This window comes from Pantoea sp. X-Soil-MYKO-1289 (assembly GCF_059730625.1).
Genome location: NZ_AP036004.1, coordinates 2,307,757 through 2,533,890 on the forward strand (window position 1 = coordinate 2,307,757; position 226,134 = coordinate 2,533,890).

The following is a 226,134-nucleotide window of genomic DNA, read 5'->3' on the forward strand; positions in this document are numbered from 1 at the left end:
AACTTCGTCGGTCTGGTCGCCGCTTCGCGCCATAAAACGCCGGAGCAAATCGACGCTATCGCGCAGGGGCACGTCTGGACCGGCAGCGACGCCAAAGCCAACGGCCTGGTGGATGCGCTGGGCGACTTTGACGATGCGGTGAAGAAAGCGGGCGAACTGGCGAAGGTCGCGAAGCCGCAGCTCACCTGGTATCAGGATCAGCCAGGCATGTTCGATATGCTGCTTAGCCAGGTTAACGCCTCGGCGCAGGCGGTGCTACCGACCACGCTGAAAGCCTGGCTGCCCGCGCCGATGCTGGACGTGATGAGCGCCATGAAACAGCAGCCCGGCCTGCTGAATAACCTCAACGATCCGCAAAATCGCTATGCGTTCTGTCTGAACTGCGGCGAAGTGCGATGAAGCTCGCAGCCCGGTCCTCGACCGGGCTGCTTTTCCCCCGCTTTCCCCTTATACTGCGCCTTTTACGGTAAGTCTGAGTTTCTGATGCAAAAGAAAAATATCTATGTCGCCTATACCGGCGGCACCATTGGCATGCAGCGTTCCGCGCAGGGCTACATTCCGGTTTCAGGTCACCTGCAGCAACAGCTGGCGAATATGCCGGAGTTCCACCGCCCTGAGATGCCGGATTTCACTATCCATGAATACGATCCGCTGATCGACTCTTCCGATATGACACCCGAAGACTGGCAGTCTATCGCGGAAGATATTCGACAAAATTATGATCGCTACGATGGATTTGTTATCCTGCATGGAACCGATACCATGGCCTTCACCGCTTCAGCGCTCTCGTTTATGCTGGAGAACCTGGCGAAGCCCGTTATCGTGACCGGATCGCAGATCCCGCTGGCGGAGCTGCGCTCCGACGGCCAGCAAAACTTATTGAACGCGCTCTATGTGGCGGCGAACTATCCCGTGAATGAAGTCTCGCTGTTTTTCAACAACCAGCTCTATCGCGGCAACCGCACCACGAAAGCGCATGCGGATGGCTTTAACGCGTTTGCCTCGCCGAACCTTTCTGCTCTGCTGGAGGCCGGCATCCATATTCGTCGGCTGAATACGCCGCCCGCGCCGCAGGGCCAGGGCCCGCTGAAGGTGCATACCATTACGCCGCAGCCTATCGGCGTTGTCACCATCTATCCGGGCATCTCGGCGGATGTGGTGCGCAACTTTTTACGCCAGCCGGTAAAAGCGTTGATCCTGCGCTCCTACGGCGTCGGCAACGCGCCGCAGAACGCCGAGTTTCTCGCCGAGCTGCAGCAGGCCAGCGAGCGCGGCATTGTGGTGGTTAACCTGACCCAGTGTATTTCCGGCAAGGTGAACATGGGCGGCTACGCCACCGGCAACGCCCTTGAGCATGCGGGCGTCATAAGCGGATTTGATTTAACGGTGGAAGCCGCACTGACCAAGCTCCACTTTTTACTGAGTCAGTCGCTCTCCTGCGATGAGATCCGCGCCAGGATGCAGCAAAATTTGCGCGGTGAACTGACCGAAGACTAATTACGGAGCCACCTGTTATGAAGCAGGCCCTCATCATCATAGATATTCAAAACGATTTTTGTCCCGGCGGCCCCATGGCCGTGCATGAAGGCGATATGACCGTGCCGGTCGCCAACCGCTATGCGCGCGAATTCCGCGCGCGCGGCGAGTGCGTGCTGGCGCTGCAGGACTGGCATCCGGCTAACCACGGCAGCTTCGCCTCGGTATCCGGCGAACCGGTCTACACGCTGGGCGAACTCAACGGGCTGGCGCAAATCTGGTGGCCGGATCACGGCATTCAGGGTTCCGTTGGCGCCGAGCTTCATCCCGGCCTCGATCGCAACCTGATCGACGCGGTATTCCATAAGGGACAGGATGTCGATGTCGACAGCTACAGCGCCTTTTTCGACAACGGCCATCGGCGCAAAACCGAGCTGGACAGCTGGCTGCAGGCGCGCGGCATTACCCATCTGATGATGCTGGGAATCGCCACGGACTACTGCGTGAAGTACAGCGTGCTGGATGCGCTGGAGCTGGGTTATCAGGTAACGGTGGTGAAGGAAGGCTGTCGCGGCGTGAATCTCAGCCCGGAAGACAGCGATATCGCGTTCGCCCAGATGAAGGCGCAGGGCGCGGTGCTGATCTAGCGGAAAAGAGTAAGGCCGACGCCATGTCGGCCTTTGCTTCAGTGCAGGTTGATGCGCGTTATTTCCGCATCGATGCCGAACTCTTCTTTCAGCTCTCGCTTCGATTTCGTCACCATTTCGCCGCCCTTACCGATGGTCATATGCTGCGGCGCCTCATTGTGGCGCGCCTGATAGAGCATCACCAGCTGCAGGCAGTTGTCGCGCTGCTCCTGTGACAGCGCCACGCCGTCGGGCCATTTACCGGTTTCCACCGCCGTCGCCAGCCGTTCGTAGACCTCAGGCGTCATGGCGTCGACCATCGCCTCAAGCTGTTGTTTCATTCATCACCCCTGCTGTTCGTCGCCCTGCTCGTCGGTAAAGCTCAGCGACGCCGAGTTAACGCAGTAGCGTTCGCCGGTCGGCTGCGGCCCGTCCGGGAAAACGTGTCCCAGATGCGCGTCGCAGTTATTGCAGCGAATTTCGATCCGATGCATGCCGTGAGAGTCATCCTCCAGATAGCGAATCGCGTCATCGCTGACTGGCTGATAGAAACTCGGCCAGCCGCAGCCGGAGTCATACTTGGTTTCCGAGAGAAACAGCGGCGCGTTGCAGACCAGGCAGTGATAGATGCCTTCCTGTTTATTGTGCAGAAGCGCGCCGCTAAAAGGCGGCTCGGTGCCGCGCTGCTGGGTCACATAGCGCTGCATTTCAGACAATTGCGCAATTTTTGCTTCAGGTGCGGTTTCTTTAGCCATTTGAGTGGTTCCGGAGAGTGTCATTCTGAAAAAATCGTCTACTATTCTAACAAACGAATAACATTACCGGGGCTTTTTTCGTGCTTAGCGGCCATACTTCCCTTTCGCAGCGTAGATTTGTGACCTCGATCACCTTTTGCTAACGCTATCCCTTTATATTCAGCAATCGGGTTTCGGCATCATCTTAACACGCTTGTTGCGCAAGCGGTTGCGCATCAAATTATTCCTGTCGAACGGATTGACCTGTCGCAACTATTGACACGATTCCGCTTGACGCCTGGTAAGGTTTTTGTAATTTTACAGCCAACCTTTTATTCACTAACAAATAGCTGGTGGAATATATGACTATCAAAGTAGGTATCAACGGTTTTGGTCGTATCGGCCGTATCGTTTTCCGTGCTGCTCAGCAGCGTTCTGACATCGAAATCGTTGCGATCAACGACCTGTTAGACGCGGACTACATGGCTTACATGCTGAAGTACGATTCAACGCACGGCCGCTTCGACGGTACCGTTGAAGTTCAGGACGGCGCGCTGATCGTTAACGGCAAAAAAATCCGCGTTACCTCTGAGAGAGACCCGGCTAACCTGAAGTGGGACGAAGCAGGCGTTGACGTTGTTGCTGAAGCGACCGGCATCTTCCTGACTGACGAAACCGCACGTAAACACATCACTGCCGGCGCGAAAAAAGTCGTGCTGACCGGTCCGTCTAAAGACGACACCCCGATGTTCGTTCGCGGCGCTAACTTCGACAAATATGCTGGCCAGGACATCGTTTCTAACGCTTCCTGCACCACCAACTGCCTGGCACCGCTGGCGAAAGTCATCAACGACAAATTCGGCATCGTCGAAGGTCTGATGACCACCGTTCACGCGACTACCGCCACGCAGAAAACCGTTGACGGCCCGTCTCACAAAGACTGGCGCGGCGGCCGCGGCGCATCTCAGAACATCATCCCGTCTTCTACTGGCGCAGCGAAAGCCGTGGGCAAAGTCCTGCCGGAGCTGAACGGTAAACTGACCGGTATGGCGTTCCGCGTACCGACTCCGAACGTTTCTGTTGTTGACCTGACCGTACGTCTGGAAAAAGCGGCTTCTTACAAAGAAATTTGTGCAGCGATCAAAGCCGCTGCAGAAGGCGAAATGAAAGACGTGCTGGGCTATGTTGAAGACGACGTGGTTTCTACCGACTTCAACGGCGAAGTGCTGACTTCTGTGTTCGACGCCAAAGCCGGCATCGCGCTGAACGACAACTTTGTGAAACTGGTTTCCTGGTACGACAACGAAACCGGCTACTCAAACAAAGTTCTCGACCTGATCGCGCTGGTTGCTAAATAAGCAGACCGGTTACGACAGACAACAAGGGCGACTTCGGTCGCCCTTTTTTTTCGTAGCAACAGGAAGGATTCGGTTATGCAAGATAAAATTTTCTCCCTGCCCGTGGTAAAGCAGATCTCCCCTTACCTCTCGCAGCGTCAGCTGGGCGATCTGCCGGTGATTGTGGTGAGCCATCCTCAGGTGCGCGCTGCGATCACGCTTCAGGGCGCGCATCTTATCGCCTGGCAGCCGAGCGGAGAAAAGCCGGTTATCTGGCTGAGCGAAAAGTCGCTTTTTGCTGCCGGCAAAGCCATTCGCGGCGGCGTGCCGATCTGCTGGCCGTGGTTTGGGCCGGAAGGCGAACCGGCGCACGGTTTCGCCCGCAATCAGCCCTGGACGCTGTCGGCGCACGATGAGAACGAAGAGAACGTGATGCTGACCTTCGTGCTGGAGAGTACAGCGCAGACGAAAAAATTATGGCCGCATGACTTTACCCTGTTCGCCCGTTTTCGCCTCGGCAAGCATTGCGAAATCGAGCTGGAAGCGCACGGCGACTTTACCGCGACAGGCGCGCTGCACAGCTATTTCCAGGTGGCCGATATCGCCGGCGTCGAGGTAAGCGGGCTGGGTTCGCACTTTATCGACAAGGTCGACAACAACAGCGAGCAAACCTCCAGCGGCAAACAGAGCTATCCGGGCCGTATTGACCGCGTCTTCACCCTGCCGGAGGATTGCGCGCTGATTCAGGATAAACAGGGGCAGCGCGTGATTGAGGTCTATCACCATCATCACAGCGACGTAGTGACCTGGAACCCAGGCGTCGAGCTGTCATGCAGCATGGCGGATATGGCCAACGACGGCTATAAAACCATGGTGTGCGTGGAGACGGCGCGCATCTCTAAACCAATGCGCAGCGCGGGCGAAAAACCGGCGCGGCTGGCGACTACCTTCCGTCTGCGACAGAAAGGGTAAAAGCGGTCAGGCAACAGTCTGATTTCAGGAGAGGGTGACACGGAACGCAGAGCAAAACGTCCCGCTTCAGAAGGGCGAGCGACAGGCAAACGCTCCGTGTCACTTGCGCCAGCAGAATCCTGGCATGGCTTTACCTTTAGACGACATCCAGCGCCATCTTGTGCTGCGGCGGCGGAAACGCTTTGTTGATGCGCGCCAGCTCATCGTCGCTCAGCCGGATATGCAACGCCGCGGCGTTCTCTTTCACGTGCGCCTGCGAACTCGCCTTCGGGATTGCCATCACGCCCTCTTTGCGGATAACCCATGCCAGCAGCAGCTGCGCGACGCTAATGCCCTTCTGTTGTGCAATCTCCAGCAGCGTCGCGTCGGAAAAGAGCGCCTGTCGCAGCCTGCCGGCCTGCGCCAGCGGACAATAGGCCATGACCGGCATCTGATGCTGCTGGCAGGCGGGCAGCAGATCGAACTCGATGCCGCGCGACGCGAGATGATACAGCACCTGATTGGTGGCGCAGCGTGCGCCGCCGGGCTCTTCCAGCAGCTCCTGCAGATCGTCGACGTCAAAATTAGAGACGCCCCAGCGCAGGATTTTTCCCTGCTGCTGCAGGGTTTCCATTGCGCGAATGGTCTCTTCAAGCGGCACGTTGCCGCGCCAGTGCAGCAGATAAAGATCAAGCCGGTCGGTACCGAGCCGCCGCAGACTGCGCTCGCAGGCGTCGACGATGTCCGCTTCGCCCGCGTTCCAGGGATAGACCTTCGAGACGAGAAACGCCTCGTCGCGTCGTCCGCGCAGCGCTTCGCCGACCACCTCTTCCGCGCCGCCGTCCGCATACATCTCGGCGGTGTCAATCAGCGTCAGGCCCGCATCGAGACCCGCCTGCAGGGCGGCAACCTCTTCACGGCGGCGCGCGGCCTCTTCGCCCATATACCAGGTGCCCTGACCTATCGCGGGTAGTCGCGTGTGGTCATCAAAAGCGATCGCTTTGTCCATCCATTTGCTCCTGCATCAAATCAGGGCACCCTTTTGGTGCCTGGTTAACAATTTGCGCCATGATGGCGCCGATTAGAAGCTGTAGCTGATGCCGGTCCAAAGCGTAGTCTGTCCGCTCTTATCGATCATCGGGCTGTCTTTAATCTCGCTGTCGAAGCGGGTATAGCGTCCGACCAGGCTGGCGTTCCACTGCGGCGTGATCTGATAGCTGGCGCTCAGCTCGACGTAGGGAGACCAGCTGTCGTCAGGCTGATAGCGGTCGATACCGGTACGCGCCGACTCATGGCTGGAGACGCCATAGTAGTAGCGGTTCTGATTGGCGCTGGTCCAGATCGCGCCGACGCCTGGCGTCAGGCTGAAATCGCCGAAGTTGAAGCGGTAGAGGTAGGTCATATCCCAGATGATGCCGTTGCTGTTGTTCAGCACATCGCCCAGCAGCGCGGTGCGCAGGATGCCCCACTCCGCCCTGTGGTTATAGGTGGCGCCGCCCATCAGCGTCATACGGCGCTTATCAAGGCCCTTCATGTCGCCAAGATCGTTGTCGCCCGGATCGTACTGCTGCGGCGAACCGAGCAGCGTCAGAGAGAGCTGATTTTGCGCATCTTTCCACAGGTAATAGCCGCCCTGCAGAGAGCGGAACCAGAAATTATCGCCCTCGTAATTGATGACGGGAACCGGCAAATAGCGATCCTGTCCGCCACGATAGGGTGACTGCGCGTAAATCACTGATGCGCCAAGCGACAGGGATTCAGCAGCAGCGGTATTAGCGAAAAAAAGAGCACAAATAATCGCGCCAGGCGCTTTAAGTTTGAATTGGTTCACAATTTATTTCTTCCATAAATATAAAAATCACTACAAAGTTTAACGATTTTTGCTCGCCGGTTTAACCATTATCTGAGGTGCTCTTTAACAGGGCGGCTGAAAGCGGCACATCTGCCGGATTCTTCTCTCTTTTCCCTTGGGTTCACGCAAAGCTGGCTTTGCAACAATCTGACTTTGTTATTGATATATCGCCAAATAGTAAAATTATGCGGAGGAAATTTCCTAAATGCCTTCTACAGTTAAAAGTAAGCCGTAAGTCTTAGTACGAGCAGAGTGACCATAAGAAGTGTGTACCCCGATAACAATACATCAGGTTGGCATAAGGGTTGCTGTACTCAAATGAGAATATCTTCCGGGAGCTGCATGAGCCTTTAATTACGCTCCTTTACCTGTGCTAAAAACGAAAGGACGGGCATCGCTATGAATATATTCGATCACTATCGTCAGCGTTATGAAGCTGCCAAGGACGAAGAGTTCACACTGCAGGAATTTCTTGCAATCTGTAAGCAGGATCGCAGTGCATACGCCAACGCCGCAGAGCGACTGTTAATGGCTATAGGTGAGCCAGTAATGGTCGATACTGCCCAGGAGCCACGCCTTTCCAGAATATTCTCCAACCGTGTGATTGGCCGCTATCCGGCCTTCGAAGAGTTCTATGGCATGGAAGAAGCCATAGAGCAGATCGTTTCCTATCTGAAACATGCCGCGCAGGGTCTGGAGGAGAGAAAACAGATCCTGTACCTGCTGGGGCCGGTCGGCGGCGGTAAATCCTCGCTGGCTGAGCGTTTGAAAGCGCTAATGCAGCGCGTGCCTGTCTATGTGTTGAGCGCCGACGGCGAACGCAGCCCGGTCAACGATCATCCGCTCTGCCTGTTCAATCCGCAGGAAGACGCCAACATTCTTGAAAAAGAGTACAACGTGCCGCGTCGCTACCTCGGCACCATTATGTCGCCCTGGGCGGCGAAACGCCTGCATGAATTCGGCGGCGATATCACTCGCTTTAAAGTGGTGAAGGTCTGGCCGTCGATTCTCGAGCAGCTGGCGATCGCCAAAACCGAGCCTGGCGACGAGAACAACCAGGATATCTCCGCGCTGGTGGGTAAAGTGGATATCCGCAAGCTGGAGAACCACGCGCAGAACGATCCCGACGCCTACGGTTATTCTGGCGCGCTGTGCCGCGCTAACCAGGGGATTATGGAATTCGTCGAGATGTTTAAAGCGCCGATTAAGGTGCTGCACCCCCTGCTGACCGCGACGCAGGAAGGGAACTACAACGGTACAGAGGGGATCTCCGCGCTGCCGTTTAACGGTATTATCCTGGCGCACTCCAACGAATCGGAATGGGTGACCTTCCGCAACAACAAAAACAACGAGGCGTTTCTTGACCGCGTCTACATCGTCAAGGTGCCTTACTGCCTGCGCGTTTCCGAAGAGATCAAAATCTACGAGAAACTGCTTAACCACAGCGAACTGGCAACCGCGCCCTGCGCGCCCGGCACGCTGGAAACCCTGGCCCGGTTCTCTATCCTGTCGCGTCTGAAAGAGCCGGAAAACTCCAGCATCTATTCAAAAATGCGCGTTTATGACGGTGAAAGCCTGAAGGATACCGATCCAAAAGCGAAATCCTGGCAGGAGTATCACGACTACTCCGGCGTTGACGAGGGCATGAACGGCCTCTCTACCCGCTTCGCGTTTAAGATCCTGTCGCGCGTGTTTAACTTTGACCACAACGAAGTAGCAGCGAACCCGGTGCATCTTTTCTACGTGCTGGAGCAGCAGATAGAGCGCGAGCAGTTCCCGCAGGATCAGGCAGAGAAGTATCTGGAACACCTGAAAGGCTATCTGATCCCCAAATACGCCGAGTTTATCGGCAAGGAGATCCAGACCGCCTATCTGGAGTCCTACTCTGAATATGGCCAAAATATCTTTGACCGCTATGTGACCTACGCCGATTTCTGGATTCAGGATCAGGAGTACCGCGATCCCGATACCGGACAGCTGTTCGACCGCGAGTCGCTGAATGCGGAACTGGAAAAAATTGAGAAACCGGCCGGGATCAGCAACCCGAAAGATTTCCGCAACGAGATTGTGAACTTCGTGTTGCGCGCCCGCGCGCAGAACAACGGCCGCAATCCCAACTGGACCAGTTACGAGAAGCTGCGCACCGTGATCGAGAAAAAAATGTTCTCGAACACCGAGGAGCTGCTGCCGGTTATCTCGTTCAATACCAAAACCTCCACGGATGAACAGAAGAAACATGACGATTTCGTCGAGCGCATGATGGAGAAAGGCTATACCCGCAAGCAGGTGCGTCTGCTGTGCGAATGGTATTTGCGCGTGCGTAAATCGTCCTAATCACAACGCGTAAGCACGTTGATGCGCTGGCATTAATACCCATAAGGTCGGGCCGCTGCCCGACCTGCTTACAACGTTTGGGGGAGTTTTATGGCCTACTTCATCGATCGGCGACTCAACGGCAAGAATAAAAGCGCAGTCAACAGACAGCGCTTTTTGCGCCGTTATAAGTCGCAAATCAAACAGTCTATCTCGGAGGCCATCAATAAGCGTTCGGTAACCGACGTTGAAAGTGGCGAGTCCGTTTCCATTCCAGTCGACGATATTAACGAACCGATTTTCCATCAGGGCCGCGGCGGCAGCCGCCATCGCGTCCATCCCGGCAACGACCACTTCGTGCAGAACGACCGTATCGAGCGGCCTCAGGGCGGCGGCGGCGGCGGAGGCAGCGGTCAGGGCAACGCTAGTCAGGATGGCGAAGGTCAGGATGAGTTCGTTTTCCAGATCTCCAAAGATGAGTATCTCGACCTGCTGTTCGAAGATCTGGCGCTGCCGAATCTGCGTAAAAACCAGCATCGCCAGCTGAATGAATATAAAACCCATCGCGCCGGCTTTACCTCTAACGGCGTGCCCGCCAATATCAGCGTGGTGCGGTCGCTGCAAAATTCGCTGGCGAGACGCACCGCGATGACCGCGGGCAAGCGCCGCATGATGCATGAGCTGGAAGAGGCGCTGACGGCGATTGAGAAAGCGGAGCCGGCGCAGCTGCTGGAAGAGGAGCGCCTGCGCAAAGAGATCGCCGAACTGCGCGCGCGCATCGAGCGCGTGCCCTTTATCGACACTTTTGACCTGCGCTATAAGAACTTCGAAAAACGCCCTGAGCCTTCCAGCCAGGCGGTGATGTTCTGCCTGATGGATGTCTCCGGCTCAATGGACCAGGCGACGAAGGATATGGCGAAGCGTTTCTATATTCTGCTCTATCTGTTCCTGAGCCGAACCTATAAAAACGTCGACGTGGTCTATATCCGCCACCATACGCAGGCGAAAGAGGTCGATGAGCAGGAGTTCTTCTACTCGCAGGAAACCGGCGGCACCATCGTCTCCAGCGCCCTGAAGCTGATGGATGAGGTGGTCAGGGAGCGCTACGATCCGTCGCAGTGGAACATCTATGCGGCCCAGGCGTCGGACGGCGATAACTGGGCGGACGATTCGCCGCTCTGCCACGAGATTCTGGCGAAGAACATTCTGCCGGTGGTGCGCTACTACAGCTATATCGAGATTACCCGACGCGCGCACCAGACGCTGTGGCGCGAATATGAACACCTGCAGGCGATGTTTGATAATTTCGCCATCCAGCATATCCGCGAGCCGGAAGATATCTATCCGGTGTTTCGCGAGCTGTTTCACAAACAGGCAGCGGAAGCCTGATGCTCTGAGCCGGTCGCTGACCGGCTTTTTTATTTAATCCCGCGAATACCTGCTAAAATACCCGCCATTAATCCTCTTGACGAACAAGGCCTTTTTTTTGCACATTAAGCCTGAGCTCAAACCGAAAAATCAATTCGTATAATTAGAGATTACGCGCTGACAACTCACTGATTACGCATCTTCTTTTTCAGATGCACGGCCCTTCCCCGCGCCAGCCTTATTATCATTGTCGTAACCGCAGGAGAGCACATTGAACCACAACATTGTCTACAGCCTTTTTATCATCGGTTCTGTGCTGGTTGCGTCAAGCATCTTACTCAGTTCTTTCTCTTCGCGGCTCGGTATCCCTATCCTGGTGATCTTTCTGGCTTTAGGCATGCTGACCGGCGTCGACGGCATCGGCGGCATCGCCTTTGACAACTACCCCGCCGCCTATCTGATCTCCAACCTGGCGCTGGCGGTGATCCTGCTCGACGGCGGCATGCGCACCAAAGCCAGCTCTTTTAAGGTGGCGCTGGGACCGGCGCTTTCGCTGGCGACGGTCGGGGTGATGATTACCGCCGGGCTGACCGGTCTGGCGGCCGCCTGGCTCTTTCGGCTCGATCTGATGCAGGGCTTTCTTATCGGCGCCATCATCGGCTCCACCGATGCTGCGGCGGTCTTCTCGCTGCTGGGTGACAAAGGCCTGAACGAGCGCGTCAGTTCGACGCTGGAGATTGAGTCGGGCAGCAACGATCCTATGGCGGTGTTTTTAACCATTACCCTGATTGAGATGATCCAGAAAGGCGAAACCGGGCTCGACTGGATGTTCCTGGTGCATCTGGTGCAGCAGTTCGGTCTGGGCATCGTGCTGGGGCTGGGCGGCGGCTGGGCGCTGCAGCAGCTGATCAACCGCATCAGCCTGGCCCCCGGCCTCTACCCGCTGCTGGCGCTGAGCGGCGGCATTCTGGTGTTCGCGCTTACCACCATGCTGGAGGGCAGCGGCATACTCGCGGTCTATCTTTGCGGCTTTCTGCTCGGCAACAGGCCGATCCGCAACCGTCACGGCATTCTGCAGACCTTTGACGGCATGGCCTGGCTCAGCCAGATCGGCATGTTTATCGTGCTTGGCCTGCTGGTGACGCCGTCCGATCTGTGGCATATCGCGGTGCCGGCGATGATCCTGTCGCTGTGGCTGATTCTGGTGGCGCGTCCGCTGTCGATTCTGGTGGGGCTGCTGCCGTTCCGCGGCTTTACCGGCCGCGAGCGCATCTTTATCAGCTGGGTCGGCCTGCGCGGCGCGGTGCCGATTATCCTGGCGGTCTTTCCGATGATGGCGGGACTGGAGAACGCGTCGCTCTACTTTAATATCGCCTTCTTCGTGGTGCTGGTGTCGCTGATGCTGCAGGGCACGTCGCTCGGCTTTGCGGCTAAGAAAGCGCGCGTTGTGGTGCCGCCAACGGCGTCGCCTATCAGCCGCGTCGGGCTGGATATCCATCCGGAAAATCCCTGGGAGCAGTTCGTTTATCAGCTCAGCGCCGATAAATGGTGCGTGGGAGCGGCGCTGCGCGATCTGCAGATGCCGCGCGAAACCCGTATCGCCGCGCTGTTCCGCGATAACGCGCTAATGCATCCCAACGGCAACACCCGCCTGAAAGAGGGCGACGTTATCTGCGTTATCGGTCGCGAGCGCGATCTGCCTGCGCTGGGCAAAATGTTCAGCCAGTCGCCGCCCGTCTCGCTGGATCAGCGCTTCTTCGGTGACTTTATCCTCGACGCCGACGCGCGCCTGCGCGACGTGGCGCAGATTTACGGGCTGGAGCTGGGCGAAGAGATCAACGATCAGCAGTCCCTTGGCCAGCTGGTGATGAGCATGCTTGGCGGTACGCCGGTGGTCGGCGATCACGTTGAGTGGAATCACATAAGCTGGACGGTGGCGGAAAAAGAAGATAACCGCATCGTTAAAATTGGGGTGCGCGTCGCTGAAGAGCGAGAATAATCCGAGGCGTCGCAACTCGATATTCCAGCGAAAACGGCTATGCTCTTTATTTGGTTCAGCAAACGGGAGAGAGTTATGGGACACGTCGTTAAAATTGGTCGTTATGAGATTATTGATGCCGAACTCGACAGCGATAATTTGCAGACCGTCACTATTCCCTGTCAAACCAATCCCGACCTGAGTTATCAACTCGACGGCTGGGATCATGATACCAGCGTGCCGGCCTGGATCGATGGCGAACCGGTAGATTTGCAAATTGGGCATTACGATAAACAGCAAGACCAATGGGTATTAAAAAAACCTGCCTGACCCCGCTTTTCACCGCCAGCGATCGCTCCTGGCGGTAATTCCGAAAAAGTTGTCTGAAAGAGTTGATTATTTCCTGCTCACACGCCTTTTTACCCTCTATTTTCAATGAGTTAATAATAGAAAACTTTAGGCAAAAAAAGCTTTTTAGGATTTGTTCCGTATTAACTCTGTCAAATATCTCCTGCATACTCTTAATCGCTGCTGCAGATTTTCGTGACTAAAATCACGCAATTGTTTTATCTCTTCACTGCAGCCGGTATGGCTCTAACGACTGTAATGAACTGAAAAGCACTGTTCTGGTTTTTCGGTTGTCCACTCCTGAGCGCGTACTTGATTCTGGTCAGGCCATCTTTTACTTAAGAAAAAAGAGAGCAGGTGTTATGGCAAGTACACTGGTAATGAATGATGCGAGCCGCTCATGGAGCGGAACGCGAAAAAATATCATCGCAAAGCTTGCGTTAAGCTTTTCCGATCTGGTTGCCCTTAATCTGGCGCTGTTTTTATCCGCCGCCACTATTCAGGGGATCTGGGGCGACCTGGATGGCTTTATTCCGCCTCATCAAATTGAATACCGTTTTATTGCGCAATTTGCGCTTTCCGTGTTGTGCACCGCTTATTTCTGGATGCGCATGCGTCACTACACCTACCGCAAACCCTTCTGGTTTGAACTTAAAGAAGTTGTAAAAACGCTGTTTGTGTTTTCGCTGCTGGATCTGGCGCTGATCGCCTTTTCCAAGTGGGACTTTTCGCGCATGGTCTGGCTGTTCAGCTGGAGCTACGCGCTGCTGCTGCTGCCGCTGATGCGCGCCGCGGTCAAGCGCGCGATTAACCGCGCCGGGCAGTGGCAAAAAGAGACCATTATTATCGGGTCGGGCAAAAACGCCATGGAAGCCTACGCGGCGCTGCAGAGCGAAGAGATCCTCGGCTATAACGTGCAGGCGTTTATCAGCACCGACGACGAAAATAATCCGCCCTCTGTTAACGGCGTGCCAGTTATTAAACAGCAGGACATTAACTGGCAGACCATTGACCGCGACAATGTGCAGTTTATCGTCGCCACCGAATTTGAACAGCAGGTGGTGCGCGACACCTGGCTGAAATTCCTGTCGAAAATGAACTGCCGCTCGATCTCCGTGATCCCGACGCTGCGCGGCGTGCCGCTCTACGGCACCGATATGTCATTTATCTTCAGCCATGAGGTGATGATCCTGCGCGTCAGCAACAGCCTCGCCAAGCGCTCGTCGCGCTTCCTGAAGCGCTGCTTCGATATCGTGGTCGCCTCGCTGCTGCTGCTGTTCCTCGCGCCGGTTTTCGGTCTGCTCTGCTATATGGTGAAGCGCGACGGCGGCAACGCCATCTACGGCCACGAGCGTATCGGTCAGAACGGCGAGAAGTTTAAATGCCTGAAGTTCCGCTCAATGGTCACCAACTCGAAAGAGGTGCTGGAGCAGCTGCTGGCCACCAGCGCAGAGGCGCGCGCTGAATGGGACAAAGACTTTAAGCTGAAAAAGGATCCGCGCATCACCAGCATTGGCGGCTTCCTGCGCAAAACCAGTCTTGATGAGCTGCCGCAGCTGTGGAACGTTATCCGCGGCGAGATGAGCCTGGTGGGTCCGCGTCCGGTTATCGAAGCGGAGCTGGAGCGCTATGCGGGCGACGTCGACTACTATCTGATGGCGAAACCGGGCATGACCGGCCTGTGGCAGGTCAGCGGCCGCAACGATATCGACTACGATACGCGCGTCTACTTCGACTCCTGGTATGTGAAGAACTGGGCGCTGTGGACCGATATCGCCATTCTGTTTAAAACCGCTGGCGTGGTGCTGCGCCGCGACGGCGCCTACTAGCCTCGTCAGGATGCCCGCTTTATGGCGGGCATCCTATTTTCCGCTTTTCTTTTCGCCCTCAACTCATTACCCTGCCCGCTTGTTTTAACAGGACGTTCACCTTCTGGTTTTTATGCAAAAATTTACCCTGATGCTGTTAAGCCTGGTGCTGCTGGCGCCGCTGGGCATCGATCTCTATCTGCCCACCCTGCCTGACATCGCCGTCGGCCTGAATACGCCGGTCAGCCTGATCCAGACCACCATTCCCGTCTTTTTGCTGGTGATGGGCTTAGGACAGCTGGTGACCGGCCCGCTGGTGGATAACTACGGCCGCAAGCCGATCGCGCTGCTGGGCCTGGCGCTTTACGTGGCGGGCAGCGCGGTGGCGGCGACCGCCACCAGCTGGCCGATGTTTCTGTCGGCGCGCCTGATTCAGGGCTGCGCGGTCTGCTGTAGCGCCGTCGTCGCCTTTAGCGGCGTGCGCGATCGCCTGAGCGGCGACGACGCGGCGCGCGCCTACGGCTTTCTCAACGGCGCGCTGAATATCGTGCCTGCGCTGGCGCCGTTACTGGGCGGCCTGCTCGCCAGCGCCTTCGGCTGGCGCGCGCCCTTCTGGTTCCTGTGCGCCTACGGCCTGTTTATCGCGGTTATTGTCCTCATTGGACTGCCTGAGACGCGCCCCGCCAATACGCTGCGGGTAAAGGGACTGCCGCTGGCGCAGTATGGCGCTATTCTGCGTCAGCCGCGCTTTCTCGCCTTCGCTTTCGCTAACGCGGGCGCGCTCGGCATGGTGCTGACCTATGTTTCGCTGGCGCCGCACGTGCTGATGACGGAAGGTGGCCTGACGCCGCTGCAGTTTTCATTCGCCTTTGGCGCCAACGGCTTCTGGATCATGCTGGTGAGCGCCTTCGTCAATAAAGCGATCCGCAAGGCGGGACGGCCGTTCTGTCTGGCGATGGGCTTCGCGACCATGCTGATGGGCGCGCTGCTGCTGTTCGCCGGCATGCATTTGCTGCCGCTGAGCGCGCAGAGCCACTGGGCGCTCTATATGCTGCCGGTCGCCGTTTCAGTCGCGGGCCTGGCCTTTACCGTCGGCCCCGCCACCAGCTATGCGCTGGAGCCTTATCAGCAGCAGGCTGGCGTAGCGGCCGCGCTGCAGGGATTTATTCAGATGGCGGGCGGCGCGGCGGGCAGCTTGCTGATTGTGATGCTGCCCGTGGCGGAAAAGAGCGCGCTGGCGCTGATGATGCTGGCGGGCGCAGCGCTGGCGCTCATCGCCTGGCGCTGCAGTAAGAAGATGCGCGGCTCGCTGACCGCGCTTAAATAACCTTGACCGGCACGCGCGGCGCCAGCGCGCACATCAGCTCATAGCCGACCGTGCCGGCCGCTTTCGCCACCTGATCGATTTTCACCTGCTCGCCCCACAGCTCGACCGTTGAACCGATGCCCGCCTGCGGACATGGCGTCAGGTCGACGGTGATCATATCCATCGAGACCGCGCCGACCACCTGGGTTATTACGCCGTCAACGCACACCGGCGTGCCGTTGGGCGCGTGGCGCGGATAGCCGTCGGCATAGCCGCAGGCCACCACGCCGATACGCTGCTCCTGCTGCGCATGGTAGCGGTAGCCGTAGCCAACGCCGTCGCCGCGGCTCAGCTGCTGGATGCCGATGATCTCGCTGTTGAGCGTCATCGCCGGCTTCAGGCCGGTGCTGGCGATATCCTGCCAGTCGCCGCTGGGCGATGCGCCATAAAGAATGATGCCGGGGCGCACCCAGTCGTAGTGCGCTTCAGGATGCCAGAGCGTGCAGGCGGAATTGGAGAGCGAACGGGGAATCGCAAGCCCTTCGGCGGCGCGTTCAATGCGCTGCAGCGGCGCGATCAGCCCTTCCGGGTTTTCCGCATCGGCAAAGTGCGCCATCAGCGTAATGTCGCCGACGTTTTCCAGCGCGCGCAGCTTTTGATACGCGCCGTGCGCCTGCTCGGGCCGGAAGCCGAGACGGTTCATGCCGCTGTTGACCTTCAGGTAGATATCCACCGGCGCGGAGAGCCGCGCTTCCGCCAGCGCTTTGATCTGCCAGTTGCTGTGCACGCTGGTGGTTAGCCGATAGCGATCGATCAGCTGCAGATCGTCGGCATGGAAAAAGCCCTCCAGCAGCAGGATCGGTTTACGCCAGCCGCTGTCGCGCAGCAGGATCGCCTCTTCCATATTCAGCAGGGCGAAGCCGTCGGTCTGCGCCAGACTCTCCCAGACGCGGGCCAGGCCGTGGCCGTAAGCATTGGCTTTAACCACCGACCAGACGCGCGCATCAGGCGCCGCCTGGCGCGCTATCGCCAGGTTATGCCGCAGCGCCTGCTGATCGATAGTGGCGAAAACTGGACGTGACATACCTCTCTCCCTGACTGTTAACGCGTGGCGTTCGCGTTGCGTAATGGTGACGATGACGGGGTAAAACCCGGCAAGTAGCGGAACACCGACAGATCGTCGGCGGCGATCGCCGGGGTTTTGCCGCTGATAAGGTCGGCCAGCAGCTGACCGGAGCCGCAGGCCATCGTCCAGCCGAGCGTGCCGTGTCCGGTATTCAGATAGAGATTGCTGAGCGGCGTCGGTCCGACAATCGGCGTTCCGTCTGGCGTCATAGGGCGCAAACCGCTCCAGAAGCTGGCCTGTTCGATATGACCGCCTTCAGGATAAAGATCCCGCACCACCATCTCCAGCGTTTCCCGCCGCGCAGGCAAGAGTTTGTTGTTAAAACCAACGATTTCTGCCATGCCGCCGACGCGGATACGGTTGTCGAAGCGGGTAACCGCCACCTTGTAGGTTTCGTCGAGGATCGTAGAGACCGGCGCGGCCTCTGGATTTTTCACCGGGATGGTCAGAGAGTAGCCTTTTAGCGGATAGACCGGAATATCGAGGATATGCTTCAGCAGCGCGGTTGAGTAGGAGCCGAAAGCCACCACGTAGCTGTCGCCTTTGATCACTTCGTCGCCGCACTTCACGCCGTAAATGCGGTTGCCTTCGCGCAGCAGCTGATCGACCGGCGTATTAAAGCGAAACACCACGCCCGCCTCCTGCGCCATTTTCGCCAGCTTTTGCGTAAAGAGCTGGCAGTCGCCGGTTTCATCGTTGGGCAGGCGCAGTCCGCCGGTGAGCTTGTGCTGCGTGGTCGCCAGCGCCGGCTCGACGCGCGCCAGCTCATGCGCGTGCAGCAGTTCGTAAGGCACGCCCGCCTCGCGCAGCACGTCGATATCCTTACTGGCGCTGTCAAACTGCTGCTGAGTGCGGAACAGCTGCAGCGTGCCGCCCTGCCGACCCTCATAGGCGATGCCGGTCTCTTCGCGCAGCGCCTTCAGGCAGTCGCGGCTGTATTCGGCGATGCGCACCATGCGGCTTTTATTCTGCTGATAGTGCTGCATGTCGCAGTTGCGCAGCATGTTCCACATCCATTCCAGCTGAAAGCTGCTGCCGTCCAGGCGGATAGCCAGCGGCGCATGACGCTGGAACATCCACTTAACCGCCTTGAGCGGCACGCCCGGCGCGGCCCAGGGCGCCGCGTAACCGGGCGAGATCTGCCCCGCGTTGCCTGCGCTGGTCTCCAGCGCAGCATCGGGCTGGCGATCCAGCACCGTCACCTGATGGCCCGCGCGCGCCAGATACCAGGCGCTCGCCACGCCAACCACACCACTACCGAGAATCACTACGTGCATATCGCCCCCACCGGCAAATTCAAAAGCATAATTCACTAGACTACAGGGCAATACCAGCGCATTCACACCTGCCAGCAACAGCCCTTGCCTCATTAACTTATTTCACATGTTTTTCACTTTTTCGAATACTAAAATCGTTGGTCAGAGATAAAATCAGTAACTTATGCGCCTTTTTACCGCTTCTTAGCAGTTAATAATAGCGTATGCGGCAATATCCACTTATTTCAGGAGAATAAGCCAATGCCATACAATCCACTTATAAACAGCATTTTATCCCGACTTTTCGCCATTTAGACCAGCAAGCGTTCATCAAATGCTTTTGCGCTCTTTTTAGGATGATTTTGTGCCGAATAATTCAGTTGAGTTCCGCAATCAGATAGGTGACAGTGGGCTATCATTGAAGTGTTCGCCTGTTTTTGGGGTTCTCTTTCTTAGGGATGAGCCTTGAAATTACCGAAACCGGCTGCTCGCAACGGGCAGGCCTGTTTGCAAAACAGAGGTGCGCTATGACGACAATCTTTGACGATCCGATTAAGGACAGCAAACGACTCAGCGATGGACCGGACTGGACATTTGATTTGCTCGATGTCTACCTTGCGGAAATTGACCGCGTAGCCAAACTCTACCGACTCGACACCTATCCCCATCAGATTGAAGTGATCACCTCCGAGCAGATGATGGACGCCTACTCCAGCGTCGGTATGCCGATCAACTATGCTCACTGGTCGTTCGGCAAAAAGTTTATCGAAACCGAGCAGCGCTATAAGCACGGGCAGCAAGGGCTGGCGTATGAGATCGTGATCAACTCCAATCCCTGTATCGCCTATCTGATGGAGGAGAACACGATGACCATGCAGGCGCTGGTGATGGCGCACGCCTGCTACGGCCATAACTCCTTTTTCAAGAATAACTACCTGTTCCGCAGCTGGACCGACGCCAGCTCAATCGTCGACTATCTGTTGTTTGCGAAGAAATATATCTCCGACTGCGAAGAGCGCTACGGCGTCGAAGAGGTCGAGCGGCTGCTCGACTCCTGCCATGCGCTGATGAACTACGGCGTCGATCGCTATAAGCGTCCGCAGAAGATCTCTTTACAGGAAGAGAAAGCGCGGCAGAAAAGCCGCGAAGAGTATCTGCAAAGCCAGGTGAATACGCTGTGGCGCACCCTGCCGCGCCGCGAGAAAGAGGCGGTGCAGATCGAAGCGGCACGCTACCCCTCTGAGCCGCAGGAGAACCTGCTCTACTTTATGGAGAAGAATGCGCCGCTGCTGGAGCCGTGGCAGCGCGAGATCCTGCGCATCGTGCGCAAGGTGAGCCAGTATTTCTATCCGCAGAAGCAGACGCAGGTGATGAATGAAGGCTGGGCGACCTTCTGGCACTACACCATCCTCAATCATCTCTATGATGAGGGCAAAGTCTCGGAACGCTTTATGATCGAGTTCCTGCACAGCCATACCAACGTGGTGTTTCAGCCGCCCTATAACAGCCCCTGGTATAACGGTATCAACCCGTATGCGCTCGGTTTCGCGATGTTCCAGGATATTAAGCGCATCTGCCAGTCGCCAACGGAAGAAGATCGCTACTGGTTCCCGGATATCGCCGGCTCTGACTGGCTGGAGACTCTGCACTTCGCCATGCGTGAATTTAAGGACGAGAGCTTTATCAGCCAGTTCCTGTCGCCCAAGGTGATGCGTGATTTCCGTCTGTTTACCGTGCTGGACGACGACCGCAACAACTATCTCGAGATCGCCGCCATCCATGATGAAGCGGGCTACCGCGCCATTCGCCAGCAGCTCTCCGCGCAGTACAATCTGAGCAATCTGGAACCGAATATTCAGGTCTATAACGTTGACCTGCGCGGCGACCGTTCGCTGACGCTGCGCTACGTACCGCAAAGCCGCACGCCGCTCGACAAGAGCCGCCGCGAGGTGATGAAGCACGTTCATCGCCTGTGGGGGTTTGATGTGATCCTCGAACAGCAGAATGAAGACGGCAGCGTCGAGCTGCTGGACCGCTGTCCGACGCGCGGCAGCGCGCTCTGAGAGATAAGTGAAAAGAAAAAACCGGACGCTGTCCGGTTTTTTTTCAGGCCGCACTTCTGTTCAGCAAGCGGGTAGCATGAACAGAAGAGCAAAGCGTCCCGCGGCAGGGAAGCCGCGGGCCGAGCGCGCAAGGATGCCTTGAGCGACTTTGCGATCTGTTCATGCTACCCGCGACCGCGCCTGGCTTACAGGCATAAAAAAACCGGACGTCGTCCGGTTTTCCGCTGTTAGCGCTTGCTGCCTAAATCTTCCGGCATGCTTTTCTGCATGCTGTGCCAGATCTCGCCGCTGCGACGGCCATACTCGCGCACCGCATCGACAATCTGATCCTGCGACGGCTCTTTAACGCACAGCGCTTCGAGTCGCGAATAGAAATTGCGCGCCAGCTCGCGTGCCTCTGGATTAGAAAAATAGTAGCGGCCCACGCGGGTATAAAGCCCTTTCAGACCGTTGAGAATCAAACCGTAAATAGGATTGCCGGAAGCGAACGCCAGACCGCGGAACACGCGGTAGTCGAGTTCGGTATAGGCATCAGCCTGATCCTCAATGCCGGCGACGCTCTCCAGCACCGCGCGCGCCTTGTCGGGATGGTGACGCAGCGCGCGGCTGATAAAGATCGAGGCGATATTGGTGCGCACCGACAGCAGATTATCGATCAGCACCGGCACGCTATCGTGATCCAGACGCGCCAGCGTCTCCAGAATATTCAGACCGGAGGTTTCCCAGAAGTCGTTTACGCGTGTCGGTTTGCCGTGCTGAATTGTCAGCCATCCGTCGCGCGCCAGACGCTGCAACACTTCACGCAGCGTGGTGCGGGTTACGCCGATTAGTTCAGAAAGCTCACGTTCAGCGGGAAGGATTGACCCAGGAGGAAAGCGGCTGTTCCAGATGCTTTCAATAATATACTCTTCAGCAAATCCCGCAGGGCTCTGCGCCTTAATGACCATAGCGATATGTTCTCGTTGCTTTCTTTTCGAAATGGCACTCATCATACCAGACGTCCAGGGCCTGTATAGACTGAGCAGGGATTAAAAGCGCGGGCTGGCGCAAAAATCGGCAGCCGCGCGCAATCCGGCAAGGGAAGATTGCGCCTCGCGGTTTCGCTGATTACCCTTTGCCCATCTTCTTTCTTACAGGACTTTACGCCATGGAAATCACCTGGGGCCAGGCGCTGCATCGCAACTTTCTCGGTCAGTCGCCTGACTGGTATAAAAAGCTGCTGCTGGCGTTTCTGGTCGTCAATCCGCTGCTGTTCTTTTTCGTCAGCCCGTTTCTTGCCGGCTGGCTGCTGATTGCCGAATTTATCTTTACGCTCGGCATGGCGTTGAAATGCCACCCGCTGCTGCCCGGCGGCCTGCTGACGCTGGAAGCGATCGCCATCGGCATGGCCAGCGCCGAACAGGTTAAGCAGCAGCTGGCGGATAACCTTGAAGTGCTGCTGCTACTGATCTTTATGGTCGCCGGCATCTTCTTTATGAAACAACTGCTGCTGTTCGTCTTTACGCGGCTGCTGCTGTCGCTGCGGTCGAAGGTGCTGCTTAGCCTCACCTTCTGCCTGGCCGCCGCGTTTCTCTCCGCCTTTCTTGATGCGCTGACCGTGGTCGCCGTCGTCATCAGCGTCGCCGTCGGCTTCTATCAGATCTACCATCGCGTCTCTTCCGACCCCGACTACGCCGCAGCGGATCCCGATCAGCGCGCCACGCTGGAGCAGTTTCGCGCCTTTCTGCGCAGCCTGATGATGCAGGCGGGCGTCGGAACCGCGCTGGGCGGCGTGATGACCATGGTAGGCGAGCCGCAGAACCTGATTATCGCTCATGCGGCCGGCTGGGATTTCGCCAGCTTCTTCCTGCGTATGGCGCCGGTTACGGTGCCAGTGCTGCTGTGCGGCATTGTTACCAGCCTGCTGGTCGAGCGCTTTCGTCTCTTCGGCTACGGCGCCACGCTGCCGGACGCGGTTCGCGTCATTCTGCTGCAGAGCGATCGCGAGGAGAAGGCGCAGCGCACGCGCCAGGATCGGCTGAAATTGTGGATTCAGGCGGCAATTGGCCTTTGGCTTATCGTAGCGCTGGCGCTGCATCTGGCGGAGGTCGGCCTGATTGGCCTGTCGGTGATCGTGCTCGCCACCGCGCTGTGCGGCGTCACGGACGAGCACACCATCGGCCAGGCCTTCACCGAAGCGCTGCCCTTCACCGCGCTGCTGACGGTGTTTTTCGCCGTGGTGGCGGTGATTGTCGAACAGCAGCTGTTCAGCCCGCTGATCGCCTTCGTGCTGCAGGCTGAGCCGCACGCCCAGCTCAGCTGGTATTACATCTTTAACGGCCTGCTCTCATCAATATCTGACAACGTTTTTGTTGGTTCGGTGTTTATCAACGAGGCGAAACAGGCGTTTGCCCACGGCGCGATCGATCTGCGGCAATATGAACTGCTGGCGGTGGCGACCAATACCGGCACCAATCTGCCGTCGGTGGCGACGCCTAATGGCCAGGCGGCGTTTCTGTTCCTGCTAACCTCCGCGCTGGCGCCGCTGATCCGTCTGTCGTATGGACGCATGGTGTGGATGGCGCTGCCCTTCACTATCGTGATGTCGCTGGTCGGCTTTGTCTCTCTTCACTGGCTGCTGGAGCCGATCACGGACCTTTTGCAGCTGTGGGGCTGGATAACGACGCCGTCGATGTAAATGCCTGAACAGGATCAGGTAAAGCCCAAATTAACAAGGATTTTCGCCGGTGCCTGGCTGGCACCGGCACGCTTTTGGTTTACACTGCGTGGCACTACCGTTTACAGGGAAAGCAAGATGTTGCGATATCTGAATCAATGTTCGCGCGGTCGCGCTGCCTGGCTGCTGCTGGCGTTAACGGCGCTGGCGCTGGAGCTGACGGCGCTATGGTTCCAGCATGTGATGGGCCTGAAGCCGTGCGTTATGTGCATTTATGAGCGCTGCGCGCTATTTGGCGTCATGGGCGCAGGCATCGTCGGCGCCGTCGCGCCTAAATCGCCGCTGCGCTGGGCCGGACTGGCTATCTGGCTCTACAGCGCCTGGGAGGGGCTTCGCCTCTCGTATGAACATACGATGATCCAGCTTCATCCCAATCCCTTTACCACCTGCGATTTCGCCGCGCGCTTTCCGAGCTGGCTGCCGCTGGACAAGTGGCTGCCGTCGGTGTTTGTCGCCAGCGGGGACTGCGCCGAGCGCAGCTGGACCTTTCTGACGCTGAGCATGCCGCAGTGGATGATTGTGGTGTTCGCCGCCTACCTGATTGTGGCGATTCTGGTATTAATAGCGCAGCCGTTGAAACCGAAACGCCGCGATATTTTCTCTCGCTAAAAAAAAAGGCTGCCCTGGCAGCCTTTTTTTCGCTTATCCGTTGCGGTCGGGCCGATCGATAATATGGTCTTCCCAGTCGCGCACTTCGCTTTCCCGCACGGCGATATAGCGCACCGAAATACGCTGCGCGTGCATCGCCGACTTTGATCCGCTCACCAGCGGATGCCATGCCGGCAATCCTTTTCCCTCGCCCAACAGGCGATAGGCGCAGGTGCGCGGCAGCCAGTTAAACTGCGTCAGGTTCTCACGCGTCAGCTTGATGCAGTCCTCTTCATATTCGAAGCGGCGCTCATAGTTGCGGCACTGGCAGGTTTTAATATTGAGCTGGTTGCAGGCGACGTTGGTGAAGTAGATCTCATCGGTATCGGCGTCCTGCAGCTTATTCAGGCAGCACTGGCCGCAACCATCGCACAAGGATTCCCACTCGTCGTCGTTCATTTGATCGAGGCGTTTCGTCTGCCAGAAAGGAAGTTCACTCATGATGGCGGCGTCCGGGTTAATCACAAAACCGCACCTTATATCGGGTCAGGCGCGGCGTTGCAAGCTTTACAGCACGCGCGTGCTGATGCCGTGGCCGGCCAGCGACACTTCCAGCGTATCGCCCGAGCGCAGCGGGCCGACCCCTTCCGGCGTGCCGGTGAGCACCACATCGCCCGCGCGCAGAGTGAAATACTGGCTCATATGGGCGATCAGCGGCAGAATTTTATGGATCATATCGGACGTTCTGCCGAGCTGACGCTGCTCGCCGTTCACCACCAGCTTAAGCTCGGTATCCTGCGGATCCCCTGGAAACTCCGCTGAGGGAATAAAGCCGGAGAGCGGACAGGAATTATCGAAACCCTTCGATTTTTCCCACGGCTGGCCCGCCTTTTTGAATCCCGCCTGCAGATCGCGCAGCGTCAAATCCAGCGCCACGCCGTAACCAGCAATCGCTTTCGCCACGTGCTCCTCGCCCGCCTGCTTAAGCGTAGCGCCGATCAACACCGCCAGTTCGACTTCGTGATGCACTTCACCAAAGGCGGAGGGAAGAGAGAGCGGCTGACGCAGATCGCAGATGGCGGTTTCCGGTTTGATAAACACCACCGGCTCAGCTGGCGTGGCGCTGCCCATTTCCTTAATGTGTTTCGCATAGTTGCTGCCGACGCAGACCACTTTGTTAACCGGAAAATCCAACAAGGCGCCCTGCCAGTTACGATGCTGATACATGCTAATCCCCTGCTCTGGTTTATGTGTTGCCAGCGACGCCGGCACGTTGATGTTTGCGGTTCAGCGGATCTTTAGCCCGCCGTGAGGGTCATAATAAGATGCTTTAGCAAAGATTAGTGTGCGTAAATTGTCAAAAAAGCGTGAATATATGCTGCCGGGGCGGTGAATTTATCGCCAGCAGGCGGGCAATAAAGAATAATGGACAGTAAAAGGCGCGGTAATCGCGCCATTATTTTGCTGAAAATCGTTATATATAATTATGCTGAAGAAGCAGGAAGCACTGATTATATTTACAGATGAATCTGAATTAATCTTTTTTTGCCGACTCAAGGTGAACTTTCAGCAAACTTTCAACCGGCGGCGGGATTTGTAAATAATAGCCCTGATCGATAAGCGCCTGTTTAACTTTATTGATGTCGGCGTTGGCCAGACGATCGCGTCCGTCGAGCTTCAGCACCATCGCCAGCTGCGGCTTGCCGAAGCCGCGCAGCAGCTCGTCAGGCACGCGGGAGAAATCGTCCTTTTTTTCAACATAGAGATAAGTCTGGTCACGGGTCGGGCTTCGATAGATCACACAAAACATATTTTTTACTCGAATAAACCTGGATGGTGGCTTGCCTGGAAATAACAGTAACTATAACATGCTTGCAGAACTTCGAATATTCACCGGATGGACTGAAATGATGATTTTATCGACGTTTGTTCGCCGGGTGAGAAAACAGGACTGAGTGGGACAGATGTCACAAACGCCAATCGAATTCAAAGGTAGCAGTTTTACCCTGTCTGTTGTTCATCTGCACCATCCCGAACCTGAAGTGATTCGCAAGGCGCTTCAGGACAAAATCGATCAGGCGCCGGACTTCTTAAAAAACGCGCCTGTGGTACTCAACGTGGCGGCGCTTAACGGCAACGTCAACTGGAAACAGCTGCAGCAGGCGATCGCCGCGACCGGATTACGCATCGTCGGCGTCAGCGGCTGTAAAGACGAGGCGCTGAAACGCATGATCGCCCGCGCCGGCCTGCCGGTTCTGGCGGAAGGCAAAGAGAGCGTGCGGCGCAACGAAACGCCAGCGCCAGCGGCGCAGCCTGCTGCCTCGCCCGCAGAGCCGGCGGCGAGTAAAACGCGCATTATCACCACGCCGGTGCGTTCCGGGCAGCAGATTTACGCACGCAACGCCGATCTGATCGTCACCAACAGCGTGAGCGCCGGCGCCGAACTGGTCGCCGACGGCAACATTCATATTTACGGCATGATGCGGGGACGCGCGCTGGCGGGCGCTGGCGGCGATCGCAACAGCCAGATTTTCTGCACCAACCTGGCAGCAGAGTTGGTCTCCATCGCCGGCGAATACTGGATTATGGATCAAATCCCGGCGGAATTTTTTGGTAAAGCCGCGCGCCTTAGCCTCGAAGAGGGCGCGCTGACTATCCAGACACTTAATTAGGCCCCTTTTCTTCTGTTAAGGAAATCAATATTTATGGCACGCATTATTGTAGTTACATCCGGTAAAGGGGGCGTTGGCAAGACCACGTCAAGCGCGGCCATCGCCACCGGTTTAGCGCAAAAGGGCAAAAAAACGGTCGTCATCGATTTCGATATTGGTCTGCGTAACCTGGACCTGATCATGGGCTGCGAACGCCGCGTGGTTTACGACTTCGTTAACGTTATCCAGGGCGATGCCACGCTGAACCAGGCGCTGATCAAAGACAAGCGCACCGAGATGCTGCATATCCTGCCCGCCTCCCAGACGCGCGATAAAGATGCGCTGACCCGTGAAGGCGTGGAAAAAGTGCTCAACGATCTGGCGGCGATGGATTTCGATTTTATCGTCTGCGACTCCCCGGCAGGCATTGAGACCGGCGCGCTGATGGCGCTCTACTTTGCCGATGAAGCGATTATCACCACCAACCCGGAAGTGTCGTCGGTGCGCGACTCCGACCGCATTCTCGGTATTATCGCCTCAAAATCTCGCCGCGCCGAAAACAGCCAGGAGCCTGTAAAAGAGCACCTGCTGCTGACCCGTTATAACCCTGGCCGCGTTAATCGTGGCGACATGCTGAGCATGGAAGACGTGCTTGAGATCCTGCGCATTCCTCTGGTGGGCGTCATCCCAGAAGACCAGTCGGTGCTGCGCGCCTCTAACCAGGGCGAACCAGTGATCCTCGACACGAATTCCGATGCCGGCAAAGCCTATGCTGATACCGTAGATCGGTTACTCGGCGAAGAACGTCCCTTCCGCTTTATCGAAGAAGAGAAGAAGGGTTTCCTGAAACGCCTGTTCGGGGGATAAACCATGGCATTACTCGATTTCTTTTTATCCCGGAAGAAGAACACTGCCAACATAGCCAAGGAAAGGCTGCAGATTATCGTGGCAGAACGCAGGAGGGGCGACAGTGAGCCCCACTATCTTCCGCAGCTTAAGCGCGACATTCTGGAAGTGATTTGCAAATATGTGAAGATCGATCCAGATATGGTCACCGTTCAGCTTGACCAGAAAGGCGATGATATCTCCATTCTGGAACTGAACGTGACGCTGCCTGAAACGGAAGAAGCGGCCAAATGACAGTGTCGGTTTCCTGATATTCCCCTGCTGCTTAGCAGGGGAATGTTTCCGGTCAGTACTGCGCCAGAATCGCCTCGATGCGGGTTTTAAACAGATCGCCGCGCCAGCCTGCCAGCAGCTCCGGCACGCGCGTTTGCGGCTTGAGTCCCCAATACTGGCTCAATACCTGATTGATCTGACGGCGCGACGCCAGCAGCTCCTGGCTAAAGCCGGTCTCCTCGCTCACTTCCTGCACCAGCGCCTTGATCGCCTTGAATACGTTCTTATAGTGCGGATGATCCACCAGATTGCCCAGCGGCGGCGGCAGCGCCTCTTCCGGCAGCGCCTGCGCGTCGGCCACCAGCGCCACCAGGGTTTTGCCGTGGAAGCGAATTTCATGGCCTGACAGGCCAAGGTGATCCAGCTCACCCATTGAGCCCGGCATAAAGCGCGCCACTTTCCACAGGTTCTCTTCGCGCACCACGAAATTGACCGCCATATCTTTTTCGCGCGCCACGTTCAGACGCCACGCCGCCAGCAGCTGCAGCGCCGCCAGCTGGCGCGGACGCAGCTGCCAGGCGTTGGTGATGTCGCGCCAGGCTTCCTGCGGCTGCAGGACGTCGAGACGTCGCTGGCAGAGCTGGTCGCATTCGCTGAGCGCCGCGGCCATATTGCCCGCCGCCTCGGTCAGGGTCATCAGCTGCTGGGCGATCGGCAGCAGATAGTGCACGTCCGCCGCAGCGTAGTCGCACTGCCGCTGCGTCAGCGGGCGCGCCAGCCAGTCAGTGCGCGATTCGCTCTTATCCAGCGTGACCTGGGTGAAATGCGCCACCATCGCGGCGAAGCCCCATGAGAGCGGCTGGCCGCTGAAGGCCGCCAGAATCTGCGTATCGATCATCGGCTGCGGCAGCACGCCGAATCGGTGCAGGAAGACTTCGAGATCTTCGCCGCCCGCGTGCAGAAACTTTTTCACCTGCGTGTCGCTCAGCAGCGCAATGAACGGCGTCCAGTCGCTGATGGTCAGCGGATCGATCAGCACCAGCTGTTCGCCGTCGAACAGCTGAATCAGTCCCAGCTGCGGATAGTAGGTGCGGGTGCGGACGAATTCGGTGTCGAGCGCGACGGCCGCATGCTGGCGGGCCTTCTGGCAGACAACGGCCAGCTGCTCATTTTGGTCGATCAGGGAATAATTCAAATCTCGTTTTCACCGCGACAGACTGCGCGCGGCGCTCCATCTCATCATCAATAAAAACGCCGGGCTTCGCCGGCGTTCAACCAGAAATCTTGCCTGACGTCAGCTTGCGCTGGGTCGGGCCTCATCACGCAGTTCGCGCCGCAGGATTTTCCCTACGTTGCTTTTCGGCAACTCGTCGCGGAACTCAATAATTTTCGGAACTTTATAGCCCGTCAGCTGACGCCGACAGTGGTCGAGCAGCTCTTCTTTGGTCAGCGACGCCTCTTTCTTCACGATGCAAACCTTAACCGCTTCGCCCGAGAGATCGCTTGGCACGCCGATCGCCGCCGCTTCACGCACTTTGGGGTGCTGCATTAAGACATCTTCAATCTCATTGGGATAGACGTTAAAACCTGAGACGAGGATCATATCTTTTTTGCGGTCCACGATGCGGATAAAGCCTTGCGGGTCAACGGTAACAATATCGCCGCTGAGGAGCCAGCCATTTTTCAGCACCTCTTCGGTGGCGTCTGGCCGCTGCCAGTAGCCCGCCATCACCTGCGGGCCACGGATCCACAGCTCGCCCGGCGCGCCAGGTTCGACATCGTTGCCCTGATCGTCCACCACCCGCACGTCGGTCGAAGGCACCGGCAGGCCGATGCTGCCGGTATGCTCGGTAATATCATAGGGATTAACCGACACCAGCGGCGAACACTCCGTCAGGCCGTACCCTTCCAGCAGATAGTGGCCGGTGAGCTTTTCCCAGCGCTCCGCCACCGCTTTCTGCACCGCCATGCCGCCGCCCGCCGAAAGGCGCAGCGTGGAAAAGTCGAGTTTATTAAACTGCGCGTCGTTCAGCAGCGCGTTAAACAGCGTGTTGACGCCGGTAATCGCCGTAAAAGGAAACTTCGACAGCGATTTTACAAAGCCGGGGATATCGCGCGGATTGGTGATCAGCAGATTCTGACCGCCCAGCTCGAGAAACAGCAGGCAGTTCACCGTCAGCGCGAAAATATGGTAGAGCGGCAGCGCGGTCACCACATTCTCTTTGCCGTCGCGCAGCAGTTTGCCGTAGGTCGCCTTGGTCTGTTCCAGGTTGGCCTGCATGTTGCGGTGGGTCAGCATTGCCCCTTTGGCGATGCCGGTCGTGCCGCCGGTGTACTGTAAAAACGCCAGGTCGTCGTTGGCGACGCTGGGACGCTGATAGTTCAGCGATTCCCCCTGCTGCAGCGCGTGGCGAAAGCTCACCGCGCCGGGCAGATGATACTTCGGCACCATCTTTTTGATGTACTTCACGACGAAGTTCACCAGCGTGGCCTTTACCGGTGTGAGCTGGTCGCCGAGGCGCGTCAGGATAACGTGTTTCACCGCCGTCTCCGCCACCACCTTCTCCAGCGTATGCGCGAAGTTGGAGACGATAAGGATAGCGCTGGCGCCGCTGTCGTTGAGCTGGTGCTTGAGCTCGCGCGGCGTATAGAGTGGATTAACGTTCACCACCACCATGCCGGCGCGCAGCACGCCGAACAGCGCCACCGGATACTGCAGCAGATTCGGCATCATCAGCGCGACGCGATCGCCTTTTTTCAGGCCCAGCCCGGACTGCAGGTAAGCGGCGAACGCGCGGCTCTTCTGTTCCAGCTGCCGATAGCTCAGCGGCTGCCCCATATTGATAAAGGCGGTTTGATCGGCGTAGCGCTGTGTAGCCTGTTCAACTAAATCGACCAAAGAGGTATAACGATCCGCGTTAATTTCGGCGGGCACATCTGCCGGATAGCGTTTCAGCCAGACCTTATTCAAGGGTTCACCTCGATTTATATGTTGTTGTTCCATTGCACCCTCAACACCCAGCCGATTAACAATATTTTAACTCATTGTACCAGTTTGCCGGATTCGGCCTGCTGAGGTTGCGAAGCGCATCACTAATTTTCATCCCGCTTTTCAGCGGCAATAAAAAGCCCGGTCGCGGCAGGCGCGGCCGGGCCTGAAATTTTGCGAAAAACGCTTATTCCGTCAGAATCGTCTCTACCTGCGCGGGCCCGCTGTTCATGCCCCAGTAAGGGTTGGGTCCCCAGTAGCCGGGATGACGACGCGTCGGGCCGTACCAGATCCAGGGATCGATCGGCTGCGGCGGCGTGTTGATCTGCTGCGTCAGATGCCAGCGCTGGTAGCCGCGCACATCGACCACCACGAAGTTGTAGCTGGCCGCGCCGATAGTGCCTTTCTCTGTTCCCTTGATGTTGCCCAGCACGGTTACGTACTGGTTATTCACGTCGGTGGGATCGACAAAGTTATTGATATCGGCGTAAATACGCCCGACGGAAGCGGCGCCTAAACGCGGTCGGGCGCTGTCGTCCAGCGGCTGCGTGGCGATCTCCAGCCGGGTTTTGCCGGTAAGATTGGTGACCTTAACGACTTTGCCGCCGAAGCGGGACTCCTGACCGACATAGAGCGACGGATCGTTCATCACGCGAACTAAATCCTGCTGGGGAAGCTCGGAACTTCCTTTAATCGCATCCGGCACCGTGACGCACCCGCTGAGCAGCAGCGCGCAGGCTAACAAAACACCGGACATTCCTTTATGACATACTGACATAGGCATTCTCCTAAAAGATGTTTGTTAGACTGGCGCTGTCGCAATAAGTTGCGCCGCAGGTTCTCAGCGACCCGGCAATTTTTTCCACGCCACTTCGTTACGCAAATAGGTCGGTTCAGCGTGCTCAGGCTGAACGGTTGCGCCGCGCTGCCACGCCTGCTGCGCCAGCGGTAGCATATCTTCCGCGGCGGGCAGTTCGACGCCGCTCTCTTTGAGGGTTAAGGCGTGGCCCTGCTGCAGCTGCGGCCAGGCCTGCCAGCCGGTGCCGGCGATAAACCACTCGCCTTCCAGCGCCTGCATGCGCGCCAGCGCCGCATCCGGCGACAGCACGCTTTCAGTCGCTTCACCCTGCCAGACGCCCTCTTCGTCGCGCTGATATTCGGCCCAGTAAACCTCGCCCATGCGCGCGTCGATCGCCGCCAGCACGCGCGTCGCGCCCTGCTGGCGATACGCGCCCTGCGCCAGCGTCGCCAGCGTCGAAATGCCGATCATCGGCAGCATGGCGCCGAGCGCGAGGCCCTGCGCAATGCCGATGCCGATACGCACGCCGGTAAAGCTGCCGGGACCGCGGCCGAAAGCCAGCGCGTCGAGCGCCGTCAGCTCCAGCTGCTGCGCCTGCAGCAGCTCTTCGATCAGCGGCAGAATACGCTGCGTATGGTCGCGCGGCGCAATTTCAAAACGGGCATCGATCTGCTGCTGATTAAGCAGCGCGGCTGAACAGGCTTCTGTCGCAGTGTCCAGCGCCAGGATTCGGGAAGACATAACAACCTCGGGTCATCTAAAACGGCGCGCATGTTAGCACAGCCAAAGGAAAATTACTGTTTCGCCTGCTGCGTGAAGGCGATGGCGCGCGCCAGATCGCGCGTGCGCGGCGTGGGCGGCAGGCTGTTGAGAAACAGCGCGCCATAGGGACGCGACACCAGCCGCTGATCGCAAATCACCAGCACGCCGCGATCGTCCGTGTCGCGGATCAGACGTCCTACGCCCTGCTTCAGGGTAATCACCGCGTCCGGCAGCTGCACGTCGCTGAAGGGATCGCCGCCGCGCAGGCGACAATCTTCCATACGCGCCTTCAGCAGCGGATCTTCCGGCGAGGTAAACGGCAGCTTGTCGATAATCACCAGCGACAGCGCGTCGCCGCGCACGTCGACGCCCTCCCAGAAGCTGCTGGTGGCCACCAGCAGCGCGTTGCCCGCCTCGATAAACTGCCGCAGCAGCTGGCCTTTGCTGGTTTCGCCCTGCACCAGCACTGGCAGCGTCATGCTGGCGCGAAACTCCGCCGCCAGTTCGCGCATCATCAGGTGCGAGGTACAGAGAAAGAAGCAGCGCCCTTTATTGGCGTCGATCAGCGGCTTCATCATGCGCGCCAGCTGACGCGCGCCGCCGGGACGGTTCGGCTCCGGCAGATTGCGCGGCACGCAGAGCAGCGCCTGACGGCTGAAGTCGAACGGGCTGTTGAGGATCAGGGTTTTTGCGCTGCTGACGCCCAGACGGTCGGCGAAATGGTGCATCTCTTCATTGACCGCCAGCGTCGCGGAGGTGAATATCCACGCCGCCTTGCGCGCGTCCATCACTTCGCGGAAGCGTTCAGAGACCGAGAGCGGCGTCAGGGCAAGGGTAAAGTGGCGCGAAGTGCACTCGTACCAGTAGCTGTAGCCGGGCTCGTTGATGGCGCGCAGCCGCTTAAGGCGTCCGCGGTAGAGCGCGGCGCGCTCGAAGGCCGCGTCCAGCAGCGCCGAGCGTCCCAGCGACATTTTTATGACGTCGTAGCAAAGCTCGAGGGCGTCGTCGAGCAGCGTAAACATGCGCTGCACGTTGTTGTCGGCGAAGAGTTCGCGCAGGTTGCCGCGGTAGCCTGGATCGCCCAGCGTCAGGCGGAAATCCTGCGCGCACTGCGCGAGGCGATCCGCCGATTTCTGCAGCTGCTGCACGTCGCGCACTTCGGTGCGGTAGGCAATATTAATGTCTTTCGCCAGGTCGAGCAGCTGGCGGCTGGAGAGCTGCTGGCCGAAGTACTGGCTGGCGATATCGGGGATCTGATGCGCCTCATCGAAGATCATCACGTCCGCTTCCGGGATCAGCTCCGCGAAGCCGCTCTCTTTGACCACCAGATCGGCGAGGAACAGATGATGGTTAACCACCACCACGTCGGCATCCATCGCGCGTTTGCGCGCTTTGACTACGAAGCAATCTTTGTAGAGCGGGCAGTCGCTGCCGAGGCAGTTGTCGTTGGTGCTGGTCACCAGCGGCCAGATGGGGCTGTCTTCGGTAACGCCGCCGCAGCTGCTGATATCGCCGTCAACGGTTTGCGACGACCAGCCGCGCAGCGTGACCAGATCGCCCAGCGCCTGGGCGTTAAGATCGCCGCCCGCCATCGACTGCTGTTCCAGCCGCTCCAGACAGAGGTAGTTGGAGCGTCCTTTCAGCAAGGCGGTTTTACCGGTGAAGTTTAACGCCTTCGCGATGGTCGGCAGATCGCGGCCGTAAAGCTGATCCTGCAGCGCCTTCGAGCCGGTTGAAACAATCACTTTTTTTCCGGCGCGCAGCGCAGGCGCCAGATAGGCGTAGGTTTTCCCCGTGCCCGTTCCCGCCTCTACCACCAGTTCGCCGCCGGCCTTCACGGCCTCTTCTACTGCCTGCGCCATCTCACGCTGCGCCTCGCGCGGCTTAAAGCCGGCAATCGCCTGCGCCAGCGCGCCATCTACTGCAAAATCGTCCGCCACACTTCCTCACCCGTTTCGGCAAAAACACTGTAATTATGTCAGTATTCCGCCGGCCGCTCCACAACTGATGACAGCGCCCCCTGGACTATGCCAGGCTATCAACTGGAAAAGTAAGGAGAAACAATGACCATTACCCGTATCGATCCCGAACATCGCATGTCTGAAGCCGTTATCCACGATCAGACGGTTTATTACACCAGCGTGCCGGAAAACCTCGACGCCGACGCCGAGGCGCAGACCGCCAACGCGCTGGCGGTGATTGACGCCCTGCTGACGCGCGTCGGCTCGGACAAGAGCAAGATCCTCGACGCCACGATTTTTCTGGTGGAAAAAAGCGATTTCGCGGCGATGAACCGCGCCTGGGATGCGTGGGTGTCGCCCGGCAACGCGCCGGTGCGCTGCACCGTTCAGGCCGGGCTGATGAATCCGAAGTATAAAGTAGAGATCAAAATCGTCGCGGCGCTATAGGCTGCCGCGTCGGACGCTACTCTTCATCCTCGTCATCTTCGAAGCGCGCCTGGATCCGCTCGCCCGTATGGGTCTGGCGGATCTCCTGCGCGACCTGAGTAATCGCCTCTCCGCTGGACATGCCGCCAGCCATCAGCTCCTGAATACGCTCCACCGCCTGCTGCTGCTGCTCGTGGGAGAGTGCCGGTAAACCCTTAAACATCATTCACTCCTGGTTGCGAGGCGGGCACGGTTCCATGCGGAACAAACAGGTGCCAGCCGGGAAAAAATATGTCAGGCTAACGCCCTCATTGATGTCTGATTTTTGCCGAATAATGGTCTCAACGCTCAGTCTACACTATACGCAGGATGCGCTCAGCGCGCATTTCGCCAGGATTTCTCATCTTCCCTGGGCAATGCTGCTCACCTCTGGTCATGCCGAGCATGCGGATAACCGCTTCGATATGCTGACCGCCGATCCGCGCGCCACGCTGGCGACCCACGACGACCTTACGACAATTAGCGCGAACGGCGCCGTCAGCCAGAGCGCCGAAGATCCGCTGCTGCTGGTGCGGCGGCAGTGCGAAGCGCTGGGCGCGCCTCCCAGCTGTCGCGACGATCTGCCGTTCCAGGGCGGCGCGCTCGGCCTGTTCGGCTACGATCTCGGCCGCCGTTTCGAACGCCTGCCGCAGCAGGCGGCGGACGATCTGACCACGCCCGATATGGCGATCGGCATCTACGACTGGGCGCTGATCGCCGATCACCACCTGCAGCGCCTGACGCTGGTGTCGCTGGGAGACGCGCAGGCGCGGCTGCGCTGGCTGCTACAGTGGCCGCCGCGCGAGGCGACGCCCTTCTCGCTCACCAGCGGCTGGCAATCCAACCTGAGCTACCGCGACTACGCCGAACGTTTTCATGCGGTGCAGGCCTATATCCAGGCGGGCGACTGCTATCAGGTCAATCTGGCGCAGCGCTTTCAGGCGCGCTATCAGGGCGATGAGTGGCAGGCGTTTTGCCGCCTCAACGCCGCTAACCGCGCGCCATTCAGCGCTTTTCTACGCCTGCCCGACAGCGCCATTCTCAGCCTGTCGCCGGAGCGTTTTTTATCGCTGAAGGGCGATGAGATCGAAACCCGGCCGATTAAGGGCACGCGGCCGCGCGCGGCCGATCCTGAACTCGACCGACAGGAAGCGCTGGCGCTGGCGCAGTCGGAAAAGGACCGCGCCGAGAATCTGATGATCGTCGATCTGCTGCGCAACGATATTGGCCGCGTCGCCGCGCCGGGATCCGTCAGCGTGCCGGCGCTGTTCGAGGTCGAGCCGTTTCCGGCGGTGCATCACCTGGTCAGCACCATCCGCGCGCGGCTGCCCGCTTCGCTGCACGCCAGCGATCTGCTGCGCGCCTGTTTTCCCGGCGGCTCGATTACCGGCGCGCCGAAAATTCGCGCCATGGAGATTATCGACGAGCTGGAGCCGCATCGCCGCAACGCGTGGTGCGGCAGCATCGGCTACCTCAGCCTCTGCGGACGCATGGACACCAGCATCGCCATCCGCACGCTGATCGCCGAGCGGCAGCAGCTGTTCTGCGCGGCGGGCGGCGGCCTGGTCGCCGACAGCGAGCTGGATGCCGAATATCAGGAAACGCTACACAAAGTCAGCCGGATTTTGCCTGCGCTGGCCGGAGACGATCAATGAAGCCGCTTACGCTCGACGCCTTTATTACCCGCTTTATGCTTCATCAGCCGGAAAAGCCGCAGCAGCGCCCCGCGGGTCGCCAGGCCGCGGTGCTGGTGCCGATCGTCGCGCGCGACGCGCCGGGGCTGCTGCTGACGCGCCGTTCGCGCGAGCTGCGCAAGCACGCCGGTCAGGTTGCCTTTCCCGGCGGCATGCAGGACGAGGACGACGCCTCGCTGGTGGCGACCGCGCTGCGCGAGGCGCAGGAAGAAGTCGGCATCGATCCAGCCGAAGTGAAGGTTATTGGCCAGCTCGCCCCCGTTACCAGCAGCACCGGCTTTCGCGTAACGCCGGTGGTCGGCATCATCTCGCCGCAGATTGCGCTGCACATTAATCCCGACGAGGTGGAAAGCGCTTTTGAGATGCCGCTGGAAGAGGCGCTGCGGCTCAACCGCTACGCTTCGCTGGAGGTGCAGCATGCCGGTTTGCGTCATCCGGTCTGGCTCTCGGTCTATGAAGAGTATCTGGTGTGGGGCATGACGGCAGGAATAATCCGCTCTCTGAGTCAGCAAATTGCGTTCTGAGCCCCGCTTCGTTCTCTTTTATCCTTTATAAACAATCTGATGCGTCCTGCCACGCAGGATAACTATTTCTCGCCTGAACGATTAGTTTATTTCATGCGAAAAGGCGTTCGTTTACCCGGGTCGACGATTACTATTAGCGCCATAAACTGCCCCGGCAGAGATAAAAATTATTTGTGAGGAGTGTCGCCTGTGATTAGCGTTTTTGACATGTTCAAAGTGGGCATTGGCCCGTCGAGTTCCCATACCGTGGGGCCGATGAAAGCAGGCAAGGAGTTTGTCGACCTGCTGGTTGAACAGGGAAAACTTCAGGAGGTGACGCGCGTCGCCGTAGACGTTTACGGCTCGCTCTCGCTAACCGGCAAGGGCCACCACACCGATATCGCCATTATTATGGGGCTGGCGGGCGCCTCCCCGGCCACGGTGGATATCGACAGCATTCCCGCCTTTATTAAAGAGGTCGAGCAGCGCGAGCGGCTGCTGCTGGCCAACGGCGCGCATGAGGTAGACTTCCCGCGCGAAGGCGGCATGGTGTTCCGCAGCGAGAATCTGTCGCTGCATGAAAACGGCATGCGCCTGCTCGCCTTTGCGGGCGATCTGCTGATCCTGAGCAAAACCTACTATTCGGTCGGCGGCGGCTTTATCGTCGACGAAGAGCATTTCGGCCAGTCGACGCTGGATGAAGTGAGCGTGCCCTGGCCTTTCCACTCGGCGAAAGAGCTGCTGGCGCACTGTCGCGAAACCGGCCTGTCGCTCTCTGGTCTGGTGATGAAGAACGAACTGGCGCTGCACTCGCGCGACGAGATCCGCGACTACTTTACCGACGTCTGGCAGACGATGCAGGCCTGCATCGATCGCGGGCTGAATACCGAAGGCGTGCTGCCGGGTCCGCTGCGCGTGCCGCGCCGCGCCGCCTCGCTGCGCCGCCTGCTGACTTCGTCATCCAAACATTCCAACGATCCGATGAACGTCATCGACTGGATCAATATGTTCGCGCTGGCGGTCAACGAAGAGAACGCCGCCGGCGGCCGCGTCGTTACCGCGCCGACCAACGGCGCCTGCGGCATCGTTCCGGCGGTGCTCGCCTATTACGACCACTTTATCGAAACCGTGACGCCCGATATTTTCACCCGCTATTTCCTCGCGTCGGGCGCCATTGGCATCCTGTATAAAATGAACGCCTCGATTTCCGGCGCGGAAGTGGGCTGTCAGGGCGAAGTGGGCGTGGCCTGTTCTATGGCGGCCGCCGGACTGACCGAACTGCTGGGCGGCAGCCCGGAACAGGTCTGCGTCGCGGCTGAGATCGGCATGGAGCATAACCTTGGCCTGACCTGCGACCCGGTGGCCGGTCAGGTGCAGGTGCCCTGCATCGAGCGCAACGCTATCGCCTCGGTGAAGGCGATCAACGCCGCCCGCATGGCGCTGCGTCGCACCAGCGAGCCGCGCGTCTCGCTCGATAAAGTTATCGAAACCATGTATGAAACTGGCAAAGATATGAACGCCAAATATCGCGAAACCTCGCGCGGCGGGCTGGCGATTAAAGTTCAGTGCGACTAATGTGCCGACGGCGGTTATTTTTTATCCGGTCATCATGAATTGCGCGTCCGGCCCTACCTCATTGCGTTGATTAACGATAGAGTAATGTTTCGCGCGACCTTCTCAGGTCGCGCGGTTATTTCAGTCCCGCTTTTTTCATCCAGCATGGCTAAACATTATTTGCGCCTTGCCGATAATCTCCCCGTTATCCTGCTTTAATTTAGTGTGTGGAAGGTGGTTACTGATGCTTTTGGCCCAGCAATATGTTGGACAGTTTCGCCGTAAGCGACTTTTTATCGCGTTGGTGATCGCCGCTGTGGTTTTAATATTGACGCTGGCTTTCCGCTTCTTCGAAGAGAAATCGCGTATTGAAAAGCAGTCGCTCAATTTCGCTGACAATGCCATTCAGCGCTTTGACCGCATGTTTTCGCCGCTCGACGTTTCAGCGAACAATACGCTGGGGCTGGTCGGCTTGCCCTGTCAGGATGTGCGTTTCCCGCTTATTGAGAAAATTTCCGCGCTGCAAACGGTGCGCGCGGTGCTGCTGGTAGAAAACGACGTCATTTACTGCTCCAGCATTTATGGACCGCGCGCCATTCCTTTTAGCCAGACCTATCCCGAGCTGGCGATAAATAATCAGCGCATGATGCTGACGACCGACAATTACCTGCTGAAGGGGTCACCGATCCTGCTGCTGTGGACGCCTAAGTCACTCGATAACCGCTCCGGCATTTTACAGGTGATCAATATCGAACTGATGAGCACCTATCTGCTGGAGCCGCAGCTTCCCTGGGTAGAGCGTGCGATCTTCAGCGTCGGCGGCGAGAGTCTGGAGTATGGCAATCCGCTGATTGAACCGGCGATGCCGTCAGAGGATGAGGTCAGCTACGATCAGGGTTCGCTGCGCTATCCGTTTTCCATTACGCTCTATGGCCCTTCGCCGGCAAACCTGGCGCTGGCGTCACTGCCGTCGCAGCTGCCGCTGGCGCTGCTGCTGAGCCTGCTGATCGGCTATATCGTCTGGCTGGCGACAGCGAATCGTATGAGCCTGAGCTGGCAGATCAGTTACGGCATTACCGCGAATGAATTTATGGTCTACTGTCAGCCGCTGATTAACGCGCAGAGCGGCGAGTGCGACGGTATCGAGCTGCTGCTGCGCTGGCATAACGCGCGTCAGGGCTGGATTCCGCCGGATGTGTTTATACCGCTGGCCGAGCGGCAAAATCTTATCGCGCCGCTGACGCGCTTCGTGATCGATAAGGCGGTGGCGCAGCTGCCGAATCTGCCGCGCTGTCCGTCGTTTCATATCGCCATTAACGTGGCCGCCAGCCACTTCCGCGATCGCGCCATCGTCGAGGATCTGCAACAGCTGTGGTGGCCGGCGAATCCGCTGCCGAAGCTGGTGGTGGAGCTGACGGAGCGCGACGCCCTGCCGGTGGTGGATCAGAAGGTGATTTCCCAGCTGCACAGCATCGGCGTGCGCCTGGCTATCGATGATTTCGGCACCGGGCACAGCTCGCTCTCCTATCTGAAGGATTTGCAGCCGGACGTGCTGAAGATCGACAAGATTTTCACCGCGGCCATCGGCACCGACGCCATCAATGCGACGGTGACCGATATGGTGATTTCGCTGGCGCAGCGTTTAAATATCAGCCTGGTGGCGGAGGGAGTCGAAACCGCCGAGCAGGCCGCCTATTTGCGCGAGCGCGGCGTGGATCTGCTGCAGGGTTACTTCTACGCGCGGCCGATGCCGATTGAGGATTTTCCCGCCTGGCTGACGCAGCATCAGGCGCAGCTGACCCCGTAAAAAACGGCGCATATGCGCCGTTTAGCTTGCCTGTAAGAGCGGATGCCTGCGTGGATGAGAGGGGCCGATCGCAAAGTCGCTTTACGCATCCTTGCTCGCTCTTCGCCCCCTCTCACCCACGCATTGAACAGCATCATCGTCTGTTCGATAAACCCGCTACAGATTTAGATTGATTACTGCTCCTCTTCCTCATCCTCGTGCGGCTTATCTTTGGTGACGCGCACCAGATCGACGCGATAGTCGGTCGCCTGCAGGATAGTAAAGTGCAGCGGCGGCAAATCGATCACCTCGCCCGGCAGCGGCAGCTGGCCTTTCTGACCAATCAGCAGACCCGCCAGCGAGGCGTGATCCTCATCCGGGTCAACCAGGTCGTTGACGTCGAACAGCTGCTGGAGCGAATGCAGGTCGGTGCCGCCCTTGACGATCCAGCCGTCGCCGTCGGCAATAATATCCGGCGTTTCATCCTCGTCCGGGAACTCGCCGGCGATCGCTTCCAGCACGTCCAGCGGCGTAATCAGCCCCTGCACGACGCCGAACTCGTTGGTAACGATAACGAAACTGCCTTTGGCGCGGCGCAGCACGCCCAGCAGATTAATCGGATCCAGCGTTTCCGGCACCACGATAGCGGGTGACGCGGCGGCAAAGGTCGCCACATCCATTCCGTGTTCGATCGCCACCAGCAGCTCTTTGGCGCGCACCACGCCGATAATCTCATCCAGCTCGCCGCGACACACCGGGAACAAGCTGTGCGGCGTGTCGAGCAGCTGAATACGGATCTCGTCCATGGGACGCTCGGCGTCAACCCAGGAGATTTCGCCGCGCGGCGTCATAATGCTGCGGATAGAGCGCGACGCCAGCGTCAGCACGCCGTTGATCATATAGCGCTCTTCATCCTTAAAAGCTTCCTGCGGCATCGCCTGCGCCAGCGGCGACTCTTCGTTGACCGCCGGCTGGGCCGGACGCTGACGACCGCCCATCAGGCGCAAAATCGCCTCGGCGGTGCGCTCGCGCATTGGGCGATGCGCCTGATGGCGCATAAAGTTGCGGCGCGCAATCTGGTTAAACAGTTCGATCAGAATAGAGAAGCCGATCGCCGCATAGAGATACCCTTTCGGGATATGGAAGCCGAAGCCTTCCGCCACCAGCGACAGGCCGATCATCAGCAGGAAGCTCAGGCAGAGCACCACCACAGTAGGATGCGCGTTGACGAAGTTGGTCAGCGGCTTCGAGGCCAGCAGCATGACGCCCATGGCGATCACCACCGCCGTCATCATAATCGGCAGATGGTTCACCATGCCGACCGCCGTGATCACCGCATCCAGCGAGAAGACCGCGTCCAGCACCACAATCTGCGTTACCACCGCCCAGAAACTGGCGTAGCTGCGGTTTCCCTGATGCTCAAGCTGACGGTTCTCCAGCCGCTCATGCAGCTCCATCGTCGCCTTGAACAAGAGAAACACCCCGCCCACCAGCAGAATCAAATCACGCCCTGCAAAGCTGAACTCGCCTACGCTAAATAACGGGCGCGTCAGCGTCACCATCCAGGAGATGAGCGACAGCAGACCCAGGCGCATCACCAGCGCCAGCGACAGGCCGATCAGACGCGCTTTATCGCGCTGCTTCGGCGGCAGCTTGTCAGCAAGGATGGCGATAAACACCAGGTTATCGATACCAAGCACGATTTCCAGTACGACAAGCGTGAGCAAACCGGCCCAGATTGAGGGGTCGAAGAGAAATTCCATCATTGACTCCTGAACGAGAGACAGACTGAACGATATCGTGCCAGCGTCCTGGCGTGACGTGACAGAAAGATAATCGGGTGAACTGCAGGTACGCCGTCAGGCGTGAAGGAAGGCGCGGATGCGCGCATCAAAGTGGTTAAGCGACGTCGGTGACGATCCATAAAGGTGGGCTGAAACCCGTTACTCCTGAGTAATAAACAGATCGTTAATGTAACAGGCCAGTAATGTACGTCAAAAAATTTTCTTTCATTTACAAATGATTCAGCGCTGATTCGTCAATAAACCCGCTTTAAGACGAGTTCAGCCCTCTGATTACTGACGACCGTCACATAAATTATTTTTTCGCGCACTAAAATAAATCGCGACTCACCGATTCATTTAAGACGCCCGGAGAATGATTCATTAATTCAGATGTTTTGACTACGTTTGTCGCCAGATAACCGTAGCGATAACTCATAACGATTCGTCGACTCCAGACGAATTTCTTTAGCGAACGGAGGTAGCAAGTGACCATTGCGATAGTAATTGGTACACACGGCTGGGCAGCCGAACAACTGCTGAAAACCGCAGAGATGCTGTTGGGCGAGCAGGAGAATGTCGGATGGATCGACTTTGTGCCCGGCGAAAATGCAGAAACGCTTATTGAAAAATATCAGGCGCAGCTGGCAAAGCTGGATACCTCGAAAGGGGCGCTGTTTTTAGTCGATACCTGGGGCGGAAGTCCATTCAACGCCGCCAGCCGCGTGGTGCTGGATAAAGAAAATTACGATGTGATCGCCGGGGTCAATATTCCGATGCTGGTGGAAACGCTAATGGCGCGCGACGACGATCCCAGCTTTACCGAACTGGTTGGCATCGCGGTAGAAACGGGTCGCGAAGGCGTTAAGGCGCAGAAAACCGTGCCTGCCGCGCCGCCTGCCCCAGCCGCCGCCCCTGCGGCCAAAGCGCCGCCTGCCCCAGCGCAGCCGCTGGCGCCGGGCGAACATATGAAAATCGGGCTGGCGCGCATCGACGACCGCCTGATCCACGGCCAGGTGGCGACGCGCTGGACCAAAGAGACCAACGTCTCGCGCATTATCGTGGTCAGCGACGAAGTTGCAAAAGATCACGTCCGCAAAACCTTGCTGACGCAGGTGGCGCCGCCCGGCGTGACCGCGCACGTGGTGGACGTCGACAAAATGGTGCGCGTCTGGAACAACCCGAAATATGGCCGCGATCGCGTGATGCTGCTGTTCACCAATCCCACCGACGTGCTGCGCGTGGTCGAGCAAGGCGTAGAGATCAAGTCGGTCAATATCGGCGGCATGGCGTTTCGCCAGGGTAAAACCCAGGTCAATAACGCCGTCTCGGTCGATGACAAAGATATCGCCGCGTTTCGTAAGCTCAATGAACGCAATATCGAGCTGGAAGTCCGCAAGGTCTCCAGCGATCAAAAACTGAAAATGATGGACCTGATTGCGAAGGTCAATGCGTAAAACGCCGCCAGCTGCGCCTGCGGGCCAGTTAACGCTATCCTGCTGAGGAGAAGGGATATGATGGAAATAACCTCGCTACAAATCATCCTGATATTTATCGTGGCCTGTATTGCGGGTATGGGTTCGATTCTGGATGAGTTTCAGTTTCACCGTCCGCTGGTGGCCTGTACCCTGATTGGGGCGGTGCTCGGCGATATGAAAACCGGCATCATCATCGGCGGCACGCTGGAGATGATCGCGCTGGGCTGGATGAACATCGGCGCCGCCGTGGCGCCCGATGCGGCTCTCGCCTCGATTATCTCCACCATTCTGGTTATCGCCGGCGGTCAGAGCGTCGGCGCGGGCATTGCGCTGGCGATTCCGCTGGCGGCGGCGGGCCAGGTGCTGACGATTATCGTGCGCACCATCACCGTGGCCTTCCAGCACGCGGCCGATAAGGCGGCGGAGAAAGGCAACCTGACGGCGATTTCGTGGATCCACGTCTCGGCGCTGGTGTTGCAGGCGATGCGTATCGCCATTCCGGCGCTGATCGTGGCGATTTCCGTCGGCACCAGCGCGGTTCACTCGCTGCTTAGCTCTATCCCTGAAGTGGTGACCAACGGCCTGAACATCGCCGGCGGCATGATCGTAGTGGTCGGTTACGCGATGGTCATCAATATGATGCGCGCAGGCTATCTGATGCCCTTCTTCTACCTCGGCTTCGTCACCGCGGCCTTCACCAGCTTCAACCTTGTCGCGCTGGGCGTCATCGGCGTGGTCATGGCAGTGCTCTATATCCAGCTGGCGCCAAAATATAACCGCGTGGCGGGCGCGCCTGCGGCGGGTCCGGCAAATAACGATCTCGATAACGAACTTGACTAAGGAACAGGTGACAACATGGTAGATACAACTACAACGCAAAAGAAACTCACCCCAGGCGACATCCGCGGCGTGTTTTTGCGGTCGAACCTGTTCCAGGGGTCATGGAATTTCGAGCGTATGCAGGCGCTGGGCTTCTGTTTCTCGATGGTGCCGGTGATCCGCCGCCTCTATCCGGAAAATAACGAGGCGCGCCGTCAGGCGATTAAGCGCCATCTGGAGTTCTTCAACACCCATCCCTACGTAGCCGCGCCGGTATTAGGCGTGACCATGGCGATGGAAGAGCAGCGCGCCAACGGCGCAGCCATCGACGACGCCGCCATCAACGGCATTAAAGTCGGCCTGATGGGGCCGCTGGCGGGCGTCGGCGACCCGATTTTCTGGGGCACCGTGCGTCCGGTCTTCGCCGCGCTCGGCGCAGGCATCGCCATGAGCGGCAGCCTGCTGGGTCCGCTGCTTTTCTTTGTGCTGTTCAATCTGGCGCGCCTGCTGACCCGCTATTACGGCGTGGCGTACGGCTACCGCAAAGGGATTGATATCGTCAGCGACATGGGCGGCGGTTTTCTGCAGAAGCTGACGGAGGGGGCGTCGATTCTCGGCCTGTTTGTCATGGGCGCGCTGGTGAACAAGTGGACGCACGTTAATATTCCGCTGGTGGTATCGCGCATTACCGACCAGACCGGGAAGACTACGGTCACCACGGTTCAGACCATCCTCGATCAGCTGATGCCGGGCATCGTGCCGCTGCTGCTGACCTTTGCCTGTATGTGGCTGCTGCGCCGCAAGGTCAACGCGCTGTGGATTATCGTCGGCTTCTTCGTTATCGGGATTTTCGGCTACTGGATCGGCCTGCTTGGCCTGTAGTACACTCGCCGGGCGCGCCGCGCCCGGCATTTTCCCCGCTTTTCCGCCGTATCGCCTCAGGAGAATGTGATGACACTAACGGACGGCCTCATCGCGCTCTGCATCGCCGCGCTGCTGCTTTTCTCTCTCTACAACGATTTGATTCTGCCGCGCCGTAAAGGCCCGACGCGCCTGAGCGTGGCGCTGCGGCGCAGGCATAAGATCGACAGCCTGATATTTATCGGGCTGCTGGCGATTTTACTCTGGAATAATGTGACGCATCAGGGACCGCAGCTGACCACCACCCTGCTGATGGTGCTCCTCTTCCTCGCCTTCTGGCTTTTCTGGCTGCGCCGCCCCACTCTGCTGATGAAACGCGACGGGCTGTTTTATGGCGGCGTCTGGATAGCCTATCCACGCATTCAGAACATCAATCTCTCCGAAGACGGCATTCTGGTGATGCAGCTGGAGCAGCGTCGCCTGCTTATCGCCGTGCAGCAGCTCGACGATCTGGAACGCATTTACCATACGCTGGTGGAGGCGCGCTAATCGCGCCGCCATAGCGTCAGACGGAAGTCGGCGTCGCATTCGAAGGTTTTCGACGCCTGCAGTTCACCCCACACCGACGGCTTTGCGCGCCAGGCGAAAGGCGTCATCTGCAGCAGCGTGGCCGCCGCGTCGCCGCTCAGGCGCATCGCGTAGCGCAGCGACTGCTGGCTCTCTTCGCTAAAGCCGCTGTAGCACTTCTCTTCCGGCGCATGGAGCTGCACCTCGCGATAGATCAGCGCCTTGAATTGTTGCAGATGGTGCGCTCCGGGCGTGACGGTCAGCAGCACGCCGCCAGGCCTGATGACGCGCGTCAGCTCTGCCTCGTTGCAGGGCGCGTAGATACGCACCACCCCATCCAGCGACGCGTCGGCAAAAGGCAGACGCTGGCTAGAGGCGACGCAGAACTGCACGTCAGGATAGCGCTTCGCCGCCAGACGAATGGCGTTTTTGGCGATATCCAGCCCGTATACCTCACCGCCCAGCGCGCTGAGCGCCGAAGTGTAATAGCCTTCGCCGCAGCCGATATCAAGCAGCGCGCCCGCGCCCGGCAGCTTTTCGCGCAGCAGCGCCACCACGCCGTCGCGCAGCGGCTGATAGTAGCCCGCCTGTAGAAACTCGCGCCGCGCCTGCATCATCTCCGGGCTGTCGCCAGGCTCGCGCGAGCCTTTATGCTGAACGGGCAGCAAATTGAGGTAGCCCTCTTTCGCCTGATCGAACTGGTGACGGTTTTCACAGCGCCAGCTGCGGTTTTCAGGCTGTAAAGGGAGGTGACAGAGGGGGCAAATCAGCAACATACGAACTCCATTAACAAGAGCGCCGCAGTGTACTCCGTTCGCTGTCGTATCGAAAGCGCAAAGAAAAAGCCCCGGTCAGATGACCAGGGCTTTACAGGATTCGTTTTCAGTGGTGCATGGCACCGAGCTGGCACGAAATCAGATAGCGGTTACGTTGACTGCAGCCGGGCCTTTCTGGCCGTCCTGAATTTCGAACTCAACGCTTTGGCCTTCAGCCAGGGTTTTGAAACCGTTGCCCTGGATAGCGGAGAAGTGTACGAACACATCTTTGCTACCGTCAGCAGGAGTAATAAAACCAAAACCTTTAGACTCGTTGAACCACTTAACCTGACCTTTAATCTTTGCCATTTTGCAAATTCCTTAGAGTGTTTATTTTGCCCGAAGGCAGACCTACAGAGAAACCAGAGACGTTACTGAATGAGGCACTAATAAGGTTCGGCAAGGAAGCGGTATTCAACGTCAACGTTTTTACTCGTAACTTCTTTACTGAAGATGCCATACATAAACAGAACTGTACCTCGTTTGACCCACGAATTGTTATCACATATCCGCAAATTAATGGCAAGGCATTTTTAATCGACCATGGACGCGCCGCACAAAATTTGCAAAGCAGCGCCAGGCTTTGTTCATTTTGGTACATAACTCATCCAGTGGTAGCCGAAAAAACGATATCCATCAACCCGGCGGCGAGGTAAATAACGTTAGCGGATAACCGCGTCTTCGTCCATCCTTGTTCACCGTAACGGATTAATTTACGGAAAGATTATTGCAGTATTATGGCATTCGTTTTTCTTAACCGAAACCGTGAAGCTAAAATGCGCCGCTGTGGTTGACTTTAAGATAGCGGGCTCTCAATTTTTGCTGGCGCAGATATTAAAAGCTTTTGCACCAAAATCATGAAAATAAAAATGCGCGTTGCCCCAATTAAAAGCAGAGCAACACTTATTTCTTATTACCATTTCTTCTTTGATCCTGAATAATTCTTCTCTTAAAACCCAATACCCGTCTGGGGATAAGCGCCGATATTTAGGAATTTTCCTGGTAAACAGGCTCCAGGCTGCGGCTCTCGCCAATTTTCCATGGCGCAAAGCGGCCATTATCTTCGCCGCTGCGGCGAATGGCGCGCAGTAATTCCGCCGGAGGCTCATCCAGCGATTCGTCAGCCAGTTCGAAGACGCCCCAGTGAATTGGCAGGGCGAGCGGCTCACCCGTTAGCCGCCATAATGAAACCGCATGATCGGGATCCATATGGCTGCTCTGCATGAACCATTTCGGTGCATAGGCGCCAACAGGTAACGCCGCCAGATTAAAAGGGCCGAGCCGACGCGGGATCTCCGCCAGATTTTCAGAAAAACCGCTGTCGCCGGAAAACCAGAAATTAAGCCTCTTGCTGCGCACGACCCAGCCGCACCAGAGCGAGCGGTTGCGATCGTAGGGCGTGCGCATGCTCCAGTGACGCGCCGGCACGGCGGTCAGGGCCAGATCCTCTTCCTGCTGGCTCTGCCACCAGTCAAGCTGGCGCATGTGGCGCGCGCCGCGCCGTTTAAACCAGCCTTCCAGCCCCAGCGGCACCAGAAAGGTAACCTCAGGAAAACGGCGGATAATGCGCCTGACGGTGGCGGAGTCGAGATGATCGTAGTGATTATGGGAAATCAGCACATAGTCGAGGCGCGGCAGATCCTGAATGCGCAGCGGCGGCGGGGTTTTGCGTTTCGGTCCGGCAAAGGGCAGCGGCGAGGCGCGCGGCGAGAGCGCCGGATCGATCAGCAGATAGCGCTGATTGAGACGCAGCAGCATCGCCGCATGGCCTAACCACCAGACACGATCGTCTGCGCCAGCGAGATCGGCGGGCTGCCACCAGCGCGCAGTGAACTGGTCATAGCCCGCCTGCGGCGGGAATGGCACTCCTGCCGCCTTGCGCTCTTTGCGCCAGCGGTCGAGATCGCCCGGCTGGCGCAGATCCGGCTCGGGATTGCGGAAGCCTTCGGGAGTATGGTGCGCTTTGCTGGCGTCATACCAGGGATTTTGCCAGGGCATTTCGCCTCCTTGCCGGGCTAAGGAACCTTAGCGTTCCGGGATCATGCGGATAAATTCGCGCGGTTCTTCCGTTTCCGGCTTTTCCTGCTCTCCGCGCTGACTTTCCACCAGGCGACGCAGCAGCGCGTTCTGTTTTTTTTGCTCTTCCAGCAGCTGGCTCAGCAGCTGGATCTGTTCGCTGGCGCGCACGCTGGCCCGGTTCACAAAAAACCAGGCGATAAACGCCACAATGATAGTGACCGCCAGTACGCCATAGCTGAACAGCGGATCGGTGGTTGCGGCTAATTCGTTCATAACTGCCTCAAAAACGGAAAAATATCGATGGCGTCGATTCTACCTGCTGCGCGCGCGGCTGACCAGGCTATGCGCCTGAATGCAGAATTCCCTGACGCCTCGCTTTCAGCAATCTCCGATCGCTTCGGCAGACAAAGCGAGGCAAGCTGTTAATATTACGGGCGGCAGCGCAACGTGGACAGCTGCGTTATGTATCACAAGGAGAAAAAATGAAACTCTTTATTCGGGCGATCGTTCTGCTCGCCGTTATCTGGGTCGCCATGCTGTTTACCGGCTATGGCGTGCTGACCGGCAGCACTAAAAACGCAGCGGGTCTGGGCTTGCAATGCAACTACCTTACTGCGCGCGGTCTGATTACCGCCCAGTATCTGCATACCGACAGCGGCGTTATCGGCGTGAGCGACTGCCCGCTGCTGAAGAAGAGCGGCGAGGTGATCGACAATTAAGCGGCACGCGGCCAACTGAGCCGCACTGACCAGACACAGAAAGGTTAAGCGGGCATCTTGCCCGCTTTTTTATCAGAAATCGTAGTGGTGATAGCCCATCTCGGCGGAGAGCGCGCGCGCCGCGCGATGCAGCATGGCGACATAGTCGCTTTTCGCCTCTTCCGAGAAGCGGATAGTCGGGAAAGAGATGCTCAGACCGGCGATAACCACGCCGAAGCGGTCGAAGACCGGCACGGCGATACAGCGCAGCCCCTCTTCCTGCTCCTCGTTATCTTCGCCGAAGCCCTGCGCCTTAACCTGATCGAGCACCTCGATCAGCGCTTCGCGCGTGACGATGGTGTTGGCGGTGCTGCGCTTGAACTCCACCTCTTTCAAAATCTCATTCACCTCACCGCGGTCGCGCCATGCAAGCAGCACTTTGCCGATCGCCGTGGTGTGCAGCGGATTGCGCCGTCCGATGCGCGAATACATGCGCAGGTTATAGAGCGAGTCGATTTTATGGATGTAGACGATGCTGTCCTCTTCCAGCGCCCCGAGGTGAATCGTCTCTTTGGTTAGCCGTGAAAGCTCGCGCATCTGCACGTCTGCGCTGCGGATCAGATCGACATTCTGCAGCGCCTTCGCGCCCAGCTCGAACAGCTTCAGCGTGAGAGAGTACTTTTCGCTCTCGCCTTCCTGCGTCACATAACCCAGCGTCTTCATGGTCTGCAGGAAGCGGTAAACGGTGCTCTTCGACATCATCACGCGCTGCGCCAGCTCGGTAATGCCGTGATCGCGCTCCTCGCCCAGCGCCTGCAGAATGCCGAACACCTTCATTACGGAGGAAACGGCGTCGGGTTGTTTATCGTTTTCACTGGCGGCCATCGCGCACCCTTTTTTAAAATTGTTTTAATAAAATCGGAACAGATGACCAATATAGCGCGCTAAACCCAGACCTGTCACCGCACGACATATTTAAACCTCGCTTTTTGCGTGAAAGACGGTGCGTTTCAGCAGCAGATTCATTAGCATGGTGATATTCACCCACTTTATTTTTCTCTCTATGTCCCCGACACCTTTTCAGGATGGCCTGCCCGCTCCGCAGCGGTACGGCGCTATTTTTACCATTGCGCTGGGTATTATGATGGCGGTGCTGGATGGCGCTATCGCCAACGTGGCGCTGCCCACCATCGCGCGCGACCTGCACGCCAGCCCGGCGCAGTCGGTCTGGATCGTCAACGCCTATCAAATCGCTATCGTCGCCTCGCTGCTGTCGCTCTCCTTTCTCGGCGATATGCTGGGCTATCGCCGGGTTTATCAGGTCGGACTCGGCCTGTTTATCCTCACCTCAGCCTTCTGCGCCCTCTCCTCATCGCTTTCGATGCTGACGCTGGCGCGCGTGCTGCAGGGGTTTGGCGGCGCGGCGCTGATGAGCGTCAACACCGCGCTGATCCGCATAATCTATCCGCAGCGTCACCTGGGACGCGGTATGGCGATTAACTCGCTGGTGGTGGCGGTCTCCAGCGCCGCCGGCCCGACGGTGGCCGCGGCGATCCTGTCATTCGCCAGCTGGAAATGGCTGTTCCTGATTAACGTGCCGCTCGGCGTAATTGCGCTGTGGCTGGCGCTGCGCTACCTGCCGGAGAACAGCCAGAAAGCAAAGGCGCAGAAGTTCGACGTGCCGAGCGCGCTGATGAACGCGCTGTTTTTCGGCCTGCTCATCTATGCGCTGACCGGTTTCGCCCAGGGCGGCAGTCTGGCGCTGGCGCTGGTGGAAGTCGCGGTGCTGGCGGTGCTCGGCTGGTTCTTCGTGCGTCGACAGCAGCGTCTGGCGGTGCCGCTGCTGCCGGTGGATCTACTGCGCATTCCGCTGTTTAGCCTCTCTATCTGCACCTCCATTTGCTCTTTCTGCGCACAGATGCTGGCGATGGTGTCGCTGCCCTTTTTCCTGCAGAACGTGCTCGGACGCGACGAGGTCGCAACCGGCCTGCTGCTGACGCCCTGGCCGCTGGCGACGATGGTGCTGGCGCCGATTGCCGGACGCCTGATTGAGCATATTCACGCCGGGCTGCTGGGCGGCGTCGGCCTGGCGCTGTTCGCGGCGGGACTGTTTCTGCTGGCGCTGCTGCCTGCGCAGCCGCAGGACTGGGATATTATCTGGCGCATGGCGCTGTGCGGCGCCGGATTTGGCCTGTTCCAGTCGCCCAACAACCACACCATTATCTCTTCCGCCCCGCGCAACCGCAGCGGCGGCGCCAGCGGCATGCTGGGCACGGCGCGCCTGCTGGGTCAGAGCAGCGGCGCAGCGCTGGTGGCGCTGATGTTCACCCTGTTCGATCAGGGCGGCACGCACGCTTCGCTGATCCTCGCCGGACTCTTCTCCAGCGTCGCCGCGCTCTTCAGCCTGTCACGCCTGTCGCAGAAACGCGCCGCGGCGCAGTGACGGCCATAAAAAAGGCGACTCCGGGGAGTCGCCTTTTTATCGCCTGAACGGTTACTTCAGATACTGACCGCTGCGCAGCGCTTCGATACGCTTATCCAGCGGCGGGTGCGACATAAAAAGCTCGCTCAGCGACTTGTTTTTGCCGTTGATGCAGAACGCCATCATGCTGCTCGGCTCCTGCGGTTCGTAGCTGGTTTTCAGACGCTGCAGCGCGGCGATCATCTTCTCGCGCCCTACCAGCTTTGCAGAACCGGCGTCGGCGTGGAATTCGCGGTGGCGCGAGAACCACATGGTGATGATGCTGGCCAGAATACCGAACACCAGCTCCAGCACCGTCGCCACGGCAAAGTAGACCAGCGGATTGCCGTTGCTGCTCTCTTCGCCGTCGCGGTTGCCGGAAAGGAAGCCCGACGCCACCTGCGCAATAATGCGCGAGATAAAGATGACGAAGGTGTTCACGATGCCCTGAATCAGCGTCATGGTCACCATGTCGCCGTTGGCGATATGCGCGATCTCGTGCGCCAGCACCGCTTCCGCTTCATCGCGGCTCATGTTCTGCAGCAGTCCGGTAGAGACGGCGACCAGCGAGGCGTCGCGGCGCGCGCCGGTGGCGAAGGCGTTGATGTCGGGCGCATGGTAGATAGCCACCTGCGGCATCGCGATGCCCGCCTGCTGCGCCTGACGCCCAACGGTCTGCATCAGCCAGCGTTCCGTTTCATTCCGGGGTTGTTCAATCACCTCACCGCCGACCGAACGCAACGCCATCCACTTCGACATCAGCAGTGAAACAAACGCACCGCCAAAGCCAAACAGGCCTGCCATGATCATCAGGCCCTGAACACTGCTTGACTGGATCCCTGTAAGGCTGAGGATCAGCCCAAAGACCAACATCACAGCTAAGTTGGTCACCAGGAAAAGAGCAATACGCATCATAAAAGTTAATCTTCCTCAGTTGTTCATGCGCTAATTGCGCGGATCCTTATCCTAGGGTCATCGCAGCGCATTTCAAGCGACCTTAATCTTTAAGTGCCTAAAAAGACATAACTTTACATTTAGTCACGTCTGCGCAGCATGGCCAGGTTTGCACGGGTCGTTCCCCTGCTTCCAGGCAAAAAAAAAGCACCGCGGCGCGGTGCTTTTCACTCCCCTGCGCTTACTGCGCGGCGGGCGGCGTTGACGCGGGCTGGGACTTATCCAGCTGCGCCAGGTCGTTGGCGATTCGCACCGTCTCGTCGAGATAAGGATCGGGCTCTTTATAATCTTTCGGCAGATCGTCCAAGCTCTTCAGCGGCTTTTTGCCTTCCGCCTGATAGCGCGCGTTAATCCGCTCCAGACGCAGCGCATCCTCTTCGTGGTTCTCTTTTTCGCGCTGGGCGAGATTGAGCGACACGATATTGCGCTTGTCCTTCATCGCATTAAAGCGGGCGATATCTTTCATGATGTACTGGAACTCGCGATCCTCGGCGATGCGCGCTTCGTGCTGTTTGGTCAGTTGCGCCACCAGCGGCTTAACATCGCCGGTTTTGGTGTAGGTCGCCGCGTTGATGCTGTCCCACGGCAGCGCGTTATCTTCGAACTTCTCGCCGGTTTCCGCCGCTTCTACGCCGGTCGGCATCAGCAGATCCGGCGTGACGCCTTTACGCTGGGTGCTGCCGCCGTTGATGCGGTAGAACTTCTGGATGGTGTACTGCACGGAACCAAGCGCAGGCCACTCCGGACGCAGCATCTGATCGTAGATGCGGTTCAGCGAGCGATACTGCTGCACGGTGCCTTTGCCGAAGGTCGGTTCGCCGACGATCAGCGCGCGACCGTAGTCCTGCATCGCCGCCGCGAAGATTTCCGACGCCGAAGCGCTGAAGCGGTCCACCAGCACCACCAGCGGGCCTTTGTAGTAGACGACGCCGTCGTTGTCGCTGTCTTCACGCACGCGACCGTTGTTGTCGCGCACCTGCACCACCGGACCGCTGGGGATAAACAGACCAGAGAGCGAAACCGCTTCGGTCAGCGCGCCGCCGCCGTTGGTGCGCAGATCGATCACCACGCTGTCGACGTTCTGCTTCTGCAGTTTCTGCAGCTGCACCTTCACGTCGTCGGTCAGACCGACATAGAAGCCCGGAATATCCAGCACGCCGACTTTCTGTTTGCCGACGTTGTGCACGCTCATCTTCACCGCGCGGTCTTCAAGGCGGATCTTCTCGCGCGTCAGGGTCACGGTGCGGGTTTTGGTGCCTTTGCCCGCAGGCAGCACTTCAAGACGCACTTTGCTGCCTTTCGGCCCCTTGATTTTGGCTACCACGTCGTCGAGACGCCAGCCGATGACATCTTCCATCGGCTTGCCCGGCTGACCGACGCCGACAATGCGGTCGCCGACGCTGATCGCTTTGCTCTTCGCCGCAGGGCCGCCCGCAACCATCGAGTTGATCACCGTATAGTCGTCATCCATTTGCAGCACCGCGCCGATACCTTCCAGCGACAGACTCATTTCGGTGTTGAACTGTTCGGTGTTGCGCGGCGACAGGTAGTTGGTGTGCGGATCGATTTCGTGCGCGAAGGCGTTCATCGCCAGCTGGAACACATCTTCGCTGTTGCTCTGCGCCAGGCGGCGAATAGCGAAGTTGTAGCGTTTGGTCAGCACATCGCGAATTTCTTTTTCATCTTTGCCAGTCAGCTTCAGGCTGAGCTGGTCATACTTTACCTTGGCGTCCCACAACGCGTTCAGCTCCGCCTGATCTTTCGGCCAGGGCGCTTTAGCGCGATCGATATCGATAGTGTCGTTGCCGGTAAAATTCATCGGGCGTTTCAGCACGTCGAGCGCGTACTGATAGCGCTCGAAGCGGCGTTTCTGCGCCAGATTATAGAGATCGTAGAACACATCCAGCTTGCCGCTGCGCAGCTCATCGCCGAGCGTGCTTTTCTTGTCGGCGAACTGCGCCACGTCCGATGCCAGCAACACGTTGTGGTTGTAGTCGAGCATGTTCAGGTAACGGTCGAAAATCTTCGCCGAAAAGGCCTGATCGAGATCGAACTGGCGATAGTGAGAGCGGGTAAAGCGAGAGGTCACCCGTTCACTGACGGTAGGATCCTGCGGATCTTCGTGAAGCTGGGGGATCTGATCGACGCGGGTAATATTCTCTGCGCCAAATGAAGGGCCTGCCAGTAGCAGGCCCGCAATCATACCGATTTTTAACAGGGTGTTCATGCCGGGGTCAGCCTCCGTTTCAGAACTGCAAGTGTTCTGCGCGCACAATCATTGCCATGCCGGAAGCGAGCTGTACCCGAACGCCGTCTTTTGACACTTCAAGAACGGTGGCGTCCATCGCACTTTTGCCTGCTTTGACTTTGATATTCTGGCCAGGTTGCAAAGTTGAGGTATCGGTGATGGGTTTCGCCTGCGCTGCGGGGCGCGGAGCCGGTTTGCGATCCTGAACGGCCGGACGCGGCGACTGAGGACGCGCTTTACGCGGCGCTTCGCCTTCGGCTGGCTTGCGTGCGGCGGGACGACGCGGACGACGGGGTTCTGCGCCCTCTTCGCCAGCTTCGCGCTTCGCGGCTTTCTGCTGCTCGCGCTGCGCCTGAACGCGCGCTTTCGCCTCTTCCAGCTGCTGACGCGCATGCTGCACGTGCTGCTCGTCGAGCACGCCGCAGGCGTTGCCGTCGAGATCGACGCGCGTCGCGCCGGCTTTGATGCCGTAGAGATAACGCCAGCTGGAGGTATAGAGACGCAGCGCCGAACGCAGCTGAGTCTTGCTCAGACCCATTTCGCCCTGAATGCGCTCGACCAGATCCTGAAAGATGCCGATTTTGAGCGGACGCGCCTCACCTTCGGCGCTAAAGCAGTTTGGAAAACGTTCCGCCAGAAAGGCGATCACTTCTTTACTGCTATTCAACTTAGGTTGATTTTCCATGAAATTTCCTGATTACAACGGATTTGCCGACCAGAGCAGGCATGAACAGGCGTCATTATAATGACAACATTGCCAAATACCATGCGATCCAGTCGATTAGCTACGCGTCAGCTGCAAAAATTTTTCGATATCGCTGCCCGCCAGCACGTCGCAAAGCCCATCAGTCAGTGCAACCAGCCCTGTCTCATCCTCGCTGTCGAAGCGATTGAACACCGTGCTGTCGATATCCAGAACGCCTACCAGCGCGCCGTTTACTTTCAGAGGAATCACGATCTCGGCGTTGCTGGCGGCGTCGCAGGCGATATGGCCGGGAAAAGCGTGCACGTCGTCGACGCGCTGCACTTTATCCTGCGCCATTGCCGTGCCGCAGACGCCTTTGCCTACCGGGATGCGCACGCAGGCGATTTTGCCCTGAAAAGGCCCCAGCACCAGCGTATCGGCTTCCGTCAGCAGGTAGAAGCCCGCCCAGTTGACGCCCTCAAGGCGTTCATACAGCAGCGCGCTAAAGTTGCCCAGCGCGGCGAGAAAGGATCTCTCGCCCGCGAGCAACGCGCGCATGTCGCGATTCAAATCGTCGTAAAAGGCAGTTTTGTTCATTGTTTAACCATTAACATTAACAACAGAGCGGCTTTAATTAACCGCCCGTTAAAATAAGCACTAAATATCCACCGCCACAAGGTGAATCATAGCGTTAGTTGCTATAACCTTAGATTTTTGTGGATCGAAACGTGGGCCCCTGGCGGGGATGCCGGAAACGTAAAAACGTTTTTTTGCCCCACGACCGCATCCGGTCACAGCGACAAATATCTGGGCGAAAACTGCATCACCCTATGAAAATTCACGCTATCAGCCAGCCATTGCCCCACGCACGTTATCAGCGTTGTCCGCAATGCGATACCCTTTTTTCCTTACCGGATGTGAAATCGCATCAGTCTGCCTATTGTCCACGCTGCCATGCGCAAATTATCAGCGGGCGCGACTGGTCAATGACGCGGCTGACGGTGATGGCCGCGATGATCATGGTGCTGATGCCTTTCGCCTTTACCCTGCCGCTGGTGGATATTCGCCTGCTCGGCATGCGCATTAACGCCAGCCTGCTGGGCGGCGTAATCCAGATGGCGGAACAGGGTAATGTGCTGACCGCCTCGATGGTGGCGTTCTGTACCATCGGCGCGCCGGTCGCGCTGGTGGCTGGCATCGGCTATCTTACCCTCGGCCATCGGCTAGGGATGAACCTGCGTCCGGTGCTGCTGATGCTGGAGAAGGTTAAAGAGTGGGTGATGCTCGACATCTACCTGGTGGGCATCGCGGTGGCGTCGATTAAAGTGCAGGATTACGCCTCGCTGGAAGTCGGCTACGGGCTGGCCGCCTACCTGACGCTGACGCTGCTGAGCCTGCTGACGCTGATCCACCTTAACGTCGAGCAGCTGTGGGAACACTTCTATCCGCAGAAGCAGAATACCACCGCACGCGACAGGCTGCAGGTCTGCCTGAACTGCCACAATACCGGTGAGCCGGACGCGCGCGGCCGCTGTCCGCGCTGCCATACGCCGCTCGACTTCCGGCGTCGCCACAGCCTGCAAAAATCCTGGGCGGCGCTGATCGCCTCGATCGTGCTGCTGATCCCCGCCAACCTGTTGCCAATCTCAGTGGTCTACCTGAACGGTTCACGGCGCGAGGACACCATCTTTTCCGGCATCCTCGGCCTGGCCTCCGGCAATATTCCGGTGGCGGCGGTGGTGTTTATCGCCAGTATTCTGGTGCCTTTTACCAAGGTGCTGGTGATGCTGACGCTGCTGCTCAGCATTCACTTCCGCTGCGAACAGGGGCTGAAAACCCGCATTCGCCTGCTGCGGGTCGTTACCTGGGTAGGCCGCTGGTCGATGCTGGACCTCTTTGTGATTTCATTAACCATGTCGCTGGTCAATCGCGATCAGCTGCTGGCTTTTACCATGGGACCCGCCGCGTTTTACTTCGGCGCGGCGGTGATCCTGACCATCATGGCCGTTGAGTGGCTCGACAGCCGCCTGCTTTGGGATGCACATGCAACAGGAAACGCCGACTACATCGACTAACGCGACGCTGCGCAACAAACGTAAGGTTTCGCCATTCTGGCTTCTGCCGATCATCGCCATGCTGATCGCCGGCTGGCTGCTCTGGACTAACTATGAAGAGCGCGGCACGGTGATCACCATTAACTTTCAGTCGGCGGACGGCATCGTGCCAGGCCGCACGCCTGTCCGCTATCAGGGCGTGGAGGTCGGCACCGTGCAGGGCATCAATCTGAGCGACGACTACCGCACCATTCAGATCAAGGCGAGCATCAAAAGCGATATGAAAGAGGCGCTGCGCGAAAACACCCAGTTCTGGCTGGTGACGCCGAAAGCGTCGCTGGCGGGCGTCTCGGGTCTCGACGCGCTGGTGGGCGGCAACTATATCGGCATGATGCCGGGCAGCGGCAAGCCGCGCGAAAACTTCGTCGCGCAGGATACCCAGCCGAAGTATCGCGTCAATACCGGCGAGCTGCTGATCCATCTGCACGCGCCCGATCTCGGCGCGCTCAACTCAGGATCGCTGGTTTACTACCGCAAGATCCCGGTGGGCCGCGTTTATGACTACAGCATCAACAGCAAGACGGATGGCGTCACCATCGACGTGCTGATCGAACGCCGCTTCAATAATCTGGTCAAGAGCAACAGCCGCTTCTGGAACGTGTCGGGGCTGAGCGCCGACGTCAGCCTGAGCGGCGCGAAGGTGGAGCTGGAGAGCCTTGCGGCGCTGGTCAACGGCGCTATCGCCTTCGACTCGCCGGACGATTCGCCGCAGGCGAAAACTGACCAGAACTACAAACTCTACCCCGATCTGGCGCGCAGCCAGCGCGGCGTGGTGGTCACGCTCGATCTGCCCGACGGCAATAACCTGAAAGCGGGCCGCACGCCGCTGATCTATCAGGGGCTGGAGGTCGGCAGCCTGACCAAACTCAACCTACTGAGCGGCGGCAAAGTCACGGGCGAGCTGACCCTGGATCCCTCCGTGGTGAGCCTGATGCGCAGCGGCACGCGCATTGAGATGCGCAGTCCGAAAGTGAGTCTTACCGATACCAACCTCAGCAGCCTGCTGACCGGCAATACGCTGGAGCTGGTGCCGGGCGACGGCGAGCCGCAAAGCCACTTTACCGTGCTGCCCGCCAACGAGTCGCTGCTGCAGAAGCCCGACGTGCTGACGGTGAAGCTCAGCGCGCCGGAAAGCTACGGCATCGACGCCGGTCAGCCGGTGATGCTGCACGGCATGAAGATCGGCCAGGTGATTTCGCGCGAGCTGAATGAGAAAGGCATTCAGTTCGTGGCGGCGATTGAGCCGGCCTATCGCAACCTGGTGCACGGCGACAGCAAGTTTATCGTCAACAGCCGACTCGACGTGAAGTTCGGCCTCGACGGCATGAAGGTACTGGGCGCCAGCGCGCGCGAATGGGTCGACGGCGGCATCCGTCTCGAGCCAGGCAACCAGGGCGCGGTGAAATCCGCCTATCCGCTGTTCGCCGACGCCGAAAAGGCGGAGGAAGGCGTTATCGGCGATCGCCCTTCGACGACGCTGACGCTGACCGCCAACAGCCTGCCGGACGTACAGGCTGGTTCGGTGGTGCTTTACCGCAAATATGAAGTGGGCGAAATCGTCGACGTCACGCCGCGCGCCAGCGCTTTCGATATCGCGGTGCATATCAAGCCGGAGTACCGCAAGCTATTGACCAGCGAGAGCGTGTTCTGGGCGGAAGGCGGCGCGCGCGTGCAGCTTAACGGCAGCGGCCTGACCGTTCAGGCGTCGCCGCTGAACCGCGCGCTGCGCGGCGCCATCAGCTTCGACAATATGAGCGGCGCGGCGAACGCCAAAGGCAGCAAACGCACGCTCTATCCTTCCGAGACGGCCGCGCGCGCGGTCGGCAGCCAGATTACGCTGCATACCTATGACGCCAGCAAGCTGTCGGAAGGTATGCCGATTCGCTATCTGGGCATCAATATCGGCCAGGTCGAGTCGCTGTCGCTCAGCCAGGATAACAACCAGGTGGTGGCGAAAGCGGTGCTCTATCCAGAGTATGTGCAGGACTTTGCGCGCAGCGGCAGCCATTTCTCGGTGGTATCGCCTGAAATCTCTCCGGCTGGCGTCAACCATCTGGAGACGCTGCTGCAGCCTTACGTCAATGTCGATCCCGGCAAGGGGCGTCCGGCGCGGGTTTTTGAGCTGCAGGAGAGCACCATTACCGATTCACGCTACCTGAACGGGCTGACGATTTATGTCGATGCCGCCGAGGCGGGCTCGCTCTCAATCGGCACGCCGGTGCTGTTTCGCGGCGTCGAGGTCGGCACCGTGACCGGTACCTCGCTGGGCAATATGGCGGATCGCGTGCAGATTGCGCTGCGCATCAGCAAGAAGTATCAGCATCTGGTGCGCAACAACTCGGTGTTCTGGCTGGCGTCCGGCTATAACCTCGACTTCGGCCTGATCGGCGGCGTAGTGAAAACCGGCACCTTCCAGCAGTTTATTCGCGGCGGCATTCAGTTCGCCACCCCGCCGACGGTGCCGCTGGCGCCGCAGGCAGGCGCGGACAAGCACTTCCTGCTGCAGGATGAAGCGCCGAAAAACTGGCGCAGCTGGGGGACGGCGATCCCCGAGCCGCGGCAGTAATCTCGTCAGCCGTCTGAAACCGCTTTCAGACGGCTGAGCAAACTGAGGGTGGGCGTTATCGACCGAAGCGCGAGGCGTCCCACCCCCATTTTCGTGCTACACTGGCGCCCTGTTTTTGACCTCAACGCCTTACCTGGAACCTGCCGTGGCCGACCTTTTCCCCTCTGACTTTCTTGATCTGATGCGCGACGCCCTGCCCGACGACGCTGAACTGCAGCGCTTTATCGCCATCAGCCAGCAGCCGCTGCGCCGCGCTATCCGCGTCAATACGCTTAAAATCAGCGTGGCGGATTTCCTCGCCCAGACGGCTGACTATGGCTGGCGGCTGGCGCCGGTGCCCTGGTGCGCGGAAGGCTTCTGGATTGAGCGAGATGACGAAAGCCTGCCGCTTGGCAGCGTGGCCGAGCATCTTAGCGGCCTGTTTTACATTCAGGAAGCAAGCTCGATGCTGCCGGTCAGCGCGCTGTTCGACGGCGCGCCCGAGGCGCAAACGGTGATGGATATGGCGGCGGCGCCGGGTTCGAAAACCACGCAGATCGCGGCGCATATGAACAACCGCGGCGCTATCCTCGCTAACGAGTTCTCCTCCAGCCGCGTTAAGGTGCTGCACGCCAACGTCAGCCGCTGCGGCGTCAGCAACGTGGCGCTGACCCACTTCGACGCGCGCGTCTTTGGCCCGGCGCTGCCGGAGCGTTTCGACGCCGTGCTGCTGGACGCGCCCTGCTCGGGCGAAGGCGTGATCCGCAAAGATGCCGACGCGCTGAAAAACTGGTCGCTGAGCAGCACCGAGACGATCGCCGCTACCCAGCGCGACCTGCTCGAGAGCGCGTTTCATGCTCTGAAGCCCGGCGGCACGCTGGTCTATTCCACCTGCACCCTTAACCAGATTGAAAATCAGCAGGTCATTGCCTGGCTGCTGGCGCGCTATCCGCACGCGGTAGAGGTCGTTCCGCTTGACGCGCTCTTCGCGGGCGCCGGGCAGGCGTTGACGCCGGAAGGGTATCTGCACGTTTTTCCGCAGCTTTTCGACAGCGAAGGCTTCTTTGTGGCGCGCCTGCGTAAAACCGACTCGGTGCCGCCGCTGCCGCAGCCCGGCTACAAGCTGGGCAAGCTGCCTTTTACGCCGCTGAATAAAAAAGCGGCGGCGGAGGTGGCTCAGGCCGCGGCGTCGGTATGCCTGCAGTGGAGCGACGACCTGACGCTGTGGCAGCGCGACAAAGAGATTTGGCTCTTTCCCGAGGCGATTACGCCGCTGCTCGGCAGCGTTCGCTTCTCCCGCATCGGCATTAAGCTGGCAGAAACCTTTGCCAAAGGCTATCGCTGGCAGCATGAAGCGGCGATCGCGCTGGCGCAGCCGGACGCAGAACGGGCGTTTGAGCTGAGCGCCGACGAGGCGCTGGAGTGGTATCGCGGCCGGGATATTTTTCCTGATACGCCGCCGCAGCGTGATGAAGTGATTGTGACCTACCAGCAGCAGCCGATCGGCCTGGCGAAACGCGTCGGCAGCCGCATTAAGAACAGCTACCCGCGCGAGCTGGTGCGCGACGGCCGCCTGTTCCGCTGAGCCTTACTGCAGCTGCATCAGCGTCAGTCGGTTGCCGAACACCGCGCCGGTATCGATATAGTGCAGGTTGCCTGATTCCAGCGGATGCTGCAGCGGCGTATGGCCGAAGTAAAAAGCATCCGCGCCGGCGATTTTTCCCGCTTCGCCCGTTTGCAGCCGGGCGATGCGTTCGCGATTCCACACCACTTTATCCCAGTCCAGCGGCTGCTCCCACGCGTAGCGCTCCGCCGGATAGTCGGCGTGCGCCACGACAACGATGCGATCCGCCAGCTGCAGATGCAGAATCAGCGGCAGGCTCTCTAGCCTTCTTAGCGCATGACGCGCCGCAATGAGCCTTGCGCCCGTTAGCTTATAGAACCAGTCGCCGCCGTTCATTATCCAGCCGAGCGAATCGTGACACTGTAACGCTCGCAGCGCCATCTCCTCATGATTTCCTCGCACGCAGCGGAACCATGGCGCATCAAGCAGCTCTAAACAGCCAGGACTGTCAGGCCCGCGGTCGATTAAATCGCCGACGGAAATCAGCAGATCGCTTTGCTTATCAAAAGCGTTTTCCAGCAGCAGCGCATCCAGCTGACGGCGACAGCCGTGCAGATCGCCGACAATCCAGATATTTTGCCAGTTTTCACCGTTGAGATACTGGTAGTGCATTTTGATTCCGCTTGTTAACAACAGGTTTACTTATCGCGGGTTAAAGTATAGCCGGTCACATCTTCAGGGAGGCGTGATGAATAGCCGGAAACAATTTATCAGCGTGCTAGTGCTTATCTTCCTCGGCAGCGTGCTGCTGCTGGAATCGCTGGCGCGCCTCGTGCATCTGCTGTTTGTCGGCTGAGAAGTCGAACGCGATGCTTTCTGCCCTCTACTCAGATTTTCCGTACGCTTCGCCGCTAAAAGCGCCAGCGGATGGCGATTACTGTTCAGATATCAGGATGTTTCCGACAGACGAAACTGCGCTAGTGTGAGATCTCAGCCCGTCCACGATGTGGAGCAGATACACACAGCAAAGGGGGGATGGCTGATTACCTCCGGTCAGGAGAATAAGAATGGTCGCTGAAACGCTTGATAACGTAAGTTTTAACCTTGATTCTCTCGAAAACGCAGCACTAGAAATCTGTAAAACCAAAGGAATGCTGGGCATGCTGTTGGCGTCAGTTTCAACGGATATTCAGCAATCCTATTTCCAGCTGTTACGCGAGTCTGGTTTCGATGACGAACTGGTCTGGCTGCAGCAGGTTCTGGATACTAAATAAGTGATTCAGTTAACCCCGGCGCAGGCTGGGGTTTTTCATTTCTGGCGCCGCAGCAGGCTAAGAAGAGCTTTTTAGCGGACATCGAAAAAAATATTTTTCAGCGCTCTGATTTAGACTGGTACGACAGCCGCTGCCGCCGTTGAGGCGATAGTTCATTTTTTGGCAAGCATAAGACGACGCGTCAGACGCGTCGGCTTTGTGTCCTTCCCTGGACAGCGCGCGATTAGGGTTTTAACGCTGGCGGAACGGTGCCCGATAGCTCCTGCTCGCTTTGCGCGCCCGATCCCGGACGGGCATGACCCAGTAGCGGCTCATCGCCCAGCAGCTCAGGTTTCTCTTTCGCGGTGAACTGGGCTTTACCGTCAAATGACGGCCCTTCGCACCAGCGGCCTTTCGGCAGCGGTTTATCCAGCGAGGTGTTAAGCACATAGTAAGAATGCTCGCTGGCTTCCTCGCTTTGCGGGAAGCTGTTCGGTATCGGCAGCGAAGCGTTAAGTCCGCCCATCTCTTCAATCACCGCAAGCCACTGCTGTTGATGCATGGTGTCGCGGGCGATCAGGAAGGAGAGAAAATCCTTCATGCCGCTATCTTCAGTGAGATTGTAGAGGCGGGTCGCCAGTACGCGTCCCGTCGCTTCCGCCGTGACGTTGGCCAGCATATCGGCCGCCACGTTGCCGGACGCGTAGATATGGCTCATATCGAAAGGCACGCCGTTGGCGTTGACCGGCAGCGCCGCCAAACCTGACGAAAGGATATGGCGCGGGTTCATACCGCCCAGTACCGCATTCACCACCGGATCTTTCGCCGACGCCTCCTGATAGGAGAGCGGCGCGCCTTCCAGATTGAGCGCCACGGCATGCGCCAGCATTTCGATATGCGCCAGCTCTTCGGTTGCGGTAGAGATCAGCAAATCGCGGATTCGCGCATCGCCGCGCGCGCCCATCGCCTGGAAGAAGTACTGCATCGCCACACGGATCTCCCCTTCCACGCCGCCGATCGCCTGCTGTAATAGCATGGCGAATTCCGGGTCGGCTTTGTCGACGCGTACTGGATATTGAAGCTTTGAAGAATGGTGAAACATAATTATCTCCCGGCATGTTGAAAAGAATAAGCCAGACAAGCCTGGAAGAGGTTGGCGAAAAATGAAAGCGCGCCCGTAAAGGCTGGCGGGGGAAAATAAGCGGTCGGAAGCGGCATCAACTCATTTATATTAATCGCTTAGCCACATTTAATTTTAACTTCACTCCCTGGATAAAATTTCAGCATCGCACCAATACACTTAGTGTTTGTCTGGATTATTTCCCGCCAGGCTCAGGGATCCTCATACTTAAGCGAAACGCGCTGCCCCCCCTATTGCGCACCTGTAAATGCTTCTCTGACCTGTAAGAAAAAAATAAAAAAAGAGAGGATAAATTCAACACAGCATGAGTCTAATCTGCGTTTCCGCTTGCAGTAAGGTGGCCAATGGAAAAGGGGCAAAAATGCGCAAATTATCTGATTCTTTAGTGAGTGTTGAGCTGTATATGCTACATGAGGCAACCCTTCCACGTGATTCAACCTCATGTACAGCGGGAACAAACAGATATCAGGAAAGCCTGCCAGCCTCTGAGTTAATTTTTTCAATTAAACGGGTACTTTTTTCAGTATAGAGCGTACAGTTATCAGCAACATCCTTATTAACAAAACTCATTGCACCAACAGTAACGTTATTGCCGATGTGTAACGCGTCGCCAATTACGCAGCTATTCGAACCCAGGAAAAAGTTATCGCCGATTATAATTTTTCCCTGCTCATTCTTACCTACGCTGCCTATTACGCAATTTTGCGTCAGTTTCATATTTTTCCCAGCCACTACACGCTTCGTGACGACCACGCCAACATGATGCGCAATCGTCAGTCCTTCACCGATAGTTGCGCCTAGCATAATATCGCAGCCAAAATTTTTTTTAATACGATTATGAATGCGATAGGCCATTCTTTTATAGCCAGTAGAGTAAAGATGATTAGCCAGTCGCCACCAGAATACATATTTTAAGCCAGGCTTATTCTTCATTCGCATGTAAAGGCGCCGAATGCTAAAAGGCTTGTTTACGCCTATTACTTCAACATGCCAATAGCGCAGCAGTTGATGTAAGCTTTTTTTCTCTAGTGATTTTTTAGCCATAAAAAAGTGTATCAAAGAATATTATTAAAGTGCTTACCTTAACCGTTTCGCTCTTTGCTGACAATACCGGCAGGCTGCGCACAAATTGAATCATTTGGTTAGCCGCTCAACTCAGCCAGATCATAATCTATTGATATTTCAAATGTTGCAGGCGCGTCGGAAAATCAGCTTTAACAGGAGCGTATAATGAGAGGTTAAATGACAATATGACAGTAAAAACTACGTAGCAAAAAGCAAACAAAAAAAGACCGAACACGATTCCTGTATTCGGTCCAGGGAAATGGCTCTTTGAGAGCCGTGCGCTAAAAGTTGGCATTAATGCAGGCGATGACGCCTTGCAATTTAAGGTTAGCCCACGTCTGCGGAAATGCCAGCGAACGGCCGGACAGAGGAGATCCGCAGGATCAGATTGTGATCCTGACGGCAGAATTGGCGAAATCAGGCGCGAAAAGCGTTCGCGCCCCGACAGGATTATTTATCGCACAGCGCCTGAGTACGCTCGATAATCGGCTGAAGGCTCATCATCTGGCCCGGGTGCGCTTTATCTTCCGCCTGGATCACGGAAATGGGCTGCGCTTTTACCTGCCCGGCCTTCACGCGCGCTTCCGCCTTATCGTTAAGCGGATACTGCATCAGCGTGCTGGGGTTGATGGCGAACAGCGAACCATCTTTTTCGCAGCTCAGCATCACCTCTTCACGGCTAAAGGGCCAGGCCGCCTTACCTATCTCGAAACGGCTGACGGTAATAATTTCCGACGCCAGCGCCTGGCCACAGAGAGATAACAACAGCATTGCGGGGATCACTTTCTTCAGCAAAATAGCCTACCTTTTCACTCAGTCAAAACGGGTCACACTCAGGCTGGCGACAGCGTGGCGAAGACGCTGACCAGACCAACCACTGCGCATGCCAGCAGCAGCTCAAGCTGCGTCATGCGAATAAATTTTTGTTGCGCGCCCTTGCCCGCCAGGCGAAAGCGCGGCACCAGCACGTAACGATTGAACAGCGCGATAGCGACCATCATGGCCACCAGCGCCGCCTTAGCCACTAACAGTTCGCTATACAGGCTGCCGTGCCACTGGCGTGGCCAGCCGGCGATCAGCAGCCCATTCACGACGCCGGTGCATAATGTTACCGCGACGGCCAGATGTCCGTAGCGCGAAAAGCGCATCATGGCGCGAATCGCGTCGCTGCGGCGATCGATCTGCCGCGCCTCGACCATCAGGATCAGCAGCGGCAATAACCCACCTGCCCAGAAGGCCGCGCCGACAAGGTGCAGCGCATGGTTGATCTGCTGCAGCGCGCCCGTAAACCCTTCGCGCATCGCCGCATGTCCGATTAACGCCATACAGCCCAGCTGCAGCAAGGCGCCAGTCAGCCACGCCTGCTGTCGCTCTCTGTTTTTCAGCAGACTCGCCAGCAGCGTAACGACCGCCAGCCCTGTTTCCCACTGCCACACCGTGCCGAAACGCGTGCTCAGCACCGCGCGCCAGATCTCACTGTCGGCGAGGTTGCGCCAGTCGCCGCTCATTAGCACCAGCTGGGTCGCCAGCATCAGCAATGCGCTGACCAGCCCCAGCCAGACGCAACCGCGCATTAATGTGTCAAGACGTCTTCCCAGCGCGTGCCGATAGCGCGCTGGCGCTAACAGCACGGTATAAAACGCGCTGCCCGCCAGCAGCATCACGGCGGCGAAATGGAGCGCGCGCAGCAGGATCCACAGCGAGGTCACGACTTACTTCACGCTAAAGCGGTAGCTGCCCTGCGTCTTATGCCCATCCACCGACAGAACATGCCAGTTAACCTGATAGTCGCCCGCCGCCAGCGGCTTCTTCAGCGGCAGGATCAGGCGGCTGTGCTGCTGCGCATCCCGCTGCGCCTTCTCGCTGGCGACAGGCTTTTGGCTGGCGTCCAGCAGCGTTACGCCGCTAAACGCGGGCTCTATATCTTCGGTGAAGCTCAGGGTCAGCGCCTGCGGCGCGGTAGTGAGCGCGGCGTCGGCGGCGGGCTGGGACGATTTGAGGTGGGCATGCGCCAGCACCGCCTGGCTCACTAACAACAGCGAGACGGCAACGCCTGACAAGATCGTTCTTTTCTGCATGGGATCATCCTTTTAGCCATCGCCTTAGCGGCAAACGTGGGCAAGGATACGCTGAGGCATTTCAGGTGTCGAGGGCCAGCAATGCTATCCTTTACCCTTGATTCAGACCGGGATAAGCATTATTTTTGCCCCCTGTCTTCAGGAGATCCCCATGAGTCAAAACCTCGCCCTGCTTTCTCAGGAAGAGAAAGATATAGTCAACGTTGAACTGGCCGCAGCGGGCGTGGCGTTCAAAGAGCGCTACAACATGCCGGTCGTGGCTGAAATGGTTGAATATGAGCAGCCGCCCGCGCTGCGCGACTGGTTTCGGCAGCGCCTGATGCACTATCGCCAGGCGTCGCTGAACTTCTCGCGCCTGCCCTACGAACCCAAGCTGAAGTAAATCATGTTACGCGTAATTGATACCGAAACCTGCGGGCTCCAGGGCGGCGTAGTGGAAGTGGCGTCGGTCGATGTGATCAACGGAGAGATCGTGAATCCGATGAGCGACCTGATCCTGCCGGACCGTCCCATCAGCCGCCAGGCGATGGCCGTACACCGCATTACCGAAGCGATGGTGGTGGGCAAACCCACGATCGAAGAGGCGATTGGCCGCTATCACGGCAGCCCTTTCTATGTCGCCCATAATGCCAGCTTCGATCGCCGCATGCTGCCGGAGATGCACGGCGACTGGATCTGCACCATGACGCTGGCGCGCAAGCTCTGGCCCGGCATCAAATACGGCAACCAGGCGCTGCGCCACAGCCTTAAGCTGGAGGTCACGCCGCCCGCCGATCTGCACGCGCACCGCGCGCTGTACGACTGCTACGTGACCGCCGCGCTGCTGATCCGCATTATGGAAATTTCCGGCTGGGATGCCGGGCAGATGGCGCAGCACTGCCAGCCCGCCAGCGTGACGGGCGACGTGCTGCCCTTCGGCAAATATCGCGGCCAGAGCGTCGCCGCCATTGCGCGCAAAGATCCGCGCTATTTGCGCTGGGTGCTGGAAAACGTGCGCGATCTGCGCCCGCCGCTGCGGCAGGCGCTGCGTAAATACCTGAGCGACGATCAGTAATCGCGCTGCGGCGGCAGGCTGCCCTGCGCCAGCGCGATCAGAAACGTCAGCTCCAGCGCAATGCCTTCATAGGATTTATAGCGCCCCGACTTGCCGCCGTGACCGGCATCCATATCCGTACAAAGCATCAGCAGATGGTTGTCGGTCTTCAGCGCGCGCAGTTTCGCCACCCACTTCGCCGGCTCCCAGTATTGCACCTGCGAGTCATGCAGCCCGGTCGTCACCAGCATATGCGGATACGCCTTCGCCTCGACATTGTCGTAGGGGCTGTACTGACGCATATAGCCATAGTAGTCGGCGTCGTTTGGGTTGCCCCACTCGTCGTACTCGCCGGTGGTGAGCGGGATCGACTCATCCAGCATCGTGGTGACCACATCGACGAAGGGCACCTGCGCCACCACGCCGTTGAACAACGCCGGCGCCATATTAATCACCCCGCCCATTAGCAGCCCGCCTGCGCTGCCGCCCATGGCATAGAGCTGTCCAGGCTGGCCGAATCCCTTTTTCACCAGCGCCTGGGTAACGTCGATAAAGTCGGTAAAGCTGTTCATCTTGTTGAACAGGCGGCCGCCGTCATACCAGCTTTGTCCCAGCTCGCCGCCGCCGCGCACGTTGATCAGCGCGTAGACGAAACCGCGATCGAGCAGGCTAAGCCGGCTGACGCTGAAATCCGCCTCCATATTGCTGCCGTAGGCGCCATAGCCGTAAACCAGCAGCGGATTTTTGCCCGGCTGATAGTGTTTGCGGTGATAAACCAGCGACACTGGCACTTCGGTGCCGTCGCGCGCGGTGATCCAGTGATGCTCGCTTTTGTAGTTGTCGGGGTCGAAGTTGCCGACCGCGCTCTGCTTGAGAATGCGCCGCTCGCCGGTGTCCATATCGAGTTCGAACAGCGTGGTCGGCGTGGTCATCGAGCCGTAGCCATAGCGCAGCTTGCTGGTTTCCGGCGAAGGGTTGAACGCCAGCCAGGTAACATAGGTCGGATCGTCGAAGGCGATGCCGGTCACCTCGCCGGTTTGCCAGTGGATTTGGCGCAGGCTGGTCAGGCCGCGCTGCCGCTCCTCGACCACCAGCCAGTCGCGGAACAGCTGAAAATCTTCCATCACCACATGGTCGCGCGGCTTAATCAGGGTTTCCCAGCGCGACTCGTCCAGCCAGCGCGTGCGGTAGAGGCCGAAGTTTTTCCCCTCGCGGTTAGAGCGGATATAAAACTGATGCTCATAGTGATCCAGGCTGTATTCATGATCTTTGCGGCGCGGCAGGAAGATCTGCGGCGCGGCGTCGGGAAAGCCGGCGTCGATGAGCTGGATCTCGCTGCTGTTGGTGCTGAACAGCGCGATGAGGATAAAGTGCTCGGAGGTGGTTTTATGCACGCTGAGATGGTAGGTGTCGTCCTGCTCTTCATACACCAGCCGATCGTCGCTTTGCGGCGTGCCGAGTTCATGACGCCAGACCTGATAGGGCAACAGCGTCTGCTCATGCTTGCGCACGTAATAGAGCGTGCGAGAATCGTTCGCCCAGGCGAAGCTGGAGGAAGCGTTGTTCAGCACCTCCGGATACCAGCTCCCCTTCTCCAGACAGCGAAAGCGAATGCCGTACTGTCGCCGGGAGAGAAAATCTTCCGCCAGCGCCATCACTTTGTTGTCAGGGCTGATGTTAAGCGATCCCATAGTGTAGAACTCGCTGTGCGAGGCGCGCTGATTGGCGTCCAGCAGCAGCGTCCACTCATCGGTCACGGCGTACTCGGCGGGCTGGCGGTAGTAGGCGGCATATTCATTACCGCTCTCATAGCGACTCTGATAGCGATAGCCGTTATGCACGTAGGGAACGGAATGATCCTGCGGCGGCAGGCGATCAACGATCTCTTTTAAAATACGGTTCTGCAGCGGCTGCTGTGTCGCCATGATCTGCTTGCCGTAGTTGTTTTCGGCGCGCAGATAATCCAGCACCTCTTCATTCTCGCGCTTGTCGTCGCGCAGCCAGTAGTAATCATCCACGCGCGTTTCGCCGTGGAGGGTCATTTCATGGGGAATTTTTTTTGCGATGGGGGCCTGCATGCTCCGTCTCCCTGTTATTAATATCCTTTAAGGGTGGCATCAGGTGGCGGGGAAGCCAAATTTTTGTCGCTAACGCGTTGTTATTGCGACCGCGCAGCGCGGTCGCGGCGGGTTTATTCTGCCGGAATGCGCGCTTTTTGTTCGCGCAGGTCATTTTCAATGCCGTCGCGCACGTCCTGTGGGATCTTCAGCGCGTCGCCGAGCGCGGTGAGATAGCTGCGCTCCATAAAGTGATCCACATCGATGGCGGCGCAGCTGAGGAAGTAGAGTTCCAGCGCTTCATCCTCGTTTTTCACGTCGGCGGCCAGCCAGGCGGGATCGAGCGGCCGATTGATCGCTTTCTGGATCAGTGCTTCCGCCTCCTGACCATAGCCCGACTCATGGATGCTGCGCTCGATGGCGGCGCGCTCGCGATCGTCGATATGGCCGTCGCTTTTAGCGGCGAATACCAGCGCCGTCACCAGGCGCTCGGCGCGCTGATCGGCGGGCGTGTGCAGCTCGCCGAAGCCGGGATCGGCCTGGTGCGTATCGCGCACGCGCTGTTTATATTTGTTCCACAACACCGCGCCGGCCGCCGCGCCGCCGCCGATAATCAGCGCTTTGCCGCCATACTCGGTTAACAGCTTGCGCGACTTTTTGCTGGCGATCAGCAAGCCCGCCAGACCGCCCAGCGCACCAGGCGCCAGCATATCGTTTAAACCTCCGTTGCCGCCGCTGTGACCTTTCTTCGTCAGCAGCGACTGTAGCTGTTGCAACAGGTTGTTCATCATTCACCTCTTTTTTAGCGAGCAGGGCTCTACTCTGCCCGACCGGGCGTCAGTTAACGTCAAGGTGAGAAAAGAGAGGCAAAGCAGAGGAGGATGAGAACGCAAACGTTTTCGTTTATACTGCGCGCGCGTTTTGACTCACAGGTGAAATTATGACGACTCTTGGAACTGCGCTGCGTCCGGCTGCGACGCGTGTCATGCTGTTAGGCTCGGGTGAGCTGGGTAAAGAAGTGGCGCTGGAGTGCCAGCGACTGGGTGTGGAAGTGATTGCCGTAGACCGCTACGCCGACGCGCCCGCGATGCACGTGGCGCATCGCAGCCACGTGGTGAACATGCTTGACGGCGAGGCGCTGGCCGCGCTGATTGCGCAGGAAAAGCCTGATTATGTGGTGCCTGAAATCGAAGCGATCGCCACGGATAAGCTGCTTGAGCTTGAGCAGCAGGGGCAACGCGTGGTGCCGACCGCACGCGCCGCGCGCCTGACCATGAACCGCGAAGGTATTCGCCGTCTGGCGGCGGAAGAGCTGTCGCTGCCGACCTCCAGCTACCGTTTCGCCGACAGCCAGGCGAGCTTTGAGGCAGCCGCGGCGGAGATCGGCTTCCCCTGCATCGTCAAGCCAGTAATGAGTTCGTCAGGCAAAGGCCAGAGCTTTATTCGCAACGCCAGCCAGCTCGGCAGCGCCTGGGAGTACGCGCAGCAGGGCGGACGCGCCGGCGCAGGCCGCGTGATTGTTGAAGGCGTGGTTAAATTCGATTTTGAAATTACGCTGCTGACCGTGAGCGCGGTCGACGGCCTTCACTTCTGCGCGCCGATAGGCCATCGCCAGGAAGATGGCGACTACCGCGAATCCTGGCAGCCGCAGCAGATGAGCGATGTCGCGCTGCAGCGCGCGCAGGCGATCGCCGGCGAGGTGGTAAAAGCGCTGGGCGGCTACGGCCTGTTCGGCGTTGAGCTGTTTGTCTGCGGCGACGACGTCATCTTCAGCGAAGTGTCGCCGCGCCCGCACGACACCGGCATGGTGACGCTGATTTCGCAGGATCTTTCAGAGTTCGCCCTGCACGTGCGCGCCTTTCTCGGCCTGCCGATCGGCGGCGTGCGCCAGTACGGCCCGTCGGCGTCGGCGGTGATCCTGCCGCAGCTACACAGCCAGAACGTGCGGTTCGTCAACGTGGAAGCGGCGCTGGGCGCCGGTCTGCAGCTGCGCCTGTTTGGCAAGCCGGAAATCGCCGGTTCGCGCCGTCTTGGCGTGGCGCTGGCCAGCGGCGAGAGCGTCGATGACGCCGTCGCGCGGGCGGTCGCCAGCGCAGCGGCGGTAAACGTCGAAGCGTAATAAAACCGCAGGTGGTTCATGATGCGGTGAGCGCCCTGCTCACCGCTAATGCTTATTTCGCGCCTTCTACCGCTTCGCGCGCCAGACGCGTAATGCGATCCCAGTCGCCCGACTCCAGCGCGTCGTTCGGCACCAGCCAGGAACCGCCAATGCAGAGCACGCTTTTCAGCGCCAGATAGTCGCGATAGTTGGCGGGCGAAATGCCGCCGGTGGGACAGAAGCGTACCTGCGGGAACGGACCGCCGATAGCCTGCAGCGCCTTGACGCCGCCGTTCGCTTCCGCCGGGAAGAATTTAAATTCGCGCAGGCCGTAATCCATGCCGGTCATCAGTTCGGAAACGGTGCTGATGCCGGGAATCAGCGGCACCGGGCCTTCCACCGCGGCCTTCAGCAGCGGCTCGGTAATGCCTGGGCTGATAACGAACTGCGCGCCCGCCTCGGTGACTTCCTGCAGCTGCTGGGTGTTGATGACCGTGCCTGCGCCGACGATGGCGTCCGGCACCTCTTTAATCATCAGGCGCAGCGCCTCCATCGCCACCGGCGTGCGCAGCGTGACTTCCAGCACCCGAACGCCGCCCGCCACCAGCGCTTTCGCCATCGGCACCGCATGTTCCAGCTTGTTCACTACGATCACCGGCACCACAGGTCCAGTGGTCAGAATCTTTTCCGCACTCGTCTTCCAGTTCTTCATCAGTTCCCCTTGCTTATCCATACCGGCGCCAGCCGCGCGGCGCGCCATTAATGCGTCACTACCATACAGGATCGGCTTCCGCATCGTCTATCTGCCCGGCGCTATTTTTGAAACTGCGGTTCAGTTTCCTGCGACAAGGCACAAAAAAGCCCGCACGCGGCGGGCTAGTTTCATGATTATTCGAACTCGTTCCAGGAACGGCCGTCTCGGGTGATCATCGCCACGGACGCCACCGGTCCCCAGGTGCCGGCCTGATAAGGCTTGGAGGAGTCGCCGTCGGCGGCCCAGGCGTCGATAATGGAGTCGACGTAGGTCCATGCCGCTTCCACTTCGTCGCGACGCACGAACAGCGCCTGAATGCCGCGCATGCTCTCCAGCAGCAGACGCTCGTAGGCGTCAGCCAGGTGCGACTGATTAAAGGTTTCGGAGTAGCTCAGATCCAGCTTGGTGGTCTGCAGCTTGTGCTTGTGGTCGAGGCCCGGCACCTTGTTCAGGATCTCGATATCGACGCCCTCGTCCGGCTGCAGACGAATGGTGAGTTTGTTCTGCGGCAGTTCCGAGTAGGAGTCCTTGAAGAGGTTCATCTCCGGGTTCTTGAAGTAGACCACTACTTCGGAGCATTTGGTCGGCAGACGCTTACCGGTACGCAGGTAGAACGGCACGCCTGCCCAGCGCCAGTTGTCGATATCGACGCGAATGGCGACGAAGGTTTCCGTCGAGCTGGACTTGTTGGCGCCCTCTTCTTCCAGATAGCCCGGCACTTTTTTACCCTGCACGAAGCCAGCGGTGTACTGGCCGCGCACCGTTTTTTCGCGCACGTTGGTCTGATCGATGCGGCGCAGCGAGCGCAGCACCTTAACTTTCTCGTCGCGAATGGCGTCGGCGCTGAGGTCAGACGGCGGCGCCATGGCGATCATGGTCAGCACCTGCAGCAGGTGGTTCTGGATCATGTCGCGCATCTGGCCAGCCTGGTCGAAATAGCCCCAGCGTCCTTCGATGCCCACTTCTTCAGCCACGGTAATCTGCACGTGATCGATGGTGCGGTTGTCCCAGTTGTTGACGAAGATAGAGTTGGCGAAGCGCAGCGCCAGCAGGTTGAGCACCGTCTCTTTGCCGAGGTAGTGGTCGATGCGGAACACCTGGCTTTCGTCGAAGAACTCGCCGACCGCGTCGTTGATCTCTTTTGAGGTCTCCAGCGAGGTGCCGAGCGGCTTCTCCATCACCACGCGCGCCGGTTTAGCGTTCAGCTTGGCTGCGCCCAGGCCTTTGCAGATGGCGCCGAAGGTGCTTGGCGGCATCGCGAAATAGTTGATGGTGGTGCGTTTTGCCTGATCGAGCATTTTGCCCAGTTTGGGAAAATGGGTGGTGTCGTTAACGTCGAGATTACAGAAGTCGAGACGGCTGCTGAGTTTGTCCCACAGCGCTTCGTCGATCTTCTCCTTCATAAAGGTTTCCAGCGCTTCACGCACCACTTTGGTATAGGCTGCTTTGTCCCAGTCGGCGCGTCCCACGCCGATGATGCGGGTTTCCTCGTGGATCTGTCCCGCTTTTTCCAGCTGATACAGTGAAGGCAACAGTTTCCGGCGCGCAAGATCGCCTTTGGCACCGAATATCACCAGATCGCATGCCTGGGCTGTTTGTGTTACCGCCATTTTCCTCTCCTCGTTGCAGGATGATCCCGTTGGCGTTTGCATCCTCATCCATCGGGTCCATGTTGTAATTTTCTTTCAGCACAATGTACTTATTTCAGGGGGTCAGGTAAACCGACTCTATGCGGGTCCGCTGCGTTTACTCTGAACGGAATAAGGCGTGCCGATGTGATAGTGCGTGCGCTTTAGCCCACTCTAGCGTGGCGGCTGAGGGGCGGCAAAATCGAATCCGGGTCAAATTATGACAAAAATTTTCCACGCAGACTTATCCGTACTTGCGCGCAGTCATAGCGAACAGGGTATATTCACGCTTTTATGCCCTCTCTGCCAGCCATGGCTGGCATCGATAAAAGCGATAACGGTCATCAGGTTATGAATACTCTGGAAAAAATTGAGGCGCAGCTGGCGACGCTCAGCAAATCGGAACGCAAGGTCGCCGCGCAGATCCTGGCCGCCCCGCAGGAGGCGATCCATTCCAGCATCGCCCGGCTGGCGCGCGCCGCCGAGGTCAGCGAACCTACCGTTAACCGCTTTTGCCATCGGCTCGGCACGCGCGGCTTTCCCGACTTCAAATTACAGCTGGCGCAGAGCCTGGCGCAAGGGCAAAGCTGGGTCAGTCACGACGTCGATGAAGATGACGATACCCGCGGCTACAGCCATAAGATTTTCGACTCGGCGCTGGTCGGGCTACAGCGCGTGCGCGATCGGCTCGATCTCGCCGTTGTGCAGCAGGCGGTGACGGCGCTGTCGCGCGCGCAGAAAGTGGCGTTCTTTGGCCTGGGCGCCTCGGCGGTGGTGGCGCACGACGCCTTTAATAAATTTTTGCGCTTTGATCTCCCGGTGGTCTGGTCAGAGGATATTGTGATCCAGCGCATGAGTTGTATAAATAGTCGCGCGGAGGACGTTTTTGTTTTGATTTCGCATACTGGCCGCACGAAAAATATGGTAGAACTGGCTCGCCTCGCTAGTGTAAACGGTTCCACCGTGATAGCCGTCACGTCTCCCGCTTCGCCGCTGGCAGAGGTCGCCACGCTGGCGCTCACGCTTGATGTTCCGGAAGATACCGATGTCTATCTGCCAATGGTTTCCCGCCTGACGCAACTCACCGTTATCGACGTGCTGGCGACCGGATTTATCCTCGAGCGCGGCGCCGCGTTTCGAGAAAACCTGAAGCGAGTGAAAGAGGTCTTAAAAGAGTCGCGTTTCGACAAGCCTTTCGCCATGGAAAACGCAGCGCAACAAAAAAATTAACATCACATTCACAATGTGAGTCGTATCACAGGCTCTCCTTCAGTTAGAATAATGATCACGCCCTGTCCACTTTAGGGGATACGCAAATTTGTCAACGGAGTCCTTCATGTCAAGACGTCTCAGAAGAACTGAGCGGCGGTAGCATTGCCTGAAGTGGCTTGTAGTCTGGCCTGCGGGCCGGTTGGGAGTCAAGCATTTGTGTCACTGCTTGTATCACCTAGTGGCGCTCTTGTGGCACGTTTAAAACATCCTGCAATCTAGTAATTTGCAAGTCATAGTTACCAACCTAGAGCTTCTCAAGAGACCTGATGAGAAGCCTATGGGGGGCTTTTAGCTATAGTTTTTATATTAGATACCCTCGCAGAAATTTCTGGAAAAATTTCATCAGATCGACCTTCAGACCGGAACCTAAGGACGGATATCAGATTTACTACGTATAGAAACTATGTTCCCTTCATATAGAATCAAGTTAATTGTTAGGTTATATAATGTTAAGCAACCATTCAAAAACGAAGAAAAATCAATAATATAACCAACATTGTCATTACAAGTTTGTAGCTGTGGCTAAAGTTCTTTCAACAGTAACTTTATAGGAACTTAAAAGGCGTGCTCTTTATTTCAGGATGCCTAATTTTCTCAAGCGATAGTGTAACTAAGTTACAAATTTCATTGAGCCATACCCTTCTGGCTAATCACTAAGGGCAATAGAGCAAGCTCTTCGCATTCAATATGTGTTTATCTTTAGTTGCCAAATTTACTTGCAAAAATCCGCCTGGGAGCACTAATTAATGAGGAAGAAAAAATGTATAATATAAGCTTTCCGTAATGATTCTAAAGTTGTAAAGTTACAGTATAATCGTGACATCTAGATGATAAACAGGGATAACACATGGTTAAATGTTTTCTATCGCATAGTTCCAAAGATAAAGAGTATGTTCGTCAAGTAGCGTCAGGGCTACGGAAAGAAACTCGTATTTTTGATGAGCAGACTTTTGAAAAAGGGATGTCTCCAGCAGAAGAGATCATAAGCGGATTAGATGATACATCTCTTTTTGTTTTATTTCTTTCAAATTCAGCATTAGAATCAGACTGGGTCAAAGAAGAAATACGTTTAGCTAAAGAAAGAGTAGACGAAGGGAACATCCAGCGTATTTATCCTATTATTATAGATGATAAAGTTGACTATACTGATGACAGAATTCCTTTATGGATGAAAGAAGGATTCAACATACAACCAATTAAAAAACCAAAGGTTGCGATAAGGAAAATAAATGCTCGCCTGAGAGAAATTGCGTTTAAAACTCACCCAACACTCAAGGAAAGACAGAAAATTTATGTTGGAAGGAATGAAAAAACCACCAACGTTGAACAGCGATTTGACGACTTTGATAAAGCAGCCCCGGTAGTTTTCATTGCTTCAGGACTAAATTCCATCGGCAGGAAATCATTCATAAAAAATGCACTTATCAAATCGAATATCATAAAAGAGTCCTACGATTTCCCTGTAATACAAATGGAATCAACGGATAGCATAGAAGATTTCATTTTAAAAGTTGATGACCTTGGCTTGTGCGATATAGGTAAAATACACGATTTAATGATAACACCTATCAATGAAAAGGTTGATATTGCAGTAAGGTTAATAGAAGGGATTATAGAAGAAAAGGAGCGCGTCCTGATTGAAGATAAAGGAGGGATTATTCAGGCAGATAGCACTATAGTTAGTTGGTTCATTGATATTGTAGATCGTATAAAAAATTATGACCATTTAACTTTTTGTATTGCCTCTAAATTTAGAGGAAATAAATCTTTTTCATATAGAAATCAAGAATATTACTTTGAAGAAATCCCTGAGCTAAGTATTCAAGAAAGGCGTGGCCTTTTAAAAAGGTATGCTAAATTTAGAGGTTTAGAATTAGAAAGTGAAGATCTTAAATTTTTATCAGACCTACTTTCAGGTTATCCAGAGCAAGTTATATTTGCTGTAGACAGCATATCTGACACTAATTTATACACTGTGAAAAAAGATTCTCACCTTATAAGAGAATATGCAGATGACAAAGCCAGGGTGATAATTGAAAGCTTCTTCAACGATGAAGATAAATTAACATTCCTGTATTTCCTGTCAAAATTTGAATTCATAAGTTATGAGTTTCTTTTTTCGCTGGTGAACGAAGAAGAATTTTACCCTATCATTCAAAACTTCATAAACATGTCAATTTGCGATCAACTTGGCGTGAATAATGACTACATACGGGTAAATCAAGTAATACAGGATTATATCTCAAGGAGTAAGTTCGGCACTTCAAATGAGTATGATGAGATTCTAAGAAAACATATTAAAAAATTCATTGAAGAATATTCTGATGATAACAGAGATATTTCTGACTATATTTTCTCAATCCAAGAAGCGATAAAAACAGGCACGGAAATTGACAATAGAATATTAGTGCCTTCATATTTCGTAAAAACTATTAGAGCCTTATATGAAAAGGGGGGCTCTGCAAATTACAAAGAAGCCATAAGACTAGCTGACCGAATTCTCTCAAACTCTCAATATCTACATTCTAGTGTTATCGAACACATTTTATTTATGAAGTGTCAGTCGCAAGCTAGATTGCATGATAGAGATTTTTTTAATTCAGTTAGACAAGTTGCCGAACCAGAAAGCTCTTTTTTGCACGGTTTTTATTTCCGAATCACTCGTCAACGACCGCGAGCAATTGAAAGCTATAAGAGGTTTTTACGCCAAAGACCTAATGATCACAGAGCAAAAAGCGAACTTGTTCTATTATACCTACAAAACGACGAATATGAACTTGCATTGGGATTAGCTAAGGATGTTTATGAAAGACAGAAAAATAACCCAATTAATGCCAACAATTACTTGAACTGCCTTTTTTACAAAGACAAAGTAAACATTGATCCCGGTGTTGTTGAGGAAATCCTGGAGAGGCTCAAAGCAAATCCGGCGCAGCGTTCACAAGAAATCTATTGCTCGGCAAAAGCTAAAGCACTTGCTAAATTTGACAATAAAGTTGACGATGCATTCACATTAATTGAACAAGGAATTTTAGACTTCCCTGACATTAAATACCCAGTGTTGACGCTATGTGATCTAGCAATACAGTATAGAAGGTTAGATAAACTAAAATATGCCATTGAAAGGCTTGAAAGCACAGACTCCCCTAAATCTCAGACATATGGGAGCTTTATTCGCTTCAAAGCAATTTGGTTAACATTAACTTCGAAGTTTGATGATGCGGTTCGCATTTGCAGGAACGAACTAAACGAACTGACAATTGAAGAGCTTGAACAATTCATCGAGAAGCTAAAGCAGTACCAAATACAGCAATAAATTCTCACAAGAATTACAGAGGGTTTATTTACCATTTAGGTAAACCCTCTGTTTTTATAATAGTGGCTATTGAAGAAAAAATGATAAAATAGTCTATTCATTAAGATTTAGGTATGGCATACAAATGCTGAAGATTTGCTCTTGCTGACATCAACAAAAAAAGACTTTTTGATTGGTTACAGAAAGCAATCTTAGGTGAAGTTCAACCGTTAAATATTTGAGATCACACCTAACGTATTACGGGCATATTCCAGCATTTTAGTAAAATATTTAACTTAGATGCTTTTTGACACAGCACCCTAAACTTTCTATTAGAAATAATCAGCAAGTCGGACACTTTTCGGTCTTTGCGGTCCGTGAGTCTATGGGCAAATCCTTTGCATTTCACACATGGGTTACTTTACGGCTACGTTTCGCAACTCGCTTAACGGTAGCCTTTTGGCGATCATCATGGGCGATAGAGTCATGCCACTTAGACGCATTTTTTTGCATCCATGCATAGCCACGAGCGGTAACTTGCCATCGCTTCTCACCGTTGGCGTCAGTCTTCCAGACAAAATAGCCATCATTGAATGCCGCTTTTGGTGGGTACGGCTTCTTCTGGTCACTAAAGGCCGGGAGGATGAATTTACCGAACCGCTTGAGGCCGTCGAGCAGCTTAAACGGAGCGAGACCCAATGACTTACAGGCCCATGTCCACGGCACAGCGCCGCCACGAGCTAATCGACCGTCAAAGATGTCTGCTTTAGGGGCCGCGATGGACAACGCCGCGTTAGCCTCATCAGCTTGCAGCACAGCGACGCGTTCACGGAGAATGGCATCGTTACGCATAAAGATGAACGCATTGATGACCATCAGATAGAAATCGGTCGAGACCCACATAGCGTAGGCAATAGCGCCAGCCTCGGTCGCCCAAGTACCGCCGCTGTCACCATTTACGGTCTGCAAATTTGCAGAGCGGTCCATGTGTCGAGAGACTTCGGTTCGCCACTGAGAGGGAGCCTTGCTGTCAGGCAGATTGAGGACCCGGTGAATCTCGTTAAGGTTCCACATACGCTGCTCATTACAGACGAAGGGGTGATTCTCAATGACGATTGGCAGAGCTTCGATAGTGTTGGCATTAATCATGGTCGGTATTCCTTTTATGGTTGCGCCCTCATGTCACACCTGCAAGCCAGCCATCCAGACCCACGACGAGAGAACTGGCAGCAGCATAAAGGCGCATACATAAAGAGACTGAATTGATAGTGATGATTGGCCGTGTGAAGGCTTTGGGTGATGCTGATAGGGCCCCCAGAGGGTCTCGCTTACTGGTATCAAAAGGGTTCCCGCATGTCAGACGCAGCGGCCTAAGAGGCTTGCTGGTACAGAGGCGGGAGGGGACTTAGACACTAATAAGGAGATACTTAACGCAGCGGAAGGATGCTCAGCGGTTCCCTTTTGTGAGTCGCATGGATTTCTATGGGAGGGAAGCCTGAAGGCAATCATCAAGACCCTTCAATTACTCAGGATTATTCTTGATGATTATCTTCAGGGCCTAATGTTGTCCTTTGAGGGGAGATTATTTATTGATAATAACATCTCCTAACTCAGGGTCCTCACTGGTTTTCTCAAAGCACCTCTAGATAATAACCTTAAGGTACTACTTTGAGTTTCCGCCCTGTGAGCTTGAACTCAAGTTGCTACTTACGAGGTAGCGTGTCTACTCACTTCTTCCACAGCTCTGTAATCCACGAAAGAAGGACCGAAAGTCCGTGTGGTGTCTACTGCACCTCGCCCCGAAAAGGTACGAAGAAGCTACGTTAATAGAATGTTCCTTAAGGCTGCTCTAGGTAAAAGCATGGCGCGTGTCGAGGTGGTTTCCAATCGGTCCTCAGTGGCTACAGCGTTACGAACGATGAACGGAAGAAAATAAATTATGGGGTCTCCCTATAGTGAGTCGCATGAGATTCTTGTTGACAAATATAGTTAAGGGGACATCAGGTTTAACCATAAGCCCCCATCTTGCTGACTAATCTTCTTTTACCTGTCGGTCTCTATCCTGTATCCCTTTAAGCTGCTTCTCAGGCATACTTTTGAACATTTCCTCTATCTCTCTGGGCCGCGTGATACGGTCATCTACTATGACATTGAGTAACTTAAAAAGACTGCGTGTCAATGTGGGGTCATCATCAATGTTTATCTCACCTGGGTGAACTGCCTGATTACCCACAATACGACAAACATCAGCAGCTTGCTGTATGCGTTCCGGTAGCCCTTTAGAGACAAGGGATTTAATGTCTGCATTGATGTTTTTTCCCGGCTCACCTAAATGGACCATCAACTTTTGAAGACATAGCCTCAATAATGCGCATGCACCTTTAGGAGAAAGGTTAACAATACTTCTAGCTTCAAGGTAGTCAGTTCTACAGTCTGCTGGCATATCTTCATTAGGCATTTCAACATTAGAAACTGAAGGTACGACAAGCTTTCCTTCATACCAAAAAGAACTCTGCCAACAATGATTACATTGTGAGGCTTTCATAGCCGTCGACATATGGTTGAAACCAAATGTATGCCATGACTGCCTCGCATATACATCACAGAGTGGGCAATTAAATGCCTCCCCATCATACGTCGCTGTATATATCTTTCCCATATTTGATTTCCTCATTGCCTAAAGGAATACGTAATACATTTATTGTTTATACGCCAGCGACGCATTCAAAGCTTCAACCATTAAGGTCACACTCTTAGCCTTACCATAAAGACCAAAAGTAATGGACTGACTGGTATGACCGAGTACGTCCCCAGCGATGCTCTCAGCAACCCCTGCCTGTTTCATCATGGTAGCCATAGTGTGACGCAAGGAGTGCAATACAAGGTCCTTATCGCGGTCTGGCAGTGCTTTAGGCAATACCTTTTCGTTGAACCATTTAGATGCAATATCCCGGGACATGCCGAATACCAGACTGTTGTCATCAGGCAGCGCACTGACCCACTCAGAGAACTCATTGAGGTTGAAGCCGTAAGCGCCATCAATCAGAGGGACTACTCGAGCACTTCCCTTGTTCTTTAAAGACTTCCCGTTGTTGGAATTAATATCAATACATACATGGCCCGCCTCGTTAACTATATCAATCTTAGTTAACTGAGTAAGCTCGCCGCAGCGTGCCCCTGTGATGACAGCAAGCATACCAAATAGACGCTTATGCGGTTCCCGCTCAGTGGTAATGGTATCAATCACTTTAGCCAACTCGTCATCCCTGAAGGCCCTACGGTTGCTCTCAACGCCCTTAAATTTGAGTCCCTTAGTATAGTCATGGTCTATGTACCCATTTTGAACAGCCCAATTCATGACAGCACATAGTTTCGCAATCATCTTGTTTACCGTGGAGTCTGCCAAACCAGATTCTTTCATTGCATCACGTACTGCAGAAACCTCAGTCCTTGTATGGGTCTTCCAGTCTATACCTTTGGTAAATCGCTTAAGAGTCTTATGCGCAGACGCATTGTCCCGCTGTGTGGCTGGTTTCTGGTTGACTGCTTTTTCGGCCATATAAATAGATGACAGCTCATCGAACTCCAGACGCTTTCTCGTTAATTCTGACGGATGACTACCCTGCTCCCTTTCCAGAATCTTCGTAGAGTCGCCATTATGGACAGCAGTCTGAGCATCAAGGCCTTTGAGAATATCCAGTAGAGGCCCAGCGTCTCCCTCATTCACTCTCTTCTGTGCCGCGTCGATGACCTTAAGGGATGCCGCTAAGTGATGATGTTGCTCAACCGACAATGAATGTTTAGCCGCTATCTCACGCAGGTTCGCTTTAGCGTCATGCAGATGTGATACCTCTACGCCATCCCAATAATCCTCTGAGGCTTCGGTGAGTAAACTCTCAGCCATATCTTTCAGGTGCTCTCTAAGCTCCTCAGCGGTCGCCTCAGGGTTATCCAAGAGAAAAGCCTTGGCTGTGGCTGCGAGTTCGTTGAGGTGGGTCATAGCGAGGCTCCTGCTTGTTGTCCTTAGACCGATGCTGATTATTGGTTTGGTGCGTCCTACTTTACGGAGGCGCATAGTGTACCGCCCTGACCCCTTGCGTCTAATCAAATAAGGTTTCGCCAAGCGAGACAGGGTGATGACTTCCGGCTCTTGTGTCAGTATTGTATCAACTGATAGTGTCATTTCTTATCCCCTCAGTTGCTGATACAGATAGGGAAAGACACGCGAGAATGAATAATAAATACTTCTGTGTGAGTAAATAAGTACATTTTGGCCCTCAAAGTGAATAAGAAACGATTCACTTCAGGTCATCCATCCTAAGGAACCCCTATGTCTCGACGTCTCAGAAGAACCAAGATCGTTACAACCCTCGGCCCGGCAACAGACCGCGATAATAATCTGGAAAAAATCATCGCCGCAGGCGCAAACGTTGTGCGACTCAACTTCTCTCACGGCACCCCGGAAGACCATCAGCTGCGCGCGAACAAAGTGCGCGAAATTGCCGCGAAGCTGGGTCGTCACGTCGCGATTCTGGGCGACCTGCAGGGACCGAAAATTCGCGTGTCGACCTTTAAAGAGGGCAAAGTGTTCCTCAACGTCGGCGACCGCTTCCTGCTCGACGCCAGCCTGAGCAAAGGCGAAGGCGATAAAGAGAAAGTCGGCATCGACTATAAAGGCCTGCCGGAAGATGTGGTGCCGGGCGATATCCTGCTGCTCGACGATGGACGCGTGCAGCTGAAAGTGCTGGAAGTTCAGGGCATGAAGGTGTTTACCGAAGTCACCGTCGGCGGCCCGCTCTCCAATAACAAGGGCATCAACAAGCTCGGCGGCGGCCTGTCGGCGGAAGCGCTGACCGAGAAAGACAAAGCGGACATTATTACCGCCGCGAAAATCGGCGTCGATTATCTGGCGGTCTCCTTTCCGCGCAGCGGCGAAGATATGAACTACGCGCGTCGCCTTGCGCGCGAAGCGGGCTGCGAGGCGCAGCTGGTGGCGAAAGTCGAACGCGCCGAAGCGGTCGCGACGCAGGAGGCGATGGACGATATCATTCTCGCCTCTGACGTGGTGATGGTGGCGCGCGGCGACCTGGGCGTTGAAATCGGCGATCCTGAGCTGGTCGGCATTCAGAAAGCGCTGATCCGACGCGCGCGCCAGCTGAACCGCACCATTATTACCGCCACGCAGATGATGGAGTCGATGATCACCAACCCGATGCCGACGCGCGCCGAAGTGATGGACGTCGCCAACGCCGTGCTCGACGGCACCGACGCCGTGATGCTGTCGGCGGAAACCGCCGCTGGCCAGTATCCGGCGGAGACCGTTTCCGCGATGGCGAAGGTCTGCCTGGGCGCGGAGAAGATCCCAAGCGTCAACGTCTCCAAACACCGTCTGGAAGTCACCTTCGACAATATCGAAGAGGCGATCGCCATGTCAGCGATGTATGCGGCGAACCATCTGCAGGGCGTCACCGCGATTATTACCATGACCGAGTCCGGCCGTACGCCGCTGATGACGTCGCGCATTACCTCCGGCCTGCCGATTTTCGCTATGTCCCGTCATGAGCATACCCTGAACCTGACCGCGCTCTACCGCGGCGTGACGCCGGTCTTTTTCAACAGCGACAACGACGGCGTGGTGGCGGCGCACGATGCAGTCAATCTGCTGCGCGACAAAGGCTTCCTGGTCTCCGGCGATCTGGTTATCGTCACCCAGGGCGACGTGATGGGCGCGACCGGCACCACCAATACCAGCCGGGTGCTGCGCGTCGACTAATCGCGCGCCCGCTGTAGTAACGCTGTAAACAACGCGACTGCCTGGCGGTCGCGTTTTATTTTTCGTTAAAGGAGTCTGGATGCCCCGCTATCAACCCGTCAGCAAACTGACAGCAGGTTTGCTGCTGTTTCCGCTGGCGCTGGTGCTGTTTGAATTCGCCACTTATATCGCGCACGACATGATCCAGCCCGGCATGCTGCTGGTGACGCAGGAGTTCAGCGTCGGCCCGGAGTGGGTCTCGACGTCGCTGACCGCCTATCTGCTGGGCGGCGTGGTGCTGCAATGGCTGCTCGGCCCGCTCTCCGATAAATTCGGCCGTCGTCCGGTGATGCTCGGCGGCATTCTCTTTTTTATTCTGGCCTGCGTGCTGACCACCTGGGTCGGTTCGATCAGAGAGTTCGTTGCGCTGCGCTTTATTCAGGGCATCAGCCTCTGCTTTATCGGCGCGGTCAGCTATGCCGCGATCCAGGAAGCCTTTGACGAGGCGCTGGCGGTGCGTGTGATGGCGCTGATGGCGAACGTCGCGCTGCTGGCGCCGCTGGCGGGTCCGCTGGCGGGCGCCGCCTGGCTGACGGTGGCGAGCTGGCGCAGCATGTTCTGGCTGTTCGCCCTGCTCAGCGCCCTCGCCTTTATTATTTTATGGCGCGTGATGCCTGAAACCGCCGGCGATCGCAGCCACTCCATCGCGCTGCCGCAGCTGGCGCGCACTTACCGCAAGCTGACGCGCGACCGAATGGTGATGCTGGGCTCTTTCGCTATCGGTCTGGTGTTTATTCCCATTCTTACCTGGGTGGCGCTCTCGCCGGTGATCCTGATGCATGAGGAGCAGCTGTCGCGCATGCACTATGCGCTGCTGCAGCTGCCGGTGTTTCTGGCGATGATCGCCGGGAATATTACGCTGGGCAAGCTGGCCGGACGCGTGCCTATCGAGCAGCCGGTGAAGTTCGCCGCCTGGCCGATTCTCGCGGGTCTGGGCATTGCGCTGCTGGCGAACCTGCTGGACAGCCACAGCTATCTCTTTCTCACCGCCGGGCTAAGCCTATACGCATTCGGCGCGGGCATGGTCAACGCCGGGCTCTATCGCCTGACGCTTTACGCCAGCGACGCGGGCAAAGGCAGCGTCGCGGCGATGCTGGGGATGATCAGCATCCTGACGCTGGCGATCGGCATCGAGCTGGCGAAAAGCGGTTATTTTAGCGGCGGCACGCCCTGGTTTAGCCTGATCAATTTCGTCAGCGGCGTGCTCTGGTTTGTGCTGGTGACGCTGTTTCTGCGCGAACGCAAGCGGCGCGCACAGGTGACGGCGTTATCATAGTAAAGGTGCAGATGCGTGCAGCAAGGTCCGATCGCAAAGTCGCTCAAGGCATCCCTGCGCGCTCGGCCCGCGACGTCCCTGTCGCGGGACGCTTTGCTCTTCGGCCCATGCTGCACGCATATCCGGCTAACCAGCCGTTGCGGCACGATTATTTACGCGGATAAAGCTCTTTGCGCTTATAGGGCTCGATATCGCCCTCTTTGCGCGTCTTCAGCAGCTTCAAAATCCAGGTGTACTGCTCAGGATGGGGACGCACAAACACCTCAACCTCTTCGTTCATGCGGCGCGCCAGCGTGCGATCGTCAGCGTCCAGCAGATCGTCCATCGGCGGACGGACGAAAATCTCCAGCCGATGCGTCTCGCTGTTGTAGACCGGAAACAGCGGCACCACGCGCGCGCGGCACACCTTCATCAGGCGGCCAAGCGCTGGCAGCGTCGCCTTGTAGGTCGCGAAGAAATCGACAAATTCGCTGTGTTCGGCGCCGTGATCCTGATCGGGCAGATAGTAGCCCCAGTAGCCCTGGCGCACCGAGCTGATAAACGGCTTGATGCCGTCGTTGCGCGCGTGCATACGGCCGCCGAAGCGACGACGCACGCTGTTCCAGACGTAGTCGAGCAGCGGATCGCTCTGGTTATGAAACATCGCCGCCATCATCTGCCCTTCCGAGGCGAGCAGCATCGCGGGGATATCCACCGCCCAGCCGTGGGGCACGAGGAAAATAACGTTCTGCTTCTCGGCCTGCAGCCGGTCGATAATGTCGCGGCCGTGCCAGTCGACGCGCTGGCGCACGCGCGCCGGATCGCGCATCCCTAGTTCCGCCATCATCGCCATCGCCTGCGGCGCGGTGGCGAACATCACATCGACGATATGGCTGCGCTGCGCTTCGCTCAGCTCCGGCAGGCAGTAGTAAAGATTGATCAGCGCGCGGCGACGCGCGCCCTTAGCCAGTTTCCCCGCCATTCTCCCCAGCCCGCCAAGCAGCGGATCGCGCGCTTTCGCCGGCAGCAGCGCCATGCCCGCCAGCGCGCCGATCGCCAGCCAGCTGCCCCAGTATTTGGGTTTCAGGAAAGAACGTTCAAAAACGGGAATAAATTCAATATTCTTTTTTTTCGGGGTTTCCATGCACTCGCCTCAATCAATGACGCGCTAATGATAGTGGCGACAGGTAAATTTGCAATCCCCGACGCGGCGTGAAAAAAAACCGACGCATAAAGCGTCGGTCTTGTGGCGCGCTGCGCGGATTACTCGAAGCGCAGCAGCGGCAGGTTGGTTTTCACCTGCGCCATATAGTCGCTGCGATCTTTGCCGGTCAGCCCTTCCATGCGCGGCAGCTTCGCCGTCAGCGGGTTGACCGCCTGGTTATTGATCCAGATTTCAAAGTGCAGATGCGGCCCGGTGGAGCGGCCGGTATTGCCCGACAGCGCGATGCGATCGCCACGCTTCACCTTCTCGCCCGGCTTCACCAGCACTTTCTTCAGGTGCATATAGCGCGTCATATACTGGCGACCGTGACGAATCGCCACATAGTTGCCCGCCGCGCCGCCGTTTTTCGCCATCACCACTTCGCCGTCGCCAACCGCCAGCACCGGCGTACCCACCGGCAGCGCAAAGTCGACGCCTTTATGCGGCGCGATGCGGCCCGTTACCGGGTTCAGACGACGCGGGTTGAAGTTAGAGGAGACGCGATACTGCTTCACGGTGGGGAAGCGCATAAAGCCGCGCGCCAGGCCCGAACCGTTGCGGTCGTAGAACTTGCCGTCTTCGGCGCGGAACGCATAGTAGTCTTTGCCGCCGGAGCGCAGGCGCACGCCAAGCAGCTGACTCTGCGCGCTTTTGCCGTCAAGCATTTCGCGCGACATCAGCACGCTGAACTGGTCGCCGGCGCGCAGCTTGCGGAAATCCATCTGCCACTGCAGCGCTTTGATCACCGCGCTCGCTTCGCTGCCGGTCAGGCCGGCGCGCTGGGCGCTGGCGGCGAAACTGCCGCGCACCTCGCCTTTCAGCACGCGGTTTTGCCATTCGCCCTTCTGCATCTCCGACTGCATGGTGAACGCGCCGTTATTGCCGCGCTGATAGGTGCGGGTTTCGCGACGGTTGATCTCCCAGGTAAACGACTGCAGGCTGCCGTCGTCGGTCAGGGTCCAGCTTAGCTGCTGGCCGACCTGCAGGTTACGCAGCGCTTTATCGCTGTTGACCAGCGCGTTGATATCGCCCAGCTCGATGCCGTACTGATTCAGGGCGCTGCTCAGCGTATCGCCGGACGATACGGTGTATTCATGGGTGCCCGCCGCGTCCGGCACATCGCTGTCGATGTCGTCCGCAGGCAGCTCCTCTTCCGGTTCGGAAGTGGTTTGATCGATGGGTTCGCTGGCCTCAGGCAGCAGCGTACGCAGTTGATTTTTATCGAGTTCGATGCTTTTGACTATCGGCATCGCATCATCGGCGGGATGGTAAACGTAGGGCCGCCAGACGGCGACGGCCAGCGTCACAACGGTTAAAGACCCCAGCATAACGCGGTGGGGGCGCGGCAAATTATTAAATGCGAGGGCGACAGAGCGGGCTATCTGCTGCACTTTTACCTATTCCTCATGCTCCATTCAGACAGCTCGCATACTGGCCTGACAGCTGTGAAAGGAACTTCACGTAGCTGTCCTGACTAAGGCTGATATTCGTCCCCAGCGGATCCAGCGTGCCTTTACGCACCCTGGTTCCACGGGCAACCGCATCGATGACGGCTGGCCTGAATTGTGGCTCAGCAAAGACGCAAACGGCCTTTTGCTCAACCAACTGTGTTCGTATTTGATGTAGACGCTGTGCGCCCGGCTGAATTTCAGGGTTTACGGTAAAATGCCCGCTGGGCGAGAGGCCGTAGTGTTTTTCAAAATAGGTGTAAGCGTCATGAAAAACGAAATACCCTTTGTTGCTGACCGGCGCGAGCTGCGCGCTAATGTGCTTGTCGGTAACCGTCAGTTCGCTTTCGAACTGCTGGAGATTAGCGTCAAGTTTGGCTTTGCTTTCGGGCATAAGTTCCAATAATTTTCCATGGATTGCAACCGCCGCTAGCCTGGATATTTGCGGCGACAACCACAGATGCATATTAAATTCGCCGTGATGGTGATGATGTTCCGCTTCATCATCTCCGCTATCGCCCTGGTGAGCAGCCTCTTCGCCATGGTGATCGTCGTCGTCCCCGCCCTTCAGCAACAAGGGTTTAACCGCCTGCATATCGGCAATCTGAAGGTTTTTTGCGGCGGGCAGTTCAGCCGCGGGTTTGGTCATAAAGGCTTCCATCTCGGGGCCGACCCATACCACTAAGTCTGCGTTTTTTATACGTTTTACGTCAGAAGGACGCAGCGCGTAGTCATGTTCCGACGCGCCATCGGGCAGCAGCACATCCACCGGCGTCACGCCGTCGGCAATGGCGGCGGCGATAAAACCGAGAGGCTTCACCGAAGCGACGACATTCGCCTGCGCGGGAAGCGTCAGCGAGGCGGAAAATGCCAGCGCAGAAAGGGTGAAAATTGTACTCTTTTTAATGTGTAACATAATGCATCATTCCATCGTGACCTGGGGATGGGATGTGATATTATAACATTCGAAATTCTGTGCAACCTGTAAATAACATGACCTCACTCGTCACGCTTGAAAACATCTCCGTGCAATTTGCACGACGTCCCGTGCTCTCAGGCATTAGCCTGAAGCTGATGCCTGGACGCATACTTACGCTGCTCGGCCCCAACGGCGCGGGCAAGTCGACGCTAGTGCGCGTCGTGCTGGGGCTGCTGGCGCCAGCCTCCGGTCAGATACAACGCGATCCGGGCTTGCGCATCGGTTACGTGCCGCAAAAACTGCATATCGACCCAACGCTGCCGGTCACCGTCGAGCGTTTTATGCTGCTGACGCGCGGCGCGAAGCGCGCCGATGTGCTGCCGGCGCTGAAGCGCGTGCAGGCAGGTCATCTGCTCAACGCGCCGCTGCAGAAACTTTCGGGTGGCGAAACGCAGCGCGTGCTGCTGGCGCGCGCCCTGCTCAATCAGCCGCAGCTGCTGGTGCTGGACGAGCCGACGCAGGGCGTCGACGTGAACGGTCAGGTTGCGCTCTACGATCTGATCGACCAGCTGCGCCACGAGCTGAACTGCGGCGTGCTGATGGTTTCGCACGATCTGCATCTGGTGATGGCGAAAACCGATGAGGTGCTCTGCCTGAATCACCATATCTGCTGCTCCGGCACGCCGGAAGCGGTGTCGCAGCATCCGGAATTTATCGCCATGTTTGGCCCGCGCGGCGCGCAGCAGCTGGCGATTTACCGCCATAACCATAATCATCGTCACGACCTTCAGGGACGTATCGTTTTACGCAGAGGACAGGGTCCATCATGATTGAGTTGTTACTACCGGGCTGGCTGGGCGGCGTGATGCTGGCGCTGGCGGCCGGGCCGCTGGGTTCGTTCGTGGTCTGGCGCAAAATGTCCTATTTCGGCGATACGCTGGCGCACGCCTCGCTGCTGGGCGTCGCCTTCGGCCTGCTGCTGAACGTCAATCCATACTATGCCGTTATTCTGGTCACCGTCTGCCTGGCGCTGGGGCTGGTGTTTCTCGAACGCCGCCCGCATCTGGCGATCGATACCCTGCTGGGCATTATGGCGCACAGCGCGCTGTCGCTCGGTCTGGTGGTGGTCAGCCTGATGTCGGGCGTGCGCGTCGATCTGATGGCCTATCTGTTCGGCGATCTGCTGGCAGTGACGCCGCAGGATTTATGGGTGATGGGCGCGGGCGTGGCGGTGGTGCTGGCGGTGATGGCGTGGCAGTGGCGCGCGCTGCTGTCGATGACCATCAGCCCGGAGCTGGCGCAGGTAGACGGCGTTAATATTCAGCGTACCCGCTTGATCCTGATGCTGGTGACGGCGCTGACCATCGGCGTGGCGATGAAATTTGTCGGCGCGCTGATTATCACCTCGCTGCTGATCATCCCCGCCGCGACGGCGCGCCGCTTTTCGCGTTCGCCGGAGCAGATGGCGGGCCTGGCGGTAGTGGTGGGCATTATCGCCGTCTCAGGCGGCCTGACCTTCTCCGCATTCTACGATACCCCGGCCGGCCCGTCGGTGGTGCTGTGCGCCGCGCTGCTGTTTATTCTCAGCATGGCGCGCAAACCCGCCGTCTGATTACTCGTCGCGCGCCATGCCGAAGTGACGATAAGCGTGCTGCGTGGCCATACGGCCGCGCGGCGTGCGCTGAATAAAGCCCTGCTGGATCAGAAAGGGCTCAATCACATCCTCAATGGTTTCCCGCTCTTCGCCGATGGCCGCCGCAAGGTTATCCAGCCCTACCGGCCCGCCGGTGAACTTATCGATAATCGCCAGCAGCAGTTTGCGATCCATATAGTCGAAGCCTTCGCTGTCGACGTTAAGCATATCCAGCGCGCTGGCCGCGACGTTGCCGCTCATTTCGCCGTTGGCGCGCACCTCTGCGAAGTCGCGCACGCGGCGCAGCAGGCGGTTGGCGATACGCGGCGTGCCGCGCGCGCGCTGCGCCACTTCCCGCGCGCCCTCTTCGCTCAGCGGCAGTCCCAGACAGGCGGCGCTGCGGCTGACGATGTGCTGCAGATCCGGCACGTTATAGAACTCCAGGCGCTGCACGATGCCGAAGCGGTCGCGCAGCGGCGAAGTCAGCGAGCCGGCGCGCGTGGTGGCGCCGATCAGCGTAAACGGCGGCAGATCCAGCTTGATGGAGCGCGCGGCCGGGCCTTCGCCGATCATAATATCCAGCTGGTAATCTTCCATCGCCGGATAGAGCACCTCTTCCACCACCGGCGAGAGACGATGGATCTCATCGATAAACAGCACGTCGTGCGGTTCGAGGTTAGTCAGCATCGCCGCCAGATCGCCCGCTTTCTCCAGCACCGGGCCGGAGGTGGTGCGCAGATTGACGCCCATCTCATTGGCGACGATATTGGCCAGCGTGGTTTTGCCCAGCCCCGGCGGGCCGAAAATCAGCAGGTGATCCAGCGCATCGCCGCGCAGCTTCGCCGCCTTGATGAAAATTTCCATCTGCTCGCGCACCTGCGGCTGGCCCACGTACTCCGCAAGCAGCTTAGGGCGGATAGCGCGGTCGAGATTCTCTTCTTCGTTATAGCTGGCGGAGGAGACCAGACGGTCGGCTTCGATCATGACTTACCTCAAATGGCGGCGCGCAGAGCTTCTCGGATCAGGGTTTCGCAGTCTGCGTCAGGCTTGCCAACCTTGCTTATCATACGGCTGGCTTCCTGCGGTTTATAACCCAGCGACACCAGCGCCGCAACCGCTTCGGCCTCGGCGTCGTTGCTTTCCGGTTCGGCGTGCGGCGCGGTGAGCGTGAAAGCGGATTCGCCGGAGAAGAGGTCGCCATGCAAGCCTTTGAAGCGATCTTTCATCTCAACCACCAGACGCTCGGCCGTTTTCTTGCCGACGCCCGGCAGCTTGATCAGCGCGGCGATCTCCTCTTTCTCCACCGCCGTCACGAACTGCTGCGCCGACATGCCGGACAGGATCGCCAGCGCCAGCTTAGGCCCGACGCCGTTGGTTTTAATCAGCTCGCGAAACAGCGCGCGCTCTTGTTTATTGTTGAAGCCAAACAGCAGCTGCGCGTCTTCGCGCACCACAAAGTGGGTAAAGATCACCGCTTCGTGGTTCAGTTCAGGCAGCTCATAAAAACAGGTCATCGGCATATGCACTTCATAACCCACGCCGTGCGCTTCAATCAGCACCAGCGGCGGCTGCTTTTCCAGAATATTGCCCCGTAAACGACCTATCACCTGAACGCTTCCTTAATAAACGAATGTGGCGGGATTTATATCATAAAAAAGGCTGGATGAATATCCAGCCTGAAACGGAACGCGGCGCGGCCCGCTAGCCTGAACGCAAACGTCCGCGCGTCAGCAGCAGTTTGCTGTCGCTGATGCGCGTCGCGTTCTGACTGACGTGGCAGTGCGTAATGGCGATCGCCAGCGCGTCGGCGGCGTCCGCCTGCGGGTTGGCGGGCAGCTTAAGCAGCGTGCGCACCATATGCTGCACCTGGCTCTTCTCCGCGCCGCCGGTGCCGGTAACGGTCTGCTTCACCTGACGGGCGGCGTACTCAAAGACCGGCAGGTCAAGGTTGACCGCCGCGACGATCGCCGCGCCGCGCGCCTGCCCCAGCTTCAGCGCCGAATCGGCGTTCTTCGCCATAAAGACCTGCTCGATGGCGAAGTAGTCCGGCGAAAACTGGGTGATGATTTCAGTCACGCCCGCATAGATCAGCTTCAGGCGCGCCGGCAGTTCGGTGGTATTGGTGCGGATACAGCCGCTGCCCAGATAGCTGAGCTGGCGGCCGGTTTGACGGATCACACCGTAGCCGGTTATGCGCGAGCCGGGGTCGATGCCCAGAATTATCGCCATGCCGACTCTCCGGTGTGCAGGCTAGAGAGAAACGCCATTACAGCGTTTCCGCGACCTCATCGGAGATCTCGCCGTTATGGTAGACTTCCTGCACGTCGTCGCAATCTTCCAGCATGTCGATCAGGCGCAGCAGCTTCGGCGCCGTTTCAGCATCCAGCTCCGCTTTGGTCGACGGGATCATCGAGACTTCGGCGGTGTCCGCTTTCAGGCCGGTGGCTTCCAGCGCGTCGCGCACTGCGCCAAGCTCTTCCCATGCGGTAAAGACGTCGATCGCGCCGTCGTCGTAGCTCACCACATCTTCCGCGCCCGCTTCCAGCGCCGCTTCCATCACGCTGTCCTCATCCTGGCCCGGCGCGAAGGAGATCACGCCCTTCTTGCTGAACAGGTAAGAAACAGAGCCGTCGGTGCCGAGGTTGCCGCCGGTTTTGGTGAAGGCGTGGCGCACTTCGCCTACGGTGCGGTTGCGGTTGTCGCTCAGGCACTCCACCATTACGGCAGAGCCGCCAGGGCCGTAGCCTTCATAGATGATGGTTTCCATATTGGAATCATCTTCGCCGCCCACGCCGCGCGCGATAGCGCGGTTCATGGTGTCGCGCGTCATGTTGTTGGACAGCGCTTTGTCCATTGCGGCGCGCAGACGCGGGTTGGACGCCGCGTCGCCGCCGCCCAGCTTAGCGGCGGTGACCAGTTCACGAATAATTTTGGTGAAGATTTTACCGCGTTTGGCGTCCTGCGCCGCCTTGCGGTGCTTGGTATTCGCCCACTTACTATGACCAGCCATCTTGGTTATTCTCCGATCTTTGACATCGCACGGGCTATCTTGCTGGCGATCTCGCCTTCCGGCAGTGCTCGCAATCCTCACGTACAGGAGTACGCTCCGGTTGCTGCGCGCTGGCGGCAGCCGACCTCGCTGCGCCGATAACGCCCGACGCTTTAGGTTTTGAGGCGCAGTTCTGTGGGAACTGCACCAATTTTCTTTAGTCGTGACTGCCGGCAAAACTCCGGCGAGCAGCTAAATAAATTCTTCAATCGCCTGGCGATTGCTCCAGGACTTAGTCAGGGCTGCTGCGGCGGCGGGATCGAGCCAGCGCGCGGCGAGATGCTCGCTGAGCGTCGGCTGCCGCTCGGCGGGCAGCGCCAGCCGGAACCAGTGTTCGCGGTTGTGCGTCACGCCGGGCGCATAGCGATGGCGATAGTGCGCAAAGATTTCAAATTCGATCTCTTTGCCGCAATCCTCCAGCGCCAGCTGCTCGCCCACGACGTCGATGGCCAGCTCTTCCAGCACTTCGCGCCGCGCCGCCTGAAGCGGAGTTTCGCCCGCTTCCAGACTGCCGGTAACCGACTGCCAGAAATCGCTGTCGTCGCGTCGCTGCAGCATTAACACCCGGCCGGTATCCTGCGCGAAAATCACTACCAGCACCGATACCGGATGTTTATACATTACTTATTCTCTGACTTTTCTTTCTTCGGCGCGATCTGAATACCGAGATCCGCCAGCGCCGCCGGGTTGGCTTCGCTCGGCGCTTCGGTCATCAGACAGGCCGCCGCGGTGGTTTTCGGGAAGGCGATAACGTCGCGGATATTCTCGGTGCCGGTCAGCAGCATGGTGAGACGATCCAGACCGAAGGCCAGGCCCGCGTGCGGCGGCGTGCCATATTTCAGCGCGTCGAGCAGGAAGCCGAATTTCTCGCGCTGTTCGTGCTCGTCAATGCCCAGAATAGTGAAGACCGCCTGCTGCATGTTACCGCTGTGGATACGCACGGAACCGCCGCCCACTTCATAGCCGTTGATCACCATATCGTAGGCGTTCGCCACCGCGCTCAGCGGATCGGCCGCCAGCGCTTCCGCCGACATCTCTTTCGGCGCGGTAAACGGATGGTGCATCGCGGCCAGACCGCCTTCGTCGTCCTCTTCGAACATTGGGAAGTCGATCACCCACAGCGGCGCCCAGGCGCTTTCGTTAGTGATCTGCAGGTCGCGGCCCACTTTCAGGCGCAGCGCGCCCAGCGCGTCCGCCACCACTTTGGCGCGATCGGCGCCAAAGAAGATCAGGTCGCCGTCGGCAGCGTTGGTGCGGCTGAGAATCGCTTCGACAATCTCTTCGTTAAGGAACTTGGCTACCGGGCTCTGTACGCCGCTGAAACCCTCGGCGCGCGCGTTGACTTTCATCCACGCCAGACCTTTCGCGCCATAAATCTCGACGAACTTGCCGTATTCGTCAATCTGCTTACGGCTCAATTGTGCGCCGCCCGGCACGCGCAGCGCGGCGACGCGGCCTTTGGCGTCGTTGGCCGGGCCAGCGAACACCTGGAACTCGACGTTTTGCAGCAGATCGGCGACGTCCACCAGCTCCATCGGGTTACGCAGATCGGGCTTGTCGGAACCGTAGCGGCGCATCGCTTCGGCAAAGGTCATCTGCGGGAACTCGCCGAGATCGACGCCTTTCACTTCCTGCCACAGCTGGCGGATCATACGCTCGTTAATCTCGCGCACCTGCGGCGCGGTCAAGAACGAGGTTTCGATATCGATCTGGGTAAATTCCGGCTGGCGGTCGGCGCGCAGATCTTCATCGCGGAAGCACTTCACGATCTGGTAGTAGCGATCGAAGCCGGACATCATCAGCAGCTGTTTGAACAGCTGCGGCGACTGCGGCAGCGCATAGAACTTGCCTTTGTGTACGCGGCTCGGCACCAGATAGTCGCGCGCGCCTTCCGGCGTCGCCTTGGTCAGCATCGGCGTTTCGATATCGAGGAAGCCTTCGCCGTCCATAAAGCGGCGCACGAAGCTGGAGATTTTCGCACGGGTCTTCAGGCGCTGCGCCATTTCCGGACGGCGAAGGTCGAGATAGCGGTACTTCAGGCGCGCTTCTTCGCTGTTGACCTGATTGGAGTCGAGCGGCAGCGGCTCGGCGCGGTTGATAATGGTCAGCGCCTGCGCGAAGACTTCGACTTCGCCCGTAGCCATCTCGGCGTTTTTGTTTTTCTCGTCGCGCGCGCGAACGGTGCCGGTGATCTGGATGCAGAATTCGTTGCGCAGCTCAGACGCCAGCTGGAAAGCCTCCTGACGATCGGGATCGAAGAAGACCTGCACGATGCCTTCGCGGTCGCGCATATCGATAAAAATCAGGCTCCCCAGATCGCGACGGCGGTTGACCCAGCCGCAAAGAGTGACTTGCTGACCTACATGAGACAGATTGAGCTGTCCGCAATATTCTGTACGCATAACGTATCCTTTTAACTTCGCCGCTGCTGCCTGCAGCATCAGGCCGCGTAACCTTTTGAGATGCTGCCGCAAAAAAGGCGGCCATTATAATGGAAAAAGGCAGGCAGGATAAGTAGAGCCGCGCCAAACCGCGCATTTCGTCGCCGGTTTTTCCTCCCCCGGACAACCAGGCTAGTCTATAGGGCAACACCAGCAGGAAAGGAGAGGCCGTGACGCTTCGTATTGGGCTGCCGCAGTGGCAGCATTCGCACTGGAAACGCTGGGGCATTGAAAGTCTGGCTGATTATGCCCGTCTGTTCCACTGCGTAGAGGGCAACACCACGCTTTATGCGCTACCCGCGCCCGACACCGTTCAGCGCTGGCGCGATATGACGCATGACGACTTTCGCTTTTGCTTCAAGTTTCCACAGACCATCAGCCATCAGGCGCAGCTGCGGCACACCGACGATCTGCTGAGCGATTTTCTGCGGCTGCTCGATCCGCTGGCCGACCGTATCGGAGAGTACTGGCTACAGCTGCCCGCGACTTTCGCGCCCGCGCAGCTCGCCGATCTCTGGCGCTTTCTTGACGGGCTGCCGCGCCGCTTCAGCTATGGCGTCGAAGTGCGCCACGCCGACTTTTTCGCCAAGGGCGAGGCGGAGCGCGCCCTGAACCAGGGCCTGCAGGCGCGCGGCGTCAACCGGGTGATTTTAGACAGCCGTCCGACGCACGCCTCAACCTCGCAAAGTCCCGCCGCCCTGCACGCGCGCCAGCAAAAGCCGCGCGTGCCGCCTCACGCCGTGCGCACCGGCGAGCGGCCGATGGTGCGCTTTATCGGCAGCGATGACGTGGACGAGAGCGATCGATTTTTTCAGGTCTGGCGCGAAAAACTGGCACAATGGCAGACGGAAAGCGACCCGCTGTTTTTTATTCATACGCCCGATATGGGCGAGGTGTTTCCGCTGGTGCAGCGTTTATGGCCGCAGCTACAGGCGATTGACGCCGGTATCGGCAGCGGACCCGCCTGGCCGCAGCAGGCGTCGCTGTTCTGATGTCGGATAAAAGAGGATAAGCATGGTAAGCGCGTTATATGTGGTACTGGGCGTGTTAATGGTGATGAAGTTCGCGCTGGACGTGGTGCGCTACCGCCGCCACTATCGCGTCGCCTTTGGCGACGGCGGGTTTCACGATCTGCGCGTGGCGATGCGCATTCACGGCAACGCGGTGGAAACCATTCCGCTGGCGCTGCTGCTGCTGGTGATGATGGAGATGAACGGCGCCGATATGTGGATGATGCATCTGACCGCGCTGCTCTTTTTCGCCGGCCGGGTGCTGCATGCGCAGGGGCTGCGCCGCAGCGCGCTCGCCGGACGCAAATATGGCATGATGCTGACGCTGTTCGCCCTGTGCGGCATGGCGGTATTTAACCTTATCTATCTGCCCTGGGAGCTGGTGCTGACGCTGCATTGACCGGCCGCGGGGGTAAAGGGTGCAGCCCGCCGCACTTTCTGCCAGAATAGCGCCCTTTCCGTTGTCTTTCCGGATTTACTATGTCTGACCGCGATACGCTATTTTCCGCGCCCATCGACAAGCTGGGCGACTGGACCTTTGACGAGCGCGTGGCTGAAGTCTTCCCCGATATGATTCAGCGCTCCGTGCCCGGCTACTCAAATATCATCTCCATGATCGGCATGCTGGCCGAGCGCTTCGTCACGCCCGACAGCCAGGTTTACGATCTGGGCTGCTCGCTTGGCGCCGCCACGCTCTCGGTGCGCCGCAATATCAAGGCGCCCGGCTGCGCCATTATCGCCGTGGATAATTCGCCGGCGATGGTCGAGCGCTGCCGCCGCCATATCGACGCCTTCCGCGCCGAGACGCCGGTGAACGTCATTGAGGCCGATATCCGCGATATCGCCATCGAAAACGCCTCGATGGTGGTGCTGAACTTCACGCTGCAGTTTCTCGATCCCCCTGCGCGGCTGCAGCTGCTGGAGAAGATCTGGCGAGGGCTGAAGCCCGGTGGCGCGCTGGTGCTGTCGGAGAAGTTCAGCTTCGAGGACGCCGAGGTCGGCGAACTGCTGTTCAATATGCACCACGATTTCAAACGCGCTAACGGCTACAGCGAGCTGGAGATCAGCCAGAAACGCAGCATGCTGGAGAATGTGATGCTGACCGACAGCGTTGAGACGCACAAGGCGCGCCTGAAACAGGCGGGCTTCTCTCACGCGGAACTCTGGTTCCAGTGCTTTAACTTTGGTTCGCTGGTGGCGTTGAAATGATTGAGTTTGGCCGTTTTTATCAGCAAATCGCCACCGGTCCGCTCGCCAGCTGGCTGGAGGTGCTGCCGGCGCAGATCGCCGCCTGGCAGAAAGAGAATCTGCATGGCCTGTTTCGCAACTGGGAGAAGTCGGTTGAGCATCTGCCGCTGCTGCAGCCGCAGCAGCTCGACCTGCTGCACAGCGTCAGCGCAGAGCGCGACGATCTCAGCGATCGTCAGCGTCAGGGCATCGAGAAACTGCTGCGCAACCTGATGCCCTGGCGTAAAGGCCCCTACTCGCTCTACGGCACCGATATCGATACCGAATGGCGTTCCGACTGGAAGTGGCAGCGCGTCGCGCCGCATATCTCCTCGCTGGCGGGCCGCACCGTGCTGGACGTCGGCTGCGGCAGCGGCTATCACATGTGGCGCATGGTCGGCGCCGGCGCGCAGCTGGTGGTCGGCATCGATCCGATGCAGCTCTTTCTCTGCCAGTTCGAAGCGGTGCGCAAGCTGCTGGGCGATGACCGACGCGCCCATCTGCTGCCGCTCGGCATCGAACAGCTGCCGACGCTACAGGCGTTCGACACCGTTTTCTCTATGGGCGTGCTCTACCATCGTCGTTCGCCGCTCGATCATCTGCTGCAGCTGAAAAACCAGCTGGTGAGCGGCGGCGAGCTGGTGCTGGAAACGCTGGTGATCGAGGGTGATGAGCGCGATGTGCTGGTGCCGGGCGAACGCTACGCGCAGATGCGCAACGTCTACTTTATTCCGTCGGCCCCGGCGCTGAAAAGCTGGCTGGAGAAGTGCGGCTTCGTCGACGTGAAAATTGTCGATTATGCGGTAACCTCTACCGATGAGCAGCGCCGCACCAGCTGGATGACCAGCGAATCGCTGGCCGAGTTTCTCGACCCGCAAGACGCCAGCAAAACGGTGGAAGGCTACCCGGCGCCGCTGCGCGCGGTGCTGGTCGCCACCAAACCCTGACGCTTAGCGGCGCGAGAGCGCCAGCTTCGCCGCGAAGCCGATAAACACCATGCCCGTCAGGCGGTCCATTACCTTGAGCACCGCCGGACGGCGCAGGTGCGCGGCGAAGTAGTGGCTGCCGCCAATCAGGACGGCGTTCCACAGCAGCCCAATCGCAATATGCATCAGCGCCAGCAGGCTGCACCAGAGCGGCACCGACGCTCCTGCCGGAATAAACTGCGGCAGAAAGGTGACGTAAAACACGCCCATTTTGGGATTGAGCAGATTGCCGAACAGGCCGCGGTTGAAGCAGCTCAGATAGCTTTGCGGCGCGAGTTCCGCCGCCGCTTCATGCAGCGGCTGCGTGCGCGGGCTAAGCAGCAGCCTGACGCCCAGATAGAGCAAATAGGCCGCGCCGACCCACTTCAGCAGGTTGTAGGCCATTTCCGACGCCAGCAGCAGCGCGCCCAGACCAAATCCCACCGCGACGCCCCACACCAGACAGACGAGGTTGATGCCCAGCGCCGTCGCGCTGCCGCGTCGCCAGCCCTGCGCGGCGGCGGTGCGCAGCACCAGCGCGGTGTCAAAACCGGGCGTCAGCGTCAAAATAGTAATAGCGAATAAAAATGAGAACAGCAGCGTGACGGTCATAATTTTCTCCCTGAAAATGGCGCCGCTCACTTTAACAAATTTTTAACGAGGGCGCGCTGTTTCTGCGCGCTACTCCGCGTCAGCAGGCCGATCCCAGTACTGATATTTATAGGCGGCGCTGAGATGGCGCTCAATGGTGCCTTTATCGAACACTTCGGTTTCATGCAGATAGCTTAAGGTGCAGTTGCCCACCTCGTCCCATAGCTGGCACTCGTCAACCGAACGCAGCGAACTGACCGGCGTGGTCGCGGTGCCGTGCAGCTGCCATTCGCGGAAATCTTTATCGTAGGTATAGCGATCTTTGCTGCGCGCCGTGACCGCGCTGATCACCTGCCCTTGCGGGTTCCAGCGCCAGCTGCTTTCGCCGTTGGTCAGGGCGTCGGTGCCGCGCGAGACGCTTTTGGTCAGCCGCAGCTGCGCGTCGTAACGATAGGTGGTGTCGGTAAAGCCGCTTTTGCCCATGCTGGTGAATTTATCGGAAGCGGTGACGATATTGCCGTGCTGGCCGGTGAGCCAGCTAATGGTGCCCTGACGGTTATCGATCACCTGCTCTTTGCCCTCTTTCAGCACCTTTACCAGGTAAGCGTACTCCGCTACCCAGCCGCCCTGCACGCGCGCAATATGCTGCTCCATGCTCAGCACGACGTTGTGCTCTTTTTTATCGAAGGTGACGTCAGCCACCTCGAGGATGCCGCAGGGATCGAACTGTCCAAGCACGCGTTTTTGCGAATCAACATCTTTGCCGAACTCGCCGGCGATCACCTGCCGCACCGCGCCTTTCGCGCTGCCGCCCAGCATAATCCAGCTGTTGCTGCTGGCGACGGCTTTACTGTGCGGCGCGCAGGCGGCGGCCCACAGCGCGGGAGAAGCGAACAGCGAACCCAGCGCGAGCGCCGCAGTCAGAGAGCGTTTCATGGTGTAACTCCCAGAGATCTCAATAACCTGAGTGTAACCGTATTGGCGGCATCCGGCGCGGCCTGGTAAAATTCTGTGGATAAAAAGAACCCCAGCAAGATAACTGGGGTTTGGTACTTGCAAACATCACGTCATAAGGCGTGCTGCGCGGCAAAATCTGTGGTGATTCAGGCTACCCTGGCGGTATTAAGCTGCATCACGCTTTTCATGGCTTCCACCACATCGCTATCCACGCAGTAACGGCTGAACTCATCCATTTCGGCTTCGGAACACATGGAGACACCGGCTTTACGATAACGCATCGGTGAGGTCACGAGGCGGCTGGCGGAGCTGTGAACCTCGCTAAGTCCGCTGTCCAGGAACTTTTGCAGGTTGCTCAGGCGTACGCCAGCACCAGCCATAATGATTGGACCTTCGCTCTGCTCATTAAGTTCCCTTAATAATGCAATTCCGTTTTCCGCGCTCTGCTGCTGGCCGGATGTCAGGATGCGCGCCACGCCCAGCGCGGTTAACTCATCCAGCGCGCGATTGGGACTGTGGCAAAGATCGAAGGCGCGATGAAAGGTCACCTGCATGCCGTCGCACAGCGCCATAATCTGCCGCATACGCGAGCGGTCGACATGCGCCTCCTCATCGAGCATGCCGATCACCAGACCGGGAAAACCCATTTCGCGAATTTTCGCCACGTCGGACTTCATAATCTCGAATTCGCGCGCGGTGTAGCAGAAGTCGCCGCCGCGCGGTCGGACGATAGGATGAACCGGAATCGATATTTCACGGCGCGCGGCTTCCAGCGAGCCGGACGACGGGGTCAGGCCGCCTTCGCGCGGTGCGGCGCACAGCTCAACGCGGTCAGCGCCGGCCTGCTGCGCCGTCATGGCGCAATCCACGCCGTAGCAGCAAATTTCCAGTGTGGTCATCTCTTCCTCCTTTACATGACGTCTGGCTCGACACAGGGCGATAAGTTAGTCTGACTACCCAATGAGTTTACGTGGAAACCAGCGCATGGCATTCAATTTTGACCAACGGATAGACCGTCGTCACACCGATAGCCTCAAATGGAACAAATATAGTGACCGGGACGTCCTTCCTTTGTGGGTCGCGGACACCGATTTTCGCTCGCCTGATTGCATTATCGACGCGATAAAAACCCGCGCCGGGCATGGCGTTTTTGGTTACGGCGACCGCCCGACAGGATTGATCGACGCCGCCATCGCGCGCTTCGAACAGCGCTACCAGTGGAAAGTAGAGCCGGAGTGGATCGTGGTGCTGCCCGGCGTAGTGAGCGGACTCAACCTGACGGTGCGCGCGCTCACCGCGCCCGACGAGCGCTCAATCACGCCTTCGCCCATCTATCCCCCTTTTCGCGGCGCGGCAAAGCTGGCGGCGCGCGAGCAGATCACCCTGCCGCTGAGGCTCCAGTCGGGACGCTGGGTCGTCGACCTCGGCGAGGCCGCTGACCAGCTTAGCGGCAAAGAGAGGCTGTTAATGCTCTGCAACCCGCAAAACCCCGGCGGCACCGTCTATCGCCGCGACGAGCTGGAAGCGCAGCTGGCCTTTGCCCGCCAGCACGATTTGATCGTCTGTTCCGACGAGATCCACTGCGATCTGCTGCTCGAGCCTGGCGTGCGGCATATTCCCTTTGCCAGCCTGAGCGAAGATGCCGCCCAGCGCAGCGTCACCCTGATTTCACCGTCCAAGACCTTCAACATCGCCGGACTCGGCGCGTCGCTGGCGATTATCCCCAACGCGGAACTGCGGGCGCGCTTTAAGCAGGCGCGCTACGGTATCGTGCCCGAGGTCGATATTCTGGCGCTGGTCGCCGCCGAAGCGGCCTGGCGCGGCGGCGACGCCTGGCTGGAGGCGCTGCTCGCCTATCTGCGCGTCAGCCGCGATCGTCTGCACGCCGCCGTTAACGCGCTGCCGGGCCTGTCGATGGCCAGTCCGGAAGCGACCTATCTGGGCTGGATAGAGTGCAGCGGTCTGGATGTCGCCAGTCCGGCGCTCTATTTTGAAAACCGGGGATTAGGCTTTTCGCCCGGGCGCGATTTCGGCGACGATCGCTTTGTGCGCTTTAATTTCGGCTGCACCCACGCCACGCTGGAAGAGGCGCTCGACCGGCTGCGCGCCGCCGTCGCCGCGCGCGCTTAGCCCGCCTCGCTGGCGACGATCTCCTCCAGTCGCCACGGATGGAATTTTATCGTGGTCTGCCCGTCGGTTACCGCCAGCGTCGGATTGGGCAGCCGCTCGTTTGCGCCCTGCGGCGAGCTGGTTTTAAACGAAATGCCCGGCTGCGTCAGCGCGTCGTCGCTAAGCAGCGCCATGGCGCGCACGCCCAGCGTCTGATGATCGCCGCGCAGCACAATCTCTACATGCTCAAAGCCCTCATGGCGATAGCGCTTTTCCCCAGGCCAGGGAAGTTCGATAACGTCCAGCTGCCAGCCGTTGAGCCGCAGAGGCTGATGCAGCTTAAACAGGCAGATGGGCCGCCCGTTGATGATCGCTTCGGAGAACAGCGTGCCGATTTCCGTCAGCCCCCGCTTCCAGCGCTCCGCCGTGCTGTTCTGATGGCAGCGCAGCGCGATATGGTCGGCCTCAAGCGCCGCTAAGTTTAATCCGAGGCGATCGGCGAATTGTTGCAACGACGCGCTGAAGCGCGTCAGATCGCTCTCTAAGTCCTGTAATTCACAGGGAAATATCGGGTCAGAAGTCATGAAACATCTCAGTTAATTTACGATTTTTGATAAATAGAAAGTCCCGCCAGCACTGCCTCAGGCGCGATTAAATGTTAAGAATCATCCGATTTGGCCGTAATTTTGCCGCAAAACCACGTATTTTACCCTTTTAATTCGGATTTATCCCCTCTTCAGGTCCAGTAGTTGCTGGATGAAAGTTGATTAACCCTATGAAAAATATGACATTCATTTATACAATAAGATAACTCTTATTTGCCCGGCAAACAATTGCAGCCAAACCGCCTTTCTTATAAATTTGTCCTAACACAACTACAAGGAATGGCTCTATGTTCATGCTCATTGTTGTCGCAGTCCTGATCGCACTGATGGGATTTGCAATTTCCCGCCACTGGAAGGTGCGTGAAGACAAAAGCGTCAAAAATCCTCGTCGCCATCTTCGCCGTCGCTAATCTCTCTGTTTCGGGAAACCGGCCTGACGCCGTTTCCCCGCTCGCTCTCTTGCGCGGCGGCTGCTGACGCAACGCGACATTTCACGTATACTTCCCCTCTTCTTTTTTCCATTCTGCACGGCCTGCGGGCGCGTCGGCAGAGTGAGGACAACGGCTCTCTGCGCGGCAGATGAGCCTTTTAGCACATGAAGGTAATGCGGTGAATATTCAGGCTCTTCTTTCCGAAAAAGTCAGTCAGGCGATGATTTTAGCCGGTGCGCCGGCCGACTGTGAACCCCAGGTTCGCCAGTCCGCCAAGGTTCAGTTTGGGGACTATCAGGCGAACGGCATTATGGCCGTCGCGAAAAAGCTGGGTCAGGCGCCGCGACAGCTGGCTGAAAGCGTGATGACGCATCTTGACCTGAAAGGCATCGCCAGCAAGGTGGAGATCGCCGGGCCAGGCTTCATCAATATTTTTCTCGACCGCGACTGGCTGGCTGCGCAGGCGAAGCAGGCGCTGACGCAGCCGCGCCTGGGCGTCGCCGCCGTTGAGCCGCAAACCATCGTCGTCGACTACTCGGCGCCGAACGTGGCGAAAGAGATGCATGTCGGCCACGTCCGCTCCACCATTATCGGCGATGCCGCCGTGCGCACCCTGTCGTTTCTGGGCCATAACGTAATCCGCGCCAACCATGTGGGCGACTGGGGCACGCAGTTCGGCATGCTGATCGCCTATCTGGAAAAGCAACAGAACGAGCATCATGAAGCGATCGCGCTCGCCGACCTCGAAGCCTTCTACCGCGAAGCGAAACGCACCTACGACGAAGACGAAGCCTTCGCCGAGCGCGCGCGCGCCTATGTGGTCAAGCTGCAGGGCGGCGACGAATATTGCCGCACCATGTGGAAGAAGCTGGTCGATATCACCATGGGCCAGAACCAGCTGATTTATGACCGCCTGAACGTGACCCTGACGCGCAAAGATGTGATGGGCGAAAGCCTCTATAACGATATGCTGCCGGGCATCGTCGAGGATCTGCGCGCCAAAGGGCTGGCGGTGACCAGCGAAGGCGCGACCGTGGTGTTCCTCGACGAGTTCAAAAATAAAGAAGGCGAACCGATGGGGGTCATCATTCAGAAGAAAGATGGCGGCTACCTCTACACCACCACCGATATCGCCTGCGCCAAATATCGCTATGAGACGCTGAAGGCCGATCGCGTGCTCTACTACATCGATTCGCGCCAGCATCAGCATTTGCAGCAGGCGTGGACCATCGTGCGCAAAGCGGGCTACGTGCCGGAATCCGTTCCGCTGGAGCATCACGCCTTCGGCATGATGCTGGGCAAAGACGGCCGTCCGTTTAAAACTCGCAGCGGCGGCACCATCAAGCTCGCCGATCTGCTGGAAGAGGCGCACGATCGCGCGCTGGCGCTGGTGCGCGAGAAAAACCCGGAGATGAGCGAAGCGGAGCTGCAGCAGCTGGCGGAAGTGGTTGGCATCGGCGCGGTGAAGTATGCCGATCTGTCGAAGAGCCGCACCACCGACTACATTTTCGACTGGGACAATATGCTGGCGTTCGAGGGCAATACCGCGCCCTATATGCAGTACGCCTACACCCGCGTGCTCTCCGTGTTCCGTAAAGCGGGCGTCGACGTCGACAGCATCGACGCGCCGCTGGTGATTACCGAGGATCGCGAAGCGCAGCTGGCGACGCGCCTGCTGCAGTTCGAAGAGACCATTACCCAGGTGGCGCGCGACGGCACGCCGCACGTGATGTGCGCCTATCTTTACGATCTGGCGGGTCTGTTCTCCGGCTTCTACGAGCACTGCCCGATCCTCAGCGCGGAGGACGACGCCACGCGCAACAGTCGCCTGCAGCTGGCGGCGCTGACGGCGAAGACGCTGAAGCAGGGTCTGGATACGCTGGGCATCAAGACCGTCGAGCGTATGTAACAAACAAAAAACCCCGCCAGGGCGGGGTTTTTTGCTAAGGCTTGTGCGGGTACGGATAGTCTGGCCCGATCGCAAAGTCGCTCAAGGCATCCCTGCGCGCTCGGCCCGCGGGGATACGCACCTCATCCCTGAGGTGCGCCCGTAACGGGCCAGCGCTCTGCGCCGTTCAAAAACGCTCCCGACGTTTTTGTCCCTGCCGCGGGACGCTTTGCTCTTCGGACCAGACTATCCGTACAGCTAACATTTGCGCGCGCTTTAGGTTCTCCCTTCCCCGCTTTTAATTCTGGTAATTCACCATCACTTCGCTGCTCAGCACCCGCAAACCCGGCGGCAGCGCGCCCCTGCCCGCCACGCCGAACACCATATAGAGCGTTTCGCTGGCATCCAGCGAGGCCAGCTCGCGCGTCGCGCCGCTGCCGCCCTCCAGCGAGGCGCAGCGCTGCGCGCCGCAGAGCTTCACCTGCAATCCCGACGGCGCCGCGCCGGTAAGCTGATAGCGCCAGTTAATCAGATTCACCGTGCCGGAGACGCCCGGCGGCGCATGCAGCGGCTTTGACTTCACCCAGGCGCCGCGGTTGCTCAGCGGCGGGCCGCTTACGCTGGCGTGCCACGCGCCCGACGCGGCGTAAAGCGGCAGCGCCGTCAGCGACAGCAGCGCCAGACCCCACAGCCGGTAACGCATTACTTGCCTCCGATGGTGGCGGTCATACGAATTTGCCGATTGTCGGTCAGCTCCATATTGGAGAGCACCACCAGCTGCGGCAGATTGCGGCGCAGGAAACGCGCCAGCAGCGCGCGCAGCGGATGATTGACCAGCAGCACCGGCGGCGCGCCCAGCATCTCCTGCCGCTGGAGCGCGGCCTGCGCCTGTTCCAGCAGTCGGTCGGCCAGACCCGGCTCCAGCCCGCCGCCGCCCTGCAGCGCCTGCAGCAGCAGACGCTCCAGCGTGGTATCGAGGCCGATCACCTGCACTTCGTCATTGCCCGGGAACCACTGCTGGGTAATGGCGCGGCCCAGCGCTACGCGCACTACGCTGGTCAACTCCTGCGGGTCGTTCTGCACCGGCGCATGCTCCGCCAGCGTTTCGATAATGGTGCGCATATCGCGAATCGAGACGCGCTCGACCAGCAGGTTTTGCAGCACCTTGTGCAGCGTCGTCAGGGTGATAACGCCCGGCACCAGATCTTCCGTCAGCTTCGGCATCTCCTGGCTGACGCGATCGAGCAGCTGCTGCGCCTCCTGACGGCCAAACAGCTCGCTGGCGTACTGGCCAATCAGGTGGTTAAGGTGCGTCGCCACCACGGTGCTCGCCTCAACCACGGTAAAGCCCTGGATCTGCGCCTGCTCTTTCAGCGCGCTGTCGATCCAGATAGCCGCCAGGCCGAACGCCGGATCGACCGTCGCCTCGCCCGGCAGCGTGCCCGCCGCCGTGCCTGGGTTGATCGCCATCCAGCGGCCAGGATAGGCATCGCCGCTGCCAATCTCGACCCCTTTCATCAGAATGCGGTAGCGCGCAGGCGGCAGCTCCATGTTGTCGCGGATATGCACCACCGGCGGCAGAAAGCCGACATCCTGCGCCACCTTTTTACGGATGCTGCGGATGCGTCCCAGCAGCTCGCCGTTTTGCGTGCTGTCCACCATCGGGATCAGGCGATAGCCGACCTCCATGCCCAGCGTGTCCTCCAGCTGCACGTCGGTCCACGAGGCTTCGGTATTGGCTGGCGTGTCGGACGCTTTCATCACCGCGCTGCTGGCGGCTTCCGGATTCTTCTTCGCCTCCATCTCGCGGCCGCGCATCCACCAGGCCAGGCCGAGCAGCGCGCCGGTAAACAGCAGAAACACGAAGTTCGGCATGCCCGGCACCATACCAAGCAGGCCGAGCACGCCGGCGCTAAGCAGCATGACGCGCGGGTTATTGAACAGCTGCCCCACCATCTGCTCGCCGACATCCTGATCGGTGCCGACGCGGGTGACGATCACGCCCGCCGCGGTGGAGATCACCAGCGCCGGGATCTGCGCCACCAGGCCGTCACCGATGGTCAGCAGCGTATAGGTCTCGGCGGCGTGGCCAATATCCATGCCGTGCTGCACCACGCCGACCAGCAGGCCGCCGATGACGTTAATCACCATAATGAGAATGCCGGCGATGGCGTCGCCGCGCACGAACTTACTGGCGCCGTCCATCGAGCCGTAGAAGTCCGCTTCCTGCGTCACTTCGCTACGGCGCGTTTTCGCCTCCTGTTCGCCGATCAGGCCGGCGTTCAGATCGGCGTCGATCGCCATCTGTTTACCCGGCATGCCGTCAAGCACAAAGCGCGCGCCCACTTCCGCGATACGCCCTGCGCCTTTGGTGATAACCATAAAGTTGATCACCACCAGGATAACGAACACCACGATGCCGATAGCGAAGTTGCCGCCGACGAGGAAGTGGCCGAACGCTTCGACCACCCGTCCCGCCGCGCCCGCGCCGGTATGGCCTTCCATTAAAATGATACGCGTCGAGGCGACGTTCAGCGCCAGGCGCAGCAGCGTCGAGAAGAGCAGGATGGTCGGGAAGGCGGCGAACTCCAGCGTGCGCTGGGTGAACATCGCCACCAGCAGCACCATAATCGAGAGCGCGATGTTAAAGGTGAACAGCAGATCGAGGATGAAGGCGGGCAACGGCAGCACCATCATCGACAGGATCATCATGATCAACACGGGGCCGGCAAGCACCTGCCACTGTGTATCTTTCAGGTTGTTCGGTAAACGCAGTTTTGCGGCCAGGTTAGCCATCGTTTCGCTTCTCTCCTGCAAAGTCCATCTCTGCCGGGACCGGCAGGTTTTTCGGTTTGTTTGGGATCAGGCCGCCTTCGCGCTTCCAGCGTCGCAGCTGCCAGACCCAGGCCAGCACTTCCGCCACCGCCGCGTAAAGCGCGCCGGGGATCTGCTGGCCGATTTCAGTGTGCCGGTAGAGGGCGCGCGCCAGCGGCGGCGCCTCCAGCAGCGGAATGCGATGCTCGGCGGCGATCTCACGGATCTTCAACGCCACCTCGCCCGCGCCTTTCGCCACCACTTTCGGCGCGCTCATCTTGTTCTCGTTGTACTGCAGCGCCACCGAGTAGTGCGTCGGGTTGGTCACGATCACGTCCGCCTTAGGCACATCGGACATCATGCGGCGGCGCGCGGCGGCGCGCATCGCCTGGCGAATGCGTCCTTTGACGTGCGGATCGCCCTCCTGCTGTTTGAATTCGTCGCGGATCTCCTGGCGCGACATGCGCAGCTTTTTGTAGTAGCTGTAGAGCTGCCAGAAAACGTCGTAGCCCACCATCGGGATAAGGCCGAGCACCACCAGCGCGCAGCAGGCGGCGATCATCCCCAGCCCGTGCATCAGCGCATTGGTGGGCGACTGACTGATCAGCCGCAGCATCTCCGGCCAGTGCGACCAGATGTACCAGCCGCCGACGCTGCCCACCAGAATCGCCTTCAGGATCCCCTTAAAGAGTTCGGTCCAGGCCTGCGCGGCGAACATGCGGGCGAAGCCGGGCAGCGGATTGAGCTTTTTAAAGTCCATCTTGATCGATTTGCCGCTGATCACGATGCCGCCCAGCAGCATCGGCGCGGCGATCGCCACCAGCACCAGCCCGCCCATCAGCGGCAGCAGCGCCATAACCGCCTGGCCGATCAGGCTGCTGATATGGCCGATAATCAGCTTGCTGTCGTTCACCATGCTGTGATCGAAGCGCAGCCCGGAGGCGACCATCGCCGCCAGCTGGCGCGCCATCAGCGTGCCGCCCAGCCAGAGGATCATCAGTCCCGCCAGCAGCATCAGCACCGACGTCAGCTCGCGCGAACGCGGAATCTGCCCCTCTTCACGCGCTTTTTCAAGTCGGTGGGGTGTGGGCGATTCTGTTTTGTCCTCGTCGCTCTCTTCAGCCACGACAAACCTCAGTGGGTAGGAATTCTGAGCATAGGATGCCAAATTTGGCTTTGGTTAAAGCGAAGATAAAACGGGGAAAAGAGGCGCTCTTTGGCGGATGAGTTTAGTAATGAGGAACGGGGCCGCCCGGAAGGCGGCCCCGCTGATGGCAAGCCGTGGCCAGCCCGACGGCGGGCCACGCAGGATTAAAACCCTAAGCTATCCAGCAGGTCGTCGACCTGATCCTGGTTCGCCACCACGCCCGGCGCATCAGCGTGGATCTGCGGACCGTTCAGCAGGCTGGTGCCCTCCTGACGCTTCTCGGCGCTGACTTCCGGCATATTCTCCAGCAGCACCATCAACAGCTGGCGCTCAATCTCCTGGATCACATCCATCATGCGCTTGATAACCTGACCGGTCAGGTCCTGGAAATCCTGCGCCATCATGATTTCAAGCAGCTGCTTGTTGGTAAAGGCGGTATGATCGGGTACTTCGCTGAGGAATGCGCGCGTATCCGTCACCAACTCCCGCGCATCGGCCAGTTCAATCGGGTTTTCAAACCATTGGTCCCAACGCCCTTTCAGCTGGGTTGCCCCGGCTTCCATTTTATCCTGATGCGGTTGCGCCGCTTCGACGCAGTTCAGCGCACGGTCGGCGGCCTGCGCCGTCATCTGCACCACATAATCCAGACGATCGCGGGCATCGGGAATGGCTTCAGCCGCATCGGCAATGGCTTTATCCAGCCCCAGCTCGCGCAGACTGTCGCGCAGCATGCGCGTCAGAGAGCCGATGCGAGCAATGATGTCGTGTGCCGAGGCATCCTCAGTTGGTTTCGGAAGGTCGCTCATCACATCTCCTTACATGCCCAGTTTTTCGAAGATCTTGCCTAACTTCTCTTCCAGCGTAGCGGCGGTGAAAGGCTTCACCACGTAGCCGCTGGCGCCAGCCTGTGCGGCGGCGATAATGTTCTCTTTCTTCGCTTCCGCGGTCACCATCAGCACCGGCAGCTTGCCCAGCGCGGCGTCGGCGCGAATGGTCTGCAGCAGCTGCAGGCCATCCATGTTCGGCATGTTCCAGTCGGAGATCACGAAGTCGAAACCGCCCGCTTTCAGCTTGCCGAGGGCGTCTACGCCATCTTCCGCTTCTTCGACGTTGTTGAAGCCCAGCTCTTTCAGCAGGTTACGCACAATACGACGCATCGTGTTGAAGTCGTCCACCACCAAAAAGCGCATGTTTTTATCAGCCATAATTACTCCTGTGTTATCTCGCCCGGCAGGACGGGCCTGTTAAATACGCAGTGCCTGTCCGGCGCTAATTTTTGCCAGCATATGCTGGCTGATGTTGCCTAAATCCACGACTTCGCTTACACCGCCGCTGGCGATGGCTTCTCGTGGCATTCCAAAGACCACGCAGGAGGCTTCGCTCTGCGCGATGGTCCAGGCGCCGGCGCGATGCATTTCCAGCATGCCCGCCGCGCCGTCGTTGCCCATGCCGGTGAGGATGACGCCCACCGCGTTACGTCCGGCGTTGATGGCTACCGATTTGAACAGCACGTCCACAGAGGGTTTGTGGCGGTTCACCGGCGGCCCTTCATTCAGTTTCACGACATAGTTGGCGCCGCTGCGCGCCAGCTCCATATGCATCGCGCCAGGGGCGATGTAGGCGTGCCCAGGCAGGATGCGCTCGCCGTCCTCCGCCTCTTTCACCGTGATCTGACAGAGCTTGTTAAGGCGATCGGCAAAGGATTTGGTAAAGCCCGGCGGCATATGCTGGGTGATCATCAGCGCCGGACTGGTCGGCGGCAGCGGCTGCAGCACGTGGCGAATCGCTTCGGTGCCGCCGGTGGAAGAGCCGATGGCGATCAGCTTTTCGCTGCTCAGCAGCGGCCCAGCCTTTAAGGTCAACGGCGCCGGCATCATCGGGCGGGCGTGCAGCTGCGCGCGCGCCGCCGCGCGGATCTTGTCGGCGATCATCTGGCTGTAGGCCAGCATTCCTTCGCGGATGCCGAGCTGCGGCTTGGTGACGAAATCCACCGCCCCAAGCTCGAGCGCGCGCAGGGTGATCTCGGAGCCTTTGCCGGTCAGCGACGACACCATCACCACCGGCATCGGGCGCAGACGCATCAGCTTCTCGAGAAAGTCGAGGCCGTCCATGCGCGGCATCTCCACGTCCAGCGTCAGCACCTGCGGGTTGTACTGCTTGATTAAATCGCGGGCGACCAGCGGATCGGGCGCTGTCGCCACCATCTCCATATCGGGATGACTGTTGATGATTTCGGTCATCAACTGGCGCATCAGCGCGGAGTCGTCCACGCACATTACGGTGATTTTGCTCATCATCTTTCCTTCGTCAGTCCATAGACGGTTTGTCCACGCAGCCAGAACTCTTTGCTGATCTGACTAAAGTTCTCTGAATGACCGGCAAACAGCAGTCCGCCCGGCTTCAGCAGGGGAACAAAACGGCGCAGAATCTTTTCCTGCGTCTCTTTATCGAAATAGATCATTACGTTGCGGCAGAAGATCGCATCGAAGGGCCCCGGCAGCGCCCACTCGTTCGCCAGCAGGTTAAGCTGGGCGAAGTTAACGCTGTTCGCCAGTTCGGGGCGCACCCGCACCATGCCCTCATGCGGGCCGGTGCCGCGCAGAAAAAAGCGCTGCATCTGCTGCTGCGACAGCGTGCGCAGCTCTTCCTGGCGATAGACGCCGGAAATCGCCTTCTCCAGCACCTGGGTATCGATATCGCTGGCGTGCACCTGGAACTTACCCGGTCCGGCGCCCAGCGTTTCCGCCAGCGTCATGGCGATCGAGTAAGGCTCTTCGCCGGTCGAGGCGGCGGCGCACCAGACGTTAAAGCTGCCCGCGCGCTTGCGCGCGTGTTCCGCCAGAATGGGGAAATGGTGCGCCTCGCGGAAAAATGCCGTCAGGTTGGTGGTCAACGCGTTGATAAAGGCCTGCCACTCTGCGCTGTTGACGTCGTTCTCCAGCAGCGCCAGATAGCGGCCGAAGTCGTCGATGTTCAGCGTGCGCAGACGACGCACCAGACGGTTGTAAACCATTTCGCGCTTGTGGTCGGCCAGCACAATGCCAGCGCGCTGATAGATCAGCTGGCTGATACGACGAAAGTGTGTATCCGAAAGCGGCAGGCGCTGCACCATCTGTGAGAGCAGCGTTGTCGCTTCGGTTTGATCCAGTAACGTCGATTTCTTCATTTCAGGTCACCTGGCACTGTACTTAATTCATTAGACTCTGCTGCTATGTCGGGCGGCGTTGCCGCCGGCCCGACCATCCAGGCGATTAAAAGGTTTCCCAGTTGTCGTCGCTGCGAACAGCTGGCGCGCGGGAGGCCGCAGCCGGCGCGTCCAGCCGTAAACTTTTCGACGCCGTAGTTCTGTTAACGGCCTGGGCGACAAATTCTTTACCAATATTGAACACAGAAACTGCCTGTTTCAGTCGGCTGGCCTGATCTTCCAGCGAGGCGGCCGCCGAAGCGGACTCTTCCACCAGCGCGGCGTTCTGCTGAGTGACGCGATCCATCTCCGTCACCGCGAGGCCGACCTGATCGATGCCGCGGCTCTGCTCGTCCGACGCCGAGGCGATCTCGCCCATGATGTCGGTGACGCGCGTCACCGCGCTAACGATGTCATTCATGGTCTCGCCTGCGCTCTCTACCAGCACCGAGCCGGTATCGACGCGCGCCACGGAGTCCTCGATCAGCGCTTTGATCTCTTTCGCCGCCTGCGCGCTGCGCTGCGCCAGGCTGCGTACTTCGCCCGCCACCACGGCAAAGCCGCGGCCCTGCTCGCCCGCGCGCGCCGCTTCCACCGCCGCGTTCAGCGCCAGAATGTTGGTCTGGAAGGCGATGCCGTCGATGACGCTGGTGATATCGGCAATCTTTTTCGAGCTGCCCGCGATGTCGCTCATGGTTTTCACCACGCCGTCCACCACTTTGCCGCCCTTCTGCGCGGTTTCCGAGGCGCTCAGCGCCAGCTGCGACGCCTGGCGGGCGTTCTCGGCGTTCTGTTTCACGGTGGCGGTAAGCTGCTCCATGCTGGCGGCGGTCTGCTCCAGCGACGCCGCCTGCTGTTCGGTGCGGGACGAGAGATCGTTATTGCCGATGGCGATTTCGCTGGCGCCGGTGTAGATGGCGTCCGCGCCGTCGCGCACGGTGGAGACGGTGCGCGCCAGCTCCTGCTGCATCTCCTGCAGAGCCTCAAGCAGGTCGCCCAGCTCGTTGCGAACGCTATAGGTGATCGGCTGCGTCAGGTCGCCGCGCGCGATATGGCGGATATGCTCGATGCTCAGCTTCAGCGGACCGATCAGCGCGCTGCGCATCACCGTCCAGACCAGCAGGCTGATCAGCAGCGAGGCGATCACCAGGCCGATCGCCATAAGAATGGCGTGGTGGTATGCGGTGTTATTGGCGTCGATGCCCTGCTTCGCCAGCAGCTGATTATGGCTCTGCCAGGCGTTGTAATCGTTTTCAAACTTATCCTGAAAACCCTGTGTCGGCTGGTCGACAAAGCCCTTGAAGTTACCGGCGGCAAGGAAGCCGGTCAGCTCGGTCAGCGCGTCGCGGTAGGCTTTATAGTTCGCCTGCAGCGTCAGCACGTTCTCGGCGGTTTTCCCCTTTTCCGACAGGTTGGCGTTGAAGTCGGCGAAACCCTGATCGGCGACCTTCAGCTCCTGGTTGGCCAGCGCCACCAGATCCTGCACCGTCGCGCCGGAACCGGCCTGCTGGCTGTCCAGCAGGTAGCGGATGCCGGCCCGGTTCAGGGTATTGCGCGCCTGAACCAGGGAAACCCATGAGGTGCCCATCGCCTGCTGTAGCGTCGCAAGACGCTGGTTATAAGCAAAATTCTCTTTGTCAGCTTTTACTGTATTGAAAAAAGCGCTTCCGGAAACCAGCTGGAGCAGAACAAACAGCGCCAGCACGCCCAGCAGCCCGGAGATAACGCGTACTCGATTAAACATAAACACCTCATTGGTTGGCGGATCTCACCAGTTATCGGCCTCAGCGAGGGGATCTTTATGCAGGAAACGCGGGATTGAACCCGCTGGAGTGAAAATGAAAAGGCGGGCGGGATCGAAAAGGCCCGCTTCCCTGCGGGCAGTGCGTTGCGGGTTAAAAGGTTTCCCAGTTATCGCCGCCCGCCGGCGCGGCCAGCGCCTTGCGCACCGGCGCTGCCACCACCGCGCGCGACGCCGCGCGAACCGCCTGCGCGGCGCGCGGGATATTAAACACCGCCACCGACTGACTGAGGCGGCTCGCCTGATCTTCCAGCGAGGCGGCCGCCGAGGCGGACTCCTCTACCAGCGAGGCGTTCTGCTGGGTGACGCGATCCATCTCCGTCACCGCCTGACCCACCTGGTCGATGCCGCGGCTCTGCTCGTCCGACGCCGAGGCGATCTCGCCCATGATGTCGGTAACGCGCGTCACCGCGCTGACGATTTCGCTCATGGTGTCGCCCGCGGTGCCCACCAGCTGCGAGCCGGCATTGACGCGGTTCACCGAGTCTTCGATCAGCGACTTAATCTCTTTCGCCGCCTGCGCGCTGCGCTGCGCCAGGCTGCGCACTTCGCCCGCCACCACGGCAAAGCCGCGGCCCTGCTCGCCCGCGCGCGCCGCTTCCACCGCCGCGTTCAGCGCCAGAATGTTGGTCTGGAAGGCGATACCGTCGATGACGCTGGTGATATCGGCGATCTTCTTCGAGCTGCCCGCGATATCGCTCATGGTTTTCACCACGCCGTCCACCACGCTGCCGCCCTTCTGCGCGGTTTCCGAGGCGCTCAGCGCCAGCTGCGACGCCTGACGGGCGTTTTCGGCGTTCTGCTTCACGGTGGCGGTAAGCTGCTCCATGCTGGCGGCAGTCTGCTCCAGCGACGCCGCCTGCTGTTCGGTGCGGGCGGAGAGATCGTTGTTGCCCGCCGCGATTTCGCTGGCGCCGCTCAGGATGGCGTCGGAGCCGTCGCGCACGTTGCTGACGGTGCTGACCAGCGCCTGCTGCATCTCCTGCAGGCCGTTCGCCAGCTGGCTCATCTCGTTGCGCCCTTCCACCGCAATCGGCTGGGTGAGATCGCCCGCCGCAATGGTACGGATATGGGTCAGCAGCTGGCGCAGCGGCTGGATCAGCACGTGGCGCAGGCCGAACCAGCAGGCGACGACCACGCCGATCACCAGCAGCGCGACCGCCGCCAGCAGCCACATCATCTGGGTAAAGGCGCGCTGGTTCTGCTCGGCGCCCTGGGCGGCAAGCGTGGTCTGCTTCGCGCGCCACTCGCCATAGGCCGCCTGCATGGCGTTCTGGGTCTGCTCGATATTGAAGCGGAACATACCCTGCAGATCGCGCGCCTTCAGGCGCTCCAGCATCCCGGCCAGGCCGTCGTGATAGCTGGCGTACTGCGCTTCGAGACGGTCGCGCAGCGCCACCTCAAGGCCCGGCGTCGACGGAAGATCGTAATAGACTTTGAAATGGCGATCGGCCTGCGCCAGCTGCTGCTCGGTCTGCTTCACCAGCTCGTCTAACGGGCCGCCGTTGATCTGCGCCGCCGTGCTGCTCTGTAGCCGCAGCATGGCGCGGTTAAGGGTGATGCGCGTCTGATTCAGCGCGATCCAGGCGTCGGTCATCGCCGTGACGTTGCTGGTGGAGACCTGCGCCAGCGCGAAGGCCTCTTTATCTTTATGCAGCGCGGACCAGAAGAGTCCGCCCGACGTGAGCTGCAGCAGGCTAAAGATAGCCAGCACGGCGATCAGGCTGGTGACCACTTTGATTCTTTTCAACATATATTTTCCCGGGAGTCATAAAAAAACGTGCAGGCTCTCTATCGGCGCGCGGCCGCCATATCTGAGCCGGTTTAACGGTTTTTAGAGTTATGTAGGTTTTTAAAGCGCGGTTTGACGTTGAGGAGGATGAAATGCCGGGCGGCTGCCCGGCAGGGTAAAAGATGAAGCCGATCAGAAGGTTTCCCAGTTGGCGTCGCTGCCGGGCGCGGCCAGCGCTTTGCGCGGCGCGGCGGAGGCCGGGCTGAGCGCAGGCGCCGCGATCTGGACGTGTCGGGTGCCAGCAGCCGCCGCCGCGGCGCGCGGGATGTTAAACACCGCCACCGACTGGCTCAGGCGGCTCGCCTGCGACTCCAGCGAGGCGGCCGCTGCGGCGGACTCCTCTACCAGCGAGGCGTTCTGCTGAGTGACGCGATCCATCTCCGTCACCGCCTGACCCACCTGGTCGATGCCGCGGCTCTGCTCGTCCGACGCCGAGGCGATTTCGCCCATGATGTCGGTGACGCGCGTCACCGCGCTGACGATCTCGCTCATGGTGTCGCCCGCGGTGCCCACCAGCTGCGAGCCGGCATTGACGCGGTTCACCGAGTCTTCGATCAGCGACTTAATCTCTTTCGCCGCCTGGGCGCTGCGCTGCGCCAGGCTGCGCACTTCGCCCGCCACTACGGCAAAGCCGCGGCCCTGCTCGCCCGCGCGCGCCGCTTCCACCGCCGCGTTCAGCGCCAGAATGTTGGTCTGGAAGGCGATGCCGTCGATAACGCTGGTGATATCGGCGATCTTCTTCGAGCTGCCCGCGATGTCGCTCATGGTTTTCACCACGCCGTCCACCACGCTGCCGCCCTTCTGCGCGGTTTCCGAGGCGCTCAGCGCCAGCTGCGACGCCTGGCGGGCGTTTTCGGCGTTCTGCTTCACGGTGGCGGTAAGCTGCTCCATGCTGGCGGCGGTCTGCTCCAGCGACGCCGCCTGCTCTTCGGTGCGGGCAGAGAGATCGTTGTTGCCTGCGGAGATTTCGCTGGCGCCGGTAAAGATGGCGTCGGAGCCGTCGCGCACGTTGCTGACGGTGCTGACCAGCGCCTGCTGCATCTCGTGCAGGCTGGCGGCCAGCTGGCTCATCTCATTGCGCCCTTCCGCGTGGATCCGCTGCGTCAGGTCGCCCTGCGCAATCTGCTGGATGTGGGCGATATTGGCGTTCAGCGGATTGATCAGCACGCGACGCAGGCCAATCCAGCACAGCGCGATAACCACTACCACCAGCGCCATGATGGTGCCGAGGATCCAGAGCATACGCGTGTAGGCGCTGGCGTTTTTCTCCACGCCCAGCTCGGACAGGTGCGCCTGGTTGGCGCGCCAGTCGGTATAGATCTGCAGGAAGGCGTTCTGGCTCGGCGCCACCGGCGCCTTGCCCGCCTCGGCAAGATTGTTAGCCTGCAGCGCGGCTTGCAGCTGAGTCAGCGCGGTCGCATAGGCGCCGTAGGCGTCCATCAGACGGTTGTTGAGCGCCGCGTCCTGCCCCGGCGTGTCCGGCGTGGTTTTAAACAGATCGAAATTGGTCGCCGCAACCTGCTGGAAGTGCTGGCTGTCGGTAAACAGCGAGGCGATATCCGGCGTGCTGCCATCCACCTTACTGTTGGCGATGCGCAGCTGAATACGCGTCAGCACGACGCGGCTCTGGTTAAGGCTCATATAGGCGTCGTTAAGCGCCTGCAGATTTTTACTGGCGAGCTGCGATACGTTGAAGCTGTTTTTATCATCGCTCAATGCAGAGAAGAACACTGCCCCGGAGAAAGCCTGGAACAGGCCGAACATCAATAACACCAGCAGCAAGCTGGTGACGACACGAATTTTGGTTAGCATAAGGAAGCCCTGGAGAAGTAGGAGATAAAGCAGTAGAGGTATCGGCAGAATACGGAATATATTTAGCGCAAGGCGGGATAAATAAAATGCGCTTGTTATTGATTTTAAAGGTAAATAGTCACGAGCCGGTTTGATGCCGGCTCGTGACACAGCGGCTTACGCGCTGCGCAGCGTATCCATCAGCGCCATCTCTTCGCTGCTCAGCAGCTTCTCGATGTCCACCAGAATCAGCATGCGCTCGCCGAGCGCGCCAAGACCGGTCAGGTACTCGGTCGACATGGTCACGGCGAACTCCGGCGAAGGACGGATCTGATCCTGGGTCAGCGACAGCACGTCAGAGACGCCGTCTACCACGATGCCGACCACGCGATGCTCCAGATTCAGCACAATCACCACGGTGTTGTCGTTGTACTCGACATCCGGCTGGGAAAACTTCACGCGCAGATCGATAATCGGCACGATGACGCCGCGCAGATTGGTGACGCCCTTGATAAACTCCGGCGTATTGGCGATGCGCGTGACCTGATCGTAGCCGCGGATCTCCTGCACCTTAAGAATATCGATACCGTACTCTTCGTCTCCCAGCGTAAATACCAGGAACTCCTGGCCGACGGTTTCGCCGGCGATTTTGGTCACGGTTGCCATTCCAGTCATGTTTCTACCCTTTTGTTATCAGTCAGGCGGCCGCGCCGGCCACACGTTTTTCACGGTTGAGCGATTGCAGCGCCGACACGTCAACGATCAGCGCGACGCTGCCGTCGCCGAGGATGGTGGCGGCGGAGATGCCAGGCACCTTGCGATAATTGCTTTCGAGGTTTTTCACCACCACCTGATGCTGGCCAATAAGCTGATCGACCAACAGCGCGTAGCGTTTGCCGGCGCTCTGCAGGATCACCACGATGCCCTGCGTCGCCTCGGTTTTCGCGCCCTGCACGTCAAACACGTTCCACAGCTCGACCAGCGGCAGGTATTCGCCGCGCACTTCCAGCACGCATTCGCCGCCCGCCAGCGGCTTCAGCTCTTCACCGCGCGGCTGCAGGGATTCCATTACCGCGTTGAGCGGCAGGATAAAGACTTCGTCCGCCACGCGCACCGACATGCCGTCGAGGATCGCCAGCGTCAGCGGCAGCAGAATGCGGATGGTGGTGCCTTTGCCCTGCTTCGAGGCGATCTCTACATGGCCGCCCATCTCCTGGATGTTTCGCTTGACCACATCCATGCCGACGCCGCGGCCCGACACGTCGGTGACCTGCTCAGCGGTGGAGAAGCCCGGTGCGAAGATCAGCATGCCGACCTCTTCGTCGCTCATGTTTTCGCTGACCGGCAGGCCGGACGACAGCGCTTTGGCGAGAATGCGTTCGCGGTTCAGGCCGGCGCCGTCGTCAGAGACTTCGATACAGATGTTGCCGCCCTGATGTTCCGCCGACAGCGTCAGGTTGCCGGTGGCGACCTTGCCTGCCGCCAGGCGTTTTTCCGGCGACTCGATGCCGTGATCCAGGCTGTTGCGCACCAGATGCGTTAACGGATCGATAATGCGTTCGATCAGGCTCTTGTCGAGTTCGGTCGAGCTGCCGAGCAGCGTCAGCTCCACCTCTTTGCCCAGCTTGCTCGCCAGGTCGCGCACCAGGCGCGGGAAGCGGCTGAAGACATACTCCATCGGCATCATACGGATCGACATCACCGATTCCTGCAGATCGCGCGCGTTGCGCTCCAGCTGGCCCATGCTGTTCAGCAGGTCGCCGTGCGCCACCGGATCGAGTTCGCCCGAGCGCTGCGCCAGCATCGACTGGGTGATCACCAGTTCGCCGACCAGGTTGATCAGCTGATCGACCTTCTCAACCGCGACGCGGATGCTGCTTGATTCGCTGGTTTTAGCCGGCGCGGCGGCGCGTTTGCCTTCGCGCTTCGCCACCGGCAGTTCGCTGACGCTGGCGCTCTGCACCGGCGCGGCCTCTTCGACCGGCGCGGGCGCGGCGACCGGCGCCACCTCTGCGACCGGCGCGGCGTCCGCGTCCGGGAAGCGGATCTGCGCCTCTTCGATGACGAAGCAAAGCACCGCCACGATGTCGTCTTTGCTGACGCCGTCGATGCTCGCCTCAAGGAAATCGCTGCCTTTGACCACGTTGCTCAGGGCGCCGAGATTGCCCAGCTCCTCCAGCATCAGATCGACCTCTTTCTCTTTCAGGTCGACCAGCTTCACGCGCAGGCCGCTGCTGGCGGGCGCGCTCTGCGCGGCAGGCGCGGTGGCAACGACGGCGGGCGCGGCGACCGGCAGGCCTTTCGCCTCTAACGCCAGCTGGCGCAGCGCTTCGCAGATGTAGTTAAAGCTTTCCGCGTTAGGCTCCTGCGCGGTTTTATAGGCATCGAGCTGTTCCTGCATAATATCTTTGGTTTCCAAAAACAGGTTGATGATGTCGGTGCTGAGCTGCATCTCGCCGCGACGAGCACCATCCAGAATATTTTCCAGAATGTGGGTAGTTTCCTGCAAAACCGTAAAACCAAAGGTTCCGGCTCCGCCTTTTATCGAATGGGCGGCGCGGAAAATGGCATTTAGCTGCTCGGAGTCCGGCTCCTGGGGATCGAGCCCCAGCAGATGCTGCTCCATATCAGCTAACAGCTCATCGGCCTCATCGAAAAACGTCTGGTAAAAATCGCTGATGTCCATGCTCACGGGATCACCTCGGCTGTGAGGGGGCTGTTGTGGTTACCGGGCTGCTGCCTTGCGGCACAGGCGGCGCGGTAATCTTTTCTATGGCCGCCGGATCGCTCACCTGTACGGCGTCGCTCTCGGCGTTCTCTTTTTCAATCGCCGCTTCGGTGTCATGGTTCAACACCAGCAGGCTAATGCGGCGGTTTACGGCATCGTTACCGACGCGATTTTTCAGTTTCATGGTGTCGGCCATGCCGACCACGCGCAGGACTTTGCCGCCGTCGAGCCCGCCCATCACCAGCTCGCGACGCGAGGCGTTGGCGCGATCGGCGGAAAGCTCCCAGTTGCTGTAGCCGCGATCGCCATTCGCGTACTGGAAGTCGTCGGTATGGCCCGCCAGGCTGATGCGGTTCGGTATATCGTTAAGCAGCGGCGCAATGCCGCGCAGGATGTCGCGCATATAGGGTTCGACCTCGGCGCTGCCGGTTTTAAACATCGGCCGGTTCTGGCTGTCGATAATCTGGATGCGCAACCCCTCTTCCACCATGTTGATGATCAGGTGCGGACGCAGCGCTTTCAGACGCGGATCCGCTTCAATCAGCTGGTCCAGTTTTTCGCGCAGGCGATTCAGGCGAATGTCGTCGAGCTTGCGCTTCTGCTCATCCATATTGACGACCTTTTTCACTTCGCCCTGGACGCGCGTCGCGTCGTCGCCGCCGCCTGGAATCGGGCTGTCGCTATCGCTGCTGCGCTTGCCGCCGGTCAGGGCGACCTTCAGCGGCGTTTTAAAATATTCGGCGATCTGCACCAGCTCCTGCGGGCTGGAGATGGAGATCAGCCACATCACCATAAAGAAGGCCATCATCGCCGTCATAAAGTCGGCATAGGCGATCTTCCAGGAGCCGTGGCTGCCTTCATGACCTTTATGCTTGCGCTTTTTGACGACGATGATCGGACGGTTGCTGTTCTTCATGCAGTTTCGTCCGAAGTCTGTTTCGCCGGGTTCTTCGCGTTACGTACGTGCTCCTCCAGTTCGCTGAACGACGGGCGCTCAGTGGAGTAAAGGGTCTTACGGCCAAACTCCACCGCAATCTGCGGCGCATAGCCGTTCAGGCTGGAGAGCAGCGTGACCTTGATGCACTGCATCATCTTGGTGTTTTCCGCGCACTTCTGGCGCAGCACCGACGCCAGCGGCGAGATAAAGCCGTACGCCAGCAGGATGCCGAGGAAGGTTCCGACCATCGCATGCGCCACCAGCGCGCCCAGCTCGGCGGCCGGACGGTCCGCTGAGGCCAGCGCGTGTACCACGCCCATTACCGCCGCCACGATGCCGAAGGCTGGCAGGCCGTCGCCGACGGCGGATAAACTTTGCGCTGGCACTTCGCATTCATGTTCGTAGGTTTCGATCTCTTCATCCATCAGCGCCTCGATCTCAAAGGCGTTCATGTTGCCGCTGACCATCAGACGCAGATAATCGGTAATAAAATCCACCAGCTGTTTATCGGCGAGAATACGCGGATAATTAGCAAAAATTTCGCTCTGTGCCGGATCTTCAATATCGCGCTCCAGCGACAGCATGCCCTGCTGGCGCGACTTGGCCATCAGGCGATAGAGCAGCGCCATTAAATCCATATAAAGGGATTTATTATATTTCGAGCCGCGCATCAGCTTCGGCAGCGCTTTTACCGTCTTTTTAATCGACTTGCCGTTGTTGCCGACGAAAAAAGCGCCAAGGGCGGCGCCGCCGATAATTAACAGCTCTGACGGCTGGTAAAGGGCCCCCAGGTGACCGCCCACCAGCGCATATCCGCCCAAAACGGATGCGACAACAATGATATACCCCAATAAGATCAGCACTAGAACATCCTTACGTCCGTAACGTGTTGGTGGAAGTTAAGCCAGAGAGCCGCAGGCGCTATTCAAATCGTGGGCAAAAAAAAAGCAGCGGGGGATACCCGCTGCTGGATGACTTTCCACGATGCGAACAAACTTAAACGGCGTGTTTAACCTGTTCATCCAGCAGTTGTGGAAAGGTATCGGCAGAATCTGCAGAAAGTTTACGTCTTTTTACCGCGCGCGACGGCGGCTGGCACAGGCTGCAGACAAAGCTGCCGACCGGCTGATGCGCATGGTTGATGAAACTGCCGCTGCAGCTTTTGCAGTCGGCCAGTTCGAGCATATTACTTTCAACGAATCGCACCAGGGTCCAGGCGCGCGTCAGCGCCAACAGCGGGCCCTCGTCCGATTGCGGACACTGTTCGAGATAGAGGCGGTAAGCTTTGATTACCGCGTCAACGCCGGTCGCCATGCCGGTTTTCAGCATAAACTGCCAGGCGTTGCAGAACATAGAAGCGTGAATATTCTGCTCCCACGTCATAAACCAGTCGGTCGAAAAAGGCAGCATGCCCTTCGGCGGCGGACTGCCGCGCAGCTCTTTATAAAGCTTAATTAAGCGGCCGCGACTTAACTGGGTTTCGCTTTCCAGCATTTGCAAACGTGCGCCGAGGGTAATTAATTCCATCGCGAGTTGAATATCGCGCGCTTCCTGAACAATGCTCTTTTCCGACATTTACATCGCCCTCTTCTTCGCCGGCGTCTCATCCTTAGAAACATTACGCAGTAAACGGCTAGATAATAAAATTCCGGTGTGGATTTGTTGTAAATCATCCACGCGAGATTCCTGCGTCAGGCGATTAATAATAGCGTGATCGTTAAAGCGAAACTGGCAAACCAACTGATTGGTTTCCGCTAACTTTACCATTTCAGGCAGAGTTAATTGCGACAATGCGTTAGCCATCTCTTCATCAATTCCGAGGCGAAACATTGCAGAAGCTTTTTCCTGGTTAATTAATCGCTGTGCAAGCAGTAAATACGACAGATTGATATCATAAATATGTTTTAGTAAATCAGATGTACCCATTTTTTCCATCCTGACAGACGCGACGTGAGAGCATCGCAGAAAAACCCTCTGCGTTACGGGTTGCTGGTTGTTAGATCTAAAGATGGCAAAAATTTACAGCCAAAAACCAAACGTACTCTGAAGTCTGCTCATGTCCTGAACGACATATTGACAGTGTTAGTCAAAACCCCAGGGCCATTCTTTTTTAAATTATTGCGCTCTTCCGTGACGTCTTTTTACATTTTTTTAAGACTATTCCTAAAACAACGCAAATCTATCCCGTCTGATTTACACATACAACGACAGGACCGTGAAATTTTAGATAAAGTGTGATCTGCGTCACACTTTTAAGGCAAATTTTTTCCTGAACCCTTCAGTGGCGCTTTTATTTTGTCTGTTTTTTGCACAAATCTGCGTTGTTTCATTTATATTTCGTCCTAACAAAGTGCTTATTCCCCTTATGGACCCGATATATCTTTCATCGCGCCTCCTTAGCGATCAATTATTTTTAACATTGCTTTTAACACCCTAGAAGGCGCTGCCAACGGATAGCAAGGCAGCATAATATGCTAAACAGGCGCATTGTTAATCGCTGGAAAATTAATTACTTAGGGCAAATATTTCCTGGAGTGAGTAAGCGAAGCGTAAAGAGAGACGGCGCACATTCGTCGCGTTTCAGCAACGAATCGTTAACCTTTAACGGTGGGCGTAAAGCAGAGGGCAGCAGATGTAACAATACGTTACATTAGAAATATGAATGAATAGGGCATTTGACACTTTGATGACTCACAACTATCGGCATTTCACCACCAGACTTTAGGTCTGCGCGCAGAAAAAAAGCGATTTTTTTCTCAACTGTGGTTTAAAACAGCAAACCGAATCCCCTGGCGTTGTCAGGCGACAACCCAATGCTTTAGCGGGACTGGACAGAGACCGGCTGGAGAGAGAGACGATAAACGGCGGCCCCTGAGAGCGGGCCGCCGTGAAAATCAGGCGAGTTTCGGGAAAGTCGCCACTTTATTTGCCGTGCCGTGATCTGCGCTGCGCGGCGGGATGGCCCACAGATCCTTCAGGAAGCTCTCGCGCCAGTGGGTGATGTCATGCTTGCGCAGCACCGCCATCATGTCGTTGTAGCGCGAAATACGCTCGGTGCGCGGCATGGTCAGCGCCTTATTCAACGCCGCCGCCACTTCGTCACGATCGTAGGGGTTAACAATCAGCGCCGAGGTCAGCTCGTTGGCGGCGCCGGCAAAGCGTGACAGCACCAGCACGCCCGGATCGTCCGGGTCCTGCGCGGCGATATACTCTTTCGCCACCAGGTTCATGCCGTCGCGCAGCGGCGTCACCAGCCCGACGTCGGTGAGACGGAAGATTTTCATCAGCAGACGGCGGTCAAAATGCTGGTTCAGGTAGTAGAGCGGCGTCCAGCCCAGCGTGCCGTACTTGCCGTTAATGCGGCCAGCTTCGGTTTCGAGCTGATGACGAATGTCCTGATACGCCTGCACGTCCCCGCGCGAGGTCGGCGCAATCTGCGAATAGCGGATTTTGCCGCGATGCTCGGGGAAGTTTTCCAGCAGCGCTTCATAGGCCAGGAATCGCTCCGGCAGCCCTTTGGAATAGTCGAGGCGCTCGCAGGCGATAATGTTCTTCGCATCGCCCAGCTCGCGTTTCATCGCCGCCATTTTCGGCGGCAGCGGACCTTCGGCCATCTCTTTGATGCTGTCCGGCTCAATGCCGATGGGGTAGACCTCGGTCATAAAGGTGTTGCCGAACGCACGGTGCTTTTTGTCGCCCATGTTCTGCAGCTGCGTCAGCTGGCTGAGGCAGTCGAGGAAAGCGACGCGATCCGATTCGGTCTGGAAGCCCAGCAGATCGTAATCGCACAGCATCTCCAGCAGCTCTTTATGCGGCGGCAGCGCGTTGAAAATTTCCGGGGTCGGGAACGGGATGTGCAGGAAGAAGCCGATGCGGTTATTCACGCCCTGCTTGCGCAGTTCGGCGGCGAACGGCAGCAGATGATAATCGTGGATCCACAGGGTATCGTCCGGTTTGATCAGCGGCTTCAGGCGCTGCGCCAGCATCTCGTTGACGCGGCAATAGCCGTCCCAGGCTTCGCGCTGGAACTGAACCAGATCGAGGCGGTAGTGAAACGCGGGCCAGATAACGGTATTGGAGAACTGGCAGTAATAGAGATCATAATCGTTCTGGCTCAGCGGCAGCGCGGCGTAGGAGATGCCGTCATGCTCTACCTGTACCAGTTCGTCTTCCTCTTCTCCGGAAAATTCGCTGATCTCTCCGTTCCAGCCAAACCACAGGCCGCCGGTGCTTTTCAGCGCGTCAAGAATGCCGACGGCGAGGCCGCCTGCGCTGGCTTTTTTCCCATCAGGAATGGCGATTCGGTTAGATACGACCACTAAACGACTCATAACCTTTACTCCTTACCGACATTGTCTTGTTTTATTTGTAATAGTAATCGCTCCAGCCACGCGTGAACCGCCTCAACGTCTGGCAGTCGATAGCGCGCCTGACTGGAACCTTGTCCAACCTTCACGGAAATGCCCTGCATGGCGTTTACGGCGATAAATCCTTTCTCATCGGTCAGATCGTCTCCGACAAATACCGGGATACGACCGGCAAAGGGCGCTTCGCGCATAAAGGCGCGTATGGCTTCGCCTTTATCGACTCCCTGCGGTTTGATCTCCACAACGCATTTTCCCGGCTGAAGCGCCAGCGCCGGAAAGCGTTTCACGGCCTGTTCGGCCAGATTAAGGACATCCTGTTCATGCTGCATCGCCTGACGGTAATGCAGCGCAAAGGCCATGCCTTTGGCCTCGAGCAGCGTGCCTGGCCAGCGCGCCATCGCCTCTTGCAGCTGCTGCTGCAAGGCTTCGGCCACCGTGGGATCCAGGCGGATAAGGTGCTGTTCGCCCTGCGCGTCGCGACGCTCTGCGCCGTGAACGCCCGCAGCAGGCGCGATTAACGGCGCGGCCAGCGCGTCGAGCTGTGAAACAGGCCGCCCCGACACCAGCGCCAGCGCGCCGTGACAGAGTGAAGCGAGCTGTTGCAGCTGCTGACGCACTTTTTCCGGGATGAAAACGGCGTCAGGCTGCGGCTGAATAGCGGCAAGGGTGCCGTCTACGTCAAAAAAGAAGGCATAAAGACCGCCGCTTAGCGCAGGAAGCGAGGCATGTTCATTCGCCGCTTGGGTCACGTGTCTTCTCCTGTAGTTGATCCGGGCGCGTACGATTCGCGGCTTGTCAGGTCAGAGGCCTGGCTCGTCAACGCGCCATTGCAGGATGTTTTAGCGAGGATGAATGTCTGCGGGATGGTCAGCCGGAACGGCTGAGCGTGGGGTAAAGTGCAGGGCAAAAACTGCGGATACCAGCAAGTCACTTCAAATAAGACGCCACTACGTTTTAAAACCTTCACAGACATATCAACCTGACTGAAAACATCGTCGCGATTAAGTGTAGACGGCCTTGCCATATTTGCCAGTCGACGCGGCATTATTTGCCTGTTCTTAGCAGAATATGCTGCTGTTAGCGCTTCGCTTAGCGCTGCGCCGCGCGTTGTCCGGCAAGGGCTGGAGAGGTTAAGGGAAGCGGCGCGCCGCAGAGCGGTCTGCCGCTGGCCGCCTCGCACGCGGTATACTGGCGAAAGAGTGCTAACAAGGAGCGCAATATGTTTCAGGTTTCCGACGCATCAGACGGCGAGATCATCGACGTCATCTCTGTTCAGTCTCAGGTGGTATACGGCAGCGTAGGCAACAGCATCGCCGTCCCCGCGCTGCGACGCCATGGATTGCAGGTCGTGGCGGTGCCCACGGTGCTGTTGAGCAATACGCCCCACTACGCCAGCTGCTACGGCGGCGAGATCCCTCAGCCCTGGTTTGAAGGCTATTTGACCGCGCTGGCCGAGCGCAACCTGGATAGCGCCGCGCGCGCCGTGGTGCTGGGCTATCTGAAATCCACCGATAAGGCGGCGTCGCTGGCGCGCTGGCTGCGGCTGATGCGTGAGAAAAACCCGCAGTTGCCGGTGATTATCGATCCGGTACTGGGCGACGACGACAGCGGTTTCTATGTCGATCCGCAGCTGGCGATCCACTATCGGCAACAGCTTGCGCCGCTGGCGACCGGTCTGACGCCGAACCGCTTTGAGCTGGGCTGCCTGTGCGACGCGCCGCTGGAGAGCGACGCCGAGATTATCGACGCCGCGCGTTCGCTGCTCGGCGCGCAAACCCAATGGGTGGTGGTGACCAGCGCCACGCACGACGAGGCGCGTCACAGCATGCAGGTGTTTTGCGTGACCGCGCAAGAGACCTTCGTCACCGAGCACCCGCGCTACGATAATCCGCCCAAAGGCACCGGCGATCTCTTTACCGCCGAGCTGACCGCCCGCCTGCTGCGCGGAGCGCCGCTGAGCCAGGCCGTTGAGCAGGCGAGCCTGTACGCCCAGCAGTCGGTGCTGGCGACCCGCACGCTGGGCAGGCGCGAACTGCAGCTGTCGGCCGCAGCGACATTGTGAAACAGGGGCCTCATCCTTTATGGTACAGAGACCTCTACCCACCTCAACAGGGCCTTCTCAATGTATAACAACACCTGTAAAACCATTGGCGTGCTGAGCCATGATTTCAGCCATCCGCAGACGGCGGCGCTGCTGCAGGAAGTGAACCGGCAGCTTAACGCGCGCGGCTGCGCGGCGCTGCTGGTCGACGCCGCCGATGAACGCGCGCGTCAGCTGGCGCCGCTGCTGAGCGGCGCGCTGCATCTTTCCGGAGAGTTTAGCGACGCGTTTCGCGCCGCTGCCGGGCCGATACCGCTGCTGGCGCTGGATGAGCTAAACCGGGACGGCTTTGCCGCTGGCGCGGAAATGGGTCGGCTGCTGCTGGCGCAGGGCCACCAGCGTTTCGGCTACCTGCAACAGTCGCGCGCTGCCGATCCCGCCCGCATCGACGGTTTCTGCGGCGTCTTAGCGGCGGCGGAGAAACGCCTGGATCAGTCGCTTATCGCCGCCGACCTGAACGATGAGCGCGACAGCGGCTATCAGGCGATGCTTGCCTACCTGAAACGCGCCCGCGCCTCGGAGCGCATCCAGGCGCTCTTCTGCGACAGTGACCGGCTGGCGTTCGGCGCGCTGCAGGCGGTGCGGGACTTTGGTCAGGGCGCGCATGTCGCCGTGGTGGGATTTGGTGATTGCATTGAGGCAGGCGCCTCGACCTGGCATCTGACGAGCTGGGCGCAGCCGCGCGCGCTGCGGGTAACGGAGGCGCTCAACCGTCTGCTGCTCAATCGCGTGGAGGAGGATGGCGCCTGGCGTCACGGCGAACTGCGGGTGCGCCACTCCCATCAGGGCAAGGCGGCGCTGGGCGAAATGGGCCAGTGCGGCTGCGCCGTTCGACACTGATCAAAAAGCCCGCCGAGAGGCGGGCTTTACGCGTTGGTCAGAGGGCCCGCAGGCCATATTACTTACGCGCCAGCGTCATGCCGCTGCCTTTATTAAGGGTGATCTGCGCGTTGTACTCTTTCGGCAGGCGCCGCGCCTGATAGAAGACTTTCTGCCAGTAAGGATTATTCAGCTCGGAGCGCACTACGCCCTGGCTAACCGAGGCGTGGAAAAAGTGCTGGTCGGTATCATAGAAGCCGACGTGCATGCCGCCGTTGATGCGGAAAAAGACCAGGTCGCCCGGCTGCAGATCGCGCGGCGCGATGCGCTTGCCCATTTTCAGCAGTTCGGTGGTGGTGACGCGATCCATCGGCAGGTTAAAGCGATCTTTCAGCGTGCGCCAGACAAAGCCGGAGCAGTCGACGCCGGAAAGTTCGGTGCCGCCCCACTGATATTGCGTGCCGTGCCAGGTGTGCATTTGATCGTGCAGCGCGGCAACGACCGGAATAAGATCGCCCTGATCGCCCTGGCCCTCATCGCTGACCTGCGTATCGTTCTGTGCGGATGGTTCAGTAGAATGGCGCGAGCAGCCGCCAAGCAGAAAAGCGGAAGCTAACACAAGCGTCAGCAGAGGTCGCAGAGTCATCATCGTGTAAGGTGAAACCCTAAGCAGGTTGGCGTGGTAGAGGACTTATAGCCTAATTACCCTTTCCGCTAAACCCGGCTGGCTTTCGCTTTACGTTAATTTACAAAAAGTGCCGCTAAGGCGCGCTATGCGCTGATTTTAATGCAAATATTCGCCTGCGCGCGACGCGTTGAGCGACTCTATCACGCCGGTCAAATGTTGAATCACCTGCTGAGCGGCGCGCGACAGCTGACGCGCCGGCGCGCAGCATAATGCCAGCGTCAGCGGCCGCACGTTAGGGTCGCGCAGCGGCACAAAGCTCAACGTCCCCCGCTCTACCTCATCCATCACGTCCAGCAGGCTTAACATGCTGATGCCGCTACCCTGCTTAATCAGCGATTTAATCAGGCGGATGTCGTTACAGGTAATGACGTTCTCCGGCTGCAGGCTATGCCGCTGGTAGAGCATATCGACCCGCTCATGCACCACCAGCGGCGCGCCGGGGATGATATGCCGCTCCGCGCTGAGCTGGCCGGTGGAGAGCGTCGCATGCGCGCTAAGCGCGTGGCCGGCGGGCAGCACCACGCCAATCGGCAGCTCGGCGAAGGCCATCACGCTCAGCCCGGCCTGCGCCTGCGGATCGAGCACCAGTCCGGCATCCAGCTCCGCCAGCCGCACCTGCTCGCCTATCTGCGCGCTGTCGTGCACGCTGAGGTCGAGCCGCAGCCAGGGGTGCGTCTGCGCAATCTGCGACAGCGCATCGGCAATTGCCCCTTCGTTCAGCGCCTGAATCAGTCCGAGGCTGACGTGGCCGCGCCGCAGTCCCTGTATCTCATCGAAGCGCTGGCGGGTGCGCTGGTACTCGCGCTGCCAGCGACGCAGGTCGTCCAGCAGCAGCTCGCCGGCGCTGGTAAGGCGCATGCCGTCCGGCAGGCGTTCGAACAGCCGCATGCCCAGCTCCTCTTCCGCCTGCAGGATCTGCCGGTTAATCGCCGAGGCGGAGACGTGTAGCCGTTCCGCCGCCTTGCGCAGGCTGCCGCTGCGCGCCAGCTCGAGAAAGTAGTGAGAAAACCGTGAAAAAGGGAGCATGAGCGACCTGTACTGTTTAACGCAACACCTTAGTGAAAAAACGATGATGGATCGTTGCACCCACCTCTGTCCACAATGTTCGCATCTTCTCTTGCGCCCCAGACAGGTAATCGCCATGAAACAACCTTCGCCTCCCGCCCATTGCACCTTTGAACCTGACGACTGGCTGCGGCTGGCGCGCTGCTGGCATCCCGTGGCGCGTCTGTGCGACGTTGGCCCCGCGCCGATGAAAGCGGTGCTGCTTGACGAGCAGCTGGTGATCTACCGCATTAATGAGCAGATCGTCGCCGCGAAAGATGTCTGTCCGCACCGCGGCGTGCCGCTGACGCTCGGCTTCCACGACGAGCACGGCATCATCTGCCCCTACCACGGACTGCGCTTCGGCGAGGATGGCCGCTGTAACCGCATTCCCTCCAGCCCCAACCAGCCGGTGCCCGCCAAGCTCAATCTCATCAACTTTCCCGTAGAAGTGCGCTTTGGGCTGGTATGGGTCTGCCTCGCGCCAGATGCGGATAACCCAGCCGCGCTGCCGCAGATGCCGCACTGGGACGACGCCGGTTTTCAGCAGATCACCTGTCCTCCTTTCGACGTCGCCGGCTTTGCCGGACGCCAGGTAGAGGGATTTCTCGACGTCGCCCATTTCGCCTGGGTACACAGCGAAACCTTCGCCGATCCCGGCAATCAGGAGGTGCCGCCCTACAACCCGGTCGAGACGGAGTATGGCTTTGCGGTGGATTACTGGAGCACGGTCTCCAACTTCGCGGCGGGCTCCGATCAGCAGGCGCCGGAGGGCTTCCAGTGGCTGCGCCATTTTGAGATGCATCTTCCCTTTACCGCCACGCTGACGGTGCATTTCCCCGATGCCGCGCGCCTGGTGATTATGAACGCCGCCTCGCCGGTCTCGGCGCGTAAAACGCGGATGTTCGCGCCCATCGCGCGCAACTTCGACCTGCATATTCCGGTCGAGGAGGTGCACGCCTTTAACCATCGGGTGTTCGAGGAGGATCGGCTGATGGTGGAGACGCAGATGCCGGAGCGCCTGCCGCTCGACCTGACGCTGGAGGCGCATATTCCCGCCGACCGCAGCTCTATCGCCTACCGTCGCGGCCTGAAAAAACAGGGCTACGGCGACTTTTTCCTGGTGTAGCAAGGAGATGAGATGACGACTTTTACGGTAACTGTCGACGGTTTATCGCGTCAGGGACGCCACGCCGTCGCGCTGAGCCTGGTGCGCGACGACGGCCAACCGCTGCCGCGCTGGGAAGCGGGCGCGCATATCGATCTGCAGCTGGGCAACGGCATGATGCGGCAATATTCGCTGACCGGTTCGCCGCTGCGCCAGGATCGCTATCTGATCTGCGTCGGGCTGGCCGCCGATTCGCGCGGCGGCTCGCGCTATATCCATCAGCAGCTGCGGCTGGGCCAGCGTCTGACTATTTCCGCGCCGCGCAACCTGTTTCCGCTGGTGGCGGCGCAGCGCGTGGTGCTTATCGCCGCCGGCATCGGCCTGACGCCGCTGCTGGCGATGGCGGCGCAGCTTGAGGCGGACGCCGTGCCCTTTTCGCTGCACTATTATGTGAAGCAGCGTCAGGATGCGGCTCTGACGCGCCAGCTGCTACAGCCCTTTCGCCACGGCTACGGCGAGATCCTGTGCAGCGCCGAGGGCCAGAGCCCGCGTCAGCATCTGCCTGAGGCGCTGCGCGCGCCGGCGTCCGGGACGCATCTCTATCTCTGCGGGCCGCAGGGCTTTATGACGCATATTCAGCAGCAGGCGCAGGCGCTCGGCTGGCGTGCGGAGCAGCTGCATACCGAAGCCTTTAGCGCCGCCGCGCCGCCGCCGACCCAGCCAGCCGACGAGAGCTTTATCGTCACGCTCGCCTCTTCCGGCGCCAGCTGGCCGGTACCGGCGGATAAAACCATCGCCCGCGTGCTGCTGGAAAACGGCGTCGAGGTGCCGCTCTCCTGCGAAATGGGGCTGTGCGGCGCCTGTCTCACGCCGGTAGTGTCAGGTGAGGCGGATCATCGCGACACGGTGCAGACCGAAACGGAAAAGTCTGCGCCGCTTCAACAAATCGCGCTCTGCTGCTCGCGCAGCCGCAGTAAAGCGCTGGTGATCGACCTGTAGCTTCTACACTTAAAGGCATCGCCCCGAAATAAGGAGATGTCATGAGTCAACGTCTGCATAAAACCGCCTTTCCAGTCAGCAAGGCGCGTAAATATCTCGAGCCCGGCCCGGTGCTGCTGCTCAGCTCGCAGTTCGACACCCATAGCGACATCATGACGCTCGGCTGGCATACGGTGCTGGAGTTTTCGCCGTCGCTGGTCGGCTGCATGATCTCCAGCATGAACCACAGTCACGCGCTGATCCGCGACAGCGGGCAGTGCGTGCTAAACGTTCCCTCGGCGGATTTGATCGATAAGGTGGTCGCTATCGGCAACAGCCACGGCGACAAGCTGGATAAGTTCGACGCGTTTGGCCTCACCGCCGAGCCGGCCAGCGTAGTGAACGCCCCGCTGATCAATGAGTGTTTCGCCAGCTTTGAGTGTCAGCTCTATGACGATTCGATGGTGGATAACTACAACCTGTTTATTTTCGAGATCGTTAAAGCCCACGTCGCCGACGAGCCGGAATTTCCGCCAACGCTGCACTACACCGGCGAAGGCCGCTTTACTATTATGGGCGACCGGGTGCTGGATCGCAGCGGGCAGTTTAAACCTGAGATGCTGATTTAGCCTGTCATCGGCCAATCTTGTCCTGCGCGGGTTGAAAAGGCGCGCAGCCGTCCCTACTCTCTCATACTCGACCTCGACAGGAGTTAAGCATTATGGCAATCGAATACGCAGTGATCGCAGGCGGCTGTTTCTGGTGTACCGAAGCGGTTTTTAAAGATGTGATCGGCGTGGAGTCGGTTGAAAGCGGCTATACCGGCGGCGCGCGTCCTAATCCGACCTATGAGCAGGTCTGCAGCGGCGCGACCGGCCATGCGGAAGCGATTCGCATCGGATTCGATCCAGAGAAAGTGAGCTACGGCGATCTGCTGGATATCAGCTTCGCTACCCACGATCCGACGCAGCTTAACCGCCAGGGCAACGACATCGGCACGCAGTACCGTTCCGCCATCTTCCCCGCCACCCCGGAGCAGGAAGCTGAGGCGGTCGCCGCTATTGCGCGCGCGCAGCAGGACCATCAGGATCCGGTGGTCACCACCATTGAGCCGCTGAAAGAGTGGTATCCCGCCGAGGCCTATCATCAGGATTACTGGGAAGGCGCAGGCCAGCGCAACGGCTACTGCATGGCGGTGATTCCGCCGAAGCTGCAGAAGCTGCGTAAAAGCTTCGCCAACCGCGTGAAAAGCTAAGCCAGCAGCGGGTTTGCCGCCCGCTGCCGCGCACTGAATCAGCCCCGCTTCGCGGGGCTTTTTTTCAGGCGGCGGAACGGGCGCGCTTCAGGCCGATCAGCGTCGGGAAGATAAACAGCGACTGCCCCAGCCCGCGATTGGTCACCGACCACACCGCCACCGAGCAGAGCGAACAGAGGCCCACAATCGCCACCGGATAGAGGCAGGCCCACAGAAACGAGAACCAGGCGTGCTCGAACAGGTGGTGCCGCTGAGCGAACAGAATCGCCGACATGCCGAAGAACTCGATAAAGATGCGGTGAATGACGTAAATCTGCAGCGTGTTGCGCCCTATCCAGTTCATATAGCTCATGCTGAAATGCTGATTGAGCCAGCGGCAGGCCGCCACGCTCCCCAGCACCGCGATAATGCACATAAACAGGCTCTTATCGAGGCCGAAAATAACGTGAATGCCCGCCAGCGCCGCCAGTATCGCCCAGGGCACCATATTTTCACGACGCCATTCGCTCAGGCGCAGCATCATCGGGCTCCAGAAAACGCCCAGCAGGAAGAACAGGAAATATTGCGCCACGCTCTGCGGGCCCCAGAAGGGAATAATCTTCTCAACCGCCAGGTAATTAAGCAGCACCGCGACCGCCAGCAGGGCCACTTTATACTGGCGAAATATTTTGGCGCAGAGGAAATATAAGCCAAGCCCGTAGAGATACCAGGAGGTGCTCATTGCCAGAAAAGTCAGTTTTAAAAACTCCAGCAGCGACCCGGCATAGGCGGCGTTAAGATTTTGCGAAATACGCTGGCCAGTTATTTCAGTCGAGATGCCGACAATCGACCACCACTGAATAAAGCCCCACAGAATGTAGAGATAAAAGAGATTGGTAATACGGCTGGTGAAAACCTGTTTCCAGGGACGATTAAGAATGCCATTAGTGGCCAGCAGGCCAGAGACAAAGAAAAAAGCGGGCATGCGCAGCGGCGACAGCACGGTATTAAACTGCACCCACATTTCCGCCGGGATCCAGCCTGCGGAAAGATACTTCAGCGTGCCTTCAAAGCCCGGCAGCACGGTGTGATAGAGCACGACCAGCAATATGCAGGCCCCCTTAAGGGTATTGACCCACGATATTTCATCTGACTTAGCGTTGTTCATGATTTGACTCCTGCTGTGTAGGTCAGAAACTGAAGAGGAAAAGAGTAAAACCGACATGATACTTTTTAGGATTATCTGGCGATTATTCGCCATTCCCCTGCCGCTGACTCTAGCGAAAGTCTTAAAAGTATTAGGCTGGCCCTGAATTAACAATGCTTTACTCGTCTCGCCTTTTCTTTACATTTCTTTTGCGCGGCGCTTTTTTAGTTAGCTGTTAACCACTAAGCAGAAAAATGCGTAAAACCGGCAATAGTTATTTACGCAGGTAAATAGGAGTAAACCTGAAGCGGTAAAACCAGATAATGCTCGATGCGCGCGGAAATATTTAAATATTTTGCCCCAAATTGTTTAAGCATAAATAATTAGCTGTGCTAAGGCGCATAAGATAATAGTTTGCGGGTGCGGCTTGCGCGCAGCAGAAAAGTGGAATACGCCTCCGAAGAGGCGTATTTATTACTGGTTGAGGAATTTATCGAGGAACTGCCGGGTACGCGCCTGCTGGGGATTGCTGAACAGCGCTTTCGCCGCGCCCTGCTCTACGATGCGCCCCTGATCCATAAAAATCGCCCGATCCGCTACGTCGCGGGCAAAGCTCATCTCATGGGTCACGATGACCATGGTGCGCTTCTCCTGCGCCAGCGCGCGAATGGTGTTGAGCACCTCGCCCACCAGCTCGGGATCGAGCGCCGAGGTCGGCTCGTCAAACAGGATAACCTGCGGACGCATCGCCAGCGCGCGGGCGATAGCGACGCGCTGCTGCTGGCCGCCGGAGAGGCGACGCGGGAAACTGCTCTCTCTGCCCTGCAGCCCCACTTTCTCCAGCAGCGCGCGCGCACGCGCTTCGGCTTCCCCTTTCGGTTCGCCTTTGACGATTACCGGCCCTTCAATAATGTTTTCCAGCACCGAGCGGTGGGGAAACAGATTGAAGTTCTGGAACACAAAGCCGACCTGCTGACGCAGCTGACGCACCTGCTCTTTCTGCTTTGTCTGCGCCAGCCGGGCGTCGATGGCGATCTCGCCCACCTTGATGGTGCCGCTGTCCGGCGTTTCCAGCAGGTTGATACAGCGCAGCAGCGTGGTTTTACCCGAGCCGCTGGGGCCGATAATCGCCACCACTTCGCCGGAAGCCACCTCAAGGTCGATGCCGTGCAGCACCGTCTGGCCATTGAAGGTCTTCACCAGCTTGCTGATTTCGATGGCGCTCATTTCGCCTCCTCATCCTGACGATTAACCCGTTTTTCCAGCCTGTTTTGCAGCGCCGACAGCACGGTCGCCATGACCCAGTAGATCAGCGACGCCGCCAGGTACATGGTGAAAACCTCCAGCGTGCGCGAGGTAATCAGCTGCGCCTGACGGAACAGCTCCGGCACCTGAATGGTTGCCGCCAGCGAGGTGTCTTTCACCAGGCTGATAAAGCTGTTGCCGAGCGGCGGCAGCGCCGTGCGCGCCGCCTGGGGCAAAATGACGCGGCGCAGCGTCTGCCAGCGGGTCATGCCGATACTCGCCGCCGCTTCCCACTGGCCGCGCTCAATGGCCGCAATCGCGCCGCGCAGCGACTCCGACGCGTAGGCGGCGGTATTTAGCGACAGGCCAATCATGGCGGAGGGAATGGGATCGAGCTCGATACCAAACTGCGGCAGACCGTAGTAAATCATAAACAGCTGCGCAATCAGCGGCGTGCCGCGAAACACCGACACGTAAAAGCGGGAGAGCAGGCTAACGGGCCAGAAACGCGACAGCCGCATCAGCGCCAGCACAAAGCCCAGCACCAGCCCGAAAAACATGCCGCCGATACTGAGCTGTAGCGTAAAGAGCGCGCCTTTTAATAAAAAAGGTGCTGAATCCAGCACCAGTTGAAGACTTTCCTGCATTACTTAGTCACATCCGCGCCGAACCATTTTTCAGAGAGTTTGGTCAGCGAACCATCTTTCTGCATGGCGGCGATCGCCTGATTGACGGCGTTAAGCAGATCGTCGTTGCCTTTGCGCAGCGCGACGCCTGACTCGAGGCGTGAGAACGGCGCGCCTGCGACGGCCATGGTGTTGCCGGTTTTCTTCACCAGATCGAGCGCGGCCAGACGATCCACCAGGATGGCATCAAGACGGCCAGAGCGCAGATCCTGATATTTGGTCGGGTCGTCGTCATAGGTACGGATATCGACGCCTTTCACGTTGTCGCGCAGCCACTGCTCATAGTTCGAGCCCAGGCCGACGCCGACTTTCTTACCGGCCAGATCTTCCGGCTTGCTGATGGTGCCCGCTTTCGCCTTCATCGTCAGCGCCTGCACGCCAGAGATGGTATACGGCGTAGAGAAGTCATACTTCTTCTTGCGCTCGTCGGAGATGGTCACCTGATTGATCACCACGTCGATGCGTTTTGAGTCCAGCGACGCCAGCATGCCGTCCCATTTGGTCGGCTGCAGTTTGGCCTTCACGCCGAGATGCTGCGCCAGCTGCTGCGCGAACTCCACTTCGAATCCGGTCAGCTTGCCGCTCTCATCCTGAAAGCTGAACGGCGGATAGGTGCCTTCCAGGCCGACGCGCAGCTCGCCCTTGTCTTTGACCTGCGCCAGCAGGTTTTCCGCCGCGTGCGTCTTCAGGTTAACGCCGGCAATCAGCGCCGCCGCCATCACGCCCATCGCCAGATGGCGACCAACACGAGAAAAAATCATATCTACCCCATTTATTAGTATGTGATGTGTGTGTTGTCAGGCCGCGCCTGCGCGCCGCCCGGTACTGCTGTAATAACCCGCGAAGTATAAACGTTTTTTTTCTAACTGCTCAGACCGAAGGATGATAAGCAAATAACGCTGGCGCGCCGCCGGTGTGGACGAACAGCAGCGGCCCTTCGCGGCGGAAACGGTTCTGGCTGATGCCGTCGAGCAGTCCCGCCATCGCTTTGCCGGTGTAAACCGGATCGAGCAGGATGCCCTCCAGCCGCGCCAGCAGCTTCACCGCCTCCATTCCCTCCTGGTTCGGCTCGCCGTAGCGTGGGCCAAAGTAGTCGTCCCACAGGGTCAAGGAGGCGGTGCTGGTCAACTCCAGTCTGGCGATCAGCTGCTGCCGCAGGCTATCCACCACCGGCAGCTGCTGCTCCGCGTGGCGCGACACGGTGACGCCGATCACCTCCGTTTCCGGCAGCAGCTGCTCAAGGCCGACCGCCAGGCCGGCGTGGGTGCCGGCGCTGCCGGATGCGACCACTACCGCGGCGAAGTCGACCACGCCTTCGCTCTGGTGCGCAATCTCCTGCGCGCAGTCGATATAGCCGAGCGCGCCGAGCCAGTTCGAACCGCCGACCGGCACCACATAGGGACGAAAGCCCTGCGCCTCAAGACGTTCCGCCTGCGCCGCCAGCTGTGCCGCCGGATTGTCCAGCGCCTCCACCAGCACGATTTCGCAGTCGAACAGATCCAGCAGCAGGCGGTTGCCGTTGCTGAGGTAGTTTTCCGCCTGGGTAGCGATCGGGTTCTCCAGCAGCGCGACGCACTTCAGGCCGAGCTTCGCGGCGACGGCGGCGGTCTGACGCACGTGGTTGGACTGGATGGCGCCCGCCGTCAGCAAGACGTCCGCCCCTTCGCGCAGCGCATCTGCCGCCAGGAACTCCAGCTTGCGCAATTTATTGCCGCCCAGCGCGATGGGCGTGACATCGTCACGTTTAATAAAGATATCGCGGCCGACGTAGTCGGAAAGGCGCGGCAGGTGCTCCAGCGGCGTAGGCGCGCCGAGCAGTTCCAGACGCGGATAGTGATGAACAAGATGTAAAGACAATGCGGCCTCCAGGGCAGTCACGGTTATCTTTACAGTGTTGCAGAAGTTGCGCGAAGGATCATCTGGCATCGCGCGTAAAAGAGGCGGTTGAGTAACCTGATGTAACGCCGCTCGCTCACAGGCGCAGGCTGAGCGGGTCTTCGCGCCTGGCATAGCCATCCGCCGCATGCTGAGTGCGCGGCGGCGGATGGCTTAACGCGCTGCTGGCGTTATCTGGCTCGCTTCCGCCTGGGCGGAACGATTCAGAATGCCAGCGCTTCGGCAGCTAGCTGCGCTGCCACCCCAAAAACTGGTCATATTTGCGTAGCGCGATGCGGTAGTTATTATTTCCCGCATCGGGCAGATCGTTTTCCAGACACTCGTGCCAGCTGTTGCCGCTTAAACGGTCAGCCGGGAAATTTTTGGCCTTAAGCATATCGTCCAGACGACGCAGCCGTACCACATATTCGCGGATGGTGCTGTGGCTCATTTCCGTCTGCTCAAACAGATACTGCTTGAATGCCATAATGTCGAAGTAATTAGGATGCGTATTGCAAAAAATATCACTACAGAAACGGCACAGCGCGGTCAGTTCTGGCTGTAATTTCAGCCACAGCTGCTCATCAATCATTTGGTCCATGCGCGCAATGGCCTCTTTATTGATGATCTGACCGCGAAAGACCAACGCCATGCGGTCCAGTACTTTGCCACAGTGTGAACAGTGGCTCTGGCTATGTTTGTAGTCTTTAAGATAACGGCTTAAAGGTCTGGCCTTGGATTTGGCTCCCATTGCTGAGTCCCCGGTTTTATTATTTTTAGATCGCCAGGAACTGAGGCCGTCAGCGCGCTCCCGTAAGTCGGGCACGCAGGCGTTTTATCGCCTGACTGTGCAGTTGGCTGACGCGTGATTCTCCCACGTCGAGTACCGCTCCAATCTCTTTCAGGTTCAGTTCTTCCTGGTAGTACAGTGTCAGCACCATTTTTTCGCGATCGGGTAAGGCTTCGATCGCTTCAATGACGCGTTCACGCAGATTCCCTTCAAGCAGCTGATGCAGCGGATTGGCCTCTTCATGCCCTTCCGTGACCAGCTCCGCGCTGTCGCCGTGTTCTTCCCGATACTCGTCGTAGGAGAAGAGCTGGCTGTTGTTGGTATCCAGCAGGATCTGCCGATACTCTTCCATCGAAACATTCAGCCGATCGGCTACCTCCTGCTCGGTGGCGGCACGCCCCATCGTCTGCTCGACCTGGTGCATCGCGCCCGCCACTTCGCGCGCATTGCGCCGCACGCTGCGCGGCGCCCAGTCCCGGCTGCGAAGCTCATCCAGCATTGCGCCTCGGATGCGCTGCACGGCGTAGGTGGTGAATGCCGTTCCCTGCAGCGCGTCGTAACGCTCTACAGCGTTCAGCAAGCCAATCCCGCCGGCCTGCAGCAGATCGTCAAGCTCAACGCTGGCTGGCAGACGAACCTGCAGACGCAGCGCTTCATGGCGCACCAGCGGCACGTAGCGCTGCCAGAGCGAATGTTTATCCATCACGCCTTCGGCGGTATAGAAATCGTTCACGTTGACTACCCTGCGTTAATGAAGTTATCGGCAGGATTATCCAATTCTGTAGGGGGATCGATTGGCTGAATAGGCGGGCAAAAGCGAGGTTATTTCATTTTTGTTATGTCAAAGAGCGGATCGCTCCGCTCTCATCACGCCCCTTAATCTGACGCGCGCAGCCGCTGCCGCGTGGCAGGCGGCACCGCGTCCCATAACGCGCACACCTGGCCTTCAAGGGCCTGATAACAGGGGCTTATGCTTTGCTGGCTTTCCGCGTCGGGATGAAAGCGTATCTGGCCAGATTCACCATCGATGCTTATCAGTTTGTTAAGAAACAAACGCTGCAGATCGCTGCGCAAAAACAGACCGTTATCGACGCTGTTATCCGCCGGGCCGCCTTCGCTGTTTTCCCGCCTGTCGATATGGCAGGCCTCGACCCAGGGCCAGACAGGGCGATCGGTCAGGCGCGTGCCGGTGATGACGCAGCCGCCGTAGCGCGCTTTTACGGCCGTCAAAAACGCCTGCTGGCTGGCGCGCTGCAACAGGCTCTCCTTGACCCGCCGTCCCACCTCCATGCCCGCCATCACCGCCGTGGGCGCCTTATGCTGCGGCGTGCTCAGCACCACGATGAACTGCACAGGACGCGAGTGCGGGAAACAGGGACGCGCCTGAGGATCGAAGAGCTGCCACCAGGCCTCATTATCATCCTCGCGCATCAGCGCCAGCTGATAGCCGCGGCTGGCGAGCAGGTTCTGCGCGGCGGCGGAATGGGGATCGATCATGGCGTAAACGCGGCTTTCGCCCATCACCTGCCAGAGATTGTCGCGCTGCGCCTCGCCGCTGCGGCGAAAATAGGCAAAGGGCTGCTGCGACTTCAGGTAGTGCTCGAACCGGCGCAGATAGTTTTTGCGCTCGTTGTCGTCGGAGATAAACAGCAGATCCTCGAGCGGGCTATTGCTCTCTTCGCCAGCGAACACCGCGCGAATACGCAAGGCGCGGTAGCTGGTGGACGGGCTCAATAATCCGCGCACGGTCAGCGCCTTCTCGTCGGGATGCTGTCGCGCGTAACGCAGCGCGATCTCGTCGAAGGTGAGCTGCTCGCCAGGTAACAAGTCATAATTGAAGCGCATAGACACTCCAGAAATAGATCAAACTGAATGCGTGTGTTGTTCTGTAGGAAGTTATCGGCAGGCGCGCGGGGATCTGTAACGCATCAGGCAACGTGCAGGCGTCAGGAGAGAGGAATGGCGAAGGTCAGGCGGACTGTTCAGGCGAATCAGTACGCCTGCCTCACTTAGCGCAACAGATGAAGCAGCGAGAGATCGTCGTTAACTTTGCTTTTTTCAATTTCACGCATAAAAGCTTTATCGGAAATCTGATCGTGTTTCGTCACGGAGTGATAGCTGTAAATAATATTAATCACGTCGTTTTCACTGATAGTCCCTACCAGATCCAGGCTGGCTGAGAGTAGCGATCTCAGCAGGAACCACTCCGTCGTTAACAGATAGAGATTCGCGAGCGCGCTCTGCTCGCTGTGGGAAGGGAAGCCGTCGTGATACATCCGGTACTGCAGATAATTGCCCATAATATGCGGGCGCTCCGCCAGCCAGGGCTTTAGCTTATCCTGCCAGACGGCCGCCAGACGTTTCATCGATACCGTAACGTCATTGCCCTCAGCGAGATCGCTCTGAATGTAAATCAGCTTATTGACATAGTGACTAAGCGTCGCCGACCCGCGAATCGCCTTGTGGCTGCCGAGATAGGCCTGTAGCCGCAACAGCAATGCCCACTGCAGCTGATAGTCAGGCTTGATGCTGTCGATATTGGCCGCCATTTCTCCCTGTTCGATAAGATTCAGAACCGAGAAAAAGTACTCTTCAAGTCGGGTATATTTATCCGCGCTGTCGTCTGTTTTCTCGGCAAAAAGAAACAGCATCGCCATGCCGTAAAGCCCTTGCTCAATGCTGGCGCCGCTGGCCAGCAGCAGATTGCTGCACATCAGATTGATGAATCGCGACGCCTGATCGACTTCCGGCGCGTTCAGCGCTGAAATACGCAGCGCTTTTTTTTCATTAAGCAGCATGGCATCAGGGCTGGCCAGCAGCCCTTTTACCGCTTCCGGGCAGGAGAGCGTCAGGCTGTTCCTGATCTCATATTTGGTTTTTTTCTGCGAACGTGGATAGCTGGAACAGGTCGGGCTCAGCGCCTTTTCACCCATTTTTTTGTGGATGTTGCACAGGCTATTCTCATCGAGGAAAGCGCAGTTCCCACTGGTGGAGAGCTTCATGGTGCCCCAGTTATCAAAACTTTTTTTGGTTTTGATAATATTTTCTTCCGCAAGCTGGCGCACCGCAATGTCACCGCTCTTCAAATAGCGGTTGACCGCAGGCTTATCTAAATAGATATCCCAGCCTTTACAGCAGTGGTCCAGGCACGCGCTGCCGGCGCACTTAAATTCGCTGAAAAACAGCGGTTCAACTACCGAAATCTCTTTCATGATCTTACCTGCTGATGGCGTTAAAACGGCAAAAACACAATGACAGCGGCCAGCCTATCAGCAGTTCCGAGACCCCAATGCGCATAACACAGCGGCTTTCCTGGCGTTTTCTCAGGCATAAAAAAACCCCGCCGAAGCGGGGTTTTCAGGTAGTTCACCAGAGGGCGATTAGCCCTGCAGCAGAGACAGAACCTGCTGCGGAACCTGGTTAGCTTTCGCCAACACAGAGTTGCCTGCCTGCTGGATGATCTGCGCTTTAGACATGTTTGAAACTTCGGTCGCGTAGTCAGCATCCTGAATACGTGACTGTGCTTCAGACAGGTTAGTCGTGGTGTTGTTCAGGTTAGTTACCGCTGAATCCAGACGGTTCTGAATCGCACCCAGTGAAGAACGGAATTTGTCTACGCTGGCGATCGCGCTGTCGATTTTTGCCAGCGGGTCAGAGGTCGCACCGGTGGAGAAATCAGACAGGTTGATGTTTTTGGTGTCGATGGTGAACGCTGCGGTATTGCCGCCTGCAGTAGTGGTTGCCGCCTGCGGGTCAACAGCGATGTAGAAGTCCTGGCTTGCATTTTTAGCAATGTCAAAACCGTTCGCCTTCAGGTTGTTGGTTTCTGCATCAGAAGTAGATTTAATGGTCACTTTCGCGAACATGTTACCGTTCGCGTCTGTGTACACGTTGGTGCCGTCTACTTTCGCGCCGCCAGCGCCCAGGCCCAGACGGGTTGACAGGTCGTCAGCTGCGCCAGATTCCGCCACTGTAGCTTGAGAAACGTTACTGGTGGTGCCGTAGACTTTCTGGAAGTCAGCAGCAACGGCAGCGTTAATCGTGCCCTGCGGGCCAGTCACGTTCAGGGTGTCCAGCTTCAGCGTAGAAGAGTCGATTTTTTTCAGGTCGATGTCGATGGTTTCACCATCGTTCGCGCCAACCTGGATAGACATTTTGCCGTCTTTAGCCAGTACGTTCACGCCGTTGAACTGAGTCTGACCAGATACGCGGTCGATTTCGCTCAGGCGAGATTTGATTTCGTCCTGGATTGACGCTTTGTCAGAATCAGAGTTGGTGCCGTTCTGCGCCTGAACAGTCAGTTCACGGATACGCTGCAGGTTGTTGTTGATTTCTGACAGCGCGCCTTCAGTAGTCTGCGCAGCAGAGATACCGTCGTTGGCGTTACGTGCAGCCTGAGTCAGGCCTTTGATGTTGGACTGGAAACGGTTGGCAATCGCCTGACCAGCAGCGTCATCTTTCGCGCTGTTGATACGAAGACCAGAAGACAGACGCTCGATAGAGGTAGACAGAGCAGACTGGTTCTTGTTGATGTTGTTCTGAGTGATCAGCGAGAGGCTGTTGGTATTAATGACTTGGGCCATGATAAATATTCCTGTTAATCAAGTCTTTCGGTTAAGGTGTGGGCTTCAACCCGCCGGCTTCAGCGCCGTCAAAGTTGTTATCGTCTGCCCTTAAACAACCTTTAGAATTTTTTTAGTACCAGGTGAAAATTTTTTCCTTCAACCTGTCACGCTTATCTTTATCGCCCTCGCCCGCCACTTCTTTAGAAGAAAATCACTTCCTTTCTAGCCGTTGAAATACCCTTCTCTATATACGCTATTCGCTTTATCGCGCAGTGATGAATAACTTTAAACTTTCCTTATTCGCCGCCGATAACCCCGGTATTCACTCTCCGTGTCGACATGATAAGGAAACAAACATGGCAAGTATCTCTACCCTGGGTGTCGGTTCAGGCCTGGATTTGAGCAGTATTCTCGACAGTATGCAGACGGCGGAAAAAGCCGCGCTGACCCCGATTTCTAAACAGCAGACTTCCTATACCGCCAAGCTGAGCGCCTACGCGACGCTGAAAAGCGCGCTGACCACCTTTCAGACGGCGAACACCACGCTGAATAACGCCAGCCTGTTTAGCGCCACGACGGCGACCAGCAGCTCAACCGCCTTCAGCGCCACCACCTCCGGCAGCTCCGTCGCGGCTGGCAAGTACACCATTAGCGTGACGCAGCTGGCGCAGGCGCAGACGCTGACCTCGGCGGTACAGAGCAGCAACACCGCCGCGCTGGGCGACAGCTCCGCCAGCAGCCGCACGCTGAGCATCGCGCTGGCGGACGGCTCCAGCAAAGACATTACCCTGACCAGCGCGCAGACCTCGCTGACCGGCATGCGCGACGCCATCAACGGCGCCAGCGCGGGCGTGACCGCCAGCATTATCAAGGTTGGGGATGGCAGCTACCGCCTCTCGATCAGCGCAAATGAGAGCGGTTCCGGCAAAGCGGTCAGCTCGATTAAAGTCACCGGCGACGATACGCTGGCGGGCATCGTCGGCTACGACGCCAGCGCCACCAGCAATGGGATGACCGAAAGCGTCACGGCGCAGAATGCCAAACTGACGGTGAATAATGTCGCTATCGAAAGCAGCAGCAATACCATCAGCGACGCGCTGGAAGGCATTACGCTGAATCTCAGCGACGTCACCAGCGGCACCCAGACGCTGACGATCGCCTCCGATACCACTAAAGCCAACGCCGCTATCACCAGCTGGGTCTCCGCCTACAATACCCTGCAGGACACCTTTTCCAGCCTGACCAAATATACCGCGGTGGATGTGGGCGCGGACTCGCAGGATACCAGCAACGGCGCGCTGCTGGGCGACAGCACCTTGCGGACCATCCAGAACCAGCTGAAGAGCCTGCTGACCAATGCCGCCAGCTCCTCGACGTTCAAAACCATGGCGCAGATCGGCGTGACCTCCAACCCGACCACCGGGCAGCTGGAAGTCGACTCTGACAAGCTGAGCACCAGCCTGAAAAACAATATGTCGGACGTAAAAGAGATGATTATCGGCGACGGTAAGACCACCGGCATCGCCACCACCGTCTCCAGCAATCTGACCAGCTGGCTCTCCAGCACCGGCATCGTGCAGTCCGCCACCGACGGCGTCAGCAAGACGCTTAACGCCCTGACCGTCCAGTACAACTCGGTCAACGATCGCATTAACGACACCATCACGCGGCTGAAAGCGCAGTTCACGCAGCTCGACGTGGTGATGAGTTCGCTTAACCAGACCAGCAGCTACCTGACGCAGCAGTTCGACACCTCGAGCTCCAGCTCCAAAAGCTGATTTTAATAAGGAGTGATCATGTACACCGCAAACGGCATTCAGGCCTATGCAAAAATCGGCGTTGAAAGCGCCGTCATGAGCGCGAATCCGCATCAGCTGGTCAATATGCTGTTCGACGGCGCGCTGAGCGCGCTGGTGCGCGCCCGCCTGTTTATGCAGGACGGCAACATTGAGGGGAAAGGCCTCTCTCTTTCGAAGGCCATTAACATTATTGAAAACGGGCTTAAGCAGGGTCTCGCAGAAGAGAGCGGCGACGAGCTCACCACCAACTTGATTTCGCTTTACGCCTACATGGTGCGGCGACTCCTGCAGGCGAACTTACGCAACGACGTGGAGGCCATTGTTGAGGTCGAAGCGCTGCTGCGCAATATCGCTGATGCCTGGAAGGAAATCGCCCAGCCTCAACCTCTGATTCAGGACGCCGTTTAATGATACTAGCACCGCAACTGATTACCATTTACCAGCAGTTACTCGATCTCAGCCAGCAAATGCTGCGTCTTGCGGCCGAGGGCGAATGGGATGATTTGATCAAAAAGGAAGTTGATTACGTCAGCGCGGTGCAACGGCTGGCGCGATCGACCGAAGCCGCCTCGCCTTCCGTGCAGGCGCAGGAGCAGCTGCGTCCGGTTCTGCGCCATATTCTTGATAACGAAGTGGAAGTGAAGCGCCTGCTGCAGGAGCGTATGAACGAGCTTTCCACGCTGGTTAACCAGAACACCCGCCAGAAATCGGTGCTTAGCGCCTACGGCAAACAGGGCAGCGTGATGGTGCCGATGGAAAACCAGCCGCTCTCCTGATTCTGAAACGCACCGCGACAGAGAAAATAACTGTTCTGCCGGTGCGTCTTTTTTTCGCCGTGCTCCATACTTGCTTTTCCTTCCCGCTGGAGCACAGCAAATGCACAACCCGACGTTATTGCAATTTTTTCACTGGTATTACCCGGATGGCGGCCAGCTCTGGCCTGAAGTCGCTGAAAAAGCGCCCTGGCTGAGCGAGATCGGCATTACTATGGCCTGGCTGCCGCCTGCCTATAAAGGCGAATCAGGCGGCTATTCCGTGGGATACGACAGCTACGATCTCTTCGACCTGGGCGAATTCGATCAGAAAGGCAGCGTCGCCACCAAATATGGCGACAAGCAACAGCTGCAGGCGGCCGTGGACGCGCTGCGCGCCCATAATCTCGGCGTGCTGCTGGACGTGGTGGTGAACCATAAAATGGGCGCCGACGAGAAAGAGCGGGTGCGCGTTAACCGCGTCAACCCCGACAACCGCGACGAAATCAGTGACGAAGTCATCGAATGCGAAGCCTGGACGCGCTTTAGCTTCCCGGCGCGCGCGGGCGAATATTCCAAATTCGTCTGGGACTACAAATGCTTTAGCGGCGTCGACCATATCGAAAACCCGGATGAAAACGGCGTCTTCAAGATCGTTAACGACTACACCGCCGACGGCTGGAACGATCAGGTCGATAGCGAGCTGGGCAATTTTGACTACCTGATGGGCGCCAATATCGACTTCCGCAACAACGCCGTGCGCGAAGAGCTGAAATACTGGGCGCGCTGGGTCAGGGAACAGCTGCCCTGCACCGGCTTCCGCCTCGATGCGGTGAAGCATATTCCCGCCTGGTTCTACAAAGAGTGGATCGATCACGTTCAGGAGGTCGCCGACGAGCCGATGTTTATCGTCGCCGAGTACTGGTCGTTCGAGACTGATAAGCTGCTGGAGTATATCCAGCAGGTCGAGGGTAAAACCCTGCTGTTCGACGCGCCGCTGCATATGAACTTCCATCAGGCTTCTACTCAGGGCAGCGACTACGATCTCAGCCAGATCTTCGCCAACTCGCTGGTGCAGGCCGATCCCTGGCATGCGGTCACCATCGTCGCCAATCACGACACCCAGCCGCTGCAGTCGCTGGAGGCGCCGGTCGAGGCCTGGTTCAAGCCGCTCGCCTACGCGCTGATTCTGCTGCGCGAGCAAGGGGTGCCGACGGTGTTTTATCCCGACCTGTTCGGCGCCAGCTACGAAGATGAAGGCGGCGACGGCGATACCCACCGCGTCGAAATGCCCGCCATTCCAGAGCTGGAAGCGCTGATCCGCGCTCGCCAGGCTTATGGCTGGGGCGCGCAAACCGACTATTTCGATCATCCCAACTGCGTAGCCTTTAGCCGCAGCGGCACCGCTGAACAGCCGGGCTGCATCGTGATTATGTCGAACGGCGAAGAGGGCGAGAAAAGCGTGGCGATGGGCGACGGCTTTGCCGGTAAAGCCTGGCGCGACTATTTAGGTCATCGCGACGAGATCCTCACCGCTGATGAACAGGGCACGGTCGTGGTGCGCTGCAACGGCGGCAGCGTCAGCGTCTGGGTGCTGGCGGAGTAACGTGACGCGCCTTATTCCATCGCAGCTGACGGAATAAGGCGCGGCGGGATTACTGCTTGTTTTCGTTCGCCTGCGTGATGGCGGACTTCAGGATTTCCGGCTCGATGTTCTGGATCACGTCCGCATTCGGCTGTTTCGCCACCTCATCCAGCGCCTGCTGGCACTCTACCGTCGGGCGCTCGACCTTACGCAGCGTCAGCCCGTCATAGCGCAGCTCGCCGCCATCCAGCTCTAAAGGCATCACGCGCGACTGGCGGTTGACGTTAACGTAATCGCCGCTGAGCAGCGTCAGCTTGCCCGGCTTGGCGATAACGCGCATCCACTGGCGGCAGTCAAGCGTGCTGCCATCCGCATTGACGATCAGCGTGCCCAGCGCGCGATCGCTGCGCAACCCGCTCTGCGGGCCGACCGTTTGCCAGGTGCCCTGCAGGCTGGCGGGCGCCGGCGTCTGCACCGCATCCTGATAGCTGTTGATTTGCGCACAGCCGGCCAGCGCCAGCGCGGCCGTCGTCAGCATCCACTTTTTCATCGTTAATCCCTGAGATCGCTTCAATGGCGGCTAAGTTATAATTTTTCGCCTGCTTTCCGCAAGCTATCTACGTCCTGCTTCGCCTCGTACGGCCACTTTTTTTTCCTCCAGGCGGCTGTTTAACGGCGTCCTGACAAGGGCTGGAGGCTGAGTTACACTGGCGCGCTGCACCGCAATTAATCTTTCAGGAAACCTTATGAAAACGCCAGAAGCCTACTACGCGCAGGCGCGCGAGATGTTTTTTACCGCCCATGCCGATTTTCAGGCCGCGCTCGATGAGCTGACGGAGAGCGACGCGCGCCACGCCAATATGTCGCTGCGCCAGCTGCGCGAATGGCATGCGGAACGTATTTACGCCGCCTTCCTGCGCCAGAAAAATCTCGACGGCATGATCTTCTCTATCCAGCTTGCGGAGCCGGATAAAGCGGTGGCCGCCGAAGCCATTGAAAATTATCTTAAATTGCATGCTGAATCGCTGGGAATGACCTGGGAGGAGTTCTGCATTAAGAACGAGCTTTAAGCGACCGAAAGCGGCAACACCTCCAACCAGTAAAATAAATCAGGATTAAATTGTACAAGAAGATAAAACTTGTATAACTTTACTGGACGACTTCGGTCGTGATTGTCCTTGAACGAATGGTGCGCTTGCACCGCCTCTGGAGGTGTTGCTGGATTTCCACCTCCAGAGGTTTGATTTTTTCCCTGTATTTCTCTTCTTGCCCTCCGTTCCCCTTCCCGGCTTTGTTATCTGCGAAGAATTTGCGCATCACGCCGAAAAAAAAGCGCTCAATACGCCTGCGAGGCTTGTCACTGGTTGGATTTACAGTATGATGTGCCAGCGAATTTCTTCCCTGTATGGAATACCAGTATGTTTGTGGAATTGATTTACGATAAGCGTAACGTAGCCGGCCTGCCAGGCGCGCGCGAAATGATTTTACGGGAGCTGGAAAAGCGCGTGCAGCGCGTCTTCCCGGAGATTGAGGTGCGCGTAAAGCCGATGGAGCGCAACGCCATCGAAACCGATTTGAGCAAGAACGATAAGGCCACGGTGGCGCGCATTGTCGAAGAGATGTTTGACGAGGCGGAAATGTGGCTGGTGGCCGACTAAGCGCCGACCACCGCCGGGAGCAGGATTATTTCTCCTGCTCGCTGTGGTTAATGGCGATTTCGATATCCTGAATCGCGGCGTCCAGGTCATCCAGCAGCGTGCCCTGTTTGTTCAGCAGCGCATCAATGCGCCCGGCAAACTCCGGATCTTTATATTCGCCGGCATCGAACGCGAGCCAGTGGCTGGAAAGCGTCTCGGTATTGGTTTGCGCGTAGTGGCGCATCTCTTTCAGCTGCGAGGTCACATCGCGCAGGTAGTCAGTTTTGCTTTTCGTTTCCACTGAATCACTCATGCTGTTTTTCCTTTTGCTGTTTTAACCAATAAATATCTCGCGTCAATGATTAAAGATAGTGGAATATAACGAAGCCGCCTTAAGAATATTCGGAAGTGGCGCCTTATCCTCGCGATTTCTGACTCAAGCGCCCTTCTCTTCTTTAGCCCCGCCACGCCGCCAGAAGCGCCCTCGTGATAAAAAACAGGGGACGCGTTGTCCCCTTTTCGTGCCTTATCCGCTCAGCGATTAGAGATATTTACGCGCCAGTTCGAACAGCTCCTTTCTGGCCGCGGTGCCCAGATGCTCAATCCCTTGCTGTACAAAATCAAAAGCGGCGCCGAAATCTTTTACCCCTGCGCTAAAGTCGCTTTGCTCCTCATTCCCGGCGGGCTGAGCGGACGACCCCGCAGGGCTGCCGGAATCGGCTACGGGCGCCGTTTCCTGAACAGCAGCGTTAACAGCCTGCGCGCTGGCCTGCTGGGCAGCGGCATCCGCCACGGGTGTCTGCGCCTGGGATTGCGCATCGGCGGCGGCGTCAGCCGCAGGTGGCTGATCGGCGGGCTGAGCGGTCGCGTCCGAGGGCGCGCTCTGCTCTGCGGCCTCTGGGGTCGCGGACTGAGCCGCAGGCTGCACGGCGGCGGCATCCGGCGCAGCGGTCTGATCCGCAGGCTGTGCGGCGGCAGCATCCGGCGCAGCCGTCTGATCCGCAGGCTGCGCGGCGGCAGCGTCGGGCGTTGCCGCCTGATCCGCAGCCTGTGAGGCTGAAGCGTCGGGCGTTGCCGCCTGATCCGCAGGCTGCACAGCAGCGGCCTCCGGCGCAGCGGTCTGATCCGCAGGCTGTGAGGCTGAAGCGTCTGGCACAGCGTTCTGCTCCGCCGACGGCGACGGTGTGTGCTGCGCCGTCGCATCAGGCGCTACATGGGTTTCGCCTGGCGTCTCTTCAGAGGTGGCTGGCGCCACCGTTGAGGGGGAAGATAAACGCTGCAGCTGCGGATCGGTCGGCACACTGGCGTCAGGTATGGCAAACTGCGGCAGCTCGGCGTCGCCTGCTGGCGTGGTTGAGTTAATGATGCTGGTATCGGTCATGGCAGACTCCTTAGTGATGATGATCGATCGGAGGGCATGAAAGCCTTCACCAATCAGGTTAAAAATTCGCATTAGACTCTCCTGTTAGGGCTTCGTAGCATTTTCATCCTGTATGACGACTCGCTTCACCTTGTCGACCGTCTGATCGGGCAGCGTATCCAGCTTTTTCTGCAGCACGGACACCTGCTTCGACAGCTCATCTACCTTGGCTTCACGTCGCGCGGCGGACTCGCGCGCTTCTCGTCGAATATCCTCAACGCGCTGGTTAGCCGTGCTGCTGACATATAAGAAAAGGATGGTCATCACAATGCATACCAACGACATGCCCAGCATAAGCACGCCGAGCATGACTTTGCGCTTGTGGCTCACCGGTCTTATTTCACTGTGTATCTCGGCCATCGCTACGCTCCTCTAAAGTAGAAATCAGCCTGTCGATTTCATTACGGAACTTGCTGTTTTGATCGGCATCGGTCATGACCACCAGAATGCCGAGCGCGTTTTTGATTAAGCGCAGATCGGTTTCCAGGGTAGATATCCGTCGTAAATTGGTATCATGACGTACGCGTAAATCGTCATTCTCCTGGCGGAGCAGCGCATTGCTCTCCTTCAGGAGTAGGACCTGCTCCTTGTAGCTGGTAATGATTTCTCCACCGGCACGATTGCTGGTGACAATAGAAGCGATGCCTGCAATAAGCGGCTTCCAGAAAAGCGCGGCCGCTCCGCCCCCAAGAACTAACGCGCCAACACTGGTTATCAGACTACTTTCCATGCCTCACCTCTGTACCTCGACGGGTAACGGCTGCTGACGTCAGGCGTAAAACGCAAAGCGCCTCCCTCGCCGCAACTTAAGATTGCTTAAATTCACAGCTTAAGTATACTTAAGTCTGGCTCTCAGGAGATGTCAAGAAGATGGAAAAAGAAACCACGGGCGATCGTATTCGCTTCCGCCGTAAGGCACTGAATTTGACGCAAAAAGCAGTTGCGGAAAAAATCTCGGTTTCCCATGTAGCGATATCGCAGTGGGAAAAAGAGGAAACGCTGCCGCGCGGAGAAAACCTGCTGCGGCTCGCAGAGGTGCTGGGCTGCGCGCCAGCATGGCTGGTAGACGGAGATGGACCGGTATTTACTGTACAAACGCAGGCGCAAACGGGCCTGCCCTTTCTGGAGAGAGAACAGATTGGCGACTGGCTCGCCGAGGCGACGCAGGTTGAGATCTTCCGGCGGATCCCCACCGATCGCAGCTACTCTGCCACCAGCTTTGCATTGACGCTGTGGGACAATGCGCTGGCGCCGCAGTGCCTGCGTGGCGATCTGCTGCTTATCGATCCGGAATTACCGCCCCAGCCAGGGGATCTGGTGCTGGCGCTTAATGGAGAGAACGAGTATGTGCTGCGGAAATATCGCGCGCGCAGTCATAACAGCTTTGAGCTGGCGCCGCTGAACGAGGATTACCCGCTGCTGCGCTCATCGGAGCAGGCGCTGTCTGTGCTGGGAACGCTGGTGGAGTGGCGACGCTATCGCGATGCGGCGCAGTGAGCCGTTAACCTCTTCCGCTTCGCTCGAATTTTCGCCGCGAAGCAGCGTCCTGGCAGGCATGGGGATAATTCCCTGTAACGATTTCACCCGCCTTGAGCGGGCTTTTTTTGCCCATAAGAATTTCCTGTGACGAATGCCTGCTGCTGCGTTTCTTTATCCTGGCGCAGGTGAGAAGATAATCTGGCGCTATGCGCATACCCTTTACGTAATGCAATCGAGAGTTCTGCTTGACTGGACTTGCCCGCTTACCTGTGCGGGCAATTTTTTGCGCGCGTTAATGAACAAAGCCGTCCGCAGACGGCTTTCACATCAGGGATTCAGATTTTCATCCTCATCATCATCCGCAATATCATCTTCTACATACTCATCATCTTCGGGCATCTCATCCCCATCACTGCCAGGTATATCTTCTACGCCGCCCGGGAGCTGGCCGCTGCCGGGAATGGGATCGATATCATCGGGACGTTCTGACATACGCACCTCCAGTTACCCCTATTGGGTATATTTAGTTTAGTGCTGTGACTATTTAATATACGCGCGCGCTTGCTAAAACGTGAACGAAGCGTAAAAGATCAAACATAACACCGTTGCCGTTTGGCTTACTGGACAGGCTGTGTTCCTCGTACTGATTTATAAAGGCACCCGTTGTTAGAGCAAATAAATTTGATTCTGTTTATTGACGGATCGCTTTATAGCTTCTTCAATGAAATAAGAGACAGCACTGGAGGAAAAGCTCATGACCGAACTGTTACATATTATCTCTGTCAGCGCGATTGTCGCCGGAATATATTTAATTCAGTAAGAGAATGGTCACGCGCAGGTAATATTATGGCGATAGTCATCTCTGCTGCGACCATTATGCCTGTAAGACGCCTCAGCGCAGGAGCCGATGCAGCAAGGCTTGCGGCGAGACTGCTGTCTGAAAACCGTCGTTAGCCAGACTTCACGTACCGGCTTAAATAATATTTCGCTCTTCAGGGAAAATACCTGACTGAATATCTTTATTCAGTTTCAGTAATATTAATGATGCAGCATTTCATCAACCACCTGTTCCTGTGTTAACTGCCAGGGATAATATGTGGGCCAGTTATCCATCTCTTCCAGCAGCGCCTGCTGAGAAACATTGCCGGTAAAAAGGTGAAAATGGCTCGACCTGCGCGGTGCGATAATATGATCGCTGAACTGCACATATTTCGGCGCCTGGCTGTTGCTGTCATGACATTCAAACAAATAGCGAACACCTTTTTTCCCGGAGGCATAGGTCAGGATTTTATGTCCGGCATAGCTGTAGCGGCAGGAGGCGACGCTATTGCCGCGGTGAAATTCGATTACGCCATCTTCAATGCCCAGCCGCTCGATTTCTGTGGTGTAGCCTTTGCGGTAGTAGGCTTTAATCTGTTCTGCGGTTTTGTGCCCCTCTTTCTGCGCTTTCTGCGCGAAGACCGGGTCCAGCTTTCCCTGCTGCAGCAGCGGATAGACGGATTCCCATACGCCATCCCAGTCGGACAACGAGCGATCTTTGACATCTTTATCGTCAAACACCCCTTCGGCCGCTTTTTGCTCTGTTTGCGACAGCGCTGGGCCGTGCGCGTGGTGGCCATGGGCCATAGCCTGCCCGCTAAGCAGCAGACCCAATGCGATGATTTTCCCTTTGCTAGCCAACATATTTACCCTCCATCAGTGAAAGAGTGTAAAATGTTATGATATAACATTTCTAAAAACAAGCTTTGCATGTGGCCTCTTGCTAGCTGGAATGGAAAAGCCCTTGCGCCTCTGATTTTGAATCTGTTGCCGCCGCGCACTTCACATCACGCAGCGCCTGCAGCTCAGCCAGGCGTGATTTCGCTTTTTCGCTGGCGTTGTGGCGCGCGAGCCCGTTGCCGATACCGAGATCGCCCATAAAGCCCAGTACGGTGCGGTAGTCAAAGCTGCCGGTCTCGGTGATCTCCTGCTGGATGTGGCGCGTATTGACGATTTCCTGCTCCAGCGCCTGGCAGTTCAGCGTCACCGCTTCTTCATCCGTTACCGGGGAGGCCTGAGGGTAGTGTTTGGTTGCGCAGGCGGAGAGCAGCAGCACGGCTGCGATTATGAGTATTTTCATAGGGATATGTGTTTTGCCGTGCCGGTTGTTAGAGAGTTACGCAGCATGTTATTCATCTTATCTGGCAATATCTCAGGCATAAGTCGATACAGTGAACGAAAGATTTATCAGAATCGTACCTCAAGAGATATTTAATCAATTGAATGAATATAGGGCACTTGCGATTTCTTTTTGTGGGTCGGGAGTATCCCAGGATGTACGTCTTTGCGTGTTTAGGAATCGGACCTTATTCACTTCCCATTTCATCAAACCAACCGTTATTATCACCGCCTGAGTAAGTTGCTCTCAGAAAAAATCTCTACCCCCCCTTAACCTATCAGCACATATGTGAGCAATTACGCAATTAAAGCGAGCTTTTGCCATGATGATTTCACGGTGACCATGAGTGTTCGATGAAAAAAGCTGAGCTGTATGCAAAAGTTAAATAATATCATTACAAATCAAAAACTTAAATATAAAACGATAAATTTTTATACAAAGCAGCAGGATCGCGGGGCATTTTGGCTAATCCTTGCGGATCTATACGTGTAAGGGTAATGGCATTAAAAGATAATGTTTCGATAAGGTATACGGAAGGGGTTAAGTTTCATCTAGCCGCCATGTAGACTATCTGGTTCGACGTCCTGTATCGATGCTCTGTAGCCGTCTGATTTGGACTCATTAAGCATCTCTACGCATTCTTGCCTTACTGCCGAACTGGTGACAAGATCTGCACCTTCTTTAGATGGGGATAATCCTAATGGTTAAGATATTCGCTCGATATGCCTCGGTGGGCGTAATTAATACGCTCATTCATTGGATGGTGTTCACTGTCCTGTATGCAGAAGGCCAGACGCAATCTCTATCGAACTTTGCCGCGTTCTGCTTCGCAGTTACGTTTTCTTTCTTTGCTAACGCAAAGTGGACCTTTAGCGCTGAAGCGACAACCATGCGTTATCTGCTTTATCTCTTTTTCATGGGAGGCATGGCTTCAGCTGTTGGCTGGTATGCAGATCAAACCCATGCTAATCCTGTCGCAACACTTATCATCTTCTCGATGATAAGCCTGGTTTGTGGCTTCATTTACTCAAAATTTGTGGTTTTCAAGGAGCGGAAATGAAAATTTCACTTGTAGTTCCAGTTTTCAATGAAGAAGAATCCATACCACTTTTCCATCAAGAGGTCCGTGGCTTTCCGGCCTTTGCAGAGCACGAGGTTGAAATAGTTTTCATTAATGATGGAAGTACAGATAGTACTGAAGCAGTCATTCGACTTTTTGCCAACCATGATAAACTCATTAAAAATATTTCATTTACTCGAAACTTTGGCAAAGAACCTGCTTTGTTTGCAGGGCTTGAGGCGGCAACAGGTGACGTTATAATTCCAATTGATGTAGACCTTCAGGATCCAATAAATGTTATCCCGCTGATGATAGAGAAATGGCAGCAAGGGGCTGATGTGGTTTTAGCAAAACGTATTGACCGTTCATCAGACAGCCACATTAAGCGTAAAAGTGCTGAATTATTTTATAAGCTACATAATAAGATAAGCAAGCCCAAAATAGAGGAAAATGTTGGCGACTTTAGGCTTATGTCAAGAGAGGTCGTTGAAAATATAAAACTTTTGCCAGAACGAAATCTTTTTATGAAAGGGTTGTTATCATGGGTTGGTGGCAAAACAGAAGTTGTTGAATATATCAGAGCTGAACGTGCAGCGGGATCATCTAAATTCAATGGCTGGAAATTATGGAATCTGGCTTTAGAGGGGATTACAAGCTTTTCTACGTTTCCATTACGTGTGTGGACATATATAGGGCTAGCTGTAGCATCGATATCTTTCATTTATGGCATGTGGATGATACTCGACACTTTATTTTTTGGAAATCCTGTTCGTGGCTACCCATCTATTTTAGTTTCGATATTGTTCCTTGGCGGCGTGCAGCTAATAGGCATCGGCGTATTAGGGGAGTACATAGGCAGAATTTATACTGAATCTAAAAAAAGACCACGATACATCATTAAAAATGGAGTGAAGGAGCAATGACAGGCTTGAAGCGACAGGGCGATCTTCTCACGCCTTTAATTATTGTAGGCTTACTATTTGTAACACCGATAATATTAGCAAACATCTATTATTATGATGATTATGGCAGAGCACTGTTAGGATATACACACTGGAATAATGTGGACGGAAGACCTTTAGCTGAAGCGGTAATGGTCATATTAATGCAAAGTTCTAGAATGTATGACATTTTCCCACTTCCGTTAATCATAGGATTAATAGCACTTTCAATAAGCACAAAGCATTTTATTAGAATAATAGACAGCAAGGCCTCATGGTTTGCGATACCTATATTTCTTTCTATCTTATCGAATCCTTTCATTCTAGAACCGTTATCATACAGGTTTGACTCTTTAATATTTTTACTTTCATTAGCTGTAGCGTTAGCCTATTGTTATGAACCCCTAAGAATTAAATATTCCTTTTTATGGGGTTTTTCATGCTCAATGTCTGTTTTATTTTTATATCAAACCTCATTCAATGTAATACTTTGCATGCTTGCCATAAGATTCCTCATAAAATGCAACTCAGGAACCGACGCACAACAAATCATTAAGAGAATTTCATTTTCTGCCATCGAATTATCACTTGCAGTATTGACCTTTTCCTTGGCAAATAAATACATATTCCAATTAGAAGCCAACTCTTATCATCCCGGCGTTGCTAATGGCAATATTTTAAATACAGTACTTTCAAATATAAATGAATATTTTCAATTCTTGACTACTTTCCATCCATTAGGTAAAGTGGCCATTTTAATAATCTTATTAATATCCATAGCCTCTTCTTTAAAAATAGCCCGTAAAGCAAGTGCTAACAGGAGTATTTTAAAGATAATAATTTATCTTATTGCACTAACAATACCATTCCTATGCTTAACTGCGTCTGCAGGTATCTTGCTCATTCTTGATAAACCCTTACTCTCTCCTAGATCTATGATTGGTTTCTCAGGATTCATGGTGTTCAGCTCGACTGCCTTATATTTATCTTTAAAAAGAAAAGCGTTTACGCTCATATTTATAGTACCTTTTATTTCATCATTACTCACAAGTTTTGCTTATGGCAATGCCTATCAAGAGCAAAATAAAATTTTCGATAGCATAGCACAAAATATAATTGTGGATACGCAGAATAACAGTGACAACTCGCTTAACTTCTCTTTCGAAGGAGTAGCGCCGTCATCGGAAATTTATAAAAACTCCGAGCAAAAACTTCCCATTTTATCCAGATTGATTCCGGGAGAATTTTATAACGGCTGGTGGGCTGTAATGTATATGAGAAAGGCCGGATGGAACCAGAAAACCCATCCTGGTATAATAATGTAAGACGTCCAGATGCGCATGAATTAGCTTGCCGAACATTACCAATAGCAAAAAGAAAAGATTACTATCTATTCAAAGAGAATGATTTCATTTTAATTGATTTCAACAAGTCAACCTGCAGCAGATAGCATTATAAAGCCACAAGGACGTGCCTTTAAGTCATCGTGACAAGGTTATAACATGACAATAATGCATTTATAACTCGAAAAAAATAATTAGAAGCCAAAATTTTCCATCCTGTTTTGTTTTATGCTACTATCATAGTTACAAAACTGATAAAAATGATGCTAACATTCTTACCCCCTTAATAAATATACTTACAGAGGATAACTACAAACAGCGTTAACTGAAAAGGTCACACCAATGTGTTATTTCCTTCTTAATGCGATTACACAACTCTACATCGTTCAGAAATAATAAATTACTTTTATAAGTACATGTTTATCCTGTAATGAATTATTCCAATAATTACTACTCTATAGCAACACTCAATTACTACTCTATAGCAACACTCTTGCGGATATAAAATATTGGCATGGGCGGAACTTCACAATTGCAAGTCTGATTAGTTCAGGAACATGACAACAATATGGGCTTTAGACAGCCCCTACCTGGCAATTTTTTACGCAAAAATTGAATCAGTTTGTAAAGAAGCAAACCTTATAGCGCTTAGTTTTAAAAGAATACGAATTAGGAGCCTTCCGCTTATGAAAAAAGAAAATTCAAATAATTTCTTTTGTCAATTTTCCTAAAGACAGTATAGATCAGTGTGTTTACATTTGCCCCGTTACCGGGGCTCTGTTCAACTCAGTGAAATCATAACTGGCTCATACAAGTTAATAGACTATTTAGCCATATAAGAGTTCTCTTTATTCAAAACAAATATTTTTCTGCATATACTAAGCAATTTTTTAGAGACTAAAACATAGCTTATACACCCAAAGGCTATAGCAAATAAGTTTAATAATACTAAACTAATGATATCGGATGAACGCGCAAAGTCCCAGGCCACTTTTAAAAATAACATATGACTGATATAAATTGTATACGATGCATCGCCGATGAAAGAAAGAAAGGCAACCAGCTTTCCTCTTGTTAAATCTGCACTCCTTATTAAGTACAAAATAACTGAGGATATAATTACCATGTTAATATCACTGACATACATCCTTTTTGATAAAACCACAGACATTATAATTATTAATATTATCGAAACCGGCAGATATGCTTTCTTAAAATCAACAAATTTTACGTAAAAAATAAGCGAACCAAGAGCAAATGCAATGCAATGAAAATCAGTCACTATATAGGGAGCATATACCCATCCGCCTCTGTCTATCTGGAAATTGGCGTTACCTAAGTAATAAAGTCCGTAAAAAAGAGTCAGCATTGCAATAGGTATATGTATCTTTTTTTTAAAGAAAAATAACATTACTGCAAAAACTATATAGAAGTACATTTCGTATACCAAACTCCATGAACTTCCTATCATCATCGAAAAATCCTTGCCCTCCCAAAATGGAGGTAATAACGCGATGTTTGAAATCCATGAGATAGCATCATTCGATGGCACTTTGTAGTCAACATACACTCCATAAAAAGCACACCAAACTATTACATAAACAAAAAACCAAAATATATATTCTGGATATATCCTTAAAACCCTATCCTTTATAAATTTAAAAGGCGAAACATCCTTTTTATTTACGGACAATGTTAATACATATCCGCTTAGCGCGAAAAAATAATAAACAGCAAAATCGCCAATGTAATTTAATGACGTCTGATTAAAAAAACTATCTTTATTAAAGTAAAGAAGGGGTAGCGTCAGTAAGTGATGAATCATTACTAATAGAGCAGCTACGCCTCTTGAAACTTGCAAGGAATTACTCTTCATAATTGAGCCCTAACATACGCACCTATAAAGCACCAAATCGTTATCATTCTATGTTTTTTTTGTTAAAAAGTCGACATAAATTGTAAAGATCAATGAAGGAGTAATCCATATTTAGAAAAGCTCAGTGTTTTTACCATCTACTGTTAATATCCTGGAGGGTTGTTAATTAATAAAAGTGATAATTATCTTATTTGCATCATTCAAGCTAAAATGTTGCACTAACCACCTCAATGGGAGCTATATTGTATATAGCGATACGGTAATACTCTCTGGATTTTTTATAGTATTCACATCAAGACATTCCTCTTAAGCATCATACTACACATGAGAGAAAGCCTGCAATTTTTACTGCTTTAATGATATATAATGCAAGCACATTATTAATCTTATAAGTAACAACAGAAACCATCAGATATTTAATTTGGTTTATATAACCGGCATCATCTCCGTGCTCTATTGCTCGCGTCTATAAAGTTGACAGATTACTATTTCCTGGATATTTTTCAAAATAAATAGCTCGCCGTTTAATTCAGAGGATTAAGATTGAAAATATTTTATCTTCAATTAGAGCAATTCGAAAAAATGTAGCAGTTTAAAGGAAGATGAAAAGTACCCCCCATAACGTGCCAAGGACGCTATTGACCAATCAAACTAATTTAAAATTGATAAACTGCTTTATATAAGAAAGCCTTGTAAGAATGATTTGATCACGCTTTTCACCTAAGTGATAAATAGTGGCAACAGACTCGATTTTTCTTAGAACTATAAACTTTTTTATGCATTAACTTACTTTATTAAGTGAGGCGGGTAAGCAAGTCCATTAGCGTTCACAGTTCTATTAACAAATAAAAATAAGCATAGCAAGATGCACGCCAACTTTATGTAAAAAGGGTAATTTTATCTTTTAGGCAAAGAAATTTTCCCTTGTTAGCCTTTCTCGATTTTATGCTGGGACTGGCTGAGTCCCTAAAGATGGCGGAATACTGGCTTATCATATGGGAAACATCAATTTGCCACCAACTAAAACCAGGTTGAACATTAGGTTCGAAAATGGCGGCAGGCGCAAACCCGAACTACGTCGCCGCGCAGATGGTCTATCGGGTTTATGGCGCCTGGATGTCAGAGAACAATACGGATCAGCTTTCCCTAATCAACACGAAAATGAACGATCTTGTGCTACATACGTGCTTCGCTAAAATGGCCGTATAGTTATTTTTATTAGTATCAGACAGTTACCCACTTAAACCTGCATATTCATTATATCGGTATAAGCCGCCACCAGCTTATTCCTCACCTGAATCCCCATCTGCATCGAGATAGAAGACTTCTGCATATCCACCATCACGTCGTTGAGCGCGATGCCCGGCTTGCCCATTTCAAAATCCTGCGCCTGCGTGCGGGCGGTGTTCTGCGTATCGCTAATCTTATCAAGCGCCGCTTTCATGGTGGCGGCGAAGTCGACCGGCTGCGTCGCCTCGCTGCTTTTGTTACTGGCCTGCAGCGAAGTCAGCTGAAGCTGCTGTAAAACGCCGTCGATTGCCTGAATGGACATGCCGTTACCTCATTGAAAGAGAGATGGAATTTTCTACGCTCAAAAAGTTAACACATTGTCAATGAGACAAAGGCGCTAAATAACCGCAAAAAACCCGGCTTATTCGCCCATCGAATTTTGCGATAACGAAAATAATGCCATGCATTGAAGTGGAGTTTCTTTTACGCAGTGTCAGGGAGTCTGTTTTGTCACTACAACAAACCCGGTCAATTATGTCAGGCAGGAATAGGTCATGAACGCGAGCGCAGCCGCTACACAGGATTCAGCCAAAAAAGGTTTCAGTGACCTTATCGCTCGCCTGCGCGCTAACCCGCGTATCCCCCTTATCATTGCCGCCGCCGCCGCTATCGCCATCGTGATGGCGCTGGTGCTGTGGGCGAAAGCGCCCGATTACCGCGTGCTGTACAACAATCTCTCTGATGAAGACGGCGGCGCGATTGTTACCCAGCTCACCCAGATGAATATCCCCTATCGCTTCGCCGATAACGGCGGCGCGCTGATGGTGCCGGCGGAAAAGGTGCATGAGCTGCGCCTGCGCCTGGCGCAGCAGGGGCTGCCGAAAGGCGGATCGGTGGGCTTTGAGCTGCTCGATCAAGAGAAGTTCGGCATCAGCCAGTTCAGCGAGCAGGTCAACTACCAGCGCGCGCTGGAAGGCGAGCTGGCGCGCACCATCGAAACCTTAGGGCCGGTGAAAACGGCGCGCGTGCATCTGGCGATGCCGAAGCCGACGCTGTTCGTGCGCGAGCAGAAAGCGCCTTCCGCCTCGGTCACCCTGAACCTGCAGCCTGGTCGCGCGCTCGATGAGGGCCAGATTCAGGCCATCGTGCATATGGTCTCCAGCAGCGTGGCAGGCCTGCCGCCGGGTAACGTCACTGTAGTCGATCAGAGCGGACGCCTGCTGACGCGTTCCGACAGCGAAGGCCGCGACCTCAACGACGCGCAGCTGAAATATACCGCCGAAGTGGAAGCGCGCTACCAGCAGCGCATCGAAGCGATCCTGAACCCGATTCTCGGCCAGGGCAACGTGCACGCGCAGGTGACGGCGCAGATCAACTTCGACAAGAGCGAGCAGACCGACGAGAAGTATCAGCCGAACGGCAACCCGAGCAGCAGCGCTATCCGCTCGCGTCAGACCAGCACCAGCGATCAGACCGGCAGCCCGTATCCGGGCGGCGTGCCGGGCGCCCTTTCCAACCAGCCAGCGCCTGCTAACACCGCGCCGGTCAACGCGCCTAACGGTCAGAATGGCCAGAACGGACAAAACGGCCAGCAGAACAACGCGAACAACGGCACGACCACCAGCACCGCCAGCAGCAGCGTGCCGACCAACTCGCGCCGCGACGATACCGTGAACTACGAGCTGGACCGCACCATTCGCCACACCAAAATGAACGTCGGCGACGTGCAGCGCCTCTCGGTCGCGGTCGTGGTGAACTATCGCGCCGACGACAAAGGCAAGGCGATCGCCCTTAACGAACAGCAGCTGAAGCAGGTAGAAGATCTGACGCGCGAAGCGATGGGCTATTCCCAGCCGCGCGGCGACAGCGTCAACGTGGTCAACTCCGAGTTCACTGCAGCCGATCCAACCAGCGGCGACCTGCCGTTCTGGCAGCAGCAGGCGTTCTTCGATCAGATGATGAACGTCGGCAAATGGCTGCTGATCGCGCTGGTCGCCTTCATCCTCTACCGCAAAATGGTGCGTCCGCAGCTGATGCGTAAACGCGAAGCGGAAAAAGCCGCCGTGGAAGCCGCACAACAACGCGCCGCCGCCGTGCAAGAGGAAGAAGCCTATAGCGTACAGCTCAGCAAAGATGAGCAGGATGCAGAGCGCAAGTCTAGCAACCGCATGAGCGCCGAGGTGATGAGCCAGCGCATCCGCGATATGTCCGAGAACGATCCGCGCGTCGTTGCGCTGGTTATCCGCGAATGGATGAGTAAAGAACTATGAGTCTGACCGGAACTGAAAAAAGCGCCATCCTGATGATGACCATCGGCGAAGAGCGCGCCGCCGAGGTGTTCAAGCACCTTAACCAGCGTGAAGTGCAGCACCTGAGCGCCGCGATGGCGAATATGCGCCAGGTGTCGCACAAGCAGCTCACCGAGATCCTGCGTGAGTTCGAGAGCGACGCCGAGCAGTTCGCGGCGCTGAGCCTCAACTCTAACGAGTACCTGCGTTCGGTGCTGACCAAAGCGCTGGGCGAAGAGCGCGCCGCCAGCCTGCTGGAGGATATTCTCGAGTCCCGCGAGACCACCAGCGGCATGGAAACGCTCAACTTTATGGAGCCGCAGGCCGCCGCCGATCTTATCCGCGACGAGCATCCGCAGATCATCGCGACCATCCTGGTGCACCTCAAGCGCGGCCAGGCGGCGGATATCCTGGCGCTGTTCGACGAACGCCTGCGTCATGACGTCATGCTGCGTATCGCCACCTTCGGCGGCGTGCAGCCGGCGGCGCTGGCGGAGCTGACCGAAGTGCTCAACGGCCTGCTGGACGGCACTAACCTCAAGCGCGCCAAGATGGGCGGCGTGAGAACCGCAGCGGAAATCATCAACCTGATGAAAACGCAGCAGGAAGAGGCGGTCATCGAAGCGGTACGCGACTTCGACGGCGAGCTGGCGCAGAAAATTATCGACGAGATGTTCCTGTTCGAGAACCTGGTGGAAGTGGACGACCGCAGCATCCAGCGTCTGCTGCAGGAAGTGGAGTCGGAGCAGCTGCTGGTCGCGCTGAAAGGCGCCGAGCAGCCGCTGCGCGAGAAGTTCCTCAAGAATATGTCGGCGCGCGCCGCCGATATCCTGCGCGACGACCTCGCCAACCGCGGACCGGTGCGTATGTCGGCGGTGGAGAACGAACAGAAAGCTATTCTGCTTATCGTCCGTCGTCTGGCGGAATCGGGCGAGATGGTAATCGGCAGCAGCGAGGAAACCTATGTCTGACGCCTTTTCCGCCCGTCCGTGGCAGCTCTGGCAGCCTGATGATTTAGGCCGCCGCGACGAGCCGGAGCCGGAGATCCTGCCGGAGCCTGAGGCGTTCGAATCGGAAGCCGACGAGCAGCAGCAGCTTTTCGAACGCATGCAGCAGCAGGCGCGCAAAGAGTCGCAGGCGCAGGGCTATAACGAAGGCCATCAGCAGGGCTTCGCCGAGGGCCAGAAAGCGGGCTACGACGCCGGCTTTCAGCAGGGGCTGGCCGATGCGCAGCAGCAGCAGGCGCCGCTTCAGGCGCGCATGCAGCAGCTGGTCACCGAGTTCCAGCATTCGCTGGAGGCGCTCGACAGCGTGATCGCCTCGCGCCTGATGCAGCTGGCGCTGGAAGCCGCGCGTCAGGTCATTGGCCAGGCGACCACGGTGGACGGCAGCGCGCTGCTGCGTCAAATCCAGCAGCTGCTGCAGCAGGAACCGATGTTCAGCGGCAAACCGCAGCTGCGCGTGCATCCCGACGATCTGCAGCGTATCGAGCAGACCCTCGGTCCGACGCTCGACCTGCACGGCTGGCGTTTGCTGGCCGACAGCACGCTGCATCCTGGCGGCTGCAAGCTGAGCGCCGAAGATGGCGATCTCGACGCCAGCGTGGCGACGCGCTGGCAGGAGCTGTGCCGTCTCGCCGCGCCAGGAGAGTTTTAATGACCTCGCGACTTTCCCGCTGGCTAGGCGCGCTTGACGCCTTTGAAACCCGCATCGCGCAGGTGCAGCCGGTGCGCCGCTACGGCCGCCTGACGCGCGCCACCGGCCTGGTGCTGGAGGCGACCGGCCTGCAGCTGCCGCTCGGCGCCACCTGCGTTATCGAACGCAACGACGGCAAAAACCTGACCGAAGTCGAAAGCGAAGTGGTGGGTTTCAACGGCCAGAAGCTCTTTCTGATGCCGCTGGAAGAGGTCGACGGCATTCTGCCCGGCGCCCGCGTTTATGCGCGCGACAGCGGCCACAGCGGCAAACAGCTGCTGCTCGGCCCTGAACTGCTGGGCCGGGTGCTCGACGGCAGCGGCAAGCCGCTCGACGGTCTGCCGTCGCCCGATACCGGCTACCGCGCGCCGCTGATCACCCCGCCCTTCAACCCGCTGCAGCGCACGCCGATTACCGACGTGCTCGACACCGGCGTACGCGCCATCAACGCCCTGCTTACCGTCGGGCGCGGCCAGCGTATGGGCCTGTTCGCCGGTTCCGGCGTCGGTAAGAGCGTGCTGCTCGGCATGATGGCGCGCTATACCCAGGCGGACGTCATCGTGGTCGGGCTGATCGGCGAGCGCGGCCGCGAAGTAAAAGACTTTATTGAAAATATTCTCGGCGCCGAAGGCCGCGCGCGTTCGGTGGTGATCGCCGCGCCCGCGGACGTCTCGCCGCTGCTGCGCATGCAGGGCGCCGCCTACGCCACGCGCATCGCCGAAGATTTTCGCGATCGCGGCCAGCACGTGCTGCTGATCATGGACTCCCTGACGCGCTACGCCATGGCGCAGCGCGAGATCGCGCTGGCCATCGGCGAGCCGCCCGCCACCAAAGGCTATCCGCCGTCGGTGTTCGCCAAGCTGCCGGCGCTGGTGGAACGCGCCGGCAACGGCACGCACGGCGGCGGCTCGATCACCGCCTTCTATACCGTACTGACCGAAGGCGACGATCAGCAGGATCCTATCGCCGACTCGGCGCGCGCCATTCTCGACGGCCATATCGTACTGTCGCGTCGGCTGGCCGAAGCGGGCCACTACCCGGCGATCGATATCGAGGCCTCTATCAGCCGCGCCATGACCGCGCTGATCGATGAGGATCACTACGCGCGGGTGCGTCAGTTTAAGCAGCTGCTCTCCAGCTTCCAGCGCAACCGCGACCTGGTGAGCGTCGGCGCCTACGCCGCAGGCAGCGATCCGATGCTGGACAAGGCGATCCGCCTCTACCCGCAGATGGAAGCCTTTCTGCAACAGGGCATTTTTGAACGCAGCCACTACGACGACGCCTGCCTGCATCTGCATGCGCTGTTCGGCTAACGGCGGCGTAACGGGAGGAGTAAGCGATGAAGAGCGCCAGTGCCATCGACACGCTGCGCGATTTAGCGGAGCAGGATCTGGAGAAAGCGGTGATGCACCTCGGCGATATGCGCCGCGGCGTGCGCCAGGCGGACGAGCAGCTCACCATGCTGCTCGACTACCAGGATGAGTACCGCAACAAGCTAAACAGCGATATGTCTGGCGGCATCGCCACGACGCGCTGGACCAACTACCACCAGTTTATTCAGACGCTGGAACAGGCGATCGAGCAGCATCGCGCTCAGCTGAGACAGTGGAATCAGCGTCTGGAGCAGGCGCTGGCCAGCTGGCGCGAGAAGCAGCAGCGCCTTAACGCCTATCAGACGCTGATCAGCCGCGCGGCAGACAACGCATTACGAGTAGAAAACCGTCTCGATCAGAAACGGATGGATGAATACGCCCAACGGGCCGCATTGAGGAAAGGCGAATGATTACGCTGCCAAATATTGCCACCGCCGCCAGCGCGAAGGGCGAGCTGAAAAGTTCAGATTCCGCTGAGGTTTTGTCCAGCGTCAAATCGCTGCCGCAGGACTTTCTCACCGAGCTGGGCAACCGCCTGCTGACGCTGGCGAAACAGCAGGGAAACGCGGCGCAATCTGCTGAAAGCGCAGAGGAAAAAGAGGACGCGCCTGCGTCGAAGGGCCTGCCCGACGCGCTGCTGACCGCCTTTGACAAAACAGAGGGTTTGAATGCGCTGCTGACGCCGGAAAATATTAAAGCCGCCACCAAATCCGCCGATGATAAGGATAAGGCGAGCGCGGAAACCTTAACCAGCAGCGAGGCGCAGACCATGCAGGCGCTGTTCGCCATGCTGCCGACGTCGCCGATTGCGCAGAGCAGCGTTTCCGCCGCTTCCGTCGCCGCCGAGTCAGGCGCCGACATGCGCCGCGGCGCGCTCGCTGGCAATGCGCTCTCGACGCTGAGCCAGGCGCTGAGCGATTCGCTGGCGCATAACGCGTCGCCATCGGCCAGCACGCCAGCGCACGCTGAGACAAAGGCGAGCCCGACACAGCTGAACGCCGCATCAGCCGGCGCGGCAGCGAGCACGGCCAACGCCAGTGCGCCGCTGACGCTGGACGGCAGCTTTCAGCAGGCGCTGAGCAACGTCAGCAGGCAGGATGAAAAAAGCGCGCCGCTGACGCAGACGGACAGCAACGCACTGACCAGCGCGCCGATTAGCAGCAGCGCGGCGCCGCTGACGATGCAGACCGCCTCGGCCACGACCAGCACGCCGTCGACGCCGATGCTCAACGCGCAGCTGGGCAGCGACGAATGGCAGCAGGCCCTGAGCCAGCAGATTGTCATGTTCACCCGCAACGGCCAGCAAAACGCCGAGCTGCGGCTGCATCCGGCGGATCTGGGCGCCATCCAGATCAGCCTGAAGCTGGATAACGACCAGGCGCAGATCAATATGGCCTCCAGCCACAGCCACGTCAGGGCCGCGCTGGAAGCCGCCCTTCCGCAGCTGCGTAACGCGCTGGCGGAAAGCGGCATTAACCTGGGACAGAGTCAGGTAAGCAGTGACAGCTTCGCGCAGAGCCAGGGCTTCCAGCAGCAGCAACAGCAGCAGGAGGCGCGCCGCGACGGACAGCACGGCACCTTCTCTCTCTCCCAGGATGACGATAGCGAGATAACGCCGATCGCCGTTCCCGCCGCCCTTCAGGCGCGCATCCTCGGCACCGGCGCTGTCGATACTTTTGCCTGACAGCGACAAACGCTGAAGGTAAGCGTAAAACCCGCGTCTTTTCTTCCCATTGTTTGACTTAAGACGCGGGATAATCTGTCCAGGCAAACCGAGAGGTTTGCCCATAATTCACAGGAAGTTACTGCAAAAATGTCTGATAACGCGAAAGCAAAAGGCCGCAAACGTTCACTCTTAATTCCGGTGTTGCTCATTGTAACGCTGGCCGCTTGTAGCGTGGCAGGCTATGCAGTCTGGCGAATGATGAATAAACATGAGAGTGGCGCACCGGAAGCTGCGAAAGTAGAACCGCCACCCGCTCCCGTCTTTTTTGCGCTTGATACCTTTACGGTCAACCTGATCAATCCCGACAACGATCCGGACCGCGTGCTGTACGTAGGCTTTACCCTGCGTCTGCCGGACGAGGATACCCGTCGTCGGATGAATGATTATCTGCCGGAAGTACGTAGCCGCCTGCTGCTGCTGCTGTCGCGACAGAGCGCCGCCGCGCTGGCGTCGGAGCAAGGAAAGCAAGCGCTGATTGAACAGATTAAGCAGGTGCTGTCACCTCCGCTGGTGAAAGGACAGCCTGCGCAGGTGGTAAATGACGTACTGTTTACCGCCTTCATTTTGAGGTAAACCAATGGGCGATAGCATTCTCTCCCAGGCTGAAATTGACGCGCTGCTTAATGGCGACAGTGACAGCGCGGTAGATGAAAAGAGTCAAAGCGGGCCGGAAGGCGACATTCGTCCTTACGACCCTAATACCCAGCGTCGCGTGGTGCGCGAGCGCCTTCAGGCGCTGGAGATTATTAACGAGCGTTTCGCCCGACATTTCCGTATGGCGCTGTTTAACCTGCTGCGCCGCAGCCCGGATATCAGCGTCGGTGCGATCAAGATTCAGCCGTATCACGAGTTTGCCCGCAACCTGCCGGTGCCGACCAACCTGAATCTTATCCACCTGAAACCGCTGCGCGGAACGGCGCTGGTGGTGTTCTCGCCGAGCCTGGTGTTTATCGCCGTGGATAACCTGTTCGGCGGCGACGGCCGCTTCCCCACTAAGGTGGAAGGCCGTGAGTTCACCCACACCGAGCAGCGCGTGATCCGCCGCATGCTGAAGCTGGCGCTGGAAGGCTACAGCGACGCGTGGAAGGCGATCTACCCGCTCGACGTGGAATATGTCCGCTCCGAAATGCAGGTGAAGTTCACCAATATCACCACCTCGCCGAACGATATCGTGGTCAACACGCCGTTCCAGGTCGAGATTGGCAACCTGGTGGGCGAGTTCAACATCTGTATTCCGTTCTCGATGATTGAGCCGCTGCGCGAACTGCTGGTTAACCCGCCGCTGGAGAACTCCCGCACCGAGGATAACCACTGGCGCGAGAACCTGGTGAAACAGGTGCAGCATTCGGAACTGGAGCTGATCGCTCACTTTGCCGAAACCTCGCTGCGGCTGTCGCGCATTTTGCAGCTGAAGCCCGGCGATGTGCTGCCAATTGAGAAGCCAGAGCGCATTATCGCGCACGTCGATGGCGTCCCGGTGCTGACCAGTCAGTACGGCACCATGCACGGCCAGTACGCCCTGCGCGTCGAGCATTTGATTAACCCGATTTTGAATTCGCTGAATGAGGAACAGCCCAATGAGTGACAGCAATAAACCGTCCGACGACATCTCTGCGGACGATCTGTGGGCTGAGGCGATGAATGAGCAGGCCGTTAGCAGCGCGCCGCAGGCCGACGACGTCTTCAAAACGTTCGAAAGCAGCGCCGCCGCCGGTTCGCTGCAGGACATCGACCTGATTATGGATATCCCGGTCAAGCTTACCGTCGAACTGGGCCGCACCAAAATGACCATTAAAGAGCTGCTGCGCCTGACGCAGGGTTCCGTGGTGGCGCTGGACGGTCTGGCGGGCGAGCCGCTCGATATCCTGATTAACGGCTACCTGATCGCCCAGGGCGAAGTGGTGGTGGTTAACGATAAATATGGCGTACGCATCACCGACATTATTACGCCGTCTGAACGTATGCGTCGTCTGAGCCGCTAAGCATGATGAACACCCAGTCCCACGCGCTGCAGCCCGCAGCGCCGGCCATTTCCGGCGGTTCCGTCGTGACCCAGGTCAGCAGCGTGCTGGCCGTGATTGTCCTGCTGATCCTCGCCTGCGCCTGGCTGGCGCGCCGCCTCGGCTTCGCGCCGAAGACGGTGAGCAGCCAGGCGCTGAAGGTGAGCGCCAGCGTGCAGGTCGGCCAGCGCGAACGCGTGGTGATTGTGGATACCGCCGAGGCGCGCCTGGTGCTGGGCGTGACGGCGGCGCAGATTACCCATCTGCACACGCTGCCGCCGGTCGCGCCGGATGCCCGTCCGCCTGCCGCCGCCGCGCCGCAAGATTTCCGTCAGCTGCTGCAAAATCTGGTTAAACGTCCCGGAAAACCCCAATGATGCGTCGACTGCTCTCTCTTCTGCCGCTACTGCTGCTGGCGCCGGCCGCTCACGCCCAGCTGCCGGGACTGGTGAGCCATGCATTGCCCAATGGCGGACAAAGCTGGTCGCTGCCGGTGCAGACGCTGGTTTTTATCACCTCGCTGACCTTTATTCCCGCCGTGCTGCTGATGATGACCAGTTTTACCCGCATCATCATCGTGTTCGGCCTGCTGCGCAACGCCCTCGGCACGCCCTCTGCGCCGCCGAATCAGGTGCTGCTCGGCCTCGCGCTATTTCTGACTTTCTTTATTATGGCGCCGACCTTCGACAAGATTTACGACGACGCCTATTTGCCCTTTAGCCAGGACAAGATCAGCATGGACGTCGCGCTGGAGAAAGGCGCACAGCCGCTACGCGACTTTATGCTGCGTCAGACGCGCGAAGCGGACCTGGCGCTGTTTGCCCGCCTGGCGAACACCCCGCCTATCGAAGGGCCGGAAGCGGTGCCGATGCGCATTCTGCTGCCCGCCTACGTCACCAGCGAGCTGAAGACCGCCTTTCAGATTGGCTTTACCGTTTTTATCCCGTTTCTGATTATCGACCTGGTGGTCGCCAGCGTGCTGATGGCGCTGGGGATGATGATGGTGCCGCCGGCAACCATCTCGCTGCCGTTCAAACTGATGCTGTTTGTACTGGTGGATGGCTGGCAGCTGCTGGTCGGTTCGCTGGCGCAAAGCTTCTATTCCTGATTATTCCGATTTCCCGGAGAAACTAATGACGCCAGAATCCGTTATGGCAATGGGCCAGGATGCGCTGCGCCTGGCGCTGATGCTCGCCGCGCCGCTGCTGCTGGCGGCGCTGGTCAGCGGGCTGATTATCAGTCTGCTGCAGGCGGCGACCCAGGTGAACGAACAGACGCTCTCTTTTATACCGAAGGTGCTGGCCGTGGCGGCGACGGGCGTGATTGCCGGACCCTGGATGCTGAATCTGGTGCTGGACTATATCCGCACCCTCTTTAGCAACCTGCCTTACATGATCGGCTAATGGTTACTCTCGACAGCGACCAGCTGGTTCACTGGGTCAGTCAGTTTTTCTGGCCGCTGGCGCGTATGCTGGCGCTGTTCGCCACCGCGCCGCTGCTGAGCGAGCGCGCTATCAGCAAGCGCGTCAAAATCGGCCTGGCGGCGTTAATCACCTGGATAATGGTGCCAACGCTGCCTTCAGTCGAGGTAACGCTGTTTTCGCCCGCTGGCTTCTGGCTGCTGCTGCAGCAGATGCTGATTGGTATCGGGCTGGGGTTCACGATGCAGCTGGCGTTTGCTGCGGTGCGCCTCTCTGGCGAGGTGATCGGTTTACAGATGGGCCTCTCTTTCGCCACCTTTTTCGATCCAGGCAGTCGCTTGAATATGCCGGTTCTGGCCCGTTTTCTCGATATGCTGGCAATGCTGCTGTTCCTGACCTTCAACGGACACCTCTGGCTGATCTCGTTGCTGGCGGACAGTTTTCATACATTGCCGATTGGCGGGCAGCCGTTAAACGCCAATGCTTTTAATGCACTGGTCAAAGCAGGCGGTTTAATTTTCCTTAATGGCATGATGTTAGCGCTACCCTTAATCGTTTTGCTGCTTCTGATTAACCTGGTACTGGGTTTGTTAAACCGTGTTACACCTCAGCTCTCTATTTTCGCGGTTGGCTTCCCGATTACCTTAACAGTGGGAATTTTGACCATGGGGTTGATGATGCCTCTGGTTGCGCCCTTCTGTGAGCATCTGTTCAGCGAAGTCTTTGATTTGCTCGCCCAGTTCCTTTCGGAACTGTCTCACCCCTGATGATTAAGTATCTCACTATCTTTCTAAAGTGATACTTAAGCCACCTAAAACATTCTGTGCATTTTTCAAACCAGTTTTCTCAGAAATCAACTAAGGAAATTCTGATAAGTGAGAAGTAACTCTGAAAATTATTCTTATTAAACCGCGCTTCAAGTATTTTATTTCACAGATTCCCGGCACAGCTAACTTGGTGGAATCGTTGACAAAATCGGCAACAGATTGTTTTGGAACAAAAAAAATCCTTTAACGATTTTTCTTGTCAGGACCTTTTTTTTCCGGCATTGTCAACACTCGCTAAAACGTCACACTTTCGCGAATCAAATGTTTTTAAGAATCGTCCTATCAGAATTGACTGTGTTATGCGCGATAGTGACGAGGATCTCAAAACAGGGTGTTATGCACGCTTATTGCAAACCGCCAGCGATTCCCGCTATCACTGGAGGGATAAGTGACGTCAAGGCAGCACAAAAACAACTTTGCAGAAACGGGTCAGGGAAGAATACTTTTGGCAGGCGTATGGCCTGTCGCCAGACTGCTGAGCAGAATAAAAAAGTGTCTTAGAAATCTCTCTCGTACCGCAACGCGTAATTCATCGTTGATTTAAACGGATAACAAATTGGTGAGGGTCGCTAAACATGCCAACGATTATTATGGATTCATGCAACTACACACGCCTGGGATTATCGGACTATATGTCCTGTAAGGGAGTCAAAAAGAAAAACATCTTTTCTGTCTCCGATATTGAGCAATTACAGCAGCGCTGCGAACAGTTAAAACCTGGCGTAGTGTTTATTAACGAAGAATGTTTTATCCATGAATCAGATTCCAGCGACCGCATCCGAAATATTATTATGCAGCACCCGGAAACGCTGTTTTTCATCTTCATGGCCATTTCTAATATCCATTTTGAGGAATACCTCTACGTTCGTAAGAACTTGATTATTACGTCAAAATCGATAAAAACAACGACACTTGACTCCTTACTCAGCACTTATTTGCAGAAAAAGCTCAACGCGTCTACCCGTATTTCATCAGGTCTGGATGTACACCCTCTGACATTAAGTCAGACGGAGTCAAATATGCTGAAAATGTGGATGTCAGGTCATGACACCATTCAGATCTCAGACAAGATGCAAATTAAGGCCAAGACCGTTTCGTCACACAAAGGCAATATTAAACGCAAGATCAAAACCCACAACAAACAGGTTATCTATCATGTGGTGCGTTTAACTGACAATGTGACGTCAGGTATCTATGTCAATGTGAGATAATCAACTCGCGAAAGAACCGGCCGCCAGGCCGGTTTTTTTTCGCCTTTTTTGCGAGCCAGATCTCACTACCCTCTCTAACCCTTTCCCTCTCTTTGCCGATGTTAGTTTCATAACCCCGAAATGAGATCAAGGATATGAACACACCACTGGATTCTTCTACGCCGTCCAAGGCTGGCCTGTGGCGCAACCTGCGCCTGGTGCCGCTCTTCAGTATGATTTTCGGCGGTATTCTGCTGCTGTTTGCCCTCTGTATCGCCCTTGCCAGCTATTTTCTCATTCAGAGCAACCAGTCGCTTAAGGATGCTACCGACGAGATCCAGGTACGTATGGGGATCTCCAACAGCTCTAACCATCTGCGCACCGCGCGTCTCTATATTATTCAGGCTGGCGCCGCCGCTCGCATCGGCGAGATGGATGAGTTTAAAGCCAGTATCGCCGCGACCGAGAAGCGAATTCAGCAGGCGCAGGAAGGCTTTAAGGTTTATCAGGATCGCAAGGTCAAAACCCCTGAAGATATCGCGCTCGACGGCCCGCTGACGGCGCGCTTCAACGACTACGTCGAAAAGGGTCTGAAGCCGATGATCAATGCCGGCAAACAGGGCAGCTTCGAGGGTATTATCGCGCAGGAGACCGACGTCACGCGCAAACTCGACAACGCCTATAACGACGTGCTGCTACAGGCGATCAAACTGCGCAACCAGCGTGCCGACGCCATCAACGCTACGGCGGCGCATCAGTCGCGCATCGGCTTTATCGCGATGGCGGTTGCCTTCGCCGCCGCCCTGCTGCTGACGCTGATGACCTTTGTGTTCCTGCGTCGCGTGGTCATCAGCCCGCTGCGCCAGTCGGTCGCGCGTATTGAGCGCATTGCCCAGGGCGACCTCACCGCTCCGCCGCAGCCGCACGGCCGCAGCGAAATTGGCACGCTGCTGCATAACCTGCAGCTGATGCAGGATTCGCTGGTGAAAACCGTCGGCACGGTGCGTGAAGGCGCGGTGGCGATCTATCAGGGTTCCGGCGAAATCTCCGCCGGGAATACCGATCTCTCTTCCCGCACCGAGCAGCAGGCCGCCGCGCTGGAGCAGACCGCCGCCAGCATGGAGCAGTTGACCGCCACGGTAAAACAAAACGCCGAGAACGCCCACCACGCCAGCCAGCTAGCGGCAGACGCCTCCGGCAAAGCCCGCAGCGGCGGCGAGCTGGTGAGCGGCGTGGTGAAAACCATGACCAATATCTCCGGCAGCTCAAAGAAAATCGCCGAAATCACCAACGTCATCAACAGCATCGCTTTCCAGACCAATATTCTGGCGCTGAACGCTGCGGTGGAAGCGGCGCGCGCCGGCGAACAGGGCCGCGGCTTCGCGGTCGTCGCCAGCGAGGTGCGCAGCCTGGCGCAGCGCAGCGCCCAGGCGGCCAAAGAGATTGAGTCGCTGATTGCGGAGTCGGTCAATTTGATTAAAGACGGTTCGCATCAGGTCGGCGAAGCGGGCGAAACCATGGGCGAGATCGTCGAAGCGGTACGCCGCGTGACCGATATTATGGCGGAGATCGCCGCCGCCTCGGATGAACAGAGCCGCGGCATTCAGCAGGTCAGCCAGGCGGTCACCGAGATGGATAACGTCACGCAGCAGAACGCCTCGCTGGTGGAAGAGGCCTCTGCGGCCGCCGCATCGCTGGAAGATCAGGCAGGTAAACTCACCAAAGCTGTCGCCGCGTTTCGCCTGCAGGACGCGCCGGCGCTGACAACGGCAACGGCCGCCGCTGCCCCGCCCGCGCTGAAATCGCCGCGCCTGACGCCGCGCCCGGCGCTGGCGACCTCCGGCAACGATAACTGGGAAACGTTTTAAGGCAGAGTAAATAAAGGCGCTCTGAGGCGCCTTTATTATTGTGGTTTTAGCATGAAATAAGGCGCCGCCGGGCGCCTTAATATTGCCGCGACAGGCAGAGAGCATAAAAGCAAAGCGCTTCGCCTCTAGTCGGCCAGATAAGGCTCTACAAATATCCCTTCCGGATGATCGCCCTCATTAAAAAACCAGATGCCGAGCGGATAATCCTCCAGCGCCACCAGATACATGACCCCTTCGTTAAACGGCTCTACGGCGAGAATAGTGCCGTGGCGGCGCGGGCCGCCATCGGTCTTTACGGTGACGCGGTCATTGACCTTCATGCGCGTTGCTCCTGATGATTTTCCTGTGCATCAGTGTAAACGATGAGGCTCGCCTCAGCGACGCGCAATCACCCAAACCGCATGAATGATGCCGGGGATATAGCCGCACAGCGTCAGCAGAATATTGAGCCAGAAAGCGCCGCCAAAGCCGACCTGCATAAATACGCCCAGCGGCGGCAGAATAATGGCGATAATAATGCGTAACAGATCCATGGTCTCTCCTTGTTCGCGTTATGATTTAACTCCGCCTGTAACTATAGACGATGCCGCTGATAACAAAGGGAAAATCAGGTAAATTTACGTAAGCGGGCGCTTTTTCGCTTTCTTAACGTTTCGCGGCAAGACTTCTGACGCATCAACCTTTTACACTTCTCTTACTGCTCCACCCCAAAGGGGCAGTCAACCTAAAAAGTAACAAGGATTTTGCCCGCGCAGCGCGGGCTTTTTTTTGCCTGTTTCTTTTCCCACCGCAGAGTTGTTCGCCCGTCCTGGCCGCCGTCTATACTTAATCGATCCGTCGCAATCCGTGGTCGGAGAGAAACGAAATATCCTTTTAAACAAAAGGAGATCGATGATGGCGCAACTTAATCCCGGTGGCCCTGACCTGCAGCCCGGCGAGAAACCCGAAGTGGACTCGTTGCTCGACAGCCTGCCGCGCAGCGCGGCGGCCCTCCCGCAGACCTTTCCCGAGGCGGACAACAGCCGCCATCTCAGAACCGGCGGCCGCGCCTGGGGAAGCAGTATTGAGCTGGCGGACGAGTATGAGCTTGATATTCGCGACTGCACCTGTAACGAAATGAACCGTTAATCACAGGCCAAAAAAACCCGGCAGGGAGCGCCGGGTAAATAACCACATAAGTTCGTTACATCAGGAAATGCTTGATACCTCTGCAGAGTACGCCTGACCGGCGCTAAGACAAGTCCTGGCCATGCACAATACTCCTGCCCTTTTTGTTTAAAACCCCCTGGCGTTACCGGGAACAGCCTGAATTTAGCCTCTTTGCGCCATGCGTTTTTTGTGCATCCCGTTTCGATTTACCGTTGCGTTTTAAGAATTATCCTGGATGTGCCGCGCGGCAGGGGAAAAGCAGGCGCAATCCGATATCAACTATAATACTGAAAATCCGCCAGTTAATGTCGCAAGGAGCCTGCTATGCCCAGTTTGCAACAGCCGCTGTTAGTTATTACCGATCTGGATGGTTCCCTGCTCGATCATCATACCTACCGCTGGGATGCCGCCGCAGAATGGCTGGCCGAACTGCAGCGTCAACAGGTGCCGGTCGTGCTCTGCTCCAGTAAAACCGCCGCGGAAATCGCGCCGCTGCAAAAGCGTCTCGGCCTGACGAATACCCCCTTTATCGCGGAAAACGGCGCGGTGGTGCAGATGTCGGCGCAGCGACGCGAGCGGATCCCGCCGGAGAGCCTTGCCTATGAGGCGCTCTGCCGTACCCTGAGCACGCTACAGCCGGGCTTTCGCTTTCAGGGCTTCAGCCGCTTCACCGACGCCGAAGTCGCGGCGATGACCGGTCTGACCGAAAGCGACTCGGCGCTGGCGCGCCAGCGCGAAGCGTCGGAAGTGATTGTCTGGCGCGACGACGAAGAGAAGCTGGAAGCGTTTCGCGCCGCGCTGGCGCAGCACCAGCTGCAGCTGACCCAGGGCGGACGCTTCTGGCACGTGATGCCCGCAGGCAGCGGCAAAGGCGAGGCGCTGCGCTGGCTACTCGGCCAGTATGACAGCGCGCCCGCCACCATCGGCCTCGGCGACGGCCCCAACGATGCGCCGATGCTGGATGCGGTTGACTACGCCGTGGTGATAAAAGGCTACAGCAAAACGCCGGTTACGCTGACCCGGCAGGACAGGCAACGGATCTACCATACGGCGCACTACGGCCCCGAAGGCTGGAAAGAGGGACTCGACTATTTTCTGACCCAGCCCGAGTAAGCCGCAACCACTGATGATTAAAAGGATGGCGCGATGAGTGATTTTTATCAGAATGGCGTGATTACCAATTTCCATAATCTGACCAACCGCAGCGTTGAGTCGCTGGAAAAAGAGATGGTGCGCTTCGCGCGCAAACGCAAAATGGGGCTGATTCTCCCCTCGCTCTTTTCCGAACTGGAAGGACCGGCGCTGGGCAATATCGTCGATGAGCTGGCCAAAGTGCCCTACCTCGACGAGATCGTCATCGGGCTCGATCGCGCCGACCGCGATCAGTTTCTCTTCGCGCGCGAATTTTTCTCGCGCCTGCCGCAGCGCCACCGCATTTTATGGAATGACGGCCCGCGCCTGAAGGCGATCGACGCCGAGCTGGATAAAGAGGGGCTTTCGCCCTCCCAGCCGGGCAAAGGGCGCAACGTCTGGTTCTGCACCGGCTTTACGCTCGCCTCGGATCGCACCCAGTGCGTGGCGCTGCACGACTGCGATATCGTCACTTACGAACGCGGCATGCTGGCGCGCCTGCTCTATCCGCTGGCGAACCCGGCGTTTCAGTATGAGTTCTGCAAAGGGTTTTATGCACGCGTAGCCGACGGCAAGCTGAACGGCCGCGTGGGCCGCTTGCTGGTGGGCCCGCTGCTGCGCTCGCTGCAAAAGGTGTATGGCCACTCCGAATATCTCGACTATCTCGCCAGCTTCCGCTACCCGCTGTCGGGCGAATTCGCCATGCGCACCCACGTGCTCAACGGCATTAAAATTCCTGGCGACTGGGGGCTGGAGATTGGCGTGCTGTCGGAAATCTACCGCAATTACACCACGCGTCAGACCTGTCAGGTGGAGATCGCCGACAACTATGACCACAAACATCAGCCGCTGGCGGAAGATGACGGCACCGGCGGCCTGAAGCGTATGAGCAGCGATATCGTGCAGTCGCTGCTGCGTAAGCTGGCGACGATGGGCGTGCCGCTCACCAGCGACTCGTTCCGCGTGCTGAAGGCGACCTACTACCGCAACGCGCTCGATATGATGGAGATCTACAACCACGAAGCGGCGATGAACGGCCTGAAGTTTGACCAGCATATCGAAGAGGCGGCGGTCGAGATGTTCACCCAGTCGATCCTGGAGGCGGGACAGGCCTTTATCGAACGTCCCAACGACAAGCCGTTTATTCCCAGCTGGAGCCGCGTCCAGTCCGCCTTCCCCGATATCCTGCAGCGTATTTATCAGGCGGTGGAAGAGGACAACGCCGGCAACGTTTAATCTCCGGCGACTACGCGGTTGCGGCCCTGACTCTTCGCCAGATAGAGTCGGCGGTCCGCTTCCGCCTGCAGGCGAGTCGCCTGGTAGTCGCCCTGCTCCTGGCTGCTGGCGACGCCTGCGGAGAGCGTTACGCTAAAGCACTGGCTGGCGTTGACCAGAATAGTTTTCGCCGCCAGACGCTCGCGCATCCGCTCCGCCACCTTTTCTCCATCCGCCAGCCCGGTTTCCGGCAGCACCACGCAGAACTCCTCGCCGCCGACGCGGCCGGCCAGATCGTCTTTCCGCAGCGCCTGGGAAATAATCGCTGCGACGCGTATCAGCGCCTGATCGCCCGCCTGATGGCCCCAGGTGTCGTTTACGGCCTTAAAATGGTCGATATCAAGCTGGATCACCGTCAGCGGCGCGTTAAGCGCACGGCAGCGCGCCGCCTCTGCTTCGAAGCGTTCAAAAAAGGCGCTGCGGTTAAGCAGGCGCGTCAGGCCGTCGTAGCTGGCGCGCCACGCCAGCCGATCGGTGAGCTGGCTTAGCCGTCGCACAAGTCGCACGATGATCTGATGCGCCAGCAGCAGCAGCAGCACGAACAGCAGCCACATTCCCAGCATAAACAGCATGGCGTGCCCTAAATCCTGGCGCAGCCCTTGTGCCAGGGTTTGCTGGTTTACCAGATAGCCGTCAACGTTTTTCAACCTGCTCCAGCTGATGAACTGATGCTCGAGCCGCAGCGCGCCCTGCGGCTGACGCGCGATCTGCGCATAGAGCCGCCGCCGCGCGCCGTCGCTCAGCGGCGTAGCGTCCTCCGCGTCAAGGGAGGCCACGGGCTGCTGCGCTTTGTCGAGCAACAGCACGCTGCCCTGCAGCGCGCTGTGGCGCAGGGTGCTTAACTGGCTGGCAATACGCTGCTGGGTGAAATCCATCGACAGCGCCCCATACCAGTAGCCATTGATAAAGATGGGCGTGCTGACCGTCAGCATGGGTCCCTCATCCTCCGCGCCCTGATAGACGCCGGACCAGCGCAGCTCCTGAGGCGACGTCAGCGTCGCCATGGCGCGAAACCAGGGGCGCGAAACCATGGTGGCGTAGTTGGCGGAGAGCGCGGAGAGGCTTTGCGGCGGGCGCGAGGTAATAAAGAATCCGGCGCGCGAGGTGTACCAAAAGCGCGAGTGGAAATCGGCTTCCGCGTCGCTGAACTGCATAATAAAGCTGAACTCCAGCGCCGCGAGCACTTCGCCGTCGAGCCGCGCCGGGTCGCGCTGCAGCAGCGCGTCCTGCGCCAGCGAGCTGTCGCCGACGCCGTTTATCGGCATACTGCGCGGCATATTAAGCCGCAGCTGCCACGCGGGCTGCGAACGCAGCTGCTGAAACTCCGCCAGCGCGCGGCGCGCGTGGTGAGCGTCGAGCGGATGCGCCAGCGCATAGGTGAACATGCGCCGGTAATAGATCATCCCGTCGATGCTCTCCTGAAACTGACTCTCCAGCCCGTTCTGCATATCCGCCAGCGCGGCGCGCTGCCGATCTTCATAGTTGATTTTCAGCGTGTAAAGCTCACGCCAGGTCAGAAAAAAAGAGAAAAGAAAGACCGCTAAAAACAAGAGATGAACGCGCAGTTCGGGACGCAATTTACGAACAGAGAGCGGCAAAGCAGCCATCAGCAACGGTGCTCCGAATAACTGGGATCAGGCGAGTATAGCAGGCGAGAAGAATCAAAAAATGCGGGAAGTCACGGGGGATGAACAGCGCATCCCCGTTGAACAGCGCTTAGCTGGCGAGCTGCGTCTCAGAAATCGCATGGCTCAGCTCATCCTGGTGAAAGGCTTCGCGGCGCACGGCGTAGCCATCATACCAGCGACACTCTACCATTCCGCTGGCGTAGCCGGTAACAACCATGGCAGGCCCGCCTTCTTTATGCTGCACTTCATCGCTAATCGTGAAGATCATGACGCTTCCCTCTTTTGACCGTTAACAGAACCTTTTTATCTATAGCAGCCATCTGGACACCCTGCCCGTTAAGGCATGGAAAAAAAGCGTAAATTCAGATTAAAGTAGTAAGAAATGCTGAAAATAAAAAAGCGGATAAGAAAACTTATCCGCTTTTAACATCTGCTGGCGCTGAAATCAGATTTTGCAGCCTTCGCAATCCGCTTCGTCGCCTAAGTCGTCAGGCACTTCATTGACCTTTTCCGCCGCTTTGGCCTCGGCCTGCTCAAGCTGGGCATCAATATCAAATTCAAACATATCGTCGTTCATAGCCTCTCCTCTCCTGACTTCACATCATATGGCAGTGCGCTTTATACCGATTTACCGCGCAGTTTAGCAATCAGATTCACCGCTAACAGCACGATCGACCCAACGATAAAGCCGAGCACCAGGTTGGCGCCGTTGCTGAGCAAACTGGCCACCAGCCCGCTCATATCGCCGGTAATCGATTCGATCAGATGATGCAGCGGCGTCAGGCCGTGCACAATGATACCGCCGCCGACCAGGAACATCGCCAGCGTGCCGACCACTGATAAAATCTTCATCAGCCAGGGCGCGAACGCCAGCAAAAAGCGACCGATGCCCTGCGCGACCGAGGAGGATTTCTCATTCAGCCAGTAGCCGAGATCGTCGATTTTAACGATGGCGGCGACGATGCCATAGACCCCGATCGTCACCAGAATCGCGATGCCGGCAAGGATCAGAACCTGATTAAGCAGCGGCGCATCGGAAACGATGCCGAGGGTAATAGCGACGATCTCTGCGGAAAGAATAAAGTCGGTGCGCACCGCGCCCTTGACTTTGTTCTTCTCGAATTCGCGCGGATCCTGCTGCGCCAGCTTGTCCAGCCGCTGCTGGCGCGCCTCCGGGCTTTTCTCCTGCTTATCGTGCTGCAGGCTGTGCAGCACTTTTTCCACCCCTTCATAGCAGAGGTAGGCGCCGCCGATCATCAGCAGCGGCGTGATAAGCCAGGGCGCAAAGGCGGAGATCAGCAGCGCCAGCGGCACCAGGATCAGCTTATTGAGAAAGGATCCTTTGGCGACGCCCCATACCACCGGCAGTTCGCGATTGGCCTTAACGCCCGTGACCTGCTGCGCGTTCAGCGACAGATCGTCGCCCAACACGCCGGCGGTTTTTTTCGCCGCCACTTTGCCCATGACGGAAATATCATCCAGAAGTGTTGCAATATCATCTAATAAAGTCAGTAAGCTGGATCCTGCCAAAATTTCTTCCTTATTCCGGTTCGTTATGTTGACAACAGGGACAGCGTTCCAGCGTCGCGACGGTAATGTCAGCGATGCCGTCGCACTCCCACTCTACGCGGACCGCGCCTGCCAGCTCGCCTGCATGCAGGTATTTGCTGACCGGGCTTTCCGTCATGCCGGTGATCTCCTCCGTCGCGACCAGAGTCTCGCCGATATAGACGCGTGCGGTCGCATGGGCGTTGACCATACGCTCGTCGCGCAGCTGATAGAGGCGTTTTACCGTCAGTTTAATACTGCTCATCTACAACTCCTGATCGCGGGGGAAGGCGAAATCTAACCCGGCGAAGCCGACAAGGCAAGGCGGCCTCAGCGCGGGCGATAGTGCTGAATGCCGTTGTGATCGATCTCGGCGCTCTGGTCCATCGCCAGCAGCCACTCCTCCAGCCGCTCCTGCAGATCGTCGTCGCTGAGCCGCAATTTGTTGCGCAGCGCGCACTCCCAGATAATCAGCACCTTCCAGCCGCTCTCCTGCAGCTGCCGCACATAGCGGTTATCGCGCTCGACGTTGCTGTTGATCTTGCCGACCCAAAACTCGGTGCGCGTCGCCGGCACCTTAAACAGATAGCAGTGATGGTGATGCCAGAAACAGCCGTGGACGAAGATAATCGCCTGCTGCTCCAGCAGAACGAAATCGGGACGACCCGGCAGGTTCTTATCCTGAACGCGGTAAGCGAAACCGCGATCTTTTAGCAGCTGCGCCACCCGCAGTTCAATGGCGGTGTCCTGCTGGCGTATCGCACGCATATTTTTGCTGCGCGTCGTGCTGGAGTGTACATCGGCCATGGCGTCTCCTTTTTGCCTTCTCTATCAACTTTAGCCTGACTCACTAAAAGCGAAAGCCTGCGCCGCGCTGAGCGAGGCGGGTAAAATCCCGGCGATGCGTCCTGCAACCGCCTTAAGGCATCGCGCCAATTTCTTCGCAGCCAGAGGAGTGTTAGCATAGCCCGTTCACAGTTAAGGAAAAACGCATGCTTGTCGATGACGCCACCGCAATGACGGAACCCGCTTCTCCCCTGCTCTCTGCCGATAGCGAAACCGCTGACCTGATGCGCCAGGCGCTGGCGATTTACGCCGCGCGCGATTTAGCCGCGACATTTCACCAGGCGGGCTTCCACGACTGGACACCGCAGCAGCTGACCCGTCTGCGGCAAAACAAAAGCGCGCTGCCGCCGCTGAGCGAAGGCGAACTCACGCTGTTGCGCAGTCTGCTGCCGACGCGTCCGGCCCACTACGACAACCCGCTGTTTCGCTTTATCGATCTCTTCGCAGGCATCGGCGGCATCCGCCGCGGCTTCGACGCCATCGGCGGAAAGTGCGTTTTTACCAGCGAGTGGAACAAAGAGGCGGTGCGCACCTACAAGGCGAATCACTACAGCGATCCGCAGGAGCACCGCTTTAATACCGATATTCGCCTGATAACCCAGCCCGACGGCCTGCGCGACGAGGAGGCTATCTATCGCCATATCGACGCGGCGATCCCCGACCATCAGGTGCTGCTGGCTGGTTTTCCCTGCCAGCCTTTTTCACTGGCGGGCGTCAGCAAAAAAAATGCGCTGGGCCGCGCGCACGGCTTCGAATGCGAAGCGCAGGGCACGCTGTTTTTCGACGTGGCGCGCATCATTGCCGCCAAAAAGCCGCCGATCTTCGTGCTGGAGAATGTCAAAAATCTCAAAAGCCACGATAAAGGCCGCACCTTCGCCGTTATCATGGCGACGCTGGACGAGCTGGGCTACGACGTGGCGGACGCCGATGCCACCGCGCCGGACGCAAAAATCATCGACGCGCGCCACTTTCTGCCGCAGCACCGCGAGCGTATCGTGCTGGTTGGCATCCGCCGCGATTATCCCTTCAGCAACAGGCTGTCGCTGCGTCAAATCCAGCAGCTTTATCCGCCCGTGGTGCCGAGCCTGCAAAGCCTGCTGGAGCCTGAGCCGGAAGAGAAATATATTCTTTCCGCCCAGCTGTGGCGCTACCTCTACGACTACGCCAGAAAACATAAAGCGAAAGGCAACGGCTTCGGCTTCGGGCTGAACGATCCGCGTCAGACCGACGTCTGCGTCCGCACCCTCTCGGCGCGCTACTACAAAGACGGCTCGGAAATCCTTATCGATCGCGGCTGGGATCGCGCGCTAGGCGAAGCGGATTTCAGCAACGCCGCCAATATGGCGCGCCGGCCGCGCCGCCTCTCGCCGCGCGAGTGCGCGCGCCTGATGGGCTTCGAGGCGCCAGGCGAACGCCGCTTCCGCATCCCGGTTTCCGACACGCAGGCCTACAAGCAGTTCGGCAATTCAGTGGTGGTGCCGGTTTTCGCCGCGGTGGCGAAGCTGCTGTTGCCCTATATCAGGCAGATAAACCAGGCGTAACAGGTCCAGAGTTTAGCTTAGTCACGCGCATTATGCTGTTTTTCGCCGAATGCGCCCGCTGTCACCATGCTGTCACGCAACCGGCGAATACTCGCTTTTATTTTTAGGTTGCGTCTATGTCCTCTGTCACTTCATTCCCTCGCCGCTTTCGTCTGCGCATGCCGGGATTGCCCGGCTGGCTCAGCAGCCTGCGCGGCAACTTTACCCTGTTTGTTATCCTTTTCTCTCTGCTGCAGGCGCTGGGCGTCACGCTGCTCGCCGCGCAGGTCAGCCATACGCAAAGCGCGCTGGCGCAGACCGCGTTACTGCGGGAAAGACTGGCCCTGCTCGATAAAGCGCGCATCGAACTGCTTACCGCCAGCGACAGCAGCCACCGCGCTGGCATCTACCTGATGCAGGATCGGCTGAGCGGCTCGGTGGATAGCTGGAAAAGCCTGGCCGACAGTGCCGGCGCCTCGCTGCAACAGGCGAAAACGCTGTTCGCGCGCTACCCTGCCGACCAGAACGGCGCGCTGGCGCAGGGCTTTACGCTGCTGGCGCAGGGGCTGGAAGAGCAGCTAAAAGGATTAACGGATAACCAAATCGACGCCTTTTTCATGGTGCCGATGCAGGCCTATCAGCAGCAGTTCAACGACGCCTGGTTCGCGGAGATCGAGGCGGCCAACAAAGCGCTCGGCGCGGTCAACCGCAGCACGCTGGCGAGTATGACGCACAGCCGCAACCTGTCGCTGCTGGTCAGCGCGCTGCTGTTCGCGCTGCTGCTGGTGGGCGGCGTGCTGCTGGCGCGCGGGATTATCGCGCCGCTGCGCCAAGCCAGCGGCCAGCTGCAGCGCATCGCCACCGGCGATCTGCTTGCGCCGCCCGCCGCCGGACGGCTGCAGCCGCGCGAAACGCAGCAGCTGTTCAGCGCTCTGGCGGAGATGCGCCACGGGCTGCGGCATATCGTTTATGAGATCAATACCATCGCCGCCGGCGTGGCGGCAGGCGCAGGCGAGATGCAGCAGCATAACGCCCGCGCAAGCGCTCAGCATCAGGCGCAGAACGCCAGCTTCACCCATTTGTCGCAGCGGCTGGTCCGCGTGGCGGATGAGGTAGAGAGCAGCGCGCAGGTGTCGCGAAAGGCGACGCAGCAGGCATATGACGCCGACCAGCTGATGCAGCAGTGCGTCTCGCGGGTAGATGAGATGGAGACGCAGATGCGCCAGATTGTCGCCGCCTCCGGGGATATCGCCGGGATCGTCGAGATGCTGGAGAGCCTTTCGCTGCAAACGCGCCTGCTGGCGCTTAACGCGGCGATTGAGTCTGCGCACGCCGGCGTATACGGCCGCAGTTTTTCGGTGGTGGCGAAGGAGATCGGCCTGCTCTCCAGCCAGAGCAGCGGGTCGACGCAGCGCATCGACGGTTTGATCCAGCATACGCAGCAGCATGTCGCCCAGGGGTTTAACAAGGTCAAGGTGCTGGAAACGCTGTTTCAGACCATCAGCGGCGCGGTCGCCGATATCGCCGTGCAGCTGCAGGCGCTACAGCAGAACGCCACGGCGCAAAGCACGCGCGTCAGTCACATCGCCGCCGAAATCCACAAGCTGGACGAGACGCTACAGGCCAACGCTGGTCTCAGTTCGCAGCAGCAGCGGGCCGCCGACGCCCTGCAGCAGCAGGCGACGCGCCTGGCGCAAAGCGTACGGCAGTTCCGCATCGAACAAGCGTAAACGCCGCCCATAAAAAAACCCGTCTTGCGACGGGTCTTTTTTATTTCTTCTTCTTGGTCTGTTTCTTCAGCAGGGCGCGAAGCTGTTTGACCTCGTCCGCGGAAAACGCATGTGACGCGGTTTCCGCCGTATCCTGATTGTCTACCGCCGAGGCGGTGGGCGGCAGCAGGCTCTCCTGTAAACGCTGAACAATCTCCTGACTCATTGAGATCTGATTCTCGAGCGCCAGCTGTTTCAGCTGCTCTTTCAGCGCCGGATCGATCTTAATCGTCAAATTTACCGTCTCAGTCATTCCGTTACTCCCTTCGTTATTTATCCTCAACGTAGCGGAAGTCACGGACGTTTAACATACTGTCATAAAAATTTAATATTAGGCGCGTAATGGACTGAAATCACGCAACACTGACTCGTCGAAGCTGGTGAGATTGCCCTGTAGCTCGGCGCATAACTTGGCCATATAGTTCACCAGAAAGTCGGCGTTATGCTGCGCCAGCGCCCTGCCCGCTTCGGTCTGCATCGTATCGGGGAGCCGCAGCAGCTTCTTCTGAAAGTGATCGAGCGTCCAGTTGACGTCGTTGAGCTCGCGCATCTTGCCGAGCGGATCCTCATTATCGAACAGCGGCCGGTTAAGGGCGCCAGCCGTATAGAACACGCGCGCCAGCCCGATAGCGCCCAGCGATTCGAGCCGATCGGCGTCCTGCACGATTTTCGCCTCCAGCGTTTCCGGCGCGATAGCGGCGCTGAAGCTGTGCGCCTTAACGGCGTGCGCCACTGCCGGGATCAGCGCATCAGGAAAGTCAGGGAAATCCTGCGTCAAAATGCGCGCGGTCTCTTCGGCGGCATAGGTTGAGGCAAGATGGCGCTCGGGGTGATTTTTCGGCAGGTTGACCACATCGTGGAAGTAGCAGGCGGTGAGCACGACCAGCGGGCTGGCGTCGCTGCCCGCCATAATACGCTGCGCGCTCATCCAGACACGACGCAAATGGGCGATATCGTGCGCCTTGTCATCATGAACCCAGTTAATCTGAAACCAGCTTTCGAAGCGCGTTTGCCAGAGTGAGAGCGACATAGCTTATCTCCCTGTTAATATTTAGGTAGCGGTCTTAACATCAGACCCTACGCAGTGGGACGTCATCTTAACGAGTAGCTGATGACAAATTTTTGACACAGGGTGGTGTAAAATGCGCTGTGATAAATCCGGTTCGAAAAAAATGAGACCGGGATCGAGTTATAGCGCTAATTCAAGCATTATCCCAGCTTTTAACACATTTTCAGCATTAACCCATATCAATTAGCTTAAGCAAATCTTATTAATATCGCTCAAAATTGACCCACTCCACCTGAAGCCGGTAAAGGGGCTCACTGGCGGCGAGACGCATACTCACTCAGGTTCTCTCCACTTTGTGAAGGTTAAAGAATCTGAAAAGGTTTCAAAAACGTCAGATATAACGTACTGTATCCGGGTTATACCAGGTAAGGGACCACTTAGTAGACTCGGACTGGTGCGTTTTTTGCATTTTCGCTTTTTCCTAAAGGCAAATCGTTGTGTTGCCGTTACTGTAAGGCGTCAAATTGTTAAGCGGATTGATGTAAATTCATCACCGCTGCACGCAGGCGCAAGACAGCGGTTTAATGTGTGTCCACCGGGTTCTATTTATATTCAGAGGTAATCAATGAAAGAACGGCCGATTCTTTTTTCCGAACAGCGGGTTCGCGCCCTGCTGGTTGGCCAGCAAACCCAGACCCGGCGCATCATGAAAACGCAGTCTTTCGGACCCGGTCAGGATCACCATGAAGGCGTGCACGCCTTTGACGTCAACGCCAACCATCTGCACGGCTATAAGCTGATGTCGATGGCTGATATCAGCCAGCACTGCCCTTACGGCAAGCCGGGCGATATTCTCTGGGTGCGCGAAACCTGGCGCGGGCCTATCGTGCCGGAAAACGATCTGGCGGAGTATGAGCGCGATCCGGCGCCGTTCCGCCTGCCGGCGTTTTGCCAGTACCGCGCCGACAACAACGAGCTGGGACAGCATGCTCAGAGCGGTCCGGAAGCCGATCAGTTCGGCTGGCAGACCGCCATTCACATGCCGCGCTGGGCCAGCCGCATCAACCTGCAAATCACCGCCGTGCGCGCGGAAAAAATTCAGGATATCAGTGAAGATGACATTATGGCCGAGGGCGTGCAGACCGATTCGCACTTTCTCAATAACTTCTTCACCATGAACATGAATGCGGAGTCGCCTAAAGAGGCCTACCGCAAGGCATGGCAGAAGCAGTACGGCGCCACTAGCTGGGAAGTGAATCCCTGGGTCTGGGTGATTGAATTTGAGCGCGTCGCGCGCAATTAATAGCGCTTTGCGGGCTGAATCACAGACAAATTGCATGCTAAGCGGTTGAATAGACAGCTTTCACCCCTGCAGCCAGATTAAGGTGCCAGCGACCGCTTCGGATGCTGGCATTTTTTCTGGCGGTCAGGATACGCGGGTAATTCGTCAGCGAGTATTGCGATGTTTAAATGGCCGTGGAAAAACGAGAACCGCACCGTCCTTGCCGATCTTCCCTGGCGACAGGCGCTGGCGCAGCCGGTGTTCAGCTGGCTGGACGAGGATGAACAGCAGGCGCTGATCGCCATGGCGCAGCGTTTCCTGCAGCAGAAGAAACTGGTGCCGCTGCAGGATGTCGAGCTGGATGAACTGCACAGCGCGCGGCTCGCCCTGCTCTTCTCTCTGCCGGTGCTAAAGCTGGGGCTGGAGTGGCTCGACGGCTTTCACGACGTGCTGATCTACCCGGAACCTTTCGAGGTGGCGGACAGCTGGGAAGATGAACAGGGACTGGTGCATCACGCCGCCGCGGTGCATGCCGGGCAGAGCTGGACGCAGGGCCCGATCGTGCTCAACTGGCTCGACCTTCAGGACGCCTTTGATCTCTCCGGCTACAACCTGGTGATCCATGAGGTGGCGCACAAGCTTGACGCGCGCGGCCGCGGCTATACCAGCGGCATACCGGTGATGGCGCTGCGTGATGTGGCAGTGTGGGAAAAAGATCTGCGCGCCGCAATGGAGGAGATTGAAAACGAAGTTGAACTGGTCGGCGAACAGGCCGCGACTATCGATCCCTACGCCGCCAGCGATCCCGCCGAGTGCTTTGCCGTGCTGTCCGAGTATTTTTTTACCGCGCCTGATTTGTTATATGAGCGCTTTCCGGCGATGTATCGTCACCTGAGTCAGTTTTATCGCCAGCATCCGCTACCGCGTTTTGACGGCTTTTTCACCGCCACCGCCTAATTCGCGATCGCTTTGCTGCAAAGCTAGCCAGTTGAATGCTAATGTGTTTTTCGCTGTTGACAGGCCGGAGCGCGGCCATTAATATGCGCCCCATCGACACGATTCCTCTGTAGTTCAGTCGGTAGAACGGCGGACTGTTAATCCGTATGTCACTGGTTCGAGTCCAGTCAGAGGAGCCATATTTGAAGAGCCCGCTCAGGAAACTGAGCGGGCTTTTTACTTTTTAACTTTTTCGATCGCATAGTGCCTCGGGCCTCTGCTGTGAGAAATGCCCTGCATCGCTATACAATGTCGAGCAAAACAGCGGCTATCAAACTAAACCCTGTCGCCATCAAACAAAGAACAGACCGAAACTCATCACGCCTGATTATCTGTGTTATTAAACGACAGTGACTGATAACATGCATTCCAGCATTATTATTTGGAATATTTTCATAACCATTATAAAAACAAATTATTCACGCAACCCGGCAATAAACAACATTCTCGCAGCGATAGCGCAATATATCCCCCGCGGTAATTTACGCCTCCCTTAACAACTCTTAGCTTGTTGACCCCATGTTTAGAATGAAGATTGTCATAAAAATAGCACTCAATATAACATATGCGCCTGACTTATTTTTAATCTGATCAACATAAAACGCAGGAATACGCAATGGGTATATTGTCATGGATTTTTTTTGGGTTAGTGGCGGGTATCTTAGCGCGATGCGTTATGCCCGGTAAGGAGCATTTAGGGATTATCATGACTATCCTGCTCGGCATTACTGGCGCGCTCACGGGTGGCGTAATCAGTACCGCCCTCGGTTTTGGCAAAGTCAGCGGCTTTAATCTTTACAGCATTTTAGTTTCTACAGCGGGCGCCGTTATTGTTCTGTTTGTCGTGCACAGAATCAGAGCGCTTAAAAAAGCATAAATATAACCGGATAAAAGGTAAAGCAGATGGGTATGCTGGATACCATACTGGAACGGGTTGGGATGAGTGGTAAAACCGGCCAGGAATTAAAAGGCGTTTTGCAATGGGTAGAGCAACAAGGCGGCATTCACGCCATTTTGAACCATCTGCAGGCGGGTGAATTTGGCGACATTGTCAAATCCTGGCTTAGCGATGAGGATAATCTGGCCATTAGCAGTGATATTGTGAAAAAAATGTTTAGTACCGAAGCGGTACAACAGTTAGCGAGCAATATCGGCATAACCAGTGAAGATGCCGCCAACCTGCTGGCAAAATATCTACCGCAGTTAGTTGACAATATTTCTTCTTCTGGCGCTGTCGCTAAAGAGGTTGATATTGCATCTGTTATTAGCGAGTTGATACGCTAGCTTAAACAAGCAGAAGGGTAAGCCCTGGTCCATTATCTGGGGCTTATCCTCCTGCTCTGTATTGAACCTGTTGAGTTACAGATGATCATTCCTAAAGCCAGGTTTTTAAGGCAGTCCTACCTGAAAAAAAATATCGCAGTCACAAAAAATAGCGCAAACAGAATCATTTCAGATTACCAACGATATTGTTAATACGCTGAGAAAGCCTGAAATGCATAAACTCGGCACATTTATTTATGTCGGCGTAAAAGAAAAATATCCTGTTTTATCGAGCGGCGCATTTGAGGAATTCATGGCCGAGATAAAAAAAGATTCGAAGACGCCGGTTATAAGGCAGCGTATCAGTTCGATAGCAAAGGCTTCTCTTTCCTCATTGACTGGCGAAGCGAAGAGATTAGCCAGGAAGTGACAGATAAGATTGAATAATTTCGTTACTCACCCTGCTGCACCCTTTTATTTACCGCTTTCAGGCTCTATTGCCCCACCCTCTTTTGCACGACATCCTGCGGTGTAAGCCGGTTGTGTCAGCAGAGGAGTTGACTTCAGTTTGTTATCCCTCCTCAGCTGCGCCAGCGCGTATACATAGTGAGCACGTGGTACTGCTCTTTGTTCGGCCGACAACCGCTACAGCGATTTTGCAATGCGGCAGCGATCCCGCTCAGATCAACCTGAGCGGGGCGGGAATGTTAGCGCGTTAACCACGAGATCAGATCACCGCGACGCCGCCTGTCACCGCAATAGTCGCGCCGGAAATATAGCTGGCTTCGTCGCTGGCCAGCATCACATAGGTCGACGCCAGCTCGGCGGGCTGGCCCATACGCTCCAGCGGCACTTCGCTGCCGAAGCTTTCCACCTGCTCAGGCGGCATAGTCGCCGGGATCAGCGGCGTCCAGATGGGGCCAGGGGCAACGGCGTTGGCGCGGATCCCTTTCTCTGCCAGCAGCGCCGCCAGACCGCCGGAAAAGTTCACGATAGCGGCTTTGGTGGCTGAATAGGGAAGCAGTTTTGGCTTCGGCTGATCGGCATTCACCGAGGCGGTATTGATAATGGAACCGCCGGCCGGCATGTGCGGCACTGCCGCCTTGCAGATATAGAACATCGCGTAGAGATTGGTTTTCATGGTGCGGTCGAATTCGTCATCACTGATCTCCTCCAGCGCGGTGCGCGTCATCTGGAAGGCGGCGTTATTCACCACGATGTCGATTTTGCCGAAGCGCTCGGCGGTCTGCGCCACGATGCTGCGGCAATGCGCTGCCTCCGTGACGTCGCCGGCGATCAGCAGCGCCTGCTGTCCCGCCTCTTCCACCTGCTTCGCCGTATCTTTCGCGTCTTCATGCTCATCCAGGTAGGAGATCACCACATCCGCGCCTTCCCGGGCGTAGGCGATAGCAACGGCGCGGCCGATGCCGGAGTCGCCGCCGGTAATAATGGCGGTTTTGCCTTTCAGGCGGCCGGAGCCCTGATAGCTGGTTTCACCATGATCGGGTGTGGGATCCATTTTGAGGAAGCTGCCGGGCCATTCCTGCTGCTGCGCCTGCTGAGGATTCTGGGGACGATCTGTCATAGGTTCTCTCCTTTTAGCGGCTCTTTCACGCTCGTCAGTAGAGCTGAATCGTTATCAGCCTCGAGCCCTAAGTGTAGCAGCCATGTCAGAAGCGCAAGTCTGCGCGCTAAGCGTAACGGCTTGAAGGCACAACGATTTTCTTGAAAAGGGAGCGTAGAAAAGCCCGCACAAAGGGGCTGTGCGGGCTTTCAGGCGCAGCAAGCGCAGCGGCTACAGCAGATCTTCCCAGTTCATAATCAACTTCGCCGGCAGCGGCTGCGCCAGCAGGGTTTCATCTGGCTGCCAGCTCTCCCAGTCGCGAAAAGCGGCAAAGTTCAGGCCGGTCAGCGTCTCCAGCGCGCTGACCGTTACGCGGTACTCGTCAACGTTGGGGCGCGGTGTCGTCTGCGCATGGGGCAGCACGCGGCGCGGCTCATCCAGCAGCTCCGCCTGGCTGACCAGCAGCGCCGTTGCCTGCGGCTTGCCCGCGGCGTTGATGCGCAGCACCACCTTCCAGAACATCAGCGGCACCTGCCATTCCGCATACTGCCGCCACTGTTCGTTCAGGACCGGGCCGGTCAGCACGCTGATTTTTCGCTTCGACTCCAGCACGCCCGACTCGAGAATATAGCGCTCGACGCCCTGCCAGTACTGCAGGCTCTGGTTGAAGCGAAAATGCTGCGGCGAACAGTTGGTAAAGTGAAAGGTATCTTTGTTGGCGCGCACCGCTTCCGCCGCCGTGCCCCAGGTGGGATCGCTGCGGCGCGTGAGATGGCCGCGATCGAACCAGCGGCTGAACTCGCTGTAAAAGGCCTGGCCGGTGACGTAGCGGCTGTCGATACGGCTCTCGTCGACCCAGCGATCCCCCTCCTCCAGCAGCGACGGCTGGCCGTTGCCGCGATCGATGGCGATATAGCGCGCGCCGTCGATGTTGGTGGCGGTAAAAAAGGCGAGCCGCCGCTCGGCGTTCATCAGCAGGGAGAAGTGCTCATAGTCGAGCTGCGCTGCTGCGCCCTGACGTCCGTCGCGCAGCGGCGCCACCTCGGCGGCGCGCGGCGCGATAATGGCGGCCAGATCGATCGGCGCGCCCTCGAGGAAATCTGCCTGAAAACCGTCACGGTTGCCGTAGCCGTTCTCCGGCGCGGCAGAGGCGGCCAGCGGAGGCGCGCTGTCGCTGGCGGTCAGCGCCTGCATTAACCGTGCCTGCTGCGGCGCAGGCAGTTGCGGCAGCTCGCCCTTAAGCCAGTCGATAATGGCGCTGATGCGGATCCCTTCATTCACCCAGCCGTCGTCGCTCTCGACGCCGCCGTGGTGCAGCGCCACCAGCTGCCAGCCGTCGTTGAATACCGGCGCGCCGGAGGAGCCGCCGTCGGTGTCGGCCGCGTAGTGCAGCAGCTGCTGGTGACGCGCCAGCAGGGCATTGTTGCGTAAGGTGATCTGCTGCGGCGCGCCGCCCGGATGGTGGATAAGGTTGAGACTAATGCCCAGCGCGTGTTTGTCGTTGCGATCGTTCAGCGCCAGCGGCTGCGGCGCGTCGTCGCCTCCGCTAATGAGTTCCCCCAGCGCAATCAGCGTGCAGTCGAGTTCATCAGTGGGGCTGGTGAGAAAAAAACGCGCGGCATCGACGCCATACGTGACGCCGTCCAGCAGCTCGCCCGCCTCGCTACGCCGCCAGCCGAACTGCAGGGTAACGCGGCCTGCGGCAGGCGGCTCTGGCAGCAGATGATGGTTGGTGATAAGCAGACCGCCATGGGTTAAAAACGCGCTGCCAGCAGGCACGCCATCGTCGCGCAGCAGCCCTACGCCGCGCGCGCAGGCCAGCCCCTGCGCTAAAAAGGCGACCGGCAGCAGATCGTTGCTGTCGCCGGTGATGACGCCCTGACGCAGATGCTGCTGAAAGGCGTAGCGCTGCGCGCGGGCGCGATCCGGCTCCGCGGTAACGCCCTGCGCCAGCGCGGCGCGGGTCTGCGCCCGCTGCTGCGCGGTCAGTGCCAGCCGCGCGCTAATCAGCGCGGCACTCTCTTTATCGCTCATTCGCTTCTCCAGGATAAAAGGCATGCTGCCCTTTTAACCATAGCCGCTGCGGCTGTACCACAGACGAAAAAAAGCCCGCCGGGTGAGAGCGGGCTTTAACGCCGGTAGCGGCAACAGGGTGCGCTATTTTTCATGGTAGCGATGCACGGAGGGAAAATATTCAAAGCCGTAAAGCTGACTAATGGGAAGCAGCAGCTCCTGCTCCAGGCTTAACTCACTCTCGCCGCGCGAATCGCGTTTGCGCGCCTGCCAGACGACGACGCGCGTTTTCCACAGCTGCAACAATGCTTTCATCGGGTTGATCCTCCGTTGTTGAGAGGTTCAGTAAACCCTCGGCGCAGCCGCAGCTGAACCATTAATTTCTGCGTTTTATTGCTGAAAAACAGCTAAACGCCGGACGGCTACTGCTGCCTCGCCATCTTCGCCATCATTTTGCGGTAATTATCCAGCCACTTGCCGCTCTTCAGCCGCCACCAGAAGCAGGCGCCGCGCACCGCCCAGTCGAGGAACATGCCGAGCCAGACGCCGACCACGCCCATGCCGAGCATGATGCCCAGCACGTAGCCCACCACGACGCGCGCGCCCCACATGCTGAACATCGAGACGTACATGGTGTAACGCGCGTCGCGCGCGCCTTTCAGCCCCGCAGGCAGCACCCAGGAAGCGGCCCAGATCGGCATAAAGGCGGCGTTGAGCCAGATGAGATGCTGCGTCACGCTGATAACGTCCGGATCGCGGGTATAGAAGCGCGCCAGCACGCCGGAGAGCGGCACGGTCATAAACGCCAGCGCGCACAGACAGAGGCTCGCCAGCCAAAACACATGCCTGATCTGCCGCTCCGCCTGATAGACCTGGTTGCGCCCCAGGCGGGTGCCGGTGATGATGGTCGAGGCGGAGCCCAGCGCGTTGCCCGGCAGGTTGATCAGCGAGGCGATAGAGAAAGCGATAAAGTTGCCGGCGATGGCGTCGGTGCCCATGCCCGCCACAAACACCTGGGTCAGCAGCTTGCCGCCGTTGAAAAGCACCGATTCGATACTCGCCGGCACGCCGATGCCCAGCACCTCCATCAGGATCTTCAGGTCCCAGCGGCGGAAATAGCTCGGCAGGCTGATCTTCAGCGAGGCGTTAAAACCGATCATCAGCACGTAAATCACGCCGATTGCGCCGATATAGCGCGAGATGGTCAGCCCCAGGCCGGCGCCGACGAAGCCCAGCCCCTCCCATGAGAAGGCGCCGTAAATCAACACGCTGCTGATAACGATATTGAGGATGTTCATCCCGCCGTTGATCAGCATCGGAATTTTGGTATTCCCTGCCCCGCGCAGCGCGCCGCTGCCGATCAGCGCAATCGCCGCCGCCGGATAGCTCCACGCCGAAGTCTGCAGGTAGCTCAGCGCCAGCTCTTTGACTTTCGGCTCCGCGCCGCCGGCGATCAGATCGATGATCAGATGCCCCCACAGCTCGATGGCGAACACCAGCACCAGCGACAGCACCGTCATCAGCGCCAGCGACTGGCGCGTAGCGGCGCGGGCGCGCTTGCCGTTGCGCTTCGCCAGGCTGAAGGCGACCACCACCGTGGTGCCGAGATCGATGGCGGCGAAGAAAGAGATGATGATGATGTTGAAGCTGTCCGCCAGCCCAACGCCCGCCATCGCCTCTTTGCCCAGCCAGCTCACCAGGAATGTGCTTAATACGCCCATCAGCATCACGCACAGGTTCTCGATGAAGATGGGCACCGCCAGTGGCGTGATCTCACGCCAGAACAGCGTGCGATAAAAGCGGCGTTTGGGATACCACGCCGTGCGCTTTATCGCCTGCATCACTGCTACGCCAGGATTTTGCAAGGGAATAACCAAATCAGAACAGATTGGACAGGAGTTGTAATGATGGGTCCGCTTAACTATTTATGCAAAGCGTTTCCCTGTCTTTTCAATCATTATTACACTCTTTTCTCGCTCTTCACCGCAGCGGCTGCCGCGCCGCCCAGATAGGCGCTGCGCACCTCTTCGTTGTCGAGCAGCTCCCGGCCGCTGCCGCTGAGGCGAATCTCCCCGTTTACCATCACATAGCCGCGATCGGCGAGCGCCAGCGCATGACGGGCGTTCTGCTCGACCAGAAACAGCGTCATGCCCTGCTGCGTCAGCTCGCGCAGAATGGCGAAGATCTGCTTAACCACAATCGGCGCCAGCCCGAGGCTCGGCTCGTCGAGCAGCAGCAGCCTGGGGCGGCTCATCAGCGCGCGGGCGATGGCCAGCATCTGCTGCTCGCCGCCGGAAAGGGTCATCGCCCGCTGCCTGCGCCGCTCCAGCAGGCGCGGAAAAAGCTCATACATGCGCGCCAGGTCGGCCTTCTGATGCGCGCTGCCGATGGCGATGGTGCCCATCTGCAAATTCTCCTCCACCGTCATATCGGCAAAAATCCGCCGGCCTTCCGGCGCCTGAGCGATGCCGCTGGCGGCGATAAAGTGGGTCGATCGCTGGCTAATGGGCTCTCCCTGAAAGTAGATTTCGCCCTGCGCGATACGCGGCTGGCCGAAAATCGACATCAGCAGCGTCGATTTGCCAGCGCCGTTGGCGCCGATCAGCGCCACCGTCTCGCCGGGCTGCACGCTCAGCGACACCTTTTTTAACGCCTGCACCGGGCCGTAGTAGAGATCGACCGCGTCAAATTTCAGCATCGGTTCAGCCATGAAGATCTTCCTCCTCTGCGCCAAGATAGGCGGCGATGACGCGCGGATCCTGCTGAATCTGGCGCGGCGTGCCCTGAGCGATCACGTCGCCGTGGTCGAGCACCACGATATGGTCGGAAATCGCCATCACCATCGGCATATCGTGCTCGATCAGCAGCACGCTGATACGGTGATCGGCGCGCAGCCGGTGCAGAATCGCGCTCAGCGCCTCGGTCTCCACGGGATTAAGCCCCGCCGCCGGTTCGTCGAGGCAGATCAGCTCCGGCTGGGTGCACATGGCGCGCGCTATCTCCAGCCGCCGCTGCTGCCCATAGGAGAGCGTGCCGGCCAGCCGATTGGCCGTCGGCGTCAGATCCACCGTCTCCAGCCAGTAGAAGGCGCGATCGAGCGCGCGGCTCTCCGCCTCGCGATAGGCGCGGGTGTTGAAAATGCCCGCCAGCAGGTTGCGGTTCGCCAGCATATGCTGCGCCACCAGCAGGTTCTCAATCACCGACATTTCGCGGAACAGGCGGATATTTTGAAAGGTGCGCGCCAGCCCGGCGCGGTTCACCAGGTGCGCGCCGCCGAACATCTTGTACCAGAGCCGCGATCCCAGCTGCGTCGGCCGCAGCCAGTCCTGCGGCTGGATTTTCTGGCCGAGGATCTGAATCACGTCGGTGCTGCGCGCCTGCGCGTTCAGCGAAATGCGGCCGCCGCTGGCGCGATAGAAGCCGGTCAGGCAGTTAAAGACCGTGGTTTTGCCCGCGCCGTTGGGGCCAATCAGCGAGGTGACCGAGCCGCGCTGCACGCGCAGGCTGACGTCGTTAAGCGCCTTGATGCCGCCGAAGCGCATCATCAGATGATCGACCTGCAAAATAGCGTCACTCATGGCGCACTCCTTTACGCGGCGCGACGCCGACGCGGCTGGTGCGCACCAGGCCGCGCGGCCGCCAGATCATCATTACCACCATCAGCATGCCGAACAGCAGCACGCGGTATTCAGCGAAGCTGCGCAGCAGCTCCGGCGCCACCGTCAGCACAAAGGCCGCCAGCACCACGCCGAGCGTCGAGCCCATTCCCCCCAGCACCACAATAGCGAGGATCAGCGCCGACTCGAAGAAGGTGAACGAGGTCGGATTGACGAATCCCTGATAGCTGGCGAAAAAGACGCCCGCGATGCCCGCCGTCGAGGCGCCGAGCATAAACGCGGAGAGTTTCACCAGCACATGGTTTAGCCCCATCGCGCGACAGGCGATCTCATCTTCGCGCAGCGCTTCCCACGCGCGCCCGACCGGCATACGCGTCAGGCGATGTTTGATAAACAGCACCAGCGCCACCACCAGAACCAGCACCACGTAGAGAAAGATAAACTTCATATTGGGGTTGTAGTCGAGGTGGAAAAACTCATGAAAAGGCACCCCGCCTTCGCGCGCGCGCCGACCGAACTCCAGACCGAGAAACGTTGGCGATGGCACGGACACGCCGTTCGGCCCGCCGGTAAAGCTCAGCCAGTTGGTCAGCACCAGCCGGATGATTTCGCCGAACCCCAGGGTGACGATCGCCAGATAGTCGCCGTGCATGCGCAGCACCGGAAAGCCGAGCAGCGCCCCGGCGAAAGCGGCCAGCAGCGCGGCCAGCGGCAGCATGCTCCAGAAACCCAGCCCCAGATACTGATAGCCGAGCGCCAGCCCGTAAGCGCCGATGGCGTAAAAGGCCACGTACCCGAGATCGAGCAGGCCCGCCAGCCCCACCACGATATTCAGCCCCAGTCCCAGCAGTACATAGATCAACCCGAGGATCGCCACGGTCAGCAGATATTTGCTGGAGAGAAAGGGGAACAGCAGCGCCGCCGCCAGCAGCAGCGGCAGGATCCAGCGCAGCCGCGAACGATAGCCCGGTTCGCGCACGTAAACGCCGTCGTCCGCGCCTTCGAAGCGCCGCAGCAGCGCCCGCCCGCGCTCGGTCTGCAAAAAGAGGCTGAGCAGCAGCCGCCCCGCCATCACCACCGCCACCAGCAGCGCCACGCGCGCAGGGGCGAGCTGGAAGGCGTACCCCTTCAGCACCACGCCGACGATCGGTCCGAACACCACCACCGCAATCAGCCCGGCCAGCAGGGTTTCGCGCAGCGCCTGAGACACATTGATAGTTCGACTCATCATCGCGCCCTCATACTTTCGCCACCAGCGGACGGCCAAGCAGCCCCTGCGGACGGAAGATCAGGATCACCACCAGCAGCGCGAAAGAGAAGACGTCTTTGTAGTCGGAGTTCACCAGCCCGGCGAACTGCGCCTCCGCCACGCCGAGCAGCAACCCGCCCAGCATCGCGCCGGGCAGCGACCCGATGCCGCCCAGCACCGCCGCGGTGAACGCCTTGATGCCGATGATGAACCCGGCGTAAAAATCGAAGGTGCCGTAGTTCATCGTCACCAGCACGCCCGCCAGCCCGGCCATTGCGGCGCCGATCACGAAGACCAGCGAAATCACGCGGTCGGTATTGATGCCGAGAATGGCCGCCATGCGCCGATCCTGCTGTACCGCGCGACAGATACGGCCGAGGCGCGTGTACTGGATAATCCAGGTAAGCAGCGCCATGCCGCAAAAGGCGGCGGCGAGGATAAACAGCTTGGTCCAGGTGATCTGCACCAGCCCGCCGTCGAACTCGACGCGCAGCACGCCGGTCAGCAGCGTCGGCACCCCCTGCTGATTGGGGCCCTGACTCAGCTGAACATAGTTCTGCAGGATCAGCGACATGCCGATAGCGGAGATCAGCGGCGCCAGCCGCGTCGAGTGGCGTAGCGGCCGGTAGGCGATACGCTCGATGGCCCAGCCGTAGACCGCCGTCACCACTATGGTGAAGAGCAGCGTGCCGAAAATCAGCAGCGGGAAAGAGTGCACGCCGAAGAACGAGAGCAGCGCCAGACCGATGGCGCAGAGATAGGCGGAGATCATATAGACCTCGCCGTGCGCGAAGTTAATCATACCGATGATGCCGTACACCATGGTGTAGCCGATCGCGATTAGGCCGTATACCGCGCCCAGCGTCAGCCCGTTGATCAGTTGCTGAAGTAAGAAGGCGTCCATAACGAAGTCTCTGCGCAAAGCGGACCGCGCAACCGGGCGGTCCGGACAGGAAACGCCCCGCGATGCGCGGGGCGGGCTCAGTCTTACAGCTGGTGATACTTGCCTTTGTCGTCCCACTGATAAACGACGTAATCGGAGACTTTCAGATCGCCTTTTCCGTCCCAGGCTTTTTTACCCATCACGGTCGGCACATCGTGAGATTTCAGCCATTCGCTGGCTTTCTCATTATCTTTGCCCGCGCCTTTATAGGCGGCCGCCAGCGCCTGGATAGAGGCGTAGGCGTAAAGGGTATAGCCTTCCGGCTCGAAGCCCCCTTTGCGGAACTTATCAATCACCGCTTTGCCGTCGGCGATCTGACGCGGATCGTTGCCGAAGGTCATATAGATGCCGCTGGTGTACTGCGGCCCGCCCGCGGCGGTCACCAGCTCCTGCGTCACGATGCAGTCCCCGGAGAAGAAGTTCGCTTTTACGCCCTGCTCGCGCATCTGGCGCACCAGCGGACCCGCCTCGGGATGACAACCGCCGAAATAGACCACGTCGGGATTCGCCTGGGCGATTTTGGTCACCAGCGCGTTAAAATCTTTCTCGCCGCGCGACAGCCCCTCATACATCACCTCTTTTACGCCGCGCTTCTCCAGCGCTGCTTTGGTGGCGTCGGCCAGCCCCTGGCCATAGGTATCTTTATCGTGGATAACCGCAACCTTCTTCGCTTTCAGCTTGTCGAGCATAAAGTTGGCGGCGATGGCGCCCTGCTGGTCGTCGCGCCCGCACATGCGAAACAGGGTTTTCATGCCGCGCTCGGTGATTTGCGGGTTAGTGGAGCCCGGCGTAATCGACAGCACGCCGGCGTCGTCGTAAACCTCTGAGGCGGGCATGGTGCTGGAGGAACAGAAATGGCCTACCACCGCCATCACCTTATCCTGATCGACCAGCCGGTTCGCCACTGCGACCGCCTGTTTGGGTTCGCAGGCGTCGTCGCCCTGCACCAGCACGATTTTCTCGCCGTTAATGCCGCCCGCCGCGTTGATATCCGCCGCCGCCTGCGTCGCCCCTTTCCAGTACTGCGCGCCATAGGTGGCGTTTGGCCCGGAGAACGGCCCGGCGACGCCAATTTTAATATCGGCCTGCGCGCTGAGCGCCGCGCCGATACAGCCTGCAATTACGATGTTTAACGACAACTTGATCAGTTTCTGAGACATGCTGTCTATCCTCGACACAGTGAGTTTGCGTTCGCCAGACCACGGCGCAGGAGCGTGAATGTTGTTATTCGTTTCGGGAATGCTACGCGCGGCGACAGAGGCCGCTATCAATCGCAAGCAAGAATCTCGCCAGAACGCAACGGGCCGCGAGATTTTGCTAAAGGAAGGTGGCAACGCCAGCGACAGCGCACGACGTCACCTTCTGATTCATTTAAACGTAGGCGGGGATTGGCAACACGCCAGCACCCTGTTGGTGCATAATGCGGTCGATCACATATTTACTTTGCGGCGGCGGCAAACCCGCTAAGCTGTGGGGAAAGTTCGCTAAATATCAGGAGAGTTTATGCCTACACAACGGAACGGCCTTACCCGCCAGCAGGCGCTGGATGAACTGGAGCGTCTGTACGACAACGCGGTGAACGCGCTGCGCGCGGCGATAAAAACCTATACCGAACAGGGCCAGCTGCCCGAGGCGGAAGCGCGTCGCCAGGGGCTGTTTGTCTATCCTGAACTGCGCATTACCTGGCGCGGCGAAGGCCCGCAGCAAAACCGCACGCGCGCCTGGGGACGTTTTACCCATACCGGCAGCTACAGCACCACCATCACGCGTCCGGCGCTGCTGCGCCACTATCTCAGCGAACAGCTGGCGATGCTGGAAAAAGAGTATGAGGTAGAGATTCAGGTCGGCCCGTCCAGCCAGGAGATCCCCTACCCTTACGTGATTGACGGTTCCGATCTGTCGCTGGATCGCACCATGAGCGCCAGCATTGCGCGCTATTTTCCTACCACCGAGCTGTCGCAGATCGGTGATGAAACCGCCGACGGTCTCTTTAACCCGGACGCGATTTTCCCCCTGTCGCACTTCGACGCGCTGCGCACCGACTTCTCTCTGGCGCGCCTGCGCCACTACACCGGCACCTCGGTCGAGCATTTCCAGCCGTTTGTGCTGTTCACCAACTACACGCGCTATGTGGATGAGTTCGTCCGCTGGGCGACTGAGCAGGTGCGCGATCCCGCCAGCGACTATGACAGCCTGGCCTGCGCGGGCGGCGCGGTGATCACCGCCGATACGGCGGAGAGCGACGCGGCGATGCTGGATCTGGCGTGGAAAAAGCATCAGATGCCGGCCTGGCATCTTACCTCGCCTGGCCGACGCGGCATCACGCTGGTGAATATCGGCGTCGGTCCGTCCAATGCCAAAACCATCTGCGATCACCTGGCGGTGATGCGGCCGCACGCCTGGCTGATGATCGGCCACTGCGGCGGCCTGCGTGAAAGCCAGCGCATCGGCGACTACGTGCTGGCGCACGCCTATCTGCGCGACGACCACGTGCTCGACAGCGTGCTGCCGCCCGACATTCCGGTACCGAGCATCGCGGAGGTGCAGCGCGCGCTCTATGACGCCACCAAGGCGGTGAGCAATATGCCTGGCGAAGAGGTCAAGCAGCGTCTGCGCACCGGCACCGTGGTGACCACGGACGATCGCAACTGGGAGCTGCGCTACTCCGCTTCGGCGCTGCGCTTTAACCTGAGCCGCGCGGTGGCGGTGGATATGGAGAGCGCCACTATCGCGGCGCAGGGCTATCGGTTCCGCGTCCCTTACGGCACGCTGCTCTGCGTCTCAGACAAGCCGCTGCACGGCGAAATCAAGCTGCCGGGCCAGGCGAACCGCTTTTATGAAGGGGCGATTTCAGAGCATTTGCAGATCGGCATTTGCGCGGTAGAGCTGCTGCGCGCCGAAGGGGATAAGCTGCATTCACGCAAGCTGCGCACCTTTAACGAGCCGCCGTTCCGTTAATGAATTAGAGCACGAGGGCCGTCTCGTGCTTTTCACCTCTGAACAGAGAGGCAGCGCGCATGCCGCCTCTCTACATGTTCACCATAAATTCTCTTGCCAGCCAGCCAAGCACGGCGAGCACAGCCGGGACCAACAGCGTCCAGGTGATGCGGTCGTTGAGGCGGTCAAACCTTTCGTCCATGCGCTCGAACTTTTCATCGATGCGCTCGAACTTTTCGTCAACGCATTTAAATTGTTCATGAACCCGCTCAAACTGCTTATCAATCGCGGCAAAATTATTGTCGGCCTGCCCGGTCCAGTCGCTGACTCGCGCAAATCGCTCATCAATACGAGCAAACTGGGCTGCCGTCTGGGCGAAGCCCTCAAGCATTTCGCCGCGCAGTTTGAACTGGTCCGTGCGCAAACCTTCAACATCCGTCTTGGTGGCAAAATTTTGCGAGCGCTCGGTCAGCACGGCCAAATCAGTTTTAATCTGGTGCGTATCCTGTTCAAGCCGATCAACACGTTTAGTCAGTCGTTCCATTCTGTTTCCTCCTGGCTGACGAAGAGGGAGTAAAAGCGGAGGCAAATAGCGCGCCTCAGGATTTAACAGCTGTTCCATGGGGTTCCTTCTCCTTACGACGTTGTTCATCCCGCCGCTAGCGTCTGCCCTTGCTGTTGGTTATTTAACCAGCTTTCCGTTTACATAACATTCCACGTTCCACTAATTCGCTGAAAATCAGGCATCGGGTAGCAGAGCGGCGTTGTTTCAGAGTGGCAGCCTACCCGCAGACAGGCGGCGGTAACAGGGTTTTCGACGCACGCTGGAAGCCAGTACGCAAATCGGCCTGGAGGACATAAAAAAAAGCGCGCAAGACGATTTACGTCTTGCGCGCAGCAAAAGAATAAGAGCGCGCCAGCCTGCACCAGCGCGGCGAACGCTATCAGGCGCTAAGCCAGCCCAGCTTGATCACGAACAGCAGCGAGAGGATCACCAGCGCCGCGTTGACCTCTTTGGTGCGGCCGCTCAGCAGCTTCACCACCGTCCAGGTGATAAAGCCGAAGGCGATGCCGTTAGCAATAGAGTAAGTCAGCGGCATGGTCAGCGCGGTAACGGTAACCGGCGCCGCCGTGGTGATATCTTTCCAGTCGATCTCCGCCAGGCCGGAGGCCATCAGCACCGCGACAAACAGCAGCGCCGGCGCGGTGGCGTAGACCGGCACGCTGCCCGCCAGCGGGGAGAAGAACAGCGCCAGCAGGAACAGAATAGCGACCACTACCGCCGTTAAGCCGGTGCGTCCGCCCGCGCTCACGCCCGCCGCAGATTCCACATAGCTGGTGGTGGTCGAGGTGCCGAGCAGCGATCCAAACAGCGCCGCGGCGCTATCGGCCACCAGCGCGCGGCCCATTTTCGGGATATTGCCCTGTTCGTCCGCCAGTCCGGCGCGTTTAGTCACCCCCAGCAGCGTGCCGGTGTTGTCGAAGACGTCGACAAACAGAAAGGCGAAAATCACGCTGACCAGGCCGACGTTAAACGCGCCGGCGATATCGAGCTGCATAAAGGTGGGCGCGATCGACGGCGGCGCGGAGAAGACGCCGGCAAAAGGCGACAGACCGATGCCCATCGAAATAAAGGTAATCAGCAAAATGCCGATCAGCACCGCGCCGGTGACGCGACGCGCCTCCAGCACCACAATCACCACAAAGCCCAGCAGCGCCAGCAGCGGCCCCGGCTTAGTGAGATCGCCCAGCCCCACCAGCGTCGCCGGGTTATCCACCACGATGCCTGCGCCTTCCAGCGCGATCAGCGCGAGAAACAGCCCAATGCCCGCCGCAATGCCGGCGCGCAGCGGCAGCGGAATGCTGGCGATAATCCACTCGCGAATTTTGAAAATCGACAGCGCAAAGAAGATAACCGCCGACAAAAACACCGCGCCCAGCGCGATTTGCCAGGTGTAGCCCATATGCAGCACGACGGTATAGGTGAAGAAGGCGTTCAGCCCCATGCCCGGCGCCAGCGCGATCGGGTAGTTGGCGATCAGTCCCATCAGAACCGATCCAATCGCCGCCGCCAGACAGGTGGCGACGAATACCGCGCCCTTGTCCATTCCGGTGGCGCCCAGAATGCTGGGGTTAACAAACAGGATATAGGCCATCGCCAGGAAGGTGGTGATCCCGGCGATCACTTCGGTGCGGACCGTCGTGTTATGCGCTTTTAGTTTGAACAGTTTTTCTAACATCATCATCTCTCAAGAGCGGAGACGGCACGAATGCGCGTTCTCACTTGCCAGTGTGGGTTACATGCTGATTATTGTGGTACCGCACAACGCGCCGCTGCATGCTGACGGCCGCTGTCGTCACGCCCTGAATCTCCCTGAGGCCTGAAGTCATAGCAATCGCTATGCCAGCCAGAAACGCAATCGTTTACCTTGCCAGGCCTGGCATTTTATAAGAGAAATCTGAACCAAAAGAAGGCGCGATTATGGTGCATTGCCCCGCTGCCGCGCAATCGTTTTCATCGCCTCCCCTGCGCTGCCGAAAAATTCTGCGCTAACGCACGCTTCAGTAAAGCCGATGGCGATATCGCTCACGTTTCCATCGCTTGTCGACGCGGCGGAAAACGCGCCGTGTACACTCTTGTTAACCTTTTTTTAACCTTGAGGTCGCGCTGCATGAAGCCCGCCATTCTGGTTGTCGATGATGATAAGGCCGTCTGCGAACTGCTGCAGGATGTGTTGGATGAACAACAGTTTAGCGTTTACTGCTGCCATTACGGCCGCGACGCGCCGGCGCTGCTGGCGCAGCATGGCGACATCGCCCTGGTGATGCTGGATATGATGCTGCCCGACACCAACGGCCTGCTGGTGCTGCAACAGCTCCAGCGTCAGCGCCCGGATCTGCTGGTGATCATGCTGACCGGCATGGGCTCCGAAGCGGAAATGGTGGTGGGACTGGAGATGGGGGCGGATGACTACATCGCCAAGCCTTTCAATCCGCGCGTGGTGGTGGCGAGAGCGCGCGCGGCGCTGCGGCGCGGCGGTCGGCTTATACAGCCGGAGGCGGAGAGCGGCTGGCGCTTTAACGGCTGGCAGCTGGATGAAGCGCGCTGCCAGCTGCTCAATCCGCAGCGCGAATCGGTGCCGCTGACGCAGGGCGAATATGCGCTGCTGCGCGCGCTGGTGCGCCACGCGCGCAAAGTGCTGACGCGCGATCAGCTGCTGGAGCTGACCCACGGCGAAAGCCTCGACGTTTTCGACCGCACCATCGACGTGCTGATTATGCGGCTGCGACGCAAAATTGAAACCAATCCGCATCAGCCCAGCCTGATCCGCACCATTCGCGGCCTCGGCTATGTTTTTTCCGCCGATGTGACGCGTCCGGAAGCGGTCCGGCTGAGCGCCTGAGGGCGAACAGCCGGGAACGCCCGCCGTTATTTCACCGTCCAGCCCTTGTAGCTGCCGACGTTGTTGCGATCGATCAGGGAAACCGGGATCAACACCGGCTTATCCGGCGCCGGCTTGCCCTGAAGAATGTCATAGCCGATCTCGACCGCTTTCGCCGCCATCACCTGCGGATCCTGCGCAGGGGTGGCGACGAACAGCGAATTCTTGCGCTTCAGCGCCTCTTCGCCGTCAGGCGATCCGTCGACGCCGACAATAAAGAACTCGTTGCGCTGCGCCTGTTTCGCCGCCAGATCGGCGCCAATGGCGGTCGGATCGTTGATGGCGAACACCGCGTCGACTTTCGGATTGGCCGACAGCAGGCCGGTCATCACTTCCAGCCCGCCTTCACGGCTGCCTTTGGCGTTCTGGTTCCAGGAGAGCAGCTTGATCTCAGGATGGCGTTTCAGCTCGGTCATGCAGCCCTCAACGCGGTTCTGCACGGCGGAAACCGGCGGGCCATTGATAATCAGCACATTGCCCTTCTCCTTCAGGCGATCGGAGATATATTTACAGGCCATCTCGCCCGCCTGGGTGTTGTCCGAGGTAATGGTGGCGTTGGCGCCGTCGGCCGCCACGTCGACCGCCACCACCACGATCCCGGCGTCGCGGGCGCGTTTCACCGCCGGCGCGATGCCTTTGGAATCGGCGGCGTTCAGGATAATCATGTCGACTTTCGCCGCGATAAAGTTATCGATCTGCGCCACCTGCTGGCCCAGATCGTAGCCGCTGGAGACCAGCGTCACGTTGACTTTGTCCCCCGCCAGCTCGCGCGCTTTCATCTCCGCGCCTTTGGTAATCTGCACGAAAAACGGGTTGGCGAGATCGCCGACGGTGACGCCGATGGACTTGAGATCTTTCGCCTGGGCGAAGGCGCCGCTGAACAGCGTTGCCGCCAGCAGCCCGGTTACGATCGGATTAAAACGCATAGACCTTCTCCTGCTGTTATTAGAATCGCCAACGGCTGAATGGCGTAGGGTAAAATAGGGGCGCCGCGCTCAGGAGACGTGGTGCCGGGTGCGATATTTGTCGATCAGCACCGCAATAATGATCACCGCGCCTTTGATCACCAGCTGCCAGAAATAGGAGACCCCCATGAGCGTCATGCCGTTGTTGAGCGTGGCGATAATCAGCGCGCCGATCAGCGTGCCGGTAATGGTGCCGATGCCGCCGACGAAGCTGGTGCCGCCGAGGATGACCGCGGCGATGGCGTCCAGCTCATAGCCGACGCCGAGATTGCCGTTGGCGCTATAGAGGCGCGACGCCGACATCAGCCCGCCCAGCCCGGAAAGCAGCCCGCTCATGGCGTAGACGAACACCAGCACCGCACCGACCTTAATGCCGGTCAGCCGCGCCGCCTGCATATTGCCGCCCACCGCGTAGATATGAACGCCCAGCGTGGTGCGGCGCAGGATAAACCAGCAGACGGCGATCACGGCGAAGGCGATCACGATCAGCCAGGGCACCGGGCCGAGATAGCCGTTGCCTATCCACTCGAAGCTGATATCGGAGTTGATCACCGTGGTGCCGTTCGCCAGCAGATAGGCGGCGCCGCGCAGCGCCGTATAGGTGCCGAGGGTGACGATAAAGGGCGGCAGTCCGGCCCAGGCGACCAGAATGCCGTTGAACAGCCCCATCACCAGGCCCGCGCCGAGCGCCATGGGAATGGTCATGCCGGCAAGCATCGGATCGAGCGAGGCGACCATCGCCACCACCGCCGTGGTACCGAGCATCGAGCCCACCGAGAGGTCGATGCCGCCGGTCAGGATCACAAAAGTCATACCCGCCGCCAGCACGATATTGATCGAGGCCTGGCGCGTAATATTGAGCAGATTGCCCTCGGTGAAGAAGTTCGGCGCGACGAAGCCGAACACCACCACAATCAGCACCAGAATCGGCAGAATGCCGACGGTTTGCAGCATATCGCCTATCAGCGCCCGCTTAACGGTGGGCGGTTTCGCCCGCGTGGTCTCTGTCATCGCTCTCTTCTCCTTATATTTCCAGCGGCGAGGCGCTATGCGCCCCGGTGGCCAGCGTCATAATGTTTTCCTGGCTGATCTGATCTTTATCCAGCTCCCCGGCGATAGCGCCTTCGCGCATCACATACACCCGATCGCTCATGCCGACCACCTCCGGCAGCTCGCTGGAGATCATCAGGATCGCCACGCCCTGCTGCGCCATCTGATTCATCATGCGGTAGATCTCGCTTTTGGCGCCGACGTCGACGCCGCGCGTCGGCTCATCCAGGATCAGGATGCGCGGGCCAATCGACACCCAGCGCGAAATCAGCAGCTTCTGCTGGTTGCCGCCGGAGAGGCCGCCCGCCCGCACCTGGGCATGCGGCACGCGAATGTTGAGGGTGGCGATGGCGTCGCCGGCGATCTGCCTGCCTTTGCGCCGGTTAAGCAGCCCGTAGCTGGCGTCGCGCTCCAGCGTCGCCATCACAATGTTTTCCTGCGCCGCCATCTCCAGAAACAGCCCCTGCTCTTTGCGGTTTTCGGTGAGGAAGCCGATGCCGCGCGCAATGGCGTCGCGCGGCGAGTGGATAGCGACCTGCTGCCCGTCGATCCAGATCTCGCCGCCGCTGGGTTTCCGCACGCCGAAAATCAGCTGCGCCAGCTCGCTGCGCCCGGCGCCCACCAGTCCGGCCAGCCCGACGATTTCGCCGGCGCGCACCGCCAGGCTGCTCGGCCGCACCTTGCCGCCGTCGGTCAGGTGATTGACAGCCAGACGAATGTCGCCGAACGGGATAGTGCGATCCTTGTTAAAGAGATCGCTCAGCGGACGGCCGACCATCATGCGCACCAGCTCGCTGGCGTTCAGGGTGTCATGGGTCAGGCTGCCGACATACTGCCCGTCGCGCAGCACGCTGACGCGATCGGAAAGCTCATAGACTTCCGCCATGCGGTGGCTGATATAGATAATCGCCATGCCTTCCGCGCGCAGGCGCTTTATTAACGCGAAGAGCTGCTCGGTTTCGCGGTTGCTCAGCGCGGCGGTGGGCTCGTCCATGACCAGAATGCGGCTGTTGCGGTGCAGCGCGCGCGCGATCTCGACCTGCTGCTGTTCGGCGATGCTGAGGCGGCTGACGCGGTCGGTGGCGCTAAACTGCGCGCCGAGGCGATCGATCACCTGCTGCGCCTCTTCGGCCATCTGGCGACGCCGAATCAGCCCGCCGCGCGTGATTTCGCTGCCGAGAAAGATGTTCTCCGCCACCGTCAGGTTAGGCGCCAGGTTGATCTCCTGATAGATCAGCGTAATGCCTGCCGCCAGCGCCTCTTTTGGCCCCCGAATGGCATAGGGGCGCCCGTCGATCAGGATTTCGCCGCTGGTGGCGCTGTAGGCGCCGGCGAGGATCTTCATCAGGGTGCTTTTGCCCGCGCCGTTCTCGCCCATCAGCGCGTGGATCTCGCCGGCATACACCGTGAGGTCGACCCCCTTGAGCGCGTAAAACTGGCCGAAGCGCCGCGTGATGTCGCGCATTTGCAGAATCGGTGTGGCTGTCATGGGCCGCTCCAGATAACGGTGATTAGGGCTGAGTAAAGCAGCGCCAGATAAATGGAAAATGTCAGCGGCCGTTCATATTTGTCATAAATGCGCCTGAGCCGCGCCCTATACTCGCCTCAGGCACGGCGGGCGCGGAGGCGCGGTATGCGGCATCAACATCCCTGGCAGGTGGGCGCGCGCGGCCGCCTGCTGCTGTTTAATCTGCTGGTGGTGTGCGTCACGCTGATGGTGAGCGCAGTGGCGATACTCGGCTTTCGCCATGCCGGACGCATTCAGGAGCAGGCGCAGGCGCAAACTCTGAGCGATATGCGCGCCAGCCTGGCGCTGGCGCGCGATACCGCCAGCGTCGCCACGGCGGCGGTGCGCCTGTCGCAGGTGGTAGGAGCGCTGGAGTATCAGAGCGAATCGCAGCGGCTACAGCAGAACCAGCAGGCGCTGCAGCAGTCGCTGACGCAGCTCGCCTCGGCGCCGCTCGCGGCGCGTCAGACGGCGCGGGTGGCGCGCATCCGCGCACGCAGCCTGATGCTGGAGCAGACCATCACCCAGCTGCTGATCAACGGCCATCAGCGTCATTTGCAGCGCAACGCCCTGCTCAGCGGCCTGTGGCAGTCGCAGCTGCTGCTGGATCATATCAACCTGCTCGCCGCGCGACGCGGCCCGGCGGCGGCGCTGCGTCAGCAGACCGAACGGCTGCTGACGGCGGCGATCCGCACCCCGTCGCCTGTCGCGCTCGTCGACCAGCTACAGCAGGTCATGACGGCGTGGCGGCCCGATTCCGGCGATGCGGTGCTGGATGAGAAAATCGCGCGCCTGATCGCCACCCAGCAGTCGCTGCGGCCGCTGGCGGATCGCCTGGCGGAGAACGACCTCGCTATCGCCTATTCCACCTACCGCATCAAGGCGCTGGTGGCGGCGCTCAACGACGACATTACCGCCTGCGTGCAGCAGGTGGCGCAGCAGAGCGAAATGCGCAGCGCGGAAACCCATCGCGAACTCAATTCGGTGATCCTGTTTATCGCGCTGTTCGCCCTGCTGGCGCTGGCGATCACCGGCTACGCCGGGATCTATATCTACCGCAACCTCGGCTCCAGCCTGACCGCCATCGCCGACGCCATGACGCGGCTGGCGCAGGGCGAAAAGCATGTTTCGGTGCCGGGCCTGCAGCGGCGCGACGAACTGGGCGATCTGGCGCGCGCCTTTAACGTTTTCGCCCGCAATACCGCGTCGCTGGCGCACACCTCGCGCCTGCTGAAGGAGAAGAGCAGCCAGCTTGAATCCACCTTTCTCGCCATGCGCGACGGCTTCGCGCTGTTCGACAACCAGGGTCAGCTGGTGGTGTGGAATGCGCAGTATCCGCAGCTGCTGGGGCTCGCCGACGAGGCGCTGCATCGCGGCCTGCACTATCGCCAGCTGCTGGGGCGCGTGGGGGTGGATCTGCAGCAGCCAGGCGAGCCGCAGGAGGTGCGGCTGGCGGATGGGCGTACGCTGGAGCTGCGCTTCAGCCCGGTGCCGCGCCGCGGCATCGTCAACACCGTGCTGGAGCGCACCGAGCGCAAGGCGCTGGAAGAGGCGCTGGTGCACAGCCAGAAGATGAAGGCGGTCGGCCAGCTGACCGGCGGCATCGCGCACGACTTCAACAATCTGCTGGCGGTGATCATCGGCAGCCTGGCGCTGACGCAAGGCCAGCTGCCGCCGGGCAGCCTGGCGAGCCGCATCGAACGCGCGCGTCAGGCGGCGGATCGCGCCGCCCTGCTTACCCAGCGCCTGCTCGCCTTTTCGCGCAAGCAGGCGCTGCATCCGCGCGCCGTCTCGGCGGCGCAGCTGGTGGACGAGCTGCAAAGCCTGCTGCAGCACTCGCTGCTGCCCGGCCAGCGCCTGACGGTCGAGGCGCCGCGGCCCGGCTGGCTCGCCTGGATCGACGCCAGCCAGCTGGAGAACGCGCTGATGAATCTGGTGGTGAACGCGCGCGACGCGATGCAGCAGCAAAGCGGCGAGATCCGCCTGCGTATCGCCAGCCAGCGGCGCGAGCAAGGGGAACGCGTGGTGATTGAGGTGATCGATCAGGGCTGCGGCATGACGCCGGAAGTGCGGGAACAGGTGTTCGAGCCTTTTTTCACCACCAAAGAGACCGGCAGCGGCAGCGGGCTGGGACTGTCGATGGTCTATGGCTTCGTGCGGCAGTCCGGCGGCCAGATCGAGATCGACACCGCGCCCGGACAGGGAACCACCGTGCGCCTGCTGCTGCCGCGCGCGCCTGAAAGCGCGGTCGCGTCGCCGCAGCCGCAGCTTGTCGCCCCGCCGACGCCGCGCGACAAGCTGGTACTGGTGCTGGATGACGAACCGGCGGTGCGCCAGACGCTCTGCGAGCATCTGCATCAGCTCGGCTACGTGACGCTGGAGTGCGCCAGCGGCGAAGAGGCGCTGGCGCTGCTGCGCCAGACGCCCGATATCGATCTGCTGATCAGCGATTTGATGCTGCCCGGCGGCCTGAACGGCGCAGAAGTGATCCGCCAGGCGCAGCAGCAGTGGCCGCAGCTGGCAACGTTGCTGATCAGCGGTCAGGATCTGCGCCTGCAGCCGGTGGCGCTGCCGCTGTGCGAGCGGCTGGCGAAACCCTGGCAGAGCGCGCAGCTGGCGCAGGCGCTGGCGCGCGCCTGGCAGCGCAGCGAACGGCTCAGTCGCGCGCGGCAGGCTGCCAGAGCGGCACCGGCTTCCCGCTGATATAGCGCTTGCGCAGGCGGCTGGAGAGCGCATCCATCATCATCACCACCGCCACGAGGATCAGGGTCAAAAACATCACCACGTCCCAGTTCCACAGGCGCATATTCTCGGCGTAAACCAGCCCGACGCCGCCCGCGCCGACAAAGCCCAGCACCGCCGCCGAGCGGGTATTGGATTCGATCTGATAGAGGCTGAGCGCCAGGAAATGGGGAAACGACTGGGTAAAGATGCCGAAGCGGTGCTTTTGCAGGCTACTAGCGCCGACCGCTCTCAGTCCGCGGCTCGGCGATCGCTCTACCGCCTCGTGCCCTTCCGAGTAGAGTTTGCCCAGCAGGCCGATATCCTGCATCACAATCGCCAGCACGCCCGCCAGCGGCCCCATGCCGACGGCGCGCACGAATATCAGCCCCCATATCGCCATATCGATGCCGCGCAGCAGATCGAGCAGGCGACGCACCGCCCAGGCGATCGGCCGCGTCGCGCGGCCGTGCATCACGTTGCGCGCGGCGAAGAACGACAGCGGCAGCGTGATAATCGACGCGGTCAGGGTGCCGGCGAAAACGATCGCCAGCGTGATGCCGATTTGCGAGAAGTAGTAGCCGAACGGCCAGTTAACGAAATCGTGCCAGACGAACATGCGCAAAAAATAGCGGCCGAGCTGCTGGGCGCCCAGCGCGGCGCGGCTCCACTCAATACCGTAAAATTCAAAGAAGAACAGGTAGTAAAGCAGGATGGCGACCGCCGCCAGCGCGAGTCGGCGCAGATAGCGCTTCTGCGCCGCGAACAGCGCCGGGTTTTCCTGCCTGATTTTGCCGATATCCGGCGCCAGCGCGATCATGCGGAACCCTCCACGACGCGGCGGCGCAGCCGACCGGAACAGGTGTCCAGCAGCGATACCACCAGGATAATCAGCAGCAGCGTGATGCTGACCTGATCGTAACGATCGAGTTTGATATTGGTCATCAGCTCCTGGCCGATGCCGCCCGCGCCCACCAGTCCCAGAATGGTTGAGGAGCGAAAGTTAATCTCCAGCCGCATAAAGCTGTAGGAGAGAAAGATCGGCTTCACCTGCGGCCAGAAAGCGAAGCGCATGCGCTGCAGCTTGCTGGCGCCGCAGGCCGCCAGGCCGCGCACCGGCTTATCGGAAGCGCTCTCAATCGCCTCGTAGAAGAGCTTGGTCAGGCTGCCGACGGTGTGCAGCGCCAGCGCGAGAAAGCCGGGAATGGCGCCGATGCCGAACGCCATCACGAACATCACCGCCCAGGCCAGCTCCGGCATGGTGCGCAGAAAGGCGACAAAGGCGCGAATAGCAAAGCGCAGGCTTGCCGGGGTTTTGGTGTTGTCGGCGGCGAAAAACGCCAGCACCGCGGCGATACCCACCGCCACGATAGTAGAGGCGAGCGCCAGCTGTAGCGTCTCCCAGATCAGCGGCAGCTGGAAATGGAGACGGTAGCCCCACCAGGCGAGCGATCCTTCCGTTTTTACGCCGTCAAACAGCGTGGAAAAATGCAGTACCGGCAGCGTTTCCCACAGGTAGTCGAAGAAGTGCGGCAGCGACGTCCAGAGCGTACTCAGGCTGAACTCTGACATTTTGCCTGCCAGCAGGTAGAGCGTCACCAGCAGCAGCGACCAGATCAGCGTGTCGCGTTTCTGCTGGCGGCGGATGCGTTGGTAGTAGCGTTCAAAGTCAGTCAAAAGATGATTCCTGCAAGAAGTGAAAAACCGCAGAGGGGCTGACTTACGGGTATCTCTTTTCAGCAGAGATACCCGTCCTGACCTTAGCCGCGCTGGCCTTTCGCCAGGTCGCGCTTCATATCGATAATATTCTGATAGTCCGCCACCGACGCCGGACCGATATGCTGCGCGCCGCCGACGGCCTTCACGAAGCAGGCGTGCTGCTCTTTATCCAGCTTCTGAATCGTCTCGACCACTTTCTGTTTGAAATCGGCCGGCAGCTTATTGCTCACCAGCAGCGGGCCGTTCGGGATCAGCGGCGACTGCCAGATAATGCGGATCTGCTTCATCAGATCGGGGTGATCCATACGGATCAGACGACCGAACGCGCCGGAGCTGTAGCCGCTGTTGTAGTCGCCCACCAGCGAACTCCAGGTCACCGCGCCGTCGAACTGATTGTTCAGCACGCCGAGAATGTCCTGCTCGTGGCCGCCGGAAAAGGTGACGCTGGAGAAGAAGCCGTTGTATTTGTCATCGACGCTGCCGCCAAACTGCTTCTTAAAGGCCTGGTTCGGCATCAGGAAACCAGAGGTCGAATCGGGATCGGCCATGCCGAACGATTTGCCCTTCAGATCCTCCAGCTTCTTGTAGGGACTGTCGTTTTTCACGATCACCACCGAGTGGTAGCCCTGCGAGCCATCTTTATCGTCCACCAGAATGCCCACGATATCCACGGCTTTGGCATCCTGCAGATAAACCGAGGCGTACGAGGCGGGCGACATACTCAGCACCATATCGATCGTGCCGCCCAGCAGGCCCTGGATCACGCCGGCGTAGTCGGAGGAGTTGCGCAGCTTCGTATCAACCTTGAGTTCCTTATCAAAAAAGTCCTTCACGCACTGGTTATCGCCAATCTGCTGGGTGGCGTTCTGGCCGCCGAGAATGCCCAGATTCAGCGCTTTCGGCGCATCCGCTGCGTTCACGCCAAAGGTCATTACGCCGGTCAGTAACGCTAATAAAGTCAGTTTCATTCGAGGTTTTTCTCTTGCCGTGGAGGTTAGTAAAGCTGATTGATTTCATCGCCGTACAGCTGCTGCAGCAGGCTGTCGGTCAGGTGCGCCGGATGGCCGTCGAACAGCACCCTGCCGCGCTGAATGCCGATCACGCGCGTGCAGTAGCTTTTCACCAGCTCAACCGAATGCAGGTTCACCATCACGCTGATGCCCTGCTCGCTCACCTGGCGCAGAACATCCATGATGCGTTTGGTATTTTTGGGATCGAGCGACGCCACCGGCTCATCGGCCAGCAGGATTTTCGGGTTCTGCATCAGGGCGCGGCAGATGGCCACGCGCTGCATCTGGCCGCCCGACAGGTTCTCAGCGCGCTGCAGCGCCTGCGGCAGCATATTCATCCACTGCAGCAGCTCGATGGCGTGGGCGCGGTCGCTGTCGGAAAACACCTTAAAAAAGGATTTCAGCGTCGAGGTCTGGCTGAGGCGGCCCAGCAGCACGTTGGTCAGCACGTCGAGGCGCGGCACCAGACAGAAGTCCTGAAAAATCATGCCGCATTCGCTGCGCCACTGGCGCAGCTGGCGGCTGTTGAGCGCCAGCAGATTGCGCTGCGGCTCGCCGTCGCGCAGGCTGTACACCGCGCCTTCCGAGGCGTCGATAGTGCCGTTGAGCATATGCAGCAGCGTCGATTTGCCTGCGCCCGAGCGGCCGATGACGGCGACCATTTCTCCCGCATGCAGATCAAAGCTGACATTGTCCAGCACGCGGTTCTCGCCCCAGCGCTTGCCCAGACCCTGCACCGACAACACTTTCTCTCTGGTCTGGCTAAGCGGCGCGCTGCTGTTATCCACCACCGTTCTTAACAGTGCCTGTGCCATGATTCACTCCGTATGCGTTGACAAGCGGTTAGTTGACGCCTATTACGGCCCGGCGTGATGACTCTCTGATGACAGTGAGGTGATCAAACGGTGACAGGGTCGTCCGCGCTCAGCGACAGCGTCAGTCCGTCGGCCGCTGCCGATACGGAATCGGGCAAGCGATTGTTTGCTAACCAGTTATCCATCTGGTGCGACAGATGAGTCAGCCAGGCGCGACGCGGCGCGAGCCGGTCGACGATCGCCAGCGCGCGCGTCAGATCGTTATGGTTGCGCGCAGCGGGAGACGGCGGATCGTTGCAGTCGATCACCAGCTCATCAATGCGCTGCCCGGTGAGAAAATCGTCGGTGTCGGGCGGCAGACCGCAGGTGTCGCACAGCCAGGCGAGCCGCGCGCCGTGCCAGTCGAACAGGTAGCCGTGCGTCAGCTTCGAGTGCTGCAGCGGCAGCGGCGTCACCTGCAGCGCGCCGAAAAAATGGGGCACGAAGGGCGTCAGCGACGGACGGAAATCGAGCAGGCCGGGATGCTTAAAGAGATCGTCGCAGCCCCGTTCGTCCGGCGGCCCCCAGACCGGGATCGCTTCGCCTGTGCCCCAGCGCAGCGCGAACAGCCCCTGCACGTGATCCATGTGGTAGTGCGTCAGCAGAATGCGCGACAGCTCGCCGGGGGCGAAGCGCTCTGTCAGCAGCGGCAGCCCGGCGTCGAGCAGGATGCGCTCGCCGCCCGCCTCGATCAGCGCGCTGCACGGCGCGCGTCGCCGTTTCCTGTCGCCGCGCGCCCTCAGGCAGGCGACGCAGTCGCAGCCGAAAAGCGGCGCGGCGGTGACGCCGCCGGTGCCGAGAAATGTCAGCTTCATGGTAACGGCTCCAGCAGCTGGCGCAGCTGCAGCAGGGTGTGCGACAGCGCGCCGTTGTTGTTCAGCAGGCGGCAGCCCGCCGGCAGCGGCTGCGCGGCGCGTTCCAGCCGTCGCGCGATCTCGCTCTCGCTCTCCCGCCCGCGCTGGCGCAGACGCGCCGCCAGCACCTCCGGCGACACGGTCAGGCAGAGCGGCAGCAGCCGCGCGCCGTAGCGCGCCTGCGCCTGCGGCAGATGGTGGCGCGAGCCGTTGACCAGCACGTCATGGCCGCGTTCCAGCCAGAGATCCAGCTCCAGCCCGAGACCGTAGTGCAGGCCGTGCGCCGTCCAGCGCAGGGCGAACAGCCCCTGCGCGGCGCGGCGCGCGAACTCCGTTTCGGTCAGGGCGATATGGTTCTCGCCGCCCGCGTCGGCCGCGCGCGTGATGTAGCGGTGGGCGATCAGCAGATTGGGCGGCGGCGCTTCGCGCAGCGCGTTGAGCAGGCTGTCTTTGCCCGAGCCTGACGGCCCGATAAGCCAGATCAGGCGCGCCATCAGTAGACCTGCCTGCCCTGCGCCCAGACGTGACGAATATGGGGATGGCCGTGGTCGGTGTGCGCCAGCACCAGATCGGCGCGGCGGCCTTCGGCAATGGCGCCGCGGTCCGCCAGGCCGAGCGCGCGCGCCGGATTGCGCGTCACCAGCGCCACCGCCTGCGGCAGCGCCAGCGGGTTGCGCTCGTCGGCGGCGAGACGGAATGCCGCGTCGAGCAGCGACGCCGGATAGTAGTCGGAGGAGAGAATATCGAGCAGCCCCTCCGCCGCCAGCGCCCAGGCGGCGACGTTGCCGGAGTGAGAGCCGCCGCGCACGATATTGGGCGCGCCCATCAGGATCTGCATCCCTCTGGCGCGCGAGGCGCGCGCCGCCGCCAGCGTGGTGGGAAACTCGGCGATGGCGCTGCCGACGCCGTGCGACTCCTCGACGTGCGCCTCGGTGGCGTCATCGTGGCTGGCGATAGCGATATGGCGCGTGCGACAGAGCGCGGCGATCGCCTGACGGTTCGGCTGCGACCACTGCGCCGCCAGCGTCAGCTGCTCATGCTCGAAGGCATCCATCTGCTGGTCGTTGAGCGCGTATTTGCCCTGGTAATATTCGCGATACTTCTCCAGCGAGGCGTACTGGCGCTGACCCGGCGAGTGATCCATCAGCGACACCAGCGACAGCTCCGGCGTGCCCATCAGCGCCTCGAACAGCGGCAGCGTGGCGTGGTGCGGCAGCTCGCAGCGCAGGTGCAGCCGGTGTTCGGCGCGGTTCAGCCCTTTGCGGTTGCTGTCGCGAATGGCGTCGATCATTTTGCTCAGGTTGTCGAGACGATGGCCGCCGTCGCGCACGTCGCCGACGCCAATGGCGTCCAGCACCGTGGTGATGCCGCTGGCCACCATCAGCGCGTCGTGGCTGCTCATCGCCGAGTGGGCGGGCCAGTCTACCTTCGGCCGGGGAGCGAAGAACTTATCGAGGTTGTCGGTATGCAGCTCCACCAGGCCGGGCAGCAGATAGCCGCCCTCGCCGTCCAGCGCGCCGGGCTGGCGGCTCGGGGTTTCGCTGAAGCTGGCGATCAGGCCGTCGCGCATCTCCAGCGATCCCGCCACCAGCTCGTTTTCCAGAATCAGTCGGACATTGTTGATAATCATGCTTCCGCTCCGCGGTTGATCGGCTGCATGACGTGCAGGCGATCCGCCACCCGCTCGCGCACCGCTTCATCGTGAAAAATGCCGACGATGGCCGCGCCGCGCGCGCGCGCCTGCTCAATCAGCTCCACCACCGCCGCGCTGTTGGCTTTATCCAGCGAGGCGGTCGGTTCATCCAGCAGCAGCACCGGGTAGTCGGCGATAAAGCCGCGCGCGATATTGACGCGCTGCTGCTCGCCGCCGGAGAAAGTCGAGGGCGCCAGCGGCCAGAGGCGCGGCGGCACGTTGAGCCGCGTCAGCAGCTCTTTGGCGCGCTTCTCGCAAAAGGCGCGCGCCACGCCGCGCTCCAGCAGCGGCTGCATCACGATCTCCAGCGTCGGCACGCGCGGGATCGCGCGCAGGAACTGGCTGACCCAGCCGAGGGTGTCGCGGCGCATCGCCAGCATCTGACGCGCCGGGGCGTGCGCCATATCGACCCACTCGCCGTCGTGACGCAGCCAGATATGGCCGCTGTTGGCCTGGTAGTTGCCGTAGAGCGCGCGCAGCAGCGTCGATTTGCCGCTGCCGGAGCGGCCGTGCAGCACCACCACTTCGCCCTGCGCCACCTCAAAAGAGGCATTCTGCAAAACCGGCAGCTCGACGCCGCTCTGGTTGTGCAGCACAAAGGTTTTACACAGATTTTCGACGCGCAGTTGTGTGTTCATGCGTTTATCCGTCATGAGTTGAGCACCGATGAAACCAGCAGCTGAGTGTAGGGATGGTGCGGATCGTCCAGCACGCGGTCAGTCAGGCCGCTCTCCACCACGCGGCCCTGCTTCATCACCAGCAGCCGATGCGCCAGCAGGCGCGCCACGCCGAGATCGTGGGTGACGATAATCACCGCCAGGTTCAGCTCGCGCACCAGGGTGCGCAGCAGATCGAGCAGCCGCGCCTGCACTGATACGTCCAGGCCGCCGGTCGGCTCGTCCATAAACACCAGCTTCGGCTGGGTGACGAGGTTGCGGGCGATCTGCAGACGCTGCTGCATGCCGCCGGAAAAGGTCGTGGGCAGATCGTCGATGCGGTTAGCGGCGATCTCCACCTCCTGCAGCCAGCGGCCCGCCTGAGCGCGGATGTCGCCGTAGTGGCGATTGCCCACCGCCATCAGCCGCTCGCCGATATTGCCGCCCGCGGTAACCTGCGCGCGCAGCCCGTCGAGCGGATGCTGATGCACCACGCCCCATTCGGTGCGCAGCAGGCGGCGTCGGTCGCTCTCCGACAGCGCGTAGAGATCGCGCTGGTTATAAAGAATGTTGCCCTGCTGCGGCGTCAGGCGCGCGGAGAGGCTGCGCAGCAGCGTGGTTTTGCCGGAGCCGGACTCGCCGACGATGCCCAGCACTTCGCCGGGATAGAGGTCGAAGCTCACCGCTTCGAAGCCTTTGCCCGGCGCATAGAGGTGCGTCAGGTTATTGACCGCAAGCAGCGGCTGTTCACTGTGCATGTTGCTGTTCCTGCTGCTGGTGGCAAAAATCGGTGTCGGAGCAGACGAAGAGGCGCGTGCCCTGGTCATCCATCACCACCTCGTCGAGATAGCTGTGGCGCGAACCGCACAGGGCGCAGGGCTCATCCCACTGCTGCACGGTAAAGGGGTGATCCTCGAAGTCGAGGCTCTCAACTCTGGTAAAGGGCGGCAGCGCATAAATGCGCTTTTCGCGGCCCGCGCCGAACAGCTGCAGCGCCGGCATCATATGCATCTTCGGGTTGTCGAATTTCGGGATCGGCGACGGGTCCATCACATAGCGATCGTTGACCTTTACCGGGTAGGCATAGGTGGTGGCGATATGGCCGTAGCGCGCGATATCTTCATAGAGCTTCACCTGCATCACGCCGTACTCCTCCAGCGCGTGCATGGTGCGGGTTTCGGTTTCGCGCGGCTCGATAAAGCGCAGCGGCTCCGGGATCGGCACCTGGAAAATCAGGATCTGATCCGCCTCCAGCGGCGTCTCCGGAATGCGGTGGCGCGTCTGGATCAGGGTGGCGTCGGTGGTGCGTTCGGTGGTCGCCGCGCCGCTGACGCGCTGGAAAAAGCGGCGGATCGACACCGCGTTGGTGGTGTCGTCCGCGCCCTGGTCGATCACCTTCAGCACGTCGGCGTCGCCAATCACGCTGGCGGTGATCTGAATGCCGCCGGTGCCCCAGCCGTAGGGCATCGGCATCTCGCGTCCGGCGAACGGCACCTGATAGCCGGGGATCGCCACCGCTTTCAGGATGGCGCGGCGGATGGCGCGCTTGGTCTGCTCGTCGAGATAGCCCGGGTTATAGCCGCTCAGCTCAGCCATGATTGCGCTCCTGATGGTCCTGACGCAGGCGCTTCAGCAGCGCCAGCTCCGCCTGAAAATCGACGTAGTGCGGCAGTTTGAGGTGGGAGACGAAGCCGGCGGCCTCGACGTTGTCGGCGTGCGCCAGCACGAACTCTTCATCCTGCGCCGGGCTGGTGACGCGCTCGTCGTGCTCGCGGGTTTGCAGCGCGCGATCCACCAGCGCCATCGCCATCGCCTTGCGCTCGGCGCGGCCGAACACCAGGCCGTAGCCGCGGGTAAAGTGCGGCGCCTCGTCGCCCTGCGTGGTGAAGCCGTTGACCATTTCGCATTCGGTCAGCAGCACTTCGCCGATCTCCAGCTCAAAGCCCAGCTCCTCCGGGCAGATGCTGACGCTGAGGTAGCCGGTGCGGATCTCTCCGGCGAAGGGATGGGTGCGGCCGTAGCCGCGCTGGGTGGAGTAGCCGAGCGCCAGCAAAAAGCCCTCGTCGCCGCGCACCAGCTGCTGCAGGCGCGCCGCCCGCGTCGCCGGAAAGCCCATCGGCTCGCGGGTGATATCCACCGGCTCGCTGCCGTCGTCGATCTCCCGCGCCGCCAGCCCTTCGTCGCTCATCATGGCGAACATATGTGGGCAGCGCGTCGCCAGCGCCTCGTCGGCGCGCGGCGCGGCGGGCGTCTCGCCGTTGGCCAGCAGGGTGAAGTCGAGCAGGCGATGACTGTAGTCGCAGGTCGGGCCCAGCACCTGGCCGCCCGGCAGATCCTTATAGACGGCGGAGATACGGCGCTCGAGGCGCATCTCGCCGGTCGCCAGCGGCGCGCTGTCGGCGAGGCGCGGCAGCGTGGTGCGGTAGGCGCGCAGCAGAAAGATCGCCTCCACCAAATCGCCGCTCGCCTGTTTGATCGCCAGCGCCGCCAGTTCGGGATCGTAGATGCCGCCCTCGGTCATTACGCGATCCACCGCCAGCCCGAGCTGCTGCGCCACCTGATCGCAGCCCAGCTCCGCCACCTCGCGCGCGCCGCGCCGCAGGTCCGCCTGTAGCTGATGGGCGTTGGCAATCGCCTTCTCGCCCCCTTTCACGGCTACGTACATCAGCACACCTCCACGTCGGTGGTGCGCGGCAGCGCCATCATCGCTTCGCCGCAGGTAAAGATCAGATCGACGCCCTGCGGGAAGGGATGCGGGCGGTTGCGCAGGTAGTCCAGCACGCTCTCCGGCAGCTGCGGCGCAATGGCGCGCGACTCGCGCAGGCCAGGCCCTGTCAGGCGCAGCGTCAGCCCGCCGTTGAGCGATGGCACCTCAATAATCAGCGTGGTGCTCTTCTCCGGCGCGAGGTTGTCGCCTGCGGCGAACTCCGCCGGGCGCGGGCTGCTGGCGGCATGGCTCAGCGCAAACGGGGCGTCGCGGCTCTCGCTCAGCGGCGCGCCGGTATGAAAGCGCAGATTGCTGCGCAGGATCTCATTATCGACCTGCGGCTCGATCCAGAGCGGGCTCTCCTGATCCACCAGCGTCAGCAGCACCGCGGTCGCGGCGGGCGACAGCGCGCCCCAGCCCTGCGCCAGCGGCAGCGAGACCATCACGCCCGGCTCGCTCATCGCTTTCAGAATGCGACGGAAGGCGCGCTGCGCATCGGCCACCGGATGGTTAAAACTAGCCAGTAAAGTCATCAGTTATCTCCGCGAACCAGCGTAAAGAAATCCACTTTCGAGCTGGCGACTTCCCGCGCGCGCAGCTGGCGCTGCTCCTCGCGCAGTGCCGCCAGCGGCGTTATTACTTTTTCCGTCAGCAGCGCGTGGGTCTGCGGCTGCTGCAACAGCGCGTCGATCAGGGCGCAGCGCTCGGCGTGCGCCTTGTCGCGACCCAACACATAGCTGTAGCCAAGCGTGCCGTCCTCAAGCTGCACCACGGCGCGCGTCACGGTGGCGTCGCCCATCACGAAGCGCTTGCCACTGGCGCCCATGCGCGCCATCAGCCGCGTCAGGCCGATTTCCGCCGGGCGGATCAGCGAGAAGCGCGGCGCGAGGCGCAGCGCCTGCCAGTGCTGCGCCAGCGTCGAGGCGCTGCTGTGCGCCAGGACCGACAGCCATTGCTGTCGTTGCGTTAAGCTTTCCATCAGTGCTCCAGGGTCAGTTCAATCATGTCGCCGCGCGTCAGGCTGACGGAGTACTCCGCCAGCGCGCCGTCGCGGGTTTTATTCAGGGTGCGCACGCAGAGCAGCGGCGCGTGCAGCGCAATCTCCAGCAGGCGGCACTCTTTGGCCTGGGCGCGACGCGTGCTGATGCGGGTCTGGCTGCGCGTCAGCCGGTGGCCGCCGTGCTGCTGCAGAAAGTCGTGCAGCGAACCGCTGCTGAAGCGCTGCAGCGCCGGCCACCAGCTCAGATCGGGCAGAAAGTGGTTAATCACGCAGACCGGCACGCCGTTAACCCGGCGCAGGGTGCGCAGATGGATCACGCTGTCGCCTTCAACGATGCCCAGCGCGCTGGCGACGTCGGCGCTGGCGGGACGCACCACCGCCAGCAGCCGTTCGCTGGTGGGATGACTGCCCTGCTCCATCAGGTTCTGGCTAAAGCGCGCCTGCGCATGCAGCGGATAGTCGTAGGGGCGCATCAACACCAGGATGCCGACGCCGTGGCGGCGTTGCAGCAGACCTTTATTGACCAGTTCGTCCACCGCGCGCCGCAGCGTGTGGCGGTTCACCTCATAGCGCTCGGCCAGCTGTTGTTCGGAAGGCAGATAGTCGCCGCTGCGGTAGTTTTCCCGCAGCGCCTGCTCCAGCTGCGCGGCGACGGCCTGATAAACAGTGGTCGGATGTCTGGATATCTCCATCATGAACCGATCCTCAACCTTAACTGAGTGGTGAAAGCCGCGATAAATCCGGCGGCGCG

223 protein-coding genes, 1 tRNA gene and 2 pseudogenes (1 of these 226 only partly in view) are annotated in these 226,134 nt (G+C 58.1%); 95 read left to right on the forward strand and 131 right to left on the reverse strand.

Annotated features, from left to right (window positions below):
• The 3 genes from sppA to pncA all read left to right on the forward strand — a co-directional run.
• On the forward strand, positions 1-399 hold the 3' end of the coding sequence (gene sppA, locus AC6I7Z_RS11140) for a signal peptide peptidase SppA (RefSeq protein WP_497814255.1). The gene continues 1,461 nt to the left of window position 1, outside the view; 399 of the gene's 1,860 nt are visible here — the last part of the coding sequence; its start codon lies beyond the left edge, outside the window; its stop codon occupies positions 397-399.
• 84 nt (positions 400-483) lie between these two features.
• Positions 484-1,497 (forward strand): asparaginase, encoded by a 1,014-nt coding sequence (gene ansA / locus AC6I7Z_RS11145; protein ID WP_497814256.1) that lies wholly within the window; start codon positions 484-486, stop codon positions 1,495-1,497.
• A 17-nt stretch (positions 1,498-1,514) separates the two neighbouring features.
• The gene (gene pncA, locus AC6I7Z_RS11150; RefSeq protein WP_497814257.1) at positions 1,515-2,123 is read left to right on the forward strand and encodes a bifunctional nicotinamidase/pyrazinamidase; all 609 of its coding nucleotides are present in this window, start codon (positions 1,515-1,517) and stop codon (positions 2,121-2,123) included.
• Positions 2,124-2,161: 38 nt separating this feature from the next.
• Here pncA and AC6I7Z_RS11155 read toward each other — a convergent pair whose 3' ends face one another.
• Both AC6I7Z_RS11155 and msrB read right to left on the reverse strand, forming a co-directional pair.
• Positions 2,162-2,443, reverse strand: a complete 282-nt coding sequence (locus AC6I7Z_RS11155; RefSeq protein WP_033746684.1) for a YeaC family protein — start codon at positions 2,441-2,443, stop codon at positions 2,162-2,164.
• A gap of 3 nt (positions 2,444-2,446) precedes the next feature.
• A complete protein-coding gene (gene msrB / locus AC6I7Z_RS11160; RefSeq protein ID WP_048784524.1) occupies positions 2,447-2,857 on the reverse strand; it encodes a peptide-methionine (R)-S-oxide reductase MsrB in 411 nt (136 codons plus the stop codon).
• A 341-nt stretch (positions 2,858-3,198) separates the two neighbouring features.
• Between msrB and gapA the strand changes: the two genes are divergently transcribed.
• Both gapA and AC6I7Z_RS11170 read left to right on the forward strand, forming a co-directional pair.
• Positions 3,199-4,194, forward strand: a complete 996-nt coding sequence (gene gapA, locus AC6I7Z_RS11165; RefSeq protein WP_033746678.1) for a glyceraldehyde-3-phosphate dehydrogenase — start codon at positions 3,199-3,201, stop codon at positions 4,192-4,194.
• Between the two features lie 75 nt (positions 4,195-4,269).
• The gene (locus AC6I7Z_RS11170; protein ID WP_497814258.1) at positions 4,270-5,145 is read left to right on the forward strand and encodes a D-hexose-6-phosphate mutarotase; all 876 of its coding nucleotides are present in this window, start codon (positions 4,270-4,272) and stop codon (positions 5,143-5,145) included.
• A 136-nt stretch (positions 5,146-5,281) separates the two neighbouring features.
• On the opposite strand, the gene AC6I7Z_RS11175 is transcribed toward AC6I7Z_RS11170, so the two are convergent.
• Both AC6I7Z_RS11175 and AC6I7Z_RS11180 read right to left on the reverse strand, forming a co-directional pair.
• Positions 5,282-6,133, reverse strand: a complete 852-nt coding sequence (locus tag AC6I7Z_RS11175; protein ID WP_497814259.1) for an aldo/keto reductase — start codon at positions 6,131-6,133, stop codon at positions 5,282-5,284.
• A 72-nt stretch (positions 6,134-6,205) separates the two neighbouring features.
• Complete coding sequence (locus AC6I7Z_RS11180) at positions 6,206-6,955, reverse strand: MipA/OmpV family protein (RefSeq protein ID WP_497814260.1); 750 nt, start codon at positions 6,953-6,955, stop codon at positions 6,206-6,208.
• Positions 6,956-7,375: 420 nt separating this feature from the next.
• Between AC6I7Z_RS11180 and yeaG the strand changes: the two genes are divergently transcribed.
• The 6 genes from yeaG (at position 7,376) to AC6I7Z_RS11210 (ending at position 16,118) form a co-directional block, all read left to right on the forward strand.
• Positions 7,376-9,310, forward strand: coding sequence for a protein kinase YeaG (gene yeaG / locus AC6I7Z_RS11185; protein WP_497814261.1), 1,935 nt, complete (start codon positions 7,376-7,378; stop codon positions 9,308-9,310).
• A gap of 90 nt (positions 9,311-9,400) precedes the next feature.
• On the forward strand, positions 9,401-10,678 hold the full coding sequence (locus tag AC6I7Z_RS11190) for a YeaH/YhbH family protein (protein WP_497814262.1): 1,278 nt from the start codon (positions 9,401-9,403) through the stop codon (positions 10,676-10,678).
• Between the two features lie 250 nt (positions 10,679-10,928).
• Positions 10,929-12,656 carry a potassium/proton antiporter gene (locus AC6I7Z_RS11195; protein ID WP_497814263.1) on the forward strand — a complete coding sequence of 576 codons (1,728 nt, stop codon included), beginning with the start codon at positions 10,929-10,931 and terminating at the stop codon, positions 12,654-12,656.
• Between the two features lie 75 nt (positions 12,657-12,731).
• Positions 12,732-12,965 (forward strand): DUF1480 family protein, encoded by a 234-nt coding sequence (locus tag AC6I7Z_RS11200; protein ID WP_033746662.1) that lies wholly within the window; start codon positions 12,732-12,734, stop codon positions 12,963-12,965.
• A 380-nt stretch (positions 12,966-13,345) separates the two neighbouring features.
• Positions 13,346-14,812 carry an undecaprenyl-phosphate galactose phosphotransferase WbaP gene (wbaP, locus tag AC6I7Z_RS11205; RefSeq protein WP_048784519.1) on the forward strand — a complete coding sequence of 489 codons (1,467 nt, stop codon included), beginning with the start codon at positions 13,346-13,348 and terminating at the stop codon, positions 14,810-14,812.
• A gap of 112 nt (positions 14,813-14,924) precedes the next feature.
• Positions 14,925-16,118, forward strand: a complete 1,194-nt coding sequence (locus AC6I7Z_RS11210; protein WP_497814264.1) for a multidrug effflux MFS transporter — start codon at positions 14,925-14,927, stop codon at positions 16,116-16,118.
• On the opposite strand, the gene dadX is transcribed toward AC6I7Z_RS11210, so the two are convergent.
• Complete coding sequence (gene dadX, locus AC6I7Z_RS11215) at positions 16,111-17,181, reverse strand: catabolic alanine racemase DadX (RefSeq protein ID WP_497814265.1); 1,071 nt, start codon at positions 17,179-17,181, stop codon at positions 16,111-16,113. The genes AC6I7Z_RS11210 and dadX overlap by 8 nt on opposite strands.
• A gap of 17 nt (positions 17,182-17,198) precedes the next feature.
• A complete protein-coding gene (locus tag AC6I7Z_RS11220; protein WP_313590333.1) occupies positions 17,199-18,500 on the reverse strand; it encodes a D-amino acid dehydrogenase in 1,302 nt (433 codons plus the stop codon).
• 506 nt (positions 18,501-19,006) lie between these two features.
• Here AC6I7Z_RS11220 and AC6I7Z_RS11225 point away from each other — a divergent pair.
• On the forward strand, positions 19,007-20,542 hold the full coding sequence (locus tag AC6I7Z_RS11225; protein WP_497814266.1) for a SpoVR family protein: 1,536 nt from the start codon (positions 19,007-19,009) through the stop codon (positions 20,540-20,542).
• 227 nt (positions 20,543-20,769) lie between these two features.
• Here the strand turns inward: AC6I7Z_RS11225 and fadR are convergent, their stop codons facing one another.
• On the reverse strand, positions 20,770-21,489 hold the full coding sequence (gene fadR / locus AC6I7Z_RS11230) for a fatty acid metabolism transcriptional regulator FadR (protein WP_033746644.1): 720 nt from the start codon (positions 21,487-21,489) through the stop codon (positions 20,770-20,772).
• A gap of 200 nt (positions 21,490-21,689) precedes the next feature.
• Between fadR and nhaB the strand changes: the two genes are divergently transcribed.
• A complete protein-coding gene (gene nhaB, locus AC6I7Z_RS11235; RefSeq protein WP_497814267.1) occupies positions 21,690-23,219 on the forward strand; it encodes a sodium/proton antiporter NhaB in 1,530 nt (509 codons plus the stop codon).
• Between the two features lie 117 nt (positions 23,220-23,336).
• On the forward strand, positions 23,337-23,867 hold the full coding sequence (gene dsbB, locus AC6I7Z_RS11240) for a disulfide bond formation protein DsbB (RefSeq protein WP_497814268.1): 531 nt from the start codon (positions 23,337-23,339) through the stop codon (positions 23,865-23,867).
• Positions 23,868-23,900: 33 nt separating this feature from the next.
• Here dsbB and ycgN read toward each other — a convergent pair whose 3' ends face one another.
• The 3 genes from ycgN to AC6I7Z_RS11255 all read right to left on the reverse strand — a co-directional run bounded on the left by ycgN (position 23,901) and on the right by AC6I7Z_RS11255 (position 25,656).
• Positions 23,901-24,347 carry a cysteine cluster protein YcgN gene (gene ycgN, locus AC6I7Z_RS11245; RefSeq protein ID WP_033747936.1) on the reverse strand — a complete coding sequence of 149 codons (447 nt, stop codon included), beginning with the start codon at positions 24,345-24,347 and terminating at the stop codon, positions 23,901-23,903.
• Positions 24,348-24,413: 66 nt separating this feature from the next.
• Positions 24,414-25,073, reverse strand: a complete 660-nt coding sequence (locus AC6I7Z_RS11250) for a fumarylacetoacetate hydrolase family protein (protein ID WP_497814269.1) — start codon at positions 25,071-25,073, stop codon at positions 24,414-24,416.
• A 307-nt stretch (positions 25,074-25,380) separates the two neighbouring features.
• Positions 25,381-25,656: a YcgL domain-containing protein gene (locus AC6I7Z_RS11255; protein WP_033746638.1), complete on the reverse strand. Its 276-nt coding sequence runs from the start codon at positions 25,654-25,656 to the stop codon at positions 25,381-25,383.
• Between the two features lie 154 nt (positions 25,657-25,810).
• Here AC6I7Z_RS11255 and minC point away from each other — a divergent pair, with 154 nt between their 5' ends.
• From minC to minE, 3 genes are read left to right on the forward strand one after another with little or no spacing between them, the layout of a single operon-like run.
• Complete coding sequence (gene minC, locus AC6I7Z_RS11260; RefSeq protein WP_497814270.1) at positions 25,811-26,518, forward strand: septum site-determining protein MinC; 708 nt, start codon at positions 25,811-25,813, stop codon at positions 26,516-26,518.
• Positions 26,519-26,551: 33 nt separating this feature from the next.
• Positions 26,552-27,364, forward strand: a complete 813-nt coding sequence (minD, locus tag AC6I7Z_RS11265) for a septum site-determining protein MinD (protein WP_033746633.1) — start codon at positions 26,552-26,554, stop codon at positions 27,362-27,364.
• A gap of 3 nt (positions 27,365-27,367) precedes the next feature.
• Positions 27,368-27,637 carry a cell division topological specificity factor MinE gene (gene minE, locus AC6I7Z_RS11270; RefSeq protein WP_033746630.1) on the forward strand — a complete coding sequence of 90 codons (270 nt, stop codon included), beginning with the start codon at positions 27,368-27,370 and terminating at the stop codon, positions 27,635-27,637.
• A 52-nt stretch (positions 27,638-27,689) separates the two neighbouring features.
• On the opposite strand, the gene rnd is transcribed toward minE, so the two are convergent.
• The 5 genes from rnd to yoaA form a co-directional block, all read right to left on the reverse strand.
• Complete coding sequence (gene rnd, locus AC6I7Z_RS11275) at positions 27,690-28,811, reverse strand: ribonuclease D (protein ID WP_048784512.1); 1,122 nt, start codon at positions 28,809-28,811, stop codon at positions 27,690-27,692.
• A gap of 99 nt (positions 28,812-28,910) precedes the next feature.
• The gene (gene fadD, locus AC6I7Z_RS11280; protein WP_497814271.1) at positions 28,911-30,587 is read right to left on the reverse strand and encodes a long-chain-fatty-acid--CoA ligase FadD; all 1,677 of its coding nucleotides are present in this window, start codon (positions 30,585-30,587) and stop codon (positions 28,911-28,913) included.
• Positions 30,588-30,792: 205 nt separating this feature from the next.
• Positions 30,793-31,383, reverse strand: a complete 591-nt coding sequence (locus AC6I7Z_RS11285) for a Slp family lipoprotein (protein WP_497814272.1) — start codon at positions 31,381-31,383, stop codon at positions 30,793-30,795.
• 63 nt (positions 31,384-31,446) lie between these two features.
• Entirely contained in the window at positions 31,447-32,145 is a 699-nt protein-coding gene (tsaB, locus tag AC6I7Z_RS11290) for a tRNA (adenosine(37)-N6)-threonylcarbamoyltransferase complex dimerization subunit type 1 TsaB (protein WP_497814273.1), read from the reverse strand.
• Positions 32,146-32,198: 53 nt separating this feature from the next.
• Positions 32,199-34,106 carry a DNA repair helicase YoaA gene (yoaA, locus tag AC6I7Z_RS11295; protein WP_033746619.1) on the reverse strand — a complete coding sequence of 636 codons (1,908 nt, stop codon included), beginning with the start codon at positions 34,104-34,106 and terminating at the stop codon, positions 32,199-32,201.
• 123 nt (positions 34,107-34,229) lie between these two features.
• Here yoaA and AC6I7Z_RS11300 point away from each other — a divergent pair, with 123 nt between their 5' ends.
• Entirely contained in the window at positions 34,230-34,574 is a 345-nt protein-coding gene (locus AC6I7Z_RS11300) for a RidA family protein (protein ID WP_033746617.1), read from the forward strand.
• 16 nt (positions 34,575-34,590) lie between these two features.
• Here AC6I7Z_RS11300 and AC6I7Z_RS11305 read toward each other — a convergent pair whose 3' ends face one another.
• Positions 34,591-34,776 carry a YoaH family protein gene (locus AC6I7Z_RS11305; protein ID WP_033791226.1) on the reverse strand — a complete coding sequence of 62 codons (186 nt, stop codon included), beginning with the start codon at positions 34,774-34,776 and terminating at the stop codon, positions 34,591-34,593.
• Between the two features lie 109 nt (positions 34,777-34,885).
• Between AC6I7Z_RS11305 and pabB the strand changes: the two genes are divergently transcribed.
• The 4 genes from pabB to pdeD all read left to right on the forward strand — a co-directional run bounded on the left by pabB (position 34,886) and on the right by pdeD (position 40,150).
• A complete protein-coding gene (pabB, locus tag AC6I7Z_RS11310) occupies positions 34,886-36,247 on the forward strand; it encodes an aminodeoxychorismate synthase component 1 (protein ID WP_497815431.1) in 1,362 nt (453 codons plus the stop codon).
• Complete coding sequence (locus tag AC6I7Z_RS11315; RefSeq protein ID WP_497814274.1) at positions 36,244-36,810, forward strand: CoA pyrophosphatase; 567 nt, start codon at positions 36,244-36,246, stop codon at positions 36,808-36,810. The genes pabB and AC6I7Z_RS11315 overlap by 4 nt, the downstream gene beginning before the upstream one ends.
• A 189-nt stretch (positions 36,811-36,999) precedes the next feature.
• On the forward strand, positions 37,000-38,364 hold the full coding sequence (locus AC6I7Z_RS11320) for an L-serine ammonia-lyase (protein WP_497814275.1): 1,365 nt from the start codon (positions 37,000-37,002) through the stop codon (positions 38,362-38,364).
• A 223-nt stretch (positions 38,365-38,587) separates the two neighbouring features.
• The gene (pdeD, locus tag AC6I7Z_RS11325) at positions 38,588-40,150 is read left to right on the forward strand and encodes a cyclic di-3',5'-guanosine monophosphate phosphodiesterase PdeD (RefSeq protein WP_497814276.1); all 1,563 of its coding nucleotides are present in this window, start codon (positions 38,588-38,590) and stop codon (positions 40,148-40,150) included.
• 173 nt (positions 40,151-40,323) lie between these two features.
• Here the strand turns inward: pdeD and AC6I7Z_RS11330 are convergent, their stop codons facing one another.
• Positions 40,324-41,892, reverse strand: a complete 1,569-nt coding sequence (locus tag AC6I7Z_RS11330) for a TerC family protein (protein WP_497815432.1) — start codon at positions 41,890-41,892, stop codon at positions 40,324-40,326.
• Positions 41,893-42,398: 506 nt separating this feature from the next.
• On the opposite strand from AC6I7Z_RS11330, the gene manX reads away from it, so the two are divergent.
• The 4 genes from manX (at position 42,399) to AC6I7Z_RS11350 (ending at position 45,617) form a co-directional block, all read left to right on the forward strand.
• On the forward strand, positions 42,399-43,367 hold the full coding sequence (gene manX, locus AC6I7Z_RS11335) for a PTS mannose transporter subunit IIAB (RefSeq protein WP_497814277.1): 969 nt from the start codon (positions 42,399-42,401) through the stop codon (positions 43,365-43,367).
• 60 nt (positions 43,368-43,427) lie between these two features.
• Positions 43,428-44,228, forward strand: a complete 801-nt coding sequence (locus tag AC6I7Z_RS11340; protein WP_033747932.1) for a PTS mannose/fructose/sorbose transporter subunit IIC — start codon at positions 43,428-43,430, stop codon at positions 44,226-44,228.
• Between the two features lie 15 nt (positions 44,229-44,243).
• Entirely contained in the window at positions 44,244-45,089 is an 846-nt protein-coding gene (locus AC6I7Z_RS11345; RefSeq protein ID WP_033746599.1) for a PTS mannose transporter subunit IID, read from the forward strand.
• A 69-nt stretch (positions 45,090-45,158) separates the two neighbouring features.
• Positions 45,159-45,617, forward strand: a complete 459-nt coding sequence (locus tag AC6I7Z_RS11350) for a DUF986 family protein (protein WP_497814278.1) — start codon at positions 45,159-45,161, stop codon at positions 45,615-45,617.
• Here AC6I7Z_RS11350 and rlmA read toward each other — a convergent pair.
• The 5 genes and pseudogenes from rlmA to AC6I7Z_RS11375 all read right to left on the reverse strand — a co-directional run bounded on the left by rlmA (position 45,614) and on the right by AC6I7Z_RS11375 (position 48,742).
• Complete coding sequence (rlmA, locus tag AC6I7Z_RS11355) at positions 45,614-46,411, reverse strand: 23S rRNA (guanine(745)-N(1))-methyltransferase (protein ID WP_497814279.1); 798 nt, start codon at positions 46,409-46,411, stop codon at positions 45,614-45,616. The two genes, AC6I7Z_RS11350 and rlmA, sit on opposite strands and share 4 nt — an antisense overlap.
• Positions 46,412-46,549: 138 nt before the next feature.
• Positions 46,550-46,759: a transcription antiterminator/RNA stability regulator CspE gene (gene cspE / locus AC6I7Z_RS11360; RefSeq protein WP_003852684.1), complete on the reverse strand. Its 210-nt coding sequence runs from the start codon at positions 46,757-46,759 to the stop codon at positions 46,550-46,552.
• Positions 46,760-46,780: 21 nt separating this feature from the next.
• Positions 46,781-46,914, reverse strand: a pseudogene (locus AC6I7Z_RS11365) (DUF2627 domain-containing protein).
• 523 nt (positions 46,915-47,437) lie between these two features.
• Entirely contained in the window at positions 47,438-48,448 is a 1,011-nt protein-coding gene (locus AC6I7Z_RS11370; protein WP_497814280.1) for an MBL fold metallo-hydrolase, read from the reverse strand.
• A gap of 27 nt (positions 48,449-48,475) precedes the next feature.
• Positions 48,476-48,742 (reverse strand): YebO family protein, encoded by a 267-nt coding sequence (locus AC6I7Z_RS11375; RefSeq protein WP_096073283.1) that lies wholly within the window; start codon positions 48,740-48,742, stop codon positions 48,476-48,478.
• A 209-nt stretch (positions 48,743-48,951) separates the two neighbouring features.
• Here AC6I7Z_RS11375 and AC6I7Z_RS11380 point away from each other — a divergent pair, with 209 nt between their 5' ends.
• A complete protein-coding gene (locus tag AC6I7Z_RS11380; RefSeq protein WP_497814281.1) occupies positions 48,952-49,188 on the forward strand; it encodes a YobH family protein in 237 nt (78 codons plus the stop codon).
• Positions 49,189-49,260: 72 nt separating this feature from the next.
• Here AC6I7Z_RS11380 and kdgR read toward each other — a convergent pair whose 3' ends face one another.
• Positions 49,261-50,052, reverse strand: coding sequence for a DNA-binding transcriptional regulator KdgR (kdgR, locus tag AC6I7Z_RS11385; protein ID WP_497814282.1), 792 nt, complete (start codon positions 50,050-50,052; stop codon positions 49,261-49,263).
• A 178-nt stretch (positions 50,053-50,230) separates the two neighbouring features.
• Here kdgR and AC6I7Z_RS11390 point away from each other — a divergent pair, with 178 nt between their 5' ends.
• On the forward strand, positions 50,231-51,610 hold the full coding sequence (locus AC6I7Z_RS11390) for an MFS transporter (protein ID WP_497815433.1): 1,380 nt from the start codon (positions 50,231-50,233) through the stop codon (positions 51,608-51,610).
• Between the two features lie 51 nt (positions 51,611-51,661).
• On the opposite strand, the gene htpX is transcribed toward AC6I7Z_RS11390, so the two are convergent.
• The 4 genes from htpX to AC6I7Z_RS11410 all read right to left on the reverse strand — a co-directional run bounded on the left by htpX (position 51,662) and on the right by AC6I7Z_RS11410 (position 56,112).
• Positions 51,662-52,543, reverse strand: a complete 882-nt coding sequence (gene htpX, locus AC6I7Z_RS11395; RefSeq protein ID WP_033746579.1) for a protease HtpX — start codon at positions 52,541-52,543, stop codon at positions 51,662-51,664.
• Between the two features lie 220 nt (positions 52,544-52,763).
• Positions 52,764-54,809 carry a carboxy terminal-processing peptidase gene (gene prc, locus AC6I7Z_RS11400; RefSeq protein WP_497814283.1) on the reverse strand — a complete coding sequence of 682 codons (2,046 nt, stop codon included), beginning with the start codon at positions 54,807-54,809 and terminating at the stop codon, positions 52,764-52,766.
• 19 nt (positions 54,810-54,828) lie between these two features.
• On the reverse strand, positions 54,829-55,515 hold the full coding sequence (gene proQ / locus AC6I7Z_RS11405) for an RNA chaperone ProQ (RefSeq protein ID WP_497814284.1): 687 nt from the start codon (positions 55,513-55,515) through the stop codon (positions 54,829-54,831).
• 96 nt (positions 55,516-55,611) lie between these two features.
• Complete coding sequence (locus tag AC6I7Z_RS11410; RefSeq protein ID WP_497814285.1) at positions 55,612-56,112, reverse strand: GAF domain-containing protein; 501 nt, start codon at positions 56,110-56,112, stop codon at positions 55,612-55,614.
• Between the two features lie 233 nt (positions 56,113-56,345).
• Here AC6I7Z_RS11410 and yebS point away from each other — a divergent pair, with 233 nt between their 5' ends.
• From yebS to rsmF, 3 genes are all read left to right on the forward strand, one after another.
• Positions 56,346-57,590, forward strand: a complete 1,245-nt coding sequence (yebS, locus tag AC6I7Z_RS11415; RefSeq protein ID WP_033746568.1) for a membrane integrity lipid transport subunit YebS — start codon at positions 56,346-56,348, stop codon at positions 57,588-57,590.
• Positions 57,559-60,195: a PqiB family protein gene (locus tag AC6I7Z_RS11420; protein WP_497814286.1), complete on the forward strand. Its 2,637-nt coding sequence runs from the start codon at positions 57,559-57,561 to the stop codon at positions 60,193-60,195. Before yebS ends, AC6I7Z_RS11420 begins: the two co-directional genes overlap by 32 nt.
• A gap of 145 nt (positions 60,196-60,340) precedes the next feature.
• Positions 60,341-61,759, forward strand: a complete 1,419-nt coding sequence (rsmF, locus tag AC6I7Z_RS11425) for a 16S rRNA (cytosine(1407)-C(5))-methyltransferase RsmF (protein ID WP_497814287.1) — start codon at positions 60,341-60,343, stop codon at positions 61,757-61,759.
• A 3-nt stretch (positions 61,760-61,762) separates the two neighbouring features.
• On the opposite strand, the gene AC6I7Z_RS11430 is transcribed toward rsmF, so the two are convergent.
• A complete protein-coding gene (locus tag AC6I7Z_RS11430) occupies positions 61,763-62,410 on the reverse strand; it encodes a metallophosphoesterase (RefSeq protein WP_497814288.1) in 648 nt (215 codons plus the stop codon).
• Positions 62,411-62,805: 395 nt separating this feature from the next.
• Between AC6I7Z_RS11430 and AC6I7Z_RS11435 the strand changes: the two genes are divergently transcribed.
• The gene (locus AC6I7Z_RS11435) at positions 62,806-63,012 is read left to right on the forward strand and encodes a hypothetical protein (protein WP_033746561.1); all 207 of its coding nucleotides are present in this window, start codon (positions 62,806-62,808) and stop codon (positions 63,010-63,012) included.
• A gap of 223 nt (positions 63,013-63,235) precedes the next feature.
• On the opposite strand, the gene AC6I7Z_RS11440 is transcribed toward AC6I7Z_RS11435, so the two are convergent.
• From AC6I7Z_RS11440 to copC, 5 genes are all read right to left on the reverse strand, one after another.
• Positions 63,236-64,093 carry a manganese catalase family protein gene (locus tag AC6I7Z_RS11440; RefSeq protein WP_497814289.1) on the reverse strand — a complete coding sequence of 286 codons (858 nt, stop codon included), beginning with the start codon at positions 64,091-64,093 and terminating at the stop codon, positions 63,236-63,238.
• Between the two features lie 504 nt (positions 64,094-64,597).
• Positions 64,598-65,176 (reverse strand): serine O-acetyltransferase, encoded by a 579-nt coding sequence (locus tag AC6I7Z_RS11445; RefSeq protein WP_497814290.1) that lies wholly within the window; start codon positions 65,174-65,176, stop codon positions 64,598-64,600.
• Between the two features lie 471 nt (positions 65,177-65,647).
• Positions 65,648-65,995 carry a YebY family protein gene (locus tag AC6I7Z_RS11450; RefSeq protein WP_103796060.1) on the reverse strand — a complete coding sequence of 116 codons (348 nt, stop codon included), beginning with the start codon at positions 65,993-65,995 and terminating at the stop codon, positions 65,648-65,650.
• Between the two features lie 35 nt (positions 65,996-66,030).
• A complete protein-coding gene (gene copD / locus AC6I7Z_RS11455) occupies positions 66,031-66,906 on the reverse strand; it encodes a copper homeostasis membrane protein CopD (protein WP_497814291.1) in 876 nt (291 codons plus the stop codon).
• A 3-nt stretch (positions 66,907-66,909) separates the two neighbouring features.
• Positions 66,910-67,275 (reverse strand): copper homeostasis periplasmic binding protein CopC, encoded by a 366-nt coding sequence (copC, locus tag AC6I7Z_RS11460; RefSeq protein ID WP_497814292.1) that lies wholly within the window; start codon positions 67,273-67,275, stop codon positions 66,910-66,912.
• Positions 67,276-67,426: 151 nt separating this feature from the next.
• Between copC and AC6I7Z_RS11465 the strand changes: the two genes are divergently transcribed.
• Positions 67,427-67,657, forward strand: coding sequence for a DNA polymerase III subunit theta (locus tag AC6I7Z_RS11465; RefSeq protein WP_497814293.1), 231 nt, complete (start codon positions 67,427-67,429; stop codon positions 67,655-67,657).
• 3 nt (positions 67,658-67,660) lie between these two features.
• Positions 67,661-68,329, forward strand: a complete 669-nt coding sequence (gene exoX / locus AC6I7Z_RS11470) for an exodeoxyribonuclease X (RefSeq protein ID WP_434123155.1) — start codon at positions 67,661-67,663, stop codon at positions 68,327-68,329.
• On the opposite strand, the gene AC6I7Z_RS11475 is transcribed toward exoX, so the two are convergent.
• The gene (locus AC6I7Z_RS11475; protein WP_497814294.1) at positions 68,323-70,386 is read right to left on the reverse strand and encodes a prolyl oligopeptidase family serine peptidase; all 2,064 of its coding nucleotides are present in this window, start codon (positions 70,384-70,386) and stop codon (positions 68,323-68,325) included. The genes exoX and AC6I7Z_RS11475 overlap by 7 nt on opposite strands.
• A 113-nt stretch (positions 70,387-70,499) precedes the next feature.
• Entirely contained in the window at positions 70,500-71,153 is a 654-nt protein-coding gene (locus AC6I7Z_RS11480; protein WP_497815434.1) for a tellurite resistance TerB family protein, read from the reverse strand.
• A gap of 152 nt (positions 71,154-71,305) precedes the next feature.
• Between AC6I7Z_RS11480 and purT the strand changes: the two genes are divergently transcribed.
• Positions 71,306-72,484: a formate-dependent phosphoribosylglycinamide formyltransferase gene (gene purT, locus AC6I7Z_RS11485; protein WP_497814295.1), complete on the forward strand. Its 1,179-nt coding sequence runs from the start codon at positions 71,306-71,308 to the stop codon at positions 72,482-72,484.
• Positions 72,485-72,536: 52 nt separating this feature from the next.
• Here purT and AC6I7Z_RS11490 read toward each other — a convergent pair whose 3' ends face one another.
• On the reverse strand, positions 72,537-73,175 hold the full coding sequence (locus AC6I7Z_RS11490) for a bifunctional 4-hydroxy-2-oxoglutarate aldolase/2-dehydro-3-deoxy-phosphogluconate aldolase (RefSeq protein ID WP_033747926.1): 639 nt from the start codon (positions 73,173-73,175) through the stop codon (positions 72,537-72,539).
• A 176-nt stretch (positions 73,176-73,351) separates the two neighbouring features.
• Entirely contained in the window at positions 73,352-74,827 is a 1,476-nt protein-coding gene (gene zwf, locus AC6I7Z_RS11495; RefSeq protein WP_033746536.1) for a glucose-6-phosphate dehydrogenase, read from the reverse strand.
• Between the two features lie 369 nt (positions 74,828-75,196).
• On the opposite strand from zwf, the gene hexR reads away from it, so the two are divergent.
• Positions 75,197-76,075, forward strand: coding sequence for a transcriptional regulator HexR (gene hexR, locus AC6I7Z_RS11500; RefSeq protein WP_497814296.1), 879 nt, complete (start codon positions 75,197-75,199; stop codon positions 76,073-76,075).
• An 889-nt stretch (positions 76,076-76,964) separates the two neighbouring features.
• Complete coding sequence (locus AC6I7Z_RS11505; protein ID WP_497814297.1) at positions 76,965-79,433, forward strand: TIR domain-containing protein; 2,469 nt, start codon at positions 76,965-76,967, stop codon at positions 79,431-79,433.
• A gap of 384 nt (positions 79,434-79,817) precedes the next feature.
• Here AC6I7Z_RS11505 and AC6I7Z_RS11510 read toward each other — a convergent pair whose 3' ends face one another.
• From AC6I7Z_RS11510 to AC6I7Z_RS11520, 3 genes are all read right to left on the reverse strand, one after another.
• Entirely contained in the window at positions 79,818-80,561 is a 744-nt protein-coding gene (locus AC6I7Z_RS11510) for a KilA-N domain-containing protein (protein WP_497814298.1), read from the reverse strand.
• Positions 80,562-81,444: 883 nt separating this feature from the next.
• On the reverse strand, positions 81,445-82,071 hold the full coding sequence (locus AC6I7Z_RS11515) for a DUF4145 domain-containing protein (RefSeq protein WP_497814299.1): 627 nt from the start codon (positions 82,069-82,071) through the stop codon (positions 81,445-81,447).
• 39 nt (positions 82,072-82,110) lie between these two features.
• Positions 82,111-83,412: a tyrosine-type recombinase/integrase gene (locus tag AC6I7Z_RS11520; protein ID WP_497814300.1), complete on the reverse strand. Its 1,302-nt coding sequence runs from the start codon at positions 83,410-83,412 to the stop codon at positions 82,111-82,113.
• A gap of 330 nt (positions 83,413-83,742) precedes the next feature.
• Here AC6I7Z_RS11520 and pyk point away from each other — a divergent pair, with 330 nt between their 5' ends.
• A complete protein-coding gene (pyk, locus tag AC6I7Z_RS11525; RefSeq protein ID WP_497814301.1) occupies positions 83,743-85,185 on the forward strand; it encodes a pyruvate kinase in 1,443 nt (480 codons plus the stop codon).
• A gap of 79 nt (positions 85,186-85,264) precedes the next feature.
• The gene (locus tag AC6I7Z_RS11530) at positions 85,265-86,500 is read left to right on the forward strand and encodes an MFS transporter (protein ID WP_497814302.1); all 1,236 of its coding nucleotides are present in this window, start codon (positions 85,265-85,267) and stop codon (positions 86,498-86,500) included.
• A 148-nt stretch (positions 86,501-86,648) separates the two neighbouring features.
• Here the strand turns inward: AC6I7Z_RS11530 and lpxM are convergent, their stop codons facing one another.
• From lpxM to znuA, 3 genes are all read right to left on the reverse strand, one after another.
• Positions 86,649-87,623 (reverse strand): lauroyl-Kdo(2)-lipid IV(A) myristoyltransferase, encoded by a 975-nt coding sequence (lpxM, locus tag AC6I7Z_RS11535; protein ID WP_497814303.1) that lies wholly within the window; start codon positions 87,621-87,623, stop codon positions 86,649-86,651.
• A gap of 119 nt (positions 87,624-87,742) precedes the next feature.
• Positions 87,743-89,074 carry a murein DD-endopeptidase MepM gene (gene mepM / locus AC6I7Z_RS11540; RefSeq protein WP_497814304.1) on the reverse strand — a complete coding sequence of 444 codons (1,332 nt, stop codon included), beginning with the start codon at positions 89,072-89,074 and terminating at the stop codon, positions 87,743-87,745.
• Between the two features lie 13 nt (positions 89,075-89,087).
• Complete coding sequence (gene znuA, locus AC6I7Z_RS11545) at positions 89,088-90,047, reverse strand: zinc ABC transporter substrate-binding protein ZnuA (RefSeq protein WP_497814305.1); 960 nt, start codon at positions 90,045-90,047, stop codon at positions 89,088-89,090.
• 77 nt (positions 90,048-90,124) lie between these two features.
• Here znuA and znuC point away from each other — a divergent pair, with 77 nt between their 5' ends.
• Together znuC and znuB are read left to right on the forward strand one after the other, a co-directional pair.
• Positions 90,125-90,880 (forward strand): zinc ABC transporter ATP-binding protein ZnuC, encoded by a 756-nt coding sequence (znuC, locus tag AC6I7Z_RS11550; protein ID WP_497814306.1) that lies wholly within the window; start codon positions 90,125-90,127, stop codon positions 90,878-90,880.
• Positions 90,877-91,662, forward strand: a complete 786-nt coding sequence (gene znuB / locus AC6I7Z_RS11555; protein ID WP_497814307.1) for a zinc ABC transporter permease subunit ZnuB — start codon at positions 90,877-90,879, stop codon at positions 91,660-91,662. The genes znuC and znuB overlap by 4 nt, the downstream gene beginning before the upstream one ends.
• On the opposite strand, the gene ruvB is transcribed toward znuB, so the two are convergent.
• From ruvB to aspS, 6 genes are all read right to left on the reverse strand, one after another.
• Entirely contained in the window at positions 91,663-92,667 is a 1,005-nt protein-coding gene (ruvB, locus tag AC6I7Z_RS11560) for a Holliday junction branch migration DNA helicase RuvB (protein ID WP_497814308.1), read from the reverse strand. It abuts the gene before it with no gap.
• An 8-nt stretch (positions 92,668-92,675) separates the two neighbouring features.
• Positions 92,676-93,290, reverse strand: a complete 615-nt coding sequence (ruvA, locus tag AC6I7Z_RS11565; RefSeq protein WP_033746510.1) for a Holliday junction branch migration protein RuvA — start codon at positions 93,288-93,290, stop codon at positions 92,676-92,678.
• A 94-nt stretch (positions 93,291-93,384) separates the two neighbouring features.
• On the reverse strand, positions 93,385-93,912 hold the full coding sequence (gene ruvC / locus AC6I7Z_RS11570; RefSeq protein WP_033746508.1) for a crossover junction endodeoxyribonuclease RuvC: 528 nt from the start codon (positions 93,910-93,912) through the stop codon (positions 93,385-93,387).
• 37 nt (positions 93,913-93,949) lie between these two features.
• A complete protein-coding gene (locus AC6I7Z_RS11575) occupies positions 93,950-94,693 on the reverse strand; it encodes a YebC/PmpR family DNA-binding transcriptional regulator (RefSeq protein ID WP_033746507.1) in 744 nt (247 codons plus the stop codon).
• A gap of 231 nt (positions 94,694-94,924) precedes the next feature.
• Positions 94,925-95,353 carry a dihydroneopterin triphosphate diphosphatase gene (gene nudB, locus AC6I7Z_RS11580; RefSeq protein ID WP_497814309.1) on the reverse strand — a complete coding sequence of 143 codons (429 nt, stop codon included), beginning with the start codon at positions 95,351-95,353 and terminating at the stop codon, positions 94,925-94,927.
• Positions 95,353-97,134 (reverse strand): aspartate--tRNA ligase, encoded by a 1,782-nt coding sequence (aspS, locus tag AC6I7Z_RS11585; protein WP_497814310.1) that lies wholly within the window; start codon positions 97,132-97,134, stop codon positions 95,353-95,355. The genes nudB and aspS overlap by 1 nt, the downstream gene beginning before the upstream one ends.
• Before the next feature lie 209 nt (positions 97,135-97,343).
• Here aspS and AC6I7Z_RS11590 point away from each other — a divergent pair, with 209 nt between their 5' ends.
• The 4 genes from AC6I7Z_RS11590 to cmoB all read left to right on the forward strand — a co-directional run bounded on the left by AC6I7Z_RS11590 (position 97,344) and on the right by cmoB (position 100,357).
• Positions 97,344-98,165 carry a DUF72 domain-containing protein gene (locus AC6I7Z_RS11590; RefSeq protein WP_497814311.1) on the forward strand — a complete coding sequence of 274 codons (822 nt, stop codon included), beginning with the start codon at positions 97,344-97,346 and terminating at the stop codon, positions 98,163-98,165.
• Positions 98,166-98,187: 22 nt separating this feature from the next.
• Positions 98,188-98,583 (forward strand): MAPEG family protein, encoded by a 396-nt coding sequence (locus AC6I7Z_RS11595; RefSeq protein WP_048781320.1) that lies wholly within the window; start codon positions 98,188-98,190, stop codon positions 98,581-98,583.
• 80 nt (positions 98,584-98,663) lie between these two features.
• Positions 98,664-99,392: a carboxy-S-adenosyl-L-methionine synthase CmoA gene (gene cmoA, locus AC6I7Z_RS11600; protein ID WP_084882326.1), complete on the forward strand. Its 729-nt coding sequence runs from the start codon at positions 98,664-98,666 to the stop codon at positions 99,390-99,392.
• Entirely contained in the window at positions 99,389-100,357 is a 969-nt protein-coding gene (cmoB, locus tag AC6I7Z_RS11605; protein WP_497814312.1) for a tRNA 5-methoxyuridine(34)/uridine 5-oxyacetic acid(34) synthase CmoB, read from the forward strand. Before cmoA ends, cmoB begins: the two co-directional genes overlap by 4 nt.
• A 3-nt stretch (positions 100,358-100,360) precedes the next feature.
• Here the strand turns inward: cmoB and AC6I7Z_RS11610 are convergent, their stop codons facing one another.
• The 3 genes from AC6I7Z_RS11610 to cutC all read right to left on the reverse strand — a co-directional run bounded on the left by AC6I7Z_RS11610 (position 100,361) and on the right by cutC (position 102,822).
• Positions 100,361-100,987 (reverse strand): LysE family translocator, encoded by a 627-nt coding sequence (locus AC6I7Z_RS11610; protein WP_497814313.1) that lies wholly within the window; start codon positions 100,985-100,987, stop codon positions 100,361-100,363.
• 69 nt (positions 100,988-101,056) lie between these two features.
• Complete coding sequence (locus AC6I7Z_RS11615) at positions 101,057-101,902, reverse strand: aliphatic sulfonate ABC transporter substrate-binding protein (RefSeq protein ID WP_497814314.1); 846 nt, start codon at positions 101,900-101,902, stop codon at positions 101,057-101,059.
• 167 nt (positions 101,903-102,069) lie between these two features.
• A complete protein-coding gene (gene cutC, locus AC6I7Z_RS11620) occupies positions 102,070-102,822 on the reverse strand; it encodes a copper homeostasis protein CutC (RefSeq protein WP_497814315.1) in 753 nt (250 codons plus the stop codon).
• 85 nt (positions 102,823-102,907) lie between these two features.
• Between cutC and AC6I7Z_RS11625 the strand changes: the two genes are divergently transcribed.
• Positions 102,908-104,053 (forward strand): MalY/PatB family protein, encoded by a 1,146-nt coding sequence (locus AC6I7Z_RS11625; protein WP_497814316.1) that lies wholly within the window; start codon positions 102,908-102,910, stop codon positions 104,051-104,053.
• Here the strand turns inward: AC6I7Z_RS11625 and AC6I7Z_RS11630 are convergent.
• A complete protein-coding gene (locus AC6I7Z_RS11630; protein WP_497814317.1) occupies positions 104,050-104,616 on the reverse strand; it encodes a VOC family protein in 567 nt (188 codons plus the stop codon). The two genes, AC6I7Z_RS11625 and AC6I7Z_RS11630, sit on opposite strands and share 4 nt — an antisense overlap.
• A gap of 308 nt (positions 104,617-104,924) precedes the next feature.
• Between AC6I7Z_RS11630 and AC6I7Z_RS11635 the strand changes: the two genes are divergently transcribed.
• Positions 104,925-105,047 (forward strand): hypothetical protein, encoded by a 123-nt coding sequence (locus tag AC6I7Z_RS11635; RefSeq protein ID WP_255729570.1) that lies wholly within the window; start codon positions 104,925-104,927, stop codon positions 105,045-105,047.
• Positions 105,048-105,246: 199 nt separating this feature from the next.
• Positions 105,247-106,977, forward strand: coding sequence for an arginine--tRNA ligase (argS, locus tag AC6I7Z_RS11640; RefSeq protein WP_497814318.1), 1,731 nt, complete (start codon positions 105,247-105,249; stop codon positions 106,975-106,977).
• 277 nt (positions 106,978-107,254) lie between these two features.
• On the opposite strand, the gene flhE is transcribed toward argS, so the two are convergent.
• The 18 genes from flhE to otsB all read right to left on the reverse strand — a co-directional run bounded on the left by flhE (position 107,255) and on the right by otsB (position 128,266).
• On the reverse strand, positions 107,255-107,659 hold the full coding sequence (flhE, locus tag AC6I7Z_RS11645; protein WP_497814319.1) for a flagellar protein FlhE: 405 nt from the start codon (positions 107,657-107,659) through the stop codon (positions 107,255-107,257).
• Positions 107,659-109,752 (reverse strand): flagellar biosynthesis protein FlhA, encoded by a 2,094-nt coding sequence (gene flhA / locus AC6I7Z_RS11650; RefSeq protein WP_497814320.1) that lies wholly within the window; start codon positions 109,750-109,752, stop codon positions 107,659-107,661. The genes flhE and flhA overlap by 1 nt, the downstream gene beginning before the upstream one ends.
• A complete protein-coding gene (gene flhB, locus AC6I7Z_RS11655; protein ID WP_497814321.1) occupies positions 109,745-110,896 on the reverse strand; it encodes a flagellar biosynthesis protein FlhB in 1,152 nt (383 codons plus the stop codon). Before flhB ends, flhA begins: the two co-directional genes overlap by 8 nt.
• A gap of 185 nt (positions 110,897-111,081) precedes the next feature.
• The gene (cheZ, locus tag AC6I7Z_RS11660) at positions 111,082-111,723 is read right to left on the reverse strand and encodes a protein phosphatase CheZ (RefSeq protein ID WP_033749725.1); all 642 of its coding nucleotides are present in this window, start codon (positions 111,721-111,723) and stop codon (positions 111,082-111,084) included.
• A gap of 9 nt (positions 111,724-111,732) precedes the next feature.
• Positions 111,733-112,122, reverse strand: a complete 390-nt coding sequence (cheY, locus tag AC6I7Z_RS11665) for a chemotaxis response regulator CheY (RefSeq protein WP_033749727.1) — start codon at positions 112,120-112,122, stop codon at positions 111,733-111,735.
• A 39-nt stretch (positions 112,123-112,161) separates the two neighbouring features.
• Positions 112,162-113,211 (reverse strand): protein-glutamate methylesterase/protein-glutamine glutaminase, encoded by a 1,050-nt coding sequence (locus tag AC6I7Z_RS11670; protein WP_497814322.1) that lies wholly within the window; start codon positions 113,209-113,211, stop codon positions 112,162-112,164.
• Entirely contained in the window at positions 113,211-114,083 is an 873-nt protein-coding gene (gene cheR / locus AC6I7Z_RS11675) for a protein-glutamate O-methyltransferase CheR (RefSeq protein WP_497814323.1), read from the reverse strand. Before cheR ends, AC6I7Z_RS11670 begins: the two co-directional genes overlap by 1 nt.
• 85 nt (positions 114,084-114,168) lie before the next feature.
• The gene (locus AC6I7Z_RS11680) at positions 114,169-115,845 is read right to left on the reverse strand and encodes a methyl-accepting chemotaxis protein (RefSeq protein WP_497814324.1); all 1,677 of its coding nucleotides are present in this window, start codon (positions 115,843-115,845) and stop codon (positions 114,169-114,171) included.
• A 151-nt stretch (positions 115,846-115,996) separates the two neighbouring features.
• Entirely contained in the window at positions 115,997-117,655 is a 1,659-nt protein-coding gene (locus AC6I7Z_RS11685; protein WP_497814325.1) for a methyl-accepting chemotaxis protein, read from the reverse strand.
• A 171-nt stretch (positions 117,656-117,826) separates the two neighbouring features.
• Entirely contained in the window at positions 117,827-119,506 is a 1,680-nt protein-coding gene (locus AC6I7Z_RS11690; protein ID WP_497814326.1) for a methyl-accepting chemotaxis protein, read from the reverse strand.
• Positions 119,507-119,662: 156 nt separating this feature from the next.
• Entirely contained in the window at positions 119,663-120,160 is a 498-nt protein-coding gene (gene cheW, locus AC6I7Z_RS11695) for a chemotaxis protein CheW (RefSeq protein ID WP_033749739.1), read from the reverse strand.
• 22 nt (positions 120,161-120,182) lie between these two features.
• Positions 120,183-122,171 carry a chemotaxis protein CheA gene (gene cheA, locus AC6I7Z_RS11700; RefSeq protein WP_497815435.1) on the reverse strand — a complete coding sequence of 663 codons (1,989 nt, stop codon included), beginning with the start codon at positions 122,169-122,171 and terminating at the stop codon, positions 120,183-120,185.
• Positions 122,172-122,181: 10 nt separating this feature from the next.
• Positions 122,182-123,129 (reverse strand): flagellar motor protein MotB, encoded by a 948-nt coding sequence (gene motB / locus AC6I7Z_RS11705; RefSeq protein WP_497814327.1) that lies wholly within the window; start codon positions 123,127-123,129, stop codon positions 122,182-122,184.
• On the reverse strand, positions 123,126-124,013 hold the full coding sequence (gene motA, locus AC6I7Z_RS11710) for a flagellar motor stator protein MotA (RefSeq protein ID WP_497814328.1): 888 nt from the start codon (positions 124,011-124,013) through the stop codon (positions 123,126-123,128). Before motA ends, motB begins: the two co-directional genes overlap by 4 nt.
• Positions 124,014-124,146: 133 nt before the next feature.
• Complete coding sequence (gene flhC / locus AC6I7Z_RS11715; protein ID WP_033791326.1) at positions 124,147-124,725, reverse strand: flagellar transcriptional regulator FlhC; 579 nt, start codon at positions 124,723-124,725, stop codon at positions 124,147-124,149.
• Complete coding sequence (gene flhD / locus AC6I7Z_RS11720; RefSeq protein WP_033749748.1) at positions 124,726-125,076, reverse strand: flagellar transcriptional regulator FlhD; 351 nt, start codon at positions 125,074-125,076, stop codon at positions 124,726-124,728.
• A gap of 968 nt (positions 125,077-126,044) precedes the next feature.
• On the reverse strand, positions 126,045-127,481 hold the full coding sequence (otsA, locus tag AC6I7Z_RS11725) for an alpha,alpha-trehalose-phosphate synthase (RefSeq protein ID WP_497814329.1): 1,437 nt from the start codon (positions 127,479-127,481) through the stop codon (positions 126,045-126,047).
• Between the two features lie 5 nt (positions 127,482-127,486).
• Complete coding sequence (gene otsB, locus AC6I7Z_RS11730; RefSeq protein WP_497814330.1) at positions 127,487-128,266, reverse strand: trehalose-phosphatase; 780 nt, start codon at positions 128,264-128,266, stop codon at positions 127,487-127,489.
• Between the two features lie 470 nt (positions 128,267-128,736).
• On the opposite strand from otsB, the gene pdxK reads away from it, so the two are divergent.
• Both pdxK and AC6I7Z_RS11740 read left to right on the forward strand, forming a co-directional pair.
• On the forward strand, positions 128,737-129,579 hold the full coding sequence (pdxK, locus tag AC6I7Z_RS11735) for a pyridoxine/pyridoxal/pyridoxamine kinase (protein WP_497814331.1): 843 nt from the start codon (positions 128,737-128,739) through the stop codon (positions 129,577-129,579).
• A gap of 60 nt (positions 129,580-129,639) precedes the next feature.
• Positions 129,640-130,458 carry a substrate-binding domain-containing protein gene (locus AC6I7Z_RS11740; protein WP_497814332.1) on the forward strand — a complete coding sequence of 273 codons (819 nt, stop codon included), beginning with the start codon at positions 129,640-129,642 and terminating at the stop codon, positions 130,456-130,458.
• Between the two features lie 58 nt (positions 130,459-130,516).
• Here AC6I7Z_RS11740 and AC6I7Z_RS11745 read toward each other — a convergent pair whose 3' ends face one another.
• Both AC6I7Z_RS11745 and AC6I7Z_RS11750 read right to left on the reverse strand, forming a co-directional pair.
• Positions 130,517-131,077 (reverse strand): NlpC/P60 family protein, encoded by a 561-nt coding sequence (locus tag AC6I7Z_RS11745; protein ID WP_497815436.1) that lies wholly within the window; start codon positions 131,075-131,077, stop codon positions 130,517-130,519.
• A gap of 144 nt (positions 131,078-131,221) precedes the next feature.
• Positions 131,222-132,151, reverse strand: coding sequence for a LysR family transcriptional regulator (locus tag AC6I7Z_RS11750; RefSeq protein ID WP_497814333.1), 930 nt, complete (start codon positions 132,149-132,151; stop codon positions 131,222-131,224).
• A 115-nt stretch (positions 132,152-132,266) separates the two neighbouring features.
• Here AC6I7Z_RS11750 and hpxD point away from each other — a divergent pair, with 115 nt between their 5' ends.
• The 4 genes from hpxD to msrA all read left to right on the forward strand — a co-directional run bounded on the left by hpxD (position 132,267) and on the right by msrA (position 135,510).
• Complete coding sequence (hpxD, locus tag AC6I7Z_RS11755; protein WP_497814334.1) at positions 132,267-133,298, forward strand: molybdenum cofactor-independent xanthine hydroxylase subunit HpxD; 1,032 nt, start codon at positions 132,267-132,269, stop codon at positions 133,296-133,298.
• Positions 133,299-133,310: 12 nt separating this feature from the next.
• Positions 133,311-134,276: a PDR/VanB family oxidoreductase gene (locus AC6I7Z_RS11760; protein ID WP_497814335.1), complete on the forward strand. Its 966-nt coding sequence runs from the start codon at positions 133,311-133,313 to the stop codon at positions 134,274-134,276.
• 41 nt (positions 134,277-134,317) lie between these two features.
• Positions 134,318-134,884, forward strand: a complete 567-nt coding sequence (locus AC6I7Z_RS11765) for a flavin reductase family protein (RefSeq protein ID WP_033749763.1) — start codon at positions 134,318-134,320, stop codon at positions 134,882-134,884.
• A 92-nt stretch (positions 134,885-134,976) separates the two neighbouring features.
• Positions 134,977-135,510: a peptide-methionine (S)-S-oxide reductase MsrA gene (msrA, locus tag AC6I7Z_RS11770; protein WP_033749765.1), complete on the forward strand. Its 534-nt coding sequence runs from the start codon at positions 134,977-134,979 to the stop codon at positions 135,508-135,510.
• A 64-nt stretch (positions 135,511-135,574) separates the two neighbouring features.
• Here the strand turns inward: msrA and AC6I7Z_RS11775 are convergent, their stop codons facing one another.
• The 10 genes from AC6I7Z_RS11775 to AC6I7Z_RS11820 all read right to left on the reverse strand — a co-directional run bounded on the left by AC6I7Z_RS11775 (position 135,575) and on the right by AC6I7Z_RS11820 (position 145,815).
• Positions 135,575-136,657: an acyltransferase family protein gene (locus AC6I7Z_RS11775; protein ID WP_497814336.1), complete on the reverse strand. Its 1,083-nt coding sequence runs from the start codon at positions 136,655-136,657 to the stop codon at positions 135,575-135,577.
• Between the two features lie 453 nt (positions 136,658-137,110).
• Positions 137,111-137,863, reverse strand: a complete 753-nt coding sequence (gene tcyN, locus AC6I7Z_RS11780; RefSeq protein ID WP_033749768.1) for an L-cystine ABC transporter ATP-binding protein TcyN — start codon at positions 137,861-137,863, stop codon at positions 137,111-137,113.
• Positions 137,860-138,528 carry a cystine ABC transporter permease gene (gene tcyL / locus AC6I7Z_RS11785; protein WP_048785860.1) on the reverse strand — a complete coding sequence of 223 codons (669 nt, stop codon included), beginning with the start codon at positions 138,526-138,528 and terminating at the stop codon, positions 137,860-137,862. Before tcyL ends, tcyN begins: the two co-directional genes overlap by 4 nt.
• Complete coding sequence (tcyJ, locus tag AC6I7Z_RS11790; protein WP_048785858.1) at positions 138,528-139,328, reverse strand: cystine ABC transporter substrate-binding protein; 801 nt, start codon at positions 139,326-139,328, stop codon at positions 138,528-138,530. The genes tcyL and tcyJ overlap by 1 nt, the downstream gene beginning before the upstream one ends.
• 109 nt (positions 139,329-139,437) lie before the next feature.
• Entirely contained in the window at positions 139,438-140,424 is a 987-nt protein-coding gene (locus AC6I7Z_RS11795) for a D-cysteine desulfhydrase (protein ID WP_497814337.1), read from the reverse strand.
• Positions 140,425-140,689: 265 nt separating this feature from the next.
• Complete coding sequence (gene fliZ, locus AC6I7Z_RS11800) at positions 140,690-141,193, reverse strand: flagella biosynthesis regulatory protein FliZ (protein ID WP_048785856.1); 504 nt, start codon at positions 141,191-141,193, stop codon at positions 140,690-140,692.
• 49 nt (positions 141,194-141,242) lie between these two features.
• On the reverse strand, positions 141,243-141,965 hold the full coding sequence (locus AC6I7Z_RS11805) for an RNA polymerase sigma factor FliA (protein WP_033749775.1): 723 nt from the start codon (positions 141,963-141,965) through the stop codon (positions 141,243-141,245).
• Between the two features lie 143 nt (positions 141,966-142,108).
• Positions 142,109-143,077, reverse strand: a complete 969-nt coding sequence (locus AC6I7Z_RS11810; RefSeq protein WP_497814338.1) for an HNH endonuclease signature motif containing protein — start codon at positions 143,075-143,077, stop codon at positions 142,109-142,111.
• Positions 143,078-143,241: 164 nt separating this feature from the next.
• Positions 143,242-144,444 (reverse strand): flagellin lysine-N-methylase, encoded by a 1,203-nt coding sequence (fliB, locus tag AC6I7Z_RS11815; RefSeq protein WP_497814339.1) that lies wholly within the window; start codon positions 144,442-144,444, stop codon positions 143,242-143,244.
• Positions 144,445-144,612: 168 nt separating this feature from the next.
• Entirely contained in the window at positions 144,613-145,815 is a 1,203-nt protein-coding gene (locus AC6I7Z_RS11820) for a FliC/FljB family flagellin (protein WP_497814340.1), read from the reverse strand.
• Positions 145,816-146,153: 338 nt separating this feature from the next.
• On the opposite strand from AC6I7Z_RS11820, the gene fliD reads away from it, so the two are divergent.
• The 4 genes from fliD (at position 146,154) to amyA (ending at position 149,954) form a co-directional block, all read left to right on the forward strand.
• The gene (fliD, locus tag AC6I7Z_RS11825) at positions 146,154-147,575 is read left to right on the forward strand and encodes a flagellar filament capping protein FliD (RefSeq protein WP_497814341.1); all 1,422 of its coding nucleotides are present in this window, start codon (positions 146,154-146,156) and stop codon (positions 147,573-147,575) included.
• 18 nt (positions 147,576-147,593) lie between these two features.
• Entirely contained in the window at positions 147,594-148,004 is a 411-nt protein-coding gene (gene fliS / locus AC6I7Z_RS11830; protein WP_033749785.1) for a flagellar export chaperone FliS, read from the forward strand.
• Positions 148,004-148,372, forward strand: a complete 369-nt coding sequence (gene fliT, locus AC6I7Z_RS11835; RefSeq protein ID WP_497814342.1) for a flagella biosynthesis regulatory protein FliT — start codon at positions 148,004-148,006, stop codon at positions 148,370-148,372. Before fliS ends, fliT begins: the two co-directional genes overlap by 1 nt.
• Before the next feature lie 100 nt (positions 148,373-148,472).
• Positions 148,473-149,954 carry an alpha-amylase gene (gene amyA / locus AC6I7Z_RS11840; protein WP_497814343.1) on the forward strand — a complete coding sequence of 494 codons (1,482 nt, stop codon included), beginning with the start codon at positions 148,473-148,475 and terminating at the stop codon, positions 149,952-149,954.
• A gap of 49 nt (positions 149,955-150,003) precedes the next feature.
• On the opposite strand, the gene yedD is transcribed toward amyA, so the two are convergent.
• A complete protein-coding gene (gene yedD / locus AC6I7Z_RS11845) occupies positions 150,004-150,483 on the reverse strand; it encodes a lipoprotein YedD (RefSeq protein WP_497814344.1) in 480 nt (159 codons plus the stop codon).
• Positions 150,484-150,679: 196 nt separating this feature from the next.
• Here yedD and AC6I7Z_RS11850 point away from each other — a divergent pair, with 196 nt between their 5' ends.
• Together AC6I7Z_RS11850 and AC6I7Z_RS11855 are read left to right on the forward strand one after the other, a co-directional pair.
• On the forward strand, positions 150,680-151,003 hold the full coding sequence (locus AC6I7Z_RS11850; protein ID WP_497814345.1) for a DUF6388 family protein: 324 nt from the start codon (positions 150,680-150,682) through the stop codon (positions 151,001-151,003).
• 348 nt (positions 151,004-151,351) lie between these two features.
• Complete coding sequence (locus AC6I7Z_RS11855) at positions 151,352-151,591, forward strand: DinI-like family protein (RefSeq protein ID WP_033749793.1); 240 nt, start codon at positions 151,352-151,354, stop codon at positions 151,589-151,591.
• Between the two features lie 25 nt (positions 151,592-151,616).
• Here the strand turns inward: AC6I7Z_RS11855 and AC6I7Z_RS11860 are convergent, their stop codons facing one another.
• The 4 genes from AC6I7Z_RS11860 to AC6I7Z_RS11875 all read right to left on the reverse strand — a co-directional run bounded on the left by AC6I7Z_RS11860 (position 151,617) and on the right by AC6I7Z_RS11875 (position 153,720).
• Positions 151,617-151,883 carry a hypothetical protein gene (locus AC6I7Z_RS11860; protein WP_033749795.1) on the reverse strand — a complete coding sequence of 89 codons (267 nt, stop codon included), beginning with the start codon at positions 151,881-151,883 and terminating at the stop codon, positions 151,617-151,619.
• A gap of 228 nt (positions 151,884-152,111) precedes the next feature.
• Complete coding sequence (locus tag AC6I7Z_RS11865; protein ID WP_497814346.1) at positions 152,112-152,951, reverse strand: hypothetical protein; 840 nt, start codon at positions 152,949-152,951, stop codon at positions 152,112-152,114.
• 84 nt (positions 152,952-153,035) lie between these two features.
• Positions 153,036-153,350 (reverse strand): hypothetical protein, encoded by a 315-nt coding sequence (locus tag AC6I7Z_RS11870; RefSeq protein WP_497814347.1) that lies wholly within the window; start codon positions 153,348-153,350, stop codon positions 153,036-153,038.
• Complete coding sequence (locus AC6I7Z_RS11875) at positions 153,331-153,720, reverse strand: hypothetical protein (RefSeq protein WP_497814348.1); 390 nt, start codon at positions 153,718-153,720, stop codon at positions 153,331-153,333. The genes AC6I7Z_RS11870 and AC6I7Z_RS11875 overlap by 20 nt, the downstream gene beginning before the upstream one ends.
• 140 nt (positions 153,721-153,860) lie before the next feature.
• On the opposite strand from AC6I7Z_RS11875, the gene AC6I7Z_RS11880 reads away from it, so the two are divergent.
• The gene (locus tag AC6I7Z_RS11880; protein WP_497814349.1) at positions 153,861-154,487 is read left to right on the forward strand and encodes a helix-turn-helix domain-containing protein; all 627 of its coding nucleotides are present in this window, start codon (positions 153,861-153,863) and stop codon (positions 154,485-154,487) included.
• Between the two features lie 309 nt (positions 154,488-154,796).
• On the opposite strand, the gene AC6I7Z_RS11885 is transcribed toward AC6I7Z_RS11880, so the two are convergent.
• The 3 genes from AC6I7Z_RS11885 to AC6I7Z_RS11895 form a co-directional block, all read right to left on the reverse strand.
• Positions 154,797-154,961, reverse strand: a complete 165-nt coding sequence (locus tag AC6I7Z_RS11885; RefSeq protein WP_497814350.1) for a hypothetical protein — start codon at positions 154,959-154,961, stop codon at positions 154,797-154,799.
• Positions 154,962-155,507: 546 nt separating this feature from the next.
• Positions 155,508-156,152 (reverse strand): metal-binding protein ZinT, encoded by a 645-nt coding sequence (gene zinT / locus AC6I7Z_RS11890; protein ID WP_497814351.1) that lies wholly within the window; start codon positions 156,150-156,152, stop codon positions 155,508-155,510.
• A gap of 79 nt (positions 156,153-156,231) precedes the next feature.
• Positions 156,232-156,588 carry a hypothetical protein gene (locus AC6I7Z_RS11895; RefSeq protein ID WP_497814352.1) on the reverse strand — a complete coding sequence of 119 codons (357 nt, stop codon included), beginning with the start codon at positions 156,586-156,588 and terminating at the stop codon, positions 156,232-156,234.
• A gap of 739 nt (positions 156,589-157,327) precedes the next feature.
• Here AC6I7Z_RS11895 and AC6I7Z_RS11900 point away from each other — a divergent pair.
• Genes AC6I7Z_RS11900 through AC6I7Z_RS11910 form a run of 3 tightly spaced genes read left to right on the forward strand, consistent with a single transcriptional unit; the run spans position 157,328 to position 159,953 of the window.
• Positions 157,328-157,687, forward strand: a complete 360-nt coding sequence (locus tag AC6I7Z_RS11900; RefSeq protein ID WP_497814353.1) for a GtrA family protein — start codon at positions 157,328-157,330, stop codon at positions 157,685-157,687.
• On the forward strand, positions 157,684-158,610 hold the full coding sequence (locus AC6I7Z_RS11905; RefSeq protein WP_497814354.1) for a glycosyltransferase family 2 protein: 927 nt from the start codon (positions 157,684-157,686) through the stop codon (positions 158,608-158,610). The genes AC6I7Z_RS11900 and AC6I7Z_RS11905 overlap by 4 nt, the downstream gene beginning before the upstream one ends.
• Positions 158,607-159,953, forward strand: coding sequence for a glucosyltransferase domain-containing protein (locus tag AC6I7Z_RS11910; protein ID WP_497814355.1), 1,347 nt, complete (start codon positions 158,607-158,609; stop codon positions 159,951-159,953). The genes AC6I7Z_RS11905 and AC6I7Z_RS11910 overlap by 4 nt, the downstream gene beginning before the upstream one ends.
• 841 nt (positions 159,954-160,794) lie before the next feature.
• Here the strand turns inward: AC6I7Z_RS11910 and AC6I7Z_RS11915 are convergent.
• Positions 160,795-161,847 (reverse strand): acyltransferase family protein, encoded by a 1,053-nt coding sequence (locus AC6I7Z_RS11915; protein WP_497814356.1) that lies wholly within the window; start codon positions 161,845-161,847, stop codon positions 160,795-160,797.
• Positions 161,848-162,897: 1,050 nt separating this feature from the next.
• Here AC6I7Z_RS11915 and AC6I7Z_RS11920 point away from each other — a divergent pair.
• Positions 162,898-163,056, forward strand: a pseudogene (locus AC6I7Z_RS11920) (Arm DNA-binding domain-containing protein); the annotation flags it as partial.
• 31 nt (positions 163,057-163,087) lie between these two features.
• On the opposite strand, the gene fliE reads toward AC6I7Z_RS11920, so the two are convergent.
• Entirely contained in the window at positions 163,088-163,399 is a 312-nt protein-coding gene (fliE, locus tag AC6I7Z_RS11925; RefSeq protein WP_033749815.1) for a flagellar hook-basal body complex protein FliE, read from the reverse strand.
• A 232-nt stretch (positions 163,400-163,631) separates the two neighbouring features.
• Between fliE and fliF the strand changes: the two genes are divergently transcribed.
• From fliF to AC6I7Z_RS12000, 15 genes are all read left to right on the forward strand, one after another.
• Positions 163,632-165,347: a flagellar basal-body MS-ring/collar protein FliF gene (gene fliF, locus AC6I7Z_RS11930; RefSeq protein ID WP_497814357.1), complete on the forward strand. Its 1,716-nt coding sequence runs from the start codon at positions 163,632-163,634 to the stop codon at positions 165,345-165,347.
• Positions 165,344-166,336 (forward strand): flagellar motor switch protein FliG, encoded by a 993-nt coding sequence (gene fliG / locus AC6I7Z_RS11935; RefSeq protein WP_497814358.1) that lies wholly within the window; start codon positions 165,344-165,346, stop codon positions 166,334-166,336. The genes fliF and fliG overlap by 4 nt, the downstream gene beginning before the upstream one ends.
• Positions 166,329-167,021: a flagellar assembly protein FliH gene (fliH, locus tag AC6I7Z_RS11940; RefSeq protein ID WP_497814359.1), complete on the forward strand. Its 693-nt coding sequence runs from the start codon at positions 166,329-166,331 to the stop codon at positions 167,019-167,021. Before fliG ends, fliH begins: the two co-directional genes overlap by 8 nt.
• A complete protein-coding gene (fliI, locus tag AC6I7Z_RS11945; protein WP_033749819.1) occupies positions 167,021-168,373 on the forward strand; it encodes a flagellar protein export ATPase FliI in 1,353 nt (450 codons plus the stop codon). Before fliH ends, fliI begins: the two co-directional genes overlap by 1 nt.
• A gap of 26 nt (positions 168,374-168,399) precedes the next feature.
• Entirely contained in the window at positions 168,400-168,843 is a 444-nt protein-coding gene (gene fliJ / locus AC6I7Z_RS11950) for a flagellar export protein FliJ (RefSeq protein ID WP_033749821.1), read from the forward strand.
• On the forward strand, positions 168,840-170,117 hold the full coding sequence (locus AC6I7Z_RS11955; RefSeq protein WP_497814360.1) for a flagellar hook-length control protein FliK: 1,278 nt from the start codon (positions 168,840-168,842) through the stop codon (positions 170,115-170,117). The genes fliJ and AC6I7Z_RS11955 overlap by 4 nt, the downstream gene beginning before the upstream one ends.
• A gap of 129 nt (positions 170,118-170,246) precedes the next feature.
• Positions 170,247-170,732 (forward strand): flagellar basal body-associated protein FliL, encoded by a 486-nt coding sequence (fliL, locus tag AC6I7Z_RS11960; protein ID WP_497814361.1) that lies wholly within the window; start codon positions 170,247-170,249, stop codon positions 170,730-170,732.
• 4 nt (positions 170,733-170,736) lie between these two features.
• Positions 170,737-171,744, forward strand: coding sequence for a flagellar motor switch protein FliM (gene fliM / locus AC6I7Z_RS11965; protein WP_033791365.1), 1,008 nt, complete (start codon positions 170,737-170,739; stop codon positions 171,742-171,744).
• The gene (gene fliN / locus AC6I7Z_RS11970) at positions 171,737-172,141 is read left to right on the forward strand and encodes a flagellar motor switch protein FliN (protein ID WP_033749826.1); all 405 of its coding nucleotides are present in this window, start codon (positions 171,737-171,739) and stop codon (positions 172,139-172,141) included. Before fliM ends, fliN begins: the two co-directional genes overlap by 8 nt.
• 5 nt (positions 172,142-172,146) lie before the next feature.
• Entirely contained in the window at positions 172,147-172,536 is a 390-nt protein-coding gene (gene fliO / locus AC6I7Z_RS11975; RefSeq protein ID WP_497815437.1) for a flagellar biosynthetic protein FliO, read from the forward strand.
• Entirely contained in the window at positions 172,536-173,267 is a 732-nt protein-coding gene (gene fliP, locus AC6I7Z_RS11980) for a flagellar type III secretion system pore protein FliP (RefSeq protein WP_497815438.1), read from the forward strand. The genes fliO and fliP overlap by 1 nt, the downstream gene beginning before the upstream one ends.
• 25 nt (positions 173,268-173,292) lie before the next feature.
• Positions 173,293-173,562, forward strand: a complete 270-nt coding sequence (fliQ, locus tag AC6I7Z_RS11985) for a flagellar biosynthesis protein FliQ (RefSeq protein ID WP_033749828.1) — start codon at positions 173,293-173,295, stop codon at positions 173,560-173,562.
• On the forward strand, positions 173,562-174,347 hold the full coding sequence (fliR, locus tag AC6I7Z_RS11990) for a flagellar biosynthetic protein FliR (protein ID WP_033749829.1): 786 nt from the start codon (positions 173,562-173,564) through the stop codon (positions 174,345-174,347). Before fliQ ends, fliR begins: the two co-directional genes overlap by 1 nt.
• Positions 174,348-174,982: 635 nt before the next feature.
• Positions 174,983-175,618: a transcriptional regulator RcsA gene (rcsA, locus tag AC6I7Z_RS11995; RefSeq protein ID WP_033749830.1), complete on the forward strand. Its 636-nt coding sequence runs from the start codon at positions 174,983-174,985 to the stop codon at positions 175,616-175,618.
• Positions 175,619-175,752: 134 nt separating this feature from the next.
• Positions 175,753-177,465, forward strand: a complete 1,713-nt coding sequence (locus tag AC6I7Z_RS12000; protein ID WP_497814362.1) for a methyl-accepting chemotaxis protein — start codon at positions 175,753-175,755, stop codon at positions 177,463-177,465.
• A gap of 125 nt (positions 177,466-177,590) precedes the next feature.
• On the opposite strand, the gene dsrB is transcribed toward AC6I7Z_RS12000, so the two are convergent.
• Both dsrB and AC6I7Z_RS12010 read right to left on the reverse strand, forming a co-directional pair.
• Positions 177,591-177,785: a protein DsrB gene (gene dsrB / locus AC6I7Z_RS12005; RefSeq protein WP_497814363.1), complete on the reverse strand. Its 195-nt coding sequence runs from the start codon at positions 177,783-177,785 to the stop codon at positions 177,591-177,593.
• 54 nt (positions 177,786-177,839) lie between these two features.
• Complete coding sequence (locus tag AC6I7Z_RS12010; protein WP_033749833.1) at positions 177,840-177,998, reverse strand: YqaE/Pmp3 family membrane protein; 159 nt, start codon at positions 177,996-177,998, stop codon at positions 177,840-177,842.
• Between the two features lie 358 nt (positions 177,999-178,356).
• Here AC6I7Z_RS12010 and AC6I7Z_RS12015 point away from each other — a divergent pair, with 358 nt between their 5' ends.
• From AC6I7Z_RS12015 to AC6I7Z_RS12025, 3 genes are all read left to right on the forward strand, one after another.
• A complete protein-coding gene (locus tag AC6I7Z_RS12015) occupies positions 178,357-178,593 on the forward strand; it encodes a DUF2525 domain-containing protein (protein WP_497814364.1) in 237 nt (78 codons plus the stop codon).
• A gap of 345 nt (positions 178,594-178,938) precedes the next feature.
• Positions 178,939-179,727 (forward strand): mannosyl-3-phosphoglycerate phosphatase-related protein, encoded by a 789-nt coding sequence (locus AC6I7Z_RS12020; RefSeq protein ID WP_497814365.1) that lies wholly within the window; start codon positions 178,939-178,941, stop codon positions 179,725-179,727.
• Positions 179,728-179,760: 33 nt separating this feature from the next.
• A complete protein-coding gene (locus AC6I7Z_RS12025) occupies positions 179,761-180,981 on the forward strand; it encodes a glycosyltransferase family protein (protein ID WP_033749838.1) in 1,221 nt (406 codons plus the stop codon).
• Here the strand turns inward: AC6I7Z_RS12025 and dgcQ are convergent.
• From dgcQ to AC6I7Z_RS12055, 6 genes are all read right to left on the reverse strand, one after another.
• The gene (gene dgcQ, locus AC6I7Z_RS12030; RefSeq protein WP_497814366.1) at positions 180,978-182,627 is read right to left on the reverse strand and encodes a cellulose biosynthesis regulator diguanylate cyclase DgcQ; all 1,650 of its coding nucleotides are present in this window, start codon (positions 182,625-182,627) and stop codon (positions 180,978-180,980) included. The two genes, AC6I7Z_RS12025 and dgcQ, sit on opposite strands and share 4 nt — an antisense overlap.
• A gap of 109 nt (positions 182,628-182,736) precedes the next feature.
• Positions 182,737-182,916: a YodC family protein gene (locus AC6I7Z_RS12035; RefSeq protein WP_497814367.1), complete on the reverse strand. Its 180-nt coding sequence runs from the start codon at positions 182,914-182,916 to the stop codon at positions 182,737-182,739.
• Between the two features lie 177 nt (positions 182,917-183,093).
• Positions 183,094-183,225, reverse strand: a complete 132-nt coding sequence (locus tag AC6I7Z_RS12040) for a hypothetical protein (RefSeq protein ID WP_255351574.1) — start codon at positions 183,223-183,225, stop codon at positions 183,094-183,096.
• Between the two features lie 41 nt (positions 183,226-183,266).
• A complete protein-coding gene (locus tag AC6I7Z_RS12045; protein ID WP_497814368.1) occupies positions 183,267-184,178 on the reverse strand; it encodes a DUF808 domain-containing protein in 912 nt (303 codons plus the stop codon).
• Positions 184,179-184,188: 10 nt separating this feature from the next.
• Positions 184,189-184,461, reverse strand: coding sequence for a hypothetical protein (locus tag AC6I7Z_RS12050; protein WP_497814369.1), 273 nt, complete (start codon positions 184,459-184,461; stop codon positions 184,189-184,191).
• A 65-nt stretch (positions 184,462-184,526) separates the two neighbouring features.
• Positions 184,527-185,003, reverse strand: a complete 477-nt coding sequence (locus tag AC6I7Z_RS12055) for a very short patch repair endonuclease (RefSeq protein WP_497814370.1) — start codon at positions 185,001-185,003, stop codon at positions 184,527-184,529.
• A 185-nt stretch (positions 185,004-185,188) separates the two neighbouring features.
• On the opposite strand from AC6I7Z_RS12055, the gene dcm reads away from it, so the two are divergent.
• A complete protein-coding gene (dcm, locus tag AC6I7Z_RS12060; protein WP_497814371.1) occupies positions 185,189-186,583 on the forward strand; it encodes a DNA (cytosine-5-)-methyltransferase in 1,395 nt (464 codons plus the stop codon).
• Positions 186,584-186,699: 116 nt separating this feature from the next.
• Positions 186,700-188,292 (forward strand): methyl-accepting chemotaxis protein, encoded by a 1,593-nt coding sequence (locus AC6I7Z_RS12065; protein WP_497814372.1) that lies wholly within the window; start codon positions 186,700-186,702, stop codon positions 188,290-188,292.
• Between the two features lie 40 nt (positions 188,293-188,332).
• Here the strand turns inward: AC6I7Z_RS12065 and AC6I7Z_RS12070 are convergent, their stop codons facing one another.
• Together AC6I7Z_RS12070 and AC6I7Z_RS12075 are read right to left on the reverse strand one after the other, a co-directional pair.
• Positions 188,333-188,584: an Arc family DNA-binding protein gene (locus AC6I7Z_RS12070; RefSeq protein WP_497814373.1), complete on the reverse strand. Its 252-nt coding sequence runs from the start codon at positions 188,582-188,584 to the stop codon at positions 188,333-188,335.
• A 78-nt stretch (positions 188,585-188,662) separates the two neighbouring features.
• On the reverse strand, positions 188,663-189,361 hold the full coding sequence (locus tag AC6I7Z_RS12075) for a phosphohydrolase (RefSeq protein WP_497814374.1): 699 nt from the start codon (positions 189,359-189,361) through the stop codon (positions 188,663-188,665).
• Positions 189,362-189,965: 604 nt separating this feature from the next.
• Here AC6I7Z_RS12075 and AC6I7Z_RS12080 point away from each other — a divergent pair.
• The 6 genes from AC6I7Z_RS12080 to AC6I7Z_RS12105 all read left to right on the forward strand — a co-directional run bounded on the left by AC6I7Z_RS12080 (position 189,966) and on the right by AC6I7Z_RS12105 (position 193,311).
• Positions 189,966-190,643: an ASCH domain-containing protein gene (locus AC6I7Z_RS12080; RefSeq protein ID WP_497814375.1), complete on the forward strand. Its 678-nt coding sequence runs from the start codon at positions 189,966-189,968 to the stop codon at positions 190,641-190,643.
• Between the two features lie 159 nt (positions 190,644-190,802).
• Complete coding sequence (gene mtfA / locus AC6I7Z_RS12085) at positions 190,803-191,579, forward strand: DgsA anti-repressor MtfA (RefSeq protein WP_497814376.1); 777 nt, start codon at positions 190,803-190,805, stop codon at positions 191,577-191,579.
• A 103-nt stretch (positions 191,580-191,682) separates the two neighbouring features.
• Positions 191,683-191,758: transfer RNA gene (locus AC6I7Z_RS12090), tRNA-Asn, on the forward strand.
• A 476-nt stretch (positions 191,759-192,234) separates the two neighbouring features.
• Entirely contained in the window at positions 192,235-192,495 is a 261-nt protein-coding gene (locus AC6I7Z_RS12095) for a GlsB/YeaQ/YmgE family stress response membrane protein (RefSeq protein ID WP_497814377.1), read from the forward strand.
• Positions 192,496-192,521: 26 nt separating this feature from the next.
• A complete protein-coding gene (locus AC6I7Z_RS12100; protein ID WP_497814378.1) occupies positions 192,522-192,902 on the forward strand; it encodes a YidB family protein in 381 nt (126 codons plus the stop codon).
• A 211-nt stretch (positions 192,903-193,113) separates the two neighbouring features.
• A complete protein-coding gene (locus AC6I7Z_RS12105) occupies positions 193,114-193,311 on the forward strand; it encodes a hypothetical protein (protein ID WP_497814379.1) in 198 nt (65 codons plus the stop codon).
• Positions 193,312-193,608: 297 nt separating this feature from the next.
• Here AC6I7Z_RS12105 and AC6I7Z_RS12110 read toward each other — a convergent pair whose 3' ends face one another.
• The 9 genes from AC6I7Z_RS12110 to AC6I7Z_RS12150 all read right to left on the reverse strand — a co-directional run bounded on the left by AC6I7Z_RS12110 (position 193,609) and on the right by AC6I7Z_RS12150 (position 203,427).
• Entirely contained in the window at positions 193,609-194,466 is an 858-nt protein-coding gene (locus AC6I7Z_RS12110) for a glucose 1-dehydrogenase (RefSeq protein ID WP_497814380.1), read from the reverse strand.
• 210 nt (positions 194,467-194,676) lie between these two features.
• Positions 194,677-196,479: a DNA/RNA non-specific endonuclease gene (locus AC6I7Z_RS12115; protein ID WP_497814381.1), complete on the reverse strand. Its 1,803-nt coding sequence runs from the start codon at positions 196,477-196,479 to the stop codon at positions 194,677-194,679.
• Positions 196,480-196,602: 123 nt separating this feature from the next.
• Positions 196,603-196,773 (reverse strand): hypothetical protein, encoded by a 171-nt coding sequence (locus AC6I7Z_RS12120; protein WP_497814382.1) that lies wholly within the window; start codon positions 196,771-196,773, stop codon positions 196,603-196,605.
• Positions 196,774-196,880: 107 nt separating this feature from the next.
• Complete coding sequence (locus tag AC6I7Z_RS12125) at positions 196,881-198,299, reverse strand: EmmdR/YeeO family multidrug/toxin efflux MATE transporter (RefSeq protein WP_497815439.1); 1,419 nt, start codon at positions 198,297-198,299, stop codon at positions 196,881-196,883.
• Positions 198,300-198,418: 119 nt separating this feature from the next.
• Positions 198,419-199,168: an ABC transporter ATP-binding protein gene (locus AC6I7Z_RS12130; RefSeq protein WP_276725541.1), complete on the reverse strand. Its 750-nt coding sequence runs from the start codon at positions 199,166-199,168 to the stop codon at positions 198,419-198,421.
• Positions 199,161-200,036 (reverse strand): ABC transporter ATP-binding protein, encoded by an 876-nt coding sequence (locus AC6I7Z_RS12135; RefSeq protein WP_497814383.1) that lies wholly within the window; start codon positions 200,034-200,036, stop codon positions 199,161-199,163. Before AC6I7Z_RS12135 ends, AC6I7Z_RS12130 begins: the two co-directional genes overlap by 8 nt.
• A complete protein-coding gene (gene livM / locus AC6I7Z_RS12140; RefSeq protein ID WP_497814384.1) occupies positions 200,029-201,306 on the reverse strand; it encodes a high-affinity branched-chain amino acid ABC transporter permease LivM in 1,278 nt (425 codons plus the stop codon). The genes AC6I7Z_RS12135 and livM overlap by 8 nt, the downstream gene beginning before the upstream one ends.
• A 7-nt stretch (positions 201,307-201,313) precedes the next feature.
• Positions 201,314-202,228: an ABC transporter permease subunit gene (locus AC6I7Z_RS12145; protein WP_497814385.1), complete on the reverse strand. Its 915-nt coding sequence runs from the start codon at positions 202,226-202,228 to the stop codon at positions 201,314-201,316.
• A gap of 83 nt (positions 202,229-202,311) precedes the next feature.
• A complete protein-coding gene (locus tag AC6I7Z_RS12150) occupies positions 202,312-203,427 on the reverse strand; it encodes a branched-chain amino acid ABC transporter substrate-binding protein (RefSeq protein WP_497814386.1) in 1,116 nt (371 codons plus the stop codon).
• Positions 203,428-203,485: 58 nt separating this feature from the next.
• Between AC6I7Z_RS12150 and AC6I7Z_RS12155 the strand changes: the two genes are divergently transcribed.
• The gene (locus AC6I7Z_RS12155; RefSeq protein ID WP_497814387.1) at positions 203,486-203,734 is read left to right on the forward strand and encodes a hypothetical protein; all 249 of its coding nucleotides are present in this window, start codon (positions 203,486-203,488) and stop codon (positions 203,732-203,734) included.
• 36 nt (positions 203,735-203,770) lie between these two features.
• On the forward strand, positions 203,771-205,225 hold the full coding sequence (locus tag AC6I7Z_RS12160) for an AMP nucleosidase (RefSeq protein ID WP_497814388.1): 1,455 nt from the start codon (positions 203,771-203,773) through the stop codon (positions 205,223-205,225).
• Between the two features lie 70 nt (positions 205,226-205,295).
• On the opposite strand, the gene AC6I7Z_RS12165 is transcribed toward AC6I7Z_RS12160, so the two are convergent.
• Positions 205,296-205,826: a hypothetical protein gene (locus AC6I7Z_RS12165; RefSeq protein WP_497814389.1), complete on the reverse strand. Its 531-nt coding sequence runs from the start codon at positions 205,824-205,826 to the stop codon at positions 205,296-205,298.
• A gap of 322 nt (positions 205,827-206,148) precedes the next feature.
• Positions 206,149-207,447, reverse strand: a complete 1,299-nt coding sequence (locus AC6I7Z_RS12170; RefSeq protein ID WP_216491711.1) for an NCS2 family permease — start codon at positions 207,445-207,447, stop codon at positions 206,149-206,151.
• A gap of 429 nt (positions 207,448-207,876) precedes the next feature.
• Between AC6I7Z_RS12170 and AC6I7Z_RS12175 the strand changes: the two genes are divergently transcribed.
• Positions 207,877-208,608 (forward strand): winged helix-turn-helix domain-containing protein, encoded by a 732-nt coding sequence (locus tag AC6I7Z_RS12175; protein WP_497814390.1) that lies wholly within the window; start codon positions 207,877-207,879, stop codon positions 208,606-208,608.
• 26 nt (positions 208,609-208,634) lie between these two features.
• Here the strand turns inward: AC6I7Z_RS12175 and AC6I7Z_RS12180 are convergent, their stop codons facing one another.
• The 3 genes from AC6I7Z_RS12180 to AC6I7Z_RS12190 all read right to left on the reverse strand — a co-directional run bounded on the left by AC6I7Z_RS12180 (position 208,635) and on the right by AC6I7Z_RS12190 (position 212,151).
• A complete protein-coding gene (locus AC6I7Z_RS12180; RefSeq protein ID WP_033749891.1) occupies positions 208,635-209,573 on the reverse strand; it encodes an ABC transporter substrate-binding protein in 939 nt (312 codons plus the stop codon).
• Between the two features lie 69 nt (positions 209,574-209,642).
• Complete coding sequence (locus tag AC6I7Z_RS12185; RefSeq protein ID WP_033791420.1) at positions 209,643-210,623, reverse strand: ABC transporter permease subunit; 981 nt, start codon at positions 210,621-210,623, stop codon at positions 209,643-209,645.
• 13 nt (positions 210,624-210,636) lie between these two features.
• Complete coding sequence (locus AC6I7Z_RS12190) at positions 210,637-212,151, reverse strand: sugar ABC transporter ATP-binding protein (protein ID WP_316555040.1); 1,515 nt, start codon at positions 212,149-212,151, stop codon at positions 210,637-210,639.
• Positions 212,152-212,295: 144 nt separating this feature from the next.
• Between AC6I7Z_RS12190 and AC6I7Z_RS12195 the strand changes: the two genes are divergently transcribed.
• Complete coding sequence (locus AC6I7Z_RS12195; RefSeq protein ID WP_497814391.1) at positions 212,296-214,872, forward strand: ATP-binding protein; 2,577 nt, start codon at positions 212,296-212,298, stop codon at positions 214,870-214,872.
• Here the strand turns inward: AC6I7Z_RS12195 and phnE (AC6I7Z_RS12200) are convergent.
• The 14 genes from phnE (AC6I7Z_RS12200) to phnF all read right to left on the reverse strand — a co-directional run bounded on the left by phnE (AC6I7Z_RS12200) (position 214,826) and on the right by phnF (position 226,075).
• Positions 214,826-215,710, reverse strand: a complete 885-nt coding sequence (gene phnE, locus AC6I7Z_RS12200) for a phosphonate ABC transporter, permease protein PhnE (protein WP_497814392.1) — start codon at positions 215,708-215,710, stop codon at positions 214,826-214,828. The genes AC6I7Z_RS12195 and phnE (AC6I7Z_RS12200) overlap by 47 nt on opposite strands.
• Positions 215,707-216,567: a phosphonate ABC transporter, permease protein PhnE gene (gene phnE, locus AC6I7Z_RS12205; protein WP_497814393.1), complete on the reverse strand. Its 861-nt coding sequence runs from the start codon at positions 216,565-216,567 to the stop codon at positions 215,707-215,709. The genes phnE (AC6I7Z_RS12200) and phnE (AC6I7Z_RS12205) overlap by 4 nt, the downstream gene beginning before the upstream one ends.
• An 83-nt stretch (positions 216,568-216,650) precedes the next feature.
• On the reverse strand, positions 216,651-217,577 hold the full coding sequence (gene phnD, locus AC6I7Z_RS12210) for a phosphonate ABC transporter substrate-binding protein (RefSeq protein WP_497814394.1): 927 nt from the start codon (positions 217,575-217,577) through the stop codon (positions 216,651-216,653).
• Between the two features lie 26 nt (positions 217,578-217,603).
• A complete protein-coding gene (gene phnC, locus AC6I7Z_RS12215; RefSeq protein ID WP_497814395.1) occupies positions 217,604-218,434 on the reverse strand; it encodes a phosphonate ABC transporter ATP-binding protein in 831 nt (276 codons plus the stop codon).
• An 83-nt stretch (positions 218,435-218,517) separates the two neighbouring features.
• On the reverse strand, positions 218,518-219,288 hold the full coding sequence (phnP, locus tag AC6I7Z_RS12220; protein ID WP_497814396.1) for a phosphonate metabolism protein PhnP: 771 nt from the start codon (positions 219,286-219,288) through the stop codon (positions 218,518-218,520).
• Positions 219,285-219,821, reverse strand: a complete 537-nt coding sequence (phnN, locus tag AC6I7Z_RS12225) for a ribose 1,5-bisphosphokinase (protein ID WP_497814397.1) — start codon at positions 219,819-219,821, stop codon at positions 219,285-219,287. Before phnN ends, phnP begins: the two co-directional genes overlap by 4 nt.
• Positions 219,821-220,957: an alpha-D-ribose 1-methylphosphonate 5-triphosphate diphosphatase gene (gene phnM, locus AC6I7Z_RS12230; RefSeq protein ID WP_497814398.1), complete on the reverse strand. Its 1,137-nt coding sequence runs from the start codon at positions 220,955-220,957 to the stop codon at positions 219,821-219,823. The genes phnN and phnM overlap by 1 nt, the downstream gene beginning before the upstream one ends.
• Positions 220,954-221,658, reverse strand: coding sequence for a phosphonate C-P lyase system protein PhnL (phnL, locus tag AC6I7Z_RS12235; protein ID WP_497814399.1), 705 nt, complete (start codon positions 221,656-221,658; stop codon positions 220,954-220,956). Before phnL ends, phnM begins: the two co-directional genes overlap by 4 nt.
• An 11-nt stretch (positions 221,659-221,669) precedes the next feature.
• Positions 221,670-222,434: a phosphonate C-P lyase system protein PhnK gene (gene phnK / locus AC6I7Z_RS12240; protein WP_497814400.1), complete on the reverse strand. Its 765-nt coding sequence runs from the start codon at positions 222,432-222,434 to the stop codon at positions 221,670-221,672.
• Complete coding sequence (locus AC6I7Z_RS12245; protein ID WP_497814401.1) at positions 222,424-223,272, reverse strand: alpha-D-ribose 1-methylphosphonate 5-phosphate C-P-lyase PhnJ; 849 nt, start codon at positions 223,270-223,272, stop codon at positions 222,424-222,426. The genes phnK and AC6I7Z_RS12245 overlap by 11 nt, the downstream gene beginning before the upstream one ends.
• Positions 223,265-224,341, reverse strand: a complete 1,077-nt coding sequence (locus AC6I7Z_RS12250) for a carbon-phosphorus lyase complex subunit (protein ID WP_497814402.1) — start codon at positions 224,339-224,341, stop codon at positions 223,265-223,267. Before AC6I7Z_RS12250 ends, AC6I7Z_RS12245 begins: the two co-directional genes overlap by 8 nt.
• A complete protein-coding gene (phnH, locus tag AC6I7Z_RS12255; protein WP_497814403.1) occupies positions 224,341-224,916 on the reverse strand; it encodes a phosphonate C-P lyase system protein PhnH in 576 nt (191 codons plus the stop codon). Before phnH ends, AC6I7Z_RS12250 begins: the two co-directional genes overlap by 1 nt.
• Positions 224,916-225,362, reverse strand: a complete 447-nt coding sequence (gene phnG, locus AC6I7Z_RS12260; RefSeq protein ID WP_497814404.1) for a phosphonate C-P lyase system protein PhnG — start codon at positions 225,360-225,362, stop codon at positions 224,916-224,918. The genes phnH and phnG overlap by 1 nt, the downstream gene beginning before the upstream one ends.
• Positions 225,362-226,075, reverse strand: a complete 714-nt coding sequence (gene phnF / locus AC6I7Z_RS12265; RefSeq protein WP_497815440.1) for a phosphonate metabolism transcriptional regulator PhnF — start codon at positions 226,073-226,075, stop codon at positions 225,362-225,364. The genes phnG and phnF overlap by 1 nt, the downstream gene beginning before the upstream one ends.
• Positions 226,076-226,134 lie beyond the last annotated feature (59 nt).

Coding starts and splice junctions, on each gene's coding strand:
- ansA (WP_497814256.1), top strand. CDS start 484: ATGCAAAAGAAAAATATCTATGTCGCCTATACCGGCGGCACCATTGGC.
- pncA (WP_497814257.1), top strand. CDS start 1,515: ATGAAGCAGGCCCTCATCATCATAGATATTCAAAACGATTTTTGTCCC.
- AC6I7Z_RS11155 (WP_033746684.1), bottom strand. CDS start 2,443: ATGAAACAACAGCTTGAGGCGATGGTCGACGCCATGACGCCTGAGGTC.
- msrB (WP_048784524.1), bottom strand. CDS start 2,857: ATGGCTAAAGAAACCGCACCTGAAGCAAAAATTGCGCAATTGTCTGAA.
- gapA (WP_033746678.1), top strand. CDS start 3,199: ATGACTATCAAAGTAGGTATCAACGGTTTTGGTCGTATCGGCCGTATC.
- AC6I7Z_RS11170 (WP_497814258.1), top strand. CDS start 4,270: ATGCAAGATAAAATTTTCTCCCTGCCCGTGGTAAAGCAGATCTCCCCT.
- AC6I7Z_RS11175 (WP_497814259.1), bottom strand. CDS start 6,133: ATGGACAAAGCGATCGCTTTTGATGACCACACGCGACTACCCGCGATA.
- yeaG (WP_497814261.1), top strand. CDS start 7,376: ATGAATATATTCGATCACTATCGTCAGCGTTATGAAGCTGCCAAGGAC.
- AC6I7Z_RS11190 (WP_497814262.1), top strand. CDS start 9,401: ATGGCCTACTTCATCGATCGGCGACTCAACGGCAAGAATAAAAGCGCA.
- AC6I7Z_RS11200 (WP_033746662.1), top strand. CDS start 12,732: ATGGGACACGTCGTTAAAATTGGTCGTTATGAGATTATTGATGCCGAA.
- wbaP (WP_048784519.1), top strand. CDS start 13,346: ATGGCAAGTACACTGGTAATGAATGATGCGAGCCGCTCATGGAGCGGA.
- AC6I7Z_RS11210 (WP_497814264.1), top strand. CDS start 14,925: ATGCAAAAATTTACCCTGATGCTGTTAAGCCTGGTGCTGCTGGCGCCG.
- dadX (WP_497814265.1), bottom strand. CDS start 17,181: ATGTCACGTCCAGTTTTCGCCACTATCGATCAGCAGGCGCTGCGGCAT.
- AC6I7Z_RS11220 (WP_313590333.1), bottom strand. CDS start 18,500: ATGCACGTAGTGATTCTCGGTAGTGGTGTGGTTGGCGTGGCGAGCGCC.
- AC6I7Z_RS11225 (WP_497814266.1), top strand. CDS start 19,007: ATGACGACAATCTTTGACGATCCGATTAAGGACAGCAAACGACTCAGC.
- fadR (WP_033746644.1), bottom strand. CDS start 21,489: ATGGTCATTAAGGCGCAGAGCCCTGCGGGATTTGCTGAAGAGTATATT.
- nhaB (WP_497814267.1), top strand. CDS start 21,690: ATGGAAATCACCTGGGGCCAGGCGCTGCATCGCAACTTTCTCGGTCAG.
- dsbB (WP_497814268.1), top strand. CDS start 23,337: ATGTTGCGATATCTGAATCAATGTTCGCGCGGTCGCGCTGCCTGGCTG.
- ycgN (WP_033747936.1), bottom strand. CDS start 24,347: ATGAGTGAACTTCCTTTCTGGCAGACGAAACGCCTCGATCAAATGAAC.
- AC6I7Z_RS11250 (WP_497814269.1), bottom strand. CDS start 25,073: ATGTATCAGCATCGTAACTGGCAGGGCGCCTTGTTGGATTTTCCGGTT.
- AC6I7Z_RS11255 (WP_033746638.1), bottom strand. CDS start 25,656: ATGTTTTGTGTGATCTATCGAAGCCCGACCCGTGACCAGACTTATCTC.
- minC (WP_497814270.1), top strand. CDS start 25,811: ATGTCACAAACGCCAATCGAATTCAAAGGTAGCAGTTTTACCCTGTCT.
- minD (WP_033746633.1), top strand. CDS start 26,552: ATGGCACGCATTATTGTAGTTACATCCGGTAAAGGGGGCGTTGGCAAG.
- minE (WP_033746630.1), top strand. CDS start 27,368: ATGGCATTACTCGATTTCTTTTTATCCCGGAAGAAGAACACTGCCAAC.
- AC6I7Z_RS11285 (WP_497814272.1), bottom strand. CDS start 31,383: ATGTCAGTATGTCATAAAGGAATGTCCGGTGTTTTGTTAGCCTGCGCG.
- tsaB (WP_497814273.1), bottom strand. CDS start 32,145: ATGTCTTCCCGAATCCTGGCGCTGGACACTGCGACAGAAGCCTGTTCA.
- AC6I7Z_RS11300 (WP_033746617.1), top strand. CDS start 34,230: ATGACCATTACCCGTATCGATCCCGAACATCGCATGTCTGAAGCCGTT.
- AC6I7Z_RS11305 (WP_033791226.1), bottom strand. CDS start 34,776: ATGTTTAAGGGTTTACCGGCACTCTCCCACGAGCAGCAGCAGCAGGCG.
- AC6I7Z_RS11315 (WP_497814274.1), top strand. CDS start 36,244: ATGAAGCCGCTTACGCTCGACGCCTTTATTACCCGCTTTATGCTTCAT.
- pdeD (WP_497814276.1), top strand. CDS start 38,588: ATGCTTTTGGCCCAGCAATATGTTGGACAGTTTCGCCGTAAGCGACTT.
- AC6I7Z_RS11330 (WP_497815432.1), bottom strand. CDS start 41,892: ATGGAATTTCTCTTCGACCCCTCAATCTGGGCCGGTTTGCTCACGCTT.
- AC6I7Z_RS11340 (WP_033747932.1), top strand. CDS start 43,428: ATGGAAATAACCTCGCTACAAATCATCCTGATATTTATCGTGGCCTGT.
- AC6I7Z_RS11345 (WP_033746599.1), top strand. CDS start 44,244: ATGGTAGATACAACTACAACGCAAAAGAAACTCACCCCAGGCGACATC.
- AC6I7Z_RS11350 (WP_497814278.1), top strand. CDS start 45,159: ATGACACTAACGGACGGCCTCATCGCGCTCTGCATCGCCGCGCTGCTG.
- rlmA (WP_497814279.1), bottom strand. CDS start 46,411: ATGTTGCTGATTTGCCCCCTCTGTCACCTCCCTTTACAGCCTGAAAAC.
- cspE (WP_003852684.1), bottom strand. CDS start 46,759: ATGGCAAAGATTAAAGGTCAGGTTAAGTGGTTCAACGAGTCTAAAGGT.
- AC6I7Z_RS11370 (WP_497814280.1), bottom strand. CDS start 48,448: ATGCCCTGGCAAAATCCCTGGTATGACGCCAGCAAAGCGCACCATACT.
- AC6I7Z_RS11375 (WP_096073283.1), bottom strand. CDS start 48,742: ATGAACGAATTAGCCGCAACCACCGATCCGCTGTTCAGCTATGGCGTA.
- AC6I7Z_RS11380 (WP_497814281.1), top strand. CDS start 48,952: ATGAAACTCTTTATTCGGGCGATCGTTCTGCTCGCCGTTATCTGGGTC.
- kdgR (WP_497814282.1), bottom strand. CDS start 50,052: ATGGCCGCCAGTGAAAACGATAAACAACCCGACGCCGTTTCCTCCGTA.
- AC6I7Z_RS11390 (WP_497815433.1), top strand. CDS start 50,231: ATGTCCCCGACACCTTTTCAGGATGGCCTGCCCGCTCCGCAGCGGTAC.
- htpX (WP_033746579.1), bottom strand. CDS start 52,543: ATGATGCGTATTGCTCTTTTCCTGGTGACCAACTTAGCTGTGATGTTG.
- prc (WP_497814283.1), bottom strand. CDS start 54,809: ATGAACACCCTGTTAAAAATCGGTATGATTGCGGGCCTGCTACTGGCA.
- proQ (WP_497814284.1), bottom strand. CDS start 55,515: ATGGAAAATCAACCTAAGTTGAATAGCAGTAAAGAAGTGATCGCCTTT.
- AC6I7Z_RS11410 (WP_497814285.1), bottom strand. CDS start 56,112: ATGAACAAAACTGCCTTTTACGACGATTTGAATCGCGACATGCGCGCG.
- yebS (WP_033746568.1), top strand. CDS start 56,346: ATGAAAATTCACGCTATCAGCCAGCCATTGCCCCACGCACGTTATCAG.
- AC6I7Z_RS11420 (WP_497814286.1), top strand. CDS start 57,559: ATGCAACAGGAAACGCCGACTACATCGACTAACGCGACGCTGCGCAAC.
- AC6I7Z_RS11430 (WP_497814288.1), bottom strand. CDS start 62,410: ATGCACTACCAGTATCTCAACGGTGAAAACTGGCAAAATATCTGGATT.
- AC6I7Z_RS11435 (WP_033746561.1), top strand. CDS start 62,806: ATGGTCGCTGAAACGCTTGATAACGTAAGTTTTAACCTTGATTCTCTC.
- AC6I7Z_RS11440 (WP_497814289.1), bottom strand. CDS start 64,093: ATGTTTCACCATTCTTCAAAGCTTCAATATCCAGTACGCGTCGACAAA.
- AC6I7Z_RS11445 (WP_497814290.1), bottom strand. CDS start 65,176: ATGGCTAAAAAATCACTAGAGAAAAAAAGCTTACATCAACTGCTGCGC.
- copC (WP_497814292.1), bottom strand. CDS start 67,275: ATGCAGAAAAGAACGATCTTGTCAGGCGTTGCCGTCTCGCTGTTGTTA.
- AC6I7Z_RS11465 (WP_497814293.1), top strand. CDS start 67,427: ATGAGTCAAAACCTCGCCCTGCTTTCTCAGGAAGAGAAAGATATAGTC.
- exoX (WP_434123155.1), top strand. CDS start 67,661: ATGTTACGCGTAATTGATACCGAAACCTGCGGGCTCCAGGGCGGCGTA.
- AC6I7Z_RS11475 (WP_497814294.1), bottom strand. CDS start 70,386: ATGCAGGCCCCCATCGCAAAAAAAATTCCCCATGAAATGACCCTCCAC.
- AC6I7Z_RS11480 (WP_497815434.1), bottom strand. CDS start 71,153: ATGAACAACCTGTTGCAACAGCTACAGTCGCTGCTGACGAAGAAAGGT.
- purT (WP_497814295.1), top strand. CDS start 71,306: ATGACGACTCTTGGAACTGCGCTGCGTCCGGCTGCGACGCGTGTCATG.
- AC6I7Z_RS11490 (WP_033747926.1), bottom strand. CDS start 73,175: ATGAAGAACTGGAAGACGAGTGCGGAAAAGATTCTGACCACTGGACCT.
- zwf (WP_033746536.1), bottom strand. CDS start 74,827: ATGGCGGTAACACAAACAGCCCAGGCATGCGATCTGGTGATATTCGGT.
- hexR (WP_497814296.1), top strand. CDS start 75,197: ATGAATACTCTGGAAAAAATTGAGGCGCAGCTGGCGACGCTCAGCAAA.
- AC6I7Z_RS11505 (WP_497814297.1), top strand. CDS start 76,965: ATGGTTAAATGTTTTCTATCGCATAGTTCCAAAGATAAAGAGTATGTT.
- AC6I7Z_RS11510 (WP_497814298.1), bottom strand. CDS start 80,561: ATGATTAATGCCAACACTATCGAAGCTCTGCCAATCGTCATTGAGAAT.
- AC6I7Z_RS11515 (WP_497814299.1), bottom strand. CDS start 82,071: ATGGGAAAGATATATACAGCGACGTATGATGGGGAGGCATTTAATTGC.
- AC6I7Z_RS11520 (WP_497814300.1), bottom strand. CDS start 83,412: ATGACCCACCTCAACGAACTCGCAGCCACAGCCAAGGCTTTTCTCTTG.
- pyk (WP_497814301.1), top strand. CDS start 83,743: ATGTCTCGACGTCTCAGAAGAACCAAGATCGTTACAACCCTCGGCCCG.
- AC6I7Z_RS11530 (WP_497814302.1), top strand. CDS start 85,265: ATGCCCCGCTATCAACCCGTCAGCAAACTGACAGCAGGTTTGCTGCTG.
- lpxM (WP_497814303.1), bottom strand. CDS start 87,623: ATGGAAACCCCGAAAAAAAAGAATATTGAATTTATTCCCGTTTTTGAA.
- znuA (WP_497814305.1), bottom strand. CDS start 90,047: ATGTTACACATTAAAAAGAGTACAATTTTCACCCTTTCTGCGCTGGCA.
- znuC (WP_497814306.1), top strand. CDS start 90,125: ATGACCTCACTCGTCACGCTTGAAAACATCTCCGTGCAATTTGCACGA.
- znuB (WP_497814307.1), top strand. CDS start 90,877: ATGATTGAGTTGTTACTACCGGGCTGGCTGGGCGGCGTGATGCTGGCG.
- ruvB (WP_497814308.1), bottom strand. CDS start 92,667: ATGATCGAAGCCGACCGTCTGGTCTCCTCCGCCAGCTATAACGAAGAA.
- ruvC (WP_033746508.1), bottom strand. CDS start 93,912: ATGGCGATAATTCTGGGCATCGACCCCGGCTCGCGCATAACCGGCTAC.
- AC6I7Z_RS11575 (WP_033746507.1), bottom strand. CDS start 94,693: ATGGCTGGTCATAGTAAGTGGGCGAATACCAAGCACCGCAAGGCGGCG.
- nudB (WP_497814309.1), bottom strand. CDS start 95,353: ATGTATAAACATCCGGTATCGGTGCTGGTAGTGATTTTCGCGCAGGAT.
- aspS (WP_497814310.1), bottom strand. CDS start 97,134: ATGCGTACAGAATATTGCGGACAGCTCAATCTGTCTCATGTAGGTCAG.
- AC6I7Z_RS11595 (WP_048781320.1), top strand. CDS start 98,188: ATGGTAAGCGCGTTATATGTGGTACTGGGCGTGTTAATGGTGATGAAG.
- cmoA (WP_084882326.1), top strand. CDS start 98,664: ATGTCTGACCGCGATACGCTATTTTCCGCGCCCATCGACAAGCTGGGC.
- cmoB (WP_497814312.1), top strand. CDS start 99,389: ATGATTGAGTTTGGCCGTTTTTATCAGCAAATCGCCACCGGTCCGCTC.
- AC6I7Z_RS11610 (WP_497814313.1), bottom strand. CDS start 100,987: ATGACCGTCACGCTGCTGTTCTCATTTTTATTCGCTATTACTATTTTG.
- AC6I7Z_RS11615 (WP_497814314.1), bottom strand. CDS start 101,902: ATGAAACGCTCTCTGACTGCGGCGCTCGCGCTGGGTTCGCTGTTCGCT.
- cutC (WP_497814315.1), bottom strand. CDS start 102,822: ATGACCACACTGGAAATTTGCTGCTACGGCGTGGATTGCGCCATGACG.
- AC6I7Z_RS11625 (WP_497814316.1), top strand. CDS start 102,908: ATGGCATTCAATTTTGACCAACGGATAGACCGTCGTCACACCGATAGC.
- AC6I7Z_RS11630 (WP_497814317.1), bottom strand. CDS start 104,616: ATGACTTCTGACCCGATATTTCCCTGTGAATTACAGGACTTAGAGAGC.
- AC6I7Z_RS11635 (WP_255729570.1), top strand. CDS start 104,925: ATGTTCATGCTCATTGTTGTCGCAGTCCTGATCGCACTGATGGGATTT.
- flhE (WP_497814319.1), bottom strand. CDS start 107,659: ATGCGTTACCGGCTGTGGGGTCTGGCGCTGCTGTCGCTGACGGCGCTG.
- flhA (WP_497814320.1), bottom strand. CDS start 109,752: ATGGCTAACCTGGCCGCAAAACTGCGTTTACCGAACAACCTGAAAGAT.
- cheZ (WP_033749725.1), bottom strand. CDS start 111,723: ATGAGCGACCTTCCGAAACCAACTGAGGATGCCTCGGCACACGACATC.
- cheY (WP_033749727.1), bottom strand. CDS start 112,122: ATGGCTGATAAAAACATGCGCTTTTTGGTGGTGGACGACTTCAACACG.
- AC6I7Z_RS11670 (WP_497814322.1), bottom strand. CDS start 113,211: ATGAGCAAAATCACCGTAATGTGCGTGGACGACTCCGCGCTGATGCGC.
- cheR (WP_497814323.1), bottom strand. CDS start 114,083: ATGAAGAAATCGACGTTACTGGATCAAACCGAAGCGACAACGCTGCTC.
- AC6I7Z_RS11680 (WP_497814324.1), bottom strand. CDS start 115,845: ATGTTTAATCGAGTACGCGTTATCTCCGGGCTGCTGGGCGTGCTGGCG.
- AC6I7Z_RS11685 (WP_497814325.1), bottom strand. CDS start 117,655: ATGTTGAAAAGAATCAAAGTGGTCACCAGCCTGATCGCCGTGCTGGCT.
- AC6I7Z_RS11690 (WP_497814326.1), bottom strand. CDS start 119,506: ATGCTAACCAAAATTCGTGTCGTCACCAGCTTGCTGCTGGTGTTATTG.
- cheW (WP_033749739.1), bottom strand. CDS start 120,160: ATGACTGGAATGGCAACCGTGACCAAAATCGCCGGCGAAACCGTCGGC.
- cheA (WP_497815435.1), bottom strand. CDS start 122,171: ATGGACATCAGCGATTTTTACCAGACGTTTTTCGATGAGGCCGATGAG.
- motB (WP_497814327.1), bottom strand. CDS start 123,129: ATGAAGAACAGCAACCGTCCGATCATCGTCGTCAAAAAGCGCAAGCAT.
- flhC (WP_033791326.1), bottom strand. CDS start 124,725: ATGTCGGAAAAGAGCATTGTTCAGGAAGCGCGCGATATTCAACTCGCG.
- flhD (WP_033749748.1), bottom strand. CDS start 125,076: ATGGGTACATCTGATTTACTAAAACATATTTATGATATCAATCTGTCG.
- otsA (WP_497814329.1), bottom strand. CDS start 127,481: ATGAGTCGTTTAGTGGTCGTATCTAACCGAATCGCCATTCCTGATGGG.
- pdxK (WP_497814331.1), top strand. CDS start 128,737: ATGTTTCAGGTTTCCGACGCATCAGACGGCGAGATCATCGACGTCATC.
- AC6I7Z_RS11740 (WP_497814332.1), top strand. CDS start 129,640: ATGTATAACAACACCTGTAAAACCATTGGCGTGCTGAGCCATGATTTC.
- AC6I7Z_RS11750 (WP_497814333.1), bottom strand. CDS start 132,151: ATGCTCCCTTTTTCACGGTTTTCTCACTACTTTCTCGAGCTGGCGCGC.
- hpxD (WP_497814334.1), top strand. CDS start 132,267: ATGAAACAACCTTCGCCTCCCGCCCATTGCACCTTTGAACCTGACGAC.
- AC6I7Z_RS11760 (WP_497814335.1), top strand. CDS start 133,311: ATGACGACTTTTACGGTAACTGTCGACGGTTTATCGCGTCAGGGACGC.
- AC6I7Z_RS11765 (WP_033749763.1), top strand. CDS start 134,318: ATGAGTCAACGTCTGCATAAAACCGCCTTTCCAGTCAGCAAGGCGCGT.
- msrA (WP_033749765.1), top strand. CDS start 134,977: ATGGCAATCGAATACGCAGTGATCGCAGGCGGCTGTTTCTGGTGTACC.
- AC6I7Z_RS11775 (WP_497814336.1), bottom strand. CDS start 136,657: ATGAACAACGCTAAGTCAGATGAAATATCGTGGGTCAATACCCTTAAG.
- tcyN (WP_033749768.1), bottom strand. CDS start 137,863: ATGAGCGCCATCGAAATCAGCAAGCTGGTGAAGACCTTCAATGGCCAG.
- tcyL (WP_048785860.1), bottom strand. CDS start 138,528: ATGCAGGAAAGTCTTCAACTGGTGCTGGATTCAGCACCTTTTTTATTA.
- tcyJ (WP_048785858.1), bottom strand. CDS start 139,328: ATGATTTTTTCTCGTGTTGGTCGCCATCTGGCGATGGGCGTGATGGCG.
- fliZ (WP_048785856.1), bottom strand. CDS start 141,193: ATGGGAGCCAAATCCAAGGCCAGACCTTTAAGCCGTTATCTTAAAGAC.
- AC6I7Z_RS11810 (WP_497814338.1), bottom strand. CDS start 143,077: ATGCGCTTCAATTATGACTTGTTACCTGGCGAGCAGCTCACCTTCGAC.
- fliB (WP_497814339.1), bottom strand. CDS start 144,444: ATGAAAGAGATTTCGGTAGTTGAACCGCTGTTTTTCAGCGAATTTAAG.
- AC6I7Z_RS11820 (WP_497814340.1), bottom strand. CDS start 145,815: ATGGCCCAAGTCATTAATACCAACAGCCTCTCGCTGATCACTCAGAAC.
- fliD (WP_497814341.1), top strand. CDS start 146,154: ATGGCAAGTATCTCTACCCTGGGTGTCGGTTCAGGCCTGGATTTGAGC.
- fliS (WP_033749785.1), top strand. CDS start 147,594: ATGTACACCGCAAACGGCATTCAGGCCTATGCAAAAATCGGCGTTGAA.
- fliT (WP_497814342.1), top strand. CDS start 148,004: ATGATACTAGCACCGCAACTGATTACCATTTACCAGCAGTTACTCGAT.
- amyA (WP_497814343.1), top strand. CDS start 148,473: ATGCACAACCCGACGTTATTGCAATTTTTTCACTGGTATTACCCGGAT.
- yedD (WP_497814344.1), bottom strand. CDS start 150,483: ATGAAAAAGTGGATGCTGACGACGGCCGCGCTGGCGCTGGCCGGCTGT.
- AC6I7Z_RS11850 (WP_497814345.1), top strand. CDS start 150,680: ATGAAAACGCCAGAAGCCTACTACGCGCAGGCGCGCGAGATGTTTTTT.
- AC6I7Z_RS11855 (WP_033749793.1), top strand. CDS start 151,352: ATGTTTGTGGAATTGATTTACGATAAGCGTAACGTAGCCGGCCTGCCA.
- AC6I7Z_RS11860 (WP_033749795.1), bottom strand. CDS start 151,883: ATGAGTGATTCAGTGGAAACGAAAAGCAAAACTGACTACCTGCGCGAT.
- AC6I7Z_RS11865 (WP_497814346.1), bottom strand. CDS start 152,951: ATGACCGATACCAGCATCATTAACTCAACCACGCCAGCAGGCGACGCC.
- AC6I7Z_RS11870 (WP_497814347.1), bottom strand. CDS start 153,350: ATGGCCGAGATACACAGTGAAATAAGACCGGTGAGCCACAAGCGCAAA.
- AC6I7Z_RS11875 (WP_497814348.1), bottom strand. CDS start 153,720: ATGGAAAGTAGTCTGATAACCAGTGTTGGCGCGTTAGTTCTTGGGGGC.
- AC6I7Z_RS11880 (WP_497814349.1), top strand. CDS start 153,861: ATGGAAAAAGAAACCACGGGCGATCGTATTCGCTTCCGCCGTAAGGCA.
- AC6I7Z_RS11885 (WP_497814350.1), bottom strand. CDS start 154,961: ATGTCAGAACGTCCCGATGATATCGATCCCATTCCCGGCAGCGGCCAG.
- zinT (WP_497814351.1), bottom strand. CDS start 156,152: ATGTTGGCTAGCAAAGGGAAAATCATCGCATTGGGTCTGCTGCTTAGC.
- AC6I7Z_RS11895 (WP_497814352.1), bottom strand. CDS start 156,588: ATGAAAATACTCATAATCGCAGCCGTGCTGCTGCTCTCCGCCTGCGCA.
- AC6I7Z_RS11900 (WP_497814353.1), top strand. CDS start 157,328: ATGGTTAAGATATTCGCTCGATATGCCTCGGTGGGCGTAATTAATACG.
- AC6I7Z_RS11905 (WP_497814354.1), top strand. CDS start 157,684: ATGAAAATTTCACTTGTAGTTCCAGTTTTCAATGAAGAAGAATCCATA.
- AC6I7Z_RS11910 (WP_497814355.1), top strand. CDS start 158,607: ATGACAGGCTTGAAGCGACAGGGCGATCTTCTCACGCCTTTAATTATT.
- AC6I7Z_RS11915 (WP_497814356.1), bottom strand. CDS start 161,847: ATGAAGAGTAATTCCTTGCAAGTTTCAAGAGGCGTAGCTGCTCTATTA.
- fliE (WP_033749815.1), bottom strand. CDS start 163,399: ATGTCCATTCAGGCAATCGACGGCGTTTTACAGCAGCTTCAGCTGACT.
- fliF (WP_497814357.1), top strand. CDS start 163,632: ATGAACGCGAGCGCAGCCGCTACACAGGATTCAGCCAAAAAAGGTTTC.
- fliG (WP_497814358.1), top strand. CDS start 165,344: ATGAGTCTGACCGGAACTGAAAAAAGCGCCATCCTGATGATGACCATC.
- fliH (WP_497814359.1), top strand. CDS start 166,329: ATGTCTGACGCCTTTTCCGCCCGTCCGTGGCAGCTCTGGCAGCCTGAT.
- fliI (WP_033749819.1), top strand. CDS start 167,021: ATGACCTCGCGACTTTCCCGCTGGCTAGGCGCGCTTGACGCCTTTGAA.
- fliJ (WP_033749821.1), top strand. CDS start 168,400: ATGAAGAGCGCCAGTGCCATCGACACGCTGCGCGATTTAGCGGAGCAG.
- AC6I7Z_RS11955 (WP_497814360.1), top strand. CDS start 168,840: ATGATTACGCTGCCAAATATTGCCACCGCCGCCAGCGCGAAGGGCGAG.
- fliL (WP_497814361.1), top strand. CDS start 170,247: ATGTCTGATAACGCGAAAGCAAAAGGCCGCAAACGTTCACTCTTAATT.
- fliM (WP_033791365.1), top strand. CDS start 170,737: ATGGGCGATAGCATTCTCTCCCAGGCTGAAATTGACGCGCTGCTTAAT.
- fliN (WP_033749826.1), top strand. CDS start 171,737: ATGAGTGACAGCAATAAACCGTCCGACGACATCTCTGCGGACGATCTG.
- fliO (WP_497815437.1), top strand. CDS start 172,147: ATGAACACCCAGTCCCACGCGCTGCAGCCCGCAGCGCCGGCCATTTCC.
- fliP (WP_497815438.1), top strand. CDS start 172,536: ATGCGTCGACTGCTCTCTCTTCTGCCGCTACTGCTGCTGGCGCCGGCC.
- fliQ (WP_033749828.1), top strand. CDS start 173,293: ATGACGCCAGAATCCGTTATGGCAATGGGCCAGGATGCGCTGCGCCTG.
- fliR (WP_033749829.1), top strand. CDS start 173,562: ATGGTTACTCTCGACAGCGACCAGCTGGTTCACTGGGTCAGTCAGTTT.
- rcsA (WP_033749830.1), top strand. CDS start 174,983: ATGCCAACGATTATTATGGATTCATGCAACTACACACGCCTGGGATTA.
- AC6I7Z_RS12000 (WP_497814362.1), top strand. CDS start 175,753: ATGAACACACCACTGGATTCTTCTACGCCGTCCAAGGCTGGCCTGTGG.
- dsrB (WP_497814363.1), bottom strand. CDS start 177,785: ATGAAGGTCAATGACCGCGTCACCGTAAAGACCGATGGCGGCCCGCGC.
- AC6I7Z_RS12010 (WP_033749833.1), bottom strand. CDS start 177,998: ATGGATCTGTTACGCATTATTATCGCCATTATTCTGCCGCCGCTGGGC.
- AC6I7Z_RS12015 (WP_497814364.1), top strand. CDS start 178,357: ATGATGGCGCAACTTAATCCCGGTGGCCCTGACCTGCAGCCCGGCGAG.
- AC6I7Z_RS12020 (WP_497814365.1), top strand. CDS start 178,939: ATGCCCAGTTTGCAACAGCCGCTGTTAGTTATTACCGATCTGGATGGT.
- AC6I7Z_RS12025 (WP_033749838.1), top strand. CDS start 179,761: ATGAGTGATTTTTATCAGAATGGCGTGATTACCAATTTCCATAATCTG.
- dgcQ (WP_497814366.1), bottom strand. CDS start 182,627: ATGGCTGCTTTGCCGCTCTCTGTTCGTAAATTGCGTCCCGAACTGCGC.
- AC6I7Z_RS12035 (WP_497814367.1), bottom strand. CDS start 182,916: ATGATCTTCACGATTAGCGATGAAGTGCAGCATAAAGAAGGCGGGCCT.
- AC6I7Z_RS12040 (WP_255351574.1), bottom strand. CDS start 183,225: ATGAACGACGATATGTTTGAATTTGATATTGATGCCCAGCTTGAGCAG.
- AC6I7Z_RS12050 (WP_497814369.1), bottom strand. CDS start 184,461: ATGAGCAGTATTAAACTGACGGTAAAACGCCTCTATCAGCTGCGCGAC.
- AC6I7Z_RS12055 (WP_497814370.1), bottom strand. CDS start 185,003: ATGGCCGATGTACACTCCAGCACGACGCGCAGCAAAAATATGCGTGCG.
- dcm (WP_497814371.1), top strand. CDS start 185,189: ATGCTTGTCGATGACGCCACCGCAATGACGGAACCCGCTTCTCCCCTG.
- AC6I7Z_RS12065 (WP_497814372.1), top strand. CDS start 186,700: ATGTCCTCTGTCACTTCATTCCCTCGCCGCTTTCGTCTGCGCATGCCG.
- AC6I7Z_RS12070 (WP_497814373.1), bottom strand. CDS start 188,584: ATGACTGAGACGGTAAATTTGACGATTAAGATCGATCCGGCGCTGAAA.
- AC6I7Z_RS12075 (WP_497814374.1), bottom strand. CDS start 189,361: ATGTCGCTCTCACTCTGGCAAACGCGCTTCGAAAGCTGGTTTCAGATT.
- AC6I7Z_RS12080 (WP_497814375.1), top strand. CDS start 189,966: ATGAAAGAACGGCCGATTCTTTTTTCCGAACAGCGGGTTCGCGCCCTG.
- mtfA (WP_497814376.1), top strand. CDS start 190,803: ATGTTTAAATGGCCGTGGAAAAACGAGAACCGCACCGTCCTTGCCGAT.
- AC6I7Z_RS12095 (WP_497814377.1), top strand. CDS start 192,235: ATGGGTATATTGTCATGGATTTTTTTTGGGTTAGTGGCGGGTATCTTA.
- AC6I7Z_RS12100 (WP_497814378.1), top strand. CDS start 192,522: ATGGGTATGCTGGATACCATACTGGAACGGGTTGGGATGAGTGGTAAA.
- AC6I7Z_RS12105 (WP_497814379.1), top strand. CDS start 193,114: ATGCATAAACTCGGCACATTTATTTATGTCGGCGTAAAAGAAAAATAT.
- AC6I7Z_RS12110 (WP_497814380.1), bottom strand. CDS start 194,466: ATGACAGATCGTCCCCAGAATCCTCAGCAGGCGCAGCAGCAGGAATGG.
- AC6I7Z_RS12115 (WP_497814381.1), bottom strand. CDS start 196,479: ATGAGCGATAAAGAGAGTGCCGCGCTGATTAGCGCGCGGCTGGCACTG.
- AC6I7Z_RS12120 (WP_497814382.1), bottom strand. CDS start 196,773: ATGAAAGCATTGTTGCAGCTGTGGAAAACGCGCGTCGTCGTCTGGCAG.
- AC6I7Z_RS12125 (WP_497815439.1), bottom strand. CDS start 198,299: ATGCAGGCGATAAAGCGCACGGCGTGGTATCCCAAACGCCGCTTTTAT.
- AC6I7Z_RS12130 (WP_276725541.1), bottom strand. CDS start 199,168: ATGGCTGAACCGATGCTGAAATTTGACGCGGTCGATCTCTACTACGGC.
- AC6I7Z_RS12135 (WP_497814383.1), bottom strand. CDS start 200,036: ATGAGTGACGCTATTTTGCAGGTCGATCATCTGATGATGCGCTTCGGC.
- livM (WP_497814384.1), bottom strand. CDS start 201,306: ATGATGAGTCGAACTATCAATGTGTCTCAGGCGCTGCGCGAAACCCTG.
- AC6I7Z_RS12145 (WP_497814385.1), bottom strand. CDS start 202,228: ATGGACGCCTTCTTACTTCAGCAACTGATCAACGGGCTGACGCTGGGC.
- AC6I7Z_RS12150 (WP_497814386.1), bottom strand. CDS start 203,427: ATGTCTCAGAAACTGATCAAGTTGTCGTTAAACATCGTAATTGCAGGC.
- AC6I7Z_RS12155 (WP_497814387.1), top strand. CDS start 203,486: ATGTTGTTATTCGTTTCGGGAATGCTACGCGCGGCGACAGAGGCCGCT.
- AC6I7Z_RS12160 (WP_497814388.1), top strand. CDS start 203,771: ATGCCTACACAACGGAACGGCCTTACCCGCCAGCAGGCGCTGGATGAA.
- AC6I7Z_RS12165 (WP_497814389.1), bottom strand. CDS start 205,826: ATGGAACAGCTGTTAAATCCTGAGGCGCGCTATTTGCCTCCGCTTTTA.
- AC6I7Z_RS12170 (WP_216491711.1), bottom strand. CDS start 207,447: ATGATGTTAGAAAAACTGTTCAAACTAAAAGCGCATAACACGACGGTC.
- AC6I7Z_RS12175 (WP_497814390.1), top strand. CDS start 207,877: ATGAAGCCCGCCATTCTGGTTGTCGATGATGATAAGGCCGTCTGCGAA.
- AC6I7Z_RS12180 (WP_033749891.1), bottom strand. CDS start 209,573: ATGCGTTTTAATCCGATCGTAACCGGGCTGCTGGCGGCAACGCTGTTC.
- AC6I7Z_RS12185 (WP_033791420.1), bottom strand. CDS start 210,623: ATGACAGAGACCACGCGGGCGAAACCGCCCACCGTTAAGCGGGCGCTG.
- AC6I7Z_RS12190 (WP_316555040.1), bottom strand. CDS start 212,151: ATGACAGCCACACCGATTCTGCAAATGCGCGACATCACGCGGCGCTTC.
- AC6I7Z_RS12195 (WP_497814391.1), top strand. CDS start 212,296: ATGCGGCATCAACATCCCTGGCAGGTGGGCGCGCGCGGCCGCCTGCTG.
- phnE (WP_497814392.1), bottom strand. CDS start 215,710: ATGATCGCGCTGGCGCCGGATATCGGCAAAATCAGGCAGGAAAACCCG.
- phnD (WP_497814394.1), bottom strand. CDS start 217,577: ATGAAACTGACTTTATTAGCGTTACTGACCGGCGTAATGACCTTTGGC.
- phnC (WP_497814395.1), bottom strand. CDS start 218,434: ATGGCACAGGCACTGTTAAGAACGGTGGTGGATAACAGCAGCGCGCCG.
- phnP (WP_497814396.1), bottom strand. CDS start 219,288: ATGAAGCTGACATTTCTCGGCACCGGCGGCGTCACCGCCGCGCCGCTT.
- phnN (WP_497814397.1), bottom strand. CDS start 219,821: ATGGCGCGCCTGATCTGGCTTATCGGGCCGTCAGGCTCGGGCAAAGAC.
- phnM (WP_497814398.1), bottom strand. CDS start 220,957: ATGATTATCAACAATGTCCGACTGATTCTGGAAAACGAGCTGGTGGCG.
- phnL (WP_497814399.1), bottom strand. CDS start 221,658: ATGAACACACAACTGCGCGTCGAAAATCTGTGTAAAACCTTTGTGCTG.
- phnK (WP_497814400.1), bottom strand. CDS start 222,434: ATGCACAGTGAACAGCCGCTGCTTGCGGTCAATAACCTGACGCACCTC.
- AC6I7Z_RS12245 (WP_497814401.1), bottom strand. CDS start 223,272: ATGGCTGAGCTGAGCGGCTATAACCCGGGCTATCTCGACGAGCAGACC.
- AC6I7Z_RS12250 (WP_497814402.1), bottom strand. CDS start 224,341: ATGTACGTAGCCGTGAAAGGGGGCGAGAAGGCGATTGCCAACGCCCAT.
- phnH (WP_497814403.1), bottom strand. CDS start 224,916: ATGACTTTACTGGCTAGTTTTAACCATCCGGTGGCCGATGCGCAGCGC.
- phnG (WP_497814404.1), bottom strand. CDS start 225,362: ATGGAAAGCTTAACGCAACGACAGCAATGGCTGTCGGTCCTGGCGCAC.
- phnF (WP_497815440.1), bottom strand. CDS start 226,075: ATGGAGATATCCAGACATCCGACCACTGTTTATCAGGCCGTCGCCGCG.